At 38.1% G+C, this 230,686-nt stretch carries 200 protein-coding genes and 2 tRNA genes (2 of these 202 cut by a window edge); 112 read left to right on the plus strand and 90 right to left on the minus strand.

The window, feature by feature from the left end; all coding sequences use genetic code 11:
- Both CRO15_RS02050 and ileS read right to left on the minus strand, forming a co-directional pair.
- On the minus strand, positions 1-92 hold the 5' end (the start) of the coding sequence (locus CRO15_RS02050; protein ID WP_097044110.1) for a TraR/DksA family transcriptional regulator. Its footprint begins 292 nt before the window's first position; 92 of the gene's 384 nt are visible here — the first part of the coding sequence; the start codon lies at positions 90-92; the stop codon falls past the left edge of the window.
- Positions 93-95: 3 nt separating this feature from the next.
- On the minus strand, positions 96-3,494 hold the full coding sequence (gene ileS / locus CRO15_RS02055; protein WP_097044111.1) for an isoleucine--tRNA ligase: 3,399 nt from the start codon (positions 3,492-3,494) through the stop codon (positions 96-98).
- Between the two features lie 182 nt (positions 3,495-3,676).
- On the opposite strand from ileS, the gene CRO15_RS02060 reads away from it, so the two are divergent.
- Positions 3,677-4,030: a hypothetical protein gene (locus tag CRO15_RS02060; RefSeq protein ID WP_097044112.1), complete on the plus strand. Its 354-nt coding sequence runs from the start codon at positions 3,677-3,679 to the stop codon at positions 4,028-4,030.
- A 49-nt stretch (positions 4,031-4,079) separates the two neighbouring features.
- On the opposite strand, the gene CRO15_RS02065 is transcribed toward CRO15_RS02060, so the two are convergent.
- The 4 genes from CRO15_RS02065 to CRO15_RS02080 form a co-directional block, all read right to left on the minus strand.
- A complete protein-coding gene (locus tag CRO15_RS02065; RefSeq protein WP_097044113.1) occupies positions 4,080-6,512 on the minus strand; it encodes a TonB-dependent receptor in 2,433 nt (810 codons plus the stop codon).
- On the minus strand, positions 6,496-7,215 hold the full coding sequence (recO, locus tag CRO15_RS02070) for a DNA repair protein RecO (protein WP_097044114.1): 720 nt from the start codon (positions 7,213-7,215) through the stop codon (positions 6,496-6,498). Before recO ends, CRO15_RS02065 begins: the two co-directional genes overlap by 17 nt.
- A gap of 156 nt (positions 7,216-7,371) precedes the next feature.
- Positions 7,372-8,715 carry an NADP-specific glutamate dehydrogenase gene (gene gdhA / locus CRO15_RS02075; protein WP_097044115.1) on the minus strand — a complete coding sequence of 448 codons (1,344 nt, stop codon included), beginning with the start codon at positions 8,713-8,715 and terminating at the stop codon, positions 7,372-7,374.
- A 132-nt stretch (positions 8,716-8,847) separates the two neighbouring features.
- On the minus strand, positions 8,848-10,002 hold the full coding sequence (locus tag CRO15_RS02080) for a cystathionine gamma-synthase (RefSeq protein ID WP_097044116.1): 1,155 nt from the start codon (positions 10,000-10,002) through the stop codon (positions 8,848-8,850).
- Positions 10,003-10,088: 86 nt separating this feature from the next.
- On the opposite strand from CRO15_RS02080, the gene CRO15_RS02085 reads away from it, so the two are divergent.
- The 7 genes from CRO15_RS02085 (at position 10,089) to CRO15_RS02115 (ending at position 14,535) form a co-directional block, all read left to right on the plus strand.
- Positions 10,089-10,832 (plus strand): DUF3298 and DUF4163 domain-containing protein, encoded by a 744-nt coding sequence (locus CRO15_RS02085; protein ID WP_097044117.1) that lies wholly within the window; start codon positions 10,089-10,091, stop codon positions 10,830-10,832.
- A gap of 98 nt (positions 10,833-10,930) precedes the next feature.
- Positions 10,931-11,233: an ArsR/SmtB family transcription factor gene (locus CRO15_RS02090; protein WP_097044118.1), complete on the plus strand. Its 303-nt coding sequence runs from the start codon at positions 10,931-10,933 to the stop codon at positions 11,231-11,233.
- 195 nt (positions 11,234-11,428) lie between these two features.
- Positions 11,429-12,121, plus strand: a complete 693-nt coding sequence (locus CRO15_RS02095) for an aspartate/glutamate racemase family protein (RefSeq protein WP_097044119.1) — start codon at positions 11,429-11,431, stop codon at positions 12,119-12,121.
- Between the two features lie 85 nt (positions 12,122-12,206).
- Positions 12,207-12,548, plus strand: a complete 342-nt coding sequence (locus CRO15_RS02100; RefSeq protein ID WP_097044120.1) for an avidin-fold protein — start codon at positions 12,207-12,209, stop codon at positions 12,546-12,548.
- Positions 12,549-12,578: 30 nt separating this feature from the next.
- Entirely contained in the window at positions 12,579-12,932 is a 354-nt protein-coding gene (locus CRO15_RS02105) for an arsenate reductase family protein (RefSeq protein ID WP_097044121.1), read from the plus strand.
- Entirely contained in the window at positions 12,929-13,822 is an 894-nt protein-coding gene (locus CRO15_RS02110) for a DMT family transporter (protein WP_097044122.1), read from the plus strand. Before CRO15_RS02105 ends, CRO15_RS02110 begins: the two co-directional genes overlap by 4 nt.
- 179 nt (positions 13,823-14,001) lie before the next feature.
- On the plus strand, positions 14,002-14,535 hold the full coding sequence (locus tag CRO15_RS02115) for a dihydrofolate reductase family protein (protein WP_097044123.1): 534 nt from the start codon (positions 14,002-14,004) through the stop codon (positions 14,533-14,535).
- 10 nt (positions 14,536-14,545) lie between these two features.
- Here the strand turns inward: CRO15_RS02115 and CRO15_RS02120 are convergent, their stop codons facing one another.
- Positions 14,546-15,019, minus strand: coding sequence for an acyl-CoA thioesterase (locus CRO15_RS02120; protein ID WP_097044124.1), 474 nt, complete (start codon positions 15,017-15,019; stop codon positions 14,546-14,548).
- 116 nt (positions 15,020-15,135) lie between these two features.
- On the opposite strand from CRO15_RS02120, the gene CRO15_RS02125 reads away from it, so the two are divergent.
- The 5 genes from CRO15_RS02125 (at position 15,136) to CRO15_RS02145 (ending at position 19,497) form a co-directional block, all read left to right on the plus strand.
- A complete protein-coding gene (locus tag CRO15_RS02125; RefSeq protein ID WP_097044125.1) occupies positions 15,136-16,113 on the plus strand; it encodes an NAD(P)H-dependent flavin oxidoreductase in 978 nt (325 codons plus the stop codon).
- Between the two features lie 57 nt (positions 16,114-16,170).
- Entirely contained in the window at positions 16,171-17,172 is a 1,002-nt protein-coding gene (locus CRO15_RS02130; RefSeq protein WP_097044126.1) for a bestrophin family protein, read from the plus strand.
- Positions 17,172-18,131, plus strand: coding sequence for a YheT family hydrolase (locus CRO15_RS02135; protein ID WP_097044127.1), 960 nt, complete (start codon positions 17,172-17,174; stop codon positions 18,129-18,131). Before CRO15_RS02130 ends, CRO15_RS02135 begins: the two co-directional genes overlap by 1 nt.
- 143 nt (positions 18,132-18,274) lie before the next feature.
- A complete protein-coding gene (locus CRO15_RS02140; protein ID WP_097044128.1) occupies positions 18,275-18,754 on the plus strand; it encodes a c-type cytochrome in 480 nt (159 codons plus the stop codon).
- 203 nt (positions 18,755-18,957) lie between these two features.
- Entirely contained in the window at positions 18,958-19,497 is a 540-nt protein-coding gene (locus tag CRO15_RS02145) for a DinB family protein (protein ID WP_243396883.1), read from the plus strand.
- 194 nt (positions 19,498-19,691) lie between these two features.
- On the opposite strand, the gene CRO15_RS02150 is transcribed toward CRO15_RS02145, so the two are convergent.
- Positions 19,692-20,582, minus strand: coding sequence for a LysR family transcriptional regulator (locus CRO15_RS02150; protein WP_097044817.1), 891 nt, complete (start codon positions 20,580-20,582; stop codon positions 19,692-19,694).
- A 134-nt stretch (positions 20,583-20,716) separates the two neighbouring features.
- On the opposite strand from CRO15_RS02150, the gene CRO15_RS02155 reads away from it, so the two are divergent.
- From CRO15_RS02155 to CRO15_RS02180, 6 genes are all read left to right on the plus strand, one after another.
- Entirely contained in the window at positions 20,717-23,365 is a 2,649-nt protein-coding gene (locus CRO15_RS02155) for a DUF5916 domain-containing protein (protein WP_097044130.1), read from the plus strand.
- Positions 23,366-23,451: 86 nt separating this feature from the next.
- The gene (locus CRO15_RS02160) at positions 23,452-23,832 is read left to right on the plus strand and encodes a GNAT family N-acetyltransferase (RefSeq protein WP_207763787.1); all 381 of its coding nucleotides are present in this window, start codon (positions 23,452-23,454) and stop codon (positions 23,830-23,832) included.
- 7 nt (positions 23,833-23,839) lie between these two features.
- Positions 23,840-24,442, plus strand: a complete 603-nt coding sequence (locus CRO15_RS02165) for a short chain dehydrogenase (RefSeq protein WP_097044132.1) — start codon at positions 23,840-23,842, stop codon at positions 24,440-24,442.
- Between the two features lie 11 nt (positions 24,443-24,453).
- Positions 24,454-25,158: an aspartate/glutamate racemase family protein gene (locus CRO15_RS02170; RefSeq protein ID WP_097044133.1), complete on the plus strand. Its 705-nt coding sequence runs from the start codon at positions 24,454-24,456 to the stop codon at positions 25,156-25,158.
- A 53-nt stretch (positions 25,159-25,211) separates the two neighbouring features.
- Positions 25,212-26,066, plus strand: a complete 855-nt coding sequence (locus CRO15_RS02175) for a LamG-like jellyroll fold domain-containing protein (protein ID WP_097044134.1) — start codon at positions 25,212-25,214, stop codon at positions 26,064-26,066.
- A gap of 73 nt (positions 26,067-26,139) precedes the next feature.
- Entirely contained in the window at positions 26,140-26,961 is an 822-nt protein-coding gene (locus CRO15_RS02180; RefSeq protein ID WP_097044135.1) for a GNAT family N-acetyltransferase, read from the plus strand.
- 159 nt (positions 26,962-27,120) lie between these two features.
- Here the strand turns inward: CRO15_RS02180 and CRO15_RS02185 are convergent, their stop codons facing one another.
- A complete protein-coding gene (locus tag CRO15_RS02185; RefSeq protein WP_097044136.1) occupies positions 27,121-28,698 on the minus strand; it encodes a SulP family inorganic anion transporter in 1,578 nt (525 codons plus the stop codon).
- A gap of 81 nt (positions 28,699-28,779) precedes the next feature.
- Entirely contained in the window at positions 28,780-29,751 is a 972-nt protein-coding gene (locus CRO15_RS02190; RefSeq protein WP_097044137.1) for a phytanoyl-CoA dioxygenase family protein, read from the minus strand.
- A gap of 144 nt (positions 29,752-29,895) precedes the next feature.
- On the opposite strand from CRO15_RS02190, the gene CRO15_RS02195 reads away from it, so the two are divergent.
- A complete protein-coding gene (locus CRO15_RS02195; RefSeq protein ID WP_097044138.1) occupies positions 29,896-30,759 on the plus strand; it encodes an AraC family transcriptional regulator in 864 nt (287 codons plus the stop codon).
- Between the two features lie 103 nt (positions 30,760-30,862).
- Here CRO15_RS02195 and CRO15_RS02200 read toward each other — a convergent pair whose 3' ends face one another.
- The 6 genes from CRO15_RS02200 to CRO15_RS02225 form a co-directional block, all read right to left on the minus strand.
- A complete protein-coding gene (locus CRO15_RS02200) occupies positions 30,863-31,285 on the minus strand; it encodes a hypothetical protein (RefSeq protein WP_097044139.1) in 423 nt (140 codons plus the stop codon).
- A gap of 14 nt (positions 31,286-31,299) precedes the next feature.
- Complete coding sequence (locus CRO15_RS02205) at positions 31,300-31,827, minus strand: DUF4348 domain-containing protein (protein WP_097044140.1); 528 nt, start codon at positions 31,825-31,827, stop codon at positions 31,300-31,302.
- Positions 31,828-31,935: 108 nt separating this feature from the next.
- A complete protein-coding gene (locus CRO15_RS02210; RefSeq protein ID WP_165769895.1) occupies positions 31,936-32,445 on the minus strand; it encodes a DUF4348 domain-containing protein in 510 nt (169 codons plus the stop codon).
- A 23-nt stretch (positions 32,446-32,468) separates the two neighbouring features.
- Positions 32,469-32,984 (minus strand): DUF4348 domain-containing protein, encoded by a 516-nt coding sequence (locus CRO15_RS02215; protein WP_097044142.1) that lies wholly within the window; start codon positions 32,982-32,984, stop codon positions 32,469-32,471.
- Entirely contained in the window at positions 32,984-33,520 is a 537-nt protein-coding gene (locus CRO15_RS02220) for a DUF4348 domain-containing protein (protein ID WP_097044143.1), read from the minus strand. The genes CRO15_RS02215 and CRO15_RS02220 overlap by 1 nt, the downstream gene beginning before the upstream one ends.
- Before the next feature lie 959 nt (positions 33,521-34,479).
- On the minus strand, positions 34,480-35,403 hold the full coding sequence (locus CRO15_RS02225) for a nicotinic acid mononucleotide adenyltransferase (RefSeq protein ID WP_097044818.1): 924 nt from the start codon (positions 35,401-35,403) through the stop codon (positions 34,480-34,482).
- Positions 35,404-35,526: 123 nt separating this feature from the next.
- Between CRO15_RS02225 and CRO15_RS02230 the strand changes: the two genes are divergently transcribed.
- On the plus strand, positions 35,527-36,531 hold the full coding sequence (locus tag CRO15_RS02230) for an NAD(P)H-dependent glycerol-3-phosphate dehydrogenase (protein WP_097044144.1): 1,005 nt from the start codon (positions 35,527-35,529) through the stop codon (positions 36,529-36,531).
- A 2-nt stretch (positions 36,532-36,533) separates the two neighbouring features.
- Here CRO15_RS02230 and CRO15_RS02235 read toward each other — a convergent pair whose 3' ends face one another.
- Positions 36,534-37,286 (minus strand): LytR/AlgR family response regulator transcription factor, encoded by a 753-nt coding sequence (locus tag CRO15_RS02235; RefSeq protein WP_133067190.1) that lies wholly within the window; start codon positions 37,284-37,286, stop codon positions 36,534-36,536.
- A 124-nt stretch (positions 37,287-37,410) separates the two neighbouring features.
- Between CRO15_RS02235 and CRO15_RS02240 the strand changes: the two genes are divergently transcribed.
- The gene (locus tag CRO15_RS02240) at positions 37,411-38,736 is read left to right on the plus strand and encodes a serine aminopeptidase domain-containing protein (RefSeq protein WP_097044146.1); all 1,326 of its coding nucleotides are present in this window, start codon (positions 37,411-37,413) and stop codon (positions 38,734-38,736) included.
- On the opposite strand, the gene CRO15_RS02245 is transcribed toward CRO15_RS02240, so the two are convergent.
- The 3 genes from CRO15_RS02245 to CRO15_RS02255 form a co-directional block, all read right to left on the minus strand.
- Positions 38,733-40,400, minus strand: coding sequence for a glycerol-3-phosphate dehydrogenase/oxidase (locus CRO15_RS02245; RefSeq protein WP_097044147.1), 1,668 nt, complete (start codon positions 40,398-40,400; stop codon positions 38,733-38,735). The genes CRO15_RS02240 and CRO15_RS02245 overlap by 4 nt on opposite strands.
- A 78-nt stretch (positions 40,401-40,478) precedes the next feature.
- Positions 40,479-40,787, minus strand: coding sequence for an antibiotic biosynthesis monooxygenase family protein (locus CRO15_RS02250; RefSeq protein ID WP_097044148.1), 309 nt, complete (start codon positions 40,785-40,787; stop codon positions 40,479-40,481).
- Positions 40,787-41,143, minus strand: coding sequence for a hypothetical protein (locus tag CRO15_RS02255; protein ID WP_097044149.1), 357 nt, complete (start codon positions 41,141-41,143; stop codon positions 40,787-40,789). The genes CRO15_RS02250 and CRO15_RS02255 overlap by 1 nt, the downstream gene beginning before the upstream one ends.
- Positions 41,144-41,204: 61 nt before the next feature.
- On the opposite strand from CRO15_RS02255, the gene CRO15_RS02260 reads away from it, so the two are divergent.
- From CRO15_RS02260 to CRO15_RS02290, 7 genes are all read left to right on the plus strand, one after another.
- The gene (locus CRO15_RS02260) at positions 41,205-41,717 is read left to right on the plus strand and encodes a CvpA family protein (protein ID WP_097044150.1); all 513 of its coding nucleotides are present in this window, start codon (positions 41,205-41,207) and stop codon (positions 41,715-41,717) included.
- Positions 41,718-41,921: 204 nt separating this feature from the next.
- Positions 41,922-42,437, plus strand: coding sequence for a CAP domain-containing protein (locus CRO15_RS02265; protein WP_097044151.1), 516 nt, complete (start codon positions 41,922-41,924; stop codon positions 42,435-42,437).
- A gap of 101 nt (positions 42,438-42,538) precedes the next feature.
- Positions 42,539-43,078, plus strand: a complete 540-nt coding sequence (locus tag CRO15_RS02270; RefSeq protein ID WP_097044152.1) for a 3-hydroxyanthranilate 3,4-dioxygenase — start codon at positions 42,539-42,541, stop codon at positions 43,076-43,078.
- A gap of 5 nt (positions 43,079-43,083) precedes the next feature.
- Entirely contained in the window at positions 43,084-43,455 is a 372-nt protein-coding gene (locus CRO15_RS02275; protein WP_097044153.1) for a DUF1304 domain-containing protein, read from the plus strand.
- Between the two features lie 73 nt (positions 43,456-43,528).
- Complete coding sequence (gene amaB / locus CRO15_RS02280; RefSeq protein WP_097044154.1) at positions 43,529-45,082, plus strand: L-piperidine-6-carboxylate dehydrogenase; 1,554 nt, start codon at positions 43,529-43,531, stop codon at positions 45,080-45,082.
- Positions 45,083-45,427: 345 nt separating this feature from the next.
- Positions 45,428-45,979, plus strand: coding sequence for an OmpA family protein (locus tag CRO15_RS02285; RefSeq protein ID WP_097044155.1), 552 nt, complete (start codon positions 45,428-45,430; stop codon positions 45,977-45,979).
- A gap of 30 nt (positions 45,980-46,009) precedes the next feature.
- Positions 46,010-46,573: a hypothetical protein gene (locus CRO15_RS02290; RefSeq protein WP_097044156.1), complete on the plus strand. Its 564-nt coding sequence runs from the start codon at positions 46,010-46,012 to the stop codon at positions 46,571-46,573.
- A gap of 55 nt (positions 46,574-46,628) precedes the next feature.
- On the opposite strand, the gene CRO15_RS02295 is transcribed toward CRO15_RS02290, so the two are convergent.
- Positions 46,629-47,624: an acyl-ACP desaturase gene (locus CRO15_RS02295; RefSeq protein WP_097044157.1), complete on the minus strand. Its 996-nt coding sequence runs from the start codon at positions 47,622-47,624 to the stop codon at positions 46,629-46,631.
- 54 nt (positions 47,625-47,678) lie between these two features.
- A complete protein-coding gene (locus CRO15_RS02300; protein ID WP_097044819.1) occupies positions 47,679-48,404 on the minus strand; it encodes a metallophosphoesterase family protein in 726 nt (241 codons plus the stop codon).
- A gap of 157 nt (positions 48,405-48,561) precedes the next feature.
- On the opposite strand from CRO15_RS02300, the gene CRO15_RS02305 reads away from it, so the two are divergent.
- Together CRO15_RS02305 and CRO15_RS02310 are read left to right on the plus strand one after the other, a co-directional pair.
- Positions 48,562-49,509, plus strand: coding sequence for a carbohydrate kinase family protein (locus CRO15_RS02305; RefSeq protein WP_097044158.1), 948 nt, complete (start codon positions 48,562-48,564; stop codon positions 49,507-49,509).
- A complete protein-coding gene (locus tag CRO15_RS02310; RefSeq protein WP_097044159.1) occupies positions 49,506-51,431 on the plus strand; it encodes an amylosucrase in 1,926 nt (641 codons plus the stop codon). The genes CRO15_RS02305 and CRO15_RS02310 overlap by 4 nt, the downstream gene beginning before the upstream one ends.
- Here CRO15_RS02310 and CRO15_RS02315 read toward each other — a convergent pair.
- Positions 51,428-52,564 carry an ATP-binding protein gene (locus CRO15_RS02315; protein ID WP_097044160.1) on the minus strand — a complete coding sequence of 379 codons (1,137 nt, stop codon included), beginning with the start codon at positions 52,562-52,564 and terminating at the stop codon, positions 51,428-51,430. The genes CRO15_RS02310 and CRO15_RS02315 overlap by 4 nt on opposite strands.
- A complete protein-coding gene (locus CRO15_RS02320; RefSeq protein WP_097044161.1) occupies positions 52,561-53,322 on the minus strand; it encodes an SDR family NAD(P)-dependent oxidoreductase in 762 nt (253 codons plus the stop codon). The genes CRO15_RS02315 and CRO15_RS02320 overlap by 4 nt, the downstream gene beginning before the upstream one ends.
- Before the next feature lie 383 nt (positions 53,323-53,705).
- Here CRO15_RS02320 and CRO15_RS02325 point away from each other — a divergent pair, with 383 nt between their 5' ends.
- The 15 genes from CRO15_RS02325 to pheS all read left to right on the plus strand — a co-directional run bounded on the left by CRO15_RS02325 (position 53,706) and on the right by pheS (position 69,942).
- Entirely contained in the window at positions 53,706-54,707 is a 1,002-nt protein-coding gene (locus CRO15_RS02325) for an AAA family ATPase (protein ID WP_097044162.1), read from the plus strand.
- A gap of 90 nt (positions 54,708-54,797) precedes the next feature.
- Complete coding sequence (locus CRO15_RS02330) at positions 54,798-55,664, plus strand: DUF58 domain-containing protein (protein ID WP_097044163.1); 867 nt, start codon at positions 54,798-54,800, stop codon at positions 55,662-55,664.
- The gene (locus CRO15_RS02335) at positions 55,661-57,298 is read left to right on the plus strand and encodes a BatD family protein (protein ID WP_243396884.1); all 1,638 of its coding nucleotides are present in this window, start codon (positions 55,661-55,663) and stop codon (positions 57,296-57,298) included. The genes CRO15_RS02330 and CRO15_RS02335 overlap by 4 nt, the downstream gene beginning before the upstream one ends.
- Positions 57,299-58,297, plus strand: a complete 999-nt coding sequence (locus CRO15_RS02340) for a vWA domain-containing protein (protein WP_097044165.1) — start codon at positions 57,299-57,301, stop codon at positions 58,295-58,297.
- Positions 58,298-58,303: 6 nt separating this feature from the next.
- Complete coding sequence (locus CRO15_RS02345; RefSeq protein WP_097044166.1) at positions 58,304-59,350, plus strand: VWA domain-containing protein; 1,047 nt, start codon at positions 58,304-58,306, stop codon at positions 59,348-59,350.
- The gene (locus CRO15_RS02350; protein ID WP_097044167.1) at positions 59,331-60,224 is read left to right on the plus strand and encodes a tetratricopeptide repeat protein; all 894 of its coding nucleotides are present in this window, start codon (positions 59,331-59,333) and stop codon (positions 60,222-60,224) included. Before CRO15_RS02345 ends, CRO15_RS02350 begins: the two co-directional genes overlap by 20 nt.
- A 35-nt stretch (positions 60,225-60,259) precedes the next feature.
- Entirely contained in the window at positions 60,260-62,002 is a 1,743-nt protein-coding gene (locus CRO15_RS02355) for a BatD family protein (protein WP_243396885.1), read from the plus strand.
- A complete protein-coding gene (locus tag CRO15_RS02360; RefSeq protein WP_097044169.1) occupies positions 61,999-62,763 on the plus strand; it encodes a tetratricopeptide repeat protein in 765 nt (254 codons plus the stop codon). The genes CRO15_RS02355 and CRO15_RS02360 overlap by 4 nt, the downstream gene beginning before the upstream one ends.
- Before the next feature lie 56 nt (positions 62,764-62,819).
- Positions 62,820-63,125 (plus strand): hypothetical protein, encoded by a 306-nt coding sequence (locus tag CRO15_RS02365; RefSeq protein WP_097044170.1) that lies wholly within the window; start codon positions 62,820-62,822, stop codon positions 63,123-63,125.
- 76 nt (positions 63,126-63,201) lie between these two features.
- A complete protein-coding gene (locus CRO15_RS02370; RefSeq protein WP_097044171.1) occupies positions 63,202-64,782 on the plus strand; it encodes a SulP family inorganic anion transporter in 1,581 nt (526 codons plus the stop codon).
- An 11-nt stretch (positions 64,783-64,793) separates the two neighbouring features.
- Positions 64,794-65,612, plus strand: coding sequence for a universal stress protein (locus tag CRO15_RS02375; protein ID WP_097044172.1), 819 nt, complete (start codon positions 64,794-64,796; stop codon positions 65,610-65,612).
- A gap of 7 nt (positions 65,613-65,619) precedes the next feature.
- Complete coding sequence (locus CRO15_RS02380; protein ID WP_097044173.1) at positions 65,620-66,246, plus strand: carbonic anhydrase family protein; 627 nt, start codon at positions 65,620-65,622, stop codon at positions 66,244-66,246.
- A gap of 110 nt (positions 66,247-66,356) precedes the next feature.
- Positions 66,357-68,216, plus strand: coding sequence for a SulP family inorganic anion transporter (locus CRO15_RS02385; RefSeq protein WP_417935198.1), 1,860 nt, complete (start codon positions 66,357-66,359; stop codon positions 68,214-68,216).
- Positions 68,217-68,237: 21 nt separating this feature from the next.
- Positions 68,238-68,930: a hypothetical protein gene (locus CRO15_RS02390; RefSeq protein ID WP_097044175.1), complete on the plus strand. Its 693-nt coding sequence runs from the start codon at positions 68,238-68,240 to the stop codon at positions 68,928-68,930.
- Complete coding sequence (gene pheS, locus CRO15_RS02395; protein ID WP_097044176.1) at positions 68,923-69,942, plus strand: phenylalanine--tRNA ligase subunit alpha; 1,020 nt, start codon at positions 68,923-68,925, stop codon at positions 69,940-69,942. The genes CRO15_RS02390 and pheS overlap by 8 nt, the downstream gene beginning before the upstream one ends.
- 19 nt (positions 69,943-69,961) lie before the next feature.
- Here the strand turns inward: pheS and CRO15_RS02400 are convergent, their stop codons facing one another.
- Positions 69,962-70,627 (minus strand): lysoplasmalogenase, encoded by a 666-nt coding sequence (locus tag CRO15_RS02400; protein ID WP_097044177.1) that lies wholly within the window; start codon positions 70,625-70,627, stop codon positions 69,962-69,964.
- The gene (locus CRO15_RS02405) at positions 70,624-71,100 is read right to left on the minus strand and encodes a CYTH domain-containing protein (protein WP_097044178.1); all 477 of its coding nucleotides are present in this window, start codon (positions 71,098-71,100) and stop codon (positions 70,624-70,626) included. The genes CRO15_RS02400 and CRO15_RS02405 overlap by 4 nt, the downstream gene beginning before the upstream one ends.
- Before the next feature lie 27 nt (positions 71,101-71,127).
- On the opposite strand from CRO15_RS02405, the gene dinB reads away from it, so the two are divergent.
- Positions 71,128-72,228 carry a DNA polymerase IV gene (dinB, locus tag CRO15_RS02410; RefSeq protein ID WP_097044179.1) on the plus strand — a complete coding sequence of 367 codons (1,101 nt, stop codon included), beginning with the start codon at positions 71,128-71,130 and terminating at the stop codon, positions 72,226-72,228.
- 38 nt (positions 72,229-72,266) lie between these two features.
- Here dinB and CRO15_RS02415 read toward each other — a convergent pair whose 3' ends face one another.
- The gene (locus CRO15_RS02415; RefSeq protein WP_243396886.1) at positions 72,267-72,716 is read right to left on the minus strand and encodes a COG2426 family protein; all 450 of its coding nucleotides are present in this window, start codon (positions 72,714-72,716) and stop codon (positions 72,267-72,269) included.
- Between the two features lie 133 nt (positions 72,717-72,849).
- Here CRO15_RS02415 and CRO15_RS02420 point away from each other — a divergent pair, with 133 nt between their 5' ends.
- Positions 72,850-73,428: a TetR/AcrR family transcriptional regulator gene (locus tag CRO15_RS02420; protein ID WP_097044180.1), complete on the plus strand. Its 579-nt coding sequence runs from the start codon at positions 72,850-72,852 to the stop codon at positions 73,426-73,428.
- A gap of 50 nt (positions 73,429-73,478) precedes the next feature.
- Here CRO15_RS02420 and CRO15_RS02425 read toward each other — a convergent pair whose 3' ends face one another.
- The 3 genes from CRO15_RS02425 to CRO15_RS02435 all read right to left on the minus strand — a co-directional run bounded on the left by CRO15_RS02425 (position 73,479) and on the right by CRO15_RS02435 (position 75,587).
- Positions 73,479-73,871, minus strand: coding sequence for a cupredoxin domain-containing protein (locus CRO15_RS02425; protein WP_097044181.1), 393 nt, complete (start codon positions 73,869-73,871; stop codon positions 73,479-73,481).
- Between the two features lie 37 nt (positions 73,872-73,908).
- Positions 73,909-74,457, minus strand: a complete 549-nt coding sequence (locus CRO15_RS02430) for a carboxymuconolactone decarboxylase family protein (protein WP_097044182.1) — start codon at positions 74,455-74,457, stop codon at positions 73,909-73,911.
- Between the two features lie 281 nt (positions 74,458-74,738).
- Complete coding sequence (locus CRO15_RS02435; protein WP_097044183.1) at positions 74,739-75,587, minus strand: helix-turn-helix domain-containing protein; 849 nt, start codon at positions 75,585-75,587, stop codon at positions 74,739-74,741.
- 173 nt (positions 75,588-75,760) lie between these two features.
- Between CRO15_RS02435 and CRO15_RS02440 the strand changes: the two genes are divergently transcribed.
- Entirely contained in the window at positions 75,761-76,282 is a 522-nt protein-coding gene (locus CRO15_RS02440) for a PAS domain-containing protein (RefSeq protein ID WP_097044184.1), read from the plus strand.
- A 12-nt stretch (positions 76,283-76,294) separates the two neighbouring features.
- On the opposite strand, the gene pyk is transcribed toward CRO15_RS02440, so the two are convergent.
- The 5 genes from pyk to CRO15_RS02465 all read right to left on the minus strand — a co-directional run bounded on the left by pyk (position 76,295) and on the right by CRO15_RS02465 (position 80,649).
- Positions 76,295-77,737 (minus strand): pyruvate kinase, encoded by a 1,443-nt coding sequence (gene pyk, locus CRO15_RS02445; protein ID WP_097044185.1) that lies wholly within the window; start codon positions 77,735-77,737, stop codon positions 76,295-76,297.
- A gap of 2 nt (positions 77,738-77,739) precedes the next feature.
- Positions 77,740-78,204 carry an IPExxxVDY family protein gene (locus CRO15_RS02450; protein ID WP_097044186.1) on the minus strand — a complete coding sequence of 155 codons (465 nt, stop codon included), beginning with the start codon at positions 78,202-78,204 and terminating at the stop codon, positions 77,740-77,742.
- A 111-nt stretch (positions 78,205-78,315) separates the two neighbouring features.
- Positions 78,316-79,053 carry a ribonuclease III gene (gene rnc, locus CRO15_RS02455; protein ID WP_097044187.1) on the minus strand — a complete coding sequence of 246 codons (738 nt, stop codon included), beginning with the start codon at positions 79,051-79,053 and terminating at the stop codon, positions 78,316-78,318.
- A gap of 11 nt (positions 79,054-79,064) precedes the next feature.
- Positions 79,065-80,315, minus strand: coding sequence for a beta-ketoacyl-ACP synthase II (gene fabF, locus CRO15_RS02460; protein ID WP_097044188.1), 1,251 nt, complete (start codon positions 80,313-80,315; stop codon positions 79,065-79,067).
- 100 nt (positions 80,316-80,415) lie between these two features.
- Positions 80,416-80,649 carry an acyl carrier protein gene (locus tag CRO15_RS02465; protein WP_009778413.1) on the minus strand — a complete coding sequence of 78 codons (234 nt, stop codon included), beginning with the start codon at positions 80,647-80,649 and terminating at the stop codon, positions 80,416-80,418.
- 162 nt (positions 80,650-80,811) lie between these two features.
- On the opposite strand from CRO15_RS02465, the gene purN reads away from it, so the two are divergent.
- The 4 genes from purN to CRO15_RS02485 all read left to right on the plus strand — a co-directional run bounded on the left by purN (position 80,812) and on the right by CRO15_RS02485 (position 84,982).
- Entirely contained in the window at positions 80,812-81,387 is a 576-nt protein-coding gene (gene purN, locus CRO15_RS02470) for a phosphoribosylglycinamide formyltransferase (RefSeq protein WP_097044189.1), read from the plus strand.
- A complete protein-coding gene (locus CRO15_RS02475; RefSeq protein ID WP_097044190.1) occupies positions 81,377-82,012 on the plus strand; it encodes a ribonuclease H1 domain-containing protein in 636 nt (211 codons plus the stop codon). Before purN ends, CRO15_RS02475 begins: the two co-directional genes overlap by 11 nt.
- 98 nt (positions 82,013-82,110) lie before the next feature.
- Positions 82,111-83,037 (plus strand): PfkB family carbohydrate kinase, encoded by a 927-nt coding sequence (locus tag CRO15_RS02480; protein WP_097044191.1) that lies wholly within the window; start codon positions 82,111-82,113, stop codon positions 83,035-83,037.
- Between the two features lie 46 nt (positions 83,038-83,083).
- Entirely contained in the window at positions 83,084-84,982 is a 1,899-nt protein-coding gene (locus tag CRO15_RS02485) for an amidophosphoribosyltransferase (RefSeq protein WP_097044192.1), read from the plus strand.
- 660 nt (positions 84,983-85,642) lie between these two features.
- Here CRO15_RS02485 and CRO15_RS02490 read toward each other — a convergent pair.
- Positions 85,643-86,251, minus strand: coding sequence for a superoxide dismutase (locus CRO15_RS02490; RefSeq protein ID WP_097044193.1), 609 nt, complete (start codon positions 86,249-86,251; stop codon positions 85,643-85,645).
- Positions 86,252-86,370: 119 nt separating this feature from the next.
- Here CRO15_RS02490 and CRO15_RS02495 point away from each other — a divergent pair, with 119 nt between their 5' ends.
- The 4 genes from CRO15_RS02495 (at position 86,371) to CRO15_RS02510 (ending at position 94,959) form a co-directional block, all read left to right on the plus strand.
- Positions 86,371-89,490 carry a UvrD-helicase domain-containing protein gene (locus CRO15_RS02495; RefSeq protein ID WP_097044194.1) on the plus strand — a complete coding sequence of 1,040 codons (3,120 nt, stop codon included), beginning with the start codon at positions 86,371-86,373 and terminating at the stop codon, positions 89,488-89,490.
- A gap of 9 nt (positions 89,491-89,499) precedes the next feature.
- Positions 89,500-90,702, plus strand: coding sequence for a glycine C-acetyltransferase (gene kbl, locus CRO15_RS02500; protein WP_097044195.1), 1,203 nt, complete (start codon positions 89,500-89,502; stop codon positions 90,700-90,702).
- A gap of 104 nt (positions 90,703-90,806) precedes the next feature.
- Positions 90,807-92,165, plus strand: coding sequence for an OmpA family protein (locus CRO15_RS02505; protein WP_097044196.1), 1,359 nt, complete (start codon positions 90,807-90,809; stop codon positions 92,163-92,165).
- Positions 92,166-92,232: 67 nt separating this feature from the next.
- On the plus strand, positions 92,233-94,959 hold the full coding sequence (locus tag CRO15_RS02510; RefSeq protein ID WP_097044197.1) for a PD-(D/E)XK nuclease family protein: 2,727 nt from the start codon (positions 92,233-92,235) through the stop codon (positions 94,957-94,959).
- A 1-nt stretch (position 94,960) separates the two neighbouring features.
- Here CRO15_RS02510 and CRO15_RS02515 read toward each other — a convergent pair whose 3' ends face one another.
- Positions 94,961-95,671, minus strand: a complete 711-nt coding sequence (locus tag CRO15_RS02515; protein WP_097044198.1) for an SDR family oxidoreductase — start codon at positions 95,669-95,671, stop codon at positions 94,961-94,963.
- 223 nt (positions 95,672-95,894) lie between these two features.
- On the opposite strand from CRO15_RS02515, the gene CRO15_RS02520 reads away from it, so the two are divergent.
- The 3 genes from CRO15_RS02520 to CRO15_RS02530 all read left to right on the plus strand — a co-directional run bounded on the left by CRO15_RS02520 (position 95,895) and on the right by CRO15_RS02530 (position 102,089).
- The gene (locus tag CRO15_RS02520; protein ID WP_097044199.1) at positions 95,895-98,255 is read left to right on the plus strand and encodes a PDZ domain-containing protein; all 2,361 of its coding nucleotides are present in this window, start codon (positions 95,895-95,897) and stop codon (positions 98,253-98,255) included.
- A gap of 387 nt (positions 98,256-98,642) precedes the next feature.
- On the plus strand, positions 98,643-100,478 hold the full coding sequence (locus tag CRO15_RS02525) for a glycoside hydrolase family 36 protein (protein WP_097044200.1): 1,836 nt from the start codon (positions 98,643-98,645) through the stop codon (positions 100,476-100,478).
- A gap of 9 nt (positions 100,479-100,487) precedes the next feature.
- Positions 100,488-102,089, plus strand: a complete 1,602-nt coding sequence (locus tag CRO15_RS02530; protein ID WP_097044201.1) for a sulfatase family protein — start codon at positions 100,488-100,490, stop codon at positions 102,087-102,089.
- Here CRO15_RS02530 and CRO15_RS02535 read toward each other — a convergent pair.
- The 5 genes from CRO15_RS02535 to CRO15_RS02555 all read right to left on the minus strand — a co-directional run bounded on the left by CRO15_RS02535 (position 102,086) and on the right by CRO15_RS02555 (position 115,176).
- The gene (locus tag CRO15_RS02535) at positions 102,086-103,411 is read right to left on the minus strand and encodes a vanadium-dependent haloperoxidase (protein WP_097044202.1); all 1,326 of its coding nucleotides are present in this window, start codon (positions 103,409-103,411) and stop codon (positions 102,086-102,088) included. The two genes, CRO15_RS02530 and CRO15_RS02535, sit on opposite strands and share 4 nt — an antisense overlap.
- Positions 103,395-106,922, minus strand: a complete 3,528-nt coding sequence (locus CRO15_RS02540; RefSeq protein WP_097044203.1) for a VCBS repeat-containing protein — start codon at positions 106,920-106,922, stop codon at positions 103,395-103,397. The genes CRO15_RS02535 and CRO15_RS02540 overlap by 17 nt, the downstream gene beginning before the upstream one ends.
- Positions 106,919-110,428, minus strand: coding sequence for a VCBS repeat-containing protein (locus CRO15_RS02545; protein WP_165769896.1), 3,510 nt, complete (start codon positions 110,426-110,428; stop codon positions 106,919-106,921). The genes CRO15_RS02540 and CRO15_RS02545 overlap by 4 nt, the downstream gene beginning before the upstream one ends.
- A gap of 89 nt (positions 110,429-110,517) precedes the next feature.
- Positions 110,518-112,083 (minus strand): RagB/SusD family nutrient uptake outer membrane protein, encoded by a 1,566-nt coding sequence (locus CRO15_RS02550; RefSeq protein WP_097044205.1) that lies wholly within the window; start codon positions 112,081-112,083, stop codon positions 110,518-110,520.
- A 3-nt stretch (positions 112,084-112,086) separates the two neighbouring features.
- Positions 112,087-115,176 (minus strand): SusC/RagA family TonB-linked outer membrane protein, encoded by a 3,090-nt coding sequence (locus tag CRO15_RS02555; protein WP_165769898.1) that lies wholly within the window; start codon positions 115,174-115,176, stop codon positions 112,087-112,089.
- A gap of 545 nt (positions 115,177-115,721) precedes the next feature.
- Between CRO15_RS02555 and CRO15_RS02560 the strand changes: the two genes are divergently transcribed.
- The 4 genes from CRO15_RS02560 to CRO15_RS02575 all read left to right on the plus strand — a co-directional run bounded on the left by CRO15_RS02560 (position 115,722) and on the right by CRO15_RS02575 (position 121,643).
- Entirely contained in the window at positions 115,722-116,735 is a 1,014-nt protein-coding gene (locus tag CRO15_RS02560; RefSeq protein ID WP_097044207.1) for a GntR family transcriptional regulator, read from the plus strand.
- A 429-nt stretch (positions 116,736-117,164) separates the two neighbouring features.
- Entirely contained in the window at positions 117,165-118,982 is a 1,818-nt protein-coding gene (locus CRO15_RS02565) for a glycoside hydrolase family 36 protein (RefSeq protein WP_097044208.1), read from the plus strand.
- Between the two features lie 35 nt (positions 118,983-119,017).
- The gene (gene nhaC / locus CRO15_RS02570; protein ID WP_097044209.1) at positions 119,018-120,484 is read left to right on the plus strand and encodes a Na+/H+ antiporter NhaC; all 1,467 of its coding nucleotides are present in this window, start codon (positions 119,018-119,020) and stop codon (positions 120,482-120,484) included.
- The gene (locus tag CRO15_RS02575) at positions 120,453-121,643 is read left to right on the plus strand and encodes a trans-sulfuration enzyme family protein (RefSeq protein WP_097044210.1); all 1,191 of its coding nucleotides are present in this window, start codon (positions 120,453-120,455) and stop codon (positions 121,641-121,643) included. The genes nhaC and CRO15_RS02575 overlap by 32 nt, the downstream gene beginning before the upstream one ends.
- Before the next feature lie 271 nt (positions 121,644-121,914).
- On the opposite strand, the gene CRO15_RS02580 is transcribed toward CRO15_RS02575, so the two are convergent.
- The 4 genes from CRO15_RS02580 to CRO15_RS02595 form a co-directional block, all read right to left on the minus strand.
- Positions 121,915-123,066 (minus strand): DUF819 family protein, encoded by a 1,152-nt coding sequence (locus CRO15_RS02580; RefSeq protein ID WP_097044211.1) that lies wholly within the window; start codon positions 123,064-123,066, stop codon positions 121,915-121,917.
- The gene (locus CRO15_RS02585) at positions 123,059-124,576 is read right to left on the minus strand and encodes a M20/M25/M40 family metallo-hydrolase (protein ID WP_097044212.1); all 1,518 of its coding nucleotides are present in this window, start codon (positions 124,574-124,576) and stop codon (positions 123,059-123,061) included. Before CRO15_RS02585 ends, CRO15_RS02580 begins: the two co-directional genes overlap by 8 nt.
- A gap of 157 nt (positions 124,577-124,733) precedes the next feature.
- Positions 124,734-124,810: transfer RNA gene (locus CRO15_RS02590), tRNA-Ala, on the minus strand.
- Between the two features lie 64 nt (positions 124,811-124,874).
- Positions 124,875-125,669, minus strand: a complete 795-nt coding sequence (locus CRO15_RS02595; RefSeq protein ID WP_097044213.1) for a universal stress protein — start codon at positions 125,667-125,669, stop codon at positions 124,875-124,877.
- Positions 125,670-125,722: 53 nt separating this feature from the next.
- Between CRO15_RS02595 and CRO15_RS02600 the strand changes: the two genes are divergently transcribed.
- From CRO15_RS02600 to CRO15_RS02635, 8 genes are all read left to right on the plus strand, one after another.
- Positions 125,723-126,223, plus strand: coding sequence for a GNAT family N-acetyltransferase (locus CRO15_RS02600; protein ID WP_097044214.1), 501 nt, complete (start codon positions 125,723-125,725; stop codon positions 126,221-126,223).
- A 12-nt stretch (positions 126,224-126,235) separates the two neighbouring features.
- Positions 126,236-127,570: an MATE family efflux transporter gene (locus CRO15_RS02605; protein WP_097044215.1), complete on the plus strand. Its 1,335-nt coding sequence runs from the start codon at positions 126,236-126,238 to the stop codon at positions 127,568-127,570.
- Positions 127,571-127,609: 39 nt separating this feature from the next.
- Positions 127,610-128,377 carry an enoyl-CoA hydratase/isomerase family protein gene (locus tag CRO15_RS02610; protein ID WP_097044216.1) on the plus strand — a complete coding sequence of 256 codons (768 nt, stop codon included), beginning with the start codon at positions 127,610-127,612 and terminating at the stop codon, positions 128,375-128,377.
- Positions 128,378-128,382: 5 nt separating this feature from the next.
- Entirely contained in the window at positions 128,383-129,243 is an 861-nt protein-coding gene (locus CRO15_RS02615) for an RluA family pseudouridine synthase (RefSeq protein WP_243396913.1), read from the plus strand.
- Positions 129,244-129,478: 235 nt separating this feature from the next.
- Positions 129,479-129,886, plus strand: coding sequence for a DUF3592 domain-containing protein (locus CRO15_RS02620; protein WP_207763789.1), 408 nt, complete (start codon positions 129,479-129,481; stop codon positions 129,884-129,886).
- Between the two features lie 106 nt (positions 129,887-129,992).
- On the plus strand, positions 129,993-130,442 hold the full coding sequence (locus CRO15_RS02625) for a 6-pyruvoyl trahydropterin synthase family protein (RefSeq protein ID WP_097044219.1): 450 nt from the start codon (positions 129,993-129,995) through the stop codon (positions 130,440-130,442).
- 44 nt (positions 130,443-130,486) lie between these two features.
- Complete coding sequence (locus tag CRO15_RS02630; protein ID WP_097044821.1) at positions 130,487-131,254, plus strand: UDP-2,3-diacylglucosamine diphosphatase; 768 nt, start codon at positions 130,487-130,489, stop codon at positions 131,252-131,254.
- Positions 131,251-131,595 carry a cupin domain-containing protein gene (locus tag CRO15_RS02635; RefSeq protein WP_097044220.1) on the plus strand — a complete coding sequence of 115 codons (345 nt, stop codon included), beginning with the start codon at positions 131,251-131,253 and terminating at the stop codon, positions 131,593-131,595. Before CRO15_RS02630 ends, CRO15_RS02635 begins: the two co-directional genes overlap by 4 nt.
- Positions 131,596-131,601: 6 nt before the next feature.
- Here CRO15_RS02635 and CRO15_RS02640 read toward each other — a convergent pair whose 3' ends face one another.
- From CRO15_RS02640 to CRO15_RS02660, 5 genes are all read right to left on the minus strand, one after another.
- The gene (locus CRO15_RS02640; RefSeq protein WP_097044221.1) at positions 131,602-132,858 is read right to left on the minus strand and encodes an MFS transporter; all 1,257 of its coding nucleotides are present in this window, start codon (positions 132,856-132,858) and stop codon (positions 131,602-131,604) included.
- A gap of 6 nt (positions 132,859-132,864) precedes the next feature.
- Positions 132,865-134,553, minus strand: coding sequence for a single-stranded-DNA-specific exonuclease RecJ (gene recJ / locus CRO15_RS02645; protein WP_097044222.1), 1,689 nt, complete (start codon positions 134,551-134,553; stop codon positions 132,865-132,867).
- Positions 134,554-134,665: 112 nt separating this feature from the next.
- Positions 134,666-135,019, minus strand: a complete 354-nt coding sequence (locus tag CRO15_RS02650) for a four helix bundle protein (protein ID WP_097044223.1) — start codon at positions 135,017-135,019, stop codon at positions 134,666-134,668.
- Positions 135,020-135,158: 139 nt separating this feature from the next.
- Positions 135,159-137,072 carry a peptide-N-glycosidase F-related protein gene (locus CRO15_RS02655; RefSeq protein ID WP_097044224.1) on the minus strand — a complete coding sequence of 638 codons (1,914 nt, stop codon included), beginning with the start codon at positions 137,070-137,072 and terminating at the stop codon, positions 135,159-135,161.
- A 9-nt stretch (positions 137,073-137,081) separates the two neighbouring features.
- Positions 137,082-137,501 (minus strand): OsmC family protein, encoded by a 420-nt coding sequence (locus tag CRO15_RS02660; protein WP_097044225.1) that lies wholly within the window; start codon positions 137,499-137,501, stop codon positions 137,082-137,084.
- 55 nt (positions 137,502-137,556) lie between these two features.
- Here CRO15_RS02660 and CRO15_RS02665 point away from each other — a divergent pair, with 55 nt between their 5' ends.
- The 3 genes from CRO15_RS02665 (at position 137,557) to CRO15_RS02675 (ending at position 140,710) form a co-directional block, all read left to right on the plus strand.
- A complete protein-coding gene (locus CRO15_RS02665) occupies positions 137,557-138,159 on the plus strand; it encodes a carboxymuconolactone decarboxylase family protein (RefSeq protein ID WP_097044226.1) in 603 nt (200 codons plus the stop codon).
- A 151-nt stretch (positions 138,160-138,310) separates the two neighbouring features.
- On the plus strand, positions 138,311-139,837 hold the full coding sequence (locus CRO15_RS02670) for a tetratricopeptide repeat protein (protein WP_097044227.1): 1,527 nt from the start codon (positions 138,311-138,313) through the stop codon (positions 139,835-139,837).
- 303 nt (positions 139,838-140,140) lie between these two features.
- On the plus strand, positions 140,141-140,710 hold the full coding sequence (locus CRO15_RS02675; protein ID WP_097044228.1) for a DinB family protein: 570 nt from the start codon (positions 140,141-140,143) through the stop codon (positions 140,708-140,710).
- Between the two features lie 35 nt (positions 140,711-140,745).
- Here the strand turns inward: CRO15_RS02675 and CRO15_RS02680 are convergent, their stop codons facing one another.
- On the minus strand, positions 140,746-141,696 hold the full coding sequence (locus CRO15_RS02680; protein WP_097044229.1) for a hypothetical protein: 951 nt from the start codon (positions 141,694-141,696) through the stop codon (positions 140,746-140,748).
- A gap of 705 nt (positions 141,697-142,401) precedes the next feature.
- Between CRO15_RS02680 and CRO15_RS02690 the strand changes: the two genes are divergently transcribed.
- On the plus strand, positions 142,402-142,686 hold the full coding sequence (locus tag CRO15_RS02690) for a hypothetical protein (protein ID WP_097044231.1): 285 nt from the start codon (positions 142,402-142,404) through the stop codon (positions 142,684-142,686).
- Between the two features lie 124 nt (positions 142,687-142,810).
- Here CRO15_RS02690 and CRO15_RS02695 read toward each other — a convergent pair whose 3' ends face one another.
- The 6 genes from CRO15_RS02695 to CRO15_RS02720 form a co-directional block, all read right to left on the minus strand.
- Positions 142,811-143,449 (minus strand): FISUMP domain-containing protein, encoded by a 639-nt coding sequence (locus tag CRO15_RS02695; RefSeq protein WP_097044232.1) that lies wholly within the window; start codon positions 143,447-143,449, stop codon positions 142,811-142,813.
- A gap of 152 nt (positions 143,450-143,601) precedes the next feature.
- Positions 143,602-144,324, minus strand: coding sequence for a M23 family metallopeptidase (locus CRO15_RS02700; protein WP_097044233.1), 723 nt, complete (start codon positions 144,322-144,324; stop codon positions 143,602-143,604).
- Between the two features lie 2 nt (positions 144,325-144,326).
- Positions 144,327-145,040: a hypothetical protein gene (locus CRO15_RS02705; RefSeq protein ID WP_097044234.1), complete on the minus strand. Its 714-nt coding sequence runs from the start codon at positions 145,038-145,040 to the stop codon at positions 144,327-144,329.
- 222 nt (positions 145,041-145,262) lie between these two features.
- Complete coding sequence (locus tag CRO15_RS02710) at positions 145,263-145,799, minus strand: GNAT family N-acetyltransferase (RefSeq protein ID WP_097044235.1); 537 nt, start codon at positions 145,797-145,799, stop codon at positions 145,263-145,265.
- A gap of 181 nt (positions 145,800-145,980) precedes the next feature.
- Positions 145,981-146,373: a hypothetical protein gene (locus CRO15_RS02715; RefSeq protein WP_097044236.1), complete on the minus strand. Its 393-nt coding sequence runs from the start codon at positions 146,371-146,373 to the stop codon at positions 145,981-145,983.
- The gene (locus CRO15_RS02720) at positions 146,373-146,933 is read right to left on the minus strand and encodes a TetR/AcrR family transcriptional regulator (RefSeq protein WP_097044237.1); all 561 of its coding nucleotides are present in this window, start codon (positions 146,931-146,933) and stop codon (positions 146,373-146,375) included. Before CRO15_RS02720 ends, CRO15_RS02715 begins: the two co-directional genes overlap by 1 nt.
- Before the next feature lie 162 nt (positions 146,934-147,095).
- Here CRO15_RS02720 and CRO15_RS02725 point away from each other — a divergent pair, with 162 nt between their 5' ends.
- Positions 147,096-147,680 carry a Crp/Fnr family transcriptional regulator gene (locus CRO15_RS02725; protein WP_097044238.1) on the plus strand — a complete coding sequence of 195 codons (585 nt, stop codon included), beginning with the start codon at positions 147,096-147,098 and terminating at the stop codon, positions 147,678-147,680.
- A gap of 31 nt (positions 147,681-147,711) precedes the next feature.
- Here CRO15_RS02725 and CRO15_RS02730 read toward each other — a convergent pair whose 3' ends face one another.
- The 8 genes from CRO15_RS02730 to CRO15_RS02765 all read right to left on the minus strand — a co-directional run bounded on the left by CRO15_RS02730 (position 147,712) and on the right by CRO15_RS02765 (position 152,798).
- The gene (locus tag CRO15_RS02730) at positions 147,712-148,287 is read right to left on the minus strand and encodes a uracil-DNA glycosylase family protein (RefSeq protein WP_097044239.1); all 576 of its coding nucleotides are present in this window, start codon (positions 148,285-148,287) and stop codon (positions 147,712-147,714) included.
- A gap of 81 nt (positions 148,288-148,368) precedes the next feature.
- Positions 148,369-148,833: a YHS domain-containing (seleno)protein gene (locus tag CRO15_RS02735; RefSeq protein WP_097044240.1), complete on the minus strand. Its 465-nt coding sequence runs from the start codon at positions 148,831-148,833 to the stop codon at positions 148,369-148,371.
- Between the two features lie 32 nt (positions 148,834-148,865).
- Positions 148,866-149,225 carry an SPW repeat domain-containing protein gene (locus CRO15_RS02740; protein WP_097044241.1) on the minus strand — a complete coding sequence of 120 codons (360 nt, stop codon included), beginning with the start codon at positions 149,223-149,225 and terminating at the stop codon, positions 148,866-148,868.
- Position 149,226: 1 nt separating this feature from the next.
- Positions 149,227-149,580, minus strand: a complete 354-nt coding sequence (locus CRO15_RS02745) for a hypothetical protein (protein ID WP_097044242.1) — start codon at positions 149,578-149,580, stop codon at positions 149,227-149,229.
- A gap of 93 nt (positions 149,581-149,673) precedes the next feature.
- Positions 149,674-150,726: a helix-turn-helix domain-containing protein gene (locus CRO15_RS02750; RefSeq protein WP_097044243.1), complete on the minus strand. Its 1,053-nt coding sequence runs from the start codon at positions 150,724-150,726 to the stop codon at positions 149,674-149,676.
- Between the two features lie 310 nt (positions 150,727-151,036).
- Positions 151,037-151,708 (minus strand): 16S rRNA (cytidine(1402)-2'-O)-methyltransferase, encoded by a 672-nt coding sequence (gene rsmI, locus CRO15_RS02755; RefSeq protein WP_097044244.1) that lies wholly within the window; start codon positions 151,706-151,708, stop codon positions 151,037-151,039.
- 10 nt (positions 151,709-151,718) lie between these two features.
- Positions 151,719-152,075: a DoxX family protein gene (locus CRO15_RS02760; protein ID WP_097044245.1), complete on the minus strand. Its 357-nt coding sequence runs from the start codon at positions 152,073-152,075 to the stop codon at positions 151,719-151,721.
- Between the two features lie 54 nt (positions 152,076-152,129).
- The gene (locus CRO15_RS02765; RefSeq protein ID WP_097044246.1) at positions 152,130-152,798 is read right to left on the minus strand and encodes a hypothetical protein; all 669 of its coding nucleotides are present in this window, start codon (positions 152,796-152,798) and stop codon (positions 152,130-152,132) included.
- A gap of 159 nt (positions 152,799-152,957) precedes the next feature.
- Here CRO15_RS02765 and CRO15_RS02770 point away from each other — a divergent pair, with 159 nt between their 5' ends.
- From CRO15_RS02770 to arfB, 7 genes are all read left to right on the plus strand, one after another.
- A complete protein-coding gene (locus tag CRO15_RS02770) occupies positions 152,958-153,602 on the plus strand; it encodes a thymidine kinase (RefSeq protein WP_097044247.1) in 645 nt (214 codons plus the stop codon).
- Positions 153,595-154,701: an alanine racemase gene (gene alr, locus CRO15_RS02775; RefSeq protein WP_097044248.1), complete on the plus strand. Its 1,107-nt coding sequence runs from the start codon at positions 153,595-153,597 to the stop codon at positions 154,699-154,701. The genes CRO15_RS02770 and alr overlap by 8 nt, the downstream gene beginning before the upstream one ends.
- Before the next feature lie 77 nt (positions 154,702-154,778).
- On the plus strand, positions 154,779-155,180 hold the full coding sequence (gene mscL / locus CRO15_RS02780) for a large-conductance mechanosensitive channel protein MscL (RefSeq protein WP_097044249.1): 402 nt from the start codon (positions 154,779-154,781) through the stop codon (positions 155,178-155,180).
- Positions 155,181-155,376: 196 nt separating this feature from the next.
- The gene (locus CRO15_RS02785) at positions 155,377-156,390 is read left to right on the plus strand and encodes an aspartate-semialdehyde dehydrogenase (protein WP_097044250.1); all 1,014 of its coding nucleotides are present in this window, start codon (positions 155,377-155,379) and stop codon (positions 156,388-156,390) included.
- Positions 156,391-156,468: 78 nt separating this feature from the next.
- Positions 156,469-158,625, plus strand: a complete 2,157-nt coding sequence (locus tag CRO15_RS02790; RefSeq protein WP_097044251.1) for a prolyl oligopeptidase family serine peptidase — start codon at positions 156,469-156,471, stop codon at positions 158,623-158,625.
- Positions 158,626-158,688: 63 nt separating this feature from the next.
- Positions 158,689-159,684, plus strand: a complete 996-nt coding sequence (locus CRO15_RS02795) for an ABC transporter ATP-binding protein (RefSeq protein ID WP_097044252.1) — start codon at positions 158,689-158,691, stop codon at positions 159,682-159,684.
- Positions 159,647-160,066, plus strand: coding sequence for an alternative ribosome rescue aminoacyl-tRNA hydrolase ArfB (gene arfB / locus CRO15_RS02800; protein ID WP_417935199.1), 420 nt, complete (start codon positions 159,647-159,649; stop codon positions 160,064-160,066). The genes CRO15_RS02795 and arfB overlap by 38 nt, the downstream gene beginning before the upstream one ends.
- 110 nt (positions 160,067-160,176) lie before the next feature.
- Here the strand turns inward: arfB and CRO15_RS02805 are convergent, their stop codons facing one another.
- The 4 genes from CRO15_RS02805 to CRO15_RS02820 all read right to left on the minus strand — a co-directional run bounded on the left by CRO15_RS02805 (position 160,177) and on the right by CRO15_RS02820 (position 164,135).
- Complete coding sequence (locus CRO15_RS02805; protein ID WP_133067191.1) at positions 160,177-160,701, minus strand: hypothetical protein; 525 nt, start codon at positions 160,699-160,701, stop codon at positions 160,177-160,179.
- Between the two features lie 263 nt (positions 160,702-160,964).
- On the minus strand, positions 160,965-161,408 hold the full coding sequence (locus CRO15_RS02810; protein WP_097044255.1) for a 3-oxoacyl-ACP synthase: 444 nt from the start codon (positions 161,406-161,408) through the stop codon (positions 160,965-160,967).
- 13 nt (positions 161,409-161,421) lie between these two features.
- Positions 161,422-162,771: a sensor histidine kinase gene (locus tag CRO15_RS02815; protein ID WP_097044256.1), complete on the minus strand. Its 1,350-nt coding sequence runs from the start codon at positions 162,769-162,771 to the stop codon at positions 161,422-161,424.
- Positions 162,771-164,135 carry a sigma-54-dependent transcriptional regulator gene (locus CRO15_RS02820; RefSeq protein WP_097044257.1) on the minus strand — a complete coding sequence of 455 codons (1,365 nt, stop codon included), beginning with the start codon at positions 164,133-164,135 and terminating at the stop codon, positions 162,771-162,773. The genes CRO15_RS02815 and CRO15_RS02820 overlap by 1 nt, the downstream gene beginning before the upstream one ends.
- A 202-nt stretch (positions 164,136-164,337) precedes the next feature.
- Between CRO15_RS02820 and CRO15_RS02825 the strand changes: the two genes are divergently transcribed.
- The 14 genes from CRO15_RS02825 to CRO15_RS02890 are packed head-to-tail and all read left to right on the plus strand — an operon-like array spanning position 164,338 to position 190,942.
- Positions 164,338-165,678, plus strand: a complete 1,341-nt coding sequence (locus tag CRO15_RS02825; protein WP_097044258.1) for a TolC family protein — start codon at positions 164,338-164,340, stop codon at positions 165,676-165,678.
- Between the two features lie 8 nt (positions 165,679-165,686).
- Positions 165,687-166,937 carry an efflux RND transporter periplasmic adaptor subunit gene (locus CRO15_RS02830; protein ID WP_097044259.1) on the plus strand — a complete coding sequence of 417 codons (1,251 nt, stop codon included), beginning with the start codon at positions 165,687-165,689 and terminating at the stop codon, positions 166,935-166,937.
- 57 nt (positions 166,938-166,994) lie between these two features.
- Positions 166,995-167,690 (plus strand): ABC transporter ATP-binding protein, encoded by a 696-nt coding sequence (locus CRO15_RS02835; RefSeq protein WP_097044260.1) that lies wholly within the window; start codon positions 166,995-166,997, stop codon positions 167,688-167,690.
- Between the two features lie 41 nt (positions 167,691-167,731).
- Positions 167,732-170,116 carry an ABC transporter permease gene (locus tag CRO15_RS02840; RefSeq protein ID WP_097044261.1) on the plus strand — a complete coding sequence of 795 codons (2,385 nt, stop codon included), beginning with the start codon at positions 167,732-167,734 and terminating at the stop codon, positions 170,114-170,116.
- 44 nt (positions 170,117-170,160) lie between these two features.
- The gene (locus CRO15_RS02845; RefSeq protein ID WP_097044262.1) at positions 170,161-172,563 is read left to right on the plus strand and encodes an ABC transporter permease; all 2,403 of its coding nucleotides are present in this window, start codon (positions 170,161-170,163) and stop codon (positions 172,561-172,563) included.
- A 20-nt stretch (positions 172,564-172,583) separates the two neighbouring features.
- Positions 172,584-174,935 carry an ABC transporter permease gene (locus CRO15_RS02850; RefSeq protein ID WP_097044263.1) on the plus strand — a complete coding sequence of 784 codons (2,352 nt, stop codon included), beginning with the start codon at positions 172,584-172,586 and terminating at the stop codon, positions 174,933-174,935.
- A 16-nt stretch (positions 174,936-174,951) separates the two neighbouring features.
- Positions 174,952-177,387, plus strand: a complete 2,436-nt coding sequence (locus tag CRO15_RS02855) for an ABC transporter permease (RefSeq protein ID WP_097044264.1) — start codon at positions 174,952-174,954, stop codon at positions 177,385-177,387.
- A gap of 21 nt (positions 177,388-177,408) precedes the next feature.
- Positions 177,409-179,808, plus strand: a complete 2,400-nt coding sequence (locus CRO15_RS02860) for an ABC transporter permease (RefSeq protein ID WP_097044265.1) — start codon at positions 177,409-177,411, stop codon at positions 179,806-179,808.
- A 26-nt stretch (positions 179,809-179,834) separates the two neighbouring features.
- Complete coding sequence (locus CRO15_RS02865) at positions 179,835-182,198, plus strand: ABC transporter permease (RefSeq protein WP_097044266.1); 2,364 nt, start codon at positions 179,835-179,837, stop codon at positions 182,196-182,198.
- Positions 182,199-182,218: 20 nt separating this feature from the next.
- Positions 182,219-184,630: an ABC transporter permease gene (locus CRO15_RS02870; RefSeq protein ID WP_097044267.1), complete on the plus strand. Its 2,412-nt coding sequence runs from the start codon at positions 182,219-182,221 to the stop codon at positions 184,628-184,630.
- 22 nt (positions 184,631-184,652) lie between these two features.
- Positions 184,653-187,073 (plus strand): ABC transporter permease, encoded by a 2,421-nt coding sequence (locus CRO15_RS02875; protein WP_097044268.1) that lies wholly within the window; start codon positions 184,653-184,655, stop codon positions 187,071-187,073.
- Between the two features lie 48 nt (positions 187,074-187,121).
- Positions 187,122-187,880: a head GIN domain-containing protein gene (locus CRO15_RS02880; protein WP_097044269.1), complete on the plus strand. Its 759-nt coding sequence runs from the start codon at positions 187,122-187,124 to the stop codon at positions 187,878-187,880.
- Positions 187,881-187,905: 25 nt separating this feature from the next.
- Positions 187,906-190,266 carry an ABC transporter permease gene (locus CRO15_RS02885; RefSeq protein ID WP_097044270.1) on the plus strand — a complete coding sequence of 787 codons (2,361 nt, stop codon included), beginning with the start codon at positions 187,906-187,908 and terminating at the stop codon, positions 190,264-190,266.
- A 10-nt stretch (positions 190,267-190,276) separates the two neighbouring features.
- The gene (locus CRO15_RS02890; protein WP_097044271.1) at positions 190,277-190,942 is read left to right on the plus strand and encodes an ABC transporter ATP-binding protein; all 666 of its coding nucleotides are present in this window, start codon (positions 190,277-190,279) and stop codon (positions 190,940-190,942) included.
- On the opposite strand, the gene CRO15_RS02895 is transcribed toward CRO15_RS02890, so the two are convergent.
- From CRO15_RS02895 to pdxA, 7 genes are all read right to left on the minus strand, one after another.
- Entirely contained in the window at positions 190,939-192,057 is a 1,119-nt protein-coding gene (locus tag CRO15_RS02895; protein WP_097044272.1) for an NAD(P)/FAD-dependent oxidoreductase, read from the minus strand. The two genes, CRO15_RS02890 and CRO15_RS02895, sit on opposite strands and share 4 nt — an antisense overlap.
- A gap of 35 nt (positions 192,058-192,092) precedes the next feature.
- Positions 192,093-193,445, minus strand: a complete 1,353-nt coding sequence (accC, locus tag CRO15_RS02900; RefSeq protein ID WP_097044273.1) for an acetyl-CoA carboxylase biotin carboxylase subunit — start codon at positions 193,443-193,445, stop codon at positions 192,093-192,095.
- Between the two features lie 88 nt (positions 193,446-193,533).
- Positions 193,534-194,022, minus strand: a complete 489-nt coding sequence (accB, locus tag CRO15_RS02905; RefSeq protein ID WP_097044274.1) for an acetyl-CoA carboxylase biotin carboxyl carrier protein — start codon at positions 194,020-194,022, stop codon at positions 193,534-193,536.
- Between the two features lie 25 nt (positions 194,023-194,047).
- Entirely contained in the window at positions 194,048-195,043 is a 996-nt protein-coding gene (locus CRO15_RS02910; RefSeq protein ID WP_097044275.1) for a beta-ketoacyl-ACP synthase III, read from the minus strand.
- 172 nt (positions 195,044-195,215) lie between these two features.
- Complete coding sequence (gene rpmF, locus CRO15_RS02915; RefSeq protein ID WP_097044276.1) at positions 195,216-195,416, minus strand: 50S ribosomal protein L32; 201 nt, start codon at positions 195,414-195,416, stop codon at positions 195,216-195,218.
- A gap of 7 nt (positions 195,417-195,423) precedes the next feature.
- Positions 195,424-195,957 carry a YceD family protein gene (locus CRO15_RS02920; RefSeq protein WP_097044277.1) on the minus strand — a complete coding sequence of 178 codons (534 nt, stop codon included), beginning with the start codon at positions 195,955-195,957 and terminating at the stop codon, positions 195,424-195,426.
- Positions 195,958-196,066: 109 nt separating this feature from the next.
- Positions 196,067-197,119: a 4-hydroxythreonine-4-phosphate dehydrogenase PdxA gene (gene pdxA, locus CRO15_RS02925; RefSeq protein WP_097044278.1), complete on the minus strand. Its 1,053-nt coding sequence runs from the start codon at positions 197,117-197,119 to the stop codon at positions 196,067-196,069.
- 58 nt (positions 197,120-197,177) lie between these two features.
- Between pdxA and CRO15_RS02930 the strand changes: the two genes are divergently transcribed.
- A complete protein-coding gene (locus CRO15_RS02930) occupies positions 197,178-197,768 on the plus strand; it encodes a riboflavin synthase (protein WP_097044279.1) in 591 nt (196 codons plus the stop codon).
- A 25-nt stretch (positions 197,769-197,793) separates the two neighbouring features.
- Positions 197,794-198,420, plus strand: a complete 627-nt coding sequence (locus CRO15_RS02935) for a hypothetical protein (protein WP_097044280.1) — start codon at positions 197,794-197,796, stop codon at positions 198,418-198,420.
- Positions 198,421-198,474: 54 nt separating this feature from the next.
- On the opposite strand, the gene CRO15_RS02940 is transcribed toward CRO15_RS02935, so the two are convergent.
- Both CRO15_RS02940 and CRO15_RS02945 read right to left on the minus strand, forming a co-directional pair.
- Positions 198,475-199,563: an acyltransferase family protein gene (locus CRO15_RS02940; protein WP_097044281.1), complete on the minus strand. Its 1,089-nt coding sequence runs from the start codon at positions 199,561-199,563 to the stop codon at positions 198,475-198,477.
- Positions 199,564-199,570: 7 nt separating this feature from the next.
- The gene (locus tag CRO15_RS02945) at positions 199,571-201,382 is read right to left on the minus strand and encodes a sodium:solute symporter family protein (RefSeq protein ID WP_097044282.1); all 1,812 of its coding nucleotides are present in this window, start codon (positions 201,380-201,382) and stop codon (positions 199,571-199,573) included.
- Between the two features lie 214 nt (positions 201,383-201,596).
- Here CRO15_RS02945 and CRO15_RS02950 point away from each other — a divergent pair, with 214 nt between their 5' ends.
- The gene (locus CRO15_RS02950; protein ID WP_097044283.1) at positions 201,597-202,352 is read left to right on the plus strand and encodes a sulfite exporter TauE/SafE family protein; all 756 of its coding nucleotides are present in this window, start codon (positions 201,597-201,599) and stop codon (positions 202,350-202,352) included.
- A 17-nt stretch (positions 202,353-202,369) separates the two neighbouring features.
- On the opposite strand, the gene CRO15_RS02955 is transcribed toward CRO15_RS02950, so the two are convergent.
- Positions 202,370-202,786, minus strand: a complete 417-nt coding sequence (locus CRO15_RS02955) for a response regulator (protein WP_097044284.1) — start codon at positions 202,784-202,786, stop codon at positions 202,370-202,372.
- A 3-nt stretch (positions 202,787-202,789) separates the two neighbouring features.
- Positions 202,790-204,601, minus strand: a complete 1,812-nt coding sequence (locus tag CRO15_RS02960; protein ID WP_097044285.1) for a sensor histidine kinase — start codon at positions 204,599-204,601, stop codon at positions 202,790-202,792.
- A gap of 414 nt (positions 204,602-205,015) precedes the next feature.
- On the opposite strand from CRO15_RS02960, the gene CRO15_RS02965 reads away from it, so the two are divergent.
- The 5 genes from CRO15_RS02965 to CRO15_RS02985 all read left to right on the plus strand — a co-directional run bounded on the left by CRO15_RS02965 (position 205,016) and on the right by CRO15_RS02985 (position 213,938).
- Positions 205,016-205,582: a PepSY-associated TM helix domain-containing protein gene (locus CRO15_RS02965; RefSeq protein ID WP_097044286.1), complete on the plus strand. Its 567-nt coding sequence runs from the start codon at positions 205,016-205,018 to the stop codon at positions 205,580-205,582.
- Between the two features lie 228 nt (positions 205,583-205,810).
- Positions 205,811-207,820 (plus strand): serine hydrolase, encoded by a 2,010-nt coding sequence (locus CRO15_RS02970; protein WP_097044287.1) that lies wholly within the window; start codon positions 205,811-205,813, stop codon positions 207,818-207,820.
- 157 nt (positions 207,821-207,977) lie between these two features.
- A complete protein-coding gene (locus tag CRO15_RS02975; protein ID WP_097044288.1) occupies positions 207,978-208,376 on the plus strand; it encodes a hypothetical protein in 399 nt (132 codons plus the stop codon).
- A 77-nt stretch (positions 208,377-208,453) separates the two neighbouring features.
- The gene (locus CRO15_RS02980) at positions 208,454-212,785 is read left to right on the plus strand and encodes a CusA/CzcA family heavy metal efflux RND transporter (RefSeq protein ID WP_097044289.1); all 4,332 of its coding nucleotides are present in this window, start codon (positions 208,454-208,456) and stop codon (positions 212,783-212,785) included.
- A gap of 10 nt (positions 212,786-212,795) precedes the next feature.
- A complete protein-coding gene (locus CRO15_RS02985) occupies positions 212,796-213,938 on the plus strand; it encodes an efflux RND transporter periplasmic adaptor subunit (RefSeq protein ID WP_097044290.1) in 1,143 nt (380 codons plus the stop codon).
- A 28-nt stretch (positions 213,939-213,966) separates the two neighbouring features.
- On the opposite strand, the gene CRO15_RS02990 is transcribed toward CRO15_RS02985, so the two are convergent.
- From CRO15_RS02990 to CRO15_RS03005, 4 genes are all read right to left on the minus strand, one after another.
- Complete coding sequence (locus CRO15_RS02990) at positions 213,967-215,079, minus strand: helix-turn-helix domain-containing protein (RefSeq protein ID WP_097044291.1); 1,113 nt, start codon at positions 215,077-215,079, stop codon at positions 213,967-213,969.
- 53 nt (positions 215,080-215,132) lie between these two features.
- Positions 215,133-215,831, minus strand: a complete 699-nt coding sequence (locus CRO15_RS02995; RefSeq protein ID WP_133067192.1) for a hypothetical protein — start codon at positions 215,829-215,831, stop codon at positions 215,133-215,135.
- A 222-nt stretch (positions 215,832-216,053) separates the two neighbouring features.
- Positions 216,054-216,764: a LytR/AlgR family response regulator transcription factor gene (locus tag CRO15_RS03000; RefSeq protein ID WP_097044293.1), complete on the minus strand. Its 711-nt coding sequence runs from the start codon at positions 216,762-216,764 to the stop codon at positions 216,054-216,056.
- A complete protein-coding gene (locus CRO15_RS03005) occupies positions 216,761-217,762 on the minus strand; it encodes a sensor histidine kinase (RefSeq protein WP_165769899.1) in 1,002 nt (333 codons plus the stop codon). Before CRO15_RS03005 ends, CRO15_RS03000 begins: the two co-directional genes overlap by 4 nt.
- A gap of 282 nt (positions 217,763-218,044) precedes the next feature.
- On the opposite strand from CRO15_RS03005, the gene CRO15_RS03010 reads away from it, so the two are divergent.
- Positions 218,045-220,405 carry a TonB-dependent receptor gene (locus CRO15_RS03010; protein WP_097044295.1) on the plus strand — a complete coding sequence of 787 codons (2,361 nt, stop codon included), beginning with the start codon at positions 218,045-218,047 and terminating at the stop codon, positions 220,403-220,405.
- Positions 220,406-220,799: 394 nt separating this feature from the next.
- Here the strand turns inward: CRO15_RS03010 and CRO15_RS03020 are convergent.
- Both CRO15_RS03020 and mce read right to left on the minus strand, forming a co-directional pair.
- A tRNA-Ile gene (locus tag CRO15_RS03020) sits at positions 220,800-220,873 on the minus strand.
- Positions 220,874-220,933: 60 nt separating this feature from the next.
- Positions 220,934-221,341: a methylmalonyl-CoA epimerase gene (gene mce / locus CRO15_RS03025; protein WP_097044297.1), complete on the minus strand. Its 408-nt coding sequence runs from the start codon at positions 221,339-221,341 to the stop codon at positions 220,934-220,936.
- Positions 221,342-221,457: 116 nt separating this feature from the next.
- Between mce and rbfA the strand changes: the two genes are divergently transcribed.
- Positions 221,458-221,850, plus strand: coding sequence for a 30S ribosome-binding factor RbfA (rbfA, locus tag CRO15_RS03030; protein WP_097044298.1), 393 nt, complete (start codon positions 221,458-221,460; stop codon positions 221,848-221,850).
- A gap of 2 nt (positions 221,851-221,852) precedes the next feature.
- Positions 221,853-223,061, plus strand: a complete 1,209-nt coding sequence (locus tag CRO15_RS03035; RefSeq protein WP_097044299.1) for an ABC transporter permease — start codon at positions 221,853-221,855, stop codon at positions 223,059-223,061.
- On the opposite strand, the gene dusB is transcribed toward CRO15_RS03035, so the two are convergent.
- Both dusB and CRO15_RS03045 read right to left on the minus strand, forming a co-directional pair.
- Positions 223,058-224,050: a tRNA dihydrouridine synthase DusB gene (dusB, locus tag CRO15_RS03040; protein ID WP_097044300.1), complete on the minus strand. Its 993-nt coding sequence runs from the start codon at positions 224,048-224,050 to the stop codon at positions 223,058-223,060. The two genes, CRO15_RS03035 and dusB, sit on opposite strands and share 4 nt — an antisense overlap.
- Positions 224,051-224,100: 50 nt before the next feature.
- Entirely contained in the window at positions 224,101-226,590 is a 2,490-nt protein-coding gene (locus CRO15_RS03045) for an outer membrane beta-barrel family protein (RefSeq protein ID WP_243396887.1), read from the minus strand.
- An 86-nt stretch (positions 226,591-226,676) separates the two neighbouring features.
- On the opposite strand from CRO15_RS03045, the gene lepA reads away from it, so the two are divergent.
- A complete protein-coding gene (gene lepA, locus CRO15_RS03050; RefSeq protein ID WP_097044301.1) occupies positions 226,677-228,473 on the plus strand; it encodes a translation elongation factor 4 in 1,797 nt (598 codons plus the stop codon).
- Between the two features lie 29 nt (positions 228,474-228,502).
- On the opposite strand, the gene CRO15_RS03055 is transcribed toward lepA, so the two are convergent.
- Positions 228,503-228,760: a hypothetical protein gene (locus CRO15_RS03055; RefSeq protein ID WP_097044302.1), complete on the minus strand. Its 258-nt coding sequence runs from the start codon at positions 228,758-228,760 to the stop codon at positions 228,503-228,505.
- 159 nt (positions 228,761-228,919) lie between these two features.
- Between CRO15_RS03055 and CRO15_RS03060 the strand changes: the two genes are divergently transcribed.
- Together CRO15_RS03060 and CRO15_RS03065 are read left to right on the plus strand one after the other, a co-directional pair.
- Positions 228,920-229,564 carry a response regulator gene (locus CRO15_RS03060; RefSeq protein ID WP_097044303.1) on the plus strand — a complete coding sequence of 215 codons (645 nt, stop codon included), beginning with the start codon at positions 228,920-228,922 and terminating at the stop codon, positions 229,562-229,564.
- A protein-coding gene (locus CRO15_RS03065; protein ID WP_097044304.1) for a 7TM diverse intracellular signaling domain-containing protein crosses the window boundary here: on the plus strand, positions 229,545-230,686 show its 5' portion. The gene runs 706 nt beyond the window's last position; 1,142 of the gene's 1,848 nt are visible here — the first part of the coding sequence; the start codon lies at positions 229,545-229,547; its stop codon lies off the right edge, out of view. Before CRO15_RS03060 ends, CRO15_RS03065 begins: the two co-directional genes overlap by 20 nt.

Below are 230,686 nucleotides of genomic sequence, written 5' to 3' on the forward strand. Positions count from 1 at the left end.
TGCTTTTGGGCCTTTTCCATTTTTTCTTCAATAAGTCCTCTAAATTCTTCTAAGTCTTTATCCGAATATCTTACTTTTAAATCTTGTGCCATGTTCTAATGTTTTTGGATAAACAATTTTGTATTCACTTCATCGAAGGCTATAGCGACACCTTCTTCTAGTTTCTCTTCAAAATTAAGTTCTGCGGTCAAGGTTTCTGTTTTAATGTATTCTTCATTACTGGAAACCGCATTTTCCACAAAACCGTCTTTCAATATTTTAATATCAATTTTATCGGTCACCTCAAATCCTGATTCTTTTCTCAAATTTTGAATCCTATTGACCAATTCTCTCGCAATTCCTTCCTTCCTCAGGTTTTCATCTATGGTAACATCGAGGGCAACTGTTAATGCTCCAGAGCTTGCCACCAACCAACCTTCAATATCTTGAGAGCTGATGTCCACATCAGATAACTGTAAAATAATACTTTTATTTTCCAATACAAGCATTAATTCGCTTTCGCGTTCAATTTTTTGGATATCGTCCTGTCCCAATTGATTTACAGCAGCAGCTATCGCTTTCATATCCTTGCCAAATCTTGGTCCCAAAACTTTAAAATTGGGTTTTATCTGCTTTACCAAAATACCGGATGCATCATCCAACAGCTCTATTTCCTTTACATTTACTTCTGATTTGATCAGGTTGGAAACTGCTTCAATGTCCTCCTTTTGTTCATTGTTCAAAACAGGAATCATGATTTTCTGTAATGGCTGGCGCACTTTTATCTTTTCTTTTTGTCGGATTGATAATACCAACGAAGATATTTTTTGGGCCAACTGCATTTTACGCTCCAGTTTTTTGTTGATCATTTTCTCATCAAAAACTGGAAACTCTGCCAAATGCACACTCTCAAAACCATCTTTTTGGGTAGTGGTGTCCAAATCTTTATACAACCGTTCCATAAAGAAAGGTGCTATAGGTGCTGATAATTTGGCAATTGTTGCCAAACAGGTGTGGAGTGTTTGGTAAGCCGATATCTTATCTTGTTGATAATCTCCCTTCCAGAATCGCCTTCTGCTCAAACGAACATACCAATTACTCAGGTTTTCCTGCACATAATCTGAAATCATACGTGCAGCCTTCGTTGCCTCATAATCGGTATAAGCCTCATCCACCTTTTTGATCAGCGAATGAAGTTCCGATAGAATCCATTGGTCAATTTCCGGCCTTTCCGTTAATGGAATATTTGCCTCGGAATAAGTAAACTCATCAATATTGGCATAAAGCGCCATAAAAGAATATGTGTTGTACAAAGTGCCAAAAAATTTGCGCTTTACCTCTACAATACCATCAACATCAAATTTGAGATTGTCCCAAGGATTGGCATTGGAAATCATGTACCAACGCGTGGCATCTGGGCCATGTTCCGGCAATACCTTAAATGGATCTACGGCATTCCCCAATCTTTTGGACATTTTCTTGCCTTCCTTGTCCAAAACAAGTCCGTTGGAGACTACATTTTTGTAGGATACAGTATCAAAAACCATGGTAGCAATGGCATGCAGGGTATAGAACCATCCACGTGTTTGATCTACACCTTCCGCAATGAAATTGGCCGGAAAGGCGACTCCATCATCTATCAATTCTTTGTTTTCAAACGGATAATGCCACTGTGCATAGGGCATGGAACCACTATCGAACCAAACATCGATCAAATCAGATTCTCTTTTCATTGGTTGCCCAGACTGTGAAACCAAAGTAATCTCATCTACTATATTTTTGTGCAAATCGATTTTGTCATAATTGGACTCGCTCATATCACCCACCACAAAATCTTCGAAAACGTCTTTTGCAAGCACCCCTGCATCAACGGCCTTGCTCATTTCCGATTTCAATTCTTCAACAGAGCCAATTAGCATTTCCTCTTTGCCATCTGCTGTACGCCAAATAGGCAAAGGAATACCCCAATAACGGGAACGGGAAAGGTTCCAGTCGTTTGCATTGGCCAACCAGTTTCCAAAACGTCCCTCCCCGGTAGCTTTGGGTTTCCAATTAATGCTTTGGTTCAGCTCAAACATACGGTCCTTAACATCTGTGACCTTAATAAACCAAGAGTCCAATGGATAATATAAAATAGGCTTATCGGTACGCCAGCAGTTAGGATAACTGTGCACATATTTTTCAACCTTAAAGGCCTTGTTCTCAATTTTTAGTTTGATGGCAATTTCTACATCCACCGATTTCTCGGGAACTTCATCATCGGCATAGTATTCGTTCTTTACGTATTTACCGCCAAACTCCTTCATTTCAGGTCTAAACTTACCTTGAAGGTCAACCAATGGAACTGGATTGTTATTTTCATCTAATACCAACATAGGCGGCACCTCTGGTTTAGCCTGTTTTGCAACCAAGGCATCATCTGCACCAAAAGTGGGTGCAGTATGCACAATTCCAGTACCATCTTCTGTGGTTACAAAGTCCCCAGATATAACTCTAAATGCGTTTTCAGGGTTTTGGTAGGGTTGCGCATAATCAATCAATTGCTCATATCTTATCCCTAGCAAATCTTCTCCTTTGCACTCCGTTGCAACTAAGAATGGTATCTTCTTATTCTCTTTGGTGAAACTGGAAAGCACCGAAACATCTTCCGTTTCTTCATATTTGCCTCCAAATTGTTTTCCAACTAAATTTTTGGCAAGTATAACATGTACAGGTTCAAAAGTATATTGATTGTATGTGGCCACCACCACATAATCAATTTTAGAACCAACTGTTAGGGCCGTATTACTTGGAAGTGTCCATGGGGTAGTCGTCCATGCCAAAAAATGTAAATGGTCAAACCTTTCTAAGAATTTGGGCAATGTGCTTTCATCGGCCTTAAATTGGGCTGTTACCGTGGTATCTGTAACGTCTTGGTAAGTCCCTGGTTGGTTCAACTCATGGGAGCTCAGTCCTGTTCCCGCCTTTGGCGAATAGGGCTGTATGGTATACCCTTTATACAGCAACCCTTTATTGTAAATTTGTTTGAGCAACCACCAAACGGATTCCATGTATTTGGGTTTGTAGGTAATATATGGGTCATCCATATCCACCCAATACCCAATTTTTTCGGTCATCTCGTTCCAGACATCCGTATAGCGCATCACCGCTTTTTTACAGGCAGCATTATATTCCTCTACTGAAATCTTCTTTCCAATATCTTCCTTCGTGATTCCCAATTCTTTTTCAACACCAATCTCAATGGGCAATCCGTGGGTGTCCCATCCGGCTTTACGTTTTACCTGATATCCTTTCATGGTCTTGTACCTTGGAAAAATATCTTTTATGGTACGGGCCATTACGTGGTGAATTCCGGGCATCCCATTTGCAGATGGTGGTCCTTCGTAAAACACATAGCTTTCCTTACCCTCTCTTGTGGAAACACTTTTTTCAAAAATCTGTGCATTCTTCCAAAAGTCAAGAACCTCTTCTGAAACTTTTGGCAAATCCAATCCTTTATATTCTGCAAACTTCATATGTACTGCTACTTCTTCAAGAATTCCAAGTTTGCAAAATTATAAATTTAGCTGGAATAACAGCCTTGTGAACATGGTATTTAGATTTCCTTAATATGCTTAACCTAAAGATGATACCCCTAAAATCGCCATTTATGTTAAAATCCATATCTTAACACCTTTAACACTAAACCATTTTTAAGATGAAAAGAGTATTTATTGCAATTATGGCATTGTCTTTATCAATGTCCACAGTGGTATCTTGTAAAGAAGCTACCAACAAGGCAAAAGAGGCTACCGAAGAGGCTGGAGAATCGCTTGAAGAAGCCGGCGATAACTTAAAAGATGCTGCCAATGATGCGGTTGATGCAGTAAAAGAGGCCGGTGACGAAGTTAAGGAAGCCGGAGAACAGGCTTTGGACAGCATTAAAAAAGCAGGAGAAGAAACTTTGGACAAAGCCAAAGAAATGGGAGAGGATATAAAGGATGCAGCCAATGAAACAGCAAATGACCTTAAAAAGGTAGCTGAAGACACTAAAGACAAGTTAGAAAATTAATTTTCCTTGCATTCAATTAAAAAAGCCCGACGTCTGTCGGGCTTTTTGTTTAAAAAGTATACCCTATGCCCAAAATCAAGTTAATCCCAGGAGCTACAATCCCAGAGGAATAGGTCCTGTAGCGTTGATTTGTTATATTCTCCAAACTCATAGTTGCCTTTACAGCATTAGATATACGATATTGAGATCTAAAATTCAAGGTATACCATGAAGGAGAAAATGGGTTTCCGTTATCATCAATAGCGTAAATATATGTTTTACCTCTTTCAGACAAAGCTAAATTGGCATAACTGATTTCTCCATTATAGTTCAGAAATGCATCTGCTCTAAATTTTGGGTTTTTCCAAACTAGATGGATGTCCCCAAAAACAGGCGCAACATGTCTTGCCGGGGAATCAGTCCCGTCATCATCTTCCTCAGTACCTTCAGTAAGTGTCAAATTTGATGATAGTGACCAGTTTTCATTAAAAAAAGCTTCAAAACCCAGTTCAAAACCATATACATAGGCTTTCGCCGCATTTTGAATAGCTTGCACATTGCTCAATTCACCGTTGTACAAAATTTCTGTTTCGCCATTAAACGCATAATTCCTGCGCACTAGAGCATCCACTAAATAAGTATAAAAAGCTGCTCCATTTAAAACCAATTTATCTTTAAAATTCTTTCTGACACCTATTTCCCCATTGTAAGCATATTCAGGCTCCAAATCTGGGTTGGGCACAACTACAGAACCTGGTTCCGAATCAAATATCTTACCGATATCATCAATATTAGGTGCTCTAAATCCGGTAGATCCATTCAAGGTAATCTGGAGATTGGCCTTAGGAAACCAACTAAAACCCATACTTCCGGTAAATGCACCGGTTATTAGGTCTGCTTCATCAAAAGGAAAAGGATAGAACGTTTTATCAAATTGGGCGTCTACCCAAACCTGGCTATAGCGCGCACCAGATAATACTGTGAAATTGGGCTTTAATTGATATTCTCCATTAACATAACCTGCAAAAGTCTGCCATGTGGCCCCATCGGGGTAGCGAGAAGCCGCAATAGAAAATTCATTTGTTTCAATGTTATTTTGACTTCCTTCGGAATTCACCTTGTTGAAAATGTACTCTGCCCCATAATACAATCTCAAATCTCCGATTTTTTTGTTTTCAAAATCCAAGTTTACGGATAATGCATTGACTTTTTCCTTGGTCGTGAACAGCTCTACATCTTGAAACCCCCTATCGCTACGACTTTCCTCAAAATGCTGGTAGGCCACCGTCAACTTCACCCCATCATAAAACTTATTTTGTCCTTGCTTGGTTATCTGGAAATTGCCCATTAACCATTTCTGTGGACCATAAAACCATTCAGCAGACCTAAGTCCATCACCAGAACTATTTGGACGTATTAACCTATCGTATCTAGGATAATCCGAAGTTTCTGAATAATACAGTCCCAAATCATAATTCCAAGAGCTATTGGGCTTATAAGTAAATTTTTGAAGAAAATTGATTTGATCATAGCCCGACCAAACTTGTTTTCTAGGGTCATTATTGGTCATTAAAACATCGGTTCCATTTTCACGAACTACGTAATTGTTTCTCAGATAAGAATCGAGTCCATTCTTTCCCATGACCAAATCGTCAAAGTTGTTGTAGGTAAAACTCGTATAGGAAGCCCACTTCTGTTGTCCAAGATTAAAGTCGATATGTGCTGTATTCTCTTTATTGGCAGAAGCGAATCTATAATTCACATTTCCAGAAAAAGTAAGACTGTCCGTAAAAGAAAATCGAGGTTTTTGGGTAAAAAAGTTCATAACTCCTCCAATGGCATCGCTTCCATAAATTACAGACCCAGGGCCAAAAATCACTTCAGTATTTTTTATTGTAAATGGATCAATGGAAATCACATTCTGAATGTTTCCTCCTCTAAAAATGGCATTGTTCATTCTAACCCCATCCACGGACAACAATAGTCTATTGGTAGCAAAACCCCTGATCAAAGGGCTTCCCCCTCCCAATTGACTCTTCTGCACAAAAACTTTCCCGCTGTTTTGTAATAAATCTGCCGAGGTTTGTGGATTGGTAAAAGCTATAGATCGGGCATCTATGGATTCTATCTTTTGTGGAACATTCTTTTTTTGCTGCTCCCATTTAGAGACAGACATAACAACTTCCTTTAATTCCTCTGGTCTAAGGTTTAAATAGATCCTATTTCCCTTTCTTTCTATCTGCGCCTTGGTAGCATTGTAGATTTCATAACTGATATGTCTAAATGTAATCCTCTCGTTCTTTGAAAACACACGAAGGTCACTTTTTCCGTTAAAATCCGAAACGGCCGTTTTGGACCTATCCTTGTTATATATTGCAATATTAGCAACAGGATTACCTGTATCTGCATCCAAAACAGTTACTTCTTGGGCACACACGGTGAGGGAGAGCATTAAAAAAAAGAGGGCAAAACCTGTGTTGCGCATATTATCCGAAAACTGCATTTAAAACGGCCAAAGACTTGGGTTTCCTAAATCCGTGCAAATGTAATTCAAAATACAGAATAACTTTTCTTAGGAGTTCTTGTCTTTGGGTCTTGTTTACCTTAATTGTCTGTAATGCATCAAAATTTATGCCCAAAAATTTCTTGAAATGTTCCAGGTTTTCACTTTCAATCAATGGGTTCAATGTTGGTGTTCCGGTAAAACTTCCTTCTAACAAATCAAAAAATGAAGCATTTTCATGGGTAGTATCTGGATAAAACCCTAAATACATGGTCAGGTTGAGCAAAAAAAGTAAATGAAAGTTTGGTGTTGATGGGTTTTCATCCAACCAATGCAATGCATATTCCAAATAGTTAAAAAGACTCTTGTCCTCTTCCTGCTCTTGAATACTATTGCCCAGCATTTCTGCCAAAAAAAGAACCATGCTGTTCTTCACAATGTCTGTATGAAGTGTTTTATAGGGCATAGCCACCTTTACCTCCCTTATACTTTCTAAAGTCCCTTTATTTCTATGGTTGACCACCATTTCCAATTGCATCAATGGAAGAAAATAAGCTGCTTTCAGCTTTCCTTTTTTAGAGGTCAAAATACCTTTGAGCAGATAAGATTTCAATCCGTCAGATTCCGTAAATGCTTTTACAATAAGGCTGGTGTCCCCATATTTTAATGATGAAAATATTATGGCCTTGGTAGTAATTTGCATTTGGAAATCTAATAACTTTTGGTAACCGCCTTTATTTAATGCTTCGACAAGCTCAGCATGACATTTATTGAAAATATAAGAATTGAATCAAGATAAAAAAAGTGGACGATTGAAAATCAACCGCCCACTTTTTAATTTTAATATTTGGTCAATAGCTTAAATAACTCCTTGCGCCAACATGGCATCGGCAACTTTTACGAAACCAGCAATATTGGCTCCTTTTACATAATTGCAATAACCACCATCTTCTTTTCCATATTCTATGCAAGAATCATGAATGTCGCCCATAATTCCTTTCAATCTATCATCAACTTCTTCTCTAGTCCAACTGATTCTTAGTGAGTTTTGCGACATTTCCAATCCAGATGTTGCAACTCCGCCGGCATTGGAAGCTTTTCCAGGGGCAAACAATATTTTAGACTCATGGAAAGCATGAATTGCTTCAGGTGTTGAAGGCATATTTGCGCCTTCTGCCACAGCAACACAGCCATTCTTTATCAAAGTGGTGGCATCATCACCATCAAGCTCATTTTGAGTGGCACAGGGCAAAGCTACATCACAAGGTACTTCCCAAGGTGTTTTCCCTTTGTGATATTCTGCAGAAGCGTATTTATCAGCATATTCCGAAATTCTTCCCCTTCGGTTATTTTTCAAATCCATGACAAAAGCCAGCTTTTCTTCATCAATACCATCCTTGTCGTAGATATAACCGCCTGAATCAGAAAGAGTTAATACCTTTCCTCCCAAGTGCATTACTTTTTCAGCAGCGTATTGGGCCACGTTTCCAGAACCTGAGATTACTACGTTTTTACCTTCAAAAGATTTCCCTTGGGTTTTCAGCATACTGTCAGCAAAATAAACAGTACCATAACCGGTTGCTTCTGGACGAATCAAAGACCCTCCCCAAGAGCGTCCTTTTCCTGTCAACACCCCAGTAAACTCATTTCTGATTTTTTTATACATCCCAAATAGGAATCCTATTTCTCTTGCACCAACACCAATATCTCCTGCGGGAACGTCGGTATTAGGACCGATGTGCCTGTTCAATTCCAACATGAAAGCATGGCAAAAACGCATTACCTCATCATCTGACTTTCCTTTGGGGTCAAAATCGGAACCTCCTTTACCTCCGCCCATGGGCAAGGTTGTCAAACTATTTTTAAAGACCTGCTCAAATGCTAAGAATTTTAATACACTTGCATTCACCGTTGGGTGAAAACGGAGACCTCCTTTATAAGGACCAATTGCGGAATTCATTTGTATACGATATCCGCGGTTTACGTGAATCTCTCCTTGGTCATCTACCCAAGCAACTCTAAATGAAATCAATCGCTCTGGTTCTACCATTCTCAAAAGAATATTCTTCCCGTGGTAGATATCGTGTTTTACAATGTACGGGATAACGGTTTCCGCTACCTCTTGTACCGCTTGGATGAATTCAGGTTCATGACCATTTCTGGCCACAACCTCATCCATAAATGCTTTGATTTTTGCTTCCATAAAACGGATTTGTAGTTTGAGTTTCCCACATTTTTAATGTGGGTCAGTTTTAATGAATTATAAATTAGACGGCAAAATTATGGTATTTACATAATTTAAACCCCTGTTTTTTAAAAATTTTTCAAAAAACAATTACCCAATAGCTTGTTCTAAATCAGCTATTAGGTCATCTACATCCTCAATTCCTACACTCAGTCTAATTAGGGAGTCGACCACTCCGCTTTTTTCACGTTCTTCTTTGGGAATACTGGCATGGGTCATGCTTGCAGGGTGACCAGCTAAACTTTCCACACCGCCCAAAGATTCGGCAAGGGTGAAAACTTCCAGTTTTTCCACAATTTTAATGGCTTCTTCGTAGCTACTCCCTTTAGGAACAAAGGAAATCATTCCGCCAAAATCATCCATTTGACTTTTGGCCACATCATGATTGGGATGGTTCTCAAATCCAGGCCAATACACTTTTTCAATCTTCGGGTGCTTAACCAAGTATTCAGCAATTGCCTTACCATTATCGCAATGCCGCTGCATACGAACATGTAAAGTCTTGATTCCGCGAAGCGTTAAAAAACTATCCATTGGTCCGCAAACGGCTCCACTGGCATTTTGGATAAAATAGAGTTGGTCCGCCAAATCCTTATTCTTTACAACCAAAGCTCCAACCACAACGTCACTATGCCCACCTAAATACTTGGTGGCCGAATGCATTACAATATCAGCTCCAAGATCTAATGGCCGTTGTAGGTATGGCGTAGCAAAAGTATTATCAACCGCCAAAAGCAAATCATGCTTCTTAGCCAAATCAGACACAGCTTTTATGTCAATTACATTCATCATGGGATTAGTAGGGGTCTCCACCCAGATCAATTTGGTCTTGTCGTTAATATGTTCCTCAATAGCATCAACACTTTGCATGCCTACAAAATGAAACGTAATTCCATATTTTTCAAAAATCTGCTTGAACAAACGATAACTACCCCCATACAAATCGTTGGTGGAAACCACTTCATCACCTGGGTTCAACAATTTTATCACGGCATCCATAGCAGAAAGTCCACTTGCAAATGCAAGTCCATAAATGCCATTCTCAATACTGGCCAAAGCATTTTCCAACGCCGTTCGGGTTGGGTTCGCGCTCCGAGAATATTCAAAACCTTTATGTCCGCCCGGTGTGGTCTGCGCATAAGTCGATGTTTGGTAAATAGGAGGCATCACCGCTCCATATGCTTTATCGGGATGTTGTCCCCCATGAATCGTCTTACTGTTGAATTTCAAATCTTTTTTGCTCATTTCTTCTAAATCTACATACAAATGTATCGTTATCTTTTGGAGTAATCAATCATGTCTTATTTTTGAAGACCCTAAAACCTCTCCTTATGAAAAAAGCGTTCTACTTACTCCTCTTAACTCTGCTCATCCTTGGTTGTGAAAATGGTAACAAACTTACTTTTGAACCTATCCATATATCCAATGAAACATGTGCTGACTGCCCCAAAATAAATGTCAACATTCCTCGGGCTTTGGACGAAACCAATTTATCTGACCAAATAAATTCCACCTTAGAAGAGGAAATTATTTTCCTTTTGTCTTTTGACGATGGACAAGAAACCTCATCTATTGATGATGCCATTAATTCATTTACAAATAGTTTTAAGGAGTTGAAGGCCAAATTTCCGGATGAGACGGCTGGCTGGGAGGTCAAAGTGGAAAGTGACGTGGCTTATGAAGATAATGATATGCTTACTTTGGAATTCAACGCTTATTCTTTTACGGGGGGAGCACATGGATATAGTTCTGATTCATTTTTAAATTTTGACAAACGAAAAGGTAGTGAGTTGGAAAATTGGGAGCTTTTTGAAGATTTGGAAGGATTTTTAAAATTTGCCGAAACCAAATTCCGAATCCAGGAAGATATCCCACAAGATGAAAACATCAATGCTACCGGATTTATGTTTGAAAGAGATACTTTTCACTTGTCGGAAAATGTGGGTTACACCTCTAAAGGCGTTTCATTGATCTACAATCAATATGAAATAGCTTCTTATGCCGATGGCCCAATCACATTGATCTTGCCCTACGCTGAAGTGAACAAATACTTAAAAAGAAAAGTAAAGCTTTAATTTGCTTTCAACCCACATACTTTTAAGGTTGAATGCAAAAATTAAGTTAAGACATATCTACTTTTTTAGATATATAAATATTTATATATCTTTGTGCTATGGACATTGTTGAAATCAGTAAAGTATTGTCAAACAAAACCAGGGTGAATATTCTAAAGTGGTTAAAGAATCCGGAAGCAAATTTTCCGCCACACCAGGATATTGATCATTTTGATGACGGGGTTTGCGTTGGGAATATCCAAGATAAAACTGGATTGTCTCAATCCACTATTTCAACATATTTAAACTCCATGCAAAATGCCAATTTGGTTATTCCAACACGACATGGCAAATGGACCTATTATAAAAGGAATGAAAAAGTGATCAAAGCATATGTGGAAAGTTTAAAGCAAGATTTATAATTTTTTCTTTCCACGTATCGATATTTAGCGAAATATAAATTTGAAAAAATGGAAAATTGTATCAACAGTAACTGTATTGACGAAGTTTCAATACCTCAAAAGCAATACAACTTGGTAATAAGACGAGTTACAAACTTCCTAAACACTTTTACCATTGAGGGCGCGGAAGAACTATCAAAAACTAAATAAAAAGCAATGAAAACTATAGGTTTAATTGGCGGGATGAGTTGGGAATCCTCAAAAATATACTACCAACATATCAATGAAATGGTTAGGGAAAGATTAGGAGGTTCGCACTCGGCCAAAAGCATTCTCTCCTCGGTAGATTTTGATGAAATTGAGCGGTTCTCATTTTCCAATGACTGGGATAAAATTGGAAATATTATGGCTGCCTATGCCAAAAACTTGGAAAAAACCGGGGCAGATATGGTAGTACTGTGTACAAATACTATCCACTTGGTCAGTGATGCTATAACCAATACGGTAAGTATTCCTTTTTTACATATTGCCAATGCCACAGGAGAGGCAATCCAGAAAAAGGGACTAAAAAAAGTGGGGCTTTTGGGAACCAAATTTACCATGGAAAAGGATTTCTACACCAAAATATTGGAAGAACAATTCGGTTTAGAAGTTCTTATTCCGAATATTGAAGATATGGACATCCTTCAGGATATCATATATAACCAACTGGTTAAAGGGGTCTTTACAACGGAAGCCAAGGAAACCTGTATCAAAATCATTAAAAAGTTAGAGGAGAAAGGTGCACAAGGTTCCATTCTGGGATGTACGGAATTACCCATTTTAATTCCTTCACACGAAGTAGATATCCCTACGTTTGATACTGCAAAAATACATGCCCAAAAAGCTGTGGATTTTGCGCTTTCTTAATACGAAATCAACCTAATACATGTCCTTTGTTGCTTAAAATAGATTTATTTTGCAAAGTAGAATATAACCCAGAAAAATTTCACAAATGCAACGTTTCAATCTAAACAACAAGACGTTCTCGCTGCTTGAAAATTCTGAAAACGGAAAAGTTAATTCTGATACCGTGTTTAGATATCAACAAGAGGATGATCTTGTAACGGCAGAATATGACGGAGGGACCATTCGATATGGAAAAATAATAGCCCAAATTGATCAAGATAAGTTGGAAATGCTCTATCAATGTATAACCGTTGATGGGGAACTGAAAGCTGGGAAAGCAAATGCGCAAATACGAGTTGATCAAAACAATAAAATCCATTTACATTTGGACTGGGAATGGTTGGGAGATTCTTCAAAAAAAGGAATCTCTGAATACATAGAAAACTAATAAAACCCGCTTAAATTAATTCAACACCCTATGAAAAAAATCTACCATTTGGCCAGTTGCTCCACTTGTCAACGCATTTTAAAAGAACTTGAACCTTTGAACGGAGTTGAATTGCAAGAAATAAAGACAGCATCCATTACTCCTGGGCAATTGGATGAAATGAAAAATCTGACTGGAAGCTATGAGGCTTTGTTCAGCAGAAGAGCTATGCTTTTCCGACAAAGGGGACTCCACGAACAGCAACTGTCTGAAGATGATTTTAAAAACCTCATCTTGGAACATTACACCTTTCTAAAAAGACCCGTAACCATTATTAACGACCAGATTTTCGTTGGAAATTCTAAGAAAGTGGTCGAAGCTGCAAAAGAGGCACTACATTCATGAGTAAACGAACCCTAGCAATCTTAGCCGCTCTTGGGGCCACAATTATCTATGGTATTAATCACACTGTTGCCAAGGGTGTTATGCCCGATCATGTAGGAGCTTTTGGCTTTATCATGCTTCGCTTGGGTGGAGCCACCATACTTTTTTGGGCGATTTCTATTTTTGGACCTAAGGAGAGAATCGAAAAAAAAGATTGGGGCCGAATTCTTCTGTGCTCTCTCCTTGGTATGGCCATAAATATGTTGGCGTTTTTCAAGGGACTTGAGTTATCTACCCCAATCAACAGTTCGGTATTGGTTACCATTACACCCATTATGGTTGTAGCGTTATCTGCATTCTTTATTAAGGAACGTATAACTTGGAACAAGGGACTAGGGATTTTTATGGGATTCATTGGCGCTTTGGGATTGATATTATTTGGCGCTGAGATTAGACAGGATGCACCAAATATTCCTTTGGGCAATGCCCTATTTGTGGTAAATGCAACAGTGTACGGGTCTTATTTGATTCTGATAAAAAAACTGATAGAAAAGTATCACCCCTTCACTTTAATGAAATGGCTATTTACTATAGGGTTAGTTCTTGCTTTTCCTATTACCCTTCCCGAATTTTTAGAAATTGAATGGCTGAATATGCCCGTCTGGGCTTATGGTGTAATCGTCTTTGTTGTAGTTGGTACTACTTTCTTAACATATCTTTTTAATGTGTTTGCCCTTACTGAACTTAAAGCATCCACCGTAGGTGCGTTCATATACCTGCAACCATTAATAGGAATTCTATTTGCACTTTTTTCCGGCAAAGATCATCTTACTTTGGTAAAAATCTTAGCAACCGCTTTGGTTTTGCTCGGGGTATATTTAGCAAGCAAAAAGCCAAAGCCCCGCTCATAAATTGGTTGACATCAAATTTACCATCCAAGTTTAGCATACTCCAAACTAAGCTTGGGAGCAACCGTTAACCTATATAGGTCATTCATTTAAAAATATGGCCTCTCTATCAATTTTGAATGGCAAAATGACTTTCAAATCCATACTTTGCAAGTAATATCGTACAACTTAAAGTAAAATTTATGCAAAAAATAGTATACTATGTAGCTTGTTCTCTTGATGGATTCATATCAGGGCCGAATGAAGATATCAGCCAATTTCTTCATGAAGGAAACGGAGTTGAAAAATACAAACAGGACTTATTGGATTTTAAAACCGTAATCATGGGTCGTAAAACATATGAGTTTGGATATCAATTTGGGCTTGTGCCGGGTAAACCTGCCTATCCACATATGGAACATTTCATTTTTTCCAATTCTATGGAAATCGAAAATTTGGATAGCTCGGTCCATATTGTGGACTGGTCTATTGAAGAAATTGAGAAAATTAAGCGTAACGCACAAACAGATATTTATCTATGTGGTGGCGGGGTGTTTGCCGGTTGGCTTTTGGAAAATAATCTTATAGATACATTAAAAATAAAACTTAACCCTATTGTTCTTGGTAATGGAACACGATTATTTGGCCAATCCAATACTTCCGCACAATGGCATCTGGAAAATCAGGAATCCTATGATGGTGGATTGCAGATTTTGACCTATAATCTAAAAAACTAGACAACCGCCTTTAAAGGTTTTTTGGTATTTGAACATGCTTTCGGGTATCTGCTTTGGTCAAGGTCTTGAATTCCTTGGCCTTTTCCATTTTAGCAAAAGCATCTAAAAAAACCTGGGGCAAGGCGGTCAACTTTCGTTCCTTAAGGTCCATCCAGGCACCCATCATCTCACAACGTGCAAAGTTTTTACCGTTGCTATCATAAAAATCATGCTGAAACTCAAAGAACATCCCATCTTCGCTCATCCCCTTAAAATTCAATGACACTTTTACAGGTTTTCCGGGAAACACTTCCTTAAAATAGTACATGTGTTCATAAAAGACTACTGGGCCAATACTATACTGTGCCATGGATTTTTGGTTAAATCCCAGTTGTCCCAAATACGCCATTCGGGTGTGGCTCATAAAATTGATATAAGCCGAGTTGGCCAAATGTCTATTGGCATCCAAATCGCTCCATCTAATCTCAAATTCTTTAAAAAACATTTTCAGTTATTTGTTATGCGTGCATAATAATTGTAAAATTACCATAGTTTTGAAAACAGACTGCATTTGAGCGCGATAATTAATGTTATTTTTAAAGACATCTTAATAGAAAACCCATGAGTGAAAAAGCCGAATTCATCAAAGACCTTTCCTTGCCAGCAATTGCTGCACCCATGTTCCTTATTTCTGGACCCAAATTGGTCATTGAATGCTGCAAGAATGGAATTGTAGGGACATTTCCTGCTCTCAACCAACGCACAAGTGAAGGTTTTGAAGAATGGCTTATCCAAATAAAAAGAGAACTGGAACAGTTTGAAAAGGAAACTGGCAAAAAAGCAGCTCCTTTTGGTGTAAATCTTATTGTGCACCCTACCAACCCAAGATTGGAAGCTGATGTAAAACTTTGTATGAAACACAAAGTCCCATTGGTAATTACCTCTTTGGGGGCAGTTAGCATGGTGGTAGACGCGATACATAGTTATGGTGGATTGGTGTTTCATGATATCATCAAAAAAAGGCATGCAGAAAAAGCTGCCGAAGCTGGGGTAGACGGACTTATTTTGGTCTCCGCCGGTGCCGGAGGGCATGGTGGCAATCTCAACCCGATGAGTTTGATTGCGGAGGTGAAGAAAATCTTTAAGAAGACTATCTTGCTTTCCGGATGCATCAGTACGGGAAGGGACATAGCTTCTGCCATGCAAATGGGAGCTGACCTTGCTTATATGGGGACACGTTTTATCAATGTTGAAGAAAGCAAAGCACCAGAGGAATATCGTAAGATGATCATTGAAGCTGGAGCTAATGATATTGTTTATACTGCTGCAATCTCTGGAGTACATGCCAATTTCCTTGCTGCCAGCCTTACTGCTGCCGGAATTACGAAGGAAGATCTTAAAAAAGAACATAAAGTTGATTTTGGAAAGGAATTGGATACTGAAGTAAAGGCATGGAAAACCATTTGGTCAGCCGGGCAGGGTGTTACCACTATTGAAAATGTAGTGCCCGTTTCAGAATTGGTGGACACCTTAAAATCTGAATTTAAAACAGCAATCAAAGATCAGGCAAAACTATTGGAGGTCTTTCCAAAAGATTAGCACATCTTAACTTTCTTTGTATTTTGGTGATGCATATAATCAACTAACTCAACTGTCATGTACATCAAAAGAAATATAAGTTTAGAGCTCATCTTACGCTTTGCCTGGAAAAACCTCATTTTTTTTACCATTTATGCTGGAGTTATTTTCTACTTATATCATGCTTTGGATTGGAAACATATCGATATTCCCTTTCAACCGCTTTCTGTAATCGGTATTGCTGTTGCATTTTATATTGGTTTTAAGAACAGCCAGAGCTATGATCGCTTCTGGGAAGCTCGAAAAATATGGGGAGGAATTGTAAACTATTCCAGAACATGGACCAATAATGTATTAAGTTATGTAATGGATGATCGTGAGGCTCAGGTTATCTTGGTCTATCGTCACATCGCCTGGATCAATGCCCTTCGAATCCAATTACGGCAACCCTCAAGTTTTTCTATTAGGGAAAACCGCGCCATTGAACGTCTTTTTGATCGGCACGGAGAACGAAATCCCGTTTGTAATGGTATGGATTCTTTATTGGGTCCTGATGAAGTACAAGGTTTGGAGAATCGAAAAAATGTTGCTACCCATTTAATCAAAAACCAAGGGCTACACCTTAAACAATTATTAAAAGAGGAAAAGATAACCGAGTTTGACAAGCAGATATTCCATAATAACTTGGAAGAAATGTATAACCTGCAAGGCAAGTGCGAGCGCATAAAAAATACTCCATTTCCAAGGCAATACGCGTATTTTAGCACCTTGTTCACCTGGATTTTTATACTTCTGCTTCCCTTTGGGCTACTTAATGTTTTTGAAACGCAATTGGCAGAATTGGACTTTGGTCACAACTGGTGGTATATTGTTTTGATGATCTTCTTTTCTGTGTTGATTTCTTGGATGTTTGTCACCATGGAAAAAGTGGGAAGCAATAGTGAAGATCCTTTTGAGGGCAGAATTAATGATGTCCCCATGACCGCACTTTGTCGCACCATTGAAATAGACCTTAGGGATATGCTTGATGAGGACAACTTGCCCGAAAAGACAAAACCGCAACACAACATCCTTTATTAATGCCTCAAGTACCATCTAACTATTTGCCTCCTTTATTTTTTAGAAATGGGCATTTGGCAACCATTTATTGCGGCTTGTTCCGAAAAGTAAATGGAGTCATACAAACTAGAGAAAGATTGACTTTGTCAGATGGTGATTTTTTGGATTTGGATTGGAGTAAATCTAGCTCCAAAACCAAAAAATTGGTTATACTGTTACATGGACTCGAAGGTGATGGTCAACGCCCCTATATTACCGGAAGTGCCAAATTGTTCAATCAAAATGGTTTTGATGCTTGTGCTGTAAACTACAGGGGGTGCAGTGGGGAACCAAACATTACATATCGCTCCTACCATTCAGGCGCTACAGAAGACCTGGCTGAAATCGTCCATCACATTCTTTCTAACAAAAATTACTCAGAAATCTATTTAAAAGGCTTCAGTTTGGGCGGGAATCTGGCTCTTAAATATTTGGGAGATGGCAATGTTGTTCCAAAGGAAGTTAAAGGAGCTGTGGCCATTTCTGTTCCTTGCAGCTTAAAGGATTCATGTAATCAATTACTTTCAAATGAGAATATATTGTATGCCAGAAGGTTCAAAAAACATCTGATTGCCAAACTAAGACAGAAACAGCCCATGTTTCCAGATTTAATAACCAATTCTGCCATCAAGTCCATAAAGACATTGAAGGATTTTGACGACATCTACACCAGTAAAGCGCATAACTTTAAAGATGCCTTGGATTATTACACCAAGTGCAGTTCCTTGCAGTTTTTACCCAATATATCGGTGCCAAGTTTAATCATCAATGCTAAAGATGATTCTTTTCTGGGAAATGATTGTTACCCTATTATAGAAGCAGAAAAAAACAAGAACCTCTATCTAGAAACGCCAAAATATGGAGGTCATGTAGGGTTTTGGGGTAAGCAAAATGTTACATACACTGAACAACAAGCGCTAAAATTTTTTAAAACGCATTGACTTCCTCTTATCATTCGTTGCCAGTTTTCTAACGAAAAGGTTTTCGCTTGACAAATCACCTCAGAATGGGCCTAAACAGCCATTTTACTTCTAATATTTCTCTATATTAGTAGCTTCTGTTTAGCATAATCAAATTATTATCCATGAAGAAATTGATATTATTTATTGCCCTAGGTGCATTTGTAGCAAGTTGTGGTGGAAAAAAGGAAGAGAAAAAGGACGGTTTTGAAGTAAGCCGGGCCAAGAAAGAAGATAAAAAGGCCCAAACCAGTGAAGGTGTACCTGTAGACCTGGATAATGATGGTGTGGGACCCATTAAAGGTTTTGAATTCCCAAAAGACATTGATACTGATATGGCCGCTCGAGGTGAGACTAAATTCAACTCTATTTGTGTAGCATGCCATATGATAGATCAGCGTATGATCGGACCGGCTGTAAAAGGAGTTTATGAAAGACGTAGCCCTGCTTGGGTGATGAACATGATTCTTAATCCTGATGACATGCTCAAGGAAGACCCTATTGCAAAAGCATTACTTAAAGAATACAACAATGCCATTATGCTCAACCAAAATCTTACTGAGGAAGAAGCTCGTGATGTTGCTGAATACTTAAGGACATTATAAAATACATCTCTTAAATCATTAACGCTGCTTACAGATCATACTGATTAGCAGCGTTTTTTTGTTTAGGTTATTTTGAAAACCAACATTAGAATTTGAATCAACAATAGTTATCTTTATTCCTCTAAAATCCATCTATTTTGAAAATCTTCCATCAAATACTTTGTTCAACAATCTTAATGTTTTGTCTATTTTTATCAAATACTATGAGCGCACAAGAAGAATTGCCATACTATCAAATTCCTGATTATCCTGAAGATTATGAGTCTGGAAATGTGGTGGCTAGAATGATAGATGGCCTTGGTTTCCGTTATTATTGGGCAACGGAAGGGTTATCTCAAAAGGATTTGGAATACAAGCCTTCTAAGGATGGCAGAACCATTTTGGAGACCATGCAACACGTTTACACCATGTCTGAAATGATCAAGAACGCCCCAACGGCAACTCCCAATGTTAGAGGACAGGGGGTTCCAGATTTTTCGTATGCTGAACTAAGGGAAAAAACGCTTAAAAACCTTCAAGCTGCCAGTAACTTGATGAAAGGCAAGAACTCTAAGGGTGTTGAAGATTCCAAAGTCATTTTTCAACGCGGGGAAAAGCAATCTATATATCCCTATTGGAATATGATCAATGGAATGCTTTCGGATTGTATTTACCATGCTGGGCAAATCACCTTATTGCGACGTGCTTCTGGCAATCCAATCAATCCAAAGGTCAGTGTGTTTAACGGACGGTTGAGGGAATAGCCTTAGCCCTAGCGAATAAATCAAAACTACCCGCATGTCATTCATTGTTTTTAATTGGGAAACCTTGTTCTTCAATAATAAAAAAACAAACACATTAAAATCTTCTTAAGTAACAAACTTTAGCGAGATTTGTTAGTACTGTTGACCCTCCCTGTACTATTATTTACATACTTTAAAAGAATCGGGAACGTAGTTTAAAGTGGTAAAAAATCTTCTTCAAAACTGGTAATGAAATCATGAATGTATTTTTTGTTCCTATTTACTTCTTTTACCACCAAATAATGATCTCTTTTAAGTCCATTTTTGCTAATTCGCTTAAAAACAATATCCTCTGAAAGTTTAAATGGTTTTAGCTGCCATTTGGGCGCACACATTACTCCCATATTGGCCTCAATCATTGACAGTGTAGTTTCCGTAAACGGAATGGCAGAAATCTTTTTAGGAGTTATTTTATTTGACTTTAAAAAGTACTCATAAACATAAACACCTTCAAGCGGAAAACAATTAATAAATAAATGAACATCTGAAAAGTGGCTTGCTTCGATAAAATCAAAAGCGTTAAGAGGGTTCTCTTTATGCATTACCGCAAATATTTCATCTTCGTGAACTTTAATGCTTGTCAAGTCCTCAGACGCAGGTTTTGTCGTTACAATGGCAATGTCAATTTCACTGGACAAAACTTGGGAGATGGTCTGGTGGGTAGCTCCCAACGTTAAATCAATATCTATTTCAGGATAGAGAATACCCATTTTTTGGATAAATCCAGGAATGGAATGAAAAAAGGATTGACACTCCGCACTCAATTTTATAGAACCTTTGGAACCTTCCTTTATGTGCTCTATAGCGCTAAAACTCTCATCTATGGAGCTAAACAGTTTATTGGCAAGTTTATAAAGCTCGCTGCCCTCTTCGGTAAGCTCCCATTTGTTACGGGTTCTATGGAATACTTTAAAGCCCAAACGCTCTTCAAGATCACGCAATTGATGGCTTAAGGCCGATTGTGTCAAGAACAACCGCTCAGAAGAATTGGCCAAACTACCTTCTTCGGCAATGGTTTTTATCAATCTAAAATACTTGAGTTCCATTGGATAAAGATACAACATCACTTAACCGGTTGTAGTTGAAAAAATATCAACTATAGCCTCAAGACCATTCAATCAACTTTCTAGCAAAATACACCTCTCAAAAATACTTTTGGATAAAATTTAGATGCTTTACTATGCTAAAAGCCAACATTTTAATTTCATTATTTTTTGTTTTCCCACTTATTGTTTTTTCCCAAAGACATAAAGAAATTTCAAAAAGAACATTTACAATCAAAAAGGTTGTAAAATCAGAAGTCCCGGTAATCGATGGGAAACTGAATGATGCCATTTGGATCAATGTAAATGAGTGGGAATCAAATTTTATTCAAAGGGAGCCTAACGAAAATGTCCCTCCTTCGGAAGACACTTCTTTTAAAATATTTTATGATGCCAAGCATGTTTACATCGGTATAAAAAATTTTGATAAGCACCCAGAAAAGATTACGAATTGGATGTCGAGACGTGATGGATTTGAAGGCGATTGGGTAGAAGTCGTTTTTGATAGCTATTACGACTTACGTTCCGCATTTTCCTTTACCGTAACGGCCGCAGGTGTTAAAGGTGATAAAATAATCACTTTGAACGGTAAGAATGAAGATATTACTTGGAATCCTATTTGGTATGCGAAAAGTGCAATTACAGACGAGGGATGGACTGCAGAAATGAAAATTCCTTTAAGTCAATTGCGATTTGGCAAATCTGAAAAGCAGGTTTGGGGATTTCAGGTCATCCGAAAATACTTTAAAAATGATGAAATATCCGTCTGGCAACGTATTCCCATGGATGCATCCGGCTGGGTCAGTGAGTTTGGTAAGCTTCATGGCTTAGATTGGGTTAAACCACAAAGACAATTTGAAATTCAACCTTTTGTGGTCACTTCTTTGGAAACTTTTGAAAAAGAACCTTCAAACCCATATCGAAATAAAAATAGCACCTCTATTAATGTTGGAATAGACGGAAAATTGGGAGTGACCAATGATCTTACATTGGATTTTACCATAAATCCTGATTTTGGTCAGGTAGAAGCAGACCCAGCGGCCATTGCATTGGATGGTTTTCAACTGTTCTTTAAAGAACAACGTCCGTTTTTTGTGGAGAACAAGAATATTTTTAACTATCAGTTTTCAAACCCAATAATTGGTGGAACATTTAGCAGTGACAACCTTTTTTATTCCAGACGAATTGGTAGAAGTCCACAAGGATCGGCTCAAGCCGCTGCAGGAGAATTTGTTGATACTCCAGAGCGAACTACCATATTGGGAGCCGTGAAATTTAGTGGGAAAACCAAAAACGGTTGGTCAATTGGAGTGATGGAAAGCATGACCGCCAACGAGTTTGCAACCATCAATGCCAATGGGAACGAAAGAGAACAACTTATTGAGCCGTTCACAAATTACTTTGTGGGTCGTCTACAAAAGGATTTTAACCATCGTAATACTTTTTTAGGTGGAATTGTAACATCAACATATAGAAATTTAGATGCAAACACTAATTTCCTACATAAATCCGCTACCACGGTAGGAATTGATTTTATGCACCAATGGAAAGATAGAACCTGGTATTTTGGTGCCAATATGGTTATGAGTCATGTAGGGGGCACCGAAGCGGCCATTTTAAGAACACAACTTTCTATCCCACACTTATTTCACCGCACAGATGCAGGTCATGTTTCTGTTGATCCTACAAGAACCTCGCTTACAGGAACAGGAGGGGATATTAAATTTGGAAAAGCAGGGCAAGGGCATCTTACGTTTGAAACTGGAATTACCTGGCGTTCTCCTGAACTGGAATTGAACGATCTTGGTTTTATGCGTGAAGCCGATGATATTCAGAACTACACCGGAGTTACCTATAGCTCACTAAAACCTTTTGGTGTGTTCAGAAAGGGTACATTGACCTATAAACATTGGGTGAAATGGGATTTTGAAGGTAACCTGAATTATGTAGATTGGGATGTGGAGGCCGTAGGAACATTTCAGAACAATTGGAATGCTACTTTAGGGTTTTTCCACCAACCACATATTTATGCCAAGTCACTGTTGCAAGGTGGTCCTAGAATATACTTGCCGGACCAACATGGTGCTTGGTGGGCATTGGGAACTGATTCTAGAAAAAAATTGTCATTCAGTTTGGATGGATGGACAAAAACTGGAAACGAGGACAGCTATTTTTTGTTGGATAATGGATTGAAAATCACGTATCAGCCATTAAATCGTTTGGGGTTGTCCATATCTCCGCGATACAATTTGATCAGGCACCGGCTACAATACAATGAAACTGTTGATTTTAGTGGTTCGCCGCGTTACCTCATGTCCAAACTAGATCAGGACACCTTTAGTTTGGCGTTTCGGTTGAATTACACCATCAACCCCAATTTGTCTATTCAATATTATGCAGAACCTTATATTTCCAAAGGGCTGTACACAGATTTTGGATACATGGACAATCCGTTGGCAGAAAACCAAAACGAACAGCTGTTCCAATTTTCTGAAGGACAAATTTTTTATGATGAAATGAATAACACCTATACCGTTGACGAAACTTTGGATGCTACAGTTGATTATGATTTTAGAGATCCTGATTTTTCCTTTGCCCAGTTCAGGTCAAACCTTGTGGTGCGATATGAATACAAGCCAGGTTCGGAAATATTCTTGGTGTGGGCACAGGGTATTACTGATTTTGGAAGGCCAAATGGCAACTTGTACAACAGTTTTGACAATCAAATTTTTAGCAAACAACCCAATAATACCTTTCTAATAAAGGCAACCTACCGTTTTTTCTAGAGTAGATTTTGTAATAAGTGGAGTATATGGAAGCTCAAACAACATTCAAAAAATTAAGTAAAAGGCATTCTGACAAAATGTTGATTTTGATAAGGCAATTAAACCCCGATATTGAAAATGAAGTTTTAAAACAACGCTTGGAGCAAATGTGGGAGAGCGATGCATACCAATGTTTCGGGCTTTTAAAAAAAGATACCTTAATTGGGTTAATAGGATGCTGGACGTTCACCAAATTACATTCAGGGAAACAATTAGAATTGGATAATGTGATTATTGATGAAAGAATCCAATCCAAAGGATATGGAAAGTTGTTCTTCAATTTTATAGCGGATTGGGCTCTAAAAAATGGCTATGAATCTTTGGGATTGAACACTTATGTTGACAATGATAAATCACACAAATTTTATTTTAATCAGGGGTTCAAAATATTGGGATTTCATTTTCAGAAAATACTAACAACAAAATAAGAAGATTATGAGAATAGTAATTATCGGTGGAAACGGTACCATAGGAAAAAAAGTGTCAGCTCATTTTTCAAAAAACAATGAAGTCATTATAGCAGCAAGAAACGATGGAGATGCTTGCGTGGATATTAGCGATAGCAAATCCATTGAAGCGATGTTTGATAAAATTGGAAACATTGATGCTATAATCTGTATTGCAGGCGAAGCAAAATGGAAATCTTTTGATGAGCTTACGGAAGACGAATATTATATAGGTCTAAAAAGCAAACTAATGGGGCAAGTGAATTTGGTTAGAATAGGCCGGAAATATCTCAACCCCAATGGCTCCATAACCCTCACCACTGGTATCCTTGCAGATGAACCTGTTGTATTGACCGCAAGTGCCGCTATGGTAAATGGCGCTATCCACAGTTTTGTTAAAGCAGTTGTATTGGAAATTGATAATGGTGCAAGGATCAATGTGGTTTCCTCGGGAGTGGTTGAGGATGCCTACGAAAAGTATCAAGACTACTTTCCTGGCCACAATCCAATACCGATGCATAAAGTGGTCAACGGCTATGTAAAAAGTGTTCAGGGGAAAATTAATGGGGAAATCATACGAATCTATGACTAAAACGTAATGATATGAAAACAATAGGATTAATAGGTGGTATGGGTTGGGAATCTTCCAAACTCTATTATGAGCAAATCAATAGGAAGGTGAATGAAGTTTTAGGTGGCTCACATTCCGCTAAGATTATTATGGTTTCGGTGGATTTTGCAGAGATAGAAAAACTCACATTTGCCAATGATTGGGATTCCATTGGGAACATTGTGGCAAATAGCGCCCAACAATTGGAAAGAGCGGGGGCAGATATGGTTGTGCTGTGCACCAATTTAATTCACATTGTTAGCAACACTATCATCAAAAATATTTCCATCCCATTTTTGCACATTGCCAATGCAACCGGAGAAGCAGTCCTAGAGCAGCAAATTAAAAAAGTGCTGCTATTGGGAACAAAATACACCATGGAAAAAGATTTTTATACCAAAACTCTTGAAGATACTTATAGATTGGAAATTTCAATTCCTAATGAAGAAGATAGAAATAGCATACATAATATTATCTACCGTGAATTACTGAAAGGAATATTTACTGAAACTTCAAAGCGAAGCATTATAAGGATCATTGAAAAAGCACAATTGGATGGAGTTGAGGGTGTGATTTTGGGGTGTACCGAATTAAACATAATTATTAAAGAAGAAGATGTGGGCATCACAACTTTTGATACAGGAAACATTCATGCCAATACAGCCATACAATGGAGTTTAAATGATTCATCCAAGTAATCTGAAAAAATGTTTTTCAATAAAACAAATACCATAAATTTTAATCAGAAAATATGAAAACAACTAAGCTTTTATTCACAGTCAATCTATTCTTTTTTGTAGTGAGCACCATTTCCTTTTCACAAAACAAACAGTTAAAGAATCATGTGCTTTTTTACAGTTCCTTTGATGGAAAACTATCTGCCGATGTATCCTTTGGGGATGGAAATATTTATACAGCTGAAAATTATAAAAAAGCTGCCAGTGCCAAAACTGGTTTGCACAACCCCAATGTTGTTTTAGCAAAAGCTAAAGGTCTTACCGGAGATGCTCTTCACTTTAAAAAAGCAAATACTTCTGCTATTTTTTACAAGGCTTACAAAAATGTGGGGTACAGCAGTAAATCATGGAGTGGTACCATATCATTTTGGTTGCGACTAGATCCAAATAAAGACCTAGCGCCAGGCTATTGCGACCCAATATGTGTTACGGATGTTAGATACAACGATGCGGCCTTGTGGGTAGATTTCACAGACCATGATCCAAGAAAATTTAGATTTGGAGCTCTGGGAGATTTAGAAGTTTGGAATCCGAAAAACGAAAACAATGAAGCCGAATGGGAAAAACGTACCGTTACAGTAAATCAGCCTCCTTTTGAGAACGGAAAATGGACACATATTGCTCTTACTTTTTCAAAAGTAAATACAGCAAAACCTATATTCAAATTATACTTAGATGGCACATTCAAAGGGGAAATAAAAGATATTAATGATCCTTTTTCTTGGGAAGCAGAAAATGGAAAAATTATGTTAGGTCTAGGCTATATTGGCTTAATGGATGAGCTTACAATTTTTGACAAGCCATTAGATCTTGATGAAGTTAAACAGGTTTTTGAACTAAAAACCGGCATAAAGACTTTATTCAACTAAGCATTTTAAAGAAGGAGAACTAAATAGTTTTTAAGTTATAGTTTACCTTAACACTTTAGAAAACAAAGCAAACATGAAGGTCAAAAATTTAGAACACATCGATTTTTCAATGCTCATGGATTGCTTCTTAAAAGCATTTGAAAACTACTTTGTAAAAATGCCAACAGACCATGAATATTACAAAGACAGGTGGAGAATGGCAAATGTGAGATTTGACCTATCCTATGGTATGTTTGATGGTGATAAATTGGTAGGCTTTATCATTAATGCGATTGACGAACGTGCCGAAAATCTGATTGCATTTAATACCGGTACAGGAGTGCTTCCCGAGTACAGAGGACAACGTATCGTAAATTCAATATGTCAATATGCATTTCCCGAATTACAAAAAAATGGTATTACTACGTGCCGGTTAGAGGTCATAAAAGATAATGTTAGGGCTATAAAGGCTTATAACAGTATTGGATTTAAAATCACCAAGAGTTACAAATGTTTCAGCGGGGATATTGAGTTCAATGATGAAGCATCGGACTTTGAACTGAAAAAGGTAGATGAGGCTTATTTTGATTGGAGCAGCTTGCATCAACACATCTATTCTTGGGACAACCACATTAATACCATAAAAAGAGGATCATATAGTTATTATGCCATTTTGGTAGAAGGAAAATTGGATTCGTATTTTGTTATGCAACCAGATAATGATTATGTGGCTCAATTGGATGTGATAGATAGTACCATACATAGCTGGAACAGGTTATTCACTGCAATGAAGAGCATTTTAAAAACTATAAAAATCAATAATGTTGATGAACGATTGAACCAAAAGATTGATTTTCTTAAAAAAGTAGGTTTAAAAAATACAGTTGATCAGTATGAGATGGAGCTTAACTTGTGATTCATTGTTGAATGTTTTTACAAATTCAAGATTCAACCCACAAAAAGGGACAAATATAATTTTAGCAAGAATTCATGATAGACTCATTGAAAAATGGGGATTCTAACCTAAAAACTTAAAGGTAAGTGCTGTGAAAGGATAAAAGAGTAGTTCTTATTATTAGATTTTATCCGCAACAACCTTATAAGTTGGGTCCTCAAGAACGTTTACCTCAATAATGTCCTGGGCATTTTTCAACAGTCGGATGCAGTCTTTGCTCAAGTGTCTTAAATGCACTTTTTTGCCCGCCTTGGCATAGCGCTCCGTGATTTTGTTCAATGCCTCAATACCGGACATGTCAGCAACACGACTTTCCTGAAAATCGATAATCACCTCTGTTGGATCATCTTGTACTTCAAATTTTTCAGCAAACAAGGTGGTGGATCCAAAGAACAAGGGACCGTAAATTTCATAATGTTTTACCCCATCTTCGTCAACATACTTTCTTGCCCTGATTCGTTTTGCATTTTCCCAGGAATAGGCCAAGGCAGAAATAATAACCCCCAACAATACTGCAACGGCAAGGTTATGGGTTATGGCTGTAATCAAAGTCACCAAAACCATAACAATAACATCTGAGTTGGGCATTTTTCTAAACGTTTTAAAACTGGCCCATTCAAAAGTTCCAATGGCGACCATAAACATTAACCCTACCAAAGCGGCCATTGGCAATTGCTCAATAAGGCTACTTCCAAACATAATGAATACCAAAAGCATAACTGCAGCAGTAATACCGGATAGTCTTGCACGCGCTCCAGAAGATGTATTGATCAAACTTTGCCCAATCATAGCACAACCACCCATACCTGATAGGAAACCTGACAATATATTGGCAGTTCCTTGGGCCACACATTCCTTGTTTCCACTACCGCGGGTTTCGGTAATCTCATCAATAATATTCAAGGTCAATAAACTTTCAATAAGCCCCACCCCAGCAACTATGGCTGCATATGGAATAATAATCAGAAAGGTATCCAAGGTAAAAGGGATTTGAGGAATGGATAAAGGCGGGAATCCACCTTTGATACTTTCACCCTCTTGCATGGTATCCGCTACAGTCAAGGTATCAATGCCAAAACCAATAACGATGCTTGATACAACAATTATAGCCAACAAAGAAGATGGAATGGCTTTTGTCAACTTTGGAAAGCCCCAAATAATAAGCATGGTCAAAAGTGTAAGGCCCAACATAGTATATAATAATGCTCCCGATAAGAGTTCTTCAGTTCCTTTTTCATAAAAATTGGGAAACTGGGCCATAAAAATGATGATTGCCAGTCCATTTACAAACCCAAACATTACCGGGTGCGGAACAAGACGAATAAATTTTCCCAAACGCAGTAAACCAGCAAGAATCTGAATCACCCCAGCAATAATGACCGTTGCAAAAACATAGTTTAGAATGGTAGTGGGCTCAATTCCCGGAAAAGTCTTTTTGAGTTCTAAAATCAATCCAACAAAAATAACGGCCACGGCGCCTGTTGCCCCAGAGATCATTCCAGGTCTACCACCTAAAATTGAAGTTACCAACGCCAATACAAACGCAGCATACAATCCGGTCAAAGGAGAAAATCCAGGAATCAATGCAAAAGCGATAGCTTCTGGCACCAAGGCCAACGCAACGGTTAAACCGGATAAGACTTCTGTTCTATAATTTACTTTTTGAGAAAAGTCAAAAAGGTTGAGATACTTTTTCATCTGTCGTACTTGAAGCCGGCAAAAATACTATTATTCCCTTAGCAGACCATAAGTATGCTCATTTTTAAGGATTTGCTAATCTTACCAGTCCTTTAGACCCAATAATTTCTCTCCCAACGGGCTTAATTTTGCAGTTTCGTATTTATCCCTTTCCCAATTTCTAGGGTCGCCCGGAAAGGCATAGCCTTCCGGCGCAATTCTATTCTTCCATGAATTGATACGCCATTGCCGCAATTCCCCATTTTCTTCCTCCGCTGGCATCATTGAAATGTATTGCGCAATCCGCACTTTATTTTTTGATTTATTGGGTCTGATACCGTGAGGTTCGGTGCTGTTAAAAATCAATAAATCGCCAGCTTCCATTTTTACTTTCACAATTTTATCTTCCAAACCTTTCAAATTCGGCTGAAAATGATCTCTATCCTTAGGTTGGGTCAATTTCCAGGTATCATAATTGCGATATAACCATGGAATACATTGGAATCCTCCCATATTTTCATCTGTCTGGTCTGCAAGTGCCAGTACCCCCTGAACATTTTGCGGGCGGGTCTCCGGATTATAATCCCAATGAATGAATCCTTTTTTCTCCACGCCTGGTTGCAATGGAAAGTTCAGATTGGCCCTATCTATGGTCACCCATAATTTCTCTGTTCCCCAAACATCAACAAAGGCATCATAAACCCGTGGCATTTGCCTATTGTTCCATAAATGTTGATGGTTATATACTTCCACCATCCCTGTTCCGGTCAATTCCTTCATTTTCATTTCTGCACGAGGTGGTGCATACCAAGTTTTAGGGTCACTCGGGTCTTTTTCATCAAACTCCCAGATAAAATCTGCCGTTGCTTTTGCCTGTTCTTTGGGTATTGCATTTTTAATGACAATGTACCCGTTATGCATCCAAAAATTCCAATCTTCTTCTGAAAGTACCTTTAAAGGTTTCCCATTAGACCGATCATTTAATTTTATCTTACTACTGGTTGCTGTGGATGGGTTTCCTGGGATTTCTTCATGTGCCTTGTTGGCCATCTCCAGTTTTGTTTCTTTATCCATGATTCTATTTTTTTCTCTTCTAAAATTCTATGAAATAAAACTAGCATGTACACAATGGTTTGTCCACCTTAATATTGATAAAAATTTGAATTATTTTGACATTTGATATAAAATTCTATATTTTAAATGGCATTAAAGTGAAAATTGAAGATAGAATTAGAGACCATAACACCAAATACCAAGAGTCCGTTCCGGCTCTTGCACTTACCTCGTTTGAATCATCTTTTTTATTGGCATTTTCATCCGGAATATGAATTGGTATACATTGAAGGTGCCAGTGCCACAAGACATGTGGGCGATAGCATTTCCAACTTTGCGGGCAGTGATCTTGTTTTTATTGGCTCAAACATTCCTCATCTGAATTTTGATTATGGGGTTAAGACAGATTACATCAAAGAAGTTCTACACATTAAACCAAAATTTAAAGAGCAGGTTTTAGAAGAAATCCCTGAGCTTGGACCTATTGACACCTTATTTGAAAAATCAAGACATGGTATAGTATTTACTGGAGAAACAAAAAAACGAATTGGGGAACGATTGAAAAAGCTTTATGAGCTTTCCTCTTTTGATTTCTTTATGGAGTCCATTCAAATATTAAAAGAACTTGCCCTTAGTGACGACTATTTTTTGCTCCATGAACATCCTTTTGTAAACAGATATAGAAAAAAGGAACAAGACCGTCTCAGAAACATACATGGATTTGTAGATAAAAATTACCAACGAAAAATTGAGGTTGCCGAAGTAGCCGAAATATGCAATCTGGGCAAAGAAGCTTTTTGTCGGTATTTTAAAAAGACCACTGGAAACACTTTTACCAATTTTTTGAACCAATACAGGATAAGCCAAGCCAAAAGGTTATTGTTGATGGGCAAAAATGTTGGTGAAACTTGTTACGATTGTGGGTTTGAAAGTCTTTCGTATTTCAATAGAACCTTTAAGAGGATAAGTGGACAAAACCCTTCGGATTTCAAAAAACAGTATTTGGTGAATCTGAAAAAGAAGGGGTAAGATGTAAGTGTTAGGTCCAAATCATCCATCCATATTTATTAATGTCTTCTAACCTCCCAAAAAAATATGTGTTGTTTTTACTTTTGGCCGATCCATATAACTTTTATTTAAGCCACCAGTCACAGACAGGCAGTAGTAGTGTTACAACATTATTACAACCTTTATGTTCAAGCCCAAAGGGGTAGTAATTGCTCTCCTCCACAATTTCAAGGGTTCCGTTGTCATCCATATAGCTCAATCGCACATTACCTAAGTGGTCCTTATACTGGTATATATAATCGTAGCCTCCATTTCCATCTGGGGTGGTATAGCCCTCGGGAGTGTTAAAGAACTGTAGCTCCCCGTTCTGGTAAATGTAATTGCCCGCGTATTCTGTATCACTTCCCGTGCTCACCGTTTTCCTGAGTTTAACGCCTGTTGCATCGTAAATATACGAAATCGTTCCCCCGCCCGTGCTCACCTTGGTGGGCAGGTTAAGGTGGTTGTAGGTTATGGCCGTAATGCCCTTGTTGCGGTAAGAGGTCATGTTGCCGTTCTTTTCTATGTGGACTCGTCCAATATCTCTACCAGATACCAACAGCCGTCTATTAAGTTGAACTTATAAGTTACATGGATACCATTATCTATTCCAAGTAATTTATATAGATTATGATTTTCCTTTTTCTCAATTTCAACTTCGTATTTATCATACTCATTATTAAAAGCCTCCTTATCTTTGGTAAAATCCACGTAATTAGAAGAACCATATTCAACGATTTCCATTGTAGGGGCTTTATCTGTTACGTCCTTATAATAAAACCATTCTAAAGGATATTTTACCCTATTCCTTTGAAAGATACTATCCTTGGCAAATCTTTCGAAGAAAGCATCAAAGATCTCTCCACAGTCCTTGTCCATTTCGATGGCTTTGGCTGCACCATCTTCTTTATGTTTATCAGACACTGGTTCCGTGTCTAACACAATCGATTCAATGGTATCTAAAGAAGCTTCTTTATTACGGAGTTCCCGTTTACAGGAAAATACTCCCAACAATATACAGAAACCCAATAGTGTTAAATTTATTTTCATTATGGTTTTTTGAAGTACATCATGTAACTTGGTAAAAGAGAACTGGTATCAGAATTAAGACTTAAGTAAGTGTTATCTATATTACTTAATTGTCCATAGTCTAATTATTTATGTGGACTCGTCCAATATCTCTACCATGTACCAACAGCCGTCTACTAAATGAAATTTAAAATTCATCAAAAGCCCAGAATCCAACCCTATTCGTTTATAGATGACACTATCTTTATGTTTAGCCTTTTCAATTTTAAAGGCTCCATATTCTCTTTCAATAGCTTTTTTATCTTGAGTAAAATCAAAATATCTAAACTTATCTTTTGAATTGATTATTTCTTTGTCTAAACTCGCATAATTGGCATTTCCATAGAAATACCATTCCATAGGGTATTTCACTCTGTTTTTCTGAAAGACACTGTCCGTAGCGAACCTCTTAAAAAAAGCATCAAAGGTCTGATTACAGTCTTTGGCCATTTCGATGGGTTTAATTATTTTTTCTTTCTCTTCTTTGTGATTGTCCACTTTCTCGCTCAATACGGGTGATTCAATGGTATTTGAATAAGCCTCTTTGTTACGGGGTTCCCGTTTACAGGAAAACACTCCCAATATTATTAAAACAAACATGTACAATGTAGTATTCTTTCTCATCATGTGGACTCATCCAATATCTCAACCAAGTACCAACAATTTTCATTCTGCTTGAATATATAAGTAATCAGAATACCATTATCAATCCCTGTTAAATAATAACTTTTTTGGTCACCATTTTCTTCAAAAGAAACTTCATAGTCAATACCTACCATGGGGCTATTTTCTCGAAGATCAATATATATATACGACGATCTTTCAATGACATCAACAGACAAACTATCATCCAGAACATCTTTAAAATATGATACCCTTAACGGGAATTTAATTCTACTCTTTTGAAAGGCGCTGTCCTTGGCAAACCTTTCAAAGAAATCGTCAAAGGTCTCTCCACAGTCCTTGGCCATTTCAATGAGTTTGGTTACATCTTTTTCTTTTTGATTAGCCACTTTCTCGCTCAACATGGGCAATTCAATAGAACTTGAAGAAGCCTCTTTATTACGGAGTTCCTGCTTGCATGAGAATGTTACCAACATTATCAAAACAAATATGGTCAATGCAATATTCTTTTTCATCACGTAGACTCATCCAATATCTCAACCAAGTACCAACAGCCATTTATCAAACTGAACTTGTATGTCACATGGATACCGTTATCATAACCAAACCAAAAATAATGAATCAAAGAGTCTTTAATTATTTTGGTTTCAACCGTATATTTTCCATATTTATTTTTCATAGCTTCTTTGTCTCTGGTAAAATCCAAATAGATATATTTTTTATACGTTATACTATCTACTTTTATTACAGTCGGGTCAAGGCTCTCAATATATGAATCCTTCATAGGGTATTTGACCCTATTCTTCTGAAAGACACTATCCTTGGCAAATCTTTCAAAGAAATCATCAAAGGTCTGGTCACAATTCTTGTCCATTTCGATGACTTTGGCTACATTTTCTTCTTTGTGTTTATCAGACACTGGTTCAGGTTCTGAGCCGGACACGATCGATTCAATGGTGTCTGAAGAAATCTCTTTGTCGCGGGGTTCCTGTTTACAGGAAAATACTCCCAACATCATCAAAACAAATACGGTCAATTTTATTCTTCTCATATCTTTTAGTTTCTTTTTTTTAACATCCTGTGCTCCAAACCATTAGTCGCAGACTGACATGTTGTAAAAGAACTGTTAGAGTCTTTCCTCTTTAAATGTGGTTTACAAAAACTTATGGTATAAAAAACCACAACTTTCGCTGTGGTTTTTCATTTACTTTTATGATAGTTATTTATCAAATGTTAAATTAATATCCTTTTGTTGTTTTTGAAGTAATTCTTTATCCTGATATTCATCACAACAAATCAGCGCATGCCTGATAATCTTGCATGCACAACCAATCCTTTAAATTCAAGGGAGGTGAGCGGCAAAATTCATCAATTATTTATCCTCTATTCTGTGGAGTTAATTGAACAAATAGTTAGGAAAAAGAATGTGTTCTCGATAAGGTGTCTCATAGGTTAAGTTTTAATTTGGTAAGATCTATTGGGGTCTTGGGTTTCCCATAAATGCAAAAGAACATTGCAAAATCAATCCGGTGGAGATGACCAAATCCCACCTTATACAATGAACCCTTTCGCCTGTCTTAAGCATACAGACCTTATGGGTTCAAGCTTTTATAATTACTTGGGAGTTTTTTACAAAAAAATAGATGGAAATTAGGCATAAGCTCAACATAATTTACGGATTAAACAATAAAATATGGGTTATGCTTTTCGAAAAGTAATAATTTATCTACAGTTTATTGAGAATATAAAACAATGTTTTATTAACAATATTTGTTTTTATCGTGTAGTTATTTGAATATCAAATAAATAATGATTGTTTTAGATTTTCAGGAACACATAACAATCATGTGGAAAGTATTGTGGGTTGTTTTTAGAAAATTCTAAACTATGGAGATTTAGTTCTTGCATTTGTACATAAAAAAACCGCCCCAAGCTAAAGTACTTGAGGCGATTTTTACTAAATAACCAACCAAAAAACTTGTGTATATAGTCGAACACTATAGTTATTCCTTACTTTTTCTTCTGTCTAGTAACGTTCATTATGGGATTTTTAACTTTTGAACGCTTTTTGCCAATTTTATTACCCGATTTTAAATATTGTTTATATCCTCTTCCCGTAAACTCATATGTTGTTTTACTGGATACATGATACAACTCAATGGTACTATCATTAATAACGTAGAGTTCAAAATAATCATTGCCCAAGAAGTCATAATCCAGTGTTAAAGTTTTGAGTGTTGCGTCATTTGCCACATCAAAAACTTCATAATCGCCTTCATAATCCCATTGCAAATTCATAATAGCTGTTCCTGACCCATCTACGGATAATCTGAAAAAATCGCCATTATTTCCGGATAAAAACTGAAGATAATTTTCATCATCAAACTCATTTATTGCACCTAGTTCACTCGTATAGGTTTTTTCCCAAGCATCATATTCCTGCAAAAAATAGTTGATGTTATCATAGAAAACCATATCATAATCAAAATCATTGCTGTCATACCCCCTTAAAACATATGAGATATTTGATCTTGAATCTTGGAGTTCCAGGGTATTGTTGTTCAAAGCATAAACTTCCAACAACCAAAGGCCATCTACTTCATGGTCAATTTCCACAGCAGCATTCAGCGTTCCATAAGAACCAACATCTATACCCAGGCCATTTCCGGTTTTTCCAATACCCACCATATTATTATTTGCGTATACCACTCCTCTGTTAAAAGAAATGGTAAATGCACGTTGTAAAAATGGAACCTCCCCCGTTCCTCTTGTTTCATTGATATCTACATACCACAAATCATAAGACTCTAGCACCAAAGCTGTATTTAATGGAGATTCTTCAATAAAATCATCTTCCACAACAACTTCTGTGTAGCAAGAGGTGGCCAAAATCCCTATCAATAAAATTCCTAAGAGTAGTTTTCCATTTCCCATAACCTTGGTTTTTGATTCCCTTAATCTAAACCAAGCACCATGCCAAAAAATGTAATTTACTGACAATCAAACAATAATGATTCATCTGATTTATTTTTTAGCTTTGCTGCCTAAAGTCTATTGATGGAGGAAGGTAAACTTAGGTTTGGTGTATTGGGAGGTGGTAGCTGGGGAACCGCTATAGTTAAAATGCTCTCTGAAAATTTAGAGCATATTTCCTGGTATATGCGAAATGAATCAGCGATTCGACATTTAAAGGTTGAGGGGCATAACCCAAATTATATCAGCTCCGTTCAATTTGATGTTTCCAAATTTTTGTTAAGCAATGATATCAATGAAGTGGTCAGTTCATCTGATGTTCTCATTTTTGCCATTCCATCAGCTTTTTTAGAGAATGAGCTTCAAAGACTTAGCGTATCTCTCTCAGATAAAATAATTTTTTCCGCCATTAAGGGAATTGTCCCAGAGAGTGGTTTAATCGTTGGCGAACACTTTCATGATTATTACCAAATTCCCTTTAAAAATATTGGTGTCTTAACTGGTCCTTGCCATGCGGAAGAGGTGGCCATGGAGCGTTTATCCTATCTTACCATCGCTTGTGCGGATTCATCTAAAGCCGAATTGGTGGCTAAAGTGTTGAAAAGTGACTATATCCGAACAAAAATTTCTGATGATATTATTGGCACTGAATATGCAGCCATGTTAAAGAATATTTACGCCATTGCAGCTGGAATTGCACATGGCTTGGGATATGGTGATAATTTCCAGAGCGTACTGATGAGCAATGCCATCAGAGAAATGAAACGGTTCATTGATAAAGTATATAAAATGAAGCGTAACATCAACAACTCAGCATACTTGGGTGATCTTTTGGTGACTGGTTATTCCACTTTTAGCCGTAACCGTATGTTTGGGAATATGATTGGCAAAGGCTATACGGTAAAAAGCGCCATGATGGAGATGAACATGGTTGCAGAAGGTTATTATGCCACCAAAAGCGCTCATTTACTTCATGAAAAGTTGAAAAAAAAATCAAAGACACCGATAATCAATGCTGTATACAATATCCTCTACGAAGAAAAAAATCCTAAAAAGGTTTTCAAAAAACTGACGGAAAAGCTGGATTAAAGCTAATTTAAAAGGACCTCATCCGTAACGCTTTTTCCTCTGGGAATGGAATTGTCCAGAACATCAATTGTCATAGCATCATAAGATTTTATATATGCCCTGTTAACGATATAGGATTTGTGAACTCGCCTAAAATTATCTGGTAATTGTTGTAACGTTCCTTTTATACTTCCATAACTGGTTATTTTGGATTTATCCACCAGGTGATAGGTAACATAATTACCAAGGCCTTCCACAAAAAGGATATTCTCCGTAGGTACGCGATGTGTTTTTCTATTGGACCGTATTTCCAATATTTCGTTTTCCAAACCTTCGTTTTTTTCATTTTCCATAACCCAAAGCTGAAATAACTTAACCCCAAGAATCAGCAATACCGTGGTGTTAATCAACACAATGGCCCTTACCAACATCATAACACTAAACAATCCTGAACTGGAATCGTTCAACAACAATTCCTCATAAAAAAGATGAATAAAAACCCGTTGCAATATTCCGCCCAACAACAATGTGAGGCCATATCCTATAAAAAAGTTCAAGAACTTTCGCTTCAGCAAAAAACGGGGCAATAAAAAATAGATGGTGACATAAACCGCCAGAATTCGAATTGGAAGCAACACAAATTCCAAATAAAAAGAGGCCAAGTAGCCTTTATCGCCCACCCAAATCAATCCAAACAAAACATAGTACAATACCCAAAAAATGGCATGCGTAGCAATCCTTGAATTGAATAGATAGAAATTAGTTGCTGATTTCATGATTTTAAAATTCCATACATCATTGTTCAAGGTTCATTCATATAAAAAATGGCTTTCTACGTATAAATTCCCTCTCAGCTAAAAATAGGCAATCTAATTTTAAAGAAAACTTAAATCCATAATCATGAAATCAAAAAACGGTTTATTCCTATTAAGTGTTCTTACCTTATTTTCAACACTAAGTGTCACATCTCAAATTCTGGGAAGAAGAAGCTCATGGGAAGCAAAAATAAATGGCCCAAATGGGAATACTCCAGGAGTTACCATAGCGGAGTTAAACAAGAATAGCCCTTTGGAAAAAGCAGGTTTCCTTACCAATGATGTAATAGTTGAAGTTGATGATATTTTAATAAAGGATGGTGAAGTTTGGAGCGATACTTCCTATGGTCTTAGGTCCAATACTCCAACCAAGGTCAAAGCCATCCGAAATGGAAAAATGGTTGAGGCAATCGTTCAATTTAATCCTTTGGAAAAGGAAAACCATACAGAATTGGATACCTTTTATGAAGAAGTAACCAGTCCGTACGGTATTACCCAAAGAATCATTATTACCAAACCCAAAAAGTCAGGAAAACAACCTGCTATTGTTTTAATAGGAGGACTAAGTTGTTCCAGTATTGAAACATATCCTGGCAGGAAGGGGAATTGGGTACAGACCATAAAAGATCTGGTTGAAAAATCAGGAATGGTAGTTATGCGAATTGAAAAACCCGGGGTTGGGGACAGCGAGGGGAATTGCGGTCAATCTGATTTTTTGACAGACATTGCTGGTTTTAGGGCGGCCATTAAAAATTTAAAGTCAAAATCGTATGTTGATACTTCAAAAATTGTGGTCTACGGTTCCAGTATGGGGAGTGCTTTGGCTCCGCTTTTTGCCAATGAATTTGACCTGGCCGGGGTTATCTCAGATGGGACTTTTTTTAAAACGTGGTACGAGCATATGTTAGAGATTGAACGTCGTTTACTTCAATTTAGGGGCAATACGGAATCTCAAATAGTGGAAAAAATGAACAAGTACTATATCCCTTTATATTATGGCATGTTGATTCAAAAAAAGACCTATCAAGAAGTGGTTAATGAATATCCTTCCCTGGCAGATTACAATTATCACTCTGCAGCACACATGTATGGAAGGCCAATGGCCTACTATCAACAATTGCAAGATTTTGACTTGGCAGGCCAATGGGAGAAAATAAAAGTACCTGTGCGGATTTTGCGCGGCACCAACGATTGGATCATGTCTTCTTTTGACAATAAAATGATTATCGACGTTTTGAAAAGAAATGGACACCAGGATCATCTTTTATATGAGTACCCCGGTTTAGATCACTGGAACACCATACACGAATCTCCTAAAAACTCATTTGAAGGAAAACCGGGCAAATGGGATGAGGGCACCATCAACCTAGTAATAAAATGGGCCCAAGAAATGGTAGGGTTAACATCCTAATTACGTTCTAGGGAAAAGTTGGAGTGGGATATTATCTCTTTTTTCAATTTTTCCCTAAAAGAATTGATTTCATCATCGCTGTAGCCGTATGTTTTTTTGAATTCTTCCAAAACCGGTTCCATGTAGTTGCGCACACTGTCAATATCAAAATACAACATTCCGGTTCTTCTGATGAAGAAATCCATGGGATTGAGTGCCATTTCGTGGTCAATACAGAACAACGCTTCGGCACATATCAATTTAACCTTGGCATCCGCTCCGTTCAATGACGCATAGTTTTCCAAAATCACTTCTACTTGTTTTCCATATGTGGTAACCAGATACCATGCGTCGTACTCCGTAAATCTATCATCTTTTAAGCGGCTAAAAACTTGACTAATACATTTTTTAACATGCTTGTATTTTTTAAAATCACTTCCACAAAGTGGGATTTTATCCGTAGTACATTCAGAGATTTGGGCTCCATGATCTTCCTCCATGGACTTGACTATGCGATCAACCGCCCTTTCGGCCATTTTTCGATATCCCGTAAGCTTACCCCCTGCTATGCTTACAAGGCCTGTGTCCGAAGTAAAGATTTCATCTTTCCTGGAAAGTTCGGATGCCGATTTCCCTTCTTCATGAATCAAAGGACGTAGACCTGCCCATGAAGAAATAATATCGTTCATCTCCAGATTGATGGAAGGAAACATATTGTTCACGGCTGAAATCAAGTAGATGGCATCTGCCAAATCGGTTTTAATATTGTCCTTGTCCAGATTGAAATTTGTATCGGTTGTGCCTACATAGGTAACCTTTCCCCGGGGTATGGCAAACATCATTCTTCCATCGGGAATATCAAAATATACAGATTGTTTTACTGGAAGTTTCTCCTTTGGAAAGACCAAATGCACTCCTTTGGTCAAATGCAACCGTTTTCCCTTTTTGGAATTGTTCAAGCTACGCAGTTCATCAACCCAAGGCCCAGCAGCGCTTATAACATATTTGGACTTTATACTGATCTTCTTGCCAGAAACCTCATCTTTGACCCTAACACCTGCCACTTTTTCATTTTCATAAATGAAATCCACAACTTTTGCATAGTTCAACGCTTTAGCGCCAAACTGTAAACTGGTTTTAATATTTTCAATGGTCAATCTGGCATCGTCGGTTCTGTATTCTGCATAATATCCAGCTCCATTCAGAATTTTTTTAGGTAAAAGCGGTTCCAATTTCATTGCCTCTTTTTTCTCCAGCATCCGACGTTTATCATCTCCTGAAACCTGTGCAAGAATATCATAGACCTTCAGGCCAATTGAAGTTAACCACTTACCATAAGAGCCGCCTTCTATTAAGGGCAACAACATTTTTTCTGGTAAGACCAAATGAGGGGCCAATTTGTGTACAATGGCTCTTTCTGAGCCGACTTCTTTTACCAGCCAAAAATCGAATTGTTTTAAATATCTAAGGCCTCCGTGAATTAATTTAGTTGATTTACTACTAGTGCCAGACGCAAAATCGTCTTTCTCCAACAACAAAGTTTTCAAACCCCTTGAGGCCGAATCCAAAGCAATCCCACCTCCAGTAATTCCACCACCAATTACAATGAGGTCATAGGTTTCTTCTTCTACTTTTCGAATGGTTTCTCTTCGGTCCAGATTGGAAAATCTGATGTACTTTTTCATATCCTTAATTACCAATCAAAACAAGTTACATAAAAAGAAACCTTTTGTTGGCAATCATGAATTAAGATTATATCAATTCTATCTGGTAAACTCATATTCTCTTTCTACCAAACATATCCTTACTTTATACCAAGAATACCACTCTTTAATTCCATTTTGCTGTGCCACCTTGTGGTCCATATTAGATTTCCAATTGGCAATGGCCCCTAAACTTTCCCAATAGCTTACTGAAATTCCAAGTTCATCCCTAGCACTTTCAAAATCGATGAATCCAGGCTGCTCACGAGCAAGCTTCTCCATCTCATCTGCCATTTGTCCATACCCATTATCCTCTTCTGTTCGGGTATTTGTAAAAATTACGGCGTAGTAAGGTTTTTGTAGCTCCATTAATCTATGTATTGCTTTTCCAAAAAATAGTTTACAAGTGCCTCTTTCATTAAAACCGATTGTTCTCCCGCTTTCAATGGAGGTAATTGCTCTTTTATCTTATAATGTGGCCAACCATCTTCATCAAAAAAATCGAAATCATAATACCCATAAGGTTCCAGCAATCTGCAAATGGCTATGTGCATCAAATTCAGTTTTTCGTCTTTTTTAAAGCTTCTATGAAAATTGCCCAATTCTTGGACTCCTACCAGATAGATAATCCCATCTATTTCCAAAGGATCTTCGTCAGAAAATTGACTGGACAGTTTCTCTACCAGAAAATCCCACCTTTCTTTTAGTTTTTCGTCTCGTGACATCTGCTTTTTTAGAAGTCCTAAAGGTACAAATCAATATCCTATATTTGTTGAAAACCAGTTTATGAGCTTTTTGGATATTGTTATTGGAATACTCTTGGTCTGGGGACTTTTTAAAGGCCTTAAAAATGGTCTTTTTGTCGAAATTGCTTCGCTAGTAGCCCTTATAGCAGGTATTTATGGAGCAATCCATTTTTCTTACATTGCTGGGAATTATCTTGCTGAAAACCTCAATTGGAGTGAGCAATATCTAAAAATAACTTCTTTCCTTATCACTTTCTTTGCCATTGTTTTATTGGTTCATTTTGCTGGAAAATTTTTGACCAAGATTGCAGATTTTGCCATGTTGGGATTGTTGAACAAGATTGCAGGAGGGATTTTTGGTGCGCTTAAGGTCGCTGTTATTGTAGGTGCACTATTAGTTTTCTTTGATCGTCTTACTTCCTCTTTCAACTTCATAAATGAGGATACTAAAAAGGAATCAATCTTCTACGAGCCGGTAAAAGAAATTGGGGCATTTGTATTTAGTCTGGTTCTAGAAGAAAAGGGCGAAGATTCTAATGAACCTGAAAATTGACACCTCATACAAACGGTATGTTTTTCCCGACAACCCGAATGCCCGTTAACGATGATTTCTTTCTTCACATCCTTTTTTGTGCAACTTAACGGATTAATTTGCAGTCTTATGGAGATTTTTGGTCTCAAAAAAATCTCCCTCTAGATTAGCCTTCTGGAACACTTGGAATTCTTAGAACAAATTCCAAAATAATATATCCTGAAAATGAAAAAATTGTACTTCGCTTTTCTAGCGGTGGCGCTTATATTTTCCTTAAGCACATGCAGTAAGACATCCAACAATGAGGAAGAAAAATTGGCCGAGGCTCTTCTTGGGAATGAGAAGGTCATAATTGATCCTGAAAAAATGGAAGGTGAATTGCTCGATCTTGTTAATGATCACAGAGCTTCTATCGGACTGACCAAACTTCAAGCTAATTCTACATCATACAAATATGCTCAGGAACATAACGATTATATGATCTCAAAAAATAAATTGAGTCATGATAATTTTCAATCCAGAGCTTCAAAAATAGTTGAAGAGATAAATGCTGTCAAAGTAGGTGAAAATGTAGCAAGGTATTATTCTACCGCCGAACTTACTTTACAAGGTTGGTTAAATAGTTCATCACATAAAAAGACTATTGAGGATAGCTACACCCACACCACATTGAGCATAGAACTGGATAAAAACGGAAGGGCTTATTTTACTCAGATTTTCATACGATTGGAGCAACCTTGACACAAGCTTATTTTATTGTTTAAATTATACTTTAAGACCTGTTCAAGAACAGGTCTTTTTTGTTACCAAAGGTTTTTATACCTTTCCTAAAAAGTTCATAGATGGAGATACAAGCACCTTTTAATCTTAACAAATGGATTGAAGAAAACCGGGACGCCCTAAAACCCCCGGTAGGCAATAAAAACCTCTATAAAGATGCAGGAGATTATATTGTTATGATAGTAGCTGGCCCTAATGCAAGAAAGGATTATCATTACAATGAAACAGAAGAGCTTTTTTACCAATTGGAAGGGAACATAGAAGTTCATGTACAAGAAGATGGGCAAAAAAAAACTATGAAACTTGGCCCAGGTGATATGTATCTTCACCCTGCCAAAATTCCTCATTCTCCTGTGCGATATGAAGGCTCAATTGGTCTTGTTGTGGAACGAAAAAGAGCTGACATGAATGTTGATGATGGGCTGCTTTGGTTTTGCGATAATTGCAATCATAAATTATACGAAGCCTATTTTACATTGCACGATATAGAAAAAGACTTTTTGGGGCATTTCAAGCATTTTTATAGTTTGGAAGAATTACGGACTTGTGACAAATGCGGTACGGTAATGCCCGTAGACGAAAGATTCATAGCTAAAGATTGAAAACTATGTTGTTAATAGCAAAATTTATCATTGTACTGGTTGCCATTTTACATATCTATTTTTTGTGGTTGGAAATGTTTGCTTGGACTACAAAGGCCAAGAAGGTATTTCGCAAATTCCCAGAAGATTTGTTTGAACCTACCAAAACCTTGGCGGCCAACCAAGGCCTTTACAATGGTTTTTTGGCAGCAGGACTTATTTGGTCCCTATTGATACAAAATCAAGAATGGCAAATGTATGTGGCTCTATTCTTTCTAAGTTGCGTGGCCATTGCAGGTATTTATGGGGCAATCACAGCATCAAAGAAAATATTTACTGTTCAGGCACTTCCCGCACTTATAGGAATTATGCTATTACTTCTATCTCATTTCCTTTAAAAATCTTAGTTTGGCTCTCTCGTAATATTCGTAATTTTGAAAAATATAACAATTCATACTTAAAAAGTTATAAATGTCAAAAATAGCAATGACTTTTGGGATAGATAAAGCCCTAAAACAACTTGGGCTGTCAGAAATAAATGACGGCACCTCAACAGGTTCTAATTATTTTAGTTCAGGCGAAGCCATTTCCTCTTATTCACCAGTTGATGGTGCTCTTATAGGAAAAGTAAAAACTACTTCTTCTTCAGATTATGAAAAAGTGATGGAAACTGCCACATCTGCTTTTACAACATGGCGCTTAATGCCTGCCCCCCAGAGAGGAGAAATTGTAAGACAGTTTGGGGAAAAGCTTCGCGAGCTTAAAGAACCTTTGGGGAAATTGGTTTCTTACGAAATGGGAAAATCATACCAAGAAGGACTAGGTGAAGTTCAAGAAATGATAGACATCTGCGATTTTGCAGTGGGCCTTTCAAGACAATTACATGGTTTGACCATGCATTCCGAGCGTCCGGGACACCGCATGTACGAACAATACCATCCTATGGGAATTGTAGGTATCATTTCCGCTTTTAATTTCCCAGTTGCTGTTTGGGCATGGAATACTGCTCTTGCCTGGGTATGTGGAGATGTATGTGTTTGGAAACCTTCAGAAAAAACTCCAATGTGTGGGGTAGCCTGCCAGAATATTATTGCACAAGTCCTAAAAGACAATAATCTTCCTGAAGGAATTTCTTGTCTAATAAATGGTGATTATAAGGTCGGTGAACTTATGACCAACGACAATCGTGTTCCTTTAGTTTCTGCAACCGGTTCCATCCGCATGGGAAAAATTGTGGCCCAAGCAGTGGCTGCAAGGTTAGGGAAATCTTTATTGGAATTAGGGGGCAACAATGCCATTATTGTAACTCCAGATGCAGATATTAAAATGACCGTAATAGGTGCTGTATTTGGCGCTGTTGGTACCGCTGGACAACGTTGCACCTCTACCCGTAGATTAATCATTCATGAATCTATATATGATAAAGTAAAAGATGCTATTGTCGATGCTTACAAACAAATAAGGATTGGAAATCCTCTTGATGAAAATAATCACGTCGGCCCATTGATAGATACAGATGCCGTGAATATGTATAAAAAAGCATTAGAAGAGGCTAAAGCTGAAGGCGGCAAAGTTTTGATTGAAGGAGGTGTATTTGAAGGAGATGGTTATGAAAGTGGGTGTTATGTAAAGCCTGCTATCGTTGAGGCTAACAATTCGTATAAAATTGTGCAAGAAGAGACCTTTGCCCCTATCCTTTATCTTTTAAAATATTCTGGAGAGGTTGAAAATGCCATTGCCCAACAAAATGGCGTGGTACAGGGATTGTCTTCAGCAATTATGACCAATAATTTAAGGGAAGCTGAACGATTTTTGTCTTCTTCAGGAAGTGATTGTGGCATTGCCAATGTAAATATTGGAACCTCTGGCGCAGAAATTGGTGGAGCTTTTGGAGGTGAAAAGGAAACAGGTGGAGGCCGTGAAAGTGGTTCTGACGCATGGAAAATTTATATGCGAAGACAAACCAACACCATAAACTATACTACTGAATTGCCCTTAGCACAAGGGATAAAATTTGATTTATAAAAAAGAAAAGGCCGCCTATTTCCATGAACACTTAATAGGCGGTCTCTCAAACCAACTAAACTAACTCAAATTTAAATTAAACCCTATTCCAATGCCGGAACTTCGTCGGGAGAAATAGGGTTCCTTACCTAATATATAACCACTAAGATCCGCATATTTACAATTCTGGGTAAATGCTAAAGTATCGTTGGTCATAAAAAGTGTATGGTTGGTTTCTTTTAATACATTTCTTGTTTTCCAAAAGTGCTCAACTAAACTCTAAACACCTCACTTTCTTGGTTTTAAATGCCAAATTTTAGCATTTTTTTAATACTTTGGTGTTATAAACACTAATTTTCGTTACTAATGACAACAAAGACTTCCTACCTCTTAGGGATATTTGCCGCTATAGTTATTGGTACGTTACTCTATCAAAAACTCTGTGTGGGCTGCATAATTCCCCAAAAACCTATGAATTCTGATAAAGAAAGTTTACTGGATTCGGGGCCAGTTAAATCCTTAATATCTCCTTTTTTGGTTAATGATGGAACGTATACTCACGAAGTCAACGACAATTTTGACTTCTATCTTTCTAGCCCTTCTTTTATTATGCCCATTTCAGATGAGCTAAAAGATGGCATTGCAAACCTTAAAGATTATCTGGATTCTAATCCTGAAAAAATTATTGCTCTAACTGGAGTTTATACAGAAAATGAAGAAAACAACACTCCCTATGCAAATTTGGGATTAGCTAGAGCGAACTCCGTAAAGAACCATCTTGCATTGAGTGGCATTTCCACTACCCAAATCAACACTTTTGGTAAATTAATGCAAAACTTAGTGGCCGAACAGGATGTTTTATCGGGCCCTATTTTATATGCTTTTTCTGAAATGATTTCGGAACAGCAACAACATTAAACTAAACATTCAACCTCTAAACTATATAAAATGAATCTTGAAAATCTGAATATCTGGTGTTGGGTCATTCCTGCATTGGTTGGAATCATAGCTGGAGTTCTTGGCTACCTTATAGGAAAGGGGTCAAATACGTCCGTAACGGGAAATACAGCAAATATTAATGTTCTTGAAACAGAAAATGCAAAACTGAAAACAGAGCTTGAAAATTGTAACAAGAAACTCTCTGCTGCGGCCACCTTGCCGAAAACCAAAGTTACCCCAGCCTCATTAGCAGCATCAGTCCCAACTGCTGACTCTTTTGATGCCGAAGCAGCAAAGGCGGCATTTGGAAAAAAAATAAAAGAAAATGACCTCAAAATAGTTGAAGGCATTGGCCCAAAAATCGAAGAACTTTTCCACGGTTTTGGAATTAAAACCTGGAAGGACCTATCAAAGGTCTCAACAACAAAATGCCAAGAAGTTTTAGACTCTGGTGGTAGTCGCTATCGTATCCATGACCCTGCCTCATGGCCCATGCAGGCCAAAATGGCGTATAAAGGACAGTGGAAAGAACTGGTCAAATGGCAAGACATACATAAGTCCGGAAAGTATTAGTCCCTAAAAGTAAAAATGTCAAAGAAAAAGAAGTTGACCAAATAGGTCAGTTTCTTTACAACATACCATTGGCTTCTACCCATTTAAACTTGTATTGGTCCTCTCCAAATTGCATTCGCCCAGCAATTCGCTCAAGTCTCCCAGGCAGATTCATAAGGTAGTCTCGTGCTTTTTCTGCCTGTTCAGAAAGTCCGTTCAAGTTTCCAATTTCCCAATAGTTGTTCAACTTCTGTAAGATTTCAATATAATCTTGGGCCGTATAAACCCCTAGACGTTGTGCACAGTTGGAAAATTGTTCGAATGCCACACCAATACTTTCTCCAGATTCCCTTAGAAAATGCGCTGGCATCACTATCTTTCTTTTCATCATATCAGCAAAGGCTTCGATCATTCCATTAGGGTCCTCTCCCAAAATTGTCTTTACAAACTCCCGATATGCCAAATGATGCCTCATCTCATCTCCAGCAATAATGGAACACATTTTTCCCAACAGCTTATTCCCTTTCTTTTTGGCCATTTTACCAACACGCTTGTGTGAAATATTTGTTGCCAACTCTTGAAAAGACGTATAAACAAAGTTTTTATAGGGGTCTCTATCCGTGCCAATATCAAAACCGTCTGCTATTAAATGTTGGGTCGTGATCTCCACTTCTCTCATGTTAACCCTTCCAGATAAATAGAGGTATTTGTTTAATACATCTCCATGCCTGTTTTCTTCAGCAGTCCATGCCCTTACCCACTTGCTCCAACCATTGTCACGACCATCATGTTGATCAACTCCTTCAACATCCATTAACCAAGATTCATAGGTTGGCAAGGCTTCCTCTGTTATGGTATCGGCCACAAGTGTAACCCAAAAATCGTATCCCAATTCTTTGGCCTCTTCTCTAATTTGCTCTGTTTCGCTAAAAAAATCATCGCTTTGGGAGTCAGGTAAAAAATCACTCGGTTGCCATATTTCTTCTATTGGAACAAGAAAAGAATCCATAAATCCCTGAACTTGTGGCTCAATCGCCTGCATCACCTCCAAGCGGATATTTTTTAACGACATAAATTGTTTTTTGCAAAGGTCTTTATTATAATCTGATTATCGGGTGGTATTGTCTTAATTTCTTCCCTTTTCCCCAGGATAAAAAGTATGTACTGGATCACTTTGCCAAAATTCCTTGGTTTCAACATCCATTGCGGTTAATCCTCCCATGAAAGCTGCTCCTGTATCAACATTCCAAACATTGGCTCCATGTTGTGGCACTACAATACCTTTTTTTGAAAGTGGAGTATGTCCAATAAAAATCTCCTTATAATGAATCAATCTATTAGGAAAATCTTTGTCTTCTGGAGATAATTTAGGATCAATAGCTTTTGCCAATTCCCATAAGGTACGGTCCCAATAAAACAATTGATCAAAATATTCAAAATCTACCCCTTTTAAATTGGTATAGCCCGCATGTAGATAAAGTCTATTTGTACTGTCCAAAAAATAATTTTCCAGGTCAGCATAAAATTCCAAATGACTCTGCCAGTTCTCCCTTTTATCATTTAAATACGAATTTCGGGTAGCCATGCCTCCATGGGCCAACCATTGCGGATTTTCTTTTTTGGTCAATAACCATTCCCTACAAAGTTCATCATGGTTCCCACGAATAAAAGTGCACTTATGTTCAGTCTTTAATTCCAATAAAAAATCAATGGTCTCCACCGCGGTGCTCCAGCCATCTACATAATCTCCCAAAAAAATAAGATGGTCATTAGGCCTTACATTGGCACGGATCAACAACTGCTCCAATGCTTTCATACCTGAATGTATATCCCCAATAACCAAAGTGCGCATGGTAAAATTTTTCGCAATGATACATACAAACCAACTTATTCCAGAAAGATTACTGTAAAATTTTGTTGCTGTTGACAAACGTTTCCTCAACAAAAAAATAGATAACTTTTGGTTGCTGGAAGATTTTCTGTGTACATTGTAATATTGTATTTATAGTATGAAGAAGGTTTTTTGTGTTGGGGAACTGCTCATAGACTTTGTGGCAGAAAAACAAGGAAGTGACCTTTCCAAAGCAAATGAATTCACCAAAAAAGCAGGTGGCGCGCCCGCAAATGTGGCCTGCGCAGTTGCCAAACTTGGAGGAAAGGGAGTTTTTGTAGGAAGTGTGGGCCAAGACCCGTTTGGAGGTTTTTTATTGAACACTCTAAAGAAGGAGGGAGTAGATATTTCTTTGGCTCAAGTTTGTGACACATTTACGACCCTAGCTTTTGTTTCTTTGGCAGCGAATGGAGAGCGTGATTTTGTTTTTAGTAGAGGAGCCGATAAAGAACTTACCTATGATCCAAATGTTAGAAAAGCTTTTCAAGGGAGTCTACTACATTTAGGAGCCGCCACTGCACTTTTAGGAGGTTCTTTGGAAAAAGCCTATGGCAAATATCTTTTTGATGGGCTTATGAAGGATATGTTTATAAGTTTTGACCCTAATTTTAGGATTGATCTGTGGAAAGGCAATCAACAGCAGTTTATTAAAAAATGCATGCCTTTTATTGAAAAATCCCATTTGTGTAAGTTCAGTCTTGAAGAGGCACAATTGCTCTCGGGAAAAAACGATCTTGATGAAGCCTGTGATTTTTTCCATGAAATGGGCACCAAAATTATTACGGTAACCCTTGGCGAAAAAGGCACTTTGTTGAGTGTTAAAGATTTCAGGAAAATTGTGCCCAGTAAAAAAATAAAGCCTATTGACACCACAGGCGCCGGTGATGCATTTATTGGATGTTTATTGTATCAAATTGCCAATCTGGATAATTTTGACCAAGCCTTGAAAGATCATCAATTATTGTCAGAAATGGTGGAAACAGCTAACAAGGCGGGAGCCATTACCACAACCAACTATGGTGCTATTCCTGCTTTACCAAACAAATCCCAGCTTGAGGCCTTATGAACCAAACTGCTGTACATCGTTTAATTTCCTCACAGGCCAAAGAGAAAAGTCCAGAAAACCTTTTTAATCTTAGATTAAATGCAAATCTTGGCCATATACAGCATTTATTCCATTCGCTTTATCCTGAAGAAAAATATCATAGTACGTTTAAAAACCTGCTCTCTTTACTACCTAAATTATTTGCGTCCAGAACAGAAGAATTGAAACTTCAAGATCTGGAAAGACTGTCTTATGGAAATTGGTATCAATCTGAGCAAATGGTGGGCATGCAACTTTATGTTGAGCACTTTAACAAAAATCTGAAAGGATTAAAAAAGAAACTCCCTTATTTCAAAGAACTAGGCGTCAATTTTCTCCATCTCATGCCCATTACTCCCCGACCAAAAGGAGAAAATGATGGAGGTTACGCTGTAAATAATTATTACGAAGTAGACAAAAAATACGGTACAACAAAAGAACTTTTGTCCCTTACAAAAGAGTTAAGGAGTGAAGATATGTTCCTGATGTTGGATTTTGTCGTTAACCATACCTCCGATGAATTCTCTTGGGCCAAAAAAGCCAAGGCCGGAAACAAAAAATATCAGGATTACTATTATACATTCAGTGATGACAGCATTCTCAAAGAATATGAAAAATCCATGCCTGAGGTTTTCCCAGAAATCTCTCCAGGAAATTTCACTTTTAATCCTGAAATGGACCGATGGGTCATGACCGTATTTAATAGTTATCAGTGGGATCTTAATTACACCAACCCTGAAGTTTTTCTGGAAATGCTGACCAATTTGGTTAAAATGGTCAATCAAGGTGTGGATGTGGTACGTTTTGACGCATTGGCTTTTCTCTGGAAAAAAATGGGAACAATATCCCAAAATCTTCCAGAAACGCATGTGTTGGTTTCCTTGTTTAGAATGTGCCTTCAAATTGTTGCCCCAGGTGTTATTGTTTTGGCCGAAGCTATAGTTGCCCCAAAAGAAATCATCAAATATTTTGGGGAAGGCCTTAGAAAAGGAAACGAATGTGAAATTGCCTATAATGCCTCTTTGATGGCTTTACTTTGGAATTCCATTGCAACAAAAAAAACACTCTTGCTGCATAAAAGCTATACCAACATCGCTACAAAACCAGTGGATTGCACTTGGATAAATTATATTAGGTGCCATGACGATATTGGCCTTGGGTATGATGACAAACATATCCAAGAAGTAGGTTGGAACCCACAACAGCACCGCAAATTTTTACTGGATTATTATTGTCAGAATTTAGATTGGTCGCCAGCAATGGGGCTACTCTTTATGTATAACCCAAAAACTGGAGATGGAAGAATTACGGGTAGTGCCGCTTCACTTTTAGGGCTGGAAAAAGCATTAGTTTCAAAAAACAATAAGCTCATCAATGAAGCGATTTCAAAAATCATAATGCTTCATGGTATCATCCTTGCCTATGGAGGCATTCCGATGGTTTATGCAGGAGACGAGATTGGCACATTGAACGATTATTCTTTTAAAGAGGATGTTGCCAAAAAAGATGATAGTAGATGGGTGAATAGGCCAAAACAAGATTGGAATCTTATTTCAAACTTAGAAGATAAGACCCTTGCCCAATCCAAAATATTCAAGACGCTTAAAAAGTTAATCGCTGCACGAAAGAAATATCCAGTTTTTGCAGATAACAATAATCTGGTTATCCACCGGACTGGCAACGATCATATTTTTGCTTTTGAAAGAACTGGGGAAAACAGCGGGCTTTTAGTTCTATGTAATTTTGATGAAACACAGCAAGTGGTAGAGCCAAGTTGGATACGGAAGCTTGGGTATTTCAGTAAAGGAGGGCCCAAAGATTTGGTTCTGGACAAAAAAATAGTGGTTAATAGTGGTTTATTGAGCTTAAAACCATATCAGATTGTATGGTTGAAAAAAGGCTAGTTGTATTTCACTTTTCTAAGTATTCTTAAAGATTCTTTCAAAGATTCATATACCTTTTTATCGTTCGCTTTTAGAATTGGTCTTGCCAATTCCATCTGTTCCCTCGCCTCTTCAAATCCGTTTAGATAACAAATAAGATATGTGGCAGGCAAATGTGATAGGTCTACCTCTTCGGCTTTGCTCAAAGTAATTTTCTTTTCAACTTTTTGCAAAAGTGAATTATTGGAATTCAACACGTGGTGAAGTGTCTTTTTATCATATTGTGGGGGTTCAAAAACCAACTTGCTATTTATAGCATAGTTGCCATTTTCAGAGAAAGTAATGACCATTTCTTCCAGGGGATAATACTTTTGCTGTGAGCCCAATCCAAGTTGCACAAATTCCAATGTAGTAAAAGAATTCTCATTATATGTAATGGTAATCTCATCCAAAGCAGAATAAAACAATTTTACCTGCTCATTGATCAATTCAATATCCACCCTTGAATAGTAGATTTCATTATTTATGGTTTTTTTATTTCCAGCCCAACAGACCACAAACTGTTCTTTAAATACTTTATAATTACTAGTTAGATCTGCATGTCTATGGTTTATAAAATCGATCACCGCATCCAATGTCAGTTCAATATTGTTCCGGGCGTGCTGTTCAATGGTAGCTACAACCTCTGAATTTATATCCTTTAGCACAATATCAAAAGCTTTAGGTAGACTAATGCTCCCTTCTCTAAAAAATACTGCCCCCCCGTAATACTTCCATATATTCTTTTTGAGTGCACATATTTTTGCACCAGACCTTATCGTGACCAGACCAACAACTTTCCCCTCGGGCAGATGTGGGAATGGAATGTTTTCATAAGAAATAATGGGTGGGTTATCCAAATATGCGTTTACCAAGTTTTGGATTTTGCTATCATCAAAAAAATCAACACCAACAATTGCATTATCCTCATCCTCAACGCCGATTACAATAAAGGAATTGTTTTTTGGATTACTGTTTGCCAATGCACAAACATGTTTTAAGAACTTGGCCTTACCCTCTTTTTCACCTATCGATATAAATCTTTTTTTGTCATAAAAACTATTCTCATCATTATGCGCTAAAAGATTCTTTACCAGTAGGCGTTTATTGATCATAGTTCTTTCTTGACAATGGTACTACTTGCTTGGGCGGTAGGCATTACAACTAAATCAGCAATGTTTACGTGATAAGGTCGGGTTACCGCAAAGTGAATAATCTCGGCAATGTCTTCTGGTTTTAGAGGTTGATATCCTTGGTATACTTTTCCAGCCTTGTTAGAATCTCCTTTAAAACGAATATCACTAAATTCCGTTTCCACTAATCCCGGATTAATGGCACCAACACGAATTCCGTGTGTATTAAGATCCAAGCGCATACCTTGGTTAATGGCATCTACTGCATGTTTGCTGGCACAATACACATTTCCTTTAGGATATACCTCTTTCCCTGCAGTAGAACCAATATTAATAATATGTCCAGATTTTCGTGTTACCATTTGCGGTACCACTGCCTTAGAAACGTACAATAACCCTTTAACATTAATGTCCAACATTGCATCCCAATCATCCAAACTTCCTTGATCAATAGTGTCAAGCCCGTGAGCATTTCCAGCATTATTTATCAAGATGTCTATTTCAGAAAATGGCCCTGACAGTGATTCAACTGATTTAAACACTCCTTCCTTGTCCCTAACATCAAAATTTAATGTGCAAACCTGGGTAATACTCTCAAGTTGCTGTTGAAGTTCATCCAACCGTTTCTGTCGCCGTCCACATAGAACCAAGCAAAATCCATGTTTGGCCAACAATTCTGCCGTGGCTTTCCCTATACCACTGGTCGCTCCTGTAATCAATACTGTTTTCTTCTTCTCCATTTTGATGTAAACTATGGCACAATATGCCCCTGATTTGCTTTCAAAAATTCAAGTCAATTTACCTATGAATCTCCTGAATAAATATCTACATAATCAACAAAAGTCTCTACACTCTAAATACACTGGTATATTAGACCGATTATTATGTTTTAAGGAAATTTTTATCCTATCTTCCCCAGATTGTGCCTCCGGCAATAATTCTAGAATATTTATCCGTATTGTGCATTAGGAGTGAAAGTATAAAATTAAACCCTTAAATCCTTCACAAAACTAGGGGTTCGGCGTTTTTTTTAACCATTAATTAACAGACGGATTTTAAATAAATTTTCATTTTGCACTTCTAGAAAAAAACTAACGATAACTCAATAACGATAAAAGTTAATATGGAAGAAAACACTACTATTGATATTAGTGCTGTGAATGAAAAAATTGCCCAAGAAAGTGCTTTTATTGACTTACTCACCCATGAGATGAACAAGACCATTGTTGGTCAAAAATACATGGTTGAAAGATTGCTTATTGGTCTTTTGGGCCAAGGCCACATTCTTCTTGAAGGCGTTCCCGGGCTTGCAAAAACACTAGCCATTAACACTTTGGCGAAAGCGGTAAAAGGCAGTTTTAGTAGAATACAGTTTACTCCCGATCTTTTACCTGCCGATGTTGTGGGTACATTGATCTATAACATTAAGGAGAATGATTTTTCCATTAAAAAGGGACCCATCTTTGCAAATTTTGTGCTAGCAGATGAAATAAACAGAGCACCTGCCAAAGTACAATCGGCTCTACTTGAAGCTATGCAGGAAAAGCAGGTGACCATTGGGGATGAAACTTTTAAATTGGCACCTCCTTTCTTGGTAATGGCAACCCAAAACCCGGTAGAACAGGAAGGAACTTATCCATTACCTGAAGCACAGGTTGACCGTTTTATGCTAAAAACGGTTATAGATTATCCTAAACTCAACGAGGAGCAACTCATTATAAGACAAAATCTAAAAGGTGAAACCGAGCCCATAAAACCCGTGGTTACCTTAAAACAGATATTAAGTGCACAACAAGCCGTTCGTGAAGTTTATATGGACGAAAAAATAGAAAAGTACATCTTGGATCTTGTGTTCGCCACCCGATATCCAGAAAAATACAATCTTGAAAACCTTAAACCCCTAATCAGTTTTGGTGCCTCCCCAAGAGGAAGTATCAATTTGGCAAATGCCTCCAAATGCTATGCATTCATTAAAAGAAGAGGATATGTTGTCCCTGAAGATGTTAGAGCCGTTGTTCATGACGTGCTAAGGCATCGTATTGGGATAACCTATGAAGCCGAAGCTGAGAATATCACTTCTGAGGAAATCATTAACAAGATTGTCAACGAGGTAGAAGTACCTTAAAAAGTTGACCTTTGGCAACATGGGGTGATGGCTTCTCCCTAAACAATCCACCACCTTAAAAATTGATTGCTGAATACTGTTTGCTTGCAGATGGATACAAAAGAGTTATTAAAAAAAGTTCGTAAAATTGAGATAAAGACCAGGCGTCTTTCCGACCATATTTTTGGTGGGGAATACCATTCTACCTTTAAAGGTAGAGGTATGACTTTTAGTGAAGTACGACAATATCAATTTGGGGATGATGTAAGAAATATTGATTGGAACGTTACTGCAAGGTACAACGAGCCTTTTGTGAAAGTCTTTGAAGAAGAACGGGAACTTACCATGATGTTGATGGTTGATATTAGTGGCTCTGAACTCTTTGGAACCACCAATCAATTTAAAAAAGAGGTTATTACCGAAATATCTGCAACCCTTGCATTTTCAGCATTACAAAACAATGATAAAGTTGGACTGATTCTGTTTTCTGATGAAGTGGAACTGTTCATCCCTCCCAAAAAAGGGAAAAGCCATGTACTTCGTATTATCAGGGAACTTTTGGAGTTTACTCCAAAAAGCAGTCAAACCAATATTGCCGAAGCATTAAAGTTTTTGACCAATGTGATGAAGAAAAAGGCCATTGTATTTGTGCTTTCCGATTTTATTGCTAACGATTACGACAATACGTTGCGCATTGTAGGCAACAAACATGATGTTACAGGCATCAGAGTTTTTGATGAACGCGAAGAATCCATTCCCAATTTGGGAATGGTACAAATGCAAGATGCTGAAACCGGTGCATTGCAATTGGTAAATACACGCTCCAAAAAAGTACGTAGCGCTTATGGACAGTTCCATAAAGACAAGGTTGCCTATTTTGTGGATTCATTTACCAAATCTGGTTGTGGTGTGATCAATTGCCGTGTGGATGAGAGCTATGTGAAAAAATTGTTGGGCTATTTTAAACGTAGAGGATGATGAGAGCTAAAAAGTTAAATTCTAAAATAGTCTGTACTACATTATTGATGCTCCTATCTTTTGTTGGATTCTCTCAAGATGATTCCAAAATCACTTCAACAATTGACACCACTTCCATAAAAATTGGAGAACAGATTCAATATACCATTACCGTAGAAACAGATTCCCTGAATGTCGTCCATTTTCCAGAAGGGCAAACTTTTTCTCCACTGGAAACGGTAGAGGCTATTATGCAGGACACAATCAAAAACAATAATAAAGTAATTCTTCAACGCATTTATGCCCTTACTCAATTTGATAGTGGGGCATATACTATTCCACCCCAGCGGATAGCAATCAATGAACAACCCTTTTTCACCGATTCTTTCCGTATTAAAGTGGCCGATGTGGTAGTGGATACCATAAAGCAGAAAATGTTTGACATAAAACCTCTGATCGAGGTTGAAAAAAGCAATGCTAAAATTTGGAAAATCGGATTGACGATACTTCTTGCTCTTTTGATAATTGGTGGATTGGCATATTGGTTCTTCCTAAGAAAAAAACCGCTTACCGAAGAAGAAAAAGAAGCTTTGCTCCCACCATATGACAGAGCCTTATTGGAGCTTAAAAAGTTGGAAAATTCTAAATACCTTATCCATGACGAGTACAAAAAATACTATTCAGAGCTTACAGATATCGTACGCTCCTATTTAGAAGAAGATGTCCATGTTTCCGCTTTGGAAAGTACTACTGGACAACTGATCACAAAATTGGAGATGTTAAAGGATTCCGGAGAACTCAACTTGGATGATGATACCATAACCCAATTCCAAAAAATATTACAAACTGCTGATTTGGTGAAGTTTGCCAAATCAAAGCCTCCAACTTCCATTGCAGAGCAAGATCGCCTAGCAGTAGAGCAAATTGTAGTCAAAACACATGATGCCCTTCCAGAGCCTACAGAAGAAGAATTGCTGCAAAATGCCGAATATTTAGAAGAACTTGCCAAGAAAAAGCAACGAAAAAAAATCTATTGGGCCGCTGCTATTTTTGCTGGAATCCTATTTATAGGAGGTGCATTTTCCGTAGCTTATTTTGGATTTAGAGAAGTTAAGGATACTGTTTTTGGTCACCCAACAAAAGAATTATTGGAAGGTGAATGGGTTGCGAGTTCTTATGGATTTCCACCCATTGAAATTGAGACACCAGATGTACTTCTCCGTCAAAAGGTAGAACTCCCGCAAGAGATATTGGACAGCATTCAAGACATACAAACTTTTGCTTACGGAAGCTATACTCAAAACCTTTCCTTAAGCAGTACTTCAGTGACTTTCAAAAACCAGAGTGACCCTGATTTTGAAGGAGCTATTGGTTCAGCTATCGGTATTTTTGAGCAGGTGGGCATCAGAAACATTATTACCAAGCAAGAGGAGTTTACCACTCAATCAGGTGTTACCGGACTTAAAGTATATGGCACGGGTAATTTTAAGAATCCTATAACTGAAAAGTCAAAAAAAATAAAGTATAATATCTTAATGTTTGGTGGCAAAGGATTCATTCAGCAAATTGCCATTACTTGGGAAGATGGTGATGATTATGCCGAACAAATTGTAAGCCGAATATTGAACACTTTAGATGTAAAAACGCAGACCTAAATGTTTGAGAATATAGAATTTGCAAATCCACAGTTTTTTTGGTTGCTGCTTTTGCTTCCAATGGCTTTGCTATGGTATTTTTTCAAACGAAAAGATGAAGTAGCATCCTTGAAAATTTCCAGTATAAAAGGATTTTCAGTAAAAAACATTGCCTCCCAGCTAAGACCTGTCCTTTTTGCACTGCGCCTTTTAGCACTTGCTGCTATCATAACAGCATTGGCAAGACCCCAGACTGAAGATATCTCTACACGAACCAAGACTACAAAAGGAATTGATATTGTTATGGCAATTGATGTCTCCTCTAGTATGTTGGCTCGTGATTTAAAGCCCAACAGGCTCACGGCACTGAAAGAAGTAGCTGGGGATTTTATCAAACAGCGTCCCAACGACCGCATTGGTCTTGTGGGCTATGCCGGTGAAAGCTATACCAAAACCCCCATTACAAGTGATAAATCCATTGCCCTGAGTGCCCTAAAGGAAATAACATATGGTGAATTGGAAGATGGTACCGCAATAGGTATGGGTTTGGCAACTTCGGTGAATAGATTAAAAGAAAGTAAGGCCATTAGTAAGGTCATTATTCTTTTGACAGATGGAGTGAACAATTCGGGTTTTATTGAACCCAATACAGCTGCTGATCTAGCTGTGGAATTTGGTATAAAAACCTATACCATAGGTCTGGGCACCAATGGCAATGCCTTATCACCAATTGCTTACAATCCTGATGGGTCATTTAGATATGGAATGCGAGAGGTGAAAATTGACGAAAAACTCTTGGAAGAAATCGCAGATGTGACCGGCGGAAAATATTTCAGGGCTACGGACAATGAGAAACTGGAAGAGATTTATGATGAGATCAATAAATTGGAAAAGACGGAGATAGAAGAATTTAAATACTATAAATACGAAGAAAAATATAGACCCTTGATATTATTGGCTGGAGTATTGTTATTAATTGAATGGGTATTGCGCAACTCAATTTTTAAAAGTTTTATTTAGAGAAGAATGATTCAACTTGATGAAAAAATGTATTTCTACCTATTGGCCATTATTCCGGTAATGGTTCTGGCTTTTTTCTTTCTTCAAGTTTGGAAAAAAAGAACTCAACGCCAGTTTGCGGAGATCAAACTTTTAAGAAGATTGGCCCCAAATAAGTCTAGTTTCAAATCAGCCTTAAAATTGATTTTTTTATTACTGGGATTGGCCTTTTTGATTATTGGTCTGGTCAACCCAAAAATTGGAACAAAGCTGGAAACGGTAAAACGCGAAGGAGTTGATATTGTTTTTGCCGTTGATGTTTCTAAAAGTATGCTCGCTGAGGATATTGCCCCAAATCGATTGGAAAAAGCCAAAAGATTGGTTTCAGAAATCATTAATCAATTGGCCAGCGATCGAATTGGAATTATTGCTTATGCTGGTCAGGCATATCCGCAATTGCCCATTACCACTGACTACGGAGCTGCTAAGATGTTCTTGCAGGGCATGAACACCAATATGCTTTCTTCCCAGGGAACTGCAATTAATGCCGCCATAGATTTGGCAAGCACTTATTATGACGATGATGACCAAACCAATAGGGTCTTATTCATAATCTCAGATGGAGAAGACCACTCAGAACAATCAACTATCAATGCTGTTGAAAATGCTGTCCAAAATGGGATACGCATCTTTACCATTGGGGTAGGAAAACCAAAAGGCGCTCCCATTCCCATCAAAAGAAATGGGATTGTTCAAAGTTTGAAAAAGGATAACCAAGGAGAAGTGGTCATTACAAAATTAAATGAGACAGTCCTTTCGGAAATAGCTAGTGAGGGTAATGGAGAATATATTGAAGGCTCCAATACAGAAAATGCTGTAGAATACATAAAAGAGCAATTGAACCAGATGGATAAAAAGGAATTTGAGGCCAAGCAATTTGCCGAGTATAAGGACCAATTTCAATGGTTCTTGGGCATAGGTCTTTTATTTCTATTTTTGGATATTTTCGTTCTCGACAGAAAAACTAAGTGGTTGAAAAAACTAAACCTTTTTAATGAACACGATAAGGTATAAGATAAGATGGATGTTTGGCCTATTGTTGTTTGCCAGTTTAACTGGTCAAGCACAGGAACATGAAGTGATCAAAGAGGCCGAAAAAGCTCTTCAAGCTTCCACAAATCTTACGTGGGAGGCTAACAAGGAACTTACTTCAAACGATTTTACCACTGCAGAGTCCAATTATAGAAGGGCTATTTCCAAGAGTGGAGAAAACACTGTGGCACCATTTAATCTAGGTACCGCCTATTACAATAGAGAAAGTTATAGTGAAGCTTTTGGTAGATTTAAGCAAGCTGGTGAAAAAACGGTCGAAAAACCAAAAAAGCATAAGGCGTTTCATAATATGGGCAATGTCTTTATGAAGAACAAAGAGTATCAAAAAGCTGTTGAAGCCTACAAAGAAGCGTTGAGAAATAATCCAACAGATGAAGAGACCCGTTATAATCTAGCATTGGCCAAAAAGATGTTGGAGAAACAACAGGACGAGCAAAAAAACGATCAAAACCAAGACAATAAGGATAAACAAGACCAAGAGGATCAAAAAGATCAAAATAAGGATCAGAACGACGAAGGCGACCAGAACAAGGAAAATGAAGGGGAGCAAAATGAAGATGAGAACAAGGACAAGGGAGATGAAGGCGATAATGGAGAAAATAAACCAGAAGAGAACACAGAAGGAGACGGCGATAAAAAGAAAGAGCAAGAGAAAAAACCCAATGAAGGTGATCAGCCCGAAGAACAAAAACAACAACCTAGACCCAATCAGCTATCCAAACAACAGATTCAAAATTTGTTAGAAGCTATGCAAAATGAGGAAAAGAAAGTCCAAGAAAAAATGGAAGCGAAAAAGGTAAGGGGCAAAAAGACTAAAAACGAGAAAGACTGGTAATGCAAAAAGTGTGGTTCAAATTTTTGTTTTTGAGTATGTCCTTGTTTTTAGGACTTTCTTCGCATGCCCAAGAAAATGAAGTCACGTTTGAGCTGAAGGTCAGCAAGGAAAAATTGGGCATTAATGAGCGCTTACGGGTAGAGTTTACCATGAATAAAGATGGGGATAATTTCAACCCCCCTCCGTTTGAAGGTTTCAAGGTGGTCATGGGACCCTCCCAATCCATAAGCTCATCCTGGATTAACGGAAAACGAACCTTTTCCAAATCGTATTCCTATATTTTGGTGCCAACAGCAAGAGGCAAGTTTACCATTAAACAAGCCACTATTGAAATAAGCGGGCAAACCTACAAAACTCTTCCAAAAGCCATTGAGGTTACAGCTGCTGTAGATAAACCCAATAGCGAAAAAACAGTGGATGATGTTGCAGATGAAAGTCTGCATTTGGTAGCGGAAGTCTCCAAGACAAGCCCTTATTTAAATGAGGCGGTTACGGTTGTCTACAAATTATTTGTGAGTCCAAACATCAGTGTTACCAACTACCGCCCACTGGACAATCCTAAATATAATAATTTTTGGAGCCAAGAAATTCCAGTTACAAAACATACTGCTCAGAATGGCACTTATAAGGGAAAACCGTACCGTTATGTTGTACTAAAACGAGTAGTACTGTACCCTCAGAAATTTGGAAGGTTAGAAATTGAACCGCTTTCACTAGAAATATTTGTAGATGTGCCTACCAACAGAAGAGACTTTTTTGGAGGCCGTATTTATTCCCAGACCAGTAAAACTGTTTCTGCAGGAAAGCGCACCCTAAATGTTAAGGCATTGCCGGAAGCAGGCAAACCTACAGATTTTGGGGGAGCTGTTGGAGATTTCGATTTTTCAGTCACAACAAGTAAAAAGCAGTTAAACGCTTCTGAATCGCTACAAGCAAAGGTTCAGGTCAGCGGAAAAGGAAACTTGAAGCTATTCCAACTTCCAGAGCCAGAACTCCCAAGTGCTTTGGAAGTGTACGAACCAGAGTATGATGAAAATGTACGTACCATTAGTTCAGGAATGGAAGGCAAAGTTGCCAATAATTACACTATTGTGCCTTCATACAGAGGCAAGTATCCTATTCCCGGTATTTCATTTAGTTACTTTAACCCAAAAACCGCAAAATACGTTACCTTAAATTCAGAGGAAATCAATATTGAAGTATTGGAAGGCCCCCTTGGAGCATCAGACAATGCAGTAACACCATCAAACAACAAACAATTTGTAGTACCAACAGGAAAGCAATTTCATTTTATAAAGCTCAATCCCAATTTAAGCAAGATAGGCGTCAATTATTTCTTTGGTTCAAACAAGTTCTATCTCTTACTATTTGCTCCCTTGTTACTAATTCCCATAGCAGTTTTCTTTTTTAAGAAAAGAGAGGCCATAGCCAGTGATGTGGCCGGAAATAAGATAAAAAGAGCCAACAAGCTTGCCAAAAAATACCTTTCAACCTCAAAAAAGGAATTGGGCAACAAAGAGGCATTTTATGTCGCTCTTGAAAAAGGACTTCATAATTATCTAAAAGCCAAACTGAAGATAGAAACTTCAGAATTTAGCAAAGAAAAAATCACTGCAATTTTAACGGATAAAAATGTGGAAAGTTCTTATGTAGAAGGATTTATAAGCCTTTTGAAAAACTGTGAAATGGCTCGTTACAGCCCTTTTTCAGATGTACAAATGCAGAATGATTATGAAAAGGCCAGTGAAGTAATCTCTAAAATGGACAAGCAATTATGAGCATTAAACAGTTAAGTACCCTCATTTGTTTGTTTGTGTTCTTTTTTGGGGTGTCTCAGAACAGTTCCATTTTTGACCAAGCTACAGAACATTATAATAATGGTGAGTACTCAAAGGCCATTGAAAACTATGATAAAATTTTAGAAAATGGGGAGCATTCTGCAGAACTATACTTTAATCTAGGAAATTGCCACTATAAATTAAATGCCATTGGTCCAAGTATTTATTATTATGAAAAGGCACTACTTTTAAAACCAAACGATGGCGAAATCCTGAATAATCTCGGATATGCCCAAAATATGAGATTGGATGCTGTGGAGAAAATGCCCAAAACGGAAATCGCGCAATTATACAATGATTTTGTCACTGTTTTATCATTTGATCAATGGGCATATTTATGCATCTTGCTGATTATTTTGTTTGTTTTGGCCTACTTGGCCTATTTCTTTTTGCGCTTCGCCTCCCAAAAACGCATAGCATTTATTGCCAGTGTTTTATTCTTGATTGGAGGAGCTTTGAGTGTGCTATTGGCCTATCTGCAGTATCAGGATTTCAAAAATGATAATCCCGCTATCATTTTTAGCAAAGAGGTAAAAATCAATGCAGAACCCAACAATAATAGTGAGGTTGTCTTTATGTTACATGAAGGGACCAAGGTCAATGTTCTGGACCAACTTAAAGATTGGAAGAAAATTAAATTGGCAGATGGGCAAACCGGATGGTTACCCAAGAACAACTTAAAATTGTTGAAAGATTTTTAAAGTTTCCTTAACAGAAAAAATATTGTTTCACCTTATTTTTGCCACAAAGTACCCAAATGCTTAAGACCATAGCACATCCGATGATTTGTCTTATGTTAATATTCTCCATATTGACTCCATCCATTATTTCCTTATTAAATAAGGATTGTGCAGTAGTCGTTCTTTTAGATACTAATGATGAAGAAAAACAAGAAAAGGAATCTGAAAAAAAAATTGGAGAAAAAAACTTGTTTGCTGGACCCTTTGATATGAACAATGGGCTATTCTTCGATCTTACGGAAGTAGAAAACATCGAATATCTACTTTTTAACACAGATTACATGGCAGAGATATTCCTGCCGCCACCTGAGAAATTGGTTTAACCCTCACTATTTATCGATCAATTTCTAATCGTCTCCAACCTAAAAACACTGTTGGGGGCACAACTATTTTATTATCATGTTTAAACATATTAAAAACGACTTGCCTGCAAGTATCGTTGTATTTTTTGTGGCACTACCCCTTTGCTTAGGAATAGCGCTGGCTAGTGGAGCACCTCTATTTTCAGGCTTAATTGCTGGAATTATCGGAGGGATCGTTGTAGGTTCCCTTAGTGGTTCCCACATCGGGGTCAGTGGTCCTGCGGCAGGTTTGGCGGCAATAGTATTGACCGCTATAGGAACCTTGGGAGGTTTTGAAAACTTTCTGGTTGCCGTTGTTCTTGGTGGCCTCATCCAAATTGTTTTTAGCATTCTAAAAGCTGGTGTCATTGCTTACTATTTTCCATCCTCTGTAATCAAAGGAATGCTTACCGGAATCGGGATTATCATAATATTAAAACAAATCCCCCATTTCTTCGGTTATAATTCCAACTTTTCCTTTTTCCAAACAGATGGGGAAACTACCGTTAGTGGCATTTTTAACGCCTTGAACTTTATAAGTCCTGGAGCCACTTTAATTGCTGTAATCGCTCTTGCAATCCTTATTCTGTGGGATAAAGTTTTAAGTAAGAAATCAAAAATTTTCCAGCTGGTGCAGGGGCCTTTGGTAGCTGTCGTCGTTGGGATATTATATTTCGTGTTCACCAATGGCAATTCTGAGTGGGGAATAAATGAGAAACTATTGGTAAGTGTTCCAATTCCTGAAAGCATAGAGTCTTTGGGTAACTTACTGAGCTTTCCAAATTTTGCCGTAATAGGTAATTCCGAGGTTTGGATCACCGCTTTTACCATTGCCTTGGTAGCAAGTTTGGAAACCCTTCTTTGTGTGGAGGCCACGGACAAATTGGATCCCGATAAGAGAACCACCCCTACAAACAAGGAACTTCTTGCCCAAGGAGTAGGTAATAGTATCTCCGGTCTTTTAGGAGGATTACCCGTTACCCAAGTTATCGTTCGCAGTTCGGCAAACATCCAATCTGGCGGAAGAACTAAAGCATCGGCTATAATTCATGGTTTTTTCTTGTTGATTTCCGTCATTTTAATTCCACGGTTGCTCAATATGATTCCACTATCCGTATTGGCATCAATTCTGTTCCTCGTCGGCTATAAATTGGCCAAACCTGCTTTGTTCAAAAAAATGTACGGTTTGGGTTGGAAACAGTTTATTCCTTTTACAGTTACTGTTTTTGGTATCGTTTTCACGGATTTGTTGATTGGCATCGGATTGGGTCTTATGGTCGGTATTGTTGTGATTTTATTGAAAAGCTACCAAAACTCCCACTTCCTTCATATTGAAGACAAAAGTAATGGCAAGCATAGAATCAAAATGACCTTGGCCGAAGAAGTGACCTTTTTTAATAAGGGTGCTATTCTAAAGGAGTTGGACAGCCTTCCAAATGATACTTACTTGGAATTAAATCTTTTAAATACGAGATTCCTTGATAATGATATCATCGAAATTCTTGAAGATTTTGCCTTAAAGGCAAAGCAGCGGAATATCGATATTCAGTTGGTCTCTAAACGCGGGGTGGAAGAAAACCCATCAAGCTATATTGAGTTCTTTAGAACTCGTCCAAAATCAACACTAAGTTTGAGTTAAAAAATAAAATTATGGAAAGTAAAAATTATAGAATACTAGTACTCTCAGATTTGAGAAAAACTTCAACCACCATTTTGAAAAATACCGCCAGTTTGGCAAAAATGATCGGTGGCGAAATTGCATTGTTGCACGTAAAACAACCTCTAGGCGTAGTAAAGCAGGACAATCAACTTTCTGCCGTTAGATCTATCAATGACACCTATACGTCAACCAAAAGCCAAATCAACGCATTGGTAAATCCAATTACCGAAGATTATGGGGTAAAAATCAGTACCACTTTTAAGGTTGGAAACGTTAAGGAGGAAATCAAAAAGAAAATAGAAGAGTTCCATCCAGATATCATTGTGCTGGGACAACGCAAATCTAAGCCGTTCAAATTGTTGGGCAGCAGCATCACAAAACATATCATGTCAACTTTTGATGGCCTGGTCCTGATTGCATCCCATGAGCAAAAAATCGGGAGCGATAAGGAGCTTTCTCTAGGTACCTTAAACAGCTCCAAAAACTTGATGAAAATGGGATTGTTGGAACAATTGATGAAACAAAGCTCACAACCATTAAAGTTATTTAAGATCAAGCATGGTAAAACTGAGTCCACTCAAGAAGAGCTCGCTGACAGACACATGGTAGAGTATGTTTTTGAACCTCAAGACAATGCCATCAATAATATGTCAACCTACCTTACTAGAACGAACGTAGATCTTTTGTTCATGGATTTGGATGACATTGCCAATACCAATATCAATGTTAAAAATGTAATTGGTAAATTTAATGTACCTTTTCTCTTGGCAGGAAAACAAAAATCAAAAATTAATAACTCTTTAAACTAAGAACAATATGAATGCACATACTAAAGAAACACAAGCCGCCATATCTCCTCAAAATGCCCTTGAGCTGTTAAAAGAGGGTAACAATCGATTTGTAGAAAAAAATCCCGCTGATAGGGATTTGTTACAACAGGTCTCCCAAACTGCTTCTGGACAATATCCTTTTGCCACGATTCTGAGCTGTATAGACTCAAGAGTTTCGGCAGAATTGATTTTTGATCAAGGTGTTGGTGATATTTTCAGTGCCCGTGTAGCAGGAAATATTGTGAACGAGGACATCCTTGGTAGCATGGAATTTGCTTGTAAATTGGCCGGAACCAAAATCATTGTGGTTTTAGGGCATACCGCTTGTGGTGCCGTAAAAGGCGCCTGCGATGATGCCAAAATGGGCAATTTAACTGAATTGTTGAGCAAAATAAAACCTGCTGTTGATGCTGTATCTGAACCTGCCGACGCTTCACAAAGAAATTCAGGTAATATTGGTTTTGTAAATACCGTTGCAGAAAAAAATGTTCAAATGACCATTGACAACATTAGAACCCAAAGTCCTGTACTAAAGGAAATGGAGGATAACGGTGAAATTTTGATTATTGGTGGCATGTATGATATTGGCAATGGAAAAGTGAGCTATATATAGATTTTCTTTCCCTTAGTAATAAAAAGGTCAATGTTAACACTTCATTGACCCTTTTTATTTTTTGAAAATCACTATCTTAACAGCTATTCACTTTTAAACGGCTGTTAGGTATGTTCAAACATTTTAGAGGAGATTTATTCGGTGGTATCACCGCAGGTATTGTTGCCTTGCCCTTGGCGCTTGCTTTTGGGGTAAGTTCTGGTTTAGGTCCAAGTGCTGGACTTTATGGTGCAATTTTCATCAGTTTTTTTGCTGCTCTTTTTGGCGGCACAAATACGCAGATTTCCGGCCCCACTGCACCAATGACAGCAGTAAGCATGGTAATAATCGCTGGTATTCTGGCCGTTCACGATGGCGATGTCAACAAAGCTCTACCTATTATTTTAGCAGTATTTCTCTTGGCCGGATTAATGCAAATTGGTCTGGGGCTCATCGGTCTTGGAAAGTATATAAAATACATACCGTATCCCGTTGTATCTGGCTTTATGACCGCTATTGGGGTCATCATTTTGGTAACACAAATTCTTCCTGCAGTTGGTTATTACCCTAAGGAAGATGCCGAATATGTCAATCAATTTAAAGCTGCCGCTGAGGAAGAAATCCTAGAAAATATTCTGAGAGAAGAAGCCGGAGAGGGAATTTTGGTATTGGAAAACTTTGAGGAAACTATTAGAAGAGCAGAAAAAATTACTCCTGCAGATATGCAAAAAGAAGCCAAGACATTGGCAGCTAAAGATGCATCTGGTGTCATGGGTACTATAAAAGTACTCCCAAGGGCATTGCAAAACATTAATTGGTTGGAGCTAGTTTTGGCATTGGCCACCATAATTATCATTTATGGCTTTAAACGTATTACCACAGCCGTTCCGAGCACGTTAGTTGCGTTAATAGTAGTCTCTGGTGTAGCTGTCGGATTTGATCTAGGTTATCGGCCAATTGAACAAATTCCAGAAGGGCTTCCAATTCCACAGCTTGGAATTTTTACAGAATTTAAACTATCCGCACTTACTCCATACATATTTACAGCACTTACATTATCGCTTCTAGGAGCAATTGATTCCTTATTGACCTCAGTAGTTGCAGATAATATGACCCAAACCAAACATAAACCCAATAAAGAGTTGGTGGGTCAGGGAATAGGAAATAGTATTGCCGCATTTTTTGGTGGTATTCCTGGTGCAGGTGCCACGATAAGAACTGTAGTTAACATTAACTCTGGAGGTAAAACCAGACTTTCTGGAATGGTTGCTGGGATACTTTTATTGGTAATCCTTCTTGCTCTAGGACCAATTGCTTCTCAAATTCCTGCAGCTGTTTTAGCTGGGATTCTGGTAACTGTAGGTATTGGAGTAATGGATTATAAAGGATTGAAAGCAATCCCATTCCTACCAAAAGACATAAAGCTTGGGCCGTTAAAATTGAGCTCTGAAGTCATTATCATGTTAGTCGTTTTAGTACTGTCCTCTATTTGGAACTTGGTATATGCAGTGGGAATTGGGTTAGTGATAGCTTCCTTGATGTTCATGAAAAAAATTGGGGATCTTACTGCAACTAGATCCAATGTTAGACCATTAAAAGAACAACCTTGGGCAGATGAAAAAGGCTTCCCTTCCAAACTAAAGGAAGAAGTTTTTATAAAACACATTAAAGGTCCTTTGTTCTTTGGCTCAACAAGTGATTTTCAGCAATTGGCAGAGCAAATTCCAGATACAGCATCAACGGTCGTCATCAGATTAGACCGCATGCAATACATGGATCAATCAGGGTTATATGCCATGGAAGACATATTGCAAGACCTGAATAAAAAGGACATCAAAGTATTGTTTGTGGGCCTTCTTGATCAACCCAAATATATGATGGAGCGTATTGATATTATTCCTGACCTAATTTCGAAGGAGAATATTTTTGAAGACTTCCAGCATTGTATAGATTGGATTTTAGCTAATATTGAAGACACCCATACAAGTTGATTCTTTTTTGGCAATAATGTGATGCTTTTTTTGAAGTTTCCAAATGATTCAGGACCCATTTATTTGGAGACCATAGAGGGAAGGTTCCCAGTGGAGCCTTTTAACACCTATAGTAATTTGGTCTTTGTTGCACTGCTCATTTATTGGGGCGCTAAAGTATACAAGAACCCAAGACGGCACCTTTTCCTGTCTTGGGTTCTTCCAATTATTGCCATAAGCTATATTGGTGGAACGATTTTCCATGCAACCAGAAGTCATGAATTTTGGCTCAGACTGGATTGGATGCCTATCATGCTTCTATGTTTTACAGTCGTTATCTATTTCATTTTTAAATTATCAAAGTTTTGGTGGAAACGATTTTTGTTGATTGTTATCATTCTTGGAACTTCATTTTTACTGAGAATTTTACCCATTCCTGCACCGCTTCGTATTTCTTTAGGTTATATAATCACAGCCTCAACCATCCTTTTCCCCATGGTATGGTACATGGCAAAAACCAAATGGCAAAATGCTCATCTTACACTTTTGGCTTTTTCAATCTTTGGGGTGGCAATTTACTTTAGGAGTATAGATTTATCACAAGCCTTCTTTCCAATGGGAACGCATTGGCTATGGCATCTGTTGGGTGGTATTGCAGTACATTTTCTTATTGCCTACATATTCAAAGACAATTTGCTAAATTTGTCGGCCAATAGCGCCAACAACAATGATTGAGACCATTAAGGAACATTTAGCCGAAGTAGAAAGTTTTACTTCCACCTCAAAAGATGAAATAGAAGTTTTCCGAATTAAATATTTAGGAAAAAAAGGGTTGCTGAACACATTCTTTGCCGAATTCAAAAATGTCCCGAACGAGCAGAAAAAAGAATTCGGACAGGTTATCAATCAATTGAAGAGCGCTGCTACGGAAAAAGTAAATTCACTTAAGGCCTCATTTGAAAACCAAGCAGATGTCAAGGGGAAATTTGGAGATCTTACCCGGCCGGGAGAACCCATAGAAATTGGAGCAAGACATCCTATTTCCATTGTGAAAAATCAGATTATCGATATTTTTTCACGAATAGGATTCAATGTTTCAGAAGGTCCTGAAATTGAAGATGATTGGCACAATTTTACAGCATTGAACTTGCCTGAATATCACCCTGCTCGAGATATGCAGGATACGTTCTTTATCCAGACCGACCCAGATATCTTGCTCCGCACCCACACATCTTCGGTACAGGTACGCTATATGGAGAATAACAAGCCGCCCATTAGAACCATTTCTCCGGGAAGGGTATACAGAAACGAGGCTATTTCTGCTCGTTCCCACTGCTTTTTTCATCAAGTGGAAGGATTGTATGTAGATAAAGACGTTTCTTTTGCCGATTTGAAGCAGACCTTACAGTATTTTACATCGCAGATGTTTGGAAAATCAAAGATTAGGCTTAGGCCGTCCTATTTTCCATTTACAGAACCCAGTGCAGAGGTGGACGTGTATTGGGGTCTTGAAACGGAAACAGATTACAGAATGACCAAAGGAACAGGGTGGCTAGAAATTATGGGCTGCGGCATGGTGGACCCCAATGTCCTTCAAAACTGTGGAATTGATTCAGATATATATTCTGGTTTTGCCTTCGGAATGGGTATTGACCGAATTGCTCTGCTGTTACATCAAATCTCGGATATTCGTTTATTAAGCGAAAACGACATTCGGTTTTTGGAACAGTTTAAAAGTGCACTTTAGTATATTCTTTTACCAAAAATTATCTTTTCTTTCCCAAAATTAGGTAGGAGGCATTTGAAATTAAGGAAATACTCAACCAATATGTGCTCAATATAACCAAACCAGATAGGTTGAAAGGGGATCTAAATTTGTTGACGGCAATCATTGTATCAGAAAACATAAACAATAAAACTGCCAAAGCTATTAATAGATAAGCAGTTTGTTTCTGTCTTAAAAAAAGGCTCATTCCTTGCCATGCCATAAAAATGATGACAATAATGTATATAGTCACTGGGAGCTCAAAATTCCCCAGATTTGGCTGTAACCAAAATAAAATAACTCCACCTATTACAAGAAAAATGAGTAGTGAAACCCAATGAAAATGAAATCCTTCCAATTTGATAAAAGCCGATGCAAACAACAAATGACCTATTAAAAATGACCCTAGACCAAAAACAAAGTAACTGTCCTTAAGTAAAAATACGTCTCCCAATAAACAGAATGCCAGGGCTATAATTATGAGATTCCTGTATTTGGATAGTGTGCCGCTTTGCACAAAAAACAAAAGTGACAATATTAAAATTGTGGTTAAGGGTTTAAATATGGAAAACAGGGTTTTATCTACAGCAGAGTCAAAATAAATAGCTAAACATGCAGAAATAAAGCTCAATATGTTGATGACCCTTCGGGTTTTTGAATTTTTCATAACCAATCCTTAAATGGCTTTTTGCTTAATTGGGAATTATAATATTTTACATCTCCTGTTACTTCTTTTCCCAACCATTCTGGCCTATCGAACAGTTCGTCTTCATGTTGAAGCTCAATCTCTGCAACAACAAGGCCTTTGTTCTCTCCTAAAAATTCATCAACCTCAAAAACATGATTGCCCAAGGGAACCAAAAATCGATTCTTTTCCAGAATGACTTCCTCACATAGATCAATTAAATTAGTTGCTTCTGCAATGTTGATTTCTGTTTCCCATTCAAACCGGGTAGTCCCCGCCTGATTGCTTTTCCCTTTAATAGTCAAAAAAGCAGCATCTCCTTTAATTCGCACACGTACAGTTCTTTCTGGATGGGTATTCAAAAACCCCTGAACTATTCGCTCTTGCGAATTTGCTTCCTGCTTGTACATGTCAGATCTGACCAAAAACTTACGTTCTATTTCTAAGTGTTCCATCAAACTAAATATACCCTAAATTTGAGTATGGACTTTGATTTTCCTCTTAGAAAAATCATTCATGTGGACATGGACGCGTTTTATGCTTCTGTGGAACAACATGACAACCCCGAGTTAAAGGGAAAACCTGTGGCTGTGGGTGGAGGATCCAAACGGGGTGTTGTTTCCGCTGCCAGTTATGAGGCCAGAAAATTTGGTGTCCGCAGTGCCATGGCCGGATATATTGCGCGAAGAAATTGCCCTGATTTAATTTTTGTAAAGCCCAGATATGATCGCTATAAAGAAGTCTCCCAACAAGTACGTAGCATCTTTTTTGAATACACCGATCTTGTTGAACCTCTTTCATTAGATGAAGCTTATTTGGATGTAACCGAAAACAAGAAAGGGAACCCTTCTGCGACACTCATCGCTAAAGAAATCCGTCAAAAAATATTGGCCGCTACTGGATTGACCGCCTCTGCGGGAATCTCTATAAACAAATTTATTGCCAAGGTAGCCAGTGATTATAATAAGCCCAATGGACAAAAAACCGTTAACCCCGAAGAGGTCATTCAATTTTTGGAGGATCTTGATATCCGAAGGTTTTACGGAGTGGGAAAAGTCACCGCTGAAAAAATGTATAAGCTGGGTGTTTTTACCGGAAAAGATTTAAAGGAAAAATCCATTGAATTCTTGGACAGCAATTTCGGAAAGAGCGGCAAATATTATTATTATGTGGTTCGTGGCATTCATAATAGCGAGGTGAAACCTCATCGTATTCCAAAATCTGTTGGAGCTGAACGCACTTTTTTTGAGAATCTAAGCAGTGAAATTTTTATGCTAGAAAAATTGGAAAACATAGCCAATGAACTGGAAAGAAGGCTCAAAAAATCCAAAATCTCTGGAAAGACCATCACATTAAAGATTAAATACAGTGATTTTACGCTCCAGACTCGCAGTAAAACACTTCCATATTACATTGCAGACAAAGAATTGATTTTGGAAACTGCCAAAGAGTTATTGTATCAATCTTCTTTGGAGAATTCGGTAAGATTGTTAGGTATTTCATTGGCCAACCTCAATACCGAAAAGAAGGAGAAAAAGGAAAAAGAGGAGTCCGTATCTGTACAGTTAAAGTTCGATTTTTGAAAAATTCCTTTTCTACATAACAGAGCCATGCCCAGCAATCATATTTTGTTCATGGAAATGGCAACTGTCCAAACAAAAACTGAAGAGATAAAAATACCTATGGTGTTTGCCCAAAATGCTTTCTTCTTTTCAATCCCGAACAAATAAGAGGCTATACTACCCGCATACACTCCTGTTCCTGGTAAAGGAATCATAACGAAGAACATTAAGCCAAAAAAGCCAAATTTTTCAATTTTCTTGCCCGACCCTGTTTTGGCACGCTTGGCAACGTATATGGCCGATTTTTTATAAAATCGCCATCTTATAAGGTAACGATTAATGTGCTCCAGAAAAAACATCATCAATGGAAATACTGCAACATTTGCCAAAAAGCATGCCCCAAAGACCAAATAACTATTAAGGCCTTTCATAATACCATAAGGTATGCCCACTTTGGCTTCCCCAAAAGGAGACAAACTCCAAAGCATAGAAGTCAACAAATCCACCATAGCAATTTTAATCTGCTAAATTAAGCTAAAACTGCATCGCCAACTAGTTAAAAAAATATTAACCCTTAACTGTGGGAAAAATGTTTTCGAACAATAACCAAACTGAACAGACCAGTCTTTTTATATTTGTAGAATGAAAAAAGCCATACTTCGCGAAAAGATAATCAGTACTGCTGGTGAACTGTTTTATTCAAACGGATATAATTCAACTGGAATTAACGAAATTATTGCAAAGTCTGGAATTGCAAAGGCCACTTTGTATAGTCATTTTAAGTCAAAAGAAGATATCTGTATTGCGTATTTAACCCAGAGACATGAAGATTTTCTTACTTCTTTGAAAAACTACATCTCTAAACGCAAGAAGGGTAAAAACCAACTCTTAGCCATTTTTGATTTCTTACAGGATATGTATCGCGAAAAAAAATTTCATGGCTGTTGGGCTCTTAAGACCTTGGGTGAACTCTCTCCAAAACAAAAAAAGGTTTTGGCTGTAATTCAAAAACAAAAGAAAGACCTTCTGTTATATTTAGGAGAAGTTGTGGGCAATAATATCTTGAACGTCTCCAAGGCGGAAACCGAAAAAATATCCGGGGGGATTTATCTTTTGTATGAGAGTGCCATTACAGAAAGTCATCTTTTCAAAAATGATTGGCCCATTTACATGTCCAGAAGTCTAGCCCCGTCTGTTTTTGCAAATTCAGAATTGGTATGAACAAAAAAAGCCCCTTTTAGTAAGGAGCTTTTTTGTCGACTATCCCATCTTTATTTTACAATCAATGTATTGTCTGTTGATGTTGGATTCAATGGACAGAAGTAGACATATTCTCCTTTTTCCAATTTTGTGGGTTTTGATGTTTGTGACGCTCCCGTTTTTACAGGTTTTGTTACATAAGCTGTTTGAATGTGATTTTCTGGCTTGCTCACATCTTTTCCTTTTTTGACCAATACAAAGCCAACATCATGTCCTACTCCATTATTGGTAATGTCAAAAACATAGGTTCCTTCAGAAACGGTAATTTGTTTTTGGGTAAACTCACCTGCTGTTTGCTCTAATGCAACAGTTTTCACTGTAGCATCCTTCATCATCTTATCCTGTGCGCTTGCGGAAAAAACGGTTCCAACGGCCAATACTAAAATTGCAAATACTTTATTCATCTTGTCTTATTTAATTTATTACGATTTATTATTCTTATTAGGCTTCAACGGCTTGTAAAGGTTGGGCCGCTGGGAAATCAACAGGTATTTCTGTTGTATTGTTGATATAGTTTGAAATGGTCTTATCACCAACCAATAGTATCGTGTCTATCAAGTTTTCTTTAGTCCATCCAGCAGTAAAGAAATTATCTACAACCTCAGCATTGGTAGCTCCTCTATTTTCTGTGATATTTCTGGCCAATCTTGCCAACGCATCCAATTTATTGTCAAAAGATGCCCTACCGGCTCTCAATTCCAATATTTGATCTTCTGTAAAACCATTCATCTTACCAATGGCAGTATGCGCGGATAAACAATATAGACAACCATTAACTTCACTTACGGCAAGGTTAACCGCTTCTTTCTCTTTTGCCTTCAAAGATGTTTTTGCATTGGCAAAGTTTAAATAATTGCCCAGTGCATTTTCTGAATATGCATATGTGGCATAAAGGTTAGGGACAAACCCGACGGCCTTTTCCAAATTGTCAAAAATTGCCTGGTTGGCGCTACTTACTTCTTCTCTTTTTGGTACATTAAATGTGCTCATAGTTTAAAAATTTTATGTGTTGTTATATGGATTAAAAATTCTTTACAAATGGTTTTTCCGTATCACAATAAAAATCGTGATGGTGTTTTTGCTCACAATGTGATGCGGGTATGACAGCCTGATCGGCGGATTTCTTTGAAGTCCTAAAAATCTCTATGAGATTAAAAATTGATTTTTCTATTGCTTTCATCTTTACCTTACTTTTAATTACACAGCAAAGATGTGGCGAAAAAGAAGGGTAGTGTTAGCAAGAATTTCCCGATGGCTTGCCCAAATTTCCCTTAGGCGCTTGCAAGAAGGTTTTCTCGGTATTCGGAAGGTGTCATCTGGGTCATTTTTTTAAAGAAACGACTAAAGTGTGCTGGATCATTAAATCCCAAATCAAAAGCAATTTCCTGATTTTGTTTATCTGTAAAATGAATAAGTCGTTTTGCTTCCAGTCCCAAACGGTCCAATATAATTTGTTGTGGAGATTTCTGATTATATATGGAAAACAAATTGGATAGCGTCTTTGGTGATTTGAACAACATTTCTGCATAGTCGCTGACTTTTCTTTTGGTCCTATAATGTATGTCCACTAAATAATTGAATTTTCTAATGGTATCTATCTGGTCATTATTCAGTGTTTTTACAATAAGTTGTTCTTTGGCCAAACGTGTGCTCATAATGATTAATCGTTTTAAGAGCATTTGTAGCATATCTCCTTGAATATTGTCAGGGGTTGAAAATTCTTCAACAAAAACTTCAAACCAAAGGTTGAATTTTCTAGCCTGTTCTTCTGGGATTGAGATAATAGGTAAATTTTGAGTGCCAAAAAACAAAATTCCATTGCATGATACCTCACTGTCATGATCAGATATACAATAAAACTCCCTATTAAAAAGTATGGCTGAAAGCGGCAGGTTGGTCTGCGAAAAAGAAACGTTTTGCAGATAGGTAACTGTAACCAATTGATTAGGCTTCAATTTCAGTTCCATCTCATCAACATTAATGACCAATGGCTCATTGTTTCTGTTCCACAAAAATTTTATGGTGTTGGTAGTTATGGAGAAACGATTGTTATCATTCTTAATATCATCCGTTAAGCCTAAAATAGCACCTAACTTTGTATCCTTATATTCGTGTTTCATCCCAATTTCCCTTCTTAAATTGATTGTTCAGGTTGAATTTATTAGCAATTAGTCCTTCAATGTTGTTTATACTTACACATGGTGGAAGTCCTTATTTCACATCATTCCTTAAACAAGAATGTTAATTTCTTGACCAAATTTTACTAATCATCATACTTTTTATAGTATTGGGTATGGAAAATACCAAATTTTATGACCAAGCTGTAAGTAATTTTTATAGTGATAAAGAAATAAATGGGTATCCTATAAGTTCATTGGACATCTATGCGCAGCACTTTGGTAGAGTATGTAAAAATCTACATGACATAAAAAATCTTAACGCTTTGGCTAAAAGGGAAAAGTGGAAAGGTAGTTTGCCTTTGCGTACGGAAATTCTGGACAAAGAACATATAGTAGTTGTTACCGATGCTGACTTGAATATTGTTTATGCCACCCAAAACATGCATCAAATGAACGGGTATATGCCAGATGAGGTTGTAGGCAAAAAACCGAATATGTTTCAGGGTGAAGCGACTTGTAGAAAAACAACTAAACTTGTTTCGCAAGCAATCAAGAACCGCAAACCTTTTGAGGTAACTTTAGTCAATTACAGAAAAAACGGAACCGTTTACAACTGTAAAATTAAAGGAGTTCCAGTTTTTGATATTACTGGAAAAGTTGTCAATTTTATAGCTTTTGAAAAAGAAGTTGCCTAACCCTAAATCCTATTAAAAGTTACAGGTTTCAATTTCTGTAACCCGTAGGGTGTTAACCATACCCTTATCCTTAATGGGCATAGCTGCTAGACTGATGAGCATATCGCCGACATCCAAAAATCCTTTTTTGCATGCAATTTGATTTACATCATCAATAGTTTCATCTGTTGAAACATATTTGTCATAGTAAAAGGCCTTAACCCCCCATAACAAGTTCAACTGCGTTAAAATCCTTGTGTTGGATGTAAATACAAGAATATGTGCACTGGGTCTCCATGCCGATATCTGAAAAGCTGTATATCCACTATTAGTAAGAGTAGAAATTGCTTTTGCTTGAATTTCATTGGCCATTGTTGCCGCGTGGTAGCAAACAGATTTGGTAATATATCTTTTGGTACGAATATGTGGAGGTGTTTGTGGAACGCTAATTAAGCTGGAACTTTCAACACTTTCCAAAATACTAGACATTTTTTCTATTACTTGAACAGGATAGTTTCCTACAGAGGTTTCACCAGAAAGCATCACTGCGTCTGCGCCGTCCATTACGGAATTGGCAACATCATTTACTTCTGCTCTAGTGGGTGTTAGGCTGGTAATCATTGTTTCCATCATTTGGGTAGCAATAATCACTGGAATTCTTGCTTTTTTGGCACGTAGCACTAACTTTTTTTGGATGAGTGGTACCTCATGGGCCGGAACTTCCACACCTAAATCTCCTCGGGCTACCATTAAACCGTCGCAGTAGGCTACAATCTTATCAATGTTTTCAACCGCTTCTGGCTTCTCAATTTTGGCAACAATAGGAATCTTATGTTCTGAGTGCTGATTGATTAAGTTCTGTAAATCAATGAGATCTTGGCTATGACGAACAAAAGAGAGTGCCATCCAATCCACTTCTTGACCTATGGCAAATATGGCATCCTTGATATCTTTTTCGGTCAGCGCCGGTAAAGAAATATCTGTATTGGGAAGGTTCACTCCTTTTTTTGATTTTAAAGGACCTCCTTGTATAACAACAGCTTTTACCTCATCTTTCCCATTGGTTGATTTTACCTCGAAAATCAATTTTCCATCATCCAATAAAATACGTTCTCCAGGTTTTACATCCTGCGGAAAACTTTGGTAGTTCATATATACCTTTTTGGCACTTCCTTCAAAAGGCTCTCCTGTTGCAAAAGCAATTTCATCTCCTGGAGCAACAACGGCTTCTCCGCCCATTACACCAACTCTAAGTTTTGGTCCTTGTAAATCTGCCAAAATAGAGGTGTTTACCCCTAACTCTTTATTTAGGTCCCGTATCATTTGAATGCGCTCAGCTACATCATCATGAGAGGCATGTGAGAAATTTATTCTAAAAACATCCACCCCTGCTTTCATCATTTTTGTTAAAACTTCCTTCTTACTGGTGGCTGGGCCCAAAGTGGCCACTATTTTTGTTTTCTTACTGGTTGGCATTGTTAAAAGATTAGGTTTCTTTTTGATTTTAAGGTTTGCGCATCTATTGGATATGCTGTAATAACCTTTGGTATTTTATTTATAGATTTAACTTGTTCCTCAAGGGTAATCGTATCCCCTGCATCCACTTTTAAAAAATAATCAACTTCCTTTTGTTCTTTAATCAAATGATCTGTTCTAAAAGAGGTGTTTTTTTCAAAAAGGCCATCAGAAGGGATATCCACTTCAACTGCACATTTATTGGAAATAAGTGTCCAATAGATATCGTTCATCTCATCATCCCATTCAAATACAGAAAAAGAAAGGTTTTGATCAAAAATCAAATCCTTCCCCAGCCTTTTTAGATACAGTCCACAATTGAAATTTATGGCATAACCTATGGCATAATCTTCCAAATTGCTATGTATTGCGATGAGCTGAAAGTCGTCATCATAAAAGTCTGCTGATATCTTATGTGTTGTCAACATGCTCCAAAAGCGAACTGTAAATATAGTCTTAATCCATTAGCCAGCCTAGTTGAAGTAGTACAATAGCCTTTTAAACATTACGAAAACGTTTGAGTTTACCTTAATTTAAAGTTATTGGTTTTCCATTTTGCTCTGTAGCGCAAAATAGGCTCTTCTTGATGCTTTTTCTTCGGCCTTCTTTTTGGAAGTGGCCCTCGCTTTGGCCAATATTTTATCCCCTATGGTAAGTTTAACAGCAAAGTGTTTTAATTCATCATTCCCTGTATCCTCGTAAACTTCATAATTAAATGATTTTTTTTGCTTTTGACACCATTCAATTACCAAGCTTTTATAACTAATGACCTTTCCTTCTAACTGCTCAATGTCCACATAGGGTTTAATCACTTTTTCATTGATGAATTTTTCGCAATGAGCATAGCCTCGGTCCAAATAAATGGCTCCCACCAATGCTTCAAACACATTGCCATGGATGTTCTCCCCAAAATGCGATTTTGGAATTCTACTCTCCACATAACGTAAAAGCTCCAAATCCTTGCCCAGTTCGTTCAAGTGTTTTCTGCTTACAATTTTAGAGCGCATTTTGGTTAGGTACCCTTCGTCTCCCTCAGGAACTTCGTTGTATAGGTGTTTTGAAATAATGGTGCCAAGCATGGCGTCTCCTAAGAATTCCAATCGTTCATAGTTCATGGGGTTGCCCTCAGCATCTCTTTTGTTCACCGAGCGGTGCAAGAATGCCTTTTTGTAAATAGCCAAACCTTTAGGTTTGAATCCCAGAATTGTTTTGATGCCCAAAAAAAAATCCCCATCCGATTTTGGATGGGAATTGAATATTTTGGAGGTTAATTTCATCTTTTACAAAACTATCCTATTTTTTTGAACAACACACATGCATTGTGTCCGCCAAAACCAAAAGTATTGCTCATGGCTACATTTACTTCACGTTTCTGAGCTTTATTCAACGTCAGGTTCAGTGATGGATCTATATTTTCATCAACTACGCTATGGTTTATGGTAGGTGGCACCAAACTGTGTTCCATTGCCAATATAGAGGCAATGGCCTCAATTGCTCCGGCAGCTCCTAACAAATGTCCGGTCATGGACTTTGTAGAGTTGATGTTAATATTGGTTGCATGCGCTCCAAACACCTTGGATATCGCTTTTAACTCAGCCACATCTCCAAGAGGAGTTGATGTTCCATGCGTATTTATAGCATCTATATCTTCTGGTTTAAGTCCAGCATTTTGCAAGCAATTTTCCATTACTTTGACCACTCCAATTCCTTCAGGATGAGGTGCTGTCATGTGGTGTGCATCACTAGAAAGTCCGCCACCTAGAACTTCTGCATATATTTTTGCCCCTCGGGCTTTGGCATGCTCGTATTCCTCAAGAATCAAAGCGCCTGCACCTTCCCCTAAAACAAAACCATCCCTGGTTGCATCAAAAGGTCTTGATGCTGATTCTGGGCTTTCATTTCTTGTTGATAGCGCATGCATTGCATTGAATCCACCCATTCCTGCAATGGTAACTGCTGCTTCGCTTCCTCCAGAAACAATAACATCGCAATGACCCAACCTTATATAATTAAGTGCATCTATCATTGCGTTAGCGGATGACGCACAGGCTGAAACTGTGGTATAATTGGGGCCCATAAATCCATGTTTTATGGAAATATTTCCTGGCGCAATATCTGCTATCATTTTAGGAATAAAGAATGGATTAAACCGAGGAGTTCCATCTCCTGCGGCATACCCCATCATTTCATTTTGGAAAGTTTCCAGACCTCCAATTCCAGCTCCCCAAACAACACCGACCCTAAATTTGTCGATTTTATCCAGATCTAACCCAGAATTTACTATTGCCTCATCGGAAGAAACCAAAGCATATTGCGCAAACCTGTCCAGTTTTCTGGCCTCTTTTCTATCAAAAAAGTCTTCAGGTTTATATCCTTTAAGTTCACAGGCAAACTTGGTCTTGAACTTTTCTGTATCAAAATACGTAATTGGAGCGCATCCACTTTTACCATTCTTTAGTCCTTCCCAATAAGCCTCCAAATTGTTACCAATAGGTGTAAGTGCACCCATTCCAGTAACCACTACTCGCTTTAACTGCATTGAACTATGTTTTTACCTTTAGAACCTAAATTAAAAAAAAATTATCCATGCGATGATCATCACATGGATAATTTAAAATCTTTAGTAAAATATCATAAATTTACTTCGCTTCTTCTATATAGCTAATGGCTTGACCAACAGTTGCAATGTTTTCTGCTTGATCATCTGGAATTTGAATATCAAATTCTTTCTCAAACTCCATGATAAGTTCAACAGTGTCCAAGGAATCCGCACCTAAATCGTTGGTAAAGCTTGCCTCAGCTACTACTTCATTTTCATCAACACCTAGTTTATCAACGATGATAGCCTTTACTCTTGATGCAATGTCTGACATAATTATATCGGTTTTAAAAATTTAATCGTTGGCAAAAATATAAAACTTTGGATTAAATACACCATTTGTCGATAAAATGTGCCTCAAATTAAACATCTTAGGCTCTAGTACACTACTTTAGCCTGATAAATTTAGTGAAATAACCATAGTAGTAGTCCCATAATGAAGCAAATAGTGATCTTGGCCTCCGGCAGTGGTTCAAATGCAGAAAATATTATTTCTTATTTCGGAGAAAGTAAGGTCATAAAGGTAGTAGCGGTTTTAACCAATAAAAAAAATGCCAAAGTGCTGGAACGATGTGAAAGATTAGAGATTCCGGCTTATTATTTTAATAAAATGGCATTTTCAGGGTCAGAAAGCCTTGTCCAAATGCTCCAAGGAATAAATCCGGATTTAATAGTTTTAGCCGGGTTTTTATGGAAAATTCCTTCTGCACTGATAAATGCCTTTCCAAACAGAATCATCAACATACATCCTGCGCTACTTCCAAAATATGGTGGAAAGGGAATGTATGGAATAAGGGTGCATCAAGCTGTAAAAGATAATTTAGAACCTGAAACCGGCATCACTATTCATTTTGTCAATGAAAATTATGATGAGGGTGCTGTTCTATTCCAAGCAAAAACAGAAGTGGTTCCTACGGATGATGCGAACACTATCGCCCAGAAGGTACATCAACTGGAATATGAGCATTTTCCAAAAGTGATAGAAAAATTGTTGCTAGAAGATGGCGAATAAGAAGAAGTTTTATGTGGTTTGGAAAGGCAAACGCCCAGGTATTTATGAATCTTGGGCCGATTGCAAAACACAAATAGAAGGTTTTAAAGGAGCCCAATACAAATCTTTTCCAGCTTTTGATCAAGCTAAAAAGGCCTTTAATGGCAATTATTTAGAATATAAAGGTAAATCCAAGGGTAAAAGTGAACTGTCCCCAGAAGAGCTTTTAAAAATTGGAGAACCCAACTACAATTCCATTTCTGTGGATGCCGCATCCAGCGGAAATCCAGGAAGAATGGAATACCAAGGCGTTGACACCAAAACCAAGAAACCTCTTTTTAAACAAGGCCCTTTTAATCAAGGCACTAACAATATTGGTGAGTTTTTAGCACTTGTGCACGGTTTGGCATTTTTAAAACAGAAGAAAAGCAATCGGGTTATTTATTCCGATTCTAGGATTGCCATTGGCTGGGTACGAAAGAAGAAATGTGGCACCAAACTGAAGAAAAATGTTAAAAACGCTGTAGTTTTTGAGTTGATTGAACGTGCAGAGGATTGGTTGAACAAAAATTCATACAACACCCCAATTGTAAAATGGGAGACAAAGGCATGGGGAGAAATCCCTGCCGACTTTGGAAGAAAATAACCCCCCCCTAAACCCTATTTTCTCATCTTTATCTTAAAAACAGTTGCCTTTAATGCAAATGGATTGGCTAAAGTGTATATTTGCAGCAAATTTCAGGAATGGGCAAATTGTTGATTGTTGGGAGTGTCGCTTTTGACGATATTGAGACACCTTTTGGCAAGAGCGATAAAATATTGGGCGGAGCGGGAACTTTTATAGGCTTGGCCGCTTCACAATTTAAAGTACAATCATCTGTGGTATCCGTTGTGGGCGAAGATTTTCCACAAAGCTATCTTGATATATTCACCGACCATAATATTGATATCTCAGGAATAGATGTTGTAAAAGGCGGAAAAACTTTCTACTGGAAAGGAAAATACCATAACGACCTAAATTCCAGGGACACCTTGATTACAGAGCTTAATACCATGGCAGATTTCAATCCAGTTGTTCCAGACAACTTTAAGGATGCCGATGTGGTCATGTTGGGCAATCTTCACCCAAGCATACAGTTGGGTGTAATTGATCAAATGGAAAAACGACCAAAACTCATTATAGCGGACACTATGAATTTTTGGATGAACAACACATGGGATGAGTTGATGGAAGTGGTTAAACGGATTGATGTAATCACCATAAATGATGAAGAAGCACGACAAATGACCAATGAATATTCGCTGGTAAAAGCCGCTGCTAAAATTCAAGAAATAGGACCAAAATATGTGGTCATAAAAAAAGGAGAGCACGGAGCACTTTTGTTTCATGAAGAGCATATTTTCTTTGCGCCCGCCTTACCTTTGGAAGAGGTTTTTGACCCAACAGGTGCAGGAGATACTTTTGCAGGAGGGTTTGCAGGTCATTTGGCCGAGACTAAGAATATTTCTTTTGAAAGTATGAAGAATGCAATTATACACGGTTCCAATCTTGCTTCTTTTTGTGTTGAACGATTTGGCACAGAACGAATGCTCAACCTGAAAAGGCATGAGATTGATAGCCGCCTATTACAGTTTAAAGAATTGACACAGTTCAATATTGAATTAACATAAATACACGCCCTGAAAAATTTCGGGGCTTTTTTTATTTTGGTTTGTTATGAGTGATGCGATTAAGCACGAATGCGGAATATCAATGATCCGTTTGCTTAAACCCTTAGAGTATTACAAAGAAAAGTACGGTACAGCTTTTTATGGAGTGAACAAAATGTACCTTATGATGGAAAAACAGCACAATAGAGGACAGGATGGTGCTGGTTTTGCAAGTATAAAACTGGACATGAATGCCGGGGAGCGCTACATGAGTAGGGTACGTTCCGCACAACAGCAACCCATTCAGGATATCTTTGCCCAAATCAACGACAGGATCAATACTGCTATTGAGCAAAACCCTGAATATGAAAACGATGTCGCCCTTCAAAAAAAGAACATTCCGTATATAGGGGAATTATTGATGGGCCATGTTAGATATGGAACCTTTGGGAAAAACAGCATCGAAAGTGTTCATCCATTTCTACGTCAGAATAATTGGATGCACCGTAACCTTATTGTTGCAGGTAATTTCAACCTAACAAATGTCAACGAGCTTTTCAATAATCTGGTAGAATTGGGACAACACCCCAAAGAGTTGGCAGATACCGTTACCGTAATGGAAAAAATCGGCCATTTTTTGGACGATGCAGTAGCCAAACTCTACAAGCAGATAAAAAAGGAGGGGCATAATAAAAGGGAAGCATCCCCTTTAATTGCAGAGCGATTGAATGTTGCCAAAATATTGAGAAAAGCTTCCAAGAATTGGGATGGTGGATATACCATGGGAGGCCTTTTAGGACATGGCGATGGATTTGTGGTAAGAGATCCAGCGGGAATCAGACCTGCATATTTTTATAAAGATGATGAAATTGTGGTAGTGGCATCAGAGCGACCAGTTATCCAAACCGTATTCAATGTTCCTTATGAAAATGTTCATGAATTAGACCCAGGACATGCCCTCATCATAAAGAAAAGCGGCACCACCCGCATTGAGCAAATCAAAGAACCAGTTGAGCGAAAGGCCTGCTCCTTTGAACGCATTTATTTTTCAAGGGGAAGTGACAAGGAAATCTACCAAGAAAGAAAGATGCTTGGAAAATTAGTATTCCCTCAAATTTTAAAATCTATTGATGACGATTTGAGCAATACTGTTTTTTCATACATTCCCAATACAGCCGAAACTTCCTTCTTTGGAATGGTGAAAGAGGCTCAGAATTATCTTAACAAAAGAAAGGAGGAGCAAATTCTAGCTCTTGGACCAAATATTACTGGAGAAGAACTCCATAGAATTTTGGCCGTAAGACCTCGTATTGAAAAAGTAGCCATTAAGGACGCCAAGTTACGTACGTTCATTACCCAAGATAGTAGCAGGGACGATTTAGTGGCCCATGTCTATGACATCTCTTATGGTTCTGTGAAGAAAAATGACAACCTTGTTATTATTGATGACAGTATAGTGAGAGGAACAACCTTAAAAAAGAGTATCCTTAAAATTCTAGATAGGTTATCCCCTAAGAAAATCATAGTAGTCTCCTCCGCCCCACAGATTAGATATCCAGATTGTTATGGTATTGACATGGCCAAGCTGGAAGACTTTGTCGCCTTTAAAGCTGCACAGGCCCTACACGAAGACCATGGAACCACACATAAGATAAAAGAGATTTATGAAAAGTGTTTGACCCAGACAGAATCAAAGGATAAAGAGGTGGTGAATTACGTTCAGGAGTTTTATGCTCCGTTCACTGCTGATCAAATCTCTAAAAAGATTGCAGAAATACTCAGTCCCGAAGGAATAAATGCAGAGGTGGACATTATTTACCAAACTATTGAAAACCTACATGAGGCATGTCCTAAAAACTTAGGCGATTGGTATTTCACCGGCAACTATCCCACTCCAGGCGGAAATAGAGTGGTAAACAAGGCTTTCATCAACTTTTATGAAGGAAAGAACGAAAGAGCTTATTGATTAAGCTTGCATAAATTAAAGTTAATCCGTGCATTTCATCGATGAAATACGCAGATTGTCGTGTTTTTGTACATTAGGCAAATGTCGAACCTACTTTAGTATTGCCATAGCATAAGTAGGTTAAGTTCATGGTAAGATTTGGGGCAAAAAAGGTGGAAGCTATTCCACCTTTTTTATTTTACGGTAATCCAAGTTTCTCTTCACGTAATCCTTTTCCTTAACAATAGTACTCCCTGCCGACAAGGTTGGCAATTCAACCAAATAAAAGGGGTTTCGTCTAAAAGCTTTTTCAATAAGGGTCGCCTTGGCTTACATTTGGAGGACCATAGCATAAGTAGGTTAAGTTCATGGTAAGATTTGGGGAAAGAAGGCGGAGTATTCTCCGCCTTCTTTATGTTTGAACCTCAAGGATTTATCAAATTTTCCATCCAAAACCTCTTCAGTTTTTTCTTCAAAACACAAAAATTTCCTCAAAAACTTTTGTTATTTCTCACAATACCAGTAATTTAGTTTTGCCATAGCATAAGTAGGTTAAGTTTATGGTAAGATTTGGGACGAAAAGGGTGAGGGCTTCCTCACCCTTTTCTATTGTAGCCTGTCAAGACAATAAAAAAGGGGTGCCGCTGAGCGGCACCCCTTTTTTAAGCAGATGTTTTCTACCTATTTATTTGACTTGTAATTTTCAGAAACTTTATCCCAATTGATTACATTGAAGAATGCAGATACATAGTCTGGTCTTCTGTTTTGGTAATTCAGATAATAGGCGTGCTCCCAAACATCCAATCCAAGGATAGGATGCCCTCCACAATCTATTCCAGGCATTATTGGATTGTCTTGATTGGCAGTTGAGCAAATTTCAAGTTTTCCTCCTTTGTGAACGCAAAGCCATGCCCAACCAGATCCAAATCGAGTTCCCGCAGCTGCACCGAACTTCTCTTTAAATGCATCAAAAGAACCAAAAGCATCATCAATGGCAGTAGCTAGATCTCCACTAGGCGTGCCTCCGCCATTTGGCGACATTACTTCCCAAAAGAGGGCATGGTTATAAAATCCGCCACCGTTATTTCGTACTGCACCATTGGTCATGTCCAAATTGGATAAAATATCCAAAATATCTTTCCCTTCTAAATCTGTTCCCGCTATGGCACCATTCAATTTTGTGGTGTATCCATTATGATGCTTTGTATGGTGTATTTCCATAGTTCTTGCATCTATATGTGGCTCCAAAGCATCATATGCATAGGGTAAATTAGGTAATTCAAAAGCCATAATTATTTTGTTTTTAAGTTAATAATGATAACTGTAAAAATACGATTTTAAGACTTATTTTTAATGCATTTGCTAGTTAAGTTCATGTTCGTAATCCGTAATTTGCAGTAAAAACATTTTTGGAAGTTTCCAATTTCGAAATATACAGTGCTTCAGCAGGTTCTGGCAAAACATATTCTTTGGCCAAAGAATACCTTAAATTATTACTTGCCAATAATTCCCCTTTGAAGTTTCGCCAAATTCTGGCCATTACTTTTACCAACAAGGCCGTGGGCGAAATGAAAGCCCGAATTCTTGACAACCTTTACGCTTTTGGTGCTCCCAAGGATCCAGAGAACCAAAGCACCTTATTCAAGGAGATTTGTCATGATCTTTTAATGAGCCCAGAAGAATTGCAACAACAAGCAAAACTTGTGCTAAAAAGAATTTTGCACAACTATTCTTTTTTTGAGATTTCCACCATTGACAAGTTCAACCATAAAATCATAAAAACATTTGCAAGGGACCTCCAGCTTTCCCAAAGTTTTGAAGTTGAACTGGACACCGAAATATTGCTAGAAGAAGCCGTAGGCAGATTATTAGAACGGGCGGGGAACGATCAAGAACTCACCGAAGTCCTTTTGGCTTTTTCACTTGAAAAAATTGATGAAGACAAAAGCTGGAACATTTCCTATGATCTGGTGGAAATTGGGAAATTGCTCTTTCAGGAGAACCATTCGTCCTCTATTGAAGCGTTACAATCAAAATCACTCCATGATTTTAAAGAAATCCAGCAGAAAATTACATCACAGTTAAAATCAATTGAAGCTTCAGTCATTGAAGAAGCGCAAAAAATCCTTGTGGAAATGGACAATCAAGGATTTGCCCCTTCTGATTTTCCAAGACAGACCTTGCCCAATCATTTTAAAAAAATAGTTGCTGGAGAGTTTAAAACAAAAACACTTTACAACAACAAACTAGAACAAAATCTTTTAGAAGGAAAAATTCTAAAAGCTACAGACAAAAGAGATGCATCCCATTTGGCAAGTTTGGTTTTGGAAGCTTTTCTACTGATCAAAAAGAAGCTGTACAGGCGAAGCTATCTTAAAAACATTTATGGAAACATTGTCCCTTTGACCGTGTTGAATGAAATCGCCAAAGAAATAAAAAACATAGAAAACGAAAAGGATATTATTCCCATTTCATCCCTGAACTCTTTACTGTCCAAAGAAATTAAAGACCAACCCGTTCCTTTTATTTATGAGCGAATGGGTGAAAAATATCGGCATTATTTTATTGATGAGTTTCAAGACACCTCTCAAATGCAATGGGAAAATTTGATTCCATTGATCGGCAACGCCCTTGAAAGCGAAAACGAAAGAAAAGAATTGGGCTCCTTATTTATTGTTGGCGATGTAAAACAAGCCATTTACCGATGGCGGGGTGGCAAGGTAGAACAGTTCCTAGATCTTTTAAACAGAAAATCGCACCCTTTTGTGGTCCGGCCCACGATTAAAACATTGGACACCAATTGGAGAAGTTACAGTGAAATTATCCAATTCAACAATGACTTTTTTACCAAAATTGGCCCATTCCTAAAACCTGAAGATCATAAAACCCTCTTTTTGGAAGGTTGTAACCAAAAACCCAATAACCGAATAGGGGGCTACATACAATTATCCTTTTTGGACAAGGAAATTATAAACAAAGAAGAAGCATACTGCCATCAGGTTTTGGAGATAATCAATGAGGTCTCATCCAAAAAATACGCGTATTCCGACATCTGTATTTTGGTGCGCGACAATAAAAAAGGAATGCTTCTTGCAAATTTCCTATCCCAAAAGCAAATTCCCATTGTGTCTTCAGATTCACTACTGTTGGGCAACAATGAGACCGTAATTTTCTTGATTTCGATTTTAAAGGTTCTTGAAAACACCAATGATAAAGAGTCCATTTACACCATTCTTAGCTTTTTAGCCAAAGATGATGGTGAAAAACATGATTTTATAGCATCTTATATAAATAACATAGAGGAGTTGCTTGCCAAAGGGTATGACTTTCACCTTCAAAATCAAAAAGGCAGATCGGTCCTAGCAATTTTAGAGAATACCATTATCCATTTTAATCTCAACACCAATGCTGCAGCTTACCTCAACTTTTTAATGGATGAAGCTTTAACTGTTGAGAAAAAAGACAGTGCGGGCATATATTCCTTTTTGAAGCATTGGGAGTTAAAAAAAGGAATCCTTTCCATTGCTGCTCCGGATAATGTAAATGCGGTAAAAATCATGACCATCCACAAAGCAAAAGGGCTTGAGTTTCCCATTGTGATCTTTCCTTTTGCCAATTCCATTATTGATGATAAACGAAAGAAAAAGAAATCCTGGGTGCCCGATACGCCTTCAGAACCTGATTTAGGATTAGATGAATTCCTCATCAACACCAATTCAGAAATGTTGGAGTACAACGATAGCGCCGCTGCAGCATATGCTGATGAAGTAGTTAAAACGGAATTGGATGCCATAAACATTCTGTACGTAGCCTTAACCAGAGCAGAAAAGGGTCTGTACATTATTTCTGAAACTGGAAAACCAATAACCACATTGGCCAATGCCAATTCATACTCAGATTTGTTTCAATACTTTTTGCTAGAAAAAGGCCTTCAAGAAAACGACCAAGGTGTCTATACTTTTGGTGATTTGGATGAAAATCGCACTCCTTTAACCATAAAAGCGGATGAACAACAGTACATTCAGTATATCACAAGAGATAAAAAGGATAAGGATTTTACTATTTCCTCAAGATCCAGTGGATTATGGGATGATGAAAAAAGAGATGCGATAGAAATGGGCAATCTGATTCATTTTGCCTTAAGTCATATCAGAACAGCAGACAATGTCCCCAAAGTTCTTGAAGAACTTGAACTTCTAGGACGTATTCCAAAGGATGCTTCGCAGTATGTCAAAGAAAAAGTGCTGAGTGTTGTCAACCATCCCCAATTGATCCAATATTTTTCCAGTGGATATGAAATCTTAAATGAACAGGAAATTTTAACTGTAAATGGTGCATCTTTGCGCCCTGATCGGATAGTAATATTCGATAATGAAGCTATAATAATTGACTATAAAACCGGAAAACCATCACCATCCCATAAAGAGCAGATAATGCAATACGCCACGGTTCTAAAAGAAATGGGTTATAAAATAAAACATTCCATAATTATATATATTGATCAAAAAATAAATCTCATTTTTCTTTAAACAAAAACTATGTACGGCAAAATAAAAGAACACCTGACCAATGAACTGGACACTATAAAGGAAGCAGGGTTGTTTAAAAAAGAACGCATTATTACTTCTCCACAAGATGCGGTTATTAAAATATCAACCGGGCAAGAAGTCATCAATTTTTGTGCGAACAATTATTTGGGACTTTCTTCCCATCCAGATGTGATTCAAGCGGCAAAAGATGCATTGGATTCCCACGGTTTTGGAATGTCTTCGGTTCGATTTATATGTGGCACCCAGGATATTCATAAAGAATTGGAACAAAAAATAGCCGATTTTTACGGTACGGAAGACACTATTTTATATGCTGCAGCCTTTGATGCCAATGGTGGGGTTTTTGAACCTTTATTGACCGCTGAAGATGCCATAATCTCCGATTCGTTGAACCATGCATCCATTATTGATGGGGTTCGTTTGTGCAAAGCCAAAAGATACCGATATGCCAATAATGACATGTCCGACCTTGAGACCCAATTAAAACAAAGCCAAGAAGATGGTGCCCGATTCAAGATCATTGTCACCGATGGCGTTTTTTCTATGGATGGCTTATTGGCTCCGCTAGATAAAATCTGTGATTTGGCCGATAAATATGACGCTCTTGTTATGATTGATGAATGTCATTCGGCAGGATTTATTGGTGAAACCGGAAGAGGTACCCTGGAGGAAAAAGGGGTTATGGACAGGATTGATATCATAACAGGAACCTTGGGCAAGGCACTGGGAGGAGCCATGGGCGGATACACCACAGGCAAAAAGGAGATTATTGAAATCCTTCGCCAAAGATCCCGGCCTTATTTATTTTCCAATTCTTTGGCACCTGCCATTGTTGGAGCCTCCATAAAGGTTTTTGAAATGTTGGATAAGGATACTTCTTTAAGGGATAAGCTCCAAAAGAACACAGAATACTTTAAAGAAGGAATGAAAAAAGCTGGTTTTGATATTGTTGATGGCGATTCTGCCATTGTACCGGTAATGTTATATGACGCCAAGCTATCCCAGCAAATGGCAGACATGCTATTGGAAAAAGGTATTTACGTCATTGGTTTCTTCTATCCCGTTGTTCCCAAAGGAAAGGCGAGAATTCGTGTACAGTTGTCTGCAGCACATGAAAAGCACCATCTTGACCAAGCAATAAATGCATTCATTGAAGTGGGAAAAGCACTTAAAATCGTTGAAATGCAGTAAAACTTCTATGTAATGCAGTAAAAAAAAAGAAAAATTGATTTTGTTAATAAGTCTTAACAACTTACATTTGCTGCTGATAAACACTTAAACTTAAAATTTTGAGCATGAAACATCTTAGCAAATTATTGGTTGTTGCACTAGTCTTTTTGGGTGCGAACAACATACAAGCGCAAGACGAGAATAATCCATGGCAGATTAGTTTTGGAGTAAACGCAATTGACGCTTACCCAACTAACGATGAAAACAACGCATTTTCAAGTACTACATTATTTGATGAGTACTTCAACGTTTCTGATCACTGGAACATCTTGCCTTCTGTTTCCTATGTAGGCGTATCCAAATATATTGGAGATGGTTTTTCAGTAGGTGCTAGAGGTTCTTTAAATAGAATTGAAAAAATTGGAGAACAAACAGTAGATGATTTGTCTCACTACGCTATAGATGGTACTATTAAGTACAACTTCCTAAAGAACACTACAATAGATCCTTTTGTTGAGATTGGTGGTGGTTATACTTGGGTTGATGAAATCGGAGCTGGTACCGCTAACGGTGGTATAGGTGTAAACTTCTGGTTTTCTGAAAACATTGGTCTTACTTTACAAACACAGTACAAGCATGCCTTTGAAGATTACTTGGTTAAGCATTTCCAACACATGGCTGGTATTAGCATCAAATTTGGTGGTACAGATACCGATGGTGACGGAATCTATGACAAAGACGATGCTTGTCCAGAAGTTGCTGGCCTTGAAGCTTTCAACGGTTGTCCTGATGCTGATGGTGATGGTATCGAAGACAGCAAAGATAGCTGCCCTAACGAAGCTGGTTCTAAAGAAATGAACGGTTGTCCTGATGCTGACGGTGACGGAATTGCTGATAAAGACGATGCTTGTCCAAACGAAGCTGGTCTTGCTGCACTAGCAGGTTGTCCTGATGCTGATGGTGACGGTGTTGCTGATAAAGATGATCAGTGTCCAAACGAAGCTGGTCCTGCTGAAAACAACGGATGCCCTTGGCCAGATGCTGACGGTGACGGTGTTCTTGACAAAGATGATCAGTGTCCACAAGTTGCTGGAACAGTAGCTAACAACGGTTGTCCAGAAGTAACTGAAGAAGTTCAAAAGCAATTGAACGACTATGCAAGAACTATCTTGTTTGATACTGGTAGATCTTCTATCAAAGCAGAATCTACTTCTGTAATGGTTGATATCATCCAAATCTTGAACGAGTATCCTAACGCTAAATTTACTGTTGAAGGTCACACTGACAGCGTAGGTAGTGGAAAATTGAACCAGTCACTTTCTGAGAAGAGAGCTAATGCTGTTAGAGATTTCTTGGTTGACAAAGGAATTTCTGCTAGCAGATTGACAGCTATTGGTTATGGTGAAGACAAACCAATTGCTACCAACAACACAAGAGCTGGTAGAAAGCAAAACAGAAGAGTTGAAATCAACTTGGTAAAATAATAAGAAAACAATCGTTTTCTTTTCAGAAAAGGCCCTGCAATTGCAGGGCCTTTTTTATTTTTAATACATGCAGCAAAGTTTTCTTGAATACGTTTTGGATGACCTACAGAAAAAAAATGTTCCCATTGGGTCATGTATCTATGTTCTTCCCAGTAAACGTTCTGGAACATTCTTAAAAAAGCATATTTCAAATCAGTTCAACAAAAACATCTTTAGCCCAGAAATCATTTCCATTGAAGATTTTGTGGCACAAATTGCAGGTATTACCACTGCCCCCACAATTGACCTCCTTCTTGAACTCTATGGGGTATACCTAAATTCTGCGGTTGAAGTACACGATGACTTTCTAACCTTTCTAAAATGGGGGCAAACATTGTTGCAGGATTTTAATGAAATTGACAGATACCTTATCCCAGCAAAAGATATTCTCAATTATCTATCCGCTATCAAAGAGTTGAATCATTGGTCTCTAAAAAAGGACAAGACCAATCTGGTAGAAAACTATCTATTGTTCTGGAACCACCTTGAATCTCTCTACAGTAAATTTTCTGAAAATCTATTAGCCAAACAGAAAGGCTATCAAGGATTGGTCTACAGAACTGCGGTAGACAAACTGGAGGGCTATAAACAAAACACCACAAATAAACCCATTATTTTTATCGGGTTCAACGCCCTAAATACTGCCGAGTCAAACATAATACAATCCTTTTTAGAGCAATCCGATAATCACATCTACTGGGATATTGATTCTTGTTTTTTAAACGACCCTGTTCATGATGCGGGATTGTTTATTAGAAATTACAAACAGGAATGGTCATATTACCGCACAAGAAATATTCTTGGCGTCCACAATAGCTATTCATCAAAAAAAAGCATTTCTGTAACTGGTGTCCCAAAAAGTATCTCTCAAGCCAAATATGTTGGAAAAATATTGCAGGATATTCATTCCTCTTCTAATAACGGAATCCAAAATACAGCTCTTGTTTTAGCAGACGAATCCTTGCTTGATCCTATTCTTCAAGTGATACCCTCCGCTATACATGAGGTAAACATTACCATGGGATTGCCTCTGAACAAAACTGTACTTTATTCTTTTTTTCTATCCTTTCTGGAACTAAGTATTTCCAGGACCAAAAAAGGATGGTTTTATAAGGATGCTCTTAAATTTATTACAAACCCATACAGTATAACCGTTTCTTCGTCAGAAAAAAACAATCCTGCCAATGTCATTGCCAAAGACATCAAAGAGCGTAATTGGATTTACCTCACACCAAGCAACCTGTCAAACTATTCTTCCTCATCCTATTTAGATGCCATATTTCCAAATAAAAGCCCATCACCTCTTCAGTGGATTGAAAATTCCTTGTCGCTTGTTCAAATGCTAAAAGACATTTTTCAGCAGGAAAACAATGTAATGGAATTGGAATATTTATATCGGTTCTATACCCTGTTCAATCAATTAAAACAGCATGTAAGCACACTTGATTTTATCACTGATTTAAAATCAATAAAGAGTTTTTTTAAACAACTTGCCTCAACAGAAGCGTTGGATTTTATTGGGGAACCACTCTCGGGCCTTCAAATTATGGGAATGTTGGAGAGTAGAAACCTAGACTTTGAAACTGTAATATTAACCTCTGTGAATGAAGGTATCCTTCCTTCTGGAAAATCCAACAATTCCTTTATCCCTTTTGATATTAAAAGAGAATACGGCCTTCCTACCTATAAAGAAAAGGATGCTATTTACACCTATCATTTTTATAGACTGATACAACGAGCCAAGAATGTATACCTGGTTTATAATACGGAAACAGATGTGCTGGAAGGAGGCGAAAAAAGCAGATTGATATCCCAATTGCTTACAGATGAAAGTATTTCGGATTGTATTACACATACTATTGCCTCTCCAGAAGTTAAAATTAACCCTTTGCCCACAGAAACAATTGTCAAGACCCCATTATTACTTCAAAACATCAAAAAGGTAGCCGGCAGCGGATTTTCACCAACATCGTTAAGTAATTATATCAGAAATCCTATTGAATTTTACAAAAAAAATATTCTTAAAATCCGTGATCTTGATGAAGTAGAGGAGAATATTGCAGCCAACACTTTTGGAACCATTGTACATGACAGTTTGGAGCAATTGTACCAACCCCTTATTGGCCAAATCTTGAATCTGGAACACCTTACTTCATTAGATTCTGAGATTCCTAAAGTTGTCAAAATTCATTTTGAAAAGAATTTGTCAGGTATTGATATCACAAAAGGAAAATTTCTTTTGGTATATAGTGTAATCGTAAAATACCTGCACAACTTTATTAATAAGGAAAAGGAGCAACTCTCCAAACATGAAATAAAGATTCTGAAACTGGAAGAAAAATATGAAATTGCATTGAATGTCCCTGGTCTGGATTTCCCCATAAAACTCAAAGGAACTTTAGACAGAGTGGACGAAGTTGATGGTGTTATAAGAATAGTGGACTACAAAACAGGAAGGGTTGAACCCAGAAATGTTAAAATCACTGAATGGGAAGAACTGATTTCAAATTATGATAAAAGCAAAGCCTTCCAACTCTTATGTTATTCTTATATGTATTCCAAAAAACATGGACTCCACAACCACCTTCAAGCTGGAATCTATTCTTTCAAAAACTTGAATCAAGGTTTCTTGTCCTTTTCATTCAACGGAAACACAATAACAACAGAAACCTTGAAAACTTTTGAAACTTCCCTCCATCAGCTAATTCATGAAATCTGTAATCCAGACATCCCGTTTGTTGAAAAAGAAATTTGAATTATTTTAGGTCAGGTCTTGTGGGGCGCACCTCTATTTTACTAGGTAATGTGCGCGGATGCATCTGCAACAAATCCATCACTAGCTTTCCAATATCTTCAGCTTGGATTTTCCAAGCATCCTTTTCAGAAGGATCATTGCCATTAAAATGGGTAGCTACAGAACCAGGCATAATAGTCGTCACTTTTATGTTGTATTTCCGCAAATCCAACATAGCTGCTTGGGTAAACCCAACCACGCCAAACTTGGTTGCATTGTAACCTGCTCCTTGCGCAAAAAAATTGGTGCCCGCCAAACTGGCCAAGGTCATATAATATCCCTCAGATTTTTTTAAAGCTTCTACACAAGCTTTTAGTGTGTGGAACACTCCATTCAAATTGGTGTTGATCATTTGGTGCCATTTACTTTCTTCCATCTCATCAATTGGTGCAAAATGACCCACTCCAGCATTGGCCAACACCAAGTCCACTTGTCCCCATTTATTCAATATCTGTTTTATCGCTTTCTCTTCATCACTTAATATAGATACATCAGAACATATGCCAAGAACATTTTTATTATCATCAAGTGCTTTAATTGCTGCCTCTACTCCTTCTTTATTTCGTCCACTAATGGCAACCTTCATGCCTTGATCAAGCAAACATTGAGCTACCCCAAATCCAATACCTTTGGTTCCGCCAGTGACATAAGCAACCTTACCATTCAATTTCATGCTATAATTGTTTTTATTAATATATAAACATTATTAAGACGATTAAATTTATGCTATTTGCCTTGCACCTACCTAAAATATATTCAAAATCTAAGCAATAATAATATTGATAACAGCAAAATAACCTCTTGTCCATTGAATATTACCAGTCTAAATTGGTCAAATAGTTATATTGAAGCAATTTACAATCTCAGAATGAGGTCTTTATCTTAAAAAAATCTTGATGAAACTTTATGTTATATGGCCATTTATACTATTGATGGTTTTTTTTACGGGTTGCCAAACAAAAGAAACGCACTTGTATATTGGCAAGAATTTAAACGATCCAGATAAAATATCTTTTAACAGTGTACAAGAAGGCCTAACCAAAGCGAAACAAATCTACCAGAGCAACAAGAATTCCAAGGTCATTATGCATCTTTTGGAGGGAAATCACTATTTAGATTCTTCTTTAAAGATTACCTCAGAGCTTAACGGATTACAAATCTTGGGACCAAAAAATGGTGTTGCGGTCATAAAGGGTTCTCGAAAATTATCTTTGAACTGGGAGAAATATTCAGATAGTATATGGATGGCCAAGGTTTCGGGCAATACCATGTTTGATCAATTGTTTGTAAATGGCAAAAAGCAAATTTTGGCCAGATACCCCAATTACAATGAAAATGGTGGACACTGGCAAGGGCATGCCTCGGACGCCATAGCTCCTGAACGTATTAAAACCTGGTCTCAACCTATTGGAGCAATAGTTCATGCGATGCACGCAGGTGAATGGGGAGGTTTTCATTATATGATTTCTAAAATTGACGAAAACGGAGAAGCGGTATTGCAAGGAGGGCACCAAAACAACCGAAAAAGTGCCGGGATTCATGATACATATAGAATGGTAGAAAACGTGTTCGAGGAATTGGACGCTCCACGAGAATGGTTTTTGAACAGTGAAACCCAAATTCTTTATTACTGGCCAGAAGAAGGGGTAAAACCACAAAACACGATTATGGAAGGGGTCCATTTAAAACATCTGATTACCATAAAAGGTGACCAGGAAACACCCGTAAAAGATGTTTTGATTAAAGACCTGAAATTTGAACATGCCCAAAGAACCATAAATGAAGACTATGAACCACTATTGCGCAGTGATTGGACCATTTACAGGGGTGGAGCGGTATTCATTCAAGATTCAGAAAATGTTACGATCAAAGATTGTGAATTTTCCAATTTAGGAGGAAATGTTCTTTTTGTTAGCAATTATAACCAACAAACCCATCTAATAGGGAATCATATCCATGATTGTGGGGCATCTGGTATTAGCTTTGTTGGAAACCCTTCCGCCGTGCGCTCCCCCGCTTTTCAATACCGGGAATTTGTTCCTTTTAATGAATTGGACACCGTAAAAGGACCAGCAAACAATTCTTATCCCAAAGAAGGTTTAGTAGACAACAACCTTATATACAGAACTGGAAGACTTGAAAAACAAACTGCTGGGGTACAGATTTCCATGGCAATGAATATTACCGTAAGCAATAACAGTATTTATGATGTTCCAAGAGCTGGAATAAACATTAGTGAAGGTACTTGGGGAGGTCATCTGATTTCGTATAATGACGTGTTCAACACTGTATTGGAATCTGGTGACCATGGATCTTTTAATTCTTGGGGAAGAGACCGTTTTTGGCACCCCAACAGAGCAATTATGGACAAAATGGTCTTGGAAAATCCTGAAATGCCCCTTTGGGACGCCATTCACACCACAGTTATCAAAAACAATAGATTTAGATGTGATCATGGATGGGATATTGATCTGGATGATGGTTCGTCCAACTATAAAATCTACAATAACTTATGCTTGAATGGAGGTCTGAAATTGCGAGAAGGTTTTTACAGAACTGTTGAGAACAACATTATGATCAACAATGGGTTTCACCCTCATGTATGGTTCAAAAACAGTGGTGATGTGTTCCGTAAAAACATAGTCCTTACAGACCACAAGGATATTCGATTGCAATCATGGGGCAAAGAAGTAGACTACAATCTTTTTCCTGATGAAGAAGCCCTTATAGATGCACAAAAAAACAACGTAGATACTAATAGCTTTTTTGGGAACCCAAAATTTATGAACCCGGAAAAAGGCAATTATACAATTGCGGAAGATTCACCTGCACTTACCCTTGGTTTTAAAAACTTTTCTATGGATAGTTTTGGGGTTAAAAAACCATCTCTACGCAAATTGGCAAAAACTCCTGAATTTCCTGTGCTCTGGTCCATTTCCGGCACTAAAAAAACAAAAGGCACCTCACTTGTTTGGCTTGGCGGACATCTTAAAAATATTGAAACCCTTGCAGAAAGGTCTGCCTCCGGGCTCAATAAAACTTCTGGAATACTAATAACCGAAATTGATACACAAAGTGTCCTTGCCCTCTCCCAGTTGGAAAGTGGAGATGTTATTGTAGGCGGAGAAGGCGCAGAGATAAATACCATAAAAGATTTAATGAAGCTATATCAGGAGCATGGCTGGAAAGGACATCTAAGTCTTCAAGTCTATAGAAACCAGAAAAAAAACGACTTCAGGGTAAAATTAAAAAAATAGAAGACCCTACAATTGACCTGTAAGTCAAAAGAAAAACCATTGTGCTTGCATTAGTTTTATGGTACAGGTCAGACCTATGAACAATCCTTTTCAAACACCAACACTTAAAGCCCCTCTGGTCCGTTAGCATTTCCATTTCGTAATGTTCATTCAAGGTTTAGTTGTAGAGGTTGTCTTAGCGTAATATTTTGAGGTCCATTTTCCCTGCTATTGTTGAAAAAAATACTATTTTTGATACTATCACAGTATATCATAGTTAATATATTTGTTTTTAATCATAAACAATAGCGAATTGATAAGCAGCATATTAACTAAGCATAGCTTATAAGTTCGTAGAAAATTTCATTTCTAGCATTAACATAAGAACCTATCTTCATAAAACCTAAAATGAAAAATATAAAAATACTAGCGCTTTCATTTTTCTTGTCAGGGACCTTATGGGCTCAAGAAAATCAAACCATAGAAGTAGCTCAACAACAAGTTCAACTAGTTGGTGATTTAAGTTCATTTGAATCAGAGATTTCCGCGGAAAAAATTAGCGAAGGTCTTGAAATTATCACTATAAGACTGCTACAAGAAAAAGCTACTACTCCTCCAAAATTTTCTCTTAAATGGAAAATGCCCTCAAGCAATGTGGCCGGATTTTGGAGTAGCGGTGCATTTAACGATAAAACTATCGGCCCAAGTTGGGGGCCTTCTTCGGTTCGTTCTATGTTGGCCAAACAAGCTCCTGTTGTAACACTTTTTGGCCATGACGATATCAATCAACTAACATACGCGGTATCCGAAGCATTAAACACAGTGGTTCTAAGTGCCGGGATCAGAGAGGAAGATGGGTTTGTTTATAATCAGATTCTGTTTTTCTCAGAAAAACATAGTCCTTTAAAAAATTATGAGGTAAAGATTCGTTTTGACACAAGGCCCAAACAATATTCAACTGCTCTCGGCGAAGTGGCCGATTGGTGGGCATCTTTTGATTTTTTAAAACCCGTTCCCGTTCCAGAAGTGGCAAGAAGGCCGGTATATTCAAGTTGGTATAGCTATCATCAAAATGTTAGCATGAACGATTTGCTTGCAGAGTGTAAACTAGCCAAAAAAATGGGATTTGAATCCATTATTGTTGATGACGGGTGGCAAACCCTTGACAGTAACCGAGGTTATGCTTACACTGGAGATTGGAAACCAGAACGGATTCCAGAAATGAAACAGTTTGTGCAAGCCGTTCATGATCTAGACATGAAGTTTATATTATGGTATGGGGTCCCCTTTGTAGGTGAAAAATCAGAAGCCTATGAAAAAATGAAAGGAAAATATCTTAGGTATTGGAATGGGCAAGGAACTTATGTGCTAGATCCAAGATATCCTGAAGTGCGGCAGTTTATAATTGATACCTATGTTGATGCCATTCACAATTGGGACCTTGATGGATTTAAACTGGATTTTATTGGAAGGTTTACGGCCGATGACAACACTAAATTCACCAAGGAAAATGGACGGGATTTTGCTTCAGTTAACGAAGCTACAGATGTTTTGATGACGGATTTGGTAAAATCCCTTCAAGAAATTAAGCCAGATATCATGATTGAATTTAGGCAACCCTATGTTGGCCCTGCCATGCGAAAATATGGTAACATGTTCAGAGCAACAGATTGCCCGAACCTTTCATCTGTAAACCGAATCAGAACATCAGACTTAAGACTTTTAAGTGGTTCCACAGCAGTCCATTCCGATATGTTGATGTGGCATTATGATGAACCAGTTGAGGTTGCAGCCCTGCAGATGCTCAATGTAATGTATTCAGTTCCACAGATATCCGTTAGGCTGGAAGATATTCCAGAAGACCACTTCAAAATGATAAAGTTCTATACTGATTATTGGTTAAAAAATAGAGATGTCCTTTTAGAGGGCGATTTTCACCCTACAAGCCCTCTTACTAATTATCCAATTTTGGAGGGAATGACCCCAGACAAAAAGATTACTACTATTTTTAATGACAACCTTGTAAAATTAGAGACTGGAGCCTATAAAAATGTGGATATAATTAATGCAAAAATATCTCCTCAGATAGTTGTTCTGGTCACTGGAACACCCGAAAAATTTGAATATAGCATAAAGGATTGTCTTGGCAATGAAACTGGAAAGGAAATTGTAGAACTCTCTGAAGGCACTCATACTTTTAATGTTCCAGCATCTGGTTTAATTTCTTTTACAAAAACCAAATAAAACAAGTATATGAAACTAAGAGGTTTATGCAAACAAAGTCTTCTGTCAGCAGTTTTTGTAATTGCTTTATGCATTTCATGCGTTAATAAAACACAAACTGAAGAGCCTCCTCAAAAGCCAAATATTTTATGGGTTTTTTTAGAAGATACCGCCCCTATTTTAAGTTCTTATGGCACTACCTTAATATCTACTCCAAATATTGATAGCCTTGCAGCTCAAGGGGTTTTGTATAGAAATGTTTTCATGCCCGCACCTGTGTGTTCGGCAAGTAGATCAAGTATCATAACCGGAGTTATGTCTACAACTACTGGGACCCACAACCATCATAGTTCTAGAACAAAAGAATCTGGTATTTATTTGCCTGATAGCTTGAAAACTATTCCGGAAATTTTTAAGAGAGAGGGCTATTTCACCTTTAATAACGGTAAGGATGATTATAATTTTATGTACAATAGAAGAGACTTGTACACTCAAGATTACAGAATGCATCCGCTCTATGGTAAAAATGGAATACATATAGATTTGGCCACTTTGCAGAACAAACAACCTTTCTTTGGGCAGATACAATTATATGGAGGAAAAGAGATTTTTTCAAAAAGCTTTAAGGATAATATAGAGACTCCTGTAGATCGTTCATCCATTGAACTTCCCCCGTATCTACCTCAACATCCGGCCATAATAGAAGAATATGCGAATCATTTGGATGCTATTCAAATTACAGACAAGAAGGTGGGCAATATCATAAAAGACTTGCGAAACAACAATTTATTGAAAAATACCATTGTCTTCTTTTTCTCTGATCATGGCATGCGCATCACCCGAAACAAACAATTTTTATATGATGGAGGACTACATGTGCCATTGATTATTGCCGATTTTACCAAAAATTTCAAAAAACTACCAGAAGGCGTCACAAACAATGAACTAATCAGTGGGCTCGATTTAGGAACTAGTTCTTTGGCATTGGCAAACATTGATATACCTAGTTACATGGAAGGGAAAAATATCTTTAGCGATTCCTTCCAACGGGAATATGTTATCTCCACTCGAGACCGGTGCGATTTTACCATTGACAGAATACGTTCGGTAAGGTCAAAAAAGTTTAAATACATCCGGAATTTTAAAACAGACAGGCCCTATACCCAACCTACATACATGGATTTTGACGGCATTGAGTTTGTCAAGGTCATGCACCAATTACATGATGAAAAAAAACTGGACTCAGTACAAGAAGTTTTCATGTCCGATAAGCGTCCTGCAGAAGAACTCTATGATTTGGAAAAAGACCCTTTTGAACTACATAATCTAGCCAATATTCCAGAATACGTAAACATTCGGGAAAAGTATGCTGGCATTTTAAAGGATTGGATTTCAGAAACGGATGACAAAGGACAATTCCCTGAAGATGAAGAAAATCTGAAGTTGATGCTCGGTATTTGGGGAAAGTATGCAGCAAATCCCGAATACGATGTACTCAGAAACAAGTACCCGGACCTGCCGGGTTCTTTAGTTCATTTAAAAACTGCATCTTCTGTTGTAATTGATTCCACATTTACCGAAGAACCGATCCTAGAACTGAAAAACTACTTGGAGAAACCTAATATTGATTAATTTACAAACTTGATTTTGTCCAAAACATGTTGGCCAACTTCTTTTCCCTGGCTAACACCCAATTCAATAGCCGGTTTATAATGTATTCCTCCATACAACCTACTAATAGCTGCTTCTTGTGCTGCCCCATTAAAGGATTCATAACTTCTGACCGGAAGTCCATAAGGCACCTCGGTGGCATCATCAAATGCATAGTTGTCTCCAAAAATATTAGTTAAAATTGTTGCTGCTGCAGCCGAAGCCACGCTATGACCTGATGTATGCTCTGGAAAGGCCGGGGTTTGTAGTATGGGTTCCCAATCAGGGTCAATGTATTTGTTAATATAGGTTTCAGGGCGGGTAAGGCTACTTCTATATTTTTGGTCCCAACAACTTATAAAGGCGTCCGCTATGGCAACACTAACTTGTGCCAAAGCCGCTGCCGAATCTTCCATATTTATCTTTTTTTCATCAAGCACCTGAGCTGTAATATGTATCCAATGCCCACCTGGAGAGATTTGCTGTTGAAAGTACATTACATGTCCTTTGGTTGTTGAAATGTTAGGATTGCAGTCCCAAAACTTAGCAATCTCCAGTCTTTCCGAATTCAGATTTTTTACCGTGGAGTACACTTCTTCAGCCTCTTGATAAAATTGTGAGGTCTCGGCTATGTCGAAATTAGTCGGCAACCCGGGGTCAAATTGTGATGCAGAGTCAAGCGCAAAGGGTTTTATGGTATTCCAATGTGGTTCTATCGCTTCCATATAATCTGGTGGCGTTGGTCTCCACCTACCAGGGTCATCATTTACGCTGAACCTGGGCAAAGCTGTTCTTTTTAAGTATCCATCATTGTGAGCTCTTGCGAGCACATCTTGTCCTATTTTCTTTCCTAAATCAACAGAATTATTATAAATAACTTCATCTATTCCTATTTTTTTCACATCCCGTAAAAGCGCAGTTTGCAAAGTATCAATTCGTTCAAGGTTATAAACCAATTGTTTAGCCACCTCGGTAAAGGCAACCAAAGAAGTTATTGGATAATAGTAATTTTGACCGGCTATTGGTTGAGTCAGTTGAGATAAATGATTCAATTGACCTCCCAATGAAGGCCTGTGCTCTGGGTTTTGAAGCCTAACGCCTTCATATGCAGCAATATTACTGTAGGCATAGATTCGGCTGGCAACGGGAGGGGTGAATATATCGGCAACAATAACATCTGTTAAATGTCGATTATATTTGCTCAAACTACCCTCAAAATATGCATCCAATCCTTCCTGGTTGTGTGGGTTTCCACAAGACTGGAGCAATAACACCAAGATAAATATGCTAGTTAATTGTTTCATTGTTGTAGCTAGTTTCTGTTGTTCCGTTTACATCCGTAATCTGTACTTTCTTGATAATTTCGTTCACAAGAATATTCCTTGAACTCTGGGATAGATAGCCAGAGCCATGATAAAATTCCTTTTTATATTTTCTGCCGTCCTTAAGTATAATATTAGCGTAAGTAGCATTTGCTCCAACATGGATCATGCGATGGTTTTCTTTGACTAGATTCGCTTTAAAAATCTTTAGAGGGCCATTATTATTTGCAACCATAATCTGGTTTTCATTTTTCGCATTCTTTAAAATGGCCAAACCACTTCCATCAAAATCATTCAGAAAGCCACTTTCATCCAATTCCAATGTATTGAAACTTCCATCCCCATTAGATATCATAACAACACCTAACAAACCATCATATCTTCCTGTTGCGACTTCCGTAGCATATGAATTACCGGTTAAAAGGACGTCTTCCAATCCATCTTTGTCAAAGTCCTCAACAACAATTCCTTCAACTGGTGCAGTTTGTGCAAGAATAGGTAGCGTACTCAACTTAAATACACCATTGCCCAAGTTTTCTAGATAACTACTTGCAAACCTATGGCTCTTCACTACATATGACTTTTTCAACTCTTCTGGCAAAAAAGACTCTTCAAAGGTCACTTCAGCATAGGATTTATAGGTCTTGAACCTTGACCTCATTGCACTAATCTGATTTATTAATTCATCTCTTGAGTGTGCGATATAGTTTTCCCCATCATTATAATAGCACATTATAGGGTCAATATTCCCATCCATATCATAATCGCTCGCATAAATGCATAGGGGCTCCTCATCTGTTGCGCTGTATTTATGGTTAAGCCCTAAATTTCCTAAAATATAGTCTGTATCACCATCGTTGTCAAAATCTCCTCCCGCAATGCTGTTCCACCAACCCTCTGTCTTATCCAATCCTGTGGCTTTGGTTGCATTTATCAGTTTTCCATTTTCGTTGTGAAAAAATTCTAAAGCCATAAATTCTCCAACCACAATAAGGTCTATCCAACCATCATTGTCATAATCTGTCCATAGCCCAGCTGTTACCATGGTCAATTTTTCCCAATTATCAACCTGGTCACTTATATCTTTGAATCTTGCTCCGTTGTCCTTGTCAGAAATGTTTTCAAGAAGATAACTTTTTGCAGGCAACGGGTATTTTCCCGGGCTAACCCTACCCCCAACAAATAAGTCCAGATCACCATCCTTGTCAAAATCTACAGCATTTACGGTTGACCCACTATTAGTAATATTTGGCAGAGCATCAGACTTAATAAGGTTTCCTTTTCCATCATTTACATATAATCGGTCTTGATATGCCGATTCGTCCGAAAGCTGCACTCCACCGCTAACCACATATAGATCGTTATGTCCATCGCCATTGGCATCAAAAATAAGGCTACCCATATCTTCATAGTTTGCATCCATGGACCAATCGGAAAGAGTGAAAGTGGCATCCTGATTCTGAATCCAGAGCTGTCCGGATTGCCCTGCGGCACCTCCAACATAAAAATCCTCAAGCCCATCAGAATTCATGTCCGAAACCGAGATTCCCGGTCCATTTCTAGATTGCATATGCGGGATAATAGGTTGTAGCTTAAAATCGACCACATCGTCTTCAACATGAGCAAAAGAAATCCCAAGGGAGTCTGTATACTCTGAAAACAATCGCTTTTTTAGCCCTAATTTGTTTTCCGGTCTTTTTGAACCAGCATCATTCTGATCAATTTCTATGAGTTGGTCAGCAGCAACATTTTCAATTATTTGGTATTCATTGTTGGGCCACCATATTTCTATTTTTATAATGTTTTCTTCCTCACCAATACCAAAATGCATTACGGGGTCTACACTGGATTCATAGCCCTTGCTTAAAAAATGTTGGTCATATTGAATGGAAGTACTTGTGGTCAATTTTACCTTGGCACCAATTCCATCAATATTTCCCGCTTTGCCGTTTAATTTCAATTTCAAGAAGTTTCTCCCAGGTTGTCCTCCTCCTTTGTTTTCATAAACAAAAGCGGTCTGATTCATATTGTTGATGATCAAATCCAAATCACCATCATTATCCAAATCTGCATATGCTGCTCCGTTAGAACAACTTGGCACCTCTATTCCCCAGGTTTCAGAAACATCTTTGAACCTTAAATTACCATTGTTCTTATACATATAATTGGGCAATTTAGCTGGAGGCAGTGCTTTAATCGAATTTAATTTTTGCTTAATTTTTGTCTCAGGGTCTCCCAATGGGTTGTCATAGATTCCTTGGTAATGAATGTAGTCCAGGTCACCAAGGTCCCGAAGAAAACCATTGGTTACATAAAGGTCCTTATAACCATCATTATCATAATCGGCAATCAAGGAACTCCAACTCCAATCGGTACTGCTGACACCGGCCATGTTCCCAATCTCACTGAACTTGCCCTCACCCAAATTTAATTGAAGTGTGTTCCTGCTATATTGATGTTGATACCCAGCCTCAAGCATTATTTGAAAGCGATCATACCCTGTTGACGAAATAATTGTTTTTTGACGCGCATTGTCTTCAGGGCGCATATCTAAAACCATGATATCTGGCCTGCCATTATTGTCAATATCTGATATAGTATTCCCCATTCCAGCATATGAAGTGTGGTTGAGGTGACTGGCGATTTCATCCTTAAAGGTTCCATCACCTTGGTTAATGTATAAAATGTCATTACCGATAAAATCATTGGAAATGTAAATGTCTGGCCAAGAATCATTGTTGATATCTGAAATTCCAACTCCAAGTCCATAACCTTCAATTAAGATACCGGCTTCTTTAGATACATCTGTGAATTTGCCATTGCCATCGTTACGATAGAGACGGTCATTGCTTATGGATTCCCCATTTAGTTTTCTAGGTTTGCTAGAATTTACCATATGTGAGTAAGCCGCTGGGTTTATCAGCAAGTACATGTCTAGATCTTGATCTTTATCATAATCGAAAAAAGCGGCTTGCATGGATTCTTTAGTATCTGCCAAACCATATTCTTTGGCCTTTTCCGTAAAGGTAATTTCACCGCTACCGGTGGAAGATCCGTTGTTTATGTACAATAAATTGGCTTTTTTAGAGGATTCCCCACCTCCAGAAACGGATATATAAATATCCAAAAGGCCGTCTTGGTCAATATCCACCATGGTTGCACCAGTGCCCCAACTGTCATTGAGCAAGCCCGCTGTTTCAGTTATATCCTTAAATTTTAGATTTCCCATGTTTAGATATAGCCTGCCAGAAACCATGTTGCCACTAAAATAAACATCCGTAAGTCCATCATTGTTTACATCCCCTACCGCTACACCCGCTCCTGTATAAATGTTCATGTATTGAAAAACATTGATGCTATCGTTTTCCTCAATTTTGTTATTGAAATTAATCCCCGTTTGGGAAGCGCTCAACAATTTAAACTGACCAGTTCTTTTGGTTTCACAAGAACTTAAAATCAAAAGAAGAAAGAAAAAAACACCTACATTTTTCATTGTTTCAAATCAATTTCAGATTCATTTCCGTTTGAACTCAAAATATGCACAGATTCTGCTTCTTGTGGTAGAACCAAGCTTCTGGATTTTTGTGATAAGTAACTTGATCCATAATGAAATTCAACTTTTTGAATCTTACCATTTGGATATTGAATAATTGCGGCAATATCATCAGGCTTAGCATTGTAAATTCGCAGCCCTTCTCGTGATATCGAATAAGTTATGCTATCCCCATTGTTAATCGAAGCCACCACAACTTCAGTGTCACCCATAAAAAGGTTGGTTAGACTTTTGGCATCACCAGGAACAAAAAAACCAGTTTTCCTTACATCTTCCGGGCTAAAATTACCCGAGCCATCACCAGCCAAAAACCATCCTATAGCAGCATCATACCTGCCTCCAAAAACTTCCCCGTTATAAAAGTTGCCCACAGCTAGAAGGTCCAAATTGTTATCTTGGTTATAGTCTCCAACCAAAGTTCCATACATTGGGGCAATCTGGGCAATATTGGGCAATGGACTTAGTTTCAATTTGCCTTCCCCAAGATTCTCAAGATAGCTGTTGGCAAAGGTTTCACTTTTAAAAACCTGAGCATTTGCTATTTCTTCTTTGGTAAAAGATTGTTCAAACGTGGCATTTGCATAATCTGAGTAATTTCTGAAACGTCCACGCATTGCATTTATCTGATCTATAAGATCACTTCTTGAATGGGCTATTTGTCTTTCGCCTTTAACAAAATGACATAACACAGGGTCTATTTGTCCGTTTTTATCATAATCGCTTGCATAAACACAAAGTGGTTCTTTTTCTGATGCTTTAAAGCGACTGTTCAAGCCCAAGTTTCCGAGCACGTAATCAGTGTCCCCATCATTGTCAAAATCTCCAGATGTGATACTGTTCCACCATCCACCTGAATTATGAAGTCCACTGCTTTCAGATATTTCTACAAGGGTTCCTTTATTATTTTGAAAGATTTTTACAGGCATAAATTCCCCAACTACAATCAGATCTTGCCAAGTATCATTATTGATATCTGTCCATAAGGCAGCTGTAACCATCCCAAGCTCCTCAATAATAGGGCTGCTTTGAGCGTCCTTCTCAAACAAAATATTTCCCTGTACACTTTTGTTGGTTAGTATAAAACTGTTTGGGGATAATGGATATTCCCCAGGACTTACCCTACCTCCAACAAATAGATCCAAATCACCATCTTTATCATAATCAGCCGCAGTAACCACAGAGCTGCTACTATAAACCGCGGGAACGGCATTTAATCTAGAGAAATTTCCGGCACCATCATTTTCATAAAACCTGTCTTGATAAATGAGATTGTTCTTTTCTTTGGAAGATCCTCCGCTGGCCACATACAAATCTTGATCTCCGTCTCCATCGGCATCAAAAAACAAAATGCCCATGTCCTCATGAATTGAATCTGGGAAAAGTACTTCGGAAAACGTAAAATCTGTTTGTTGGATTCTTAAAAAGGCGGGGTGACCCGAAGCGCCTCCCATATAAATATCCTCAAGTCCATCTCCATTTACATCGGCAACAGCTATTCCAGGCCCATTTTTAGAATGCATGTGCGGTAATAAGGGTTGAATCCTATAGTCCACAAAGTCATTTTCAAGATGCGAGAATTCCAGTCCAACACTATCAACTTTTTTAAATCGTGTGTGAATGGGCTCTGTTTCATTGTGAACCGCAGGTTTTGCTTCCGTTTCATGCAATACCATGCGCTGATTTACACTTACATTTTTTAAAACTTGCTGCAATCCATTGGGCCATGTAACTTTGACGCTATCCAGCTCTGAAACATTTCCCAATCCAAAATGGAGTGTGTTTTCTACTGTGGATAGATATCCTCGATAGGGTGTGAAGAACTGTTTTTGCAATTGACCTTGGTGAAAAATTTCAACTTGGCTCCCAATTCCTTGCAAGTTTGGTGATTCTCCTTTGAACTTGAAGCTTATGTAATTATGGTTGCCATCATTTTCGGTTGTATTTTCATATATGCCTGCGGGATCATCAATATTATTGACAACCAAATCAAGGTCGCCATCATTATCCAAATCGGCATAAGCCGCACCATTTGAATAGGTGGGTTTAGAGAGTCCTGCATCTTCAGTAACGTCCTCAAATTGCAATCCATTAGTGTTGCTGAACAAAAAATTGTTCAATTTTATTCCAGGAAGTTTATTTAGAGCTTCTAAGCGTTCTTTTCTATTGGTCTCTTCTGTTCCCATACTCATCACCGTATTGCCATAGACCATAAAATCAAGATTGGTGATGTCCTGCCTATATCCATTTGTTATAAACAGATCTTTGGTTCCATTTTGGTCATAATCAGCAAATAATGGGCTCCAGCTCCATTCTGTAGCAGATATTCCGGAAAGTTGCCCAACTTCACTGAAGGACCCATTACCGTTGTTAAGCTGCAAGGTATTTCTGATGTATTGGTGTTGATAACCACTTGAAACCCTAGTATTGAAAGAATCGTAATTGTTACCAGTCATTGTAAGTTTCCACCTCTTATTGTCAGGAGGCAACATATCAAGAACCACAACATCCATCAAACCATCGTTGTTGATGTCCGCGATATCATTTCCCATTCCATTAAAGGTCAGGTGTTTCATGTATTTTGTAATCTCATTTTCAAAAGTGCCATCCTTTTGATTTATGTATAGGATGTCATCCGTTAAAAAATCATTGGAGACATAAATATCCGGCCAGCCATCAGTATTCATATCACAGACCTCAACTCCAAGGCCAAAACCTTCAATCTTTATATTGGCATCTTTAGAGACATCTGTAAACGTATTATCACCATTATTACGAAAAAGTTTATCTGTAGATGGTGCATTTCCAGAAACATCCTTGGGACGTGGGGTATTCCTATTATAATCTACCAATGCATTGTTTAAAAGGTACATGTCTAAATCCCCATCCAAGTCGTAATCAAAAAAATTGGCATGGGTAGAATAATTTTCATCTGCCAAACCCCAATCTTTAGCTTGCTCCGTGAAGGTAAGTATCCCTTCTTTATCAACTCCGTTGCTTACAAATAACAGGTTTGTTTTGTCTTTAGATGAAGCTTTGCGATCACCTCCACGGCAGACATAAATGTCGAGAAATCCATCCTGATTTATATCCGTAATTGCGACGCCATTAGACCATCCTACGGTGTTTACATTGGCCGACTTGGTGATGTCCTTAAATTTCCATTCACCTTGGTTTATGTATAATTTATCATTTACCATATTACCGGTGAAGTAAATGTCAGTGAGCCCATCATTGTCAAAATCTGCGACCGCCACACCTGCACCATTATACATATATTCAAAATCAAGCACATTGGTCTCGCCCCCAACCTCCAGTTCATTATTGAACACAATACCCGTATTATTTGGACTGTGTTCCCTGAACAGAGAACCCTTGGGGTCATTACAGTTGACAAACCCTAATCCTACGACTGCGGCAAACAGATATTTTTTTACGCTACTTTTCATTACATCTTGTACAAGCATAAAAACCAAAAAAGGAATCCAATACGTTTGATTGGATTCCTAAAATACTATATTAAATTTCAAGCTTATTTCTAGTAGCCCGAATTTTGATTTAACAATCCATTTGAACGATCAATTTCAGAAAGAGGAAAAGGAAACACTTCCAATTTTGGGTCCCAATCTCCACCAAAAACAGCAGCACCTATGTCCCATCTCACTATATCAAACCAACGATGGGGCTCCATGGCCAATTCTACTCTTTTTTCCTGCATCATTGCCGCTAAAAGATCACTTCCTGGTGCCAAATCTGGCAAACCAGCCCTATTTCTAATATCATTAATTTGTTGTTCTGCAACTGTTTGGTCTCCACTACCTCGTATCAATGCTTCTGCATATAACAATTTAAGCTCTGCAAAACGGAACCATCGTTCGTTATTAAAAGTAGCTCCTAGATTTGGCGAATAATTGGATGGATTTGCATTCTCTTGTCCAAAATATTTTGCCGGTGTTGCCCCCGTATCTGACCATGCTGCATCAAAAGGAGCTTCAACTGTTGCGCCACCATTTACCGCATAATACATTTCACCTTCTTGGATGACCGTAACTGCCAACCTTGAGTCTCCCGGTTCGTACGCATCAATCAAATCTTGGGTGGGAACATACCAGCCTAGACCTCTGCGACCAGGAGCTCCAAGACCTACACGAGCTTCCCAATAATATGCTCTTCCTGTTCCTTGGCTAGCTTTAAAGTCCTCAGAGTGCGTATCATCAAAGACCCATATATTATCATCTGAAAAAGGGCCTCCAAATTGAATCTCAAAAATTGATTCCGAATTGTTCTCCGACAGAAACGAAAAGTTATCTGAATAGTTAGGCATTAAAGAATATGGTCCGCTGTCCACAACATTTCCCAAATCTGTAATAGCTCCTGCCCAATCTTCCTGAAAGACTTTCACTTTACCCATTACAGATCTTGCGGCCCAAGAGGTAGCCCTCCCAGTATTTCCACTATCCCATGAAACTGGAAGTCCGCTAGCCGCTTCTCCCAAATCAGCTAAAATGGCCGTATACAAATCAGCTTGGGTTGAATTTGGCAATGCCTGGCTGTTTATATCGGTGATGATCTCCATAGCCAATGGTGGGGTGCCAAATAGTTTAAGTGCCTGAAAATGAAACCAAGCTCTTAAGAACTTAGCTTCTGCTCCCAAAACAGTTTTGTCTTCTGCAGTAAGTTCATTTTCACCATCCAAATTGGCCAACACAAGGTTAGCTCTATAGATTCCCTCATATATTTGGGTGTAAATAGATGCATATGGTTTATCTGCAGCCCTAACTATCAAGGCGTCGGCATCTCTGGCTGCCTGATCTACATTTGACAAATTGTTCGCGGATAAATCATCCGTGATCATTGTTGTAATTTTCCAAAACTCTCCTCTTTCCGAAAGCGTCTCGGTACTTGTTCCCCAAAAATCCTGAATTGATGAGTAGGATGCGAAAATTGCACCATCAAAATCAGACCGAGTGTTATAAAATGTATCCACGGTCAACCTATCCAACGGCTGTAAGTCTAGTTGGTCACTACAACCAGTAAGAGTTAGGATAGATATGATTAATAGTAATAATTTATTTATTTTCATAACTATGATATTACGTTTCATTAATTAGTTTAAGGTTATTGATAAACCTAATTGAACTATCCTCGGAAGAGGTGAGGCTCCGGCATCTTGACCAGTGGCCAAAGTAAAGTCTCCCTTTTGAAAGCTTTGTGCGCGACCAACTTCTGGATCATAACCAGAGTATTTGGTGAATGTAGCCAGGTTTTGAGCACCTAAGTAAATTCTAAAACTAGAAACAAAATCATTTGTCCAATTTTTTAGATTCTCTTTGGATAGGCTATACCCAATCTGGATATTTTGGATTCTCAGATACCCAGAATCTTCTACCCACCTATCTGAAATACGATTATTACCGTTAGGGTCATTGATCGCAAGTCTAGGGTTAGAGCTTGAATTGGTTGAGCCATCACCTGACCAACGATTTAAAACCTGGGTGCTAAAATTGTTAGCTCCTGTCATTCCTTCAAGAGCAATTCTAGAAGAATTATAGACTTGCTTGTCTCCGACTCCCCTCAAGTTAACTGAAAAATCCAACCCTTTATATTCCGCATTAAAATTCATCCCATAAAAGAATCCAGGAAACGGACTACCTAAAATGGTTCTGTCATCTGCATTTACCTGGCCATCTCCATTAACATCCACAAATCTGATATCTCCGGGTGAAGGTGTTCCATTGGCATCTGGAAGAGCTGCGGCAACTTCAGCATCATTTTGATAAAGTCCATCAGTTTTATAACCAAAGAAGTGGCCCAGGCTTTCTCCTACAATTGTTCTGTGGGTTTGCGCCCCCCCAACACCAGTTATTATTTGATTAACGGGACCTAAATCAGTAACCTCATTTTTAACGGTGGTCAGGTTTCCACCAAAACTGTATTTAAAGTCTCCTATTTCACTTCCATAATTAAAAGAAAATTCAATTCCCGAGTTTTTAATCTGACCTACATTGGCATCAGCTGGAAGAAAAAATCCTGATACAAAAGGCAAAGGAAGGCCAAGAAGCACATCATTCGTTGTCTTATTATAGTAATCAGCTGTTATGCTCAATTTACGATTCATAAAACTTGCATCGATACCAATGTCAAGTTGATCACTGGTTTCCCACTTAAGGGCCTCATTTGCAAATGTTGTTGGCGCAGGTGCTACTATGGACGATTGGTCGTCTCCAATAACATATCTTATATTGTTGTCAATAGCACTTAGGAATGCAAAATTAAGCCCTGAAAACTGGTTTCCTGATTGCCCCCATCCTGCTCTAATTTTAATATCATCTACAAACTCTCCCTTATTGAAAAACTCCTCATCGGAAAGTCTCCAACCTATTGACACCGATGGAAACACTTGATCCCTATTTCCAGGTGCAAATCTTGAAGTCGCATCTCTACGGACATTGAACGTGGCTAAATATCTCCCTTTGTAGTTGTATGTCAAACGTCCCAAAACACCTTGAATGGTCCACAAATCTGCTTCGTTGGCTGAAGCTGTTGTAGTACCAGACGAAGCAAAATTTGTGTTAAACAAATTACGTCCTTGTATTCTTACCTTATCAAATCTGAATTTTGTTTGTTCAAAACCAAATAATGCCCCAATATTATGATCGCCAAAAGTTTTGTCATATTGCAAAGTAGCTGAGCTTGTTAAGGTAAGTTCAACTGGTCTGGAAGAAACTAAAAGTGATTGTCTGGCTCCACCACCAAAATCTGCAGCTCCTTGCAAGAATTCACCACGACCAACATTATAGTCAATACCAAGTGAGGTCCTTGCTTTAAGTCCATCCATAATTTGGAGTTCAGCATAGAAGTTACCCAAAACCTTTCTGTTTCTTACATCTACTGAAGTTAACCTTCTATCATTTATAAAAAGGAAGTTTGTTCCAACACCACCAGGTCCAACTGTTGTGCCGTTAGACAGATTATACCCAAATTGACCATCTCCATAGGGTTGAAAGTATGGTGCATTGCGCGCCGACCTATTACCAGAGAATCTGGCACCCTCATCTTGTATAATCCTGTCCGTTTGGCTAATCAATAGAGATTCTCCTATGGTGAAACGCCCTGATTTGATTTCAGAGTTCGCCTTGAAGGAATATCGCTCAAATCCTTGTGAAAGTTCAATACCCTCCTGATCCAAATATCCTCCAGATATGAAGTAAGTTGCTTTTTGGTTACCCCCACTAATTGATACGTTATGATTCTGAACAAAGCCGCCTTTGAAAACCAAATCTTGCCAATCAACAAAAGGTGAACCTGCAAACGAAGAGAAATCACGACCCAGTTCGTTTTGAATGGCAATATATTGATCTACATTTAGTACGTCTATTTTATCTCTAACACTTGCCGATGAAATGTATCCATCATAGGTAACACGAGCATCCCCGCTTTTTCCTCTTTTTGTTGTAACGATGATAACACCGTTTGCGGCTCTAGCTCCATAAATTGCAGTTGAAGCTGCATCTTTTAACACATCAATAGATTCGATGTCATTAGAATTTAGCCCAGCAAGAGGGTTAGAATCAGTTGTTGAAGAAGTATTCACAGTAATATTTGTGGTTTGCACAATAGGAACACCATCTATAACCCATAGAGGATCATTTACCCCTGGAGTACCCACACCTCTAATACGTACGGCAATCGGTGCTCCTGGATCACCACTCCTATTTGTAATGTTAACTCCTGAAATTGTTCCCGCCAAAGCTTGGTCAGGGCTAGTCAGCGGCTTGCTAACAATTTCACTTGCCCCAATAGAACCAACCGAACCTGTTAAATCAGCCTTTCGTTGCGTACCATAACCTACTACGACCACCTCTCCCAACGCTTCAGCGTCTTCCTGTAAGGTAACATTAATAGTACTTCTGCCATTAATTTCAATTTCTTGAAGTGCATAGCCTACATAAGAAAATTCAAGTGTGTTTGAACCTTCAGGAACTTCAATAGAATAGTTTCCATCAAAGTCAGCAACAGCACCTACTGTAGTTCCTTTAACTACAACGCTTGCTCCTGAAAGAGGCCCTTGCGAATCACTGATATTACCTGTTACGGTAGATTGAGCAATTGCAAAATGACCCACAAATAGCAACACCGCCATCAGCTTAAAGCCGAAAGAGCAGAGTTTGCGACACTTTTTTGAGTTTTGTTCCATAATCATTTGGTTTAAGTTGTTTTACTAGTTAGCGTTCTGTATTTCACATTTACATACAGTGGCAACAAAACCACACCATTCATATACTTGATTAAATAGTTCGTGTATTTGTTGAAGCAAATATTAATTAATAATCAACTATGATATACTGTGATACAATTCAAAAGTAATATAATATTTTGAATATAAAAACAGAATGCCTTAAAAATTGACATATTTATACATATACGGTTAAAAGACTACAAAGTTCTTAACATGCATTTATTAAGGGAATTACCAAAATATATCACCTGCAACACCCTTTATAGTTTCTTACAGGCATAGATTCCCCGTGCATTAATTTTGTATTTTAGCCCAGCTGAAAGATTTCATATATAATATCACAGAAAGTAACTGTTGTTTATTTTCCAGTTATAATATCCTTTTTATGTATGGAACATTTCTTGGGTTTGGGCAATAGAAATAGGATACCCTAGAATGATATATTACTTTTGAGATCTTGAAATGCTAGATTAGTAGGTATAAGACATTTGGAGTCAAATATTATGACGTTAATTGACAAAATAATAGAGTTCAAAAAGAAAAGTAATCTGACCAAGCACGAACACTTGGTTCTTGGTACCATTGAGGCAATAGATGACGGCGTACTAAATAGAGATGACAAAATGCCTTCTATAAACCTCATGATCAAAGAATCTGGTTACTCCAGAAAAACAATCTATGATGCATATGAAGAACTAAAAAAGCGCGGCCTCATTGAGTCCAAAATGGGTAAAGGATATTTTGTTTCTAGTGATCAAACTGCCATAATCAGAAGCGTAGCCCTCCTGCTTTTCACATTCCAGCGTTTTCAACAGGAGTTTTATAATGCCTTTAGAAAAGAATTGGGAGATAAATTTCGTATTGATGTTTATTTCCATCACAACAACATTGATGTTTTTAAAAGTATATTGGCCAACATCAAATCCAAATATGGCTACTATGTAATAGCTCCAATTCAAAATCCTTCACTAATACCTCTGCTAGAGCAGTTTGACCATAAACGAATGCTTATTGTAGACAGGTATCTTCCGCTTAACCAAAAATTCTCGTTTATATCTCAGGAATTTGAAGATTCAATCTACTCAAAACTAATAGACTTAATTCCTGATATCAAAAAATACAAAGCTTTCATAATGTATTTCAAACCAAATTCTATACTCCCTGTAGAGATATTACATGCATTTAAAAGATTCTCAGATAAATATGAAGTACATGGAATTATAGAGGAGTCATATGAGCCTGGTGGCGTTGAAAAGGGCAATCTCTATTTTTGCGTTGATGACAATACTCTGTGGGATCTATTAAGGGATGCTTCACAAAAAGAATATGAAATAGGGAAAGATGTAGGTGTTTTGACTCTTGACGACCATATTGTAAAAGAAATGATTCACGGTGGACTCACATCAATTTCATCAGATTTTAAGGAAATGGGGCGAAAAGCGGCAAAACACATAAAATCAGAAGGAACCACTCGTGAGTTTATGTCTTTAAGCCTTATCAAAAGAAAATCCCTCTAGCAATTAAAGTCCAAGTTGCAAGAAAAAGATAAACAGCAAATTACCTCGCTGTCACTTTCCAAATTTTTTATCATTCTGTTTTTATATTCAAAATATTGTACTACATTTGAAAAGTATCACAGTATATCATAGTTAAGATTGATAAATAAATACTGTAGCGGAGAAGTGTTTTTCAAATTAAGAAATAGAGAGCGCTGTTCATTAGGCAGCGTAGTTTAGTTGATTAGTTTTGAGTTAGTTTGAGTTAAAGCCAGGCCTTAAGTTGTCTGGCTTTGTTTTAAACCTTGTGGAAATCAGAAACTGCACAGAAATTTATTAAAAGATAAGACTGGATTCTGTTCAAAACTAGAATGGCGTTAATACAATTGCATAAACAAAAACGCTCTTAGAATCAAACAAATAACAAATCTAATAGAAGCATAATTTATTATGGCAAACCTAACAATTAAGGGTTGGAACTTCATTGAACGCATTGGAAGTGATATCCTCCCACATATGGGAGTTGGCATCTTTTCTAAAGATACTGTTCTCAATTATTCAATTACGAATACTATTGAACAATTTGAAGATGGCCTATTTGTGATTTCTTTAAAATTTAGCTCAGAAAAACCTACCAATTCTTCCCCAATAAAATTAGTATGGAAAATTCCGGCCATTAACTTAAAGGGAACATGGTTGACTGACTATGCAAGTGACAGAAGGGTAGTCTCCGAATTCGATAATGAACGAATGCTAACCTCAAGAGCAGCATATCAAGCTCCAGTTGTTTGTTTGTTCGGTCATGATGACTCTAACATACATACTTTTGCATGCTCTGATGCCATAAATACCCTTTCGTTAGGGACTGGTCTTTATGAGGCTGAAGGTTGGTCTCAATGCAATATAATTTTATTCAAGGAACCTGTTCCCGATTTTAAAGAATATGAAATAAAACTCCATTTGGATTACAGGAACCATCGTTATGAGACCTCATTAAACACCGTTTCAAAATGGTGGGCATCAATGGAGGCATATAAACCAATGTACGTGCCCAATTCTGCCAGAATGCCCATGTATTCCACTTGGTACTCTTATAATCAGGAAATGACAACCCACGGCCTGCTTGAAGAATGCAAAGCCGCCAAAAAGTTGGGGTACGAAACCATTATTGTGGATGATGGCTGGCAAACTAAAAGTACAGAAGGACTCTATTCATATACCGGCGATTGGCGCCCAGAGCGATTTCCAAACATGAAGGATTTTGTGAAGGAAGTTCATGATTTGGATATGAAAGTAATGCTTTGGTACGCAGTCCCATTTTTTGGACTTAACTCTAATGCGTACAAAAAATTTGAGGGCAAATTTTTATATATCTCAGATACTTATGAAACCGCTATCGTAGACCCCAGATATCCAGAAGTAAGAGATTATTTGGTAGACCTTTATGTGCAAGCCCTACAGGAATGGAAATTAGATGGTTTCAAACTCGATTTTATCGACTGGTTCATTCCAAATGAAAACACAGCCTTGACCCTAGAAAATGGAAGGGATTATGCATCCGTAGGTCCAGCAGTTGATAAACTAATGACAGACGTCACCAAAGCGCTCTCAACAATAAACCCCGAAATTTTGATAGAGTTCAGACAACACTACATTGGTCCAACCTTGAGAAAGTGCGGAAATATGTTCAGGGCACATGACTGTGCCAACGACTCTGTTTCCAATAGAAGGCGTATCATAGATTTACGTCTACTCACAGGTGATACAGCAGTACATTCAGATATGTTCATGTGGAATTATGAAGAACCTGTTGAACTGGCTGCACTGCAATTTGCCAATATTCTTTTTTCAGTACCACAATTATCAGTTAGACAAGGGCAAATTCCAGACACCCATAAAAAAATGGTGGAATTCTTTTCAGGGTATTGGATTAATAACAGAGATGTATTTCTGGATGGGAAATTAAAGGCAGTAGGGCCTGCAGAGAATTTTCCGTTGATAAGAGCAAATAACTCAAAAAAAGAAATTTTGAGCATTCATACAGATAGGGTTATGGAGCTCAACGGAAATTTTCAGGCATATGACATTATAAATGCAAAAACATCTACAACCGTTGTAGTGAATATATTAAAAGGACTTGGAAACTGCAGAATAAGTATATTGAACTGCCTTGGAGAAGTAATAAGTGATAAATCCATGGATTTACAAAAAGGACTGACTCAATTTGAAATCCCAGTTTGTGGATTGTTAAACGTTTCCTTAAACTAGCATACTTCCCAAAAAGCCATAATGAATAAACACATATGAATCTAATTCAAAGGAAGGACAAGCTTATACATAGTGCACTGCCTGTGCTCTTTTTGTTAGCATTAATTGTTTACGGCTTGGTTTTAAGACCATATTTCTTTGACCAACCCACAATTCCTTTAGAGATTATTTTCTTGTGCTCCTCATTCTTTGCCACAGCTCATTTATATTATTTAGGATATACTTGGGATGTTATTTTAGCCAATGCCATAAAAAAACTGACAAAGGGTCTCCCAACTATTCTTATTTTGTTTGCCATAGGCATTGTAATAGGAAGTTGGATTGTTTCAGGAACTATACCGATGTTTGTTTACTACGGTATCGAGTTGGTCAATCCAAAATATATATATGTTTTGGCCTTTATTGTTCCTATATTCTTTTCCATGTTCACAGGCACATCATATGGCTCTGTTGGTACAATTGGGGTAGTTATTTTTGGTGTGGCAATGGCAATTGATGCCAACTTGCACATAGTGGCGGGAGCTGTTATTGGAGGTGCATTTTTTGGCGACAAGATGTCCCCATTGTCAGATACAACCAATATTGCGGCCCTTGCCGCGGAGATAGATTTGTTTGATCATATAAACTCTATGCTTTACACTACATTACCTTCAGCAATAATTGCTGCTTGTATCTATACTGCTGCGGGTTTTATCTACCCTGTAGATTCCATGGTCGAGAATTTTTCCGAAGTAGAGGCAACCTTGAATGGTGTTGCATCAATTTTCAACTTTAACGTACTATTACTGGCACCTGTTTTAATTGTGCTTTTGGGCTCCATTAAAAAATTGCCCACCATACCTGTTTTGTTAACATCTTCCTTGGTAGCCTGTATCCTTGGCTTGTTAGTCCAGAGTTATACTTTTGATGATATTGTACAATCAGTATACAAAGGGTTTGATACAAACATGGCCGTATGGCAACAAACCATTCCCGAGAACATTAGCACCTTGTTTAACCGTGGAGGAATGTATGCCCTAAACGATGCTATAATTATAGCTCTATTTGTCTTCTTATTTATAGGAATCCTAGACACCAATAAGGCAATTCCAAGGATTGTAGATAGAGTGTTTTCCTATGCAAAAACAAAAACTTCGGTAATTCTTTCCTCTCTTTTTGCCTCCGGAGTAACCAACAGTATGACGGGAAATCAATATGCAACAAGCTTCATTGTTGGTGAAGCATTTAAATCTAAGTACGATAAACTAGGGATAAGTAGAAAGGTACTGAGCAGGTCCCTTGAAGATTATGGAACAATGATCGAAAGCTTAATCCCATGGCACCCAACGGCCCTGTTCATGGTTTCGGTAATGGGAGTATCTGTAGGGGATTATTGGAATTGGCAATTACTTAGTTTAATAAATCTTATTATTGCTCCGTTGATAGCCATCCTTGGAATAGGATGCTTCTATAAAAACAAAAAAGTATTGGATGAAAAAAAAGGAGAGACAGATAGAAACTGACTTGGCTCATTTTGGTGAAGAAAGAGAAACATACAATGGCGCTGTTGTTTCTCCAATTTTTCAGACATCACTTTTTACCTTCAAAGATTGGGACGCCATCAGTGATGCATTTGATAATAGAACAAAAAGCTTTATTTACTCTAGAGGAAACAATCCTACTGTGGACATTGCTCAAAAAAAGCTGGCAAAACTGGCAGGAGGCGAAAGAGCGCTGCTATTTGGGTCTGGTATGGCCGCTATATCCGCCGCAGTGTTGCATTGCGTAAAAAATGGCGGGCATGTTGTTTCCGTAAAGAACATTTATGGCCCTGCAAACAATCTGTTTTATACGTACCTTAAAAACAAAATGAATCTTTCGGTAACCTTTGTCTCCGGAGTAGATATAAAGGAGTTTGAAAACGCCATAACAGAAACCACGGACTTAATATACTTAGAAAGCCCTTCGTCCGGTATTTTTTCTTTACAGGACATTGCTGCAGTGGCCAAACTGGCCAAAAACAAAGGAATAAAAACAATAATTGACAACACCTGGGCAACTCCTTGTTTTCAAAAACCATTACAAATGGGAATAGACCTCGAAGTCCATTCCTGTACAAAGTACATTGGTGGGCATAGTGATTTGGTAGCTGGCGTTATAATAGGTAGTAATGAGCTCCTTGATCAGATCTATCTTAGAGAATATGAATGGCTGGGAGGTAAAATTTCCCCAATGGAATCGTGGCTAATTACGCGAAGTCTGCAGACACTACCTGCAAGAATGAGAATACATGAGACAAATGCGCTTCAAATAGCCACTTTTTTAGACGAACACCCAAAAATTGAAAAGGTTAACCATCCGGGATTAAAAAGTTTTGATCAATATGAATTGGGGAAAAGGCAAATGACCGGGTATTCTGGTCTCCTTTCTTTTCGTCTAAAAACGAATGACTTAAAAAGGATTAAAACATTCTTTAACAGTCTGGATATTTTTCAAATTGGAGTTAGTTGGGGAGGTCATGAAAGCTTAATTTATGCTTTGGCAATAAGTTATGGCAAAGAATTAAACCAACAACAATTTGCTGGAACTGGTTTAACCTATGGCGATATTAGAATTTCTGTTGGCTTGGAAAATGTAGAAGATTTAATTGAAGACTTAAAACAGGGTTTGTTGTTGATATAAGCTGGGTATATTCAACGAAATGATATTCAGAACAGCAAAAGAGTTATTTGGACTCTTAACTCTCCTAGAAAAATCCTTTTACCCCTCAAGTATATCAATTTGAAATAATATTTCTAAACAAAAAAGCCCTAACACATGTGAAGGCTTATATTTTACTTGTGGAGAATACCAGGGTCCAATCGATGGCCTCTTGTATGAAACCCATAAAATTAACGGCAAACGAACATATATTTCATAAGTTGTAACAGCCTATAGGCTAAACAATTCGTATTCAAAGTAATCTGAATAGAAAAATGGTTAACATTCCCCAGCCAGTTCCTGTTACCATGCTCAAAATGGCCAAAACAATAGCATGCGGCATTAGCTCTTTTTTGTAGGCTGAAGTTACAGCAGGAGCAGTGGAAATCCCTCCAAGATTAGCCATACTCCCGATTGCAACCCAAGCCATATTGGTTTTAAGCAAGCGTGCGGTAAGTAACATGGCAAAAAAATGAAGTGCCAGCCAGAAAACTACCAAAACGACTAGAACCGCTGGAAGGGACAGATTGTCAAAATTTAGTTTTAAACCTAAAATGGCCATAATTAATACTATGGAAAAACTGGCCATCTTTAATACTAGTTTATGGTTCCAGATGGGCATAATATTTCCCAAAACCAATCCAGCTATTGATAAAATAATTACGCTCCCCAAGAAAGACATGGAAACAAAAGAAGTCAAAAACATTATTAACAAAATAGTGCCAATCGTTAAAGTGTTTACCAACCAGGGTCGGTTGTTTCCAGAATATTGGGGTGTCTCAACAACAGGAAAATTAGGGTCAATACCCCATGACTCGTTAAGACGGTTGCTTCTTTTGATAAATTGAAACATCAGTATCGTCCAGATATTGACCAAAATATTATCTAGTACCAAAATGGAAAGGAATAGTGCTTCAGGTGTTTCCGCTAGTTCCTTTAAAACTAATTGACTGGTGCTACCACCAATCCAGCCACCTACAATAGGCACAAGTCCCTTCCAATATCCTTTTGTGATAAAGAGAACAGTATTAGATTCATTGAAAACCCCAAAAAAAATGACCAGCAATACGGGTAGAGTTGCAATCACCAAAGACCCCACTCCAAAAACGATAATCGGTTTTACCCCAACAATTTTAAGTTGTTTTATGGACAAAGCGCTCATCACCGTGAGAATGGTAAAAGGAATGATCCATGATCTGCTCAGATCGTGGAGCAGGACGTTTGATAGATCGATGCATGAAATATGAGTGAATGTCGCAGGCAGTACATAGGCAAAGAGGATAGCGGGAAACCAATCAAGTACCAACTTCACCCATTTATTATTTACTTTACCAATCCAAAGTACGTATAAAACAGTGACCAGTACTACCGCGCTTGCAGTCCAAAACAAGTTTATACTACTCATATTTCTGCGTTAAGATACCCAGGCACATTTTTAATCCTTCATGAAAATTTCCTAATCGTAGATTTTCATTGGGAGCGTGGATGTTGTTATCGGGATTGGGAATTCGCACCGAAATGGCAGGGGTCCCCAGTTCAGAAATAAAAGGGGCAATGGGCTGAGAACCCCCTGTGGATTGCATACGGATAAAGTTTCCTTCACCAAAAACATGGGTCATGGCCGACCCTAACCAATTTCCAAGCTGGGAATCCAGTGGGGTTCTAAACGGTCGGGAACCTATTCGGGATTCAATTTTAATTAATTTTGGATACTTTCTCCGCTCTGCCTCTGAAGGTTCCTCCCCAAGAACATAAAACCCTTTTGATTCTATAAAATTGGTCAATAGCTGAATTTGTCGTTCCGCTGGTGTTTCGGGAACCAGTCGTATATCTATTTCGGCCAAAGCTTCAGAAGGAATTATGGTGCGTACTTCATTCTCCACCCATGCGGCCCTCAAACCTCTTACGTTCAGAGAGGGAAATTGAAGCGCTTCCTGATAGGTTTCTCCAATGGCTTCCCTTTTGGCTATTCCCAAAGTCATCAATAATTTTTCTTCATTTTCAGGAACAGAATTAATTAGGGCCTTTTGGTCGTCCGTTAGCTCTATATCTCCATAATAACCGGGAATCAACACACGTCCCTCTTCGTCTTTCATTGACCCCAATAGCCTTGATAAGCTAAAAACGGGGTTTGGGGCATAATTCCCATATTGACCAGAATGCAAGTTTTTATAGGCTCCATAAACAGTTAGTTTCATGGTTGCTATACCCCGCGCTCCAAAGGTTAGGGTTGGAAGATTGTTCGGTGGTCGGGTGCCATCCATAATTAACATGGCATCCGCACTTAATTCGTTCCTATTATTCCTTACGAGTGCAGGTAGGGTTGGTGAACCCAATTCTTCCTGAAAATCCATAATGACCTTAATATTAAAGCCAGGATTTATCTTCTTCTCTTTAAGAATCTTTAAGGTTTGTAAAAATGCAATTGCAGGTCCTTTGGAATCCGAAGCCGATCTAGCAAAAACCTTCCAATCTGCGTTAAAGTTTTTGGTCAGCTTTTCCCATGGTATATCACTACATTCATCTCCAACACATTCTTTTAGTACGGGATCAAATGGGTCTTTCTGATTCCACTTTGAGGAATCTACAGGCTGTCCGTCAATCTGAAGGTAAAACAGCACTGTTGGAGCCTTTTTCCGATATGCTTTTTCGGCAAGTAAATGTTTTACTCCTTCAGACGTCAACAGTTCAATCTTAAAATCTAAAGCTTTAAATGCGTTTTCGCACCAAGACAGATTCAGGTCAATATTATCGGGATTAGATCCAATGTTAGGAAGTTGCAAAAATTCTTTTAATGTAAACATACCTTCCACGAAATATTCATCTGCAAACTGATGGATTTTTTCTCTTTTCAAACTTTGCCCAAAGCTCATTGAGAACATTAGAGATATAAGGAACACTATTGCTTTTTTCATCTACGGAATTTAGTAAATCTTTGAATTGAAAGAAAGCAAGTGACTATATGGATAGATTATAGATTGTATGGTTACAAAAGCATGATTTAAAAGTGTGCACAAACTGTGCATTTTAGGAAATAAAAAGCCCTCACATCAGTGAGGGCCTATGTTTACTTGGTGGAGAATACCGGAGTCGAACCGGTGACCTCTTGCCTGCCAGGCAAGCGCTCTAGCCAGCTGAGCTAATCCCCCAGTAGAGCGTCGCAAAGGAAAGACATTTTCCTAAAGTTTCAAAATAGAACTTTTTACCTTCCCTTTATTTCTTAACACTTAACACTAAAACAGGGATAGGAACAAAAAATTCTGATTTAGGAATGGTGTTTTTTTCCCAAAGCTTCTTAAAAAATCCTCTTTTTCGTCTAAAAACGCATAACATGTCTGGATTCTCTTTCTGAAAATATTCCAAAACTCCCAGATAAGTTGTTGCTTGTTCAGTAATGGTCAACTTCTCACTTAAATCTAAAAGTGCCGTGTTCACTTGTAAGTCTTCCTCAGAATATCCAGGTCTTTTCACCAATAACAAACCAACCTTAGATCTAAACTTGTCCTTAATTTCAATTAAGGGGTTCAATATCCTATTCCTCTTCAAAATTCCTGATCCAAAAGCAGCTATCATTTTGTTAACCGGCTTAAAAGTGGTTCCCTTAGGAACTATTAGCGTAGGAAGATTGGTTCGTTTCACTATTCTGCCAGAAGTATGCCCCAAATAGAGTCCTTCCTTAATATCGTTACTGCGTGGCGCAATGATAATCAGGTCAATTCCCAGTTCCTTGTTAATATCATTAAGACCATCAATAATATCCCCATTGTAGGTGGCGATTTTTAGCTCCACGTTATTGGTGTCCACAGCATCAATAATGTCCTTTAAACGATCCTTGCTGCTTTTGGCCACCTTTTCCGCTACATTGGCAAGACTCCCAGTTCCCGAGGTAACCGAAAAAACATCCATCACAAAAACTTTAGCTCCAAAGTTGGAGGCAAAATCAATAGCATATTGAAGAGTGTCCGATGCGTTGGGAGAAGTTCCAATAGGTACCAGTATATTATTCATTGTTCGGTGGTTATGATTATAGCTTAAATTTACAATTTAATTGAGACCAATGCATGATTAGACTTGCAAAGATATCCGAAATTAAGTATTTACTGAACATTGCCAAGGCATGTGCCCTTAAAATGGAGGCCAAAGGAATCTACCAATGGAATGAACATTATCCTTCTAAAAATGCTTTTTTAAATGACTTAAAAAGAGATGAGCTTTATGTTAAAATACATGAGGACAAGGTCATCGGTGCCATTGTAATATCCACTAAAATGGATGAGGAATACATCCCAATACAATGGCTTACCCTAAATGGAAACAATGCCTATATCCACCGAGTTTGTATCCATCCTGACTATCAGGGTATGGGATTTGCACAAGAAATGATGGATTACGCTGAAGAATTTTCAAGAACAAACGGCTTTACATCAGTGAGATTAGACACTTTTTCCCAGAATGAACGCAACCAAAGGTTCTATGAACAACGAGGATATCAAAGATTGGGGAATATCTTCTTTCCAAAACAAAGTGCCCATCCTTTTCATTGTTATGAATTAGTGCTGTAACTTGCATCGACTTTGAGAACAGAAGTCAATTTTAAAACCATAAACCGACTAGCGATTCCGGCAACCATTTCAGGGATTGCGGAACCCGTACTTTCCATTACCGATACGGCCATTGTGGGCAACATTCCTGTGGATGGATTAGAGTCGTTGGCAGCTGCAGGAATCGTTGGTTCCTTTCTCTCCATGCTTATTTGGGTTTTAGGGCAAACGCGAAGCTCTATCTCTGCGATTATCTCACAGTATCTTGGGGCAGGAAAACTGGAAGAAGTAAAAAACCTACCTGCACAGGCCATTTTCTTCAATATCTTGTTGAGCATTGTATTGTTGTTATCTACCATTTTTATTGTCGAGGAGATTTTTAGCCTGCTTGAAGCCAGCGGAAAAATATTGGAATACTGCATTTCCTATTATTCCATTCGCGTATGGGGCTTTCCACTGACGCTGTTCACCTTTGCCATCTTTGGTATTTTTAGGGGACTTCAGAATACGTTTTATCCCATGATAATTGCCCTGATTGGTGCTGTGCTCAATATTATTTTGGATTTCATCTTTGTTTATGGTATTGAAGGATTGGTTCCAGCCATGTATTTGGAAGGAGCCGCTTGGGCCAGTTTGATATCACAAGGCGTAATGGCCATTTTGGTATTTATCCTATTGTTGAAAAAAACCGATATAAGTTTAAAATTGGTATTTCCACTGAACAAGGAACTCAAACGTTTGGTTTTTATGAGTCTTAACCTGTTTGTTCGGGCTTTGGCATTGAACGCTGCTTTGATCATTGCCGTTCGAGAGGCCACTGCACTTGGAGATAGGTTCATAGGCGCCCACACCATTGCCATTAACCTTTGGTTATTCGCTGCTTTTTTTATTGATGGATACGGTGCGGCTGGTAACAGTATGGGTGGAAAATTATTGGGGGCAAGCGATTACAAAGGCCTTTGGAAATTGTCCAAGAAAATTATCACCTATGGAATGATCATAAGTGTTATATTAATGGCTTTGGGATTTGTCTTTTATAAACCTATTGGACATATTTTCTCAAACGAAGCTGTAGTTCTCAGTACCTTTTATGGAATCTTCTTTATTGTTATTCTTGGGTTACCGATGAACACCTTGGCTTTTGTTTTTGATGGGCTTTTTAAAGGATTGGGTGAGATGAAATATTTAAGAAATGTACTGCTCTCGGCTACCTTTCTAGGCTTTATTCCAACTTTATACATAGGCAAGTATTTGGATTGGGAATTCTATGCCATTTGGATAGCTTTTGTGGTCTGGATGCTGATTCGAGGTCTCGCTTTGGTATGGAAATTTAGAAGAAAGTTCAAGCCCTTGGTACAAAACAGTTAATTTAGTGTTCTAAAGAACAACTAACAGATTCATCGACCTATGACCACAAATCGAGTCAACGGAAGCCTTTATACCAAAATTGAAAGTCGGATAGCAACGGTAGAGTTTGGCCATCCTGCCAGTAACTCATTTGTATCTGAATTATTGGCACGTTTGGCTAAGGAGTTTGACAAGCTCTCGGCAAATCCAGAAATTTCAGTTGTTGTTTTAAAATCTGAAGGGGAACGGACCTTTTGCGCTGGAGCTTCTTTTAACGAGTTGGTCGCCATATCCAATCTTGAAGAAGGAGAAGCTTTTTTTAGTGGCTTTGCCAATGTGATCAATGCTATGCGAATATGTTCTAAACCCATTATTGGACGAGTTCAGGGAAAAGCCGTTGGTGGAGGTGTTGGTTTGGCTTCGGCATGCGATTATGTTTACGCTACAGAAGCCTCTTCCATAAAATTATCAGAAGTCTCTATTGGCATTGCGCCTTTGGTCATTGCACCAGCCGTGGAACGAAAAATTGGAAAAGCTGGATTGGCAGAACTTTCTTTGTTCCCAACTGAATGGAAAAATGCCTATTGGGCCAAAGAAAAAGGCTTGTTTTCCAAAGTATTCGATTCCATTTCAGAAATGGACAATGAACTGGATTTCCATACCCAAAAATTAGCATCTTATAACCCTGAAGCTCTAGCCGAAATGAAGCAAGTTTTATGGGAAGGCACAGAGCATTGGGACGAATTACTGTTGCAACGAGCTCAAGTTTCTGGAAAACTTGCACTATCGTCAACCACCAAAGCTGCCTTGGAAAAATTCAAAAAATAACCAATATCCTTTCAACCCAAACCCATATTGTTCCAAAACTATCAACTCCTATTAGACTTCAAGAATATGGTGTTGGCATTTTCACAAAAGCACTAACCAAATCAGCCTTAAAAAAGGCCCTAAAGAAGCGGTATATTACAGTAAACGATGCTATTGCCAGTTCGGCCACGTATATAAATGGCGGTGAAACCATTAGGTTTTTCATTCCAAAAGAAATCACGCCTAAAAAAAAGTTAGCCTTTCATCTCAACGTACTATTTGAAGACGAACACTTGGCGTTAATTCATAAACCTGCGGGGATTTTAGTTAGTGGCAATAGTTTTAAAACTATTGCCAATGCCTTAATCCAAAACATTAGATCAAGTAAGCTCCCAGACGCTACAACACCTCAACCTGTTCACCGATTGGATTATGCAACTACAGGTATCTTATTGGTGGGCAAAACAAGCAGCAGTATTCATGCATTAAATAAAATGTTTGAGAACAAGGAAGTTAGCAAAACTTACTATGCTATTACCATTGGTGAAATGAACTGTAAAGGTGAAATAGCAACAAAAATTGGCGGCAAAACCGCACAATCAAATTATACCATTGTTAAATCAGTCCCTTCCAAAAGATTTGGTAAACTAAATTTAGTAAAATTGACCCCACTGACCGGAAGAAGGCACCAACTTCGCAAACATTTAACAGGTATTGGAAATCCAATACTGGGAGATAAAGACTATGGAACGGAAGGCTTAATTTTAAAGGGCAAAGGATTGTATTTGCATGCCTATTCCTTAAAATTTGCACATCCACATACCGGTGAAAAAATCCATATCATTGATGAACTTCCTAAACGGTTTAAAAAAATCGTTGCGCAATAAGGATAGTGCAAGAAGAAATAATGTCGACAGAAAATCGTTAATTAGGATATTATTTGGCTTCTTGGTCAAAAATTTCATGTATTAAAAGAAATAAATGGAACTTCTTTCTTTTCTAAACAGTGATATTGTTCTGCCATTGGTGGCTTTTCTTGTAATAACCGTTTATCTTATTACCCGGTTTCGTAATAGAAGAAAATTTAAGCGATAGCCTAAAATGGCCATTAAAAAATATACCATGTGGTTAGTATTGTACGGTGGTTTTTTTGCTTTGGGAACTGTCTTGCTTTTTATGGCTTTTCAGCAATATCAAAAGACACAGAACCTACTTCTTGATGGTGTAAGGACCACAGCTATAGTTTCAGATTTACTAACCAACTACGATAGTGACGGAGACACTTACACTCCTATTTTTGAATTTAAGGACCGGACCAATACCACCAGAACCTATAAAAGCCCCATAAGTTCAAGTCCTCCAGCATATAAGGTAGGTGAGAAAGTTAAAATCATCTATGATAGAAATGACGCTGAAAACGTAAAAACGATATCTTTTTGGGGACTTTATAGAGTCAGTATTATACTCGCAATAATCGCCTCTCCCTTATTGGTCATTGGTGGCAGCTATTTACTTTATACCCTAAGATAGAGATATCATTCTGTTTGGTCACGGAGTTATAAATTTATATGGAAACTTGAACTCATATTAAGATTCCCTTGAAATGATAGTTACCTTTGCATTTTAAGGCATCCTAATGGGAAAAATCAGAATCACCAAACAGTTCAATTTTGAGGCGGGTCATGCCCTTTATGGGTACGATGGCAAATGTAGAAATGTACACGGACACAGCTACAAACTCTCTGTAACCGTTATTGGCACTCCCATTTCTGATGCAGATCATGTAAAACATGGAATGGTCATTGATTTTGGCGACCTTAAAAAAGTTGTGAATGAAGAAATTGTGGACCAATTTGACCATGCGACTATTTTCAATAAGAATTCTCCTCACGTAGAACTTGCCAACGAACTATCAGAAAGAGGGCATAGCATTATTTTAGCCGATTACCAACCAACCAGTGAAAACATGGTCATAGATTTTGCATCAAAAATAAAAGCAAGGCTCCCTGAAAATATTCAGTTGCATTCCATTAAACTTCAAGAAACAGAAACCTCCTTTGCCGAGTGGTATGCATCAGACAATTGATTCATTTCAACATCCCAAGAGGTAATTCTTATATTTACAGGCAAATGAAAAACATCACCATTCCATTAGGTAAAAAAGTCTATTTTGCAAGTGACAATCACCTAGGTGCGCCGACTGCCAAGGACAGTTTACCGCGGGAAAAAAAGTTTGTCGCCTGGTTGGATTCCCTAAAGGAGGATGCAGCTGTCATTTTTTTAATGGGTGATCTTTTTGATTTTTGGTTTGAATACAAAACCGTGGTCCCAAAAGGTTTTACGCGAACGCTTGGAAAACTTGCTGAGCTGTCTGACATGGGCATACAAATTACCTATTTTGTGGGCAACCATGATTTGTGGATGAACGGTTATTTTGAGGAAGAGCTCAACATTCCTGTGTATCACGAGCCACAACAGTACGTTATTAATGATACTTCCTTCTTTTTGGGCCATGGTGATGGCTTGGGACCACATGACAAAGGCTTTAAACGAATGAAAAAAGTCTTTACCAATCCATTGGCCAAATGGTTGTTCAAGTGGCTGCATCCTGATTTGGGCGTACGGTTGGGGCAACACCTTTCCGTAAACAACAAAATTATCTCAGGGGATGCAGATGCAACATTTTTAGGGGAGGATAAGGAGTGGTTGATTCTATACGCCAAACGAAAATTGGAAACCCAACATTATGACCATTTCATCTTTGGACATCGCCATCTTCCCATGGAAATCCAATTGAACGAAAAATCCACTTATACCAATTTAGGCGATTGGATCTCCTATTTCACCTATGCCGTTTTTGATGGGGAAAAATTGTCATTGGAAAAGTTGGAGGGATGATAAAATCAAAAAAGAACGGCGAGCATTATTATTGGGGAGATAATTGTAGTGGTTGGCATATGGCGAAAACTGAAAGTCTGAGTATTATTGAAGAATTAATGCCTCCCAATACTCAGGAACAAAAACACTACCATCTAAATGCCCAGCAGTTTTTCAGAATTTTAAAAGGGATTGCAACTTTTGAGATTGAAGATGAGGTCATTCATGTCGTAAATGGGGAAGGAATCCATATACCTCCGAAAACAAAACACAAAATTCGGAACGACCAATCAGAAGATTTGGAATTCATCGTGATTTCTGAACCAACAACCAGAGGTGATAGACATCAAGAAACATCGTAATTGTCCTTAATCCTTTTCATGCTCCTCAATATCTTTTTGAAGGTCCAGCTTTCTAAACTTTGGCGAGATTATGGCCGTTGTTCCCACCGTCAACAATGTCATACATCCACCAAAAACTACAGCAGGAACTGTGCCTAAAAGTTTTGCGGCAACACCACTTTCAAAAGCGCCCAACTCATTGGAGGATCCCACAAAAATGGAGTTCACGGAAGCCACTCGCCCTCTCATATTATCTGGAGTTTTTAATTGCAAAATGGTTTGACGTATGATCATGGAAACGCCATCAACCGCTCCACTTAAAAATAGTGCGGCCACAGAAACCCAAAACAGGGTGGAAATTCCAAAAACAAGAATACAGATGCCAAAGGCAAATACGGCCAACAACAGTTTTTTGCCCGCTTTTTTGTGTAGCGGAAATCTTGTTGATCCCAACATGGTGATTGATGCCCCAACAGCAGGAGCTGCCCGTAAAATTCCAAAACCCTCAGAGCCAACATGCAAAATATCTTGAGCGTAAATGGGCAATAGTGCCACTGCACCTCCAAACAATACTGCAATCATATCCAAAGTCAAGGCCCCAAGAATAGCATTACTGCTAAACACAAACTTTAGCCCATCCTTTAAACTTTTAAGTACCGGTTCACCAATATTGGGATTTAGAATGGGTTTCTTTGAAATCTTTAAAAGAAAGAGCAATGCAATAAGAGAAAATGCTAAAATGACGCACATGGACCAATGCACTCCAATCCATCCAATCAAGAACCCAGCAATTGCCGGACCTACTACTGCGGCCAATTGCCATGTTGAGCTGCTCCAAGTAGCTGCATTCGGATAAATTTTCTTAGGAACGATCAAGGCAATGAGTGAAAAAACGGTTGGCCCTATAAACGCTCTTACCAACCCTCCTAAAAACACTAAAAAGTAAATGGAATACAATATTGTGCTTTGACTAATGGAGTTTTCCAAATTAGGGTCACTAATCAAAAACAATCCCAGACTTATGACCGAAAAACCCAAAATACATTTGATCAACAAATTCCGTTTTTCCTTTTGATCCACTACGTGACCAGCGAATAGGGCCATTCCCACGGCAGGAATTATCTCCATCAACCCAATTATACCAAGCGACAAAGGGTCTTTGGTCATAGAATACACTTGCCATTCAATCACAATAAACTGCATGGACCATGCGAACACCATCGCAAAACGAACTACCAAAAAAATATTGAACTCTTTAAATCGAAGTGCTGCGTATGGATCCATAAATAATTATCGAATATCCCGTAGTTTTAGTTGTAGGCTAACTTGACCGTTCCACTCGTTTTCATCCAAGGAAAAAACGGCTTCAAAGGAACTTTTCTCTGTTACCCTATCCAATTTTTGACCTAGATTAAAACCAATAGCTCCAATAGCCATTGATCTATTTTGAACAACTGAAAGTTTTAAATGCTTTTCACCCTCACCAACACCTTTTCCATATCCGGTATCATTTAATTTCTCCGCCATAAAAACCGGGGTCATATTGCCCGGTCCAAAAGGAGCAAATTGTTTTAGAATCCGCATTAATTTAGGACTGATTTGGTCTAAATCGATTTTGGCATCAATAGCCAATTCGGGTTCCAGCAACTTGGGATCTATGGATTCGGCCACGACCTTTTCAAATTGTTGTTTGAAGTTTTCATATTGTTTTTCCAAAAGCGTTAATCCAGCGGCATATTTGTGTCCGCCAAATTGTTCCAAACAATCCGAGCATTTTTCTAGGGCATTGTATACATCAAACCCTTTTACAGATCTTGCAGAGGCAGCCAATTTGTCTCCACTTTTGGTAAACACCAGGGTTGGACGGTAATAGATTTCGGTAAGTCGAGACGCCACAATGCCGATAACTCCTTTATGCCAACTTTCGCTATAAACCACCGATGTAAAACGTTCTTCCTCGTCGTTTTCTTGAATCTGTTGTAATGCTTCTTCAGTAATTTCTTTATCCAGGTTTTTTCTGTCCGCATTAAATTGTTCTATTTCCGAAGCAAATTTTTGGGCCACACTTAAATCAGTTTCTTTTAAAAGATTTACGGCATGTTGCCCGTGCTTCATTCTACCTGCCGCATTGATTCTGGGGGCGATAATAAAAACAACATCGGTTATAGTAAGTTCCTTCTTTTTAATTTGGTCAATAATGGCCTTAAAGCCAATTCTAGGATTTGCGTTGATGACCTGAAGCCCATGATATGCCAACACCCTATTTTCTCCAGTTATCGGAACAATGTCTGCTCCAATGGCGGTGGCCACTAAATCCAAATAAGGAACAAGGTCTTCAATTGTATTTCCATTTCTTAAAGCCATTGCCTGAATCAGCTTAAACCCTACTCCGCAGCCGCAAAGTTCCTTGTACGGATACTTACAATCGTCCCGTTTAGGGTCCAAAACTGCAATTGCATTTGGCAAGGCGTCCCCAGGTCTGTGGTGATCACAAACAATAAAGTCAATCCCTTTTTCTTTGGCATAGTCCACTTGCTCAATAGCCTTAACCCCGCAATCCAAAGCTATGATCAAGGAAAAATCATTATCCATAGCAAAGTCGATTCCTTTCAAGGACACCCCATATCCTTCGGAATAACGGTCAGGGATATATGTAGCAACGTTTGGATAGCTTTCTTGAAGAAAGGAGGATAAAAGTGCCACTGCAGTAGTACCATCTACATCGTAGTCTCCATACACCAAAATATTTTCATTCTGGGTGATTGCCGACTCAATTCGTTCCACTGCCTTGTCCATATCCTTCATCAGAAATGGGTCGTGCAAATGGGATATTTCGGGACGAAAGAATCGTTTTGCTTCATCGTATGTTGAAATCCCTCGCTGCAATAGCAAATGTGATATCAATGCATCAACATTTAATTCTTTGGAAAGGCGGTCAATTTCATTGGGGTTAGATTTAGGTTTTATGGTCCATCTCATAAGTAAAGTTCAAGTATAAGTTCAGGAAAAACTTAGTTCAAAATTTAAGTGCAAATCAAAAACTCAAGTTCAAGCTCAAGTTTAGGTTTAAGGATTAAGTTCAGGTTCAAATTCATGGGGTCTTGTTTTTGATAATTGTTGAGATGATTTTTACCAATTGCTCAATTTCATCTAAAAGGTTGTGCTTGATTTGTTCTGAACCATAGCTGATCTTATCTAAGATTCTCAAGTTAACCCTTGATTCCTTCAACTCCTTTAAAACCAATGATGCCTTGAAACGATAATCTTTATTTGTAATGGTTCCTTGGGCTTCTCCAAAGTTCAACGCTGCACTTCCTCCTGACCGAAGCAATTGATTACCATAATAATTCCCTGCAAAATTTGATGGCAGATCTTTACAAAATAAAGCGATGTTTGCAGCCAACTGAACAAACCTATCCTCTAAATCAAACTTTTTGTCGTTCATAATTTCTATGATTTGATTTCGAGGCTGAAAATATTTCTAAATGTAAGATTATTTTGTATTCTTATACTTGTGTTTAAGTTTTGAGTTTGAGCTTATTTGCCTTGGAGTCAGATTTAGGTTTCATGGTCCATTGCATGAATCATTCTTTTAAACGGATTCGGTTTTTGTAGACCTCCTTTCCGTCAATTACCACTTTAAAGTAGTACCTCTTTTTAGGCAGGTATGACAGTTCATAGGTAAAAAGGCCTTGTTTTAATGTATGGTACGTATGGGATTCCATTATTTTTGATTCATCTTCCTGATCAACGATCAGCACTTTCACCTCAGCTTCCGCATTGCTAAAATAGTCCAGGGTCAACGGGCCTTTGGTGCGGGAAGGAAACATAGAAATAAAAGGTTCGTCATTCAGCTTGTACGTTTCATTGGACTTCACCACAAAATTCAGGCTTAAGTTCTTGCCGAAATCAGGTTTAAACTGTTTTAAGGCCCTACCCATGGTATCCAGAATCTTGATATTTCCACTTCCTTCTTTGGCCATAAACCAAAACTCCAAACCGTTGTTCCCGGTATCATCCACATTAAAGCGATAACTGCCTTCGGGAAGTTTTAAGGTATCCCTGTGCACCATATCTGGCTTGAGTTCCGTGCTATCCTTTTTAAAAACCTTGTTGCCCTGCACATCTTCAATATAATAGCTGTTCTGTCCCGGTTTTTTATTGGTCTTAAAATATAGGATAAGCTCTTCCGGCAATATTGCGGGTTTTTTATAGGTTGATATTAATCTGTTATCATATTTGAAAGCATCCTTTTTCCCGTTGGGGCGCTTGATTGAAACTTCAAAAGTGGACTCCGCTTTGTTGGAATAAATGGGTTCCGGTAATGTAATAAGCGCATTGCTGTTAAAAGGAATATTACCCTCCCATTTAAAAACTTTAGGTTTATCTCCTTCCAAACCATAGGTAATGGTCATCTTTTTCAAAGGTTGGCTTCCGTTGTTCTTTACTTGAATGAGCGGCAGGCCTCCTGTTGGGTTTTCCCTCCCATGAATAGGTTTTGTAGATGGCTTGATGATTTCCGTCAATGTCACATCATCCTTAGCATTGATTTCGCCATATTCTATCACATAGGCCGAAATAAGCTCGTTGGCACTTGGTTTTTCAATCTCAAAGGGCTCCATGTTCATATCAACGGTGAAAGGGGTATTTTTTGATGTCTTTAAAAGTACCTCATCAGGTTGAAGTAAATACCCGGGACACCAATTGGCGCGGTCAAAAATCCAGGTGCCCGCTTGCGGATAGAGTGGATTATCCCCACAGGCCATCCATAAATCTTTATGGTCTACAATTGCACCATTAAAAACAATATCTCTGTACTTGCTGCAAAACTCCCCGCATCCATCGGCATCCATGCCATGGCCCGTTTGATGTATTTTTATCTTGGAAAAAGCAGTATTTGAACCTGTAGTGAGCGTAACCGGTTTTAATTCGTCCTCAATAGGTTTTTCAGCATTGCCATAGGCATAGTTGCCATCGTATATTTTATGGACAGCCAATGGTTCGGCAACGGGTGTGCCAAAGGTAATCTCAAAATCCACCGTTACCCGCCATCCTCTGGTCTTGTTGTCTTCGTAACCTGTGTGTATGTAATCTATCTCTATCTCATCTCTTAAAATTGAACTGAAATCTGTAACATCCACTTCCCACTTAAAAATCCAATCCTTTTGAAAAAACCCTCCGTATGGGGTGAGCATTCGGGCTATTTCATAGGTTTCATTGCCATTTTTTGGTCGGGCTTTTATGTGGTCCACATAATCCCAATCCGCGCAGCGCATACCATCCTTGTCAGGGCACTCAAAAGTGAGCAATAGTTTTATCTGGCGAATGGATTTATCCCTTGAAGGAAACACAACCGTGTTCTTGTAACTGTTTGTCCCCTTGCTGGGGTCGGTCACAATAGTTTCTTGATCATGGGAGATTACATGGGTGATTTCTTGCGCTTGGGAGCAAAAAACAACACCCAAAAATAGACATAGCGAACAAGCTAGGTGTTTCATTAAAAAAAGCTATTTATTAAAGTGAAGGGTTACATTAAGTTCGGCAAATCTTCTAAACATTTCCATTACACCACAATATTTTTCAATGGAAAGATCTACTGCTTTTTTAAGCTTGGCTTCATTTAAGTTAGAACCATAGAAGTGATATTCAATCGTTACGGAATCGTAGTATTTTGGATGCTCATCGGTTAGGTTGGCGATAGTATCAATGGAGAAATCATCCACTTCCAATTTCATTTTTTTAATGAGCGAAGCTACATCCAATCCAGAGCAACCGGCCAATGCAGAAAGCATCAACGCTTTTGGTCTAAGGCCCTCTCCTTTGCCCCCATCATCAGGTCCCGCATCAATTTTTAAGTTATGTCCAGAGGGGTTATTGCTTTCAAAGGCCATTTCGCCCAACCATTTGGTAGTGATATGATTTGTCATGCTATTAAATTTTTGTTTCTTGTAGCAATCAAAAATACGACTAAAAACTGCACTTATGGCATTAGTAAAACCACTTGACCCCAACCATGATCCTGACACCAAACAACTAGCTGAATTCTTTAACGAAACCCTTGGGTTTTGTCCAAATTCGGTCTTGACCATGCAGCATAGACCTGCTATTTCAAAAGCTTTTATAAATCTTAATAAAGCCGTTATGGCCAACGAGGGAAGGGTGACTTCAGCACTTAAGCGAATGATTGCCTGGGTGAGCAGCAATGCCACCGGATGCCGTTATTGCCAAGCTCATGCCATTAGGGCAGCAGAGCGGTATGGTGCGGAGCAAGAACAATTGGACAATATTTGGGAATACCGAACGCATGCCGCTTTTTCAGATGCGGAGCGTGCGGCTTTGGATTTTTCATTAGCGGCTTCGCAAGTGCCCAATGCCATTGATGCAGATATTAAAGCTCGTTTGTACGAACACTGGAACGAAGGTGAAATTGTGGAAATGCTCGGAGTGATCTCTTTATTTGGATACCTGAACCGTTGGAACGATTCCATGGGAACCTCCATTGAAGATGGTGCCGTGGAAAGTGCAGAGCAATATCTGGGCAAAACCGGTTGGGAAAAAGGGAAGCATGATGGTTCTAGATATTAGATGTCAGAAACCTGATGTCTGATGTCTGATGTCTGAAAGTAAGATTTCTTAATTTACATCAACATTTATTGCCGGGCTATAACCGAACAATAATTGGTAGACTGTAACAAGTGGCAAAAAAAGTTGTCTTTTTGGAAACAAAGTTTCCAATATGTTGTTTCGAGTTGCCATTTTTCTCATACTGCTTCAAGCTGATTTTTTATTTGGTCAGACCTCATTACAACAAATAGACCTTAATAATGGAAAATACAAAGTAGGGTTTCTCCATTATACCGCTTCGGATAGTACCAGAACCTATAGTAGAATCTATGATTATAGCAATGTCAAAATAGCAAGACCAATCCCCATAAGCATATGGTATCCTGCAAATCAAAATGGGGATGACACCTCTCAACTCAGGGTTCTTGACTACTTGAGAATTTTATCGGAAGAAGAAGAGTGGGAACACCTTCCTGATGAGCACATATTAAATTGGTTCTACGCCAATACCCCTGTAAACCAAAATCATCTCAAGGAAAAAACAACGGCTTATCCAAAACCAGCATTTGCCAATGGCAAATTTCCAGTGGTGGTCTATGCCCCTAGTCTCATGGCCTCTTCCATAGAGAATTTTGCGCTGTGTGAATATTTGGCCAGTCACGGTTACATTGTGATGGCAAGTCCAAGCCGAGGAACTGAAAATAGACGGTTTAGTAATAACGGTGCTAAAGAAATGGAAACTCAGGCAAGGGATGTGGAGTTTTTGATAAAGGAGGTTGCCAAACTTCCCAATGCCAATGGCAATAAAATTGCAGTAATGGCATTTAGCCTTGGCGGCCCTGCAAACATCCTTGCCCAAACAAGAAACAAGAACATTAAAGCCGTTGTAAGCCTTGACGGTACGGAAAGGTATCGGTATGCACTGCTAAAAAAATCGCCGTTCTTTGATGCAAGCAGAGTAGATGTTCCATACATGCATATGGCCCAAAAGAGCATTCCCGAAAAAGTGCTGAAAGAAGATAACATTGACCCTGATCTCAATACTAAATTTGAACTGTATGATAGCATTTCCAAAAGCAGGGCGTTCCAATTAAGATTTCATAACCTGACCCATTCCTATTTTAGCACGCTTGGGGTTCTTTTCCAGAATAGGGATAAAAGGCAGGACAAAAGCGATGCTGAAATCATGGAATCGTATAAATGGGTTTCCGTTTATGTCCTAAACTTTTTAAATGCCTTTTTAAAAGATGATGCTACCGCTTTGGCGTTCATTGAAAACTACCCTTCGGACAACGGAATTAAAGAGGGTTTAATTTCCCATACCTCCAAGCAACCCAAAAGGGATGCGTTTTCCTTTCAGGATTTTAATGATCTGGCAGCAAAGCAGCACTATAAAAATCTAATGGAATTATATCTTTCGATTAAGGAAAAAAATCCTTCTTTTCAACTTCCAGAAGGCAATTTAAACACTCTTGGATTGCAACTCGTTTTTAATCCCAAGACTTCACAGCAAGGTATACGTGTCTTTTTATTGGCAACAGCACTTTATCCAAATTCGGCGAATCTTTATGATAGTTTGGCCGAGGCGTATTTGTTTCTTGGGAATACCGAGAAAGCGATTGAAAATTTTGAAAGATCCTTGGAGTTGAACCCTCAAAATCAAAATGCAATTGAGCGATTAAAACAGCTGAAAAAATAGCGTTGAATTGGCCGGGAAAAAGGGAAACATGATGGCTCTAGATATTAGAAGTGAAGACGCTTCGCTTTTAGATATTATGCTGTAGTTCATTTTAATGAAATTCGTCAGTTTGAGTGAATTTTCACGATTGAAATGAGTGAAATTTGTATCGAAAACGAGAATTTCAACTTAATTGTAGTTCTCGATACAATTTTTCGTTCCTCAAAATCACTCGAACTGACGTTTTATGGTATTTCTTGATTTACATCAACATTTATTGGTTGTGTATAGCTGAACTTTGACCCAATCAAACAACGAGCAGTTATGGCAAGCTTAATCGTCTCCTCAGAAAATCAAATACAGCGTTTAAACGAGATTGTCAATAGGGTAAAAGAGCTCCAAGCCCTAGAGGTCGCGCAGTTGACCATACCTCAAAACCTAAAATCATGGAATGTTGTTGAGGTCTTGGAACATTTGAACATTGCTTACGGTATTTACATGCCCAGACTGGATGAAGCCTTTACCAAATTACCAGCTATTAATTCTGGCCCTTCGGAATTTAAGATCAGGACATGGCAAAAAATTGTGATTGGGGGACAACGGCCCAAAAATGGGGTGCGAAAATGGAAAATGAAAACGCTGAAGCGTTTTGAGCCCTTGTTGGACAGGCAAACACTGACCCAAGAAAAAATAGATGCCGTTTTTGAAACTTTTTTTACCCGCCATGCCCATTTAAAAGAGGCCATCTTAAAAAGTAGAAACAAGGATGTGGCCCAGGTAAAGATCATTTCGGCCATTGGGCCCATTGTCAACTTTTATTTACCGGAATGTTTTGAGTTTTTGCTCTGCCATTTGGAACGGCATATGGTACAGATTGAGGAGATTTTGGGATAATACTAAACGACCATGAAATTACCTCAATAATTATTTTACTTTCTTTTTTTATTGCGGTATGCATCTCCAATATTCCATAATATTTGTTCTTCAATTTTTTCCCATGTTGGATTCAGCCTTTTGTTTACTGAATAAAACTTTTCATTTGGAATCAATTTAGAAATTGAAATTGCCAGTTCAGGGTTGTAAGTCTTTATAGAATTAATTTCAAAGGGAACTTGAAAAAAATTTTGACCACGAGACGTAACTTTAATAGAGTCTGGACTTTTCTTTACAATGATGATCTCCATATATGGGTAAGTGGTAAAATTTCTGGATAAAAGGGTTGAGAAAAAGGTTTTCTTAAATAATTTGAAGTCTTTTAATGCAAAAAAAACGTTATTTTTGGAGCTGTTTTTTGCATTAGGAAACATTCTGTTCCATTTTTCATATAATCTATCAACATTTTTTTTGAGCCAAATACTATCAATACCTTTTGTATTAAGATAGCCGTATGGTGAAAGACTCTTTGAATTCAAAGTTGACAAAAAGACTTGGATAGCCTTTTTGTCAATTTGGCCCAAATCTCTTTTCCCATTCCAATTTTCTGGTCTTTTAGAGGTTCCCCAAGCAATAGAATCCATCTTTTCTTTAATCATTGAGCGCTTTTTATTTCTTTCATTTATTTGCGCGGTCATTTTTTTTGCTTTCGATTTTGAAATCTCTTTGGACTTAAGAATTTTCAGGGAATCAAACTCTATTTCGTCAACATCAAACTCATAATTTTTATAATATTCCTCTAGCTGATAAAGTCTGAACATGTTCGTATGGAATTCAATTACATACCTTCTGCCCCAAACTCTTTCATAGTTGTCATTATATGCATCAAGGATAATTATTTTTTTTATCGAATCGATTTCAATTTTTGGGATTGGTTGTTTTGGTGTCTGAGAGTTCCCTAACAAAGGAAGTACTAACAAACACCATATACGGATTGGGTTTTTCATAAGTATTACAAACTCATTTATACCTCAATTTACCCTTTTTACACAATTAACCTTTGGTTGGGAGCTGAAAACGCATATGGTACAGATTGAGGAGATTTTGGGGTAGCATAATTGCTAAATAAATTGTAGACATTGTTAGCGGTAGTTATTTTTTCCTTTTTTGATGGTAAGAAGTATTATGAAGAAGACTAGAATGCTGTGAATCACAGGGATTAATGGATATCCAAACAGAAATCCCAATCCGTATTCGTCATGTCCGGTGATAATTTTGGAATGATTTAGCCAAAGGATTGAGTATACAATTAAAATTGCCGTGTTGACAATGGCATATCTTATTAGTTGTTTTCTTTTATTGACTATAAAAAACCCGTATCCCCACAAAACTAGGCCGAGAATAAGGAAGAATAGATAAATAAAAAAGCTCATTTACAGTTTTATAGAATTACCGCTAACGTTTAAGATATCACTCGTTTTAATAAGCTATATCGACGGATAAGTGAAGTTACCCCTTTTTGACATAAAAATCCCACCATTTTATTTTAAGCTGTATCTTTGGGTTGCTACACTTATTGTTCAAGGTGCTGGACTATGGTCGAACTAGATATAGGATAGGCAAATGGGTACAAATCCCTAGAATGTTCACGGTAATGCCTTGATACATTCTACGATTCCTTTCCTTTTGTTTAACTTTTTAATCACCTTGTTATGAGAAGTGGTGAAGATAGTCAGCGGTGTCCCAAATGTAATTCGCCCATGGCTACGGATAATGCACGACACGCATTAAAAAACTCCCAAACGCTTACCCCGGCGCAGTTAAAATTGTTGCAATATGTAGATGCCCTTGATGGCCCCGATCGGGTAAAGGCCCTAAAATGGGTGCACGATATTGCAATCTACGAATCCAGAGAACCCTTGTGCGAAGAAGAAAAAGATGCCCTGTACCAAGTAAAGGTGCTATGGCAGCTTATTGAGGGAACTTTGGGCCAATAATTTCATGAAACTGTCATCCTGAGCTCGTCGAAGGATGTTTTAAAAAACGAAGCACATTTCGACAGGCTCAGTGTGACATTACTCAGGATGACATCTCGAAGTGACAAATTCCTACGTTACAAAGTCAATCCCGGACGCAACGAACCGAGAGTGCGCCACGAATATCACCATCGAAACGGAACGCTTTTGATTTAATGGACATGTCAGGACCACCATAACTGATGTCCCATAACCAAGCTTTGCCCTCTTCATCCGTGGGTGTGGATGACCACCAGAAGCTGAAATACCCCAAGACGCGATAACCCCCAAAAGTTGTGCGCTGACCACCAGGAAGTGCGTTAAACCCGCTGCTGTTGGTACCGTTGCCGTCTTCGTTCCAACCGTTGGTGCTTTTTAGAGCCTCCCCAGCCTTGTTGGTTCCGCCATATTGATTTACCAGTAGGGACCATTCGTTATCCGTTGCCAAATGCCAACCGCAGGGACAGGCTTTTTTCGCTGCTTCCCAAGTATAAAGCAAACCTAGCTCTTTCCGATTGTTCTCATTGTCATCATAAGCGTAACTGCCCTGTACTTTGTAGTTCAGATTCCGGGCCATCCAGGTAAATGTGGTGCCCGTTCGAGTGTTTTTAAAGCTGATGGTTTTGTACGTTTTACCATCTCGCGAGTCAGTAAAGACACCTGCAGATTGTGCAATTCCCGCCTTCACAAAAAGCAAGGTGGAAATTACTGCGAAGGTGTATGTGAAAAAATTGGCCTTCTCCATTCGCCATATTGTTTTTCGTAAAGGTATTGGCAGGTATTTCACACAAGCCAAATCAATTGTAAAAAGATGTCAATGAAATGCAAATATTACCATGTTGGAAGGTGAAAGGCCCTTTCTGTCCATTTTTGGTTTAATCTGTTTACGGACATTGTTTAATTTTTTGCCACCGTTTGACCTCTCTCTGGTTCACCCCTTGCCATTAACACATCATCTTCATAGTAATTGGTAAATTGGGCGGGCAGTCCTATTCCGCTAAGATAATCAGGTGTATTTTGTAAATGATAATGTAAGTGCGGGCCAGTAGAATTTCCACTGTTTCCGGCCTTGCCAACTTCTTGTCCTTTAACAACCATATCCCCTACAGCAACTGTTATAGTACCTTTTTTAAAATGTGCCAACATGGAGTATTCACCATTTAAATGGTCTATCATAATATAATTGCCCGCTAGATTACTGTCATTAATATTACTATTTACAGTACCTGAAACATAATTGTCATCAATATTGTTTTCCATGGCTATTATTTTACCATTAGCAGGAGCATTTAAGCGCTTTCCAAAACAATAGTGGTTTTCATTTTTGCTGCTATCTCCTGAAAAACTACTTCCATCAATTACCACGGCAATATCATAAGCATATCTTTGACCTGCACCCCGGGTAATGAAATGATGTCGTCCATTTAAATGTGTTCTGCCCCCAACAAATACATACCATTCTTCTTCAAAAGGCAATTCTAAATCCGTTTTTGTTTGATAGTTTAAATAAGCGTCTTCATCCAATTTCCCTTCATCACCAATTAAAGTATCTGAGCAGGATGTTGTTATTGAGATTACTACAAAATAAAAAACATTAATTATAGGTGAGTTACATTTCATAATTAAAATTTGTAATTAATGCCTAGGTTAACCTGATGTTGCAATTCTCTGAATGCATTTGGTATTTGAAGTCTATTATATTTAAAATCATAGCTTAGACGCAGGCCAAAATTGTTTGAGATTGAATATCCATATTCCAAATTCCACAGTGCACTCTGATAACGATTCAATAAATACCCATCCAAACCAACATCTCCCCTTAGCCTTATTAAGACCAAAGGAACGGTCAGTTTAGAAGCTAAATGTTGTTTTCTGTTTAACTGATATGTAAATCGGCTTGCCACACCAAATTCTTGATCCACCAAATAATAATTGTCTCGATATAAGGAGGCGGTGGTTTGAGATTGTAATCCTAAGTGGATGGAAAAAGCATTTTTGTCAAAAATTTGTTTTAAATATGAAAAGCCCAGCCCTATTTTAGAATAGTCCGTGTTTAGTTGCGGTATTGCGTCTGATTCTAATTCGGTGGCCAAATAATCCGCCCGTATTTCAAATAAATTCTCATTTCTGGTTTTACGTTCATAATTTAAACTATAAAACAAGCCATTATAATCGTACCGGGATACTGGCGCAAATTCTAAATTCTTTAATGAGCCCGAATTGAAGCCTGTAGAAAGTTCTAGGCTGTTGTTTTGAGGGTCTGTATTTGTTTGAGAGAATCCATTGGTGTATAAAAGGGTGAAAATTGAAATTAGAAGAAGTAGTTTTATTCTCATAGATGATAGTTTAGCCCACCAAACTATATCCATTCCATTTCAATCATTCTTAAATTATACACAATTAGGTTTTTATTAACCCATAAAACTAAAAGGCGGAAGATAATTGTGATTAGCACGGCCTCATTATCTCATCTTGCTCAATACAGGTTTTTAATATGTATGCCTAGCAAGATGTGTTTTTGTATTGTACTTATATTTCTCTTATTTAAATAGGTAAGATTAGTTGTTAGTGCCTTTTTGGTCCAGATTCAAATTAATTTCAAACAAATTGGCCGGGGCTTCCTTATAATGTCCCGGTAATCCATCAGTATTCTTTAAATCAAACATTCCCAAGAATTCAAAACCAGCATTAACGTAGTATTTAATCAGCTTTTCATTATTGCCCAAGGTATCTAACCGCACATAATCCTTATTAAGCTTGGCAGCATATTCTTTTGCCCATCCCACAATAATCGCAACAAAATTGTTGCCTCTAAAATCAGGGTTAGTAGCAATTCGATGAATATAAATAGCGGCATCGGCATTCCTTTCTTCCCAGATTTGCTCATCACTGAATGCAATTGCCCAAACGCACGCAATTTGATTGTCAATAACCAATTTCCATTGGCGATTCTCATCGATTTCAGTTTCTACAAGTTGCCTTTTAAATGTAGGCCACACCACTACCCCTTCTTTTGAATTTTGATACTCAGATGCTAGGCTGTACAACCGAAATATTTCATCAATGTCGTTTGCTGTAGAATTTTTGATTTCCATGGGAATCTATTTTTAAGAGAACTCCTTTGCAATGAATTCTTTGTACAAATATCGTGTGTGTACACAACTTGTTCAACACGAAACTTGCTATTTCTTCCCATTGATTTTTGTTTGAACCGTCAAATTCCTTGGGAAAGTGACTTCCAACCTTTGGATGGAAGAGAAGTAAGATGTTTTTACTCTAATTTGTTCCCTTTTTGGCAACACTTACCCCAAAAAATCCGAAAAGACCAACGGGTAGAAGTAAAATCCATTGCGGTGCCAAGATTTGCTGCCAAATACTTACAATTATAAATATGAGTGAAAATAAAACATATAACCAGCTTATTTGCTTGATGAGTGTGTATTTTGGTGGCGTTTTACTTTTAAACCCTTCATTTAAATAAACATACGAGGTTGCAAATAAGATAACGGTTACAATATGCCAAACTCCAAGCCATTCGATTTTAGCTTGAGCGTTTAAATCGCTATCCATTAGCGGGTTTACCAAGGTTGTTTGCCCCAGAAAGGTATGCACCAAAGCACCAAATAGGTTCATAAATCCAGCTAGTTTTATAGATATTTTTGTCTTCATCAGATGTTTTCCAGGTTTAAAAAGTGGTTTAAATCGTTTTTGACTTCTATTAAATAATTTTTGGACTGTTTTTTGTTTTTTATCATCTCGTGATAGCCAATAAGGTAGTTGTAAAAAACGCGGGCCTTTATCACGGCCATCTCTTCTGAATAACCTAGTTCCTCAAATAGTTTTGCGGAATAAGCAAGTCGTTTAGCATCTATATCATCTATTACTTGTTGTATTTCAGAGTGATTTTTAGCATAACGCTTTAAGAAGAAGATAAACTCTAGGTAAGGCTCTTTTTTAAAGGCCACCTTCAAAAAACTATTCACCTTATCTTTAATACTTCTTTCTTTTTCGGTATTGCTAATGATTTGAAGCGTTTCAATCTCTACCCAATATGTTACCAAATCATTGATGAATTCTTTCTTGCTTTTAAAGTGCCAATAAAAGCTAGACTTATTACAGGAAAGTTCCTTTGCCATGGTTTCAATAACAATTCCTGAGATACCTTTTTGTGAAAACAACTGATACCCGAGCTTTATCCAATCTTCTTTTTGTGCAATTATTTTTGGCATAATTAGACGCAATCGTTTAATAGAGCAAATGTAGTTTTTTTATTTATTAAACGAAAGCGTTCAATAAAAAACTGCTAATTATAAAAACGAGATAACATTTTTAATAAGCCTCCATAAAATTCTTGGCCGTATTCTTATTTTTAGATAAAAAATGCGAGTCATATGAATGATCGAGACTTCCTTCGCCTAAAGGCATTTTTCCCACATGTTGACTTTGACAAAGAAGAGGAACACTATTTTAGGTCTTTATGGTCGGTAAAAACTTTTAACCAATACGACCTGATCACAGAGGCTGGAAATGTTGAGCGGTATTTCTATTTTGTACTGGAGGGTGTACAGGCCATTTACATTTTAAATGATAAAGGTGAGAAGGTAGTGCTGGGCTTTTCGTATTCAGGAAGTCCGTCTGGAGCGTTTGATTCTTTCATTAAAAAACAACCTTCCGATACTTTTCTGGAGGCCTTGAAGCCTTCCAAAATGTTGGCCATTTCGTATGAAGGTTATCAAAGCTTATTTGAAAAACATCAAGAGTTTTACGTTTGGGGGCATGAATTTTTTCAGCACATATTGTTTGGAAGGTTGAGCAGGGAGGTTGAACTGTTGACGCTTTCTGCAGAGCAACGCTATATTGCCTTTATGCAACGTTGCCCCAAAGAGCTAAAAGTGATTCCGCAAAAGTATTTGGCCTCTTACCTCAACATGAAACCCGAAACCTTTAGTCGGTTACGGTCTGGCACCTCGTATTGAAAGACTTCTCGACTTCGCTTGAAGTGACAACCTAAAGATTAAGCTGTTTTGCTATCTGTTCTTGGAGTTTTGGAATCACTTCAACTTCAAACCAAGGGTTCTTGCTCAACCAAAATCGGTTTCTGGGAGAGGGATGTGGCAACACAAAATAGTCTGGTGCGTAGTTGCTATAATTTCTAACCGTCTCTGTTAGGTTTTTTTCCATTCTACTCCCTAAATAATGCCGTTGGGAATATTGCCCGATCAAAATGGTCAATTTAAGGTTTGGCAGTTTGTCCAATAATTGCTTGTGCCATTGGGGGGCGCATTCAGGCCGCGGGGGCAAATCGCCCGACTTTCCCTTTCCGGGATAACAAAATCCCATGGGCATTTGGGCAATTTGGGTTTCGTCATAAAAAGTCTCATCGGTAACACCCATCCATTTTCTGAGTTGTTTTCCGCTCTGGTCGTCCCACGGAATTCCCGTTTGGTGCACTTTGGTACCCGGAGCATGTCCAATGATCAAAACCTTGGCATCGGAGTGTGCTGCAACAATGGGCCTGGGCCCTAAAGGTAATTTTGAAGAGCACAAGCTGCATTTTCTGATCTCAGAAAGTAGTTTTTCCATTACTTAAAGATAAAAACTAAAGCACATCAATTTAAATTGACATGCTTTAGATCATGAAAAAGCATTCAATAGCCTAGCGTACTATTTGGTGCTCAAATTTTTCCAATTCTTGTTTGCCGTGGCCAATAATTTTGACTCATTTTCGGCAATCCACAATTGTTTGGCGTCCACTTCAACATCGTTCAAGAACAGATAATATTTACCATTGCTCACCACAAATTTGGTGGGATCTACCCTGAATTTTGCCTTGGCATAAACTCCAAAGGCACAAAAACCACCATATTGCGGCATATATTTTTCAGGATTTTTCTCAAACTTTAACTTCTGCTCAGCCGAAGTAAAATAATAAGCTATGTCCTTATGCACGGCCTTATATTGTTTTGAGCCTCTTTGTGCCAACCCAAGATCCAAATAAGACACTGGGCTATATCCTTGCAAGCCGATCTTACTGTCATCAATGTTATTTGCTTTTTTGTCCTGCCCAAAAGTTATTGAGCTTATTGCCAAAGCAAAAAGGATTACTGTTGTTTTAATTGAATTCTTCATTGTTCTATTTTTTTAATAATTGTTTTATGTGTTTATAATTCTTCTTTTGTTGCACTCAGGGAAACCACGGTAAAAACCACCGCTGCGTTCACCCAATAATAGTGCGCATCCAACCCTTGAAAACCAAGGGCAAAAGGGATAACCATAAAGGCTATGGCCACCGCTAGATCAATGGTCAAATGACCTTGGAACGGGATAGTGCGAAGTGCTCCCAGTCTATAATCCGTTAAAGCACTTACCACCAAAACCGCGGTTCCCGTGATCACCGATATCCAGAGGGCCAAATTGTTGGTCCCACCTAGTCCTAGTAAAAAGGGAGCCAAAATCAAACCGATTCCGGCTGAATAATCGGCTACGCCGTGTAGTGTTGGAGAAATACATCTGAACTTCATTTTACTGTGCATTAAAATATTCTTCCTGTACTACTTCTCCGTTATCGTTCCAGATACGTCGAATGATCTCGTGCCAGTAAATTTTACTGTCGTCCTTCATGTTGAAATCGAAAGTGAATTCTGATGCAGACACATTTCCATCCACAATGGTGTGGTGATGGGTAATGCCGTTCACTTGGGCAATTGCTCCTGCAAAGCCTTCCATTTTTTCAACCATTTGTTGTTTGTTGGTAGTTGCTACGCCATTGTAGTCAGCTGTGGTCGCATCCTCTGCAAAGAACTGTTTTACAGCATCCACAATAGCGCCTTGGGCAACTATACCATCCATTTCCGTGGCTAATGATTTAATATCCATTACTTTTATTTTTTAATGATTAAACAAATTTTAGTTTGTAATTACATTGCAAATTTCAGCATGGAATGCCCGTTAAGACCTACAAAAAAGACGCTAAGAATTGTACTTTTTGGTTCTGTAACCAGAAGGTGTTGTTCCCGTATAATTTTTGAAGAAGTGGGAAAAATGATTGGCCTCCTCAAAACCCAAAGCAAAGGCAACTTCTTTAATGGGTGCATCCTGGTCCAGTAATTTTTTTGAAGTGGAAATCAGCTCGTTTCTAATCAATTGACCCAGGGAAGCATTCATTTTGGCCCTGGTTTTTTTGGAAAGTGCTTTTACAGAGAGATTCATTTTATCTGCATAAAAAGCAAGGGGACGCTGCTCAGTGTGGTATGTCTTCAACAATTCAATCAGGTTTTGGGCAAAGGTGTCCCTGTTTTCATAATCAAAATCGTTACGAAATTGAGATGGTGTCATTCCGGTGGTGCCTTTAAATACACGATTGAAATAGGCAGGGTCTTTGTAACCAGTCTCATAAGAAACCTCTTGAATACTTTTGTCCGTAAAAACGATTTTCTTTTTGCCTTCCATCAGCCTCTTGTTCGATATCAAATTTTTGATGGACAGGCCAATTTTATCCTTGACCAAGGTCTGAGCTTCATACCCATTTTCGGTCATTAACTGGGTGAGGTCATTGTTATTGAAATTACCATAGTAGTTTTCATCAATAATGTCCTTAATGTCAAATATGATTTGATATTCTTGCTTGCTGGCCTTGAACGGATTTTGCCAATACCATTGTTTTGAAGAAATATCGATGATTTCGGAAGTATTCTTAGAAAACACTGTGTTGGACAGGTATCTTTTGCACTCCTCACATTCGTTAAAGTTGATGTAGCCCAATGAAATTAAATGCTTAAAAAGCACCCTTACCTCTTTCTTTTCAAAAATGGTCTTGCTGGGGAATTCTATTTTTCTGACCACAAAATCATCCGAAAAGAATTTGATGTACTGTCCTTTTTCCAAATAGATGGCTTTATCCTGCCAATCGTTATAGTTTTTAAAATCGACCTGAATGGTCCCCGAGCCTGAAATAATGTGCAGCAGGGTATACTTGTTAATAAAGTACACCTTGTTTATCTCCGGATGTAGTTTTTGTACCACTTTGGCTTTTGGTTATTGCCCAAATAAGTCGAAAATGAAGCGGCTTACTAACAATCATGAAGTTTCATAATGGATAAAATATCAATTCACAAATCAAGACATTCAATAGGGGTCACTCCTTTCGATGGAGCGTGTTTATGAGTGACGAGAAATAATTTAAAAGAGATTCCTCCTCATGCTTCGTTCGGAATGACAAGTAAATGTATAGCGTTTGTCACACTGAGCCTGTCGAAGTGTGTAGAACGAACAGAGATGTCTATCCTTCGACAAGCTCAGGATGACAGCTCAACTTGATTCGACAGATAAATGATTAAGGCATTCCGCCTACCACAATAACAAATTCACCTTTAGGTGGTTTTGCAGTAAAGTGTTCCAAGACCTCAGCAACGGTTCCCCTTACGGTTTCCTCGTACATTTTGGTCAATTCCCGTGAAATTGAAACGGGTCTATCTTCTCCAAAATATTCAACAAATTGGGTAAGGGTCTTGATTAATTTATGTGGTGATTCGTAAAAAACCATGGTTCGAGATTCTTCCGCGAGCTGTTTTAACCGAGTTTGACGCCCTTTTTTTATTGGAAGAAATCCTTCAAAAACAAAGCGGTCATTCGGCAGCCCACTGTTCACTAAAGCAGGTACCAAAGCTGTGGCCCCTGGCAAACATTCCACCTCAATACCATTTTGAACACAAGCTCGGGTCAGCAAAAATCCGGGATCAGAAATAGCCGGAGTTCCAGCATCGGAAATCAAGGCCAGAGTAACTTCCCCTTTTAATTTTTGAACCAAAGATTCAACCTGTTTGTGCTCATTGTGCATATGATGGCTTCGCAAGGGTGTGGGAATTTCGAAATGCTTGAGCAGTTTTCCACTGGTACGGGTATCTTCCGCCAAAATTAAATCAACCTCTTTCAGCACTTTAATAGCTCTGAGGGTGATATCCTCCAAATTTCCTATTGGTGTTGGAACCAAAAACAGTTTTCCCATGGGGCCAAAGTTACGGCCTTACCTGCTTTCCTGTAAAATAAGATATCAAAACCAGAACAAGGGCCATTGCCGCTCCACCTTGACTACCATCACCAATCATATAATGGGCGAAAAAAGCGAGAAGGGTGTTAAAGAAAAAGCCTGCATACGCCCATTCTTTCAACCATTTGGAAAAATTGCCCCAAATGGTGACTAGGCCCAATAGCTTTGCTAATGCCAAAGGATAAATAATATAGGTGGGGTACCCCATGGTCTCAAAGAAACCGGCAATAGTTTCATGGTTGAAAAAGTAATTGTAAACGGAAAAGCACATTAGCGCCGTCAACAATCCAGTAGACAGCCAAAAGGCAATTTTTTTGATTTTCATGTTGGTGTTTTTAGGATGTGTTCCTAAAAATATAAAAAGAAAACGGAAAAGTCATTAGGCAAATCTGCGTTCAACTAAAGCCACAAACCTTGCTTCGTAATCCTCCTTGCCCTCCCAATTGTTATATTCGGGCTTTACCATATTGTTAATAAACGATATAGACCGCTCTTCGGTATCAATAGTGTTTAATTGTGACAACACTCTGCTGTAATCGCTCATATTGTCATCGAATAAATGTTTTACAAAAGCCAATTTATCATTAAGCCCTACCTGAATATCTTTAACAAAAGTATCATTCAAAGATTTTGTTTTTGTGTTTCCCGGAGGAGATAAAATCTCCTTTTCATTCTTAATGGTCTCCGGTTTGGCAACAAACTCAGTAAAAACTTGCTCCAGAGCAGCCTCCGTTGGCATTTCTGAAACCATGTCCTTTATAGTGTCCATCCCTGGTGTAATAATGTCATCTTGATGAGGGTTGCTCTCTGGCACGGCAATGTTTCCACTCAACACTGCGTTGGCCATTTTTTCAAATCGAGTAGCAATTACATTTTTGGATACATCAACCTCAATGTCGCTTAACTTCTCATCTATAAATTTGAGTACGGCCAATTTTTCGTAAATACCTTTAGCCTTATCATAAAGTTCTATCAACTCCTTATCTTCCCGCGCAGTAATAATATCCGTGGATAATTTTACCAACTCTTCCCTTAATTTCCTTATCATCGCTATTAATCTTTATTATAAAAATAAAATCATTTTAAATACACCACTACGAACAAAAGGTTAAATTTTAATCCAAAATTGGGGCATATTTTTTTAGTAGTTTTGTGCTTTCTCATAATAAAAACGAAAAAACCACTCAATTTCGTTTAAAAGTACATTATGTTTCTCGAAAATACGGTAAACCCTAAAGAACAATTTGGATGGATAGAAGTTATCTGCGGTTCCATGTTCTCTGGAAAGACCGAAGAACTTATTCGAAGATTAAAGCGTGCACAATTTGCCAAGCAAAAAGTTGAGATTTTTAAACCTATTGTGGATACGCGCTATAATGAGGAAATGGTAGTTTCCCATGATGCCAATGAAATCCGTTCAACACCGGTTCCAGCTGCTGCCAATATTCGTTTGTTGGCCGATGACTGTGATGTTGTTGGGATTGACGAGGCCCAGTTTTTTGATGATGAAATCGTATCGGTATGCAACGACTTGGCCAATAGAGGCGTTAGAGTTGTTGTAGCCGGATTGGATATGGATTTTAAGGGAAATCCCTTTGGACCCATGCCCGCTTTAATGGCCACGGCCGAATATGTGACCAAGGTACATGCCGTGTGCACACGAACAGGAAATCTTGCCAATTACAGCTTTAGAAAAGCCAATGATGATAAACTTGTACTGCTTGGCGAAACAGGAGAATACGAACCTCTGAGCAGAGCGGCATTCTACAAGGCCATGCTCAAGGAAAAAGTAAGCCAAATGGATGTGGAAGCTGAGGAAGTACAAGCCAAAAAGAAACCTGCCAATGGATAAAATTGGTGAATCTACACTTTTCATAGACCTGTCTGCCCTTGAGCACAATTACAGGTATTTAAAATCCAAAATAGCTCCAGAAACGAAATTTTTGGCTGTTGTAAAAGCCTTTGCCTACGGAAGCGATATGGTGTCCATTGCCAAAAAAATGGAAAGTTTAGAAGCTGATTATTTAGCCGTGGCCTATGCCAAAGAGGGAGTTTTGTTACGAAATGCAGGCATTAAAATACCTATTTTGGTATTACATCCCCAACCCATAAATTTTGGGGAAATCATAGATAATAATTTAGAGCCCAGCCTTTATTCCCCAAAAATTCTACGCGAATTTTTAGCAGAGGCAAAGCAAAGACAATTGGCAAACTTTCCAGTCCACATCAAATTCAACACAGGATTGAACAGACTTGGTTTTTGGGAAAGTGATGTCGCTTTTATCCATCAACAATTGCAAGGACGAAATGAATCGAAGGTAATTTCTATTTTCTCCCATCTGGCCGCTTCAGAGGATAAAAATGAAAAGGAATTTAGTCAAACACAAATTTCCACTTTTGAAAAAATCAGCAAGGAAATTGACCAAAAATTGGGCTATTCCCCTTTCCGACACATGCTGAACACTTCAGGAATCATTAATTATCCACAAGCACAGTTTGAAATGGTCCGCAGTGGAATTGGATTATATGGATACGGTAATGATGCTAAAGTTGATGCTCAACTTAAGCCAGTAGCCACTCTCAAGACGGTAATTTCACAAATACACAAAATTGAGCCACATGAAAGTGTAGGATATAATCGAGCGTACAAGTCTGAAGGATATCGAATAACAGCTACCCTTCCCTTGGGTCATGCCGATGGCATTGGTCGGCAATATGGAAGTGGAAAAACCTATGTGTCCATCAATGGAAAAAAAGCTTTGATCATTGGCAATGTGTGCATGGACATGATCATGATCGATATCACAGGAATTGATTGTAAAGAAGGAGACGAAGTGCTAATCTTTGGTGAAGAGTCATCGGCGGAAGATTTTGCTGGCTCCGCAAACACCATCTCTTATGAAATTCTCACCGCCATATCTTCTAGGGTAAAGAGAGTTGTAACCTCATGATTTTTAGACGTTCCAGTTGGTGGGAAACTCTTTTTTTAATTACATTGTAAACATATTAACCAGTTAAACTATACAAAATGCTAAAAGAGTTCAAAGATTTTGCAATGAAAGGGAACCTAGTGGATATTGCCGTAGGTTTCGTAATGGGTGCTGCCTTCAATAAGGTCGTTGCCTCCTTTACAGGTGGAATTGTCTCTCCCTTGATCGGTCTTATTTTCAATGCGGATTTCAAAGATTTAAAATATATCATTAACGAAGGAACAATGAATGATGCGGGTGAAAAAGTAGGAGAGGTTGCAGTTATGTACGGTGAATTCTTGACCAATGTCATCGATTTTATCATTGTGGCCTTTGTAATGTTCATGATTGTAAAAGGAGTGAACAAGATGAAGAAGAAAGAAGAGCCAGCTCCAGAAGCCCCAAAAGGTCCTACTACCGAGGAATTGTTGGTTGAAATTAGGGATGCTCTAAAGAAATAAATGTAAAAGACCCTGAAAAATTTCAGGGCAGACCGCTACACCTAAACCAATCTATAAAAACCGTCAGGTTGTTTCGCTAACATGCTGACGGTTGTTTTATTTATAACATTTTGTTATTTTATGATTATAGTGTAATAAAATGCTTGCTTAAAAGCTATTCTGCCCTAACTTTGTCCCTTCATTAAAGAAAATTAAAATGAAAGTAGCAGTTGTAGGTGCCACAGGAATGGTTGGCGAAGTGATGTTGAAAGTATTGGCAGAGCGCAATTTTCCAATAACGGAATTGTTGTTAGTAGCTTCGGAACGTTCTGCGGGCAAACAGTTGACCTACAAAGGAGAAGAATATACCGTGATTGGTCTTGCAGATGCCTTGGCCGCCCAACCAGACATTGCCATCTTTTCAGCTGGAGGCGCAACCTCATTGGAGTGGGCCCCAAAGTTTGCAGAAGTAGGTACAACGGTGATAGATAACTCATCCGCTTGGCGTATGGATCCTAGCAAAAAATTGGTGGTTCCTGAAATCAACGCCCATGAATTGACCACTGAGGACAAAATTATAGCAAATCCCAACTGCTCTACCATTCAAATGGTGATGGCTCTTGATCCATTGCATAAAAAATACCAAATGAAGCGCGTGGTGGTCTCCACCTACCAATCCGTTTCAGGAACCGGGGTAAAAGCCGTTCAGCAATTGGAAAATGAAATTGCAGGTGTAGAAGGTGAAATGGCCTACCCATACCCCATTAGCAGAAATGCATTGCCGCACTGCGATGTGTTCATGGAAAACGGCTATACCAAAGAAGAAATGAAACTGGCCCGGGAGCCTCAGAAAATATTGAACGACCGAACGTTCTCCGTTTCGGCAACAGCTGTTCGAATCCCTACAGCTGGTGGTCATTCAGAATCTGTGAATGTGGAATTCCACAATGATTTTGATCTTACAGAAGTACGAAATCTCTTAAGTGAAACCCCCGGAATAGTGGTTCAGGATAATCCAGACACCAACACCTACCCCATGCCCATTTATGCGCATGACAAGGATGATGTGTTTGTAGGTCGAATCCGCAGGGATGAAACCCAACCCAATACGTTGAACATGTGGGTGGTATCCGATAACCTTAGAAAAGGCGCGGCTACCAATGCCGTTCAGATTGCGGAATATTTGGTGGAAAACAGTTTGGTTTCATCTACGTCAGAGGCTATTTCATAGAAAATACTAAACATTAGTTGCTCTTAACACGGGTAAAAGTTTATTTATGGTATTTTTATCAGAATCAATCTGAAAAAAATGCGAAAAACAACTATCCTTTCTACAGCACTTATTTTTGCTGCTTTTGGAACAATTTTCAGTCAAAAAGAACAAATTCCTGTGAAATATCCATATACTTCAAAAATTGGTGTTATAGACACTTATTTTGGCACTAAGGTTGAAGATCCTTATCGATGGTTGGAAGATGATCGAAGTCCAGACACCGAAGCTTGGGTTAGAAAACAGAATAACCTCACGTTTGGTTATTTAGAAAGAATTCCTTTTCGGGAAAATCTGAAAAACCGATTGGAAAAACTCTGGAACTACGAAAAACTGGGTTCCCCTTTCAAAGAAGGTGATTATACCTATTTCTATAAAAATGATGGTTTACAGAACCAATATGTGGTCTACAGAAAAAAAGACGGTGGTGAGGAAGAGGTTTTCTTGGACCCCAACACTTTTTCTAAGGATGGAACCACTTCCCTAATGTCCTTAAATTTTACTAAGGATGGTTCTAAAGTAGCCTACCTTATTTCCGAAGGCGGAAGTGATTGGCGCAAGGGCATTGTAATAAATGCCGAATCCCGTGAAGTTGTGGAGGACACTTTGGTGGACATCAAGTTCAGTGGTATTTCCTGGAAAGGCAATGATGGTTTCTTCTATTCCAGTTACGATAAACCCAAAGGAAGTGAGCTTTCGGCAAAAACCGACCAACACAAATTGTATTATCATAAATTGGGAACACCTCAATCTGAAGACAAAATTATTTTTGGCGGCACACCTGAAGAGAAACACCGCTACGTAGGTGGTTATGTTTCGGAAGATCAAAAGTATTTATTCATCACGGCATCTACTTCAACATCAGGAAATAAATTGTTTTTGCTGGATTTATCTCAACCTGATAATGGTTTGGTCTCCATTTTGGATCATACAGATTCAGATACCTATGTTATTGAAAATGTTGGTTCTAAATTATACATGGTCACCAATATGGATGCTCCCAACAAAAAAATTGTGGTGACAGATGCCACTGATCCCACTCCTGAAAATTGGAAGGATTTCATTCCTGAAACAGAGCACGTGCTTACCACTGGAACCGGGGGAGGTTACTTTTTTGCCGAGTATATGGTCGATGCCATTTCAAAAGTGTTGCAATATGATTATGATGGCAACTTGGTACGCGAGGTTGAGCTGCCCGGCGTAGGTAGCGCTGCTGGTTTTGGTGGCAAGAAGGATGAAAAGGAATTTTATTTTTCCTTTACCAATTACAATACGCCAAGTTCTTCATACAAATACAATGTAGAGACTGGAGTGTATGAGCAATATTGGAAGCCTGAAATTGATTTCAATACAGAGGATTACGAATCAACCCAGGTGTTTTATACCTCAAAAGATGGTACAAAGGTGCCCATGATCATCACCCATAAAAAAGGAGTAGAGCTCAATGGAAAAAACCCTACTATTTTATATGGTTATGGCGGTTTCAATATTAGCTTAACACCCTCTTTCAGCATTGTAAATGCCGTTTGGATGGAACAGGGAGGAATTTATGCGGTTCCAAATCTAAGAGGTGGGGGTGAATATGGAAAGAAATGGCATATTGCAGGTACCAAACAACAAAAGCAGAATGTTTTTGATGACTTTATCGCCGCAGCCGAATACCTTATTGACAACAAATACACTTCCAAAGAATATTTGGCCATTCGTGGAGGGTCTAATGGAGGCCTTTTGGTAGGTACTACCATGACCCAACGCCCAGATTTAATGCAAGTGGCGCTTCCAGCTGTAGGGGTTTTGGACATGCTCCGCTATCACACGTTTACTGCAGGTGCGGGCTGGGCATACGATTACGGAACTTCTGAAGAAAGTGAGGAAATGTTCAACTACTTAAAAGGCTATTCACCCTTGCACAATATTAAAGCAGGAACATCCTATCCAGCTACTTTGGTCACTACCGGTGACCATGATGATCGTGTGGTTCCGGCACATAGTTTTAAGTTTGCCGCGGAGCTACAAGAGAAGCAAGCAGGAGACAATCCGACATTGATAAGAATTGAGACCAACGCGGGGCACGGAGCTGGTACTCCGGTCAGCAAAACCATAGAACAATATGCTGATATTTTCGGTTTTACCTTTTTTAATATGGGGTATGACAAGTTGCCAAATCAAGCTGTTTTAAAAGAATTCAAGGATTAGAAATACTTCTATTGGCTTAAAATCCGTTTCTATAGAAGCGGATTTTTATTTTTTAACTCCAATATGCTTAAAGTTCATATAGATTCCTTCACCTATACTACCAAAACCACCTTGGAGAACATTTCTTTTCAGGTAGCAAAAGGGGAATATGTGGCTTTGATGGGTGAAAGTGGTTCGGGCAAGAGTACCTTGCTTAAAATTATTTACGGCCTTTTGCATATTAAAAATGGTTCCATCTTTTGGGATGATAAGCAAATCTTAGGCCCCAACTTCAATTTGATCCCCGGTGAATCATACATGAAATACCTTTCACAGGATTTTGATTTGATGCCATTCACCTCTGTTGAAGAGAATATTGGACAATACCTCTCTGTATTTGAAAGGGAAACACATCAACAGCGTATTCAGGAATTGTTGGAACTTATTCAGCTGGAGAGTTATGCCAAAACAAAGGTCAAAAATCTGAGTGGCGGACAACAACAGCGAGTTGCGTTGGCTAGGGTTTTGGCCCAAGAACCTGAAATATTATTGTTGGACGAACCCTTCGGGCATATTGATAATTTTAAACGCACTTCGCTCCGAAGAAACCTGTTCCATTATTTAAAAGAAAAAGGAATTACAGTGCTTACCGCCAGCCATGACCCCAATGATGTATTGCCGTATGCAGATCGAACCTTAATTTTGGAAAACGGTAAAATCATTGCGGATGAAAAAACCAAAAAACTGTATAAAAATCCTCCAAATTATTATACTGCTTCATTGTTTGGGGAAGTCAATGAGGTTCCCATAAAACTATTAAAGTCCTATGCAGCCATAGATCGTTCTGTATTGGTTTACCCGCACGAGTTTCAGCTATCAAAAGGCTCTGGGCTAGAAGTAACTGTAAAAGACTCCTTTTTTAAGGGAAGCCATTATCTAAATGAAGCAGATGCAGAAGAAGGTACCATTTTGTACTTTGTCACTTCCAAAAAACTAAGTCCAGGCGACACTGTTTTCCTTAATGTATCTTTGGGTACCATTAATGCACGCCTCCACGTTGAACAAAGAGCAGATTCTTAAGGAACTAAAATTTAAAGCCATACGAAGTAGCGGTGCGGGTGGGCAACATGTCAATAAAGTGTCCTCTAAGGTAGAACTGTCATTTTTTTTACAATCTTCTGAAGGACTTACGCAAACCGAAAAGGAGCGATTACTTTTAAAACTGGTTTCCCGACTCAATAAGGAAGGGGTTCTTATATTACAGTGTGACGAAGCTAGGAGCCAGCACAAGAACAAACAGATTGTGATTCAACGTTTTTTTGAGTTGATGAAAAGGGCCTTGCAGGTTCCCAAAAAAAGAAAAGCTACCAAACCTTCAAAATCTTCCATTGAAAAACGGTTAAAATCCAAAAAGAAAGCTGCCGAAAAGAAAGTGAGTCGTAAAAAACCGGATTGGGATTAACCGCTAACAAAAACTCCTTCCTATGGTAAGGTAATAGGCCATCGGGTTTTATCAGCTGCTGTTATTGAAGTATTTTCTAATTCATCTGGAATAATGAGACCCTTCTATATTTAGCTTTTCCTTCCTCCGATTGTAAATCCAATGGACAGCCCAAAATAACTGTTGTTTACTATTCCTACTGCCTTATCTCCTGGGATTTTAATATCTGCTTTGGGAATAAAATTATATTCCAATCCAAGTCTAGTATTTCCTAATTCAAATCCCCCTCTAAGCAAAAGACCCAATTGGTTTTTGACCGTTCCTTCAAGGATATTTTGACTTCCAGCAAAAGATACGTCGATGGGGCTCAACAAATAATACCCTATTCCAATACCCAAATAGGGGCGATTATAATTTTCATTTAGATAATGGTCAAAAGTGGATACAAAAGAAATGACAGCATTATCATTTTCTTCATCGATAAAGAATTGGGAGCTATTATTAGTTTCAAACTTTTGAGAGTTCACTGAAATTCCAAACCTCAATCCGATAACACTATTATAAGAAATTTCGATTTTAGGCTCAACATTGAGCATTAACCCAATGTTCTCAGATTTCGTTTTTAAAAGAACACCAGGTTCTATTCTCAATTTCACTTGCGCATTTAGATAGAAAAACCCGAATAAGAATACTAAAGGCAATAATTTTTTCTTGCAAAAAAACCGAGGAAGAAAAACTTTCATAAACGCTTTTAGTAGGATTATTTAATTAAAACGTTCTATGTTTTTCATAATTGTGGGAAGAAAAGATGAACAAAGGGCCGAAGGAATGATATGACCCTTTCCGTCACTTCGAGCCCAGTCGAGAAGTCTTAATAGTACATTTATGGTCTTGATTACACTCGACCTTGCACATGAAGCTACAAAACCTCAAGAATCACAATTTCATTACCATTAAAGCTAACCATGCCTCCTTGCTCTTTACCCAATAACAACTGTGCAATTGGAGTACCCGGTGAAATACAAAATACAGTAAAATTTTCTGTTTTATAAAGTCCCACGGAAACGGAAATGAAATAATTGGCGGTTGATGTTTTCACCAGACTTCCCAATACAATTTTTGAAGAGTTTTTAGCAACATTTACTTTTTGAAGTGTTGCTTTGGTCTTATCCAGGTCTAAAAGTTGTTTTCCTAATTTCTCCTGTTCTAATTGTACCATGGCCCTTCCTGTTTCATGTTTGTCGCCAGCACTACTTTTGGTTTCTGAGCCTAGGGACTCCTTCAACTCAATACTTCGTTGTTTTAAGTTACTCGATTTTTGATTCAGTTGATTCCAGCAAAATTTTAGAAGCTCTTCCTTCATTTTCCTTTTTATGTTAACCAAAAATCAATCTAAAAACGGTTTCCCTATTTGGAACAGAATGTACCTTTAAGTTGCCCCCATGCATTTGCATTACCCTTTTGGAAAGACTAAGCCCAATCCCGGTACCTTCATTTTTAGTGGTAAAAAAAGGAACGAAAATCTCATCTATTAACTCTGGTGGAATTCCAGGACCATTGTCTCTGACCTCGATAAACTTCACCCCTTCTTTATCAATTCCAGCTTCAACATGTACCTTTCCGTTTTCAACCTTTACTACAGATTGAAGGGCATTTTTTCCAAGGTTGATGAGCACTTGGGTAATTTGCTTCTCATCAATAAAAAACTCAAGATCCTTTGGTGAACAATTGATTGAAAATGCGGTACTCTCTTCCAACCTTGCCGACATCAATACATTTATTTTTTCCAACAATCCACCACCTCCAATGATTGCCCTATTGGGTTCAGGAACATTCAACAAGCTTCGGTAAGATTGTACAAAATCCATTAAATCTCCGCCTTGTTCCTTAATTACCTCAAGTCCTTTAAGGGTATTGGCCACCTGGCTTTCCTCCAAGTTTTTCAAAGGAACTATTTCTCCATTTTTGCGATAATATTTAATAATAGAGTCTGAAATGGAGGCAATTGGGGTTATGGTATTCATAATTTCATGTGTAAGCACGCGAATAAGTCGCACCCAAGATTCCGTTTCTTTTTCATCTAACTCCTGATGAATATCTTGCACCACCACAAGCAACAATGATTTTCCATCAAGGGATATTGGTGTTGATTTTAGCGACAATTGTATCTGTTCCCTTTCATTGGTTAGTTGAAAAAGTTTCCTTTTAAAGGGTTTAAAAGGTTGAAAAACCTCGTACAATTTTTCATCTACTTGAGCCAGCTGTTTTATATGGTTCAGAGGAGTATAGTTCAATAATTTTTCCAAAGTGGGGTTCGCAAAAAGAATATGACCCTTTTCATTAAAGGTCATAATACCAATGCTGGCCTGTTTTAAAATTTCCTGATAATATTGCTCTTTAACCTGCAATTGCAAATGCACTTCCTGAATAAGGTCGTTTACCCTATTTAAACTTTTATTGAGTTCTTTAAATGACTCTATGGATACCCTTTCCGGAAACCGTAATGTGAAATCCTCATTACGGATAGCATCAAAGAAGTAGGCAATTTTGCGGTTGGTGCTATTGATGAATTTGATTAAAAAATGTAGTTGTGCCCCAAGAAAAAAGACAGCAAATGCCATAGCAAAGTACCATTCCCAAACAAAAGAAAACGCAAGAGTCATAGCAGTTAAGGCTATTATTAGTACCCTAAAGATTACCTGAAAGTAAAAATTTCTACTGGCCATTACTTACTCTTTTTCTTTAGTTTATTGTATAAAGTCTGACGCGAAATTCCCAATTGCTCTGCCGCAGCACTATAGTTTCCATCATGTTGATCCAATGCTTTCAAAATCATCTGCTGCTCCATTTCATCCAAAGTGGCCGGACCATGTTCAAAAGATTGAGAAGGCTTGTTGTGCAGTAAAAAATCAGAAGGCTTCAATACATTTCCTTCTGAAAGGATAACCGCCCTCTCCATAGTATGCTGTAATTCACGCACATTTCCAGGCCATTGGTAATCCATTAGCTTTTCTTGTGCCAAGTTGTTAATGCGCAGCCCTGGCTTATCATATTTGTTTGCAAACCGTTTCAAGAAAAAGTCGGCCAAAATCAGGATGTCCCCCTCCCGTTCTCGCAAAGGAGGAACCTCTATATGAATGGTGTTGATCCTATACAAAAGATCTTCCCTAAAAAGTCCATCAACCACCATTTGTTCCAAATTGCAATTGGTGGCACATATCAAACGGATATCCACATCAATGGGTTTATTGGACCCCACCCTGGTAACAGATTTATTCTGGATAGCCGATAACAACTTGGCTTGCATCTGTAAAGACAAGTTGCCCATTTCATCCAAAAACAAAGAGCCTTGATTGGCTGCTTCAAACTTTCCGGCACGATCTTCTTTGGCATCGGTAAAAGATCCTTTGATATGTCCAAAGAGCTCACTTTCGAACAGATTTTCTGCAATGGAACCCATATCTACACCAATAAAAACTTCATTTTTTCTAGGCGACAAACGATGTAATTCACGGGCAATAAGCTCTTTTCCTGTTCCATTTTCGCCCGTAATCAAAACATTTACGTCCGTTTTGGCTACTTTTCTTGTAAGGTTAAGCACTGCGGTCAATGCCTTGGAATTACCAATAATAAGGTTTTTGCCATCGTTGATGACTTGTTTTAAATGGCTCTCCTTTTTTTTGAGGTTACGAATCTCAAGTTTGGATTTTCGATATTCGTAAGCCGATTTCACCGTAGTCAATAGCCGTTCATTGTTCCATGGCTTTAAAATGAAATCGGATGCTCCTTGTTTCAGTGCCCTTACCGCCAAATCTACAGCTCCATAGGCTGTCATCATAATTACGGATGTGCTTGGAGATTTTTTCTTGATTTCATTCAACCAGAACAAGCCTTCATTTCCCGTGTTGACCCCAGCAGAAAAATTCATATCCAATAAGACAATGTCAATCTCATCTAGGTTAGGAAAAGAGGAAATTTGGTTGGGATTAAAAAGAGTTTGAACGCTTTTGTACTCAAACTGCAATAGAATCTCCAATGCGCTCAAGACATTTTTGTTATCATCAACCACCAAAATACTGGCATTCGTCATAAGGCTTTAATTCTTAAGTGATTTAAAACTACAAATTGTAATCATCAATTTTTTACATGTGTAAAATATTTGGACATTTTTTGTACAAAATTTTTACACTCTTTCTTTAAGAGTGGTTTTCATTGTTATTTAACTAGCTGATTATCAACATAATATTTATTTGGCACAAGAATAGCTTCTACTTTGGCACAGATAAAAAATCATGACCTTTAAAACATATCTTGTACTACTTACTTTCCTTGTTTCCTCTACTGTATTTTCTCAGAAGGTTTGGACATTGGATGAGTGTGTTACCTATGCCGTTGAACATAATCTTCAAGTAAAAAATGTGTCTTATAGCAACAATTCAAGCAAAGAAACTTATAGACAATCTGTAAGGGATTTATTGCCTACAGTAAATGGTTATACGGATTATAGAATCCAGTTTGGTCGATCAGAAGATCCAAACACCAATGATTTTGTAAACACTGAATTCTTTAGAAACAATTATTCTCTAGGGGCCAATCTTGATGTTTTCCGAGGCTTTCAAAAGCTCAATGCCATAAAAGCTTCCAAGTTCATTTACAAAGCCACTCAAGAGGATGTTTTGCAAGAAAAATTTCTATTGGCATTTAGAGTGATGAGTGCTTATTATGACATCAAATTTTATGAAGGGCTAGTATCCAACTCACTAGAACAACAAGAAATTTCACAATCCAACTATGATCTGGTAAAAAAGCAAGTGGATTTGGGAATGATGGCCGGAGCTGACCTATATGAAGCGGAATCCAATTTACTTGGAGACAAACTTCTGGTTACTCAAAACAAGAACTTGCTTGCCAATGCCAAGCTTACCCTGCTTCAAGAAATGAACCTAACGGAAGAAAACGATATCAATTTACAGCCTACATTAGAAGCCTCTGGTGATGGCAGAACCAATAAAATTGCCTTGGATTCGCTGTACAATGTGGCAAGAGGTTTTGTCCCTCTTGTAAAATCACAAGAGTTTCGTGTTAATGCTGCCAAAAAACAATTGCAATCTACCAGAGGAGGTCTTTATCCATCCCTCTCGGTTATTGCAGGAATAGGAACCAGTTATTTTGAGACCAATGTTGATGATGATGGGAATTTGATTCCTTTCAGAACTCAGTTCAAAGACAACACTTCAAAATTTGTTGGTGCAGAGCTAAGCATTCCTCTCAGCAATGGCTGGTCCAATAGATCAAGGGTAAAGCAACAAAAAATAGCCTATTTGCAAGCCAAAAATAATCTTGAAATCCAAGAGCAAGAGCTCTTTCAGCTTTTGCAACAATTGGTTCAAACCAATAGTGCGCTAACCAATGAGTACGAACAGAGCCAGAAAAAGGTACAGGTACAGGAACTGGCCTTTGCCATTGCACAAAAAAGGTATGAAAAAGGATTGATCAATGCCTTAGACCTTTTTCAGGCCAAGAACTTGTTCGGTGTTGCACAAAATGAGAACTTACAGGTAGGTCTCAGACTTAAAATAAATAAGAGTACCATTGATTTTTACAGCGGGCTACCCATTTTTAATATCAACTAAAAAGAACCATGGATATACAATTAGAAAAAAAGAAAGGACTTAAACCAAAACATTACGGCTATATAGCTTTAGGCCTATTGGTGTTGTTCACTGGCTATAAATTGATTTTTGCCAGCTCTGTCTCTACCTACAGAACAGAAAAAGAACGCCTTTCCATTGCCCAGGTCACCGAAGGAAAGTTTGATGATTATATTACTATAAATGGTAACGTAGCCCCCATTGCCACTATTTATATGGACGCTTATGAAGGCGGGCGGGTTTCAGAAAAGCTAATCGAAGAAGGAACAATGGTGAAAAAAGGAGACATCATCCTTAAGCTGGAAAATATGGGGCTGTACGAGCAAATCTTGGCCAGCGAAAGTAACTTGGCCTTAAAACAAAATGACCTGCGTTCTACAAAATTGACATTCGATTCAAGACAAGTAGAAGGCCGGAGGTCTTTGGCCACAGCAGAATATGACCTTCAAAGGCTAAAAAGAAATTATGAGCAGAATGATGCTTTATATAAGGATGAATTGATTTCGAAGGAAGAATACCTGCTGTCCAAGGAAAACTACGAGCTTTCTAAAAAACAGTATGAAATTGTAAAACTACAGACCGAGCAGGATGATCAACTGAGAAAAACCTCATTGACTGGACTGGATACGGATTTACAGCGGATGCAAAAAACTTTGTCCATGGTTTATGAGCGACTTGACCATTTAAATGTTAGAGCACCAGCAGACGGACAGCTTGGTTTTTTGGATGCCGAAATTGGGCAGAGTATTTCTCAAGGGGAACGTATTGGTCAAATCAACGTTCTCACAGATTTTAAGATTGAAGCCGAAATAGATGAGCATTACATAGATCGTGTAAAAAGAGACCTATCGGCTACATTGGAAAGAAATGAAAAAGAATACGGACTTCGCCTGCGAAAAGTTTATCCAGAAGTAAGGAACGGCAGATTTAAAGTGGATTTGGTTTTCACTGACGAAAAACCAGAAACGATTAGAGCTGGTCAAAGTTATAATATACGACTGCAATTGGGAGCTTCAAGTGATGCTATGTTGTTGCCCAAAGGAGGATTTTTCCAAAGCACCGGGGGGCAATGGGTCTTTGTAGTTGGAACAGATGGCAATGAGGCCTTAAAACGAAACATTCGTATTGGAAAGCAAAACTCCAGATACTATGAGGTATTGGAAGGATTGCAGCCGGGTGAAAGTGTAATCACCAGCAATTATGACAGCTTTGGAACAGCAGAAAGAATAGTATTAAAATAAAAAACTGTCACAGAGTGTACAGTCAAGAAGTCTTTAAAACAGAATAACAATCAGAAAATGATACAGATACAGAACCTTAAAAAAAGTTTTAGAACCGAAGAAGTAGAAACTCTTGCCCTGAGTGGGGTTAATCTTAATGTTGCCAACGGAGAATTTGTGGCAATCATGGGTCCTTCTGGTTGCGGAAAATCAACATTGCTCAATATTATTGGAATGTTGGACAACCCTACAGAGGGCAGTTACCAATTTGCGGGACATGAAGTCAGCGGGCTTAAAGAAAGTCAGCGTACTCAATTAAGAAAAGGAAACCTGGGCTTTGTATTCCAAAGCTTCAACCTCATCGACGAGCTAACTGTTTATGAAAATGTAGAACTGCCATTGATTTATTTAAAAATGAGCAAATCAGAGCGAAAAAAGAAAGTAAAAGCCGTTTTGGAGCGTATGAAAATAGCCCATCGTGAAAAACATTTTCCTCAACAACTTTCAGGAGGTCAGCAACAACGTGTTGCCATTTCAAGAGCAGTGGTAACCAATCCAAAACTTATCCTTGCGGATGAGCCAACCGGTAACTTAGATTCCAAGAACGGTATCGAAGTTATGAACCTTTTAACTGAACTCAACCAAGAAGGAACCACTATTGTAATGGTAACACACTCCGATAGAGATTCACATTATGCCCACAGAGTCGTGAACTTATTTGACGGACAAATTGTAACGGAAAGCAAGAACAGGGAAATAGGAGCCATGGTTTAATCGAGTTTATTCATCAATCACAACAATCAAAAAACGCAACTATGTTTAAGAACTATATCAGAATCGCATGGAGGAACCTTGTAAAAAGAAAGGTGTTCACGGCCATTAATATTTTGGGGCTTGCAATTGGCTTTGGAAGTAGTGTTCTCATTTATTTGTTCTTAAGCTATCACCTATCATTCGATAATTTTCATGCCAATTCGGACCGAATTTATAGAATGGTTACAGAAGAACACAGGGATTTTGTTGGGTACGATCCCAGTGTTCCTCCTGCGTTTGCCAAAACTTTTAGAGAGGATTATGATTATGCCGAAAAGGTTGCCAAAATCGTTTTTCAAGATGGCTTTGTCCTAGACTCAGAAAAGAATGGAGAGGTAGATAAATTTAAGCAAAGTGTGGCATTTGTGGAAGAAGATTTTTTCAAAATCTTCAACTATCCTCTTTTAGATGGCAGCAACAACGTTTCCCTTTCGGCTCCCAATACCGCAATTATCACTGAAAATATTGCACAAAAAATGTATGGTAAAACAGCTGTGGTCGGAGAGACTTTCATCTTGGAAAATGATAAGGCAATTCAGATTACAGGAGTTTTAAAAAATCTTCCGAAAACAACTTTTCTGAACACAGAGGTATTTATCTCTTTTCAGAACCTTAAAGATTTTTTTGAGTTTGCAGCCACGGAAAATTGGAATGGAATAACAACCAATCTAGAATGTTTTTCGCTGCTCAAACCAAATCAAAATATAGATCACATTGAAACCGCTCTTTTAGAACTTCCTAAAAAGCACCGGCCAAAAACCAAAAATAAGCATATATACAAATTACAACCGCTATCAATTATGCACTTTGACCCTTTATACGGAGGGCTTGATCCAGTTCTTCTTTGGGTTTTTGGCATCATTGGCCTTTTTTTGGTTGTCATAGCATGCATTAACTTTATCAACATTTCTACAGCACAAGCTTTCTATAGGTCCAAAGAAATTGGAGTTCGCAAGGTGTTGGGCAGCTTTAAACACCATTTGTTCTGGCAATTCTTGTCAGAAACCTTTGTGATAAGCTTGTTCGCAATACTGATCGGACTAGGATTGGCCATTCTTTTTCTTCCATCTTTTAACGATCTCTTCCAAATAGAGTTATCTATAGCTCATTTATTGAATATTAGATTTCTTGGATTCTTGATTCTTGTTTTATCATTAGTTTCCTTTTTATCTGGAAGTTACCCGGGTATTTTAATGTCTCGCATTGTTCCCGTACTTGCCCTTAAAGGAAAACTAAGTCACAATGATACTGGAGGCAATACCACAAGGAAAATACTAGTGGTTGCCCAATTTGCTATCTCAATTACTCTTATTGCTGCAACGCTCATAATCTCTAGACAGATCGATTACGCTATAAATACTGATTTAGGGTTTGACAAAGAGTCTATAGTTATGGTAGATATTCCAGAAGAGATAGAACCTGTTCAGCTACAAGGTTTAAAAGAGAGATTTAACCAAATTCCGGGAGTTCAAAGTACTACAGCTTGCTTAAGTAGTCCAGGAGGAGCGGATAGTAACTGGGGTACCAATTTAAAATATCACAATAGGCCCGAACGAGAAGAGTTCAATATTGGAATAAAAGCTGGAGATGTAGATTTTATCAATACGTTTGAAATACCCCTGGTTGCAGGAAGAAATTTCTTTAAGAATGACTCTCTTTCCGAGGTTTTGGTCAACGAAAAACTTGCTCAGAAATTAGGGTTGGCGTCTTCCGAAGAATTACTTGGAAAAAAAATAGATGCCAATGGTGGTGGTGTTAAAGCTACTATTGTTGGGGTGGTCAAGGATTTTCATAGTTCTGATTTTACAGAAGACATAATTCCTATATTCATTGGGGCAAAAAATAATTGGTATTCTGAGCTGGCCTTCAAAATAAACATGCACGATACCAAGTCTACTTTAAATCAAATTGAGAAGGTCTGGACCGATGCTTTTTCAAATTATATATATGAATACCATTTTTTAGATGAAAGGGTAGCTCAACAATATGAAGCGGAACAGCGATATCTTTCCCTTTCCAAAGTATTCTCTGCTTTGGCTATTTTAATAGGTTGCTTGGGATTATATGGTTTAATCTTGTTTTTTGTAGGTCAACGAACCAAGGAAATCGGTATCCGAAAAGTTTTGGGCAGTAATGTGGGTAATATTTTGGCTTTGTTCACTGCAGATTTCTTTAAACTGATATTGATTGCCGGAGTATTTGCAACTCCAATCGCATGGTATTTAATGGAGCAATGGCTTCAGGGCTATACTTATAGAACAGAAATCCATTGGTGGGTGTTTGCCTTTGCCATACTGTCCATAATGGTTATTACACTGCTTACCATCAGTTATCAAACATTAAAAGTGGCAGTTGCCAGTCCGGTAAAAAGCTTACGTACAGAGTAAACAAACCTATACTGGTCTTGTATCAGTATCAGAAAAAGAACATCATGTTAAAGAACTATATAAAAATTGCCTGGCGGAACATTGTAAAGAACAAAATCTATTCCTTAATCAATATAGGTGGATTGGCAATAGGCATGAGTTGTTTTTTATTAATCACGCTATATATAATCAAGGAGCTCTCCTATGACAGCTATCATGAAAATGGAAATCAAATCTACAGAGTCTTACACCACAGCAATTCTGAAGATACTTCCAAAGCTTGGGTGTGGGGCAATGCCCCTGTAGGTCCTGCATTAAAAACCGATTTCCCAGAAATAGTTGAAAAAGTGCAGTTCTCCGGCCGTTCAGCAATTTTATTAAAGTATGAAGCTAACTCTTTCCAAGAGAACGAGTGTTTTTATGCTGACCCCGCGGCCTTTGAAGTATTTAGTTGGCCTTTGGTTTCCGGTGATCCCAAAACAGCATTGGAAGCACCATATTCCATAGTGCTAACTGAAACTACTGCCAAGAAATACTTTGGTGACCAAAACCCTTTGGGGAAAACCATTGAAGGTGTTGGCGGAAGGGCCAATGACGGAAACTATACAGTAACCGGAGTAATGAAGGATGTACCCGAAAACTCACATTTTTCATTTGACGTCCTGATGTCTATGGGATCGTTCTATCAATCACGTCCTGGCATATTTGATGCATGGGGATATGTAGATTTCTATACCTATTTATTAGTTTCAGACAATTTTGACCAAAAGGCATTCCAATCAAAAATCCCTTCTTTTCTGGAAAAACATATTGAAGAGGTCTCCAGTGACGAGTACTTCTACAATATTTCCTTAGAGTCTCTTGATCAGATATATCTCCATTCCAAGGCCGATCGTCAACCTGGTATTACGGGCAGTCTTTCCAATATTTACATTTTTGCCATCATTGGGCTTTTTATTTTGATTATCGCCTGCATCAATTTTATGAACCTTTCCACCGCAAGATCATTGGAAAGAGCTAAAGAAGTTGGCGTAAGAAAGGTTATTGGCGCAAATAGGAAAGGTTTGACCTACCAGTTCTTTGGAGAGTCATTGGTTTTGGTATTACTATCTTCCATAATAGGATTGTTATTGGTTTTCTTGGCATTGCCTTGGATGTCAAACCTTACGGGCATAAGTTTTTATGCAAAAGATGTTCTCCAAATACCAATACTATTGTTCTTTTTTGGCACAGCTTTATTAACTGCTCTCTTTTCAGGAAGTTACCCAGCACTCATCTTATCTGGGTTTAAACCGGTTAGTATTCTAAGAGGGACCTATAGAAAATCACCTCAAGGAGCCAATTTAAGAAAAGGGCTGGTCATTTTTCAGTTTAGTCTTTCCATTGCATTGATAGCAAGCACTGTTATAGTGTATGATCAACTAGGGTATATGTTCAATAAAGATATGGGCTTTGATAAAGAGCAACAGCTCATACTTGATTTTAATTGGGATCAAGAAGTAATCGCAAATATGGAGACCATAAAAAGCGAATTTAAGGCAATGCCCAATGTTACTTCGGTTTCTATGTCAAGAACGGTACCAGGAAGTCATTTTCCAGCGGCTGGAACTGAAGTGGAAACAGTTTCTGGAAATATGGAGCATTTTAGTCCATATATCTACGAAGTAGATAATGATTTTATTCCCCATTACAATATAGAAGTGGTAGCAGGAAGAGCTTTTTCACCAGACTTTCCTACGGATAGTATTGGTTCTCTGGTTATCAATGAAGCTGCAGTGAAGGCTTTTGGGTATTCCGAACCTAATGAGATAATAGGCAAAAAATTTGATCAGTGGGGAAGGCAAGGTACCATTATAGGAGTGGTCAAGGACTTTAATTATTTATCTCTTCACCAAGATATAGCTCCCTTAACGTTACGACAGGTGCCATATGGTCAGTATTTTTCAATAAAGCTCAACTCGGATGACTATTATGCCACTGTTTCAAAGATTCGTCAAAAATGGGCGGCTCTAGCTCCACATAGACCATTTCTTTACAGCTTTTTAGACACTTCTTTCAATGAACAATATCAGGCAGATGTTAGATTTAGAAAACTCTTTACCATTTTCTCATTTCTCACCATATTCATCGCATGTCTAGGACTTTTTGGTTTAGTTACGTATAGTGCCCTGCAACGAACCAAGGAAATTGGTATTAGAAAAGTATTGGGAGCAGAGGTTACCAACATCATCGCTTTAATATCCAAAGATTTTATCAAATTGGTGGGTATTGCACTGCTTATTGCGATCCCATTTTCATGGTATGCCATGGATCAATGGCTCAATGATTTTGCCTACCGAATTGAGATTCAATGGTGGGTTTTTGTCCTATCCGGAGTATTGGCCTTGTGCATTACTTTTTTTACCATCAGTTTTCAGGCAGTAAAATCAGCTCTTGTTAACCCTGTAAAAAGCCTAAAAACTGAATGAATCAATCAAAATAAACTATCATGTTAAAAAATCATGTTAAAATAGCTTGGCGCAGTCTTCTTAAAAACAAAGGCTATACTTCACTCAATATTTTTGGATTGGCCATAGGTATTACCTGTGCAAGCCTTATTCTACTTTGGGTTGATGACGAAATGAGTTTTGACAGTCATTTTCCTAAACAAGATTTAGTGTATTACGTACCTACCAATCAACTGTATGAAGGAGAATGGAGCACTTTTTATTCCACACCAATGTTATTGGCTCAGGATTTAAAAGATGAAATACCAGAGATCACAAGAGCTGTCGCAACATCTCCAGAGAATCTGCTTTTTACCGAAGGAGAAAAAGGAATTAACAGACGAGGAAGATATGCCAATTCTGATTTCTTCGAAATATTCAGTCTCCAATTTTTGGAAGGAGATAAGAACACCGCATTTAACACCCCAGATGCAATTGTATTGACCCAAAAAACAGCTTCAGATTTATTCGGGGCAAATGTTCCCGTCCTAAACAAAGTACTACGGGTCAACAACAAAGAAAATTATATTATTACAGGTGTTGTTAAGGATCTACCTAAAAATGTGAGTTTTGGTTTTGAATGGTTAGCTCCTTTTGAACGCTATTCCGCTGGTGTGGAATGGATGCAAAACTATGGCAGTAATTTTACCGACACTTTTGTGGAATTAGCCCCAGAGGCAGATTTTCTAGCTGTTAACGAGAAGGTTAAAAAGATGCTGCCGGCAATAACAGAAAACCAAGGCACCTATGCCTTTTTACACTCCATGAAAGATTGGCATTTAAGATCTCATTTTGAAGGAGGTAAAATTGTAGGCGGACAAATAGAGCATGTACAGATGTTTACAATCATTGCGTTGATTATCCTATTGATTGCCTGTATCAATTTCATGAACTTGTCCACAGCGCGGAGTGAAAAAAGGTCCAAAGAAGTTGGTGTTAGAAAAGTATTGGGTTCCGATAAAAAAAGATTGATATCGCAATTTATGTTAGAGGCTATGATTACTGCCTCTATCGCCGCAGTATTTAGTGTTATTTTATTATTTCTATTGTTGCCACAGTTCAATCTAATGGTAGCTAAACAGCTTTCATTTAACCTTTTTGATACTGCCCACATACTTTCACTTCTTGGTATTACTGTAATCTGTGGCCTACTAGCCGGTTGGTATCCAGCATTTTATCTGTCCTCCTTTAGGCCTGTGGAAGTAATTAAAGGTGTAAAAGCAAAAGACAGCAGTGCTGCTGTAATTAGGAAAGGCTTGGTGGTAGCTCAGTTTGCAGCTTCAATCATATTTATTATCAGCACAATCATTGTTTATCAACAGATACAACATGTAAAAAGCCGTGATCTAGGGTATGAAAAAGAAAACTTGGTCAAACTGCCTGTTAATGGCGATATGATCAAAAACTTTAATCCAATTCGAAAAGATATGGTCGCTACAGGGGTTATAGAAAATGTGGCGCTCAACAATGCTAATATACTCTCTGCTGGCAACAATGGTTCTGGCTTTCAGTGGCCAGGCGGCACGGACACCGAGGATGTTTTGATTTCATTTAGGCACATTACTTCTAATTTTTTTGAAACTGCCGGCATGCAAATTGTTGAAGGAAGAGGTTTTAGTGAAGATGTCTCAAAAGACAGCACAAATATTTTGATTTCACAATCTTTAGCCCGTTTGATGGGCACAGGAAGTCCTTTGGGCAAAATAATCACTCGTGGAGAACCTCATACCGTAATAGGCGTTGTAAAAGATTACCAGTATGGTGATATGTACAATGCAAGTGATCCCGTAATGTACTTCAACAATCCTGATTGGGCAAGATTCATGTATATCAAAACAAAATCAGATGCAACAATGGCCTCTTCACTTGCGGTAATGGAAAGTGTATTGAAAAAACATAACCCTGCCTTCCCATTTGAATACGAATTCGTGGATAAAGCTTTTGATTCAAAGTTCCGGAGTGAAAAGCTGCTAAGCAATTTATCAAGAATTTTTGCGCTGCTCGCCATTATCATTTCCTGTCTAGGGTTATTTGGCCTTTCGGCATATACCGCCGAGCAGCGCAGAAAAGAAATCGGAGTAAGGAAGGTTTTGGGATCAAGTGTTGCAAGTATTGTAAAGTTATTGTCCAAAGATTTTATACAACTGGTGATTTTTGCCCTGTTGATTGCGGGTCCTCTTGCATGGTGGATAATGCATCGCTGGCTGCAAAGTTTTGCTTATCATATAGAAATTAATTGGCAGGTATTTGCCGTTGCTGGAGTAGTCGCAATTTGCATTGCCTTACTAACAATAAGTTTTCAGTCTATTAAATCGGCCATGGCCAATCCAGTTAATAGCCTTAGGGCAGAATAATCAAAAACGAACCATCATGTTAAAGAACCATATTAAAATAGCATGGAGAAGTCTTAAAAAACAGCCTTTTTTTACCTTTCTCAACATTTTTGGGCTTGCCATTGGAATAGCCGGAGGCCTTCTCATCTCACTCTATATTCTTGACGAACTAAGCTACGATACGATGTTCGCCGATGCTGATCGGATTCACAGGGTAAATGCCGACATCAAGTTTGGTGGTGAGGACCGCAAATTTGCCGTCACCCCAGCTCCCATTGCAGAAGCCATGAACAATGATTTGTCTGAAGTGGAGCTCACTACAAGGTTTAGAACCCGGGGAAGTGTATTGGTAAAACAATCCGGAACAGAGGTCAATGTAAAGGAATTACAATCCACTTTTGTAGATTCTACTTTCTTCAAAATGTTTGGTATAAAACTATTGGTTGGTGATAAACAAACTGCATTAAAATCTCCCAACACCCTGGTCATGACCAAAACTGCTGCAGAAAAGCATTTCGATATTGGCAATGCAGTTGGTCAGACTCTTCAACTAAACAATACCCAAACTTTTACCGTGACAGGGGTTATAGATGATTTGCCAAAAAATTCCTTCTTAAGAGATCATACTGTATTTATGGCAATGCCGGGTTATGAGGACTCTCGAATCGTAAACTGGGGCAGCAACAATTATCAAACCTTCATCAAACTAATTCCTGCGGCCAATGCAGCGGACATTCAGCAGCCATTGCGTGACTTTTTGGGCAAATACGTTATCCCCGGAGTACAACAATTTATGCCCGGTATTACCGAAGAACAGTTCAAAGCTGCGGGCAACCACTTAATTTATAGCACCATCCCTTTAACAGATATTCATCTGAATTCTGATAGAGTGGCTGAAATAAGTCCCAACAACACTATTCAGAGCATTTACATTTTGAGTTTTATAGCTGCCTTTCTCCTTGTTTTGGCCAGCGTTAATTTTATGAATCTTTCCACGGCGCACTCATTAAAAAGAGCAAAAGAAGTTGGTGTGCGTAAAACGTTGGGTTCAAACAAAATAGATCTGATTCGCCAATTTTTAATAGAATCTGGATTGGTTTCCTTTGGAGCCTTACTATTTGCAATTTTAATAGCGGTTATAGCACTCCCTTTCTTTAACGAGCTCGCGGACAAAGATATTTCCATACCATATAGCAATCCTTTTTTCTGGTTCATATTGTTGGCCGCCGGAATCTTTCTCGGTCTTTTTTCTGGAAGCTATCCAGCCTTCTTCATGTCAAAATTTATTCCTGTGGAAGTGCTCAAGGGTTCCAATAGCAACAGCCTTGGCGGAAGTAGGGTAAGAAATGGTCTGGTAATATTCCAGTTTGCCATTTCCGTTTTTCTCATCGTTAGCACCCTGGTTGTTTATCAACAATTAAAATATATCCAAAACAAGGACCTTGGCTTTTCCAAAGATCAGGTTTTAGTAGTCAACGATGTTTATGCCATTGGTGACCAAATCGATTCGTTTAAAGAAGAGGTGAAAAAACTGGGGTATGTTAAAAATGCAACTCTGAGCAGCTTTTTTCCTACTCCTTCGGCCCGAGGTGACAGTACTTTTGGCCCAGAAGATGGTGCAACTGACCAAGAGCGTGCTTTGAGTATGCAAACTTGGGGCGTAGATCAAGATTATATCTCCACTATGGGTTTTGAAATCGTTGCTGGAAGAAATTTTGACAAACAGTTTAAAAACGACTCTACCAGTATTATCATCAATGAGTCTGCAGTTGCTACTATTGGACTTCCCGCGGAAGAAGTGCTTGGTAAAAGGTATACCCCTGATCTTGGAGAGGAAAATGCGGAATTCTACACCATTATTGGTGTGGTCAAAGACTTCCATTTTTCCCCCTTTAGGGATGATATTGAGGCCCTAAGTCTTCATCTAAGCAACGATGCCTATGCGCTGGCCGTTAAACTCAATACTTCCGAATTTCAGAATGCCATTGCCGGTGTTGAGGCTATCTGGAACAAACTCGCTCCAGGGCAGCCATTTGATTACTATTTTATGGAAGATTCTTTTGAACGAACCTACAGAGCAGAACAACGCCTTAGCCATATTTTTTTCATTTTCACCACACTCTCCATTCTTATAGCCTGTCTGGGACTGTTTGGCTTGGCTGCTTTCAATGCAGAAAAACGCACTAAAGAAATAGGCGTTAGAAAAGTATTGGGTGCTACTGTAGGTCAAATCACCTACAAGTTGACCCAAGATTTTCTCAGATTGGTCGGTATTGGCATCTTGGTGGCACTTCCCATTGGTTGGTTTGCCATGGACAAATGGCTCCAAGATTTTTCCTATCGAATCAATATCGGATGGGAAGTTTTCATAATTGCCCCTTTATTGGCAGTGAGCATTGCAATTTTTACGGTCAGCTATCAAAGTATAAAAGCGGCTATAGTAAACCCGGTAAAAAGCCTTAGAACTGAATAATCAAACAAAAAACAAACCATCATGTTAAAGAACTATATCAAAATTGCCTGGCGAAACCTAGCCAAAAATAAGGGCTATACAATTATCAACATAGGTGGTCTTGCTTTGGGCATGGCCGTTACCTTGATCATTGGTCTTTGGATGGAAGATGAGCTTACCCACAATGATTATTTTGAAAACAAGGACAATATTGCTCAAGTATTCCAGTCCCAAACATTTAATAGTCAGATTGGAACGGGACCTGCTATTCCTAGACCTTTGGAAAAAGCACTTAGAGAAAAGTACGCAAATAATTTTAAGTATTTGGTAATGTCTACATGGACTAGCAAGGTATACTTAAAATATAAAGAAACAAGTCTCTATAAATCTGGAAACTTTATGCAAAGGGAGGCTCCAGAGTTATTGAATCTGGAGATTATCAAAGGAGAGAGAGACGGTCTTAGGGAAATGCACTCCATCATGCTTTCAGAATCAATTTCCAATGCCCTTTTCGGGACAGAAGATCCTATAGGCAAAGTTGTTAAAGTGGCCAATAAACATGATGTAATGGTAACCGGGGTATATAAAGACATCCCTTTCAACAATTCTTTTGCCGATACTGGATATATAATCCCATGGGAAGGATATGTAGCTTCTAATGAATGGGTGAAAAACTCTGAAGATCATTGGGGCAATAACTCTTTTCAGATGTTTGTGCAACTGGCGGACAATGTCAATATGGACAAGGTGTCCGCAACAATAAAAGATGTAAAAAAAACTTTAGACGAGGATACCGCGGAATATAATCCACAACTATTCCTGTTTCCAATGAAAGATTGGTATTTAAGGGGCAATTTTAAAAATGGGAAACAAGTGGGCGGAAGAATTAAATATGTTTGGCTTTTTGGCATCATTGGGGCATTTGTCTTACTATTGGCTTGTATAAATTTTATGAATCTGAGTACTGCAAGATCAGAAAAGCGCTCCAAAGAGGTTGGTATCCGAAAATCCATAGGATCACAAAGAGGTCAATTGATCTATCAGTTTTTAGGAGAATCCTTTTTGGTAGTTTTATTTGCTTTTCTTGCAGCCCTTATTATCGTTTTGGTATCATTAAATGGTTTTAATGAACTAGCGCGTAAAGAAATTGCTTTCCCATGGGCAAGCCCTATTTTCTGGACTATTTGTATTGCCTTTATATTGTTTACCGCTGTATTGGCCGGCAGTTATCCTGCGCTGTATTTATCCTCTTTTAAACCGGTTGATGTATTAAAGGGCACCTTTAAAACAGGAAAACATGCTGGCACACCTCGTAAGATCCTTGTTGTTTTTCAGTTCACGGTTTCCGTAGCATTTATAATTGGGACAGTAATCGTGATGCAACAGATAAACCATGCAAAAAACCGTCCGGTAGGTTATGACAAGGAAGGTTTGGTGCAGATTCCAACCTATAGTGAAGATTTTGAAGGCAAGACCGATGTTATGCGTGAGCAGTTCTTAAATTCCAGCGCTGCAATTGCCATGGCCACCTCCAGTAGTCCTACAACCCGAATATGGTCTAACCGAAGTGGTTATACATGGGAAGGAAAACCTGATGGATTTCAAGAAGATTTTGCTTGGACAGAGGTGTCACCGGAATATGCCAGTACACTTAATTTAAAAGTCGTCCAAGGAAGAGATTTTTCTAAGGACATGGCCTCTGACTCCCTAGGCATACTTATCAATGAAACAGCGGTAAAATACATGGGGCTTGAAAATCCTGTTGGAACAATAATCCGAGACTCTAACAAGGAAGATCCAGGACCATCAATGAAAATTATTGGTGTAGTTGAAGATATGATTGCACAGTCTCCATATGAATCTGTAAAGCAAGCCTGGTATGTTTATGATCGTCACAATAACTCTAGCTTCTATAATTTAAGATTGAATCCTGACCAAAGTGTAAGCCAGAACCTTGCCATAATCGAACGGGTATTCAAAGAAAATTTCCCGGCAATTCCATTCCAGTATGATTTTGTGGACGAGGAATACGGCAAAAAGTTTGCCGCTGAAGAACGTATAGGGACCCTATCTGGAATTTTTACAGCTTTGGCCATTCTAATAAGTTGTCTTGGCCTTTTTGGACTTACTTCTTTTGTTGCAGAACAACGCACCAAGGAGATAGGGGTAAGAAAAGTATTGGGAGCATCTGTCTTCAATGTCTGGAACATGCTCTCCAAAGATTTTTTAAAGTTGGTCATTGTTTCCTGTTTTATTGCAGTTCCAATTTCATATTACGTAATGAACGGTTGGCTACAAGAATACCCTTATAGGGTAATCCTTAAATGGTGGATTTTTGCACTGGCCATGATTGGAGCCGTACTCGTAACTGTCCTTACAGTAAGTTTCCAAGCTATTAGGGCGGCTAGGGCCAATCCAGTAAAAAGTCTTAGAACGGAATGAAATAATATCATCAAAAACCAAAGGTCATGTTAAAAAACTATTTAAAAATTGCCTGGAGGAATTTTATCCAAAAAAAATGGTACTCCTTTTTAAATATTGGTGGACTGGCTATTGGAATGGCATGCAGCATACTTATTCTTCTTTGGGTCCAGAATGAATCCAGCTATGATACTTTTCATGCCAATGCTGATGAACTATATAGACTTACGGCTATTGCCAACGAAGACTTTAAAGCTGCTGTAAGTCCTGCAGGTATGGTGGAAGAACTACCCGACCTCATCCCAGAAATAAAATCAAGCGTTCGTCTTAGTTCACCATTCGAAGCGCTGTTCGAAGCGGATGATCAAAAATTCAAAGAAGAGTCCATCTTTTTTGCGGATTCCAATTTTTTGGATGTGTTCACTTTTCCATTAATTAAAGGGAATCCAAAAAAAGCTCTTGCTCAACCAGATGGAATTATCCTGACTGAAACCGCCGCCCAAAAATTCTTTGGCACAACAAACGCATTGGGAAAAACCATAAAGGTTGATAACAAGGATGTTTTCACTGTAACCGGTATTCTTGAAGATATTCCCACCAATTCCCATCTGCAGTTCAATATTATAATGCCAATGTCTTATTACGCCAAGACACATTCCGATTTAATTAATAAGGTATGGGACAGTTTTAATTTTTACGGGTATTTCCAATTCCAAAAAAATGCCATTTCTTCTGAAGAAGATCTTTCTAAAATGGTATATAGAATCAATGAAATATATACCTCAAGAAACGAATTTGAAATCACATTTAACCTTCAGCCCTTAAAGGACATCCATTTACATTCAGACTTACAAATAGATGTTCCAGGACATGGAAACATACAGTATGTAAATATATTTCTTATAGTGGCTTTCATTATTTTAATAGTGGCTTGCATCAATTATATGAATTTAGCCACCGCACGGTCCTCAAAAAGGGCAAAGGAAGTGGGACTGCGAAAGGTAATTGGTGCCGGACGGCGTCAACTTGTTTTTCAGTTTTTGAGCGAATCTTTGGTTATCTCATTTTTCTCTTTGATTCTTGCCATTGGAATAGTCTTCCTATTGTTGCCCGCGTTCAATGATCTAGCCCAGAAAGAACTGGTTTTCCAAATGGGTGATTCCTCAATTTGGATAACTTTAATCATTATTGCTCTTGCAACCGGTCTTATTTCTGGCAGCTATCCAGCTCTGTTTTTGTCAGGGTTTAAGCCAGTAAGAGTTTTAAAGGGCAGGTTAAAGCTTTCAAAATACAATCTTCTTTTCCGAAATGGACTTGTAATTGCCCAATTTGTGGTTTCGGTATTGTTACTTATAGGTACGATGGTAATTTATAACCAACTCAATTTTATAAAAGATAAAAACTTGGGATATAATAAATCCAACCTACTATACATACCCATGGAAGGTGAGATATGGGGAAAGATGGATGCGCTCAGGGCTGCATTGACTCAAAACTCTTTAACAAATGACTTTTCCATAATGTCGGATTTGCCCGCTAATCTGGTTACAGGAGATTTTGATATCCATTGGGAAGGTAAAGACCCCAATCAGCAAATACTTTTTCCAAGTGTTCGTGCGGATGAGAATTTTCTGAATGTCTTTCAAATGGGCCTTTTGAACGGTAGAAGTTTTTCAAGAAACTCTTTTGAGAACAATGATTATATAATCAATGAAACTGCTGTGAGGATAATGGGAATGGATGTTGAAAATGTGATTGGCAAAAGTCTAACATTTCGTGGAGACAAAGGAACCATAATAGGGGTTGTCAAGGATTTCAATTTTAAGCCCCTCCAATATGCAATTGAACCTTTGGTATTGCAACATGGCAAGCGAGGAAGTCTTACGGTAATAAAAACAGCTCCAAACAACATAGAAAATACTATTGCAGCTCTTGAGCAAATTTATGGTAGTTTAAATCCTGCCTATCCCCTGATTTATAATTTCATTGACACCAATCTAGATGCTCAATACAAGGGCGAACAACAAATGGGAGCAATATTTAATGTGTTTGCCTTATTGGCCATTCTCATTTCATGTCTGGGGCTTTATGGTCTATCAGCGTTTATGGCCGAACAACGTTTTAAAGAAATTGGTATTAGAAAAGTATTGGGCGCAAATGCTACAATGTTGGTGAATATGCTTTCCAAAGATTTTCTGAAACTTGTTTTTATAGCTTTTGTTTTGGCTGTTCCTCTTGCCTGGTATACTATGAACCAATGGCTGGAAGGGTATGCATTTCATATTGAACTGCAATGGTGGATGTTTGTCCTTGCCGGATTAATTGTTTTAACTGTAGCCTTATCAACTGTAAGTTACCAAAGCTTAAAAGCTTCAATGTCCAATCCAATAAAAAGTTTACGGACTGAATAAATCAAAAAAAACGAAACATCATGTTAAAGAACTATCTAAAAGTAGCCTGGAGGACCCTTACCAAGAATAAAACATTCTCATTGTTAAACATCTTCGGTCTTTCCATTGCCTTTGGAGCTGCCATACTTTTAAGTATGACCGCTTTCTTTGAGCTTTCATATGATAGTTTCCACAAGCATGTTGACACCGTTTATCAAATCTATTATACAGAGCAAACACCTAAAGGAGCAGTGGCTTCAACCTCTCATCCAGAACCTCTGGCAATGGCCATAAAAGAAGAGGTTCCGGGAATACAAAATATTGCTCGCCATTTAGAGGACGATGCGCTAATACTTCGTGAAGACATCGAACTAAACTTGGATGGTGTATGGGTTGACAAATCGTTTTTTTCCATATTTAGTTTCCCTGTTTTAAAAGGTGATAAAACCCCAATACAAGAAAAATCCTCTGTAGCTATTACCCAAGATGCTGCTAAACGGGTTTTTGGAGAAGAAGAAGCTCTTGGGAAAACCTTAAATATTTTAGTGAATGGGCAAGAAAAGTCGTTTAAGGTCTCCTCAATACTTGAAAACATTCCTGAAAACAGCAGTGTTGAATTTGATATTGCCATTGGTTTTCAAAATCATGGTAGTTATAATGAAATAAAAGGAGAATGGGACAACAGGAACCATAACGTTTATGTTCAGCTAGACAAAAATGTGTTACCTGAATCCTTTGAAAACAATACCGTGGCGTTTTCCAAACAGCATTTTGCCGAAGAAATTGAAAACGCCATCCGTGATGGAGCGGTAAAGGACAAAAATGGAAATTACAAACAACTTAAACTACTACCATTTAAGAATACTTCTTTTGCCTCATTTGGAAAAGGAGTTGCAAAAGTGGATAAAACCCTCACCTATTTAATTTTTGGAGTTGCACTATTGATTCTGATTATTGCTTGTGTCAACTTTACCAATATGAGCATTGCCGGAAGTACACGGCGCCTAAAAGAGTTTGGAATGAGAAAAACATTGGGTGCTCCAAAAAAGCAATTATTTCTTCAGCTTTGGACAGAAAGCCTAATTGTTTTCATAGTTTCTGTTGGACTAGGGTTACTTTTAAGTATACTCTTTTTAGACTCTTTTAAAACCATATTCAATACCAATATCTCTTTTGAGGATTTTAGCTCTCCACAAATTATTATGGGTTTTATGGTAATGTTGTTGGTCATCACATTTATTTCTGGAGGATACCCTGCTTTGCTCATGACAAGAATAGGAACCATTCAAGCATTGAAGGGCAAGCTCAATATGGAGAAAAAACCTCATCTAAGAAATGCCCTAATTACTATCCAATTTGGTATTTCCATATTGTTGATCAGTGGAACATTAGTACTCTGGAAACAGTTGGACTACATGCGAAGCAAAAATCTTGGCTACAACAAAGAGCATGTAATTTCTTTTCCCCTAAACGGAAAAAAAAACTCTTATGAAGCTGTTCAGTTATTAAGAAACGAATTACAAGGAAATCCAAATATTTTGAACGTTTCGGCTTCAGACAACAATCTTGGCAGAGGCAAGGATGGCAGTGCCTATAGAAGTGTTCTAGGATTTGATTACAAAGGACGGGGTATCAAAACCAATATGCTCGTTGTCGATTATGATTATATTGAAACTTTGGATTTAAAATTATTGAAAGGACGAGGGTTTGACAGAAAGTTTGCCGCAGATAGTTTGTCATTGGTAATCAATGAAACCATGGTAAAAAGTTTGAACGAGGAAAACCCCCTCTCCATAAACATTATGATGGAAGACTCCGTCAACTATAAAGTAATAGGGGTTTTAAAGGATTACCATTTTGAAAAATTAAACAAATCCATAGCTCCAATTACCTTGTTCATGAATAAAGAATGGGACATGTACTATGCGTATGTTAAGGTAGCTCCCAAAAACATTTCAGCCTCATTTGATTTAGTTAAAAATGCCTATGCAAGGGTTGAGCCAAACGCACCATTTTTAGGTTCTTTTTTAAATGAGAATGTTGATCGAACTTTTAGAAGAGAAAGAGCATTGACCACAATGATCACAAGTGGTTCTTGCATCGCAATTGTTTTAAGCTGTATAGGTCTTTTTGCAATGTCTCTGCTTGTTGTAACCCAAAGAACAAAAGAAATAGGAATTCGCAAGGTAATTGGTGCCAACATACTCTCCATTACCTATTTACTGGCCAAGGATTTTCTAAAACTAGTAGTTATAGGATTTCTAATAGCTTCTCCTTTGGCATGGTGGCTTTCCAAAAGCTGGCTAGAGGATTATGCTTATCGTACAAGCATTTCTATTTGGATGCTTTTAGTCCCAGGTGTTATAGCATTTTTTATAGCATTGCTCACAATAAGTGCTAAAACCTTGAACGCAGCTTTGCAAAATCCAACCAAAAGTTTGCGAACAGATTAGAATAATTAAAAAGTAAGGAACAATGTTCAAACTATTTTTAAAAATCGCCACAAGATATCTGCTTAAAAATAAGCTGTATTCCTTCATCAATATTTTTGGACTTGCCATTGGCATTGCTTCTTTTGTGCTAATCATGCTCTATGTGAACTATGAGCGGAGCTATGACAAATTTGAGGGTTCCGAAAACGTACATCGTGTCTTCATGGATTATTTGGAAGGGGGTGAGTATGTCCCCGGAGACGCTAATGCTTACATAGTAAGTGGCCCCGCTCTGAAAGAGGAATTTCCTGAAATTGAGAATTTTGTACGGTTCAGAAGAATTCGTGATTTAGTGGTACTAAACAATAATACCCCTTATGATGGTATTGTTGGGTCTTTGGCAGATCCTGAATATTTTGATGTTTTTGATCATGGTTTGGTCAAAGGTGATGTAAATACAGCGCTTAATGAGCCCTATTCTGTAGTGTTAAGCACCTCTGTGGCACAAAAATTATTTGGTGATGGAAATCCTATTGGACAGTCCCTTAAAATCGCTGGGGATGCCACGGTGACCTTTACAGTAACCGGAGTCATGGACAACACTAATAGAAACACTCACATTAAAAACGATCTGCTTATTTCCTTTAAAACATTCTACACCTGGAAGATATTTGAGAACGATTGGAAGTACACTTGGAATCAAAATGAATATTACACCTATGTAAAAGTTGCGGCCAATACCGACGTGGAGTTGCTCAATAAAAAAATCATGGCGTTCGTGCCTAAGGGATTTGAGTTCAAGGAAAGACACCACATGGAGCCCATAGAGAGCATTCATCTGTATTCTAATAAACCCTATGAGGCAGGGACCAATGGTAATGGCAACAATATTAAGCTCTTGTCCATTATTGCATTCATCACGCTTTTGTTGTCCTGGATGAACTATATGAACCTATCCAGCAGCAAGTCCTTGGAACGAGCCAAAGAAATAGGGATTCGTAAAGTAGTTGGGGGCAAAAAATCACAATTGACCTTGCAATTTCTATCAGAATCTGCATTGCTAAATTTCATGGCAATTCTATTGGCCTTGGGGGCTGTTTTTCTGCTGTTACCTGGGTTTAATGCCATGGTTGGCCAAAATTTAGGTTTAGATGGCACACAGCTAACCGCCCTCATGCCTTATTTGGGGATTATGCTTTTGGGAGCTTCATTGGCCGCGTTATATCCAGCATTTGTATTAAGCAGATTCAATCCAGCCAAGGTGCTCAAGGGCCAAGTACAAACCTCAAAAAATGGTCTCCATTTTAGAAGAGCCTTGATCATTACTCAATTTGTAGCCACCATCTCGTTGTTAATCTGCACTCTTATGGCAAACAAGCAGATTAATTTTCTCAAGAATCGTCCCATTGGTGCCAACCTTGATCAGGTAGTAGCCTTGAAAGGTCAAATATTAGATCGGGCATACGACTCCATATTCTATAAAGATTTTGATGTACTGTTAGAGGAACTTAAAAGAAGCCCCTACGTAGCTGAAGTTGGTTGCACTGGCACTTATCCTGGGGATGATTTCTCCAATATGAATTCCAATATTCAACTTACTTTTCCTGATGGGCATACCGATGAAACACACATTTGGTATAACTATGGAGCCAGACCCAATTATTTTAATTTGATGGGAATGGATTTCGTTGCTGGAAATGCCTTTCTTCAAACCGCGGAAAAATGGAGTCACAATGTGGTAGTCAATGAAGAAATGGTGCGTTTTATGGGTATTGAGGATCCAAATGCTCTTATCGGGGAAACCATTAAATTTTGGGGTCAAGATTGGACCGTAAGCGGAGTGGTTGAAGATTACAACCACTTTGGAATGAAATCCGCTGTTGTCCCTATTATCATTAGACATGATAGAAATACCCAGAATGTTCTTGTAAAACTGGATCAAAAGGCCATTACTATGGCAGGAGTAGATAAGGCGCTAAATGAACTAGAGCAAACATGGCACCAGGTTTTTCCTGTGAGCACTTATAACTATACTTTTTTGGATCAAAAGTTTCAGGCGTTGTTCAATGAAGATCAAAAATTTGCCAAGGCTTTTCAAATATTCACCTTACTGGCCATTCTAATTGCCTCTCTGGGGCTTTTTGGGTTAACGTCATATACTTGCATTCAACGGAAAAAGGAAATCGGGGTTCGAAAAGTCAATGGGGCCACCATTGCCCAAATTCTACAATTGCTCAACCAGAACTTTATTAAATGGGTTGGGTTGGCCTTTGTGATTGCTGTTCCCATTGCCTGGTTTGCCATGGACAAGTGGTTGGAGGGCTTTGCTTACAAAACAACCATAAGTTGGTGGGTTTTCGTACTGGGCGGTTTAGTTGCTTTGTCCATTGCCATATTAACTGTAAGCTGGCAAAGTTTTAGGGCGGCGATAGCCAATCCGGTAGAATCATTAAGAGATGAATAAACAAATCATGGTGCGGGGCAAAAACCTCCACCATCATAAATTAAAATCATGAAAAAAAGAAAAAATACAATCCTTCTCCCTATAATAGCTTTTGCTTTTTTCAATTTCCATATTGGTTTGGCCCAAGGTACTACAACAAAAGTGCGTTCGTTTGATAAAGTTATCATAAGCCCTCATATAGAAGTAATCTTCCAACAAGGCAACTCTGAAAGCGTACTTATTGAAAGTAGCACGGTATCCGCAAATAAAATCAACATTGAGGTCAATTCAAAAACGCTTCGTATATATCTGGACGATGCCAAAGAACTAACCAAAAGTGAGAAAACTTACCATCAAGGATACAAACAAAAAAGACCCATTTACAAAGGAACGGTGTTAAAGGCCATTGTTACCTATAAAAATCTTGAAGAACTCTCTTTACGGGGAGAAGAAAAATTTATTTGCAAGAGTACATTGACCGGAGACAAGTTCCGTCTAAAGATTTATGGTGAATCCCAGGTATATATTAAAAGTTTAGCACTGAGGTCACTTCAAACTACTATTTATGGGGAAAGCTATTTGGAACTTGAAGATGGTACTGTAGATCGACAAAAAATAACGGCATATGGAGAAACTAGGGTTAACACTTTAGGTGTTGAAAGTAAATCGGCCAAAGTAACGGCATATGGAGAAGGTAGTTATCGATTAAATGTAAGTGACAATTTGAAAATAACCGCGTATGGAGAAGCTACTGTGGCATATCAAGGAAATCCTGAAGTAAACAAAGGCATAATTATAGGGCGCTCTAGAATTCAAAAAATACAGTAAGTCATTAATAATAGAAACAAAAGGCATGTTTAAAAACTATCTAAAAATAGCTTGGCGCAACTTGCTCCGCAATAAAGGCTTTTCATTGCTTAATATTATTGGGCTTTCTATTGGGTTAGCAGTTGTAACCCTGATTGTTCTATGGATCAATTTTGAGGTTAGCTATGATCGGTTTCATGAAAACAATGACCGCGTTTATCAAGTAAACAATCAATATCCAGTAGATGGGGAAATCTGGACTTGGAACTCTACTCCCAAAATAATGGCCTCGGTGATTGCCAAAGATTACCCTGAAGTGGAAAACGTTTCGAGGTATAACTATGAAGATACTTTCCTGTTTTCAATCGGTGATAAAAGAATAAAATCGACAGGTTCAATAGTTGACCCAGATTTTCTTAAGATTTTTAGTTTTCCTTTGGTGGAAGGTAACATTGAAACTGTCTTAAAAGATGTCAATTCCGTTGTTGTCACCCAAAAATTGGCGGAAAAACTGTTTGGAAACGAATCACCAATAGGAAAGATTCTAAAGGTGGACAATGCAGACAGTTTTACAGTTACTGGAGTGTTAAAGGATCTACCCCGGAATACAACTTTTAACTTCGAATTCTTGATGCCATGGGCATACTTGCATCAAAAAGGATGGAATGATGATTATTGGAGCAATAATTCTGTTGCGACCTATGTCATGCTTAAATCAGGAACCAATTATGAGATCTTCTCAAAAAAAATCAAATCCCTTAGAGAGAGGTACGACAAAGAATCTCCAGAAATGGAAACCTTATTGTACCCTTTTGAGCGAACCTATCTCTATTCGAAATTTGAAAATGGTATTGAGGTAGGAGGTAGAATAGATATAATCCGATTGTTTGGAATCATTGCAGGAATTATTTTGATTATTGCATGTATCAACTTTATGAACTTGAGTACCGCTCGAAGTGAAAAACGCGCCAAGGAAGTTGGCGTTCGTAAAGTGATAGGTGCAAAAAAAGGAGCATTGGTCAGTCAGTTTTTGGGCGAATCCATACTCATTTCCTCAATCGCTGCTTTTCTTGCAATTTTAATTGTTTGGGCTTCTTTGCCATCATTTAACACACTAATTGAAAGGGAATTATCACTCAATTTTACCGATAAATGGTTTTGGTTATCCGCTGTTGGAATAGTGCTATTTACAGGTGTGTTGGCCGGTAGTTATCCGGCATTATATCTTTCCTCATTTAAACCAGTTTCAGTCATAAAAGGGGTCTTTAAAAAAGAGAGCACGCTTGTTAGTCCAAGAAAAGTGTTGGTCGTACTTCAATTTTCAATCGCTATAATACTTATTACAGCCACCATTGTGGTAAATCAACAGTTGGTCAATGTACAGGACAGGGACCTTGGTTACAACAAAGATAAACTAGTATACATAGCCATGGAAGGCACAATAAAAGAAAAGTATCCTTTGATAAAGGAGGCATTGTTAAATTCAGGGGCTGCTACAGCGGTTACGCGAACTGTTTCTCCCCCAACAGAGAATTGGAGTAATTCTTGGGATATTGGTTGGAAAGGCAAAAAAGAAGATGATAAGACCTTGATCTTACGTTTTACCGCGGATACGGATATTGTAAAAACTCTGGGGCTGGAACTAGTAGCGGGAAGGGATTTGGACCATATCAGGTTCCCTACAGATTCCACCGCTATGCTGATCAATGAAACAGCCATGCGCCATATGGGTTTTGAACAGCCTATAGGTCAGCAAGTAGAAGATATGGGCAGGCAATGGAACGTGGTAGGTGTGGTAAAGGACTTTATCCTTACTTCACCATTTCAGAAAATAGAACCCATAATCATACATTCAGCAGGAGAGTGGACAAACTTTATTACGCTAAAACTCAATGGAGAATACAAAACTGCTCACAATATTGCTAGTCTTTCCCAAATATTCAAAGAATATAACCCAGAATATCCATTTGAATATGAATTTGTAGATCAGCAATACGCCAAAAAGTTCAACGACGAAAAACAAACTGGACAACTGGTAAGTTTGTTTACAGTATTGACTATTTTCATTTCGTGTTTAGGGTTATTTGGACTTACCAGTTATATGGCAGAGAATAGAATTAAAGAGATTGGTGTGCGAAAAGTTCTGGGGGCAACCGTACAAAGTATAACAACCTTGTTATCAGTAGATTTTTTAAAACTGGTACTGATATCAATTGTATTGGCCATTCCAGTTTCATGGTATTTTATGACCAAATGGCTCGAGAGTTTCGCCTATAAGGTGACTATTTCCTGGTGGTTCTTTGCTTTGGCAGGAGTTTTAGCCTTAGCGATAGCTTTTTTAACGGTAAGTTATCAGGCCATAAAAGCAGCAATTGCAAATCCTGTAAAAAGTTTAAGAACTGAATAAATTAAAAACTATGTTATTACAACTAAACAATATTTTTAAATGGGTCAACTCTGGTGGCCAACGCATTTTTCTATTAAAAGACATCAACCTCAATGTTAATGAAGGTGAATTTATTTCCATTATGGGACCCTCTGGCTCCGGCAAGTCAACCTTGCTCAATGTTATAGGTATGTTAGATGGATTTGATGAAGGTGAGTACCATTTTCTGGAGGAATCGGTGCATTCTCTTAAGGAAAAGCACAGGGCAAATCTTTATAAGGAGTACATTGGTTTTGTATTTCAGTCGTACCACCTACTGGATGAATTGACTGTAAAGGAAAACTTGGAAATGCCATTGCTTTATAAGAAGTTTAAAGGTTCTGAACGCAAAGCCATGGTAGCAGATATGTTGGACCGTTTCAATATTGTTGGAAAGAAAGATTTGTTTCCTGCCCAACTGAGTGGCGGGCAACAACAACTTGTTGGTATAGCCCGAGCGTTGATATCTAATCCAAAACTTATTTTGGCCGATGAGCCTACAGGAAATTTAAACTCGGCACAAGGAGAGGAGATTATGGAGCTGTTCAAAAAACTGAATGAAGAAGATGGCGTGACCATTATCCAAGTAACCCACTCCGAAAAGAACGCTGCTTATGGTTCACGAATCATCAATTTATTGGATGGGAGAAAGGTCTAATCTATTAGACTGGCCAATTCTTTTCCAATCAAACTGCCTAGGGCAACACCCATTCCACCAAGGCGCACGCCACACATAACATTATTGGACACCCGTTCTACAATGGGTGTCTTTTGTTTTCCAACACCCATGATACCGCTCCAGCGTTGGTCAATTTCCACTTCCTGATGGGGTAAAATTACTTTTTGCAGCAATTGCTCCAACTTATTTTGAATCAACTCCGTTTGTCCAAACGCAGTAGTCTCCTCTGCCTTAAAATCCAAATTCCTTCCGCCTCCCAATAAAATGCGATTATCAATATTCCTAAAATAATAATATCCTTCGTCCAAATGAAAAGTGCCTTTTATCTTCAGGTTCTTTATAGGTTTGGTCACCAACACTTGTGCCCTTGCAGGGAGTATGGTTTCTTTTTTTAACAACTTTGCCGCAAATCCATTGGTGGCCACAAGCAATTTTTTTGTTTCAAAAGAAAAGAAATCGGTTGCAACGGATACGCTATTGCCAACATCTTCAAAATGTTTGACCTCTACACTATTTAGAATATGTACTCCTTTTTTTAATACTTTTTGAAGCAAAGCATCCATAAGTTTCCCTGTATCCAATTGCCCTTCAAACTTATGGGTGATATATTGATTTTCAACATTTCCGAAACTAAAGACATTATCTTTCTTGATAAAAGGGGCCTCTCCAAAAATTGGTTTGAGCAACTTATTTATTGCTTCCATTCCACCCAAACATGATTCAAAAAGATTCAGACTGGATTTTAGGAAAAGTTCATGGCCGCCATTTTGTTGAAAACCTATTGATTCATCGCCTAAAAGTTTTCGCGAAAGTTGAATGCCCTCCCAGCGTTTTTTTACCAAATCAGCCACGTCCTCTTTAGTATGTGTCCTCAAGTCTGATAAAACCTCTGAAATACTCCCAAAACAGGCAAACCCTGCATTTTTTGTGCTGGCACCTTGTGGAAGCATTCCTTTCTCAAGCACTAAAACTTTAGCCGCCGGGTACTTCTCTTTTAACTGAAGGGCACAATTAAGCCCAACTATTCCACTTCCAATTATGGTAAAATCCACATTGGAAAGCCAAGTCTTATATTCCCAATAGCTTAACTCCATAAAACAAAAACCCCGATTTTCATCGGGGCTGGTTATTAATATGAATATTTTTCGTCCATTTCAAAATCTTCCATGAACTTGGTGGTATAATTGCCCGCCAAATAGTCCGGATGATCCATCAATTGTCTATGGAACGGAATGGTAGTTTTTACACCCTCGATCACAAATTCATCTAGAGCCCTACGCATTTTGTTGATAGCCTCTTCCCTTGTTTGGGCCGTAGTAATCAACTTAGCGATCATAGAGTCATAGTTTGGGGGAATAATATAACCACTATATACATGAGTGTCCAGACGTATACCATGACCTCCAGGGGTGTGCAATGTTGTGATTCTTCCTGGTGATGGCCTAAAGTCATTATATGGATCCTCTGCATTGATCCTACATTCAATGGAATGTAGTTTTGGAAGGTAGTTTTTTCCTGAAATAGGAACTCCTCCCGCAACCAAAATCTGCTCACGGATAAGATCATAATCCACTACCTGTTCTGTTATGGGATGCTCTACCTGAATACGGGTATTCATCTCCATAAAGTAGAAATTTCTGTGTTTATCCACCAAAAACTCTACTGTCCCGGCACCTTCATATTTAATGAATTCTGCAGCTTTCACTGCGGCGGCACCCATTTCTTCACGAAGTGAATCCGTCATAAACGGAGAGGGTGTCTCTTCTGTAAGCTTTTGGTGCCTACGTTGAACGGAGCAATCTCTTTCTGATAGATGGCATGCTTTTCCGTACTGATCTCCTACAACCTGAATCTCAATATGTCTCGGTTCTTCTATCAATTTCTCCATGTACATTCCGCCATTGCCGAATGCTGCAGTTGCTTCTTGTACTGCGCTTTCAAAATTGGGTTCCATTTCGTCCTCCGACCAAATGGCTCGCATCCCTTTTCCACCACCACCGGCAGTGGCCTTTATCATTACGGGATAGCCCATTTTCTTTGCCGTCTTTTTGGCATCCTCAACATCTTTTAAAAGACCATCAGAACCAGGAACACAGGGCACCCCCGCCTTTTTCATGGTTTCTTTGGCTGTGGCTTTGTCCCCCATTCTATCAATCTGCTCTCCAGAAGCTCCAATGAACTTAATTTCGTGCTCGGCACATATTTTTGAGAACTTGGAATTCTCCGAAAGGAATCCATATCCTGGGTGAATGGCATCTGCATTGGTGATTTCCGCAGCTGCAATAATATTGGGAATCTTTAAATAGGATTCATGACTGGGTGCGGGACCAATACAAACCGCTTCGTCAGCAAATCGCACATGAAGGCTTTCTTCATCTGCTTTGGAGTATACCGCTACTGTTTTTATACCCATTTCCTTGCACGTACGTATAATACGGAGTGCAATCTCACCTCTATTTGCAATCAACACTTTTTTAAACATAGAAAACAATTTTAAACTGTGAATTCTAAATCTTAAATGATTTTAAACGACTTGTATAAGCCACTTAAAATTTAGCATTTAAAATTTTCTATGACGGATCAACCAAAAATAAAGGCTGGTCAAATTCTACCGGAGAAGAGTCATCCACCAACACTTTAACAATCTTTCCAGCAACTTCTGATTCAATATCATTGAAAAGCTTCATTGCTTCAATAACACAAAGCACATCTCCCGGATTGATTGTACTACCTACCTCAACAAATACTGGCTTATCTGGAGATGGTTTTCTATAAAATGTTCCAATTATTGGAGATTTAATGGTGATGTATTTCGAATCATCTTCGGCTGAAGCTTGTTCTTTTGCCGGAGCGGCCGGGTCAGCTGCTACTGGAGCTGGGGCCACGGGCATGGCTGGAGCTTGTGCCATTGGAATTTGCTGTACAATTGTAGTCTCGGGAGTAGAAGACCCACTTCCTGTACGAATTGTAATCTTAATGTCTTCCATCTCCAATTTTACCTCGCTAGCACCCGATTTGGCTACAAACTTGATTAAACTTTGAATTTCCTTAATGTCCATGGAATATGATTTAGTTAGTTGTTCTTTATGAATTATATGCCCATTTTAGGTAAATGGATCCCCAGGTAAACCCTCCGCCAAAAGCCGCAAAAATAAGATTGTCACCTTTTTTAAGTTGCTTCTCGTAATCGTACAACAATAAAGGTAATGTTGCAGATGTGGTATTTCCATATCTTTGAATGTTCATCATTACCTTATCAGCATCTACACCCATCCTATTGGCCGTAGCATCAATAATACGTTTATTGGCCTGATGTGGCACCAACCAGTTTACATCTTCTTTGGTTAGTCCGTTTCGCTCCATAATCAAAGCTGAAACATCTGCCATATTGGAAACGGCAAATTTAAATACCGATTTTCCATCTTGATATACATAGTGTTGTTTGTTCTTTACGGTTTCTTCCGAAGCCGGCAAGATTGAACCACCCGCCTCAATCTTTAAAAACTGACGGCCACAACCATCTGTTCTTAGGTATTCATCCTGATGTCCTAGACCTTCATCATTAGGCTCAAAAAGCACGGCTCCAGCTCCATCACCAAAAATGATGCATGTAGTCCGGTCTGTATAGTCTATAATGGAAGACATCTTATCCGCTCCTATCAACAACACTTTTTTATAACGCCCTGATTCAATATAGGAAGTAGCTGTTGACATTCCGTACAAAAAACTGGAACAAGCTGCCTGTAGATCATAGGAAAAGGCATTGACCGCTCCTATTTCTGATGCTACGTACGCTGCTGTTGCGGCAACGGGAAGATCTGGGGTTGCAGTGGCCACCAATACAAAATCAATTTCTGCCGGGTCTACTCCGCTTTTTTTAATCAAATCTTCAGCAGCCTTTATGGCCATATAAGATGTTCCTTTGTTCTCTTCCTTTAGGATTCTACGTTCTTTAATTCCAGTTCTTGTAGTAATCCATTCGTCGTTTGTGTCCACCATTGTTTCCAACACTTTGTTGGACAAAACGAAGTCGGGAACATACCCTCCCACAGCTGTAATCGCTGCTGTTTGTTTTTTCATATTAGTGTCTTTTTTTGTCAAAAAAGTTAAAATTTGACCCAAAAACGGTGAAAAATAGTCATTTTATATGACTTTTTGGCCAAAATTGACTGGTTTTTAAAATTAGCTATATTCCATAAAAAAACTCCCGTTGTTAAAAAACGGGAGTTGGTTTATTTTAAAGCCTTTGGGATTAAGCGGCAGTTTCTTCTTCTGTTTTGTCTATCAAAACTTGCCCTCGATAGTACAATTTACCTTCATGCCAATGTGCTCTGTGGAACAAGTGCATTTCTCCAGTTACGGAGTCTTTGGCAATTGTTGGCGCTGTTGCCTTGTAGTGGGTCCTTCTTTTGTCCCTTCTGGTTTTTGAAATTTTTCTTTTAGGATGTGCCATTATAAACCTATTTGTCCGTTAGTAACTTTTTTAAATCATCCCATCTGGGATCTGTATTTTCTGATTCTTCTTTGATTTCTTTTGGCTGTAATTCTTCCAGCTTGTCCAAGATCTCAGATTGCAACGTTCCATCCAATACACCTGGATGTATACGTTTTTGGGGAACGGCCAACACCAACATTTCATAAACATATTGCGAAATATTGATTTGGTACTCTCCGTGGGGAATGATTAAAATCTCATCGTTCTCATCATTATATTCTTCCCCAAATTTGATAACCAGGTGCAGATTTGAACTAACGGGTTGGTCATAAGGTTCACCTGTTAAATCACAATCTACATTCACTGTCCCTTTTGCCTCAATTTCCAGTTCCATCATATTGTTCATTTTGTCCAATATGGCAGCAATATCTATTGAAGCGGCATTAAATTCTTGGTATTCAAAAGATTCAAAGAACGTATTGTCAATCTCATACCCAAACTCATGTTTCCCTAACTTCAGTCCCGAAAAAGGAATAAAAAACTCCTTTAGCTTCATCATTTCTACACTTAAGGTTTGTGTACCAGCCCCTAAAGGCGGGGGCAAAGATACTATTTATTTAGAAAACCACAATTCAATTGCAATAAATATAATATGAGCCTAGCAAGTTTTAGCTTGCCCGTTTTGTCTTTTGCTTTTGTAATGGGTTTTTATTCCATGTTGTATAGTCTTCTCGGCTTTTAAAAACCTGCAAGGCTGTGAAAACCGCTTCTTTAAAAGAACTAGCATCTGCCTGTCCTTTGCCGGCAATTTCATAAGCTGTTCCGTGATCTGGAGAAGTGCGCACTTTTTCGAGACCAGCAGTATAATTTACTCCCTTACCAAAGGAAAGTGTTTTAAACGGAATCAGCCCCTGATCGTGATATGCTGCAAGGACCGCATCAAAATTGCTATGGGAATTAGAGCCAAAAAAACTATCGGCCGAGTAAGGCCCATACACCATAGTGCCTTTATTGAACATTTCTTGAATGGTGGGCTTCAAAATCTTATCGTCCTCTTCGCCAATTGTTCCATTATCCCCGCTATGTGGATTAATCCCCAACAAGGCTATTTTAGGTCTGCGAATGCCAAAATCCATTTTTAGGGATTTTTCCATTGTCAGCACCTTGTCCCGTATCAATTTTGGGGTTATGGCCTGAGCCACGTCTTTTACCGCGATATGATCTGTAAGTAGACCAACACGTAAACTATCTGTTACCATAAACATAAGACTCTCACCATTCAATTCTTGAGCAAGAAAATCAGTATGTCCTGGGAATTTAAAATCCTCTGATTGAATATTGTTTTTATTGATCGGGGCAGTAACCAAAATATCAATCTTATCATTCTTTAACGCAGTCACCGCCGCCCGAAGCGATTTAATAGCAAACCTTCCTCCTTCTTCTGTAGCTTGTCCAAATTCAATTTTTGGGTTTTCTTTCCAAACATTGACCACGTTGATCTTTCCATCTATGGATTGGGAAGCATCCCGAACTCCATTAAAGTTCATGTTTAGGTCCAAATCCGATTTTTGCTGGGATATTATTTTATTGGAGGCAAAAATAACTGGCGTACAAAAATCCAGCATCCTAGCATCTTCAAAAGTCTTTAGTGCCACTTCACATCCTATTCCATTAAAATCTCCAATTGAGATTCCCAGCCTAATTTTTCCGTTTTCCTTCATAAAATCATTGCCGTTATGGCTACATTTACATTACAAAACTACTCAATTAAAAAGATTCATGTTTACAGGTATTATTGAGACTTTGGGAAGCATTGAAAAGTTGAAAAAAGAAGGTGATAATTTACACATTACCGTTTCTTCTGAAATCACTCCAGAACTAAAAATAGACCAAAGTGTTGCCCATAATGGAGTTTGTCTTACCGTTGTTTCCATTGAAGGAGACAATTACACGGTAACAGCCATTGAGGAAACTTTAAATAAGACCAACTTGGGTGATTTGAAGGTTGGTGATTACGTTAATCTGGAACGTGCCATGAAGCTGGGTGCAAGATTGGATGGCCATATTGTGCAAGGGCATGTGGACCAAACTGCAAATTGTACTTCTATAGAAGAAAAGGATGGGAGTTGGGTCTATAGTTTTTTGTATGATTCTGGTTTGAGCAATGTTACCATTGAAAAAGGATCTATTACGGTTGATGGTGTGAGCCTTACCGTGGTAGATTCCAAAAAAGATGGCTTTAGTGTAGCGATTATTCCATATACCCATGAGCATACACGGTTTCATTACTACGAAGTAGGAACCCAAGTAAATCTTGAGTTTGATGTTATTGGAAAATATGTAGCTAGGTTAATAGAGGTCCAACAATAGTTAACCACAACCAAAGAAATTTGAAATGAGTGTTATTGATAAACTCGCTTCGTCCCTTAACCGAAGAGATGAAATACCCAATCAAGAGTTAGCCAAGGAGATTGTATTGTCCCAGGATATAGAAGCCGTTAAAGTATTGGTTGAAAATCTTTCGAATAAAAAAGCCATTCAAAATGACTGTATCAAGGTGCTTTATGAAATAGGGGGGCACGCTCCCAAACTTATTTCTAAATATATCAATGAGTTTATTGCCCAATTATCCAGCAAAAACAATAGGCTACAATGGGGTGCTATGACAGCACTTGGAACAATTACACGGGAACGACCAAAAGAGATTTATACTGCACTCCCCGCTATTCTTTTTGCAGCCGACAAGGGTTCCGTTATCACTAAAGATCATGCTATGAACATTTTAATAGCATTGTGTTCCCAAAAGGATTATGCAAAAAATACTTTTCCTTTGCTGATCGAGCAACTTCTAAAAAGTCCAACAAATCAATTGCCCATGTATGCCGAAAGGGCAATACCCATAATTAATGACCAGAATAAAATTCTTTTTGTTAAAACGCTTGCTTCAAGGCTTGACGATATTGAGAAGGAGACAAAAAGAAAAAGAGTAGAAAAAGTAATAAAGAAATTTAACGGTCAATAAGGCATTCAAGCCCAACTACTGCTCCCCACTAATCTATTCTTCTGTTTTTATCAACTATACCTTTATGAAAATCTTTCTTTTGTACATCACATATGCTACCAAGCAATAAAAAGCCACCACACTTAATCCATATAGCAAAGACGAAAGTTCCATCGACATAAAATCATGAACATAGATTTTATTGAAAAGCCATCCGTGCAATGAAGTATCGGCATCCACTTTTATGGAATAAAAAAGCTTGGCTATAAAGCTGGACAGAAAATAAACCGTTATGGCATTGGCTCCTGCATATCTGAATATGCTTCCGAATTTTAGGCCCTTAACATCTGTGAGATAATAAATCAATGCCAAAGCAATGTTGGCCCACCCTGCAGTGACCAAAACAAAACTACTGGTCCAAAGTGCCTTATTGATTGGAAAGATAAAGTCCCATAAGTGCCCAAAAACCAACAGTGCAACTCCCAGTCCAATTAAAAGAGCGGTCTTTTTTTCTTGTTTTGACCGTAGTATCAATCCTGTAAAGATTCCTAAAAGGGCACTTACAATGGCAGGAATTGTACTCAGAAGTCCTTCGGGATCGTAATCTGGTTTATAATTATGTGTTCCAAATACTTTTACATCAAGATAATTGGCCAAGTTGTTTGGTGCTCGTTCAAAAGTGGACACTACTCCTTCCACAGGTACAAATGCCATCAACAGCCAATAACCTATTAAAAGAATAAGTGAAACTGCTATTAGTTTTTTCCAATCAAGATTTAAAAAAAGTATGGCTGCAAAGAAGAAAACCACTCCAATACGTTGCAATACTCCAGGGAACCGTATATCTGCAAACTCCTTAATAAAGGGAAAGCTAATGGTAAAAGCTCCCAGAAAAAGCCCCAATCCAATCAACTTTAAAGCTCTGAAGGATATCTTTTTATAGGTTCCCGCATTTGGTTTTTTGTTTTGATACGCAAAGACAATGGACGTTCCCACAATGAACAGGAAAAAGGGAAATACCAGATCTGTTGGGGTATACCCATGCCATTTGGCGTGCAACAAAGGGGCATATACATTGGACCAAGTGCCCGGGGTATTTACCAAAATCATAAGGACAATGGTTGCCCCTCTAAAAATATCAACGGATATGACCCTGTCTTTCATAATTGTGTTATAAAACAGAGTCCTTTATCTTATTCCAAGCTCTAATAAGCAGGATTCCTGAAACAACAACTACCGCGGTCAATATCAATGCCAGTTTGGTTTCACCATAAATCCAATACCCTGTTGCAAACATTATTGAATAAATCAAAACAACACCCAACAACATTGCAGTAATTCCAGAAGGCACGCTCCATTTTTCTTTGGAATCAACAATGTCTGCATTGTCCGCCTCTGCTTCATCCACAACCTTAGACCAGCCTGGACCTCCTGGCTGTATTTTCTTGTAAAAACTTCTTAATACATCTTTGGTTTCAGGTTGGGTAACAAAAGTTGCTGTCAACCATATAATGGTAGTCACAATCATTATAAACGGTAATTCTCCCCAATCTGGAAATATTCCGGTATCAGGATTAAAGAGAAAGCCTCTAAGTGATGTAGTTTCTAAAAGAATAGCTAGGATTCCTGATGAGAACATTGCTGTAATCTCACTCCACGCATTTATTCGCCACCAGAACCATCTCAGAATAAAAATAAGACCAGTTCCTGCTCCAAATGATAACAACAAATTGAAAATTCCCATTGCATTTTGCATGGCCAATGCCAATAAAGCGCTTAAAACCATTAAAACTACAGTTGACAACCTACCAACATTCACCATTTGTTTCTCGGTGGCATCTGGATTAACCTGCTGTTTGTAAAAATCGAAAACAATATAAGAAGAGCCCCAATTCAACTGTGTTGAAATTGTACTCATATAAGCGGCAACAAGTGAAGCCAAAACTATCCCTAACAATCCACTTGGCAGCTTGGTCAACATAGCTGAGTAAGCCAAGTCATGCCCCAATTTATCTTCTGCAACATTTGGAAAAGCCTCATGGATACTTGCTATATCCGGATATACCACCAATGAAGCTAAAGCCACCAAAATCCATGGCCATGGTCTTAGCGCATAGTGCATAATATTAAAAAAGAACGTTGCTCCTATAGCATGGTTTTCGTTTTTTGCCGCCAACATTCGTTGTGCAATGTAGCCACCTCCTCCAGGTTCTCCACCAGGATACCAAGAACTCCACCATTGCACTGCCAATGGAATAACCAACAAAGTGATAACAGCCTTTGTATCGCTCATATCTGGTAGGATGCTGAGCTTGTCCTTTACATTTTCATTTTCTATGATTGCCTGAATACCTCCTACTTCTGGAAGGTTTACCAAATAGTATGCGGCTCCTATAGCCCCTGCCATAGCCACAAAGAACAGCAGGAAGTCACTATAAACAACTCCTTTAAATCCTCCAAGGGCACTAAATATTACTGTAATTAAACCAGCAGCAACAACGGTAACCCAAGGTTCAAGCCCCAACATTACCCCGCCAATCTTTATAGCAGCAAGGGTAACTGCCGACATAGTGATTACATTAAAAATCACTCCTAAATATACAGCCCTAAACTTGCGCAAAAAGCTTGCTGCCTTTCCACCATATCTGAGCTCATAAAACTCCAAATCTGTTTTAACATTTGATTTTCTCCAAAGTTTGGCATAAACAAACACAGTAAGCATACCGGTAACCAAAAAACACCACCAGCCCCAGTTTCCAGACACTCCATTAGTACGTACCAAATCTGTTACCAAGTTTGGTGTATCAGTAGAAAATGTAGTAGCTACCATTGAAAGCCCTAAAAGCCACCACGGCATTGTTCGTCCTGATAAAAAGTATTCTGAAGAACTCTTCCCTGATTTTTTGGAAACATAAATCCCAATGGAAAGAACTATGGCAAAAAAACCAAAAATTATAATGTAATCTAAAGTTTGTATATCCATTTGTCTGGTTTTGGTTAATCACTAAAGATATTATTTTTTTATACTTAGTGTATTATAATGTCACATTTTGAAATTTTTATAGTACTATTTGACAATTTTATACCAAAAACGGAGAATAATAACAGATTAAAAACCTTTTGAAAAACGCTATAAGCTAAAGACGCCCTTCGCATTTTTAATGCCTATTTTTGTTCCTGATCGCACAAAAAGCTTCATGTTTTCATTATTCACTGATCACATTTCTATAAGTGCTTGGGTTATGGCGGCTACGGCCACTTTTTTAATGGGAACCTCAAAAGCTGGACTAAAAGGTCTTGCCACATTTAATGTAACCCTGCTTGCCCTTGCCTTTGGGGCTAAACAATCAACAGGATTGATTATGCCCTTGTTAATGGTGGGCGATGTTTTTGCTGTTTTTTATTACAATAGGCATACGCAATGGAAATACATTGTAAAGTTTTTGCCCTGGATGCTGGCAGGGATTCTAATAGGGGTTTTTGTTGGGAAAGACCTGCCCGAAAAAGAGTTTAAACTGGGTATGGTGATTGTAATCTTCATCAGCTTGGCAATGTTGCTTTGGTGGGACAGAAGAAAGTCTGCCAGTATCCCAACGCATTGGGCATTTGCCGGCCCTATTGGAATTATTGCAGGAGTGTGCACCATGATAGGTAATTTGGCGGGGGCTTTTACCAATATTTTCTTCTTGGCCATGCGACTCCCAAAGAATGAATTTGTAGGTACTGCTGCATGGTTGTTTTTTATTACCAACTTGTTTAAACTTCCATTTCATGTCTTTGTTTGGAAGACCATTTCTTATGAATCCTTGTTAATTGACCTTAAGTTGCTGCCGGCAATCTTTCTGGGGCTTTTTGCTGGTGTAGTTGTTGTAAAAAGAATCAACGATAAAAACTACAAAAGATTTATTTTGGTGGTCACCGCTATTGGAGCTATCGCAATGTTGTTCAAATAAATTCTTATTTCCTTGCTCTAAATTTGTCTAGAAGGATTAGACACTGAAATTGCCATTTTGTTTACGTCTGCCTTGGTAAGTGGTTTGGTAATGTATCCACGAATGAACCCATATTCCTTGGATAAGTTCAAGTCATCCGGTGCAATGGAAGAGGTAAGAATATAAATATGTACTTGATCATTGATCAAATCTGGCGCCATTCTAAGTTCTTCTAAAAATTCCCACCCATTCATCAATGGCATATTAATGTCCAACAAGATAATATCCGGTAGTTCGTTTATCTTACCAGCCAGTTCAAGTAGTTTATTATAGGCATCCAGCCCGTTTTTATATTGTTCAATCGTCCTTGTAAGCCCTTCCGATTTGATTAAAATCTCAGCAGCTGTTCTAAATATTTCATCATCATCTACTAAAAAAACCTTGTTTACCTCCATTCGTTAATCAGTTTTATTGGTAAAGCATAAGTTAAATATGGTTCCTTTATTTACTTCGCTCTCAACATCAATAATGGCATTCATTGCGTCCATTTGGTTTTTGGAAATAAACAAACCTATTCCTTTTGCGTCACTGTTCCCATGAAATGTCTTGTACATTCCAAACAATTTTTCACCATGCTTTTTTAAATCAATGCCTTGTCCGTTATCTTTAAAAGAGATGATGGTCTGGTTTGATATGGTTTTTGCGCTAATCTTTATCTTAAGTTTTTCTTCTGTCCTTCTATATTTGATACTATTGGTTAAAAGGTTTAAAAATATACTTGATAAATATGGTTTTATGGCATATACCTTTAGCTCTTTATGAATTTGGATGCTGATATCCGGGTCTGTTTCTTCAATATGGGCATTGATGCTTTCCAACGCATTTTTAAGTGCGGGCTCTACTTTTACCCACTGCAGGTTTTTGCCTTGATCAGATTGTATTTTTATTATTTCGTTTAGTTGTACAACGGTTTCATCCAATCGTTCCGACGATATACGGATCATTTCCAAAAATTTCTCCTGACTTTTAGGGTCTGTATTATCCAACAACATACCTGTGAGCATAGAAAGATTGCTTGAGTTTGATCTTAAATTATGTGATACAATATGAGCAAAATTCAACAGATTTTTATTCTGTTTTTCCGTTATGTTCAGTAACTGTCTAAGGCGATTGTCCACTTTTTTTATGCGTGTAATGTCTGCGTTGGCACCAACCATCCTAACTGGATTCCCATGTTTATTCTTAAAAACCTTGCCCTGACCATGAATATGGCGTATAGACCCTTCTGGGGTTATTATCCTAAATTGGGTGTTGAATTCTTTCTCCCCTCGTATGGCCATTTCAACCTCCTGAATGCTACGGTCTTTGTCATTTGGATGTATTGTTGTTTCCCAAGCTGCCACTTCTCCGCTAAAGTCTTCTTTCTTAACACCATATAGGTTATACATATTATCATCCCACACCAAAACATTGTCAATAATATTGTAATCCCATATGCCTATGTTCGAACTCTCAACGGCAACACGCATACGATCGGTCAATATTTGATATTCTATACTTGCCCTTTTTTCCTTGTCTATGTCTTGAAAAACACCAAACATCCTAGATGCTTTCCCGTTGATCATTTCCGAGTTTCCAATTGCCCTGACCCATTTTTGGTTTCCTTTCGCGGTAACAAGAATCAGTTCTTCATCATATGGAGTGCCTTTTTCAATGCACTCTGAAACAACTTCAATGATACGTTCCCTATGCTTTCCTTCTTTATAAAAATTGATTCCCGTCTCAAGATTGGGCACATGGCTTCTTGGTGTCTCATGAATTTCTCTTGTCATATCTGACCAAAAAACAGTATGGTTAACCAAGTCTACTTCCCAACTTCCTATTCTCGCAGCACGTTCTGCCTGAAGGGAAAGATCTATGGTTTTCTTTTTTTGAGTTACATCATCAAAATAGAGGTAATAACATTTTTCCTTTTGTGAAGGATATAACACCATTTTAAACCATTTCAGTTCATGTTTCCTTGTAACATGAGCTGTAAACTCTTTTAGTTCTTTGTTTAAAAAAGTTTTTCTGTTAAGAATCTTGGAAAACGAAATAGGCAGCTCTCCAATTACTTCTTTCAAAGTAAGCGATTGACAGTTTGAATGCGCCAATTCAAAAAAGTCAAAAAAGATTTGGGAGCAACGCAGTATTTCTAATTTTTTGTCAAGTACAACAATGGGAAATGGTAAATCTTCTATCGATATGGTAGGTTGGCAATTGGTTTTCATTTGATTTATGCGAAATACATTTATTATGTCAACGTAAGAAATTTCTTATTATTACATTTTGTGCTTTTGACCAAAACGTCTTGTTAATATTACTGGAGCAACCTAATTATTAAAGCTAGTCGGCAACAAAAGCCATAAAAGAAATCAATGCATATGGTGCACTAGAGACATAAACTTTTCTTAAAACCTGCCTGCTTCTTATATTGTTTTATAAATTATGTCCCGATCAAAAAATAAAGATGAAACAGTTTATTCACGTTCCTTTTTTCTCTCCCTTTACTGCTAATATTCAAACAAGAAAGTATAGCTGCCTAAATAATGATTATTCTTTCAGCACAAATTAATTTCAAAATGTTCTTACGTCATCTATTTGCCTATTTCTTTAGGAGGAGTTGTTTGTTCACTGTATAATTTATGAATAGAAAAAAGCATGCTTCCATTTTAAGGAGTACACGTAAAATACACAGGGTAATGGGCGCCACTTTGTGTTTACTGTTTCTTATTATCTCAGTAAGTGGTTTGCTCTTGGGGTGGAAAAAGAACAGTAACGGACTTATTTTACCTAAATCGTACTACGGAAGTTCCACTGAATTTAAAGATTGGTTGCCCTTGGGCACCCTTCAGCACATTGCTTGTACAACCTTGCACGATTCCATCGATGCTAATCTTTCTCTTGAATTGAGCCGAATTGATGTAAGATCCCAAAACGGCATGGTTAAGTTTGTATTCAAAGAACAATTTTGGGAGGTTCAGATAGATGGGGCAACTGGTAAAGTATTGCATGTGGACCAAAGGTTTTCGGATTTGATTGAAAACATTCATGATGGTTCTGTTCTTGATCACTACTTCCACACAAAGGGTGTATTAAAGCTTGCTTACACATCTATTATGGGGGCATCATTACTTATTTTCACCGTTACTGGCTTTTGGTTGTGGTATGGTCCAAAAGTTATGCGAAGAAGTTACAAAGGACACCTTTAAAGAATTTATTTCTTTTTCACAATCAGATACAATATCTCCAAAACTTCATAAATGCCGCAAAAAAGGCAGTCAACAGATATGGAGAAAGCGGTAAATAGAATTGCATCAAGATAGTGTTTCCCTAAGTAGTTGTTGGCCACTACTCATTTAAACCAAAAAAGCATCCTATTTTTACTGTAACAGTTTGATTTTTAATGAGTCATTAATAATACAACTAAAAACTTCGTCATGAAAAAATTCCTTTCCCGTTGCCAAGTTCGTTTGTTTTTTTACACTTATCTGTTCTTTTCCTTTTTAATTACCTCTTGTCAAAATCCAAAGAAAAACAACATCATCGTCACCGATGATGCCATTGCTTATGCCTTTCCTATGAGTAAAATAGTTTTAGACGGAGACTTGTCGGAGTGGCCAAAAGACATGACCAAATATCAAATAAACAATGCCGAGCTTGGTAAAGCTCCAAAAAACAAAGAAGATTTTGAAGGTAATTTCCGCATCGGCTATAATGTGGAACAAAATGAGCTTTACATTGCCATGGAAATTTCAGACGAATCCCAAGTTGTTCAATCATCAGATATGTCATTTTGGGATAATCAAGATGGTTTGGAGTTATACATCAATGAAAAGAGTTTAAAATCTGGCTCACCTGTTACCCAATACAGTGAATATGGCAATGATAGGAACGCATATGGGGCAAGAACCTCTTGGGACAATGTGGAGATGGTAAAAAATGTAACCGAAAATGGCAAAACTGTTGAGTGGAAAGTAACACTCGACAAGAAAATTGAAAAAGGCATGTCATTAGGAATAGATCTAGTGGCAATTGATAAAGACCGTGACAAAAGTTTCACATGGCTTTCCTGGGGAAGAGGTACTCAAAAAGTGTCAAACCCTGATAGACTGGGGAATATAATTTTTATTGCCGAAGGCACTGATATTGGGCTGGTCAAAGGTAAAGTCGACACTTCTAATCTTCATTCAGAACCAATTCCTGTAAGCGTTAGAATGAGTAATCTAGAGAATGAAAAAATGTGGGTTCAGACTGTTATAGACTCCCTCGGAAATTTCTCCGTTCCACTGCCTGTTGGCGATTACAAAATTGAAGTTCCAACAAAAATTGTGGAGATTGATTACAGATTTCATAGAATGGCCCCTACTGACCCAATAACTTTTTCTTTAAGAAAGGATGGCCATGATCCCCTTCCCTCACTCGAGGTAAAAATGCTTCCTGAACCCGATGTAATTCCTTCCAAAGGATTACTGCACGACTTTGATGATGACTCGAAAAAACAGACTGATCAAATAGTTAAAGCGTACCAAGAGCATTATAACATTCCAGGTGTTTCATTGGCCTTAATTAAAGATGGACAAGTAGTCTATCATAAAACCTATGGGGTAAAAAATTCCGTGACCAGCGAACTCGTTGATGAGAAAACACTTTTCGAAGCCGCCTCAATTACCAAGCCTGTTTTTGCTTTTGTGGTACTGCGATTAGCAGATCGCAACATAATTAACCTTGACAAACCACTACATGAATACCTGCCATTTGAGCAACTTGAAAAATACCCTGAGTACAAAAAGATAACTGCGCGACACGTATTAATCCATCGAAGTGGACTTCCCAATTGGGGAATTGAAATGATTAACGAACCCGGAGAAAAATATGGGTATTCAGGAGAAGGGTTTGAATACCTTAAACGTGTTGTTGTCAAAATTACAGGGAAACCCATAGAACAAGTTTTAAATGAGGAATTGATTGAGCCTAACGACCTCTATCATATGGAATTTAGCGATAGCGATTTGTTGCGCAAGGTTGTGTCTGATGGACATGTGAGAAATCATCCTACCAATTGGGGCATTCCTCAAGAAGCAGGCATGGCTTTTAGTATGCATACGGAAGCCAAAGCCTTTGCCAAATACGCCCTTGCCATTTTAGAAAGAAAAGGATTGAAACCAACTACGTATAACCAATTTTTAAAAATCCATACGGAGTCAAATCCAGAATTTTGGAATGACCCCAATAAGGCCGAAGGTGCTGGACTTGGTATTTTTATTCGAAAAACAGATTATGGGGATACTTTTTACCATGGCGGAAACAATGGTGATTTCAAATGCCAATTTGAAGTTTATGACAAATTAAAAATGGGCTATATTATATATACCAATTCAGATACCGGAAGCGAACTCACAATGGATGCATGGCAAATATTCGTTGAAGGGAAAAAACAAAAAGATTGAGCTTAACCCTGTAACTGTTCTTTCTTATTCCAAGGAAGTAATGCTTTTACACAATTCTCAATGAGGGTCATAAGACTTAACCGCTTATTTGCTAAATTGCACTTAAAATTATTCCCGCAATTTTATAGCGCTCAACCATTTTGTTAACTTTGTGATAGTGAACAAACTATTTTCCATAATACTATCTTTTTTAGTCCTATTGCAAAGTTTTGGGCTACACTTTGATGATTTGGTTCAGATTGATGAGTTTGTTGAACACGCCCAATTTCATAGCGAGCAATATGGAGATAATGTTATAGTCTTTATTTCCAAACATTACGGAAAACTCAAAGCTGATCACCAGAAAGAACACCAAGAGGAAGAACAAGAACATGAAGAGCTTCCTTTTCAGCATCAATCTCATACTTCCTGCCTTACGGATTTTGCCATAAACACATACATTTCAGAATTTAAGGCGCCTGAATTTGCCGAGTTTAGTGTTGCTACTTTTTATTATCAAGCATCTACCTCCTCTCTGCACTCTAAAGGACTCTTTCAGCCACCTCGGCTTTCATAAAATAATCAGAACAAATTCATTTAGCACTAGGTCAAAACTTAACCTAGGGCGATTCACGTAGATTATATTATGAAAAAATGCTATCACATATTATTAATTTCAGTATAAAGAACAAGTTTATTGTTCTGTTGTTCACAACCTTTATTATAGGATTTGGGTTATACTCATTGTCACAAATACCCATTGGTGCCGTACCCGATGTGACCAACAATCAGGTTCAGGTAATCACAACATCAAGAAATCTTTCCACACAGGATATGGAACAATTTATTACCTATCCAGTAGAGTTAGAAATGGCGAATTTGCCGGGTGTTAAGGAGATCCGTTCCATTTCCAAATTTGGGATATCCGTGGTTACCATCGTTTTTGAAGATAAGATGGGAACCTTTCTGCCCAGGCAACTTATTGCTGAAAAGATTAAATCTGCATCAGAGAAAATCCCGGAGGGTTTTGGGGCACCTGAAATGGGCCCAATTACCACTGGCCTTGGTGAAATCTACCAATACATTCTGGATGTAAAACCGGAATTTAAGGGTAAGTACACTGCTACCGATCTACGAACCATACAAGATTGGATTGTAAAACGACAACTCTCCGGTATTCCTGGAGTTGTTGAGGTCAATACGTGGGGTGGATTCTTAAAACAGTATGAAGTGGCCATCAATACGGAAAAACTAAATGCAATGAACATCACTGCACATGATGTTTTTTCTGCTTTGCAAATGAACAATAGTGTTTCAGGTGGAGGGTATATAGAGAAAGTAAACCAAGCATTTTTTATTCGGGGCGAAGGACTTGTTTCTTCACTCGAGGATATTAAAAACATCGTGGTAAAAAATGATGTTGGAATTCCCGTTTATGTAAAAGATGTTGCCAAAGTAGGCTTTGGAAGTGCACCACGCTTTGGGGCCATTACCGGAAACGGTGAAGGCGAAAAAGTATTGGGACAGGTTATGATGCTCAAGGATGCTAACTCCAAAAAAGTCATCGAAGCGGTAAAAGAGCGGGTTGCTTCCATTTCAAAATCATTGCCGGAAGGTGTCTATATCAATGCATTTCTTGACCGTAGTGAACTCATTGCCAAAACAACTTTTACGGTTACCGAAAACTTAATTCTAGGTTGTCTGATTGTAATTTTTGTAGTGGTATTGCTATTGGGCAATTTTCGCTCAGGATTGGTAGTAGCGTCGGTCATCCCTTTATGTCTCCTGTTTGCCTTGTCCCTAATGTACCTGTTTGGGGTTGATGCAAATTTAATGAGTTTGGGTGCTATTGACTTCGGAATCATTATTGATGGCGCAGTAATCATTGTTGAATTCATTGCTTTTCAAATCACAAGGAAAAAAGATGAGATCTACGCCTTGGCTAAAACAGAAAGACAAGCTTTAAAAGATAAGATTACTTTCTCTGGAGCATCAAAAATGATGAACTCCGCCATCTTTGGTCAGCTCATTATTTTGATTGTATTCATCCCAATATTATCACTGAGCGGGGTAGAGGGAAAGATGTTCAAGCCTATGGCATTGACATTCAGTTTTGCCCTTGTTGGAGCAATGATTCTTTGCTTTACCTATGTCCCTGTTGTGGCATCTATATTCTTAAAGCCATCCCATGTAACCGATAAAAATATATCGATTCGATTGATGAAATGGATCAATAAAATATATGATCCTATTATCCATTGGGCATTGCAAAGTAAAAAGTTAGTACTGGGGATTGCTACGGCACTTCTGGCAATCTCAATATATCTATATACTTCAATGGGGAGTGAGTTTGTACCAACCTTAGATGAAGGTGATTTTGTGATTCAACCTGTCCTGAAAACGGGAACCTCGTTAAGCAATACCGTAAAAATCACCACTGAAATCGAAAAAATACTACTAAAAGAATTTCCAGAGGTAAAGCAAGTGGTCACACGTATTGGAGCCGCTGAGGTGCCAACGGACCCCATGTCGATGGAAGAAAGCGATATCATAATTGTACTTAAACCAAAAAGTGAATGGACATCCGCATCATCCAAAGATAAGTTGGCGGACAAGTTTAAAGTGGCGCTTGCTGTTATCCCCAGAATGGAAGTGGAGTTTACACAGCCTATTGAGATGAGGTTCAACGAACTTATTACAGGAGTACGAGCTGATATCGCTATCAAAATCTTTGGAGAGGATTTGGAAGTACTGGCAAAAAAAGGAAATGAAATAGGTGCTTTGATAGAAAATGTGGAAGGAGCAGCAGATGTTACTGTAGAAAAGATAGTCGGATTACCTGAAATGAGTGTGCGTTATAATCGTTCTAAAATAGCTCGGTACGGACTCAATATTCAGGAGTTGAACGATATGGTGTCCATGGCGTTTGCTGGAAAATCCGCTGGGAGTGTTTTTGAAGGTGAAAAACGGTTCGATTTGGTGGTTCGATTGGATAAACAAAAACGGCAAGACATAGACAATCTTAAAAACCTATATGTTGACCTTCCTACAGGCGGAAAGATTCCACTAAATGAGTTGGCCGATATCAGCTATAAAAAGGGAGCTGCAAAAATCTCCCGTGATGATACTCGAAGAAGAATTGTAGTGGGAATCAATGTGCGTAACCGTGATTTACAATCCGTAGTTGATGATATCCAGGAGTTAATAGATACAAATGTAAAATTACCCGTAGGCTATACCATTACCTATGGTGGGCAGTTTGAAAATTTGCAGAGCGCCAAATCAAGATTGATGGTTGCGGTGCCCATCGCCTTGGTCTTAATATTCGTACTGCTCTATTTTGCCTTTAGATCCGTGAAGGAAGCTTTAATGATTTATTCAGCGATTCCGTTGGCTGCCGTGGGAGGTGTTTTGTTGTTGTGGATTCGGGGTTTGCCATTTAGTATCTCCGCAGGTGTAGGGTTTATTGCCCTATTTGGTATTGCTGTACTAAATGGAATTGTATTGATAGAACACTTTAAAGAACTAAAAAAACAAGGATTTGAAAATATGGAAACCCTTATCAAGCAAGGCACAAAGGATAGGTTGAGAGCAGTATTGTTAACTGCATCGGCGGCAGCTCTGGGGTTCTTGCCTATGGCAATTTCCACCAATGCAGGTGCTGAAGTACAACGCCCCTTGGCAACAGTTGTTATTGGTGGTTTGATAACCGCCACATTATTGACCTTAGTGGTATTGCCAGTACTCTATGCTTATTTGAATACCGACAAGAGAGGACTAAAGACTGTTAATAAAGGAGCAACCGTGGGACTGAGCATCGTTGGTTTGCTATTTTCTTATAGTACTACGGCTCAGCAAAAGCCCAAAACCCTACAAGAACTCATCCCAATGGCTGTTGAGAACAATGCGGCGCTGAAGGCAAGTGAATTAAAAGTAGAACAGTCAAATGCTTTGGTCAATAGTGCATTTAGTTTTGATAAGACACAGTTGTATTACCAGTTTGACGAGAACAATTTGGCATTGAACAATGAGCCGCTTAAAGTATTTGGTATTCAGCAAGATTTTCGCTTTCCCACGGTATACTTTTCCGAAAGGAAAGTGAATAAGGCCCGTTACAATGTTGTTTCCAGCACCTATGACATTCATAAAAAAGGACTGGAAAGAAAGGTTACTGCAGCGTATTATGAATATCAAATCGCTAAAGAAAAGGAACGGGTCTATCAACGGCTAGATAGTTTATACACCAACTTTTCCAAAATGGCCGCAAGACGTTTTGAGTTGGGAGAAACCAATTATTTGGAGAAAGTTACGGCCTCGTCCAAACAGAAACAAATACAGCTTAAATATACGCACACCCAAAAGGATGTTACCATTGCATACAGAAATTTGCACAAAACCATACAGCCGGAAGACAGCATTCAGGTAATAGACGAACTGGTGCTTAAAATCCCATTAAAATCATTGAACATAGACACTAGTCCAGAGCTAAGTTACCATCAAAACAGGGTTTCTTTATTTGAAGCTGAAAGACGTTTTAAAAAACAACAATTGTTGCCTGACATTGGTCTTGAATATTTTCAAGGAACCAATTCACAACTCAATGAAAGTTTGTCCGGATATCAATTAGGGATTAAAATACCAATCCTCTTCGGAGGCCAATCGGCACAAATAAAGGCAGCGCGCTTTGCGGAAGAAGTAGTAATAACGGAGTCCAATGAATATGCAATTCAACTGAATGCAAAATGGAATGCCCTTAAAATGGAATTGGCACAGCTTCAGAATACACTTGACTATTATGAAAATGAAGGTATGCCGCTTTCAGATGAAATTTTAAAAACAGCCAACGGTAGTTTCAAGAATGGAGAAATCGATTTTTATCAATACATCCAAAGCATAGAGAGTGCGTATGAAATAAAGTTGGATTATCTAGAAAAACTCCAACAGTACAACCAAACCGTTATTGCCATTAATTATCTAACCCTATAAACACATTGTAATGATACAAAGCCTATATAAAATAACCACCTTGAGCCTTCTTTTTGCACTATTGAGTTGCGGTGGAAAAACCAAATCATCTGAAGTTGATTTAGAAAGTAAAGAGCAAATGGATGACCGTATCCAAGTTACACAAGCCCAATTTGAACAGAACAAAATGACTTTGGGAAGTTTGGAAGAAATGCCATTTCCAACCAGTATTAATGTTAATGGGATGATTGATGTGCCTCCAGGCAACCGGGTAGTGGTAAATGCTTCCATGGGAGGGTACATCAAAACCACACCCTTACTTATTGGAGATAAGGTTCACAAGGGTCAGGTTTTGGTTACCATTGAAAACCCCGAATTTATTGCCCTTCAACAGGAATATATGGAAGTGAGTGGGCAACTCACTTATTTAAAGGCTGAATATGAAAGACAAAAAACCATGACCGAGGAAAACATCACCTCGCAAAAAAGTTATCTAAAAGCTGAAAGCAATTATAAAACGGCGGTCGCAAAACACACAGGATTAGGGAAACAGTTACAAATGCTCAATATTTCACCTTTACGTGTTTCACAAGGGAATTTTAGTTCTGTGGCCACCATTTATGCTCCCATTTCTGGTAGTGTAACCAAAATGAACGTAACAAAGGGAACATATGTTTCCCCTTCAACTTCTATTTTGGAGATTATTGACAATGAGCACATTCACTTGGAATTATCTGTTTTTGAGAAAGATATTATGAAGGTGAAAAAAGGCCAGGATATCGATTTTAAGATTCCAGAAGTATCTACAGAAACTTTTAAGGCCAAAGTACACCTTGTGGGTACGGCAATTGAAGAAACCCGAACAATAAAGGTACATGGACATCTTGAAAATGAATCGGAAAACAATTTTTTGACAGGGATGTTTGTGGAGGCAAGTATTTATACTGATTTTGAGACTGCAAAAACATTGCCTAATGAAGCTTTAGTTGTAGCAGATGAAATTCCATATGTACTGGTTTTGGAAAAAAAAGAAGGAAACATCTACTATTTTAAGCAAGAAGAGGTAACTGTAAAGGCAACTTCCAAAGGCTATACAATTATTGAAATAAAAAACACCTTTACTCCAAACACACAGTTTTTAACCAAGGGAGCTTTTAATTTGTTAGGAGATTAATTACTTTTTTTGAGTGAAACCTTTTAGACTAACTAGTGGTGTCTCTTCTAAAATAGGTGGAAGGGGACGTTCCCATTAAACTTTTGAAAGATTTATTGAATGTAGTCTTCGAATTGAACCCAGCCTCTTGCGCAAGGCCAAAAAAAGTGAGATTTTGAGCTTTTTCAGTTTTGGCAAGGGCTATAAATTCCTTTATGCGGTAGTAATTAACAAAGTCAAAAAAATTCATGCCAATACGTTCGTTTAAAAGACGCGCCAATTCTGGATTACTAATTCCCAACATCTTAGCCAATTCAGCCTTCATTAGTTTAGCGTTCAGATATGGTTTTTTGGCAATCATCATACCTTCCAATCTTGTTTTTAATTCATCCAAATCTGTATGACTAAGCTTAGACTGACTATATTTTTGCGAAAGATTGAAAGATTGTATTCGAAATAAGTTTGGTGCCACCATTCCATAATATGCAATAAAAAGAACAACAAAAGCAATGCTCATCCAAATGAATTGACGGCCTTCCCGTTCTATCTTTTCAAATCCAAATAAACTGGTGAGGTATAACGCGGTCCAAGTTAAAAGGCACCCTCCAATAGCCATTAGAAAGTTAAAAAAGAATTGCGTTTTAATGGTATAGCTAAGCTCATTTTTTAAATTGTTCCTGAACCTTAAAAAATGCTGTAGACTTAACACCCAATATGCACTATTAAAAATAAGGCCCGTACCCACAAAAATACTGACAACACTATATAGCTCTCCACTTTGTATTCTGGCCACAATTACTTTATCTGAAGGCACCATAAAATAAAACACAACAAATAGGATATAAAAAAATCCTGGGACATAATGAATCAAATCTTTTGACGAGAATCGTTGTTGGGCCAATGATGATTTGGTAAAGAGAAAGACTGTGGGGCCAAATAGTAAAATGGCAAATTCCGAAAGTGTGATAAGTCTAAAATTGTCACCAAAAACCTTTGAGACGTATAGTACGCGGCCACTTAATCCAATAAGCAGTACAAAAATCAAAAAAGCAATATACCCATTTATGTTTTTTCTATTCTTTGGAGAAAACAGATACACACAGAGCAAGAACAAGCTTTGAAAAAAACCAAAGTACACTAACTGGTTTACAAATGTCTGCATAAGAAATATTGGGCCAAGGGTTTTTACAAATCCCTGGCCCCTAATTTAATTGGTTATTTGATAACGAATTGGTTTACGTTTTGGATACTATTATTTCCCATTTTCATATTCTCTTTATAAAATGCATTAAAGGTTGCCCTATCTTCCCACTCTATCAATACCATATAATCTGGTTTGTACATATATCCCACGGAAGATTTAGCATCCGTTAATTCCAACAATACTTTACCTCCTTGGTTCTTTGCCTTTCTAAGCCATTCATTTTTATAGTTTTTGAATTCATTTTCATCGTTTCTCCAATATGCCGTAGCCACCACAACTTTTTCTGGGTTTATTTCAAAAGACACATCTTTGGGCATTTTGTAATATGCCAAATAAAATGATGACCACATAGCTCTTCGTTGTTCGTGAAAATCAGGGACTTCCTCTTCAATTTCATTTAAAAACTTCTTTCTGCTTTGCATATTTGTCCACTTTCCAAAAACAAAAGTTCCGGGCTGAAACCCTCCTTGGGTAGTTTCGGCAATTGAAAAAAGGGGTTGTGGTTGATAGCCAGTTTTTAGTGCAAATGCAAATGCGGTTTTTTTGTATTTTGGGAATAGTTTGCCCATTTCTGGTTTCCCCGTAAATAAAAGAATATCTAAAACCTCTCCTTTTTTAAAGTTCAGCAGCTTTGTTTTTGATTGTGCATTTACCATGTTTCCACTTAAAAGCAATAGGCCCATTAGCATTATTAAATTTGTTTTTTTCATGATTGAATTATTAAATTTTATTATCATGCTGCTAATGTATAAGTAGAAGAAAGCCGAAAGAAGAAAATCAGGTTCAGATGGGTTCACATACGGTATACGGTCTTGTTTTACAAGCATTTTGGAGAGTTTGGGCATTAAGTTTATGACCCCAACAGTGATTGATATTTCCACAAAAAGAATGAGGGGAAGGTGAATGCCTTGCTTGATACCGTGATCCTTTTGTTAGACAGATTTCAAAAAAGGGAGCATGTTATCCTTATAATTATTTCCTATAGGAATTTCAATTCGTCCTATTTCAACATCATTTCTGGTGTATGCCGTAATTTTCTCGCTGTTTGCTATGTAGGAGCGATGCAGACGAATGAACCTGTTGTCCAATCGTTTTTCAAAGGAAGAAATACTTTCTTTTATGGTTAAGGTTTCTTTTTCTTCCAAGTGAATTTTTATGTAGTCCTTAAAACTCTCAACATACAAAACAGTATCAAAAACAACTTTGATCTGCTTCTTTGATTTATTTACAAAAAGGAATGCATTTTTATCAGAATGAACTTGTGCCAAAACTCCATCTTCTGTTTTGCTCTGAAGTTTTAAAAACTTCTGGATCGCCGAAAAAAACCGTTCAAAAAAGATAGGCTTTAGTAAATAATCCAAAGCGCTGAGTTCAAATCCATCCACAGCATAATCCCGGTATGCAGTTGTAAAAATAACTTGGGGCTTGTATACTAAGTTCTTAAAAAAATCCGTGCCTTTAATCAACGGCATTTCAATGTCCAAAAACATCAAGTCTACATTATTGTTAGTTAACACTGAGCTTGCTTCAATAGCACTTGGGCAGGAAGCTATCAATTCAAAATCCGGTATTTTTTCCAGATAACCTTCTAGCAATTCTCTTGCCAAAGGTTCATCATCAACAATTACACATTGGTAGCTCATACCATTCCCAATTTTAAGTTAGCGGAAAAAGTGCTTTTGCTGTTTTCAATAATTAAATCGTATGCTTTAGGGTATAGCAGCTCCAGTTGTTTCTTGATATTTTGCAGCCCTATGGATTCTTTATCCGTCAAGTTTTCTGTTGTGTTCGGTTTGCTATTTTCAATTTTAAAGACCAGCTGTTCACCCTTCTTTGAGATGTTAATTGTTATATGAGCTTGCTTGATCTCATTAACAACACCATGTTTAAAGGCATTTTCCACAAACGTGAGCAAAAGTAAGGGAGCCACCTTTTCTTGGCCCGTTACATTATTACTGAATGAAATTTTGACCCTATCAGCATAACGAATTTTTTCTAGTGACAGATAATTTTCAATAAGCTCAATTTCTTTATCTAAAGAAACATAAGGCTCATTACAGCGGTAAAGAATATAGTCCAAGATTTCGGACAGCTTTTGTATGACCTTGGGGGTATTGTCTGACTTTTTTAATGCCAATGCATATAGGTTATTCAGTGTATTAAACAGAAAATGGGGATTCAGTTGGTTTTTTAAGGCCATGAGCTCAGCCGTTTTCTTCTGCTCGTTCAATTTAAGTAACTGCCGCTTTTCCTCATATAACTTCAATACCAATATTAAAAAAGTGGGGTAAAGTAAATAGAGTGTTTTTGATACAAATTCTCCTATACTCACAAGACGACCAAAAAATGAAGGGTCTTGAAAACGTTTAACGTAATTGACATAAGTGGACGGAAAAGTAGGCTCAAAAAAATGTATGAAGATAAGCGTACAAAGAATGTAAAATGAAAGCAAAACCAACACTATCGCTACTGCAAAAACCAACGTTTTGCCTTTATTTAAAAGCCTGGGAATCAACAGCTCGATTATAACAAAGGCCATTGCAATCTGCATTGTTGCCCGTATACCAAAAGTAACAAACAGTTCATACGTACTGGAGTAATACCAGTTGGAGGTAGAGGCGGAAAAAGCAAAAATCAACATCCAAAATACTAGGTACTTGAACTTTGAGATTTCTAAGAAATGTTGGGCTTGTTGCCACATAGAGCGCAATAATTGCTGATAAAGTTACAAATCTAAAGAGGGTGTCCAGAAAATTGCCCATGAACAACGAATAAACGATGCCAAAAAGCCCTTATTGGCAGACCAAACAGTTAGACCATTTTTACATACCCTTTGTCTTCACAACCACACTTTGTGGCCCCTACACCTATTAACCCCTTTTTCTCCAGATAAATTTGCCTCAAACTTCAATTTTTTAAACTAATGGAATACAAAAATGCTCTCTTTTTATTTTTTGTTGCAGTCACCTTTTACAGTTACGGACAAAACGGAACCATTACAGGAACCGTTTTTGACAAAATATCACAAGAACCAATACCCTACGCCAATGTTATCTTAAAAACCAACAATGTCATTGTAACAGGTGGGATTACGAATGAGAATGGCAATTTTAATGTAAACAATATAGCTTTTGGGAATTATTCTTTTGAAATTCAATTTATTGGATATAAATCGAAGGTTACTCCGGTAACCATAAATAAAACTAGCAAGAAACTAAATTTAGGTAGTATTTATATTGAAGAAGATGCAGTAGCTCTAGAATCTGTAGAGGTTATTGCAGAGCGGTCCAGTATAGAGCAAAAGATTGACAGGAAGGTCATTAATGTAGGTAAAGATTTAACTACTGCCGGTGCTTCTGCCAGTGACATCATGGGAAACATTCCTTCGGTAAGTGTAAACCAAGATGGTGAAATATCATTTCGCGGAAATGAAAATGTGCGAATTCTTGTAGATGGAAAACCAACCAATATAAGCCCTAGTGAGTTGTTGCAGCAGATACCTTCAACATCAATCAAGACCATTGAACTGATTACCAACCCATCTGCCAAGTACAATCCCGAAGGCATGAGTGGCATCATTAATATCACACTCAAAAAGAATGCCTCCCTTGGCTTCAATGCCTCCTTAAACACGGGTGTCACTTTCGGCAAAAGAACGCGATACAACAACTCTTTAAACTTAAATTACAGGGTGGGAAAGACCAATTTTTATGGCAGTTATGGCAATCGACTTGGTAAAAGTGTGACGGACGGACTTATTACAAGAACACGTGAACGTACCAGTCAACAAATTGAAAGTATTGGCGATAGAACATCCCATGTATTCAAATTTGGAATGGACTATTTTATGAACGACAAGAACACATTATCTTTCTATACCAACCAAAATGTATTTGATGCTGTCCTTGATGCCACTAGGAATATTGTCTTTTTTGACAATGCCAATGCCAATTTTAATCAATTTGATTTAAGCCATAGAGATAATATAAACGCTTCTTACAATGCAGATTTTAAACACAATTTCACTAAAGCGGGGCATAATATTGAATTGGAAGTGGATTACAATACGCTGAAAAGTGATACCAACAATGATTTCGATTTTAACGGAAATACTCCTCTGGCCAATTATGATGAGCTTGTTGATGATACTAGAACAAATACAACCATCAATCTAGATTATATTAACCCAATTTCTGAAAGTGCCACATTGGAAATTGGTCTGGAGACCCGCTTGCGACGTACAGACAACACCTATATCAGCACGCGTGAAGATTTTAATAACTCAGATTTTAGGTATGATCGCAACATCCATTCTTTTTACACCACTTTTAGTCAGACTATAAGTAAATGGCAATATAATATCGGTATAAGGTTAGAGGATTACAATGTAGACACTCAGTTTAATGAGGTGTCCGAGCCCCAATTCGATTTTAGTGATAAATTGTTCAATATTTATCCTTCTGGATTTTTAAAATATACCCCTGGTGAGGAAAGCAATAACTCTTATCAATTAAGCTTTAGCCGAAGGATTGATCGCCCTTCCTTAAACCAAATCAACCCGATAAGGCAGTTAAGCACCCCTCAGATTATTATTACTGGCAACCCAAGCCTAGTACCTCAATTTACAAACTCTTTTGAGCTCAATTACACCAGAAAATTGCGCAATGGAAGTTTTACCGTAGGAGGTTTTTATAGAAGAATAAACGATGAAATCAATAGAAGAGGTTTTTTTGATGAAGATAACCCAACCTTGTTGATTATTGATTATGACAACTTTGAAAGTAATAATGCCTATGGGTTTGAGTTTTCAAGCAATTACCGCCCTACAAATTGGTGGAGTCTAAATGGAAGTTTTGATGTATACACACGAACACAAAAAGGTGTTATTGAAAATGAAAATGTACAAGTAAACAACACCTTGTTAAACGCTAAATTGAACAATAGTTTTAAAGCCACCAAAACTCTCACTTTCCAGATATTTACATTCTACAGCGGTCCTCAGAAAATTCTACAATATGAATTGAAAGAGAATTTCTTTATGAATCTTGGAGCTCGCTACAATTTTGCAGGAGGTAAAGGAACGTTAAGCATAAATTTTAATGATGTTTTTAGGTCGCAACGCTTTGCGTTTAAAACCTACAGGACCATTTTTCAAGAAGGAGAATTTAGAAGAGATTCCCGTACACTATATGCAGGAATGGCCTATCGTTTTGGCAGCGGAAAGAACAAAAGTGTAAAACGGAAAAAGCGCGATAAAAATGAAAAAGCGGATAAGCTGCTCTAAATTCTATTCATTAAAACGCCACTGGCAAAGTAAAACCATATGTTTTCAGGTCTTTGGGGGCATACTTTTCTACAAATTCATCTTCAATTTCTCTATTTGTTTTGCCCTTTTTTCCTTACAAGCAGTATAGTAAATCGTAATAGCGATGGCTAGGGCAAACTGTTTTTTTGTGATTATTTTAAATTTTGGGTTATAGATTTCAGAACAATCTAATGCACCCAAATTTCCGTTTTCCCAAGCATAGTCAAAAAATAAAACAAGCGATAGAAAGGCACTTGTTGTATACAAAAATGAACATTTGACGCCAAATTATTGGTCAACCTAGGTCAAGGTGATAAAACCTCTATAGTACATTAAAAAGAAAAACCTTTCAAGAGATTGAAAGGTTTTTGAGTGGTCCCACATGGGCTCGAACCATGGACCCCCTGATTATGAGTCAGGTGCTCTAACCAACTGAGCTATAGGACCCGCAATTTTGCGGATGCAATATTACTACTTATTTTTCTTCATCGCAAGGTTTTAACGCCCCTACGCCTCTTTTATTTCTTGACAAAGCTCTACTAAAACCCCGTTTGTTCCCTTTGGATGCAAAAAAGCCACCAATTTGTTATCCGCTCCTTTTTTAGGAACTTCGTTTAAAACAGTAAATCCTTCGTCTTTAAGTCTGGCTGTTTCCTTTACTATATCCTCAACAGCAAAAGCTATATGGTGAATTCCCTCTCCTTTTTTTTCCAGAAATTTGGCAATGGGGCTGTTGGCATTTGTTGCTTCCAAGAGTTCAATCTTATTAGGCCCTGATTGAAAAAATGATGTCTTAACACCTTCAGATGCCACTTCCTCAGTTTTATAATGTGGAACTCCCAAAAGTTTGGCAAATAACTCATTGGACTCCTTCAAATTTTTTACAGCTATGCCTATATGTTCTATTTTATCCATTCAACAGTATTTTAAGGTGTTATCCTTTACCGGATACTTATAGTATTTTTTCAAAATTAAGCACTGAGGCCATATCAAATCATGAGGTTAGTCATTAATTCCGTTATTTTGCAGTTATGGAAACACAACGGCAAAAGAAAATAGCTGGAATTATCCAAAAGGATATGGCCGATATTTTACAACGAGCAGCTACAGATGGTGGATTGAAAGGAACCTTGATTTCTGTTTCCAAGGTCTATGTAACCACAGATTTATCCATAGCAAAAATCTATGTGAGCATTTTTCCCAATAAGGATGGAAACAAACTTCTGGAAGGGATTAGATCAAACCAAAGCCTTATTAAACATGAATTGGCACAGCGTACAAAAAACCAGTTACGCCGAGTTCCTGAGCTCAATTTTTATCTAGATGATTCCCTTGAATACATTGATAAGATTGAAAAATCACTTAAAGGAGAAGAAAACCCCATTGAAAATAGAGACCTTCTGGATAAACGAAAGAAATCCTGATTTTGAATTTTCCTTTTTATATAGCTAAGCGTTATCTGCGATCCAAAAGCAGTCAAAATGCTGTGAACATCATCAATTTCATCACTTTTTTAGTGATTGTAATTGGGTCAGCGGCACTTTTTGTTGTGCTTTCTGCCTTTGCGGGCTTAAAAACCTTTAGCTTATCCTTTACCAATACCTTTGATCCTGACCTGAAGGCTCTGCCAGTTACAGGAAAGTATTTTTCCATCTCGAAAAGCGAGGAAAATGCATTGAAAAACGTTGCTGGGCTTGCCAATTATTCCAAAGAGTTGGAAGAAAGAGCTTACCTTACTTTCCGTGAAAAAAGCTGTATTGCATATATAAAAGGGATAGACAATAATTATCGCTCAGTTACTGGGGTAGACAGTACTTTGTATTTTGGCAATTGGGGCGTTACGGAGTACAATGGTGTTGTTGGGATTGGAATTTATAATCAGCTTGGAGTTGCTCTAGATAATTACCAAAACCCAATGACCATTTTGGTGCCCAAACCTGGCAAAGGCTCCATCTCACAACAAGGGTTTAGTTCTAAACCTTATAATGAACTGCCTTTAGTGGTTAGCGGGGTCTACGCAATTGAAGAAAATCTGGATAAAAAGTATGTGTTTGCACAACTTCCCTTGGTACAGGCTCTATTGGAAAAGGATAGTACACACGTTTCTGGAATAAATTTTAAGATTAATAACTCCGTGTCTGCTAAAACCATTAAGGAATCCATCAAAACAATTTTGGGGAATAATGTCTTGGTCTTAGATCGACAAGAACAAAATAGTACCCTTCACCGAATGCTCAACACGGAAAATATGGCAACTTATCTCATTTTTACATTGGTCTTGATCATTGCCCTTTTTAATGTGGTGGGTGCCATAATCATGATGATCTTGGACAAACAACAAAACTCGAAAACCTTGTTCAGTTTGGGGGCAACAATACGGGAATTGCGTAAAATTTATTTTACCCAAGGGATTTTGGTTACATCGTTGGGCGGATTTATTGGGGTTCTGATAGGTTCTTTGCTTATTGCTTCGCAAATAGCTTTCAACTGGCTCATGATAACCCCATCATTGGCCTATCCTGTTGAATATAACGTCATGAACGTATTATTGGTCTTGGCCACAATTGTGGTATTGGGCATTATTTCTTCAAAAATTGCAAGTAGTAGGATTACAAAAAAGTTAATTGCCAATTAGGCAAACTGAAAATCACCAAATTTTTCCAAAACTTCATCAAACGCTGCAAAAACATCGGCAGATTCATCACTGGTGACCATTTTCATGCGATATTCCTTAAAATGCGGAATTCCTTTAAAGTAGTTTGTATAATGTCTTCTAGTTTCAAAAACACCTAGTTTTTCTCCTTTCCAATCAATGGACATTTGAAGATGCCTTCGTGCTGCATCTACCCGTTCTAATATAGTGGGAGGGGCTAAATGAGTTCCTGTTTTAAAATAATGCTTAACTTCTTTAAAAAACCACGGATAACCAATGCTTGCTCTGCCGATCATTGCACCGTCCAATCCAAAATCATCACGCATTCTTACGGCTGCTTCGGGAGTATCCACATCTCCATTTCCAAAAACGGGTATATGCATTCTTGAGTTGTTTTTCACCCCAGCTATCGGTTTCCAATCTGCTTCTCCTTTGTACATTTGAACCCTTGTTCTGCCATGTATTGCAATAGCTTGAATCCCAACATCCTGCAAACGTTCAGCAACCTCAACAATCTTAATGGAATTAGTATCCCACCCTAATCGGGTCTTAACCGTTACTGGAAGTTTCGTGCGTTTCACAATTTCTTCGGTCAATTTCACCATTAAGGGAATATCCCTCAAAATTCCAGCTCCGGCATTTTTGCTGACCACTTTTTTAACAGGGCAACCAAAATTTATATCAATAATATCTGGATTGGATTTTTCCACAATATCGACTGCCCGAAGCATAGAATCAAGCTCTGCACCAAAAATCTGGATACCCACTGGACGTTCCTTTTCATAAATATCAAGCTTGATGACACTTTTTGCGGCATCCCTTATCAATCCTTCTGATGATATAAATTCAGTATAGACAACATCTGCACCTTGCTCCTTGCACAGTGCGCGAAAAGGTGGGTCACTAACATCTTCCATTGGAGCGAGAAGCAACGGAAAATCAGGAAGTTCTATATTTCCAATTTTTGGCAAATCCTTAATTTTTTGGATTGCAAAAGTACAAAATACCTTAAATCAATTGTTTATTCCTTTATTTGGAGACGTTCTCTTTCTTTTTTATCAATTCCACGCTGATTATCCTCCAGTTTAAAGTTTCCAAAATTATAGGTAAAGCCAAACCTGATAAATTGTGTTTCTCCTCGGAATCTGTAGAAATTGTCTTGATTAAGATATTTAGAAGTAAAGGTGGCATTATAGCGTTCTAAAATATCTTCTGTTGCAATTGAAACTATGGCCCTATTATTAAAAAAGGACTTGCGCAAACCAACCGTAAGATTTAGTTGTTCACTTGATACAAATGAACCAAATAAAAAGTTGGAAAAATATGTCATGGTAATTTCTCCGGTAAAAGACCTGTCTTTGGAAAGTGTAAGATAATTTGCCCAATAACCATATACTCCATCTACTTCTGCAGTATATTCCTGGTTATTGCTTTGAACTGCCAAAAAAGTTTCCTCTTCATGAAAAAGGGAGGTATAGGCATACAAAAACCAAAAAGGTGTTATTCCCTTACTTAAAGTAAAGTCCAGGCCATAAGACTTGCTCCCAAGCACATTTTGTCTTACATCAAACAGTGTTTGGTTCTCATTGTTTTGGAAAACCAAACCCGCAATATTCCTTCCGTTATCCCTGTAATAGACATCAAAAAAGAACTCACTGTTCAACGTATAATTAAAATTAAAGTTATGGCTAAAACTAGGTGTAAGTCTTGGATTACCTTCTACAAAATCACTTTCATTGAAAAATATACGAAATGGGTTTAAGTCACTATACTTTGGTCTATCAACGTTTCTGCCATAGTCTAAAGCAAAGCTATGTTTATCTGAAGGAGAGTATAACAAATATACTGATGGGAATGCTTCAAAAAACTCCTGTTCTATACTTTCGCTCAGAGTTAAAGAGGTTCCTGTTGCATCTGTGAGTTCTCCTCTTAATCCAAGTTTCATGGACCATTTATCCCAGTTTTTCACAAAGCTGAAATATCCTGCATAAACATTTTCATCATATGTATAATTGTCGGATAGAGATGCATCAACAGAATCATCAGCTCCAACAAAATTGAAAAAATCCATGTTACTTTCAGAAGCAATGGAAGAGATTTTTAGACCTGTTTCCAAAGATGCATTTCCAAGTGGTGTTGAATAATCTGCCTGTCCCGTAAAAATTTGAATATCCTGTCCAGAATCTGTATCAAATCCAAAGTTTCTTAGAAAGTTTCCATTGTTATCAAAATAATTGGAATTGAGGTCTTGATGGGTTTGAGCGTCATAATATGTGAAATGTCCATTAACGGAAAGCCTTGCACCGGGCTTTTTCATTTTATGCACATAGGTTAAATCAAAAGCAAGGTTGGTGTTATCAAATTCTGCAATGTTCTGTGTCACAAATGTGGAGTCAACCTGATTTGAACCGTTTCGAATAACCGCGTTCAAATTGGTTTGTTTCTCCCTATTTGGATTGATTGCCATATTAGAAGTGACATTAAGGCTGTTTCTATCATCAATATCATAATCCAGAATGAAACTAGCATTGTGAGCCTTTGACCAATATTTCTGTTCATAATCCGATGCCCATCTGGAGAATATAGAATTTGTGTCGTCTAAGAAATTGACTCCTTTTGTTGTTTTCTTAACCTCTTTTTGAGGGTTAATTGAATAATTGGCAAATAAGTTGAGCTTCTCTGTTTTGTAATAGTGACTGGTTCCAAAACTAAATTTAGGAAACACCGCTTGCGTATATCTTGCATTTACACTACCCTTATATCCAGGAAAGATATTTTTACTCGTAACAATGTTTAAAATAGGTCCACTTTCAGCATCATATCTAGCTGGTGGATTGGCAATGACCTCAACAGATTTTATATTGCTGCCTGAGAAGCCCTCTAATAGGTCTTTAACCTCTTGACCGGATAGCTGTACTTTTCTATCATTGATATAAACCGTTGCAGCTTGTCCTTTGATTTGTAATTCTTCTTGATTTACGATCACACCGGGAGTACTCTTCAATATATCCCATGAACTTCCTTGGGAAACCACTGTGTTTTCAACCGAAAAGACCAGTCTGTCTGGAAGTCTTCTTAATGTTGGACGTTTTGATACCACCACTACCTCATCAAGATTAGTGGCTTCCAATAGAATCACCAAAGCACCTAGGGATACGTCTTGTTTTATATCTAAAGCTCTGGGCTCTGACCCCCTGCCCACATAACTGGCCTGTAATAAATACAAGTTCGGTTCCACTTCGGTCAATCTAAACAATCCATTGTCATCTGCCGAGGTCCCTTTTACAAAAGTGGAATCTGATGCTTGTAACAGTAAAATATTGGCAAATGGGATGATGTTGTTCTTGCCATCTATCACCTTTCCTTTAATTTCAAAAGTCTGTGAGCATAGGCTTTTGGAAATTAAAAACACCAATAAAAAAATACAGGTGATTCGCATTAGTTGAGTTTGGGGTTCAATATCAAATCTAAGAAAATATTTTAGAGCCATACCTGCAGTACCTTTTTTCATATTTGCAAAAAACACACTTGTAGGCAACGAAAAGACCTATATTTGCAGTTGCTTACACATCCTCAGTTTGTTGAGTTATAGTAGTTATGAAGAAGATTAGGAATTTTTGCATTATTGCGCATATAGACCATGGAAAAAGCACGCTGGCCGATCGCTTGCTTGATTATACAGGTTCTGTTACGGAACGTGAAAAGCAAGACCAGCTTTTGGACAGTATGGACTTGGAGCGCGAACGTGGCATTACTATAAAAAGCCATGCCATTCAAATGGAATATGAGCACCAAGGAGAAACTTATGTGCTAAACCTAATTGATACTCCCGGACACGTGGATTTCTCATATGAGGTCTCTCGTTCCATTGCGGCCTGTGAAGGTGCTCTCTTAGTTGTTGATGCCGCGCAGAGCATTCAGGCACAGACAATCTCCAATTTGTATTTAGCTCTTGAAAATGACCTCGAGATAATTCCTGTACTCAACAAGGTAGATTTACCAAGTGCCAACCCAGAGGAAGTAACAGATGATATTGTAGATCTATTGGGGTGTAAGCCTGAAGAAGTAATCCCTGCAAGTGCCAAGACCGGAATTGGAATTGGAGATATTTTAACCGCCATTATTGAGCGCGTTCCCGCACCAGAAGGAAATCCTAATGAATCTTTACAAGCATTGGTCTTTGATTCGGTTTATAACCCTTTTAGAGGGGTTGAGACCTATTTTAGGGTTATTAATGGAGAAATAAAAAAAGGGCAGAAGATAAAATTTGTTGCAACCAACAAAGATTACTTTGCTGATGAAATAGGTACGTTGAAATTAAATCAGGTTCCTAAAACAACCATTTCTTCAGGTGATGTAGGCTACTTGATAACGGGTATAAAAGATGCCAGGGAAGTAAAGGTTGGTGATACCATTACCGATGCCAGCAACCCAACCCAAAATGCCATTGAAGGTTTTGAGGATGTAAAGCCTATGGTTTTTGCTGGAATCTACCCTGTGGATACTGAAGATTTTGAAGAACTGCGTTCTTCCATGGAAAAACTACAGCTCAATGATGCTTCTCTAGTATTCACCCCAGAAAGCAGTGCCGCCCTTGGCTTTGGTTTCCGTTGCGGGTTCTTGGGGATGTTGCATATGGAAATTATCCAAGAGCGATTGGAACGAGAATTCAATATGACAGTAATTACCACCGTTCCCAACGTTAGTTACCATGCCTACTCTACCAAAGACAGGGAAACAGCTCTTATTGTAAACAACCCTTCAGATTTACCAGACCCTTCTACCGTTGATAGGGTTGAGGAACCATATATAAAGGCAACCATTATTACCAAGGCAGATTTTGTAGGAAATGTAATGTCTCTCTGTATTGAAAAGCGTGGACAGATTACCAATCAGACCTACTTGACAACGGAGCGCGTTGAGCTTATTTTTGATATGCCCTTGGCCGAAATCGTTTTTGATTTTTACGACCGATTGAAAACCGTTTCAAAAGGGTATGCTTCTTTCGATTATACCCCAATAGGAATGCGAACTTCCAAATTAGTCCGAGTAGATATCCTTTTGAATGCTCAGCCTGTTGATGCTTTATCCGCATTGGTTCATTTTGATAATGCGCACACTATTGGTAAAAAAATGTGCGAAAAGTTAAAGGAGCTTATTCCACGACAACAGTTTGACATTCCTATCCAGGCAGCTATTGGCTCCAAAATTATTTCAAGGGAAACCATAAAAGCCTTGCGAAAAGATGTAACTGCCAAATGTTACGGAGGTGATATTTCCCGTAAGCGAAAACTGCTTGAAAAGCAGAAAAAAGGGAAAAAACGAATGCGTCAAGTAGGAAATGTCGAGATTCCACAGCAAGCTTTCATGGCTGTTTTAAAGTTGAATGATTAATCTTGCGTGCATCTTTTTTACAAAACCGCCTATTTACAGCTCACTCCAGATTCTTTTAATGCAGCTATGAATTGATTGAATGTTAGTCCTTCCATACTAACCGTATTGGTCTCTTCCCCTGTTGTCACCGTCATTGTCCCATCGCCATTGTCACAATATTTGGATGTCAACGATATTCCCGAAGCAGAAACTGTACATGTTGAACATTTTTCGCCCTTGTCATCATCTTTGGAACATCCAACAAAAAATAATGCAATGCTGATTGTTGATAAAATTATCTTTTTCATTTCTTGAAAATTTAGTTTGTCTTACCAAAGTATTGCAATGCTTTTCTAGTTTATTAGGTCAATTTATGAATGCCCTATCCCAATTGATGGATAATACTTTTGGCACGAAAAGGTCAAACAAGTATTCTTTTGTAACTTACTTCAAAGATTTGTAGTTACGTGGGAAACCCATCTAATAGGATAATCATATGTGAGGACCATCAAATTGTTATTGATGGGCTATGTTCCATAATTGAACATTTTCCAGAATTTGAAGTTGTGGATACCGTAAATGGCTTTTCCCAACTGTATTTTTCGCTTAAAAAAAATACTCCCAACATTCTTCTTCTAGATCTTAATCTACCTCATAAAAATGGAATGGAAGTTTTACAGGAACTTAGGAGCAAAAACAATGAGGTCAAAGTTCTTATACTAACCATGTACAATAAAAGAACCATAGTTAATAAATCTATTAATGAGGGGGCAAATGGGTTTTTACTAAAAAACTGCTCTTCGGAAGATCTATATGATGCCCTTAAACATGTTTCCAGGGAAGAAAGCTTTTACTATGGGAAGGGAGTGCTCAAGCCTAAAAAAGAAAGCCATCAAATTGATGATGAGTTTTACAAGGGCATACAATTAACGCCTCGAGAGAAAGAGATTATAAAATATTTATGCGACGGCAACAAGGTTCCCGACATAGCACTATCAATGCACATTAGCCCCTTGACTGTGGAAACGCACAAAAAAAATATTTATCGAAAACTTGGGGTTGACAGTAGCATTAAACTTGTAACATTTGTACATGAAAATCAACTGCTGTAAGCTTTGCTGTTCTCTCTTTATTCTGTTTTCAGTTTGTTCTTCAACTGCATATCCCAATGACACTATTGTTATAAATAACACTTCTATTACAAAAAACTTAAAGGATTTTTCTCAACTTTATATCTCTCAAAAAGCAAGTTCCAAATTTACCTTAGAAACTCTTGATCATTTCAGGCCCATTAATGACATCAGGTCTTTTTTTTATTTAGGTTTTGATGTAACCCAAGCCTATGCAAAATTCAATTTGGAAAACAACTCAAAGACTTCAAAAGAAATTATCCTGTCCTTTTCGTATCCATTTTTAGAGGATGTAAAACTCTATAAGGTTGAACAAAACACATTAGAACTGGCAGGAAATATTGGAATAAAGACCCTAAAACAATCGGTTGAGCGAACTTGGAAAGTGGCCACACCCTTATTACCCTATGAAAAAGCATCATATTATCTGGTGTTTGAAAAATCTAAGGGCAAGCCGTTGGCTACGGATGTTTCTGTTCAGGACAAGAACACCTATTATCGCACCAATGCCTTTCAAAGTATAGCCATTGGTTCTTATGTTGGCCTTATTCTGCTTTCCCTTCTTTTTACAACCCTCCTATTTGTATTTATAAAACGTACTCTTTTCTTATTGTATGGGCTTTATTTAACCGTCTTGTTCATTTTCATTAGTTCTTATCTAGGTTACACCAATGTTCTTTTGCCTGCGGAATCAATGGATACAGGACGTACCATTTATGTAATTTCCATTGAACTCTCTACGGCTATCTTTATTCTTTTTGCCCAGCAGCTTCTTAGGGCAAAAAAGTATCTGCCCAAACTCAAAAGAAGCATCGAGGTAGTCATTGTTTTGCAATTTGCATTCCGAATTTTTCTGCATTTCATGGCAAATTCCATGTATGCTGCACAGGTTGAGCTCTTCATGAAATTATGGTACCTGTCCATCGTGTTTTTAATCTGTGCAATGGTCTATGAAATATTCGTGTACATTAAACACAATAAAAAAATAGGAGCTTACTTTACCGTTTCATATTTATTCATGGCCATTGGGTCAATTTTACTTGTATTGCATCACAGTTTTGGCCTTCTAAAGTTTTCGTTTTACGGTCTTCCAGGAATTTTCTA

Source organism: Flagellimonas pacifica (assembly GCF_900215465.1).
Lineage (GTDB): Bacteria > Bacteroidota > Bacteroidia > Flavobacteriales > Flavobacteriaceae > Flagellimonas > Flagellimonas pacifica.

What these genes read in the sequence shown, in the direction of transcription:
- ileS (WP_097044111.1), bottom strand. Translation starts at nt 3,494, where the DNA reads ATGAAGTTTGCAGAATATAAAGGATTGGATTTGCCAAAAGTTTCAGAA.
- CRO15_RS02060 (WP_097044112.1), top strand. Translation starts at nt 3,677, where the DNA reads ATGAAAAGAGTATTTATTGCAATTATGGCATTGTCTTTATCAATGTCC.
- CRO15_RS02065 (WP_097044113.1), bottom strand. Translation starts at nt 6,512, where the DNA reads ATGCAGTTTTCGGATAATATGCGCAACACAGGTTTTGCCCTCTTTTTT.
- recO (WP_097044114.1), bottom strand. Translation starts at nt 7,215, where the DNA reads ATGCAAATTACTACCAAGGCCATAATATTTTCATCATTAAAATATGGG.
- gdhA (WP_097044115.1), bottom strand. Translation starts at nt 8,715, where the DNA reads ATGGAAGCAAAAATCAAAGCATTTATGGATGAGGTTGTGGCCAGAAAT.
- CRO15_RS02080 (WP_097044116.1), bottom strand. Translation starts at nt 10,002, where the DNA reads ATGAGCAAAAAAGATTTGAAATTCAACAGTAAGACGATTCATGGGGGA.
- CRO15_RS02085 (WP_097044117.1), top strand. Translation starts at nt 10,089, where the DNA reads ATGAAAAAAGCGTTCTACTTACTCCTCTTAACTCTGCTCATCCTTGGT.
- CRO15_RS02090 (WP_097044118.1), top strand. Translation starts at nt 10,931, where the DNA reads ATGGACATTGTTGAAATCAGTAAAGTATTGTCAAACAAAACCAGGGTG.
- CRO15_RS02095 (WP_097044119.1), top strand. Translation starts at nt 11,429, where the DNA reads ATGAAAACTATAGGTTTAATTGGCGGGATGAGTTGGGAATCCTCAAAA.
- CRO15_RS02100 (WP_097044120.1), top strand. Translation starts at nt 12,207, where the DNA reads ATGCAACGTTTCAATCTAAACAACAAGACGTTCTCGCTGCTTGAAAAT.
- CRO15_RS02105 (WP_097044121.1), top strand. Translation starts at nt 12,579, where the DNA reads ATGAAAAAAATCTACCATTTGGCCAGTTGCTCCACTTGTCAACGCATT.
- CRO15_RS02110 (WP_097044122.1), top strand. Translation starts at nt 12,929, where the DNA reads ATGAGTAAACGAACCCTAGCAATCTTAGCCGCTCTTGGGGCCACAATT.
- CRO15_RS02115 (WP_097044123.1), top strand. Translation starts at nt 14,002, where the DNA reads ATGCAAAAAATAGTATACTATGTAGCTTGTTCTCTTGATGGATTCATA.
- CRO15_RS02120 (WP_097044124.1), bottom strand. Translation starts at nt 15,019, where the DNA reads ATGTTTTTTAAAGAATTTGAGATTAGATGGAGCGATTTGGATGCCAAT.
- CRO15_RS02125 (WP_097044125.1), top strand. Translation starts at nt 15,136, where the DNA reads ATGAGTGAAAAAGCCGAATTCATCAAAGACCTTTCCTTGCCAGCAATT.
- CRO15_RS02130 (WP_097044126.1), top strand. Translation starts at nt 16,171, where the DNA reads ATGTACATCAAAAGAAATATAAGTTTAGAGCTCATCTTACGCTTTGCC.
- CRO15_RS02135 (WP_097044127.1), top strand. Translation starts at nt 17,172, where the DNA reads ATGCCTCAAGTACCATCTAACTATTTGCCTCCTTTATTTTTTAGAAAT.
- CRO15_RS02140 (WP_097044128.1), top strand. Translation starts at nt 18,275, where the DNA reads ATGAAGAAATTGATATTATTTATTGCCCTAGGTGCATTTGTAGCAAGT.
- CRO15_RS02145 (WP_243396883.1), top strand. Translation starts at nt 18,958, where the DNA reads ATGAGCGCACAAGAAGAATTGCCATACTATCAAATTCCTGATTATCCT.
- CRO15_RS02150 (WP_097044817.1), bottom strand. Translation starts at nt 20,582, where the DNA reads ATGGAACTCAAGTATTTTAGATTGATAAAAACCATTGCCGAAGAAGGT.
- CRO15_RS02155 (WP_097044130.1), top strand. Translation starts at nt 20,717, where the DNA reads ATGCTAAAAGCCAACATTTTAATTTCATTATTTTTTGTTTTCCCACTT.
- CRO15_RS02165 (WP_097044132.1), top strand. Translation starts at nt 23,840, where the DNA reads ATGAGAATAGTAATTATCGGTGGAAACGGTACCATAGGAAAAAAAGTG.
- CRO15_RS02170 (WP_097044133.1), top strand. Translation starts at nt 24,454, where the DNA reads ATGAAAACAATAGGATTAATAGGTGGTATGGGTTGGGAATCTTCCAAA.
- CRO15_RS02175 (WP_097044134.1), top strand. Translation starts at nt 25,212, where the DNA reads ATGAAAACAACTAAGCTTTTATTCACAGTCAATCTATTCTTTTTTGTA.
- CRO15_RS02180 (WP_097044135.1), top strand. Translation starts at nt 26,140, where the DNA reads ATGAAGGTCAAAAATTTAGAACACATCGATTTTTCAATGCTCATGGAT.
- CRO15_RS02185 (WP_097044136.1), bottom strand. Translation starts at nt 28,698, where the DNA reads ATGAAAAAGTATCTCAACCTTTTTGACTTTTCTCAAAAAGTAAATTAT.
- CRO15_RS02190 (WP_097044137.1), bottom strand. Translation starts at nt 29,751, where the DNA reads ATGGATAAAGAAACAAAACTGGAGATGGCCAACAAGGCACATGAAGAA.
- CRO15_RS02200 (WP_097044139.1), bottom strand. Translation starts at nt 31,285, where the DNA reads ATGACCTCTTACCGCAACAAGGGCATTACGGCCATAACCTACAACCAC.
- CRO15_RS02205 (WP_097044140.1), bottom strand. Translation starts at nt 31,827, where the DNA reads ATGAAAATAAATTTAACACTATTGGGTTTCTGTATATTGTTGGGAGTA.
- CRO15_RS02210 (WP_165769895.1), bottom strand. Translation starts at nt 32,445, where the DNA reads ATGTTTGTTTTAATAATATTGGGAGTGTTTTCCTGTAAACGGGAACCC.
- CRO15_RS02215 (WP_097044142.1), bottom strand. Translation starts at nt 32,984, where the DNA reads ATGAAAAAGAATATTGCATTGACCATATTTGTTTTGATAATGTTGGTA.
- CRO15_RS02220 (WP_097044143.1), bottom strand. Translation starts at nt 33,520, where the DNA reads ATGAGAAGAATAAAATTGACCGTATTTGTTTTGATGATGTTGGGAGTA.
- CRO15_RS02225 (WP_097044818.1), bottom strand. Translation starts at nt 35,403, where the DNA reads ATGGGAAATGGAAAACTACTCTTAGGAATTTTATTGATAGGGATTTTG.
- CRO15_RS02230 (WP_097044144.1), top strand. Translation starts at nt 35,527, where the DNA reads ATGGAGGAAGGTAAACTTAGGTTTGGTGTATTGGGAGGTGGTAGCTGG.
- CRO15_RS02235 (WP_133067190.1), bottom strand. Translation starts at nt 37,286, where the DNA reads ATGAAATCAGCAACTAATTTCTATCTATTCAATTCAAGGATTGCTACG.
- CRO15_RS02240 (WP_097044146.1), top strand. Translation starts at nt 37,411, where the DNA reads ATGAAATCAAAAAACGGTTTATTCCTATTAAGTGTTCTTACCTTATTT.
- CRO15_RS02245 (WP_097044147.1), bottom strand. Translation starts at nt 40,400, where the DNA reads ATGAAAAAGTACATCAGATTTTCCAATCTGGACCGAAGAGAAACCATT.
- CRO15_RS02250 (WP_097044148.1), bottom strand. Translation starts at nt 40,787, where the DNA reads ATGGAGCTACAAAAACCTTACTACGCCGTAATTTTTACAAATACCCGA.
- CRO15_RS02255 (WP_097044149.1), bottom strand. Translation starts at nt 41,143, where the DNA reads ATGTCACGAGACGAAAAACTAAAAGAAAGGTGGGATTTTCTGGTAGAG.
- CRO15_RS02260 (WP_097044150.1), top strand. Translation starts at nt 41,205, where the DNA reads ATGAGCTTTTTGGATATTGTTATTGGAATACTCTTGGTCTGGGGACTT.
- CRO15_RS02265 (WP_097044151.1), top strand. Translation starts at nt 41,922, where the DNA reads ATGAAAAAATTGTACTTCGCTTTTCTAGCGGTGGCGCTTATATTTTCC.
- CRO15_RS02270 (WP_097044152.1), top strand. Translation starts at nt 42,539, where the DNA reads ATGGAGATACAAGCACCTTTTAATCTTAACAAATGGATTGAAGAAAAC.
- CRO15_RS02275 (WP_097044153.1), top strand. Translation starts at nt 43,084, where the DNA reads ATGTTGTTAATAGCAAAATTTATCATTGTACTGGTTGCCATTTTACAT.
- amaB (WP_097044154.1), top strand. Translation starts at nt 43,529, where the DNA reads ATGTCAAAAATAGCAATGACTTTTGGGATAGATAAAGCCCTAAAACAA.
- CRO15_RS02285 (WP_097044155.1), top strand. Translation starts at nt 45,428, where the DNA reads ATGACAACAAAGACTTCCTACCTCTTAGGGATATTTGCCGCTATAGTT.
- CRO15_RS02290 (WP_097044156.1), top strand. Translation starts at nt 46,010, where the DNA reads ATGAATCTTGAAAATCTGAATATCTGGTGTTGGGTCATTCCTGCATTG.
- CRO15_RS02295 (WP_097044157.1), bottom strand. Translation starts at nt 47,624, where the DNA reads ATGTCGTTAAAAAATATCCGCTTGGAGGTGATGCAGGCGATTGAGCCA.
- CRO15_RS02300 (WP_097044819.1), bottom strand. Translation starts at nt 48,404, where the DNA reads ATGCGCACTTTGGTTATTGGGGATATACATTCAGGTATGAAAGCATTG.
- CRO15_RS02305 (WP_097044158.1), top strand. Translation starts at nt 48,562, where the DNA reads ATGAAGAAGGTTTTTTGTGTTGGGGAACTGCTCATAGACTTTGTGGCA.
- CRO15_RS02310 (WP_097044159.1), top strand. Translation starts at nt 49,506, where the DNA reads ATGAACCAAACTGCTGTACATCGTTTAATTTCCTCACAGGCCAAAGAG.
- CRO15_RS02315 (WP_097044160.1), bottom strand. Translation starts at nt 52,564, where the DNA reads ATGATCAATAAACGCCTACTGGTAAAGAATCTTTTAGCGCATAATGAT.
- CRO15_RS02320 (WP_097044161.1), bottom strand. Translation starts at nt 53,322, where the DNA reads ATGGAGAAGAAGAAAACAGTATTGATTACAGGAGCGACCAGTGGTATA.
- CRO15_RS02325 (WP_097044162.1), top strand. Translation starts at nt 53,706, where the DNA reads ATGGAAGAAAACACTACTATTGATATTAGTGCTGTGAATGAAAAAATT.
- CRO15_RS02330 (WP_097044163.1), top strand. Translation starts at nt 54,798, where the DNA reads ATGGATACAAAAGAGTTATTAAAAAAAGTTCGTAAAATTGAGATAAAG.
- CRO15_RS02335 (WP_243396884.1), top strand. Translation starts at nt 55,661, where the DNA reads ATGATGAGAGCTAAAAAGTTAAATTCTAAAATAGTCTGTACTACATTA.
- CRO15_RS02340 (WP_097044165.1), top strand. Translation starts at nt 57,299, where the DNA reads ATGTTTGAGAATATAGAATTTGCAAATCCACAGTTTTTTTGGTTGCTG.
- CRO15_RS02345 (WP_097044166.1), top strand. Translation starts at nt 58,304, where the DNA reads ATGATTCAACTTGATGAAAAAATGTATTTCTACCTATTGGCCATTATT.
- CRO15_RS02350 (WP_097044167.1), top strand. Translation starts at nt 59,331, where the DNA reads ATGAACACGATAAGGTATAAGATAAGATGGATGTTTGGCCTATTGTTG.
- CRO15_RS02355 (WP_243396885.1), top strand. Translation starts at nt 60,260, where the DNA reads ATGTCCTTGTTTTTAGGACTTTCTTCGCATGCCCAAGAAAATGAAGTC.
- CRO15_RS02360 (WP_097044169.1), top strand. Translation starts at nt 61,999, where the DNA reads ATGAGCATTAAACAGTTAAGTACCCTCATTTGTTTGTTTGTGTTCTTT.
- CRO15_RS02365 (WP_097044170.1), top strand. Translation starts at nt 62,820, where the DNA reads ATGCTTAAGACCATAGCACATCCGATGATTTGTCTTATGTTAATATTC.
- CRO15_RS02370 (WP_097044171.1), top strand. Translation starts at nt 63,202, where the DNA reads ATGTTTAAACATATTAAAAACGACTTGCCTGCAAGTATCGTTGTATTT.
- CRO15_RS02375 (WP_097044172.1), top strand. Translation starts at nt 64,794, where the DNA reads ATGGAAAGTAAAAATTATAGAATACTAGTACTCTCAGATTTGAGAAAA.
- CRO15_RS02380 (WP_097044173.1), top strand. Translation starts at nt 65,620, where the DNA reads ATGAATGCACATACTAAAGAAACACAAGCCGCCATATCTCCTCAAAAT.
- CRO15_RS02385 (WP_417935198.1), top strand. Translation starts at nt 66,357, where the DNA reads ATGTTCAAACATTTTAGAGGAGATTTATTCGGTGGTATCACCGCAGGT.
- CRO15_RS02390 (WP_097044175.1), top strand. Translation starts at nt 68,238, where the DNA reads ATGCTTTTTTTGAAGTTTCCAAATGATTCAGGACCCATTTATTTGGAG.
- pheS (WP_097044176.1), top strand. Translation starts at nt 68,923, where the DNA reads ATGATTGAGACCATTAAGGAACATTTAGCCGAAGTAGAAAGTTTTACT.
- CRO15_RS02400 (WP_097044177.1), bottom strand. Translation starts at nt 70,627, where the DNA reads ATGAAAAATTCAAAAACCCGAAGGGTCATCAACATATTGAGCTTTATT.
- CRO15_RS02405 (WP_097044178.1), bottom strand. Translation starts at nt 71,100, where the DNA reads ATGGAACACTTAGAAATAGAACGTAAGTTTTTGGTCAGATCTGACATG.
- dinB (WP_097044179.1), top strand. Translation starts at nt 71,128, where the DNA reads ATGGACTTTGATTTTCCTCTTAGAAAAATCATTCATGTGGACATGGAC.
- CRO15_RS02415 (WP_243396886.1), bottom strand. Translation starts at nt 72,716, where the DNA reads ATGGTGGATTTGTTGACTTCTATGCTTTGGAGTTTGTCTCCTTTTGGG.
- CRO15_RS02420 (WP_097044180.1), top strand. Translation starts at nt 72,850, where the DNA reads ATGAAAAAAGCCATACTTCGCGAAAAGATAATCAGTACTGCTGGTGAA.
- CRO15_RS02425 (WP_097044181.1), bottom strand. Translation starts at nt 73,871, where the DNA reads ATGAATAAAGTATTTGCAATTTTAGTATTGGCCGTTGGAACCGTTTTT.
- CRO15_RS02430 (WP_097044182.1), bottom strand. Translation starts at nt 74,457, where the DNA reads ATGAGCACATTTAATGTACCAAAAAGAGAAGAAGTAAGTAGCGCCAAC.
- CRO15_RS02435 (WP_097044183.1), bottom strand. Translation starts at nt 75,587, where the DNA reads ATGAAACACGAATATAAGGATACAAAGTTAGGTGCTATTTTAGGCTTA.
- CRO15_RS02440 (WP_097044184.1), top strand. Translation starts at nt 75,761, where the DNA reads ATGGAAAATACCAAATTTTATGACCAAGCTGTAAGTAATTTTTATAGT.
- pyk (WP_097044185.1), bottom strand. Translation starts at nt 77,737, where the DNA reads ATGCCAACCAGTAAGAAAACAAAAATAGTGGCCACTTTGGGCCCAGCC.
- CRO15_RS02450 (WP_097044186.1), bottom strand. Translation starts at nt 78,204, where the DNA reads ATGTTGACAACACATAAGATATCAGCAGACTTTTATGATGACGACTTT.
- rnc (WP_097044187.1), bottom strand. Translation starts at nt 79,053, where the DNA reads ATGAAATTAACCTCCAAAATATTCAATTCCCATCCAAAATCGGATGGG.
- fabF (WP_097044188.1), bottom strand. Translation starts at nt 80,315, where the DNA reads ATGCAGTTAAAGCGAGTAGTGGTTACTGGAATGGGTGCACTTACACCT.
- CRO15_RS02465 (WP_009778413.1), bottom strand. Translation starts at nt 80,649, where the DNA reads ATGTCAGACATTGCATCAAGAGTAAAGGCTATCATCGTTGATAAACTA.
- purN (WP_097044189.1), top strand. Translation starts at nt 80,812, where the DNA reads ATGAAGCAAATAGTGATCTTGGCCTCCGGCAGTGGTTCAAATGCAGAA.
- CRO15_RS02475 (WP_097044190.1), top strand. Translation starts at nt 81,377, where the DNA reads ATGGCGAATAAGAAGAAGTTTTATGTGGTTTGGAAAGGCAAACGCCCA.
- CRO15_RS02480 (WP_097044191.1), top strand. Translation starts at nt 82,111, where the DNA reads ATGGGCAAATTGTTGATTGTTGGGAGTGTCGCTTTTGACGATATTGAG.
- CRO15_RS02485 (WP_097044192.1), top strand. Translation starts at nt 83,084, where the DNA reads ATGAGTGATGCGATTAAGCACGAATGCGGAATATCAATGATCCGTTTG.
- CRO15_RS02490 (WP_097044193.1), bottom strand. Translation starts at nt 86,251, where the DNA reads ATGGCTTTTGAATTACCTAATTTACCCTATGCATATGATGCTTTGGAG.
- kbl (WP_097044195.1), top strand. Translation starts at nt 89,500, where the DNA reads ATGTACGGCAAAATAAAAGAACACCTGACCAATGAACTGGACACTATA.
- CRO15_RS02505 (WP_097044196.1), top strand. Translation starts at nt 90,807, where the DNA reads ATGAAACATCTTAGCAAATTATTGGTTGTTGCACTAGTCTTTTTGGGT.
- CRO15_RS02510 (WP_097044197.1), top strand. Translation starts at nt 92,233, where the DNA reads ATGCAGCAAAGTTTTCTTGAATACGTTTTGGATGACCTACAGAAAAAA.
- CRO15_RS02515 (WP_097044198.1), bottom strand. Translation starts at nt 95,671, where the DNA reads ATGAAATTGAATGGTAAGGTTGCTTATGTCACTGGCGGAACCAAAGGT.
- CRO15_RS02520 (WP_097044199.1), top strand. Translation starts at nt 95,895, where the DNA reads ATGAAACTTTATGTTATATGGCCATTTATACTATTGATGGTTTTTTTT.
- CRO15_RS02525 (WP_097044200.1), top strand. Translation starts at nt 98,643, where the DNA reads ATGAAAAATATAAAAATACTAGCGCTTTCATTTTTCTTGTCAGGGACC.
- CRO15_RS02530 (WP_097044201.1), top strand. Translation starts at nt 100,488, where the DNA reads ATGAAACTAAGAGGTTTATGCAAACAAAGTCTTCTGTCAGCAGTTTTT.
- CRO15_RS02535 (WP_097044202.1), bottom strand. Translation starts at nt 103,411, where the DNA reads ATGAAACAATTAACTAGCATATTTATCTTGGTGTTATTGCTCCAGTCT.
- CRO15_RS02540 (WP_097044203.1), bottom strand. Translation starts at nt 106,922, where the DNA reads ATGAAAAATGTAGGTGTTTTTTTCTTTCTTCTTTTGATTTTAAGTTCT.
- CRO15_RS02545 (WP_165769896.1), bottom strand. Translation starts at nt 110,428, where the DNA reads ATGAAAAGTAGCGTAAAAAAATATCTGTTTGCCGCAGTCGTAGGATTA.
- CRO15_RS02550 (WP_097044205.1), bottom strand. Translation starts at nt 112,083, where the DNA reads ATGAAACGTAATATCATAGTTATGAAAATAAATAAATTATTACTATTA.
- CRO15_RS02555 (WP_165769898.1), bottom strand. Translation starts at nt 115,176, where the DNA reads ATGGAACAAAACTCAAAAAAGTGTCGCAAACTCTGCTCTTTCGGCTTT.
- CRO15_RS02560 (WP_097044207.1), top strand. Translation starts at nt 115,722, where the DNA reads ATGACGTTAATTGACAAAATAATAGAGTTCAAAAAGAAAAGTAATCTG.
- CRO15_RS02565 (WP_097044208.1), top strand. Translation starts at nt 117,165, where the DNA reads ATGGCAAACCTAACAATTAAGGGTTGGAACTTCATTGAACGCATTGGA.
- nhaC (WP_097044209.1), top strand. Translation starts at nt 119,018, where the DNA reads ATGAATCTAATTCAAAGGAAGGACAAGCTTATACATAGTGCACTGCCT.
- CRO15_RS02575 (WP_097044210.1), top strand. Translation starts at nt 120,453, where the DNA reads ATGAAAAAAAAGGAGAGACAGATAGAAACTGACTTGGCTCATTTTGGT.
- CRO15_RS02580 (WP_097044211.1), bottom strand. Translation starts at nt 123,066, where the DNA reads ATGAGTAGTATAAACTTGTTTTGGACTGCAAGCGCGGTAGTACTGGTC.
- CRO15_RS02585 (WP_097044212.1), bottom strand. Translation starts at nt 124,576, where the DNA reads ATGAAAAAAGCAATAGTGTTCCTTATATCTCTAATGTTCTCAATGAGC.
- CRO15_RS02595 (WP_097044213.1), bottom strand. Translation starts at nt 125,669, where the DNA reads ATGAATAATATACTGGTACCTATTGGAACTTCTCCCAACGCATCGGAC.
- CRO15_RS02600 (WP_097044214.1), top strand. Translation starts at nt 125,723, where the DNA reads ATGATTAGACTTGCAAAGATATCCGAAATTAAGTATTTACTGAACATT.
- CRO15_RS02610 (WP_097044216.1), top strand. Translation starts at nt 127,610, where the DNA reads ATGACCACAAATCGAGTCAACGGAAGCCTTTATACCAAAATTGAAAGT.
- CRO15_RS02620 (WP_207763789.1), top strand. Translation starts at nt 129,479, where the DNA reads ATGTGGTTAGTATTGTACGGTGGTTTTTTTGCTTTGGGAACTGTCTTG.
- CRO15_RS02625 (WP_097044219.1), top strand. Translation starts at nt 129,993, where the DNA reads ATGGGAAAAATCAGAATCACCAAACAGTTCAATTTTGAGGCGGGTCAT.
- CRO15_RS02630 (WP_097044821.1), top strand. Translation starts at nt 130,487, where the DNA reads ATGAAAAACATCACCATTCCATTAGGTAAAAAAGTCTATTTTGCAAGT.
- CRO15_RS02635 (WP_097044220.1), top strand. Translation starts at nt 131,251, where the DNA reads ATGATAAAATCAAAAAAGAACGGCGAGCATTATTATTGGGGAGATAAT.
- CRO15_RS02640 (WP_097044221.1), bottom strand. Translation starts at nt 132,858, where the DNA reads ATGGATCCATACGCAGCACTTCGATTTAAAGAGTTCAATATTTTTTTG.
- recJ (WP_097044222.1), bottom strand. Translation starts at nt 134,553, where the DNA reads ATGAGATGGACCATAAAACCTAAATCTAACCCCAATGAAATTGACCGC.
- CRO15_RS02650 (WP_097044223.1), bottom strand. Translation starts at nt 135,019, where the DNA reads ATGAACGACAAAAAGTTTGATTTAGAGGATAGGTTTGTTCAGTTGGCT.
- CRO15_RS02655 (WP_097044224.1), bottom strand. Translation starts at nt 137,072, where the DNA reads ATGAAACACCTAGCTTGTTCGCTATGTCTATTTTTGGGTGTTGTTTTT.
- CRO15_RS02660 (WP_097044225.1), bottom strand. Translation starts at nt 137,501, where the DNA reads ATGACAAATCATATCACTACCAAATGGTTGGGCGAAATGGCCTTTGAA.
- CRO15_RS02665 (WP_097044226.1), top strand. Translation starts at nt 137,557, where the DNA reads ATGGCATTAGTAAAACCACTTGACCCCAACCATGATCCTGACACCAAA.
- CRO15_RS02670 (WP_097044227.1), top strand. Translation starts at nt 138,311, where the DNA reads ATGTTGTTTCGAGTTGCCATTTTTCTCATACTGCTTCAAGCTGATTTT.
- CRO15_RS02675 (WP_097044228.1), top strand. Translation starts at nt 140,141, where the DNA reads ATGGCAAGCTTAATCGTCTCCTCAGAAAATCAAATACAGCGTTTAAAC.
- CRO15_RS02680 (WP_097044229.1), bottom strand. Translation starts at nt 141,696, where the DNA reads ATGAAAAACCCAATCCGTATATGGTGTTTGTTAGTACTTCCTTTGTTA.
- CRO15_RS02690 (WP_097044231.1), top strand. Translation starts at nt 142,402, where the DNA reads ATGAGAAGTGGTGAAGATAGTCAGCGGTGTCCCAAATGTAATTCGCCC.
- CRO15_RS02695 (WP_097044232.1), bottom strand. Translation starts at nt 143,449, where the DNA reads ATGGAGAAGGCCAATTTTTTCACATACACCTTCGCAGTAATTTCCACC.
- CRO15_RS02700 (WP_097044233.1), bottom strand. Translation starts at nt 144,324, where the DNA reads ATGAAATGTAACTCACCTATAATTAATGTTTTTTATTTTGTAGTAATC.
- CRO15_RS02705 (WP_097044234.1), bottom strand. Translation starts at nt 145,040, where the DNA reads ATGAGAATAAAACTACTTCTTCTAATTTCAATTTTCACCCTTTTATAC.
- CRO15_RS02710 (WP_097044235.1), bottom strand. Translation starts at nt 145,799, where the DNA reads ATGGAAATCAAAAATTCTACAGCAAACGACATTGATGAAATATTTCGG.
- CRO15_RS02715 (WP_097044236.1), bottom strand. Translation starts at nt 146,373, where the DNA reads ATGAAGACAAAAATATCTATAAAACTAGCTGGATTTATGAACCTATTT.
- CRO15_RS02720 (WP_097044237.1), bottom strand. Translation starts at nt 146,933, where the DNA reads ATGCCAAAAATAATTGCACAAAAAGAAGATTGGATAAAGCTCGGGTAT.
- CRO15_RS02725 (WP_097044238.1), top strand. Translation starts at nt 147,096, where the DNA reads ATGAATGATCGAGACTTCCTTCGCCTAAAGGCATTTTTCCCACATGTT.
- CRO15_RS02730 (WP_097044239.1), bottom strand. Translation starts at nt 148,287, where the DNA reads ATGGAAAAACTACTTTCTGAGATCAGAAAATGCAGCTTGTGCTCTTCA.
- CRO15_RS02735 (WP_097044240.1), bottom strand. Translation starts at nt 148,833, where the DNA reads ATGAAGAATTCAATTAAAACAACAGTAATCCTTTTTGCTTTGGCAATA.
- CRO15_RS02740 (WP_097044241.1), bottom strand. Translation starts at nt 149,225, where the DNA reads ATGAAGTTCAGATGTATTTCTCCAACACTACACGGCGTAGCCGATTAT.
- CRO15_RS02745 (WP_097044242.1), bottom strand. Translation starts at nt 149,580, where the DNA reads ATGGATATTAAATCATTAGCCACGGAAATGGATGGTATAGTTGCCCAA.
- rsmI (WP_097044244.1), bottom strand. Translation starts at nt 151,708, where the DNA reads ATGGGAAAACTGTTTTTGGTTCCAACACCAATAGGAAATTTGGAGGAT.
- CRO15_RS02760 (WP_097044245.1), bottom strand. Translation starts at nt 152,075, where the DNA reads ATGAAAATCAAAAAAATTGCCTTTTGGCTGTCTACTGGATTGTTGACG.
- CRO15_RS02765 (WP_097044246.1), bottom strand. Translation starts at nt 152,798, where the DNA reads ATGATAAGGAAATTAAGGGAAGAGTTGGTAAAATTATCCACGGATATT.
- CRO15_RS02770 (WP_097044247.1), top strand. Translation starts at nt 152,958, where the DNA reads ATGTTTCTCGAAAATACGGTAAACCCTAAAGAACAATTTGGATGGATA.
- alr (WP_097044248.1), top strand. Translation starts at nt 153,595, where the DNA reads ATGGATAAAATTGGTGAATCTACACTTTTCATAGACCTGTCTGCCCTT.
- mscL (WP_097044249.1), top strand. Translation starts at nt 154,779, where the DNA reads ATGCTAAAAGAGTTCAAAGATTTTGCAATGAAAGGGAACCTAGTGGAT.
- CRO15_RS02785 (WP_097044250.1), top strand. Translation starts at nt 155,377, where the DNA reads ATGAAAGTAGCAGTTGTAGGTGCCACAGGAATGGTTGGCGAAGTGATG.
- CRO15_RS02790 (WP_097044251.1), top strand. Translation starts at nt 156,469, where the DNA reads ATGCGAAAAACAACTATCCTTTCTACAGCACTTATTTTTGCTGCTTTT.
- CRO15_RS02795 (WP_097044252.1), top strand. Translation starts at nt 158,689, where the DNA reads ATGCTTAAAGTTCATATAGATTCCTTCACCTATACTACCAAAACCACC.
- arfB (WP_417935199.1), top strand. Translation starts at nt 159,647, where the DNA reads ATGCACGCCTCCACGTTGAACAAAGAGCAGATTCTTAAGGAACTAAAA.
- CRO15_RS02810 (WP_097044255.1), bottom strand. Translation starts at nt 161,408, where the DNA reads ATGAAGGAAGAGCTTCTAAAATTTTGCTGGAATCAACTGAATCAAAAA.
- CRO15_RS02815 (WP_097044256.1), bottom strand. Translation starts at nt 162,771, where the DNA reads ATGGCCAGTAGAAATTTTTACTTTCAGGTAATCTTTAGGGTACTAATA.
- CRO15_RS02820 (WP_097044257.1), bottom strand. Translation starts at nt 164,135, where the DNA reads ATGACGAATGCCAGTATTTTGGTGGTTGATGATAACAAAAATGTCTTG.
- CRO15_RS02825 (WP_097044258.1), top strand. Translation starts at nt 164,338, where the DNA reads ATGACCTTTAAAACATATCTTGTACTACTTACTTTCCTTGTTTCCTCT.
- CRO15_RS02830 (WP_097044259.1), top strand. Translation starts at nt 165,687, where the DNA reads ATGGATATACAATTAGAAAAAAAGAAAGGACTTAAACCAAAACATTAC.
- CRO15_RS02835 (WP_097044260.1), top strand. Translation starts at nt 166,995, where the DNA reads ATGATACAGATACAGAACCTTAAAAAAAGTTTTAGAACCGAAGAAGTA.
- CRO15_RS02840 (WP_097044261.1), top strand. Translation starts at nt 167,732, where the DNA reads ATGTTTAAGAACTATATCAGAATCGCATGGAGGAACCTTGTAAAAAGA.
- CRO15_RS02845 (WP_097044262.1), top strand. Translation starts at nt 170,161, where the DNA reads ATGTTAAAGAACTATATAAAAATTGCCTGGCGGAACATTGTAAAGAAC.
- CRO15_RS02850 (WP_097044263.1), top strand. Translation starts at nt 172,584, where the DNA reads ATGTTAAAAAATCATGTTAAAATAGCTTGGCGCAGTCTTCTTAAAAAC.
- CRO15_RS02855 (WP_097044264.1), top strand. Translation starts at nt 174,952, where the DNA reads ATGTTAAAGAACCATATTAAAATAGCATGGAGAAGTCTTAAAAAACAG.
- CRO15_RS02860 (WP_097044265.1), top strand. Translation starts at nt 177,409, where the DNA reads ATGTTAAAGAACTATATCAAAATTGCCTGGCGAAACCTAGCCAAAAAT.
- CRO15_RS02865 (WP_097044266.1), top strand. Translation starts at nt 179,835, where the DNA reads ATGTTAAAAAACTATTTAAAAATTGCCTGGAGGAATTTTATCCAAAAA.
- CRO15_RS02870 (WP_097044267.1), top strand. Translation starts at nt 182,219, where the DNA reads ATGTTAAAGAACTATCTAAAAGTAGCCTGGAGGACCCTTACCAAGAAT.
- CRO15_RS02875 (WP_097044268.1), top strand. Translation starts at nt 184,653, where the DNA reads ATGTTCAAACTATTTTTAAAAATCGCCACAAGATATCTGCTTAAAAAT.
- CRO15_RS02880 (WP_097044269.1), top strand. Translation starts at nt 187,122, where the DNA reads ATGAAAAAAAGAAAAAATACAATCCTTCTCCCTATAATAGCTTTTGCT.
- CRO15_RS02885 (WP_097044270.1), top strand. Translation starts at nt 187,906, where the DNA reads ATGTTTAAAAACTATCTAAAAATAGCTTGGCGCAACTTGCTCCGCAAT.
- CRO15_RS02890 (WP_097044271.1), top strand. Translation starts at nt 190,277, where the DNA reads ATGTTATTACAACTAAACAATATTTTTAAATGGGTCAACTCTGGTGGC.
- CRO15_RS02895 (WP_097044272.1), bottom strand. Translation starts at nt 192,057, where the DNA reads ATGGAGTTAAGCTATTGGGAATATAAGACTTGGCTTTCCAATGTGGAT.
- accC (WP_097044273.1), bottom strand. Translation starts at nt 193,445, where the DNA reads ATGTTTAAAAAAGTGTTGATTGCAAATAGAGGTGAGATTGCACTCCGT.
- accB (WP_097044274.1), bottom strand. Translation starts at nt 194,022, where the DNA reads ATGGACATTAAGGAAATTCAAAGTTTAATCAAGTTTGTAGCCAAATCG.
- CRO15_RS02910 (WP_097044275.1), bottom strand. Translation starts at nt 195,043, where the DNA reads ATGAAAAAACAAACAGCAGCGATTACAGCTGTGGGAGGGTATGTTCCC.
- rpmF (WP_097044276.1), bottom strand. Translation starts at nt 195,416, where the DNA reads ATGGCACATCCTAAAAGAAAAATTTCAAAAACCAGAAGGGACAAAAGA.
- CRO15_RS02920 (WP_097044277.1), bottom strand. Translation starts at nt 195,957, where the DNA reads ATGATGAAGCTAAAGGAGTTTTTTATTCCTTTTTCGGGACTGAAGTTA.
- pdxA (WP_097044278.1), bottom strand. Translation starts at nt 197,119, where the DNA reads ATGAAGGAAAACGGAAAAATTAGGCTGGGAATCTCAATTGGAGATTTT.
- CRO15_RS02930 (WP_097044279.1), top strand. Translation starts at nt 197,178, where the DNA reads ATGTTTACAGGTATTATTGAGACTTTGGGAAGCATTGAAAAGTTGAAA.
- CRO15_RS02935 (WP_097044280.1), top strand. Translation starts at nt 197,794, where the DNA reads ATGAGTGTTATTGATAAACTCGCTTCGTCCCTTAACCGAAGAGATGAA.
- CRO15_RS02940 (WP_097044281.1), bottom strand. Translation starts at nt 199,563, where the DNA reads ATGAAAGACAGGGTCATATCCGTTGATATTTTTAGAGGGGCAACCATT.
- CRO15_RS02945 (WP_097044282.1), bottom strand. Translation starts at nt 201,382, where the DNA reads ATGGATATACAAACTTTAGATTACATTATAATTTTTGGTTTTTTTGCC.
- CRO15_RS02950 (WP_097044283.1), top strand. Translation starts at nt 201,597, where the DNA reads ATGTTTTCATTATTCACTGATCACATTTCTATAAGTGCTTGGGTTATG.
- CRO15_RS02955 (WP_097044284.1), bottom strand. Translation starts at nt 202,786, where the DNA reads ATGGAGGTAAACAAGGTTTTTTTAGTAGATGATGATGAAATATTTAGA.
- CRO15_RS02960 (WP_097044285.1), bottom strand. Translation starts at nt 204,601, where the DNA reads ATGAAAACCAATTGCCAACCTACCATATCGATAGAAGATTTACCATTT.
- CRO15_RS02965 (WP_097044286.1), top strand. Translation starts at nt 205,016, where the DNA reads ATGAATAGAAAAAAGCATGCTTCCATTTTAAGGAGTACACGTAAAATA.
- CRO15_RS02970 (WP_097044287.1), top strand. Translation starts at nt 205,811, where the DNA reads ATGAAAAAATTCCTTTCCCGTTGCCAAGTTCGTTTGTTTTTTTACACT.
- CRO15_RS02980 (WP_097044289.1), top strand. Translation starts at nt 208,454, where the DNA reads ATGCTATCACATATTATTAATTTCAGTATAAAGAACAAGTTTATTGTT.
- CRO15_RS02985 (WP_097044290.1), top strand. Translation starts at nt 212,796, where the DNA reads ATGATACAAAGCCTATATAAAATAACCACCTTGAGCCTTCTTTTTGCA.
- CRO15_RS02990 (WP_097044291.1), bottom strand. Translation starts at nt 215,079, where the DNA reads ATGCAGACATTTGTAAACCAGTTAGTGTACTTTGGTTTTTTTCAAAGC.
- CRO15_RS02995 (WP_133067192.1), bottom strand. Translation starts at nt 215,831, where the DNA reads ATGAAAAAAACAAATTTAATAATGCTAATGGGCCTATTGCTTTTAAGT.
- CRO15_RS03000 (WP_097044293.1), bottom strand. Translation starts at nt 216,764, where the DNA reads ATGAGCTACCAATGTGTAATTGTTGATGATGAACCTTTGGCAAGAGAA.
- CRO15_RS03005 (WP_165769899.1), bottom strand. Translation starts at nt 217,762, where the DNA reads ATGTTGATTTTTGCTTTTTCCGCCTCTACCTCCAACTGGTATTACTCC.
- CRO15_RS03010 (WP_097044295.1), top strand. Translation starts at nt 218,045, where the DNA reads ATGGAATACAAAAATGCTCTCTTTTTATTTTTTGTTGCAGTCACCTTT.
- mce (WP_097044297.1), bottom strand. Translation starts at nt 221,341, where the DNA reads ATGGATAAAATAGAACATATAGGCATAGCTGTAAAAAATTTGAAGGAG.
- rbfA (WP_097044298.1), top strand. Translation starts at nt 221,458, where the DNA reads ATGGAAACACAACGGCAAAAGAAAATAGCTGGAATTATCCAAAAGGAT.
- CRO15_RS03045 (WP_243396887.1), bottom strand. Translation starts at nt 226,590, where the DNA reads ATGAAAAAAGGTACTGCAGGTATGGCTCTAAAATATTTTCTTAGATTT.
- lepA (WP_097044301.1), top strand. Translation starts at nt 226,677, where the DNA reads ATGAAGAAGATTAGGAATTTTTGCATTATTGCGCATATAGACCATGGA.
- CRO15_RS03055 (WP_097044302.1), bottom strand. Translation starts at nt 228,760, where the DNA reads ATGAAAAAGATAATTTTATCAACAATCAGCATTGCATTATTTTTTGTT.